We start from the raw sequence: 222599 nt of genomic DNA on the forward strand, positions 1-222599 counted from the left end.
GTGGCACCCACCCCGATCAGGCCCGCGAGGCGGGCACGACGCGCCGACCGGTCGGCTGCGGCCGACGGCGGGACCGGCGCGGGCGGCGGTGGCAGGGTGCCGCCGCCGGCACCCACCAGCTCACGGACCGGAGCCGCCGCGGCGATTCGGGTACGCGCGTTGCCCAGCGCGTACTCCACGGCGTGCCCGATCATCGCGACCAGGTACGCGAGGATCGCGAAGGTCACCAGATTGTCGGAGAGTGCGGACATCACTCGGCTCCTTCTCGCACGCCGGCCCGGTCAGTGGAGTCAGCGTCAGCACCAGCTCGTTCGGCACCGCTGACGGCGGCGACGAGCTGGGTGAACTCGTCGGCGAACCCTGGGTAGTCGGTACGCGGCAACCCACCGACCTCCATCAAGCTACTACCGCTCGTCGGAGATCCTTCCCCGGGGTCGGCCGGCACCACCCGGAAGAACACCCGACGACGCCGCCCGAACAGCGATCCCATCAACCCGACAAGCAGGACACCGCAGCTGATCAGCAGCGGGGTCGCGCCGGGATCGTGCCGGACGGAGAGGGTGACGTACCGCTCGGTGTCCAGGAACTCGACGGTGGAGCCGTCGTCCAACGTCCAGGTCTCGCCCTTGTGCAGCAGTTTGGTGCCGACCTCCTTGACCTTGCCGGACCGCACCTGCCGCTGGTCGAGTTGGTAGATCGAGCCGGGGATGCCGGCGTCCCGGCCGAGGTTGCCCCGGTAGGCGACCAGGTTCAGCACCGGGTTGCGCTCGTCCGGATACTGCGAGCGCACGAACGGCCCCTGCTCGGGCGCCGTGGGCAGGTAGATCCCGGTGAACGCCATCTGCTGATCCGGTGCGCGCTGCCCGGTGGCCGGGTCGACGTTCGCGTCCGGGAAGGCCGCCAGCCCTTCGCTGGTCAGACCCATGTCACCGGTGGTCAGGAACGGGTCGTCGCTGAGCTGGCTGTTGCCGAACCGGTCGGTGTAGCGGATCACCGGGGCGTACCCGTGGCCGAGCAGGTAGACGCTCGCGTCCTTCAACCGCAGCGGTGCGTTCACCGAGAAGTCCGCGCGGCGGGTGGGCTCGTCCGGGCCGTCGACGGTGACCGTGGCGTTGAAGAACTCCGGCTGGCCGGAGGGCAGGAAGCGGGCCTGGAAGTCGTCCAGCCGCAGGCAGAAGCGGGGCAGGTCCGCGCTGTCCACCCGGGGGCCGAGCTTGGCCTCGGCGAACTGTTGGCGGGTGTTGCAGAACGTGTTGTCCGCGCCGGCCACCAGGAGCCGGTTGCCACTCCAGCCGTACCACGAGCCGAGCGCGACGCCGATCAACACCGCGATCAGCGACAGGTGGAACAGCAGGTTGCCGGTCTCCTTGAGGTAACCCTTCTCGGCGGAGACCTCGTTGCCGCGCACCTGCACCCGCCAGCGGCGCTTGCGCAGCACCTCGGCGATCGCCGTGGCGCCACCGGCCGGTGCGGGCAGCACTGTGTGCTGCGGCAGCCGCACCATCCGCTTCGGCGCGGCCGGCGGCCGGGCCCGCAACGCCCGGACGTGGTCGCGCAGCCGGGGCGTGATGCAGCCGATCAGGGAGGTGAACAGGAGCAGGTAGATCGCGGAGAACCAGACCGAGCCGAAGACCTCGAACGCGCCGATCCGGTCCAGTCGGGGGGCCCAGTCCGGGTGGTCGACGAAGTACTGGTTGACCTTTTCCGGGCTGATCCCGCGCTGCGGCAGCACGGAGCCGGGGATGGCGGCGACCGCGAGCAGGAAGAGCAGGATCAGCGCCGTACGCATGCTGGTGAGTTGCCGCCACGAGTTGCGCAGCAGGGCCAGCAGCCGGTTGGGCCGACGCCGTGGCGCCGGGGCCACGGTCTCCGGTCGGTCGTCGACGACCGTCATCAGATGCTCACCTCGCCCACCCCGACGGTGGTCTGCAACCAGATCACGAAGCTCTGCCATCCGCCGGTGACGAGCGCCAGGCCGATCAGGATGAGCAGGGCGCCGCCGACCCGGGTGACCCAGCGGCTGTTGCGCCGGACGGCGCGGAAGACCCCGAGCAGGCGTTCGAAGCCCAGCCCGAAGACCACGAACGGTATCCCCAACCCGAGGCAGTACGCCACGGCGAGCACCATGGCGCGGTCGGTCTGGCCGCTGGCAGTGGCCATCATCATCACCGCGCCGAGGGTGGGACCGGTGCAGGGCACCCAACTGAGGGCGAACACCGCTCCGAAGACAGGTGCGCCGAGCAGGCCGGCGGCGGGCAGCCGGGAGATCCGGAACTCCCGTTGCAGGGCCGGGATCATCCCGAGGTAGGCGATGCCGAGCACGATGATCAGCCCGCCGGCGACGATCTCCAACTGCCGCTCGTAGTCGAAGAAGACCCGGCCGATGCTGGCGAAGAGGACCGCGCTGGCGACGAAGACGACCGTGAAGCCGGCGATGAAGAGCAGCGTGCCCGCGAGCACCCGGCCCTTGACCGCGCCGACCCGCGCGACCCGCTCCTTCACGGCGACACCGCCGGTGGCCGGCGCGGGATCGGCCGCCGGTCGGCGACCCTCCAGGTCGGCGCCGGCCAGACCGGTGACGTACGACAGGTAGCCGGGGACGAGTGGGAGCACACACGGGGAGAGGAAGCTGACCAGGCCGGCGAGCGCCGCCGCGCCGATGGCGAGCAGCAGCGGCCCGTTGAGGGCCAACTCCTTGAAGGTCTCGCCCATCAGCCCGACGCCGGCTTCTCGGCCGCGATCCGCTCGACGATCGGTTGCAGGCCCTCCTGCTTGACCGCGGCCCGGATCACCACGGCGATCCGACCCTCCCGGTCCAGTACCACTGTCGCCGGGACGAAGTTCGGTGGGATGTCCAGGGCGAGCGCCAGCCGGCTGGACGGGTCGAACAGGCTCGGATAGGTGACCCGACCCTTTTCGAACGCCTTGGCCTTGTCCCGCTCGTCGGAGACGTTGGCGCCGAGGAAGGTCACTCCGGAGCCCTTGGTGGCCTGGTAGGTCGCTTCCAGGTCGTCGGCCTCGGCACGACACGGCGCGCACCAGGAGCCCCAGAAGTTGAGCACCACCACCTGACCGCGGGCCTGGCTGACGTCGTAACTGCCGCCGTCGAGCAGCTCACCCGCGAGCTTCGGGGGTGCCGAGCGCTGGTCCGGTGCGCACTCGAAGATCCCGTCGGTGGTGGTCGTGCAGGTCTTCTCCTGCCCCTTCGACGACGTGCAGCCGACCAGCGCCACCGCGGCGACGGCGGCGAGCAGACCGGCGGTCCACCTCCGGGCGTTCATCAGGCCCCCTTGGCCGTCCTGGCTGTCGCGGAGAGAGCGATCAGGTGCGCGGCCGGCTCGCTGTAGCCGATGCCCTCCACCTTCGCGCCGTCGAAGTGGAACGAGGTGAGGCTCGCCAGTCCGCACTGCCGCTTGCGCGGGTCGTGCCAGAGCCGCTTGCGCTCGACGTGGCGGCGCAGCGTCCAGATCGGGAGCTGGTGCGACACCAGCACCGCCTCACGCCCCTCGGCGGCGACCCGGGCGGCGTGCACAGCCGCGAACATCCGCTCGGCGATCACCCGGTACGCCTCACCCCAGGACGGGGTCACCGGGTCACGCAGCACCCACCAGTTACGCGGGTCGCGAAACGACCCGTCTCCCGGGGACACCTTCTTGCCCTCGAACCAGTTGGCGCTCTCGATCAGCCGCTCGTCCACGCCGACCGGCAGCCCGAACTGGGCGGCGATCGGCTCGGCGGTCTGCTGGGCGCGCTCCAGCGGGCTGGCCACCACGTGCACGATCTCCCGCTCGGCCAGGCCCTGCGCGGCGGCCTTGGCCATCTGCACACCCAGCTCGGAGAGGCGGAAACCGGGCAGCCGGCCGTAGAGGATCTGGTCGGGGTTGTGCACCTCGCCGTGCCGGAGCACGTGGACCACCGTCTTGCTCAACGCTGTGCCCCCTTTGTTTGCGACTGCGGGGCTCGCAAACCCGGCTCACTCCTCGCGCGCACGCTAACCCCCGTGACCAGCCGCTGCCGCCGCGTTCGCCGCCGTGGGCAGCGCTGCGGCGATGTGCTCCAGAGCGGCGTCGTCGATCGCCGCCGACACGAACCACGACTCGAACGCGCTCGGCGGCAGGTAGACGCCGGCGGCGAGCATCGCGTGGAAGAACGCCTTGAACGCCGGCACCTGCTGGGTGCGGGCGCTGTCGTAGTCGACCACGTCGGCGTCGGTGAAGAAGATCGAGAACATGCTGCCGGCGTACGAGAGTCGGTGCGGGACCCCGGCGGCGGCCAATGCGTCGGACGCCAGCTTGCCCACGACGGCGGCCGTGTCGTCGAGGCGGCGGTAGAGCGCGTCGTCGGCGAGTCGCAGGGTGGCCAGGCCGGCGGCGCAGGCCAGCGGGTTACCGGAGAGGGTGCCGGCCTGGTAGACCGGGCCGGCCGGCGCGAGCCGCGCCATGATGTCCGCGCGCCCGCCGAACGCCGCGGCGGGCAGGCCACCACCCATGACCTTGCCGTACGTCCACAGGTCGGCATCGGAGGCGTCGAGGCCGTGCCACCCGGCGCGGGAGACCCGGAACCCGGTCATCACCTCGTCGACCACCAGCAGGGCGCCGTGCGCGTGCGCGATCCGGGCGAGCTGCTGGTTGAAGCCGTCGCGGGGGGCGACCACGCCCATGTTGCCGGCGGCGGCCTCGGTGATCACCGCGGCGATGTGCGGACCCTCGGCGGCGAAGGCCTCCTCGACGGCTCGGATGTCGTTGTACGGCAGGACGATCGTCTCGCTGGCCGCCGCGCCGGTCACGCCGGGCGAGTCGGGCAGGCCCAGGGTGGCCACGCCGGAACCGGCGGCGGCGAGCAGCGCGTCCACGTGTCCGTGGTAGCAGCCCGCGAACTTGATGATCTTGGAGCGGCCGGTGAAGCCGCGGGCCAGCCGGATCGCCGACATGGTCGCCTCGGTGCCGGAGTTGACCAGGCGGACCTGCTCCATCGGGGTCCGGTCGACCAACTCGGCGGCCAACTCCACCTCACCCGGAGTAGGGGTGCCGAAGCTGGTGCCCCGGGCGGCGGCGGCCTGCACGGCGTCCACCACCTCGGGGTGGGCGTGCCCGAGGATCAGCGGACCCCACGAGCAGACCAGGTCGACGTAGCGGCGGCCGTCGGCGTCGTACAGCCACGGACCCTCGCCACGGACCATGAAACGCGGGGTGCCGCCGACCGCCTGGAAGGCGCGCACAGGGGAGTTCACCCCGCCCGGCACGATGGCGCGGGCGCGGTCGAACAGGGCCTCGGAGGCCGGCGCGTCGGCTGGGTAGCGGCCGGATCCGGCGGAAAAGGTGTCGGTCACGATGCGGCCATTGTGTCAGCGCCACACCGTCAACCAGCAGCCACCCCGCGCTGGGGTTACCGGGCTCACCCTGGCCGGCGGTGGGCAGCGGCGGCAACGCGAGGTCGAGGCGACGACTCGTGACCTCGGTGGGCGGCGGCTCGCGGCCTCAACAGGCCGGGCCGGGCAGATCGCGCTAGGCTGACCGGGTGGATCGTGCCGAACTGTCCATCACGCTACACCGGACGGGCGACGAAGCAGTGCTGCGCCTGGCCGGTGAGATCGACATGCTCACGGCCGCCCAGCTCTCCACGGTGGTCAACGAGGTGCTGGCGGACCCACCCCCGCGGATCGTGCTCGATCTGGGTGGTGTCACCTTCTGCGACTCGCAGGGCCTGGGCACCCTGGTCGTGCTCAGCCGCAAGGCCAGCCACGCGCAGAGCCTGCTGATGCTGACCCACGTGGGCGATTTCCTGATCCGCGTCCTGGACATCACCGGCCTCCGCAGCGCCCTGATGATCCGCAACGACCAACCCACTGGCTGACCCCGGCCCCTCCCCCTCCCCCTCCCCCGGTCCCGGCCTCCCACCTGACCCTTTACCCCCGTTGATCATGGGGTTATAGCGCCGACACGCCGAGGCGGATGGCTATAACCCCATGATCGACGAGGTCAAAGGGGGGTCAAGGGGGGTGAGTGGGGTCAGGGGGTGGGGATGTCTCTTGTGCGGAAGGTCAGCAGGGCCGCCGTCAGCAGGGCCGCCGTTACCGCCGTCAGGACGATCAGTGGGGTTGCCGGCCAGTCCTCGCCGAGGACCTGGGGGGTGTGGGTGAACGGGGAGATGTCCAGCGCCCACTGGTCCAGCCCCACCACCGCACCGAGCTGACCGAGCAGTAGACAGCCGGCGAGCATCGCCCAGGCGCCCGCGGACAAGCGGGGCAGCCAGCCGACCAGCAGCGCCGCCAGCCCGGACAGCACCCAGGCCGCGGGCACCTGGGCCAGCCCGGCACCGAGCAACCGCGGCAGCGCGCCGCCCACGTCGGAGGTGCTGATCCCGTAGGCCAGCCCGGTGGCGAGCCCGGCGACGCTCAACACCACCGCGGGGCCGAGCAGCGCGAAGACCAGATGCGCCGCCAGCCAGCGAGTGCGGCTCACCGCCGTCGCGAGCAGCGGTTCGGCCCGTCCGGCGGTCTCCTCCGCCCGCGCCCGCAGCGCGGCCTGGATCCCGTAACCGGCGGCGGCCAGCGCGGTCAGGCTCAACGTCCCACCGAGGTACGCCTCGGCGAGTGCCGACGTGCCACCCAGCCGGGACAGGATCTCGGCCACCTGCTGGTTGCCCCGCACCGCCTCCCCGGCGGCATCCGCCGCCCCGCCGAGCACCAGACCGAGCAGCCCGAAGCCGACGGTCCAGCCGAGCAGCTGGGTCCGGTGCAGCCGCCAGGCCAACCCGAACGGGCCAGCCAGGCCGGCACCGGCGGTGGCCGGGCCGAGCCGGGACGGAAACACTCCCGCGCCGAGGTCACGACGGACCGAGACGGGGTACGCGACGAGCGCGACGGCCACGCTGAACAGCACCGGTAGCAGCAGCACCCACAGCCGCTCGTCGGCGTAGGCGCGGCTGCGTGCCGACCAGCCCAGCGGCGAGAGCCAGCTCAGCCACTCGGTGTCCCCACCGGCGCCGCCGGACCCCCCGGCGTCGCCGGCCAGCCGCAGCACGAAGGCCAACCCGAGCGCACCCAGGCCGAGCCCACGCGCCCCACCCGCGCCCTCGGTGAGCTGCGCGGCCAGCCCGCCGACCGTGGCGAAGGCCACTCCGGTGAGCGCCACGCCAACACCGAAGAGCACCGAACCCGCACCGGGCAGGCCGGCCGCGACCAGACCGCCGGCGGCGAGCAGGCCGAGCAGCACATTCGCGGAGTACGTCACCAGCAGCGCGGCGGTCAGCCCGGCGTACCGGCCCAGCACTGTCGCGCCGAGCAGTTCCCGCCGACCGGCCTCCTCCTCGGCCCGGGTGTGCCGGACGACGGTGAGCACGCTGACCAGCGCGGCGATCAACGCCAGCAGACCGGCGCGCTGGACGGTGAGCGCACCGATGCTGTCGCCGTACACCGGGCCGAGCAGGGCGACGATCGACGGGTTGCTCGCCGTTCCGGCGAGGTACGCGGCCCGCTCGGCGGCGGTCGGGTACAGCTCGGCGTACGCGCTGGCGTAGCTGGCCGGGAGCAGCGCCAGCAGCAGGATCCAGACCGGCAGCAACACCCGGTCCCGGCGCAGGATGAGGCGCACGAGATGCCGGGTCCCGGTGAGGGCCGTCATGACCGCACCTGCTCGGCCTGGTAGTGGCGCAGGAACAGCTCCTCGAGTGTCGGAGGCTGGCTGACCAGACTCCGTACGCCGATCTCGGTGAGCCGGCGCAGCGCGGTGTCCAGCGCGGCGTTCTCCACGTCGAAGCGCACCCGGTGCCCGTCCACCCGCAGGTCGTGGACGCCGTCGAGGTGACCCAGCGCGTCCGCCGGGCCGGTCAGCTCGGCGTCGATCGAGGTGCGGCGCAGGTGGCGCAGCTCGGTCAGGGTGCCGGTCTCCACGTCCCGGCCGTTGCGGATGATCGTCACCCGGTCGCAGAGCGCCTCCACCTCGGCCAGGATGTGACTGGAGAGCAGCACGGTGCGACCGTCGGCCTTGGCCCGGCGGACCCAGTGTTGGAACACCTCCTCCATCAGTGGGTCCAGCCCGGAGGTCGGCTCGTCCAGGATGAGCAGTTCGGCGTCCGAGGCGAGGGCTGCCACCAGGCCGACCTTCTGCCGGTTGCCCTTGGAGTAGGCCCGTCCCTTCTTGCGCGGGTCCAGCTCGAAGGAGTCCAGCAGTTCGGCCCGGCGGGCCGGGTCCAGCCCTCCGCGCATCCGGCCCAGCAGGTCGATGACCTCGCCGCCGGAGAGGTTGGGCCAGAGCGTCACGTCGCCCGGCACGTACGCCAGCCGGCGGTGCAGGGCCACCGCGTCCCGCCACGGGTCACCGCCGAGCAGGCGGACGGCCCCCGCGTCCGTCCGCAGCAGGCCGAGTAGTGCCCGGATGGTTGTCGACTTGCCGGCGCCGTTCGGGCCGAGGAAGCCGTGCACCTCGCCGGTGCGGACGGTCAGATCCAGACCGTCGAGTGCCCGCGTCCGGCCAAAGGTCTTGACCAGACCGGACACCGCAATGGGAGTTTCCATGTATCGGAAGCTACACTCGTTTCACAAAGTTGTGAAGACTGTGAGACCTGGGCAGCATCGAGGGTCACACCAGCACGTGGAAGGGGACCACCATGGCAACCGGCGACAGCCACGACCCGGTGCACCTCTTCATCGAGCGGATGGCCCTGACCTTCGCCGAGGTCGGCTTCCCACGAATGGCCGCCCGGGTGCTCTTCACCGTGATGAGCGCGGACGATCCCCTCACCGCCGCCGAGATCGGCGACCGGCTCGGGGTGAGCGCGGCGGCGGTCAGCGGCGCGGTCCGCTACCTCACCCAGTTCGGCATGCTGATCCGCGAGCCGGTCCCCAGGTCCCGACGGGATCGCTACCGGATGCCGGACAACCCCTGGTACGAGGCGACCATCACCAAGACCATGCTCTACAAGACGTTCATCGACGCGGCCGAGGGCGGTGTGGTCGCCCTCGACGGCCCGGAGACGCCGGCCGGCGGGCGGGTGGCCGAGATGCGCGACTTCTTCATCTTCGTTCAGGAGGAGCTGGACTCGCTGGGCGAGCGGTGGCGGGCCCGCCGGGCCGCGACCGGCCACGCCCGACCCGGCGAGGTCTGAACGTCAGGCGGTGTTGCCCCAGCGGGCCTGCTCAAGCATGCGTACCGCCCGGTCGTGGGCCTCCGAGTCGTCGGAGCGGAGCAGCGTGGTCGCCTCGTCGACCGCGTCGGTGAGCCGCCGCCACTGCGTGTCGCGCTCCCGGACCAGGTCCGACTGGGTGGCCAACTGCCGGGTCTTCACCCACAGCTCGACGAAGACCGACACCTTGGCCCGCAGCACCCACGGGTCGAACGGCTTGGTCAGGTAGTCCACCGCGCCCACCTGGTAGCCCCGGAGAGCGAGCTGGGCGTCCCGATCCGCGGCGGTCAGGAAGATGATCGGCACGTGCCGGGTCCGCTCCCTCCGCTTGATATGGCTCGCCGTCTCGAACCCGTCCATGTCCGGCATCTGCGCGTCCAGCAGGATCACCGCGAAGTCGTCCACCAGGAGCTGCTTGAGCGCCGCCTCGCCGCTCTCCACCGCGACGGACTGGACCGGCAGCCCCTGGAGGATCGCCTCCAGGGCCGTCAGATTCTGCCGCCGGTCATCCACGAGCAGCGCCTTGGCGATCTGGGTCACGAAGTCTCCTCGGTCCGACTGCCGTTGATCCACGACGACATCAATTCGATCAGGTCATCCAGGTCGACCGGCTTGGTGATGTAGTCGCTGCCGCCGGCCGCGAGCGCCGACTCCCGGTCACCCGGCATGGCCTTCGCGGTCAGGAACACCACCGGCAGATCAGCGAACCGATGGTTGCGGCGAATCTGGCGGGTGGTCTCGTAGCCGTCCTGGTCCGGCATCATGGCGTCCATCAGCACGATGTCCACCTCCGGATGCTCGGCCAACAGGCGGACACCGTCCGCCCCGTTGTCCGAGTACAGCACGGTCATCCCGTGCAGCTCCAATGCGCTGGTCAAGGCGAAGACGTTGCGGACGTCGTCATCCACGATCAGCACCGTGGCGCCATCCAACTGACGGGTGACCGGCGCCTCCGGCCGCTCCGGCAACAGCTCCAGCGGCGGCATCAGCAGCGACGACGGCAGGCCGGCGCGCTGCGGAGACGGAAGCTGGGGCGCGACCACGGCATCCGGCGCCAACACCTGCGGTACGAACAGGGTGAAGGTCGAGCCCTGACCGGGAGCGGACGACACGGTGATCGTGCCGCCGATCAGCCGAGCCAGATCGCGGCTGATCGACAGGCCCAGGCCGGTGCCGCCGTAGCGGCGGCTGGTCGTGCCGTCCGCCTGCTGGAACGCCTCGAAGATGATCGACAACTTGTCGTCGGAGATGCCGATCCCGGTGTCGATCACGGTGAACGCGATCACCTGCTGAGCGTTCGTCAACGCCGGTACGTCGAAGACCGCGTTCTCCGCCGCCGGGGCGATCCGCAACGTCACCGCACCGTTGTCGGTGAACTTCACCGCGTTGGAGAGCAGGTTGCGCAGGATCTGCTGCAACCGCTGCGCATCGGTCACCAGCGCTGGCGGCAGATCCTTGCTCACCCGTACCTGGAAGTCCAGGTTCTTCTCCTCGGCCTGCGGCGCGAACGCCTGCTCCACGTAGCCGCGCAGCTCGGCGAAGCGGATCTCGGTCGGCTCGACGTCCATCCGACCCGCCTCGATCTTGGACAGGTCGAGGATGTCGTCGATCAGGCGCAGCAGGTCCGAGCCGGAGCCGTGGATGGTCCGCGCGAACTCGATCTGCTTGGGGCTGAGGTTCTGCTCCGAGTTCTCCGCCAGCAGGCGAGCCAGCAGCAGCAACGAGTTCAGCGGCGTACGCAGCTCGTGGCTCATGTTGGCCAGGAACTCCGACTTGTAGGCCGAGGCCCGGGTCAGCTGCTGCGCCTTCTCCTCCAGGCCCAGCCGCGCCAGCTCGATCTCCCGGTTCTTCGTCTCGATGTTGCCCTTCTGCTCGGAGAGCAGAGTCGCCTTCTCCTCCAACTCGGCGTTGGTGCGCTGCAACTCCGCCGACTGCTCCTGCATCTCGTGCGCCAGCCGCTGCGACTGGGCCAGCAGCTCCTCCGTACGACGGTTGGCCTGGATGGTGTTGACCGCGATGCCGATGGTCAGCACCAACCGCTCCAGGAACGCGAGGTGCAGACCGGAGAAGGCCGACACGCTCGCGAACTCGATCACGCCGAGCAGTTCGCCCTCGAACAGCACGGGGAGCACCACCAGGTCGGACGGGGGTGTCTCAGCCAGCCCGGACCGCAGGGTGAGCCGGCTGTTCGGAGAGGCGCTGACCCGGATCGTGCGGCGGGACAGCGCGGTCTGCCCCACCAGCCCCTCGCCCGGCCCGAAGGTGACGTCGTTGCCCCGTGCCACGTACCCGTACGACGAGGTCAGCCGCAGCCGCATGCTGCCGTCGGTGTCGTCGGCCAGGAAGAAGGCACCGAGCTGGGCGTCGACGAGCGGGGTCACCTCCATCATGATCATGCGGCAGACCTCGCCGAGATCGCGCTGGCCCTGCAACAGGCCGCCGATCCGGGCCAGGTTGGAGTCCAACCAGCCCTGCTCGGCGTTCTTCTTGGTCGTCTCCCGGAGGGTGACGATCATCTGGTTGATGTTGTCCTTCAGCTCGGCGACCTCGCCCTGCGCCTTGACGGCGATCCGCTGGGTCAGGTCGCCCCGGGTCACCGAGGTGGACACCTGGGCGATCGCCCGCAGCTGCGTGGTCAGCGTCGAGGCGAGCTGGTTGACGTTCTCGGTCAGGTCGCGCCAGGTGCCGGACACGCCCTTCACCTGCGCCTGGCCACCGAGCTTGCCCTCGATGCCGACCTCGCGGGCCACCCGGGTCACCTCGTCGGCGAACGACGAGAGCTGATCGACCATCGTGTTGACAGTCGACTTCAGCTCCAGGATCTCGCCCTGGGCGTCCACCGTGATCTTCTGGCTCAGGTCACCCTTCGCCACCGCCGTGGTCACCGAGGCGATGTTGCGGACCTGGCTGGTCAGGTTCGACGCCATCGAGTTGACGTTGTCGGTGAGGTCGCGCCACGTACCGCTGACGCCCTTGACCTGGGCCTGACCGCCGAGCTTGCCCTCGGTGCCCACCTCGCGGGCCACCCGCGTCACCTCGTCGGCGAACGACGACAACTGGTCCACCATCGTGTTGACAGTCGACTTCAGTTCCAGGATCTCGCCCCGCGCGTCCACCGTGATCTTCTGCGACAGGTCACCCTTCGCCACCGCCGTGGAGACCTGGGCGATGTTGCGGACCTGGGCGGTCAGGTTCGACGCCATCGAGTTCACGTTGTCGGTCAGGTCCCGCCAGGTGCCGGCGACACCGCGCACCTGGGCCTGGCCGCCAAGCTTGCCCTCGGTGCCCACCTCGCGGGCCACCCGGGTCACCTCGTCGGCGAACGACGAGAGCTGATCCACCATCGTGTTGACAGTCGACTTCAGCTCCAGGATCTCACCCCGCGCGTCCACCGTGATCTTCTGCGACAGGTCACCCTTCGCCACCGCCGTGGTCACCGAGGCGATGTTGCGGACCTGGCTGGTCAGGTTCGACGCCATCGAGTTCACGTTGTCGGTCAGGTCCCGCCACGTACCGCTGACGCCCTTGACCTGGGCCTGACCGCCCAGGTTGCCCTCGGTGCCCACCTCACGGGCCACCCGCGTCACCTCGTCGGCGAACGACGACAACTGGTCCACCATCGTGTTGACGGTGTTCTTCAGCTCCAGGATCTCGCCCTGGGCGTCGACGGTGATCTTCTGCGACAGGTCGCCCTTCGCCACGGCGGTGGAGACCTGGGAGATGTTCCGGACCTGGCTGGTCAGGTTGCCGGCGAGCTGGTTGACGTTCTCGGTGAGGTCGCGCCAGGTGCCGGAGACCCCGCGCACCTGCGCCTGGCCGCCGAGCTTGCCCTCGATGCCCACCTCACGGGCCACCCGCGTCACCTCGTCGGCGAACGACGACAACTGGTCCACCATCGTGTTGACGGTGTCCTTCAGCTCCAGGATCTCGCCCTGCGCCGCGACCGTGATCTTCTGCGACAGGTCACCGCGCGCCACCGCCGTGGAGACCTGCGCGATGTTACGGACCTGGGCGGTCAGGTTCGACGCCATCGAGTTGACGCTGTCGGTCAGGTCCTTCCAGGTGCCGGCCACGTTCGGCACCTCGGCCTGACCACCCAGCTTGCCCTCGGTGCCCACCTCGCGGGCCACCCGGGTCACCTGCTCAGCGAAGAGCCGCAGCGTGTCGGTGAGGTAGTTCATCGTGGCGGCCAACTCGGCGACCTCACCGCGCGCGCCAACCGTGATCTTCTGCGACAGGTCGCCCTTGGCCACCGCCGTCGCCACCTGCGAGATCGACCGCACCTGCCCGGTCAGGTTCGACGCCATGGTGTTCACCGAGTCGGTGAGGTCCTTCCAGGTGCCGGCGACGCCCCGAACGTCGGCCTGACCACCCAGCTTGCCCTCGGTGCCCACCTCACGGGCCACCCGGGTCACCTCGTTCGAGAACGAGGACAACTGGTCGACCATCGTGTTCACGGTGCGCCCGATGCGCAGGTACTCACCGCGCAGCGGCCGGCCGTCGATCTCCAACGCCATGTGCTGGGACAGGTCGCCGTCCGCGACCGCCACGATGACCCGGGCGATCTCGGTGGTCGGTCGGCCCAGGTCGTCGATCAGCGAGTTGATCGCCCGCTGCCCCTCCGCCCAGGAGCCGTCCAGCCCCTCGTCGTCGAGCCGCTCGGTGAGCCGGCCGTCGCGACCGACGATCCGGCTGATCCGCCGCAGGTCCAGGTACTGCCGCTCCTGGAGCGAGACCACCTCGTTGAAGGCGTCCGCCACCTCACCGGCCGCGCCCGCGCGGCGGGGAAGCCGGACCTTCAGGTCACCCCGACCGATCCGTCGCAGTGCCTCGGTCAACTCGCCGAGGAGCGCCTCGTGGTCGGGCGCGGACGGATCCGCCACCGACTGCTTCGCCGTGGTCATCATTCCTCGCTCCACTCGGGGGCTGCCGGTCCGTACGGACACACCGGCACCCCATATTGTGCCCGCGCGCGCCGTGGTGCCAGGGTGCGCGACCCGCCAGGTGGCCTCGACCGCCGCCCGATCCGCCCGATCGGGACGAGACTGGCCCGGGGCTTCGCAGACCTCGCAGAGCGGCCCAACCCGCCGCAGCGGGGCTCGACATGGGCGATCGGCTCTCCCCTCCGATGGTGGGACGGGCGACGCGCGACTGATGATCGGCTTGGCACCCGACGGGGGAACGGTGGAGGATACGAGGGTGTCAGCCGAGGCGGGGCCCGCGACGGCCGGGGCCCGGGGCGGGGCGACCCGGCGCGTGCGCCTGCCCGCCGACCGTCGTACGCCGGCCGCCGCCCGCGCCGTGGTCCGCTCCGTGTTGACCGAGTCACACCTGGACGAACTGGTCAACGAGGCCCTGCTGCTCACCACCGAGCTGACCACGAACGCCGTCGAGCACGCCCGCACCGAGTTGGACATCGAGGTCGTCGCCGACCAGGTCGGGCTGACCGTCACCGTCTCCGACTTCGCCCCCGGCTCCGGCGACGAGCTGACCGTCGGCGCCCGCAACGACTCCGCGGAGATCGACGAGGTCTCCGAACGGGGCCGAGGTCTGCTCCTGGTCGACCACTTCGCCAGCCGCTGGGGCACCACGTACCTGCCCACCGGCAAGGGTGTCTGGTTCCGGCTGGACCGCCCCGGCGCCGACCCGCAGACCGAGGGCAGCACCGGTGGCGACCCCTGGGTGAGCACCGACAAATCCGCGCCGAGCGCCAGCGCGATGAGCGAACTCATGCAAACCGCCCCCGACCTGTACGCGGACGATCCGCTGCCCGACTTCGCCACCAGCCTGCTCAGCCGGGTCGCCGAGATGGTGGGAGCGGCCGGCGGCACGATCCGCCTGGACCGGGGCGACGGACAGGGGCGCCAGGTGTTGGCCCGCTTCGGCCGGCCACCCCGCCCCGGCAGTGAGCTGCTCCGGGTGCCGCTGACGGTGCACCGCCCGTACGCCGGGGAGCTGGAGTTGGACGCCGCGCCGTCGGCGTACGCCCGGCCGTTGGCGGTGCTCACCGCCGAGCGGCTGTCGCTGCACCTGGAGAACGACCGGCTGCGCCGGGCCGACGTTCGACGGCAGGTGTGGTTGACGTTCCTGGCCGAGGCGAGCGAGCTGCTCGCCCAGTCGTTGGACGTCGACCTGACCATGGCCCTGGTCCCGCAGTTGGTGGTCCCCCGGCTCGGCCAGTGGTGCGCGGTGCACACCGCCGACGAGTGGGGCCGGCTCCGGCTCGCTGCGGCCAGCCACGCCGACGAGTCGATGCTGCCGCAGCTGCACAAGGTGTTGGCCGAGACCGGGCCGGATTCGATCCAGGCCCGCCTGCGTGAGGCGTCCCGCAGCGCGGCGCAGATTCCCCTCGGCGGGCCGATGGAGGGTTTCGCGGTCCCGCTGATCGCGCGTGGGCAGCGGCTCGGGACCCTGACGGTGGGCCGGCACCAGCGGCACCGGCACGATCCGGACGAGGTGGCCGTGTTGGAGGACGTGGCCCGGCGGGCCGCGCTGGCCATCGAGAACGCCCGGATCCACGCCGAGCGTCGCCGGGTGGCGCAGACGCTCCAGCAGTCGCTGCTGCCGCCGGTGCTGCCGCTCGTGGACGGGATCGGCTTCGCCGCCGAGTACGTCCCGACCGGCGACGACGCCGAGGTGGGAGGCGACTTCTACGACGTGGTGCCGCTGCCCGACGGACGGTGGCTGGTGGTGATCGGCGACGTCTCGGGCAAGGGCGTCCAGGCCGCCGCGGTGACCGGGCTGGTCCGGGACGTGATCCGGGTGCTGGTCGGCGACGGCAAACCGTTACCGGAGGCGTTGGCGCGGCTCAACGAGACGCTCGTCGAGCGGGGCGGCGGACGATACTGCACGTTGGCGCTGGCGGCGGTAGGGCCGGGACAGGGCGGCCAGTTGGACGTGTCGCTGCATCTGGCCGGGCACGACCAGCCGGTGCTGCTGGCCGCCACGGGTGGTGCGGGGTTCGTCGGCACCAGCGGGACCGCGCTCGGCCTGCTCGACACGATCACCTCGCCGACGGCGGAGATCACGCTCGCGCCGGGCGACTCGCTGATCTTCTACACCGATGGCGTCACCGAGCGACGGCGCGGCCGGGAACTGTTCGGCACCGACCGACTGCGGGACGCGGCCGCGCCCCTGGCCGGATACTCGGCCGACGTGGTGGCCGCCCGGCTGCGCTCCGCCGCGATCAACTTCTCGGTGGAGCCGCCCCGGGACGACATCGCCATCCTGGTGCTCCGCAACGACGCGACCTGACCGGCACCTGCGGCCCACGGTTCCGGGGTCCGCTCGGTAGATTGACGGCCATGTCGAGTGTCGCGCAGGACATGTCGTACTCCCGGCCAACCGTCCGCGCCCTGATCGGCGCGCAACTGGCGACCATCGGCGCGTTCCTCGCCGTGCTGCTGCTCTACCTGGGTCGGATGGCAGCCTCCGGCGTCGGCCCGGCCGAGATGCTCAGCGGCGCGTACGACCCGAAGGACATGCTGTCCTACTGGGTCCACGGCGTGCTGGCGATGCTCTACCTGGTGGGGGCGGTGGTCGGGCCGCCGCTGGCGATCGTCGCGGTGATCAGGGCAGTCCGAGAGCACGAGACTCTCCCCCGGGTAACCCGAACGCTGCTGCTGGCCGGCGCGGCGGGCACCCTGCTGGTGCTGGTGGTCCGGCTTACCCCGCCGCTGCTGGACATGCACAGCTGGTGGATGGACTGACCGACCCGGGCGGGTCTCACAGACCGCCGGGGAGGCGCCCGGGGGCGAGCCGGTGGTCCGGATCGAGGTGCTCCTTGGCGGCCCGCAGTTGGGCCAGGCCGGCCAACTCGCCCCAGAGGTCGACGGCCTGGCGGACCGCCGCCGGAGCGGAGACCACCACACAGCGGCCCTGCCGGGCCAGCAGCACCCCCCGGACGGCGGCCAGGATGGACGCCACCCGGTCGGGGGCCAACGCTCCGGGCAGTGCCGCGTGCACCACACCCAGCCCGGCGGACCCGCGCACCGGCACCGGCGCGCCGGCCGCATCGCGGAGCGCGTAGACGGCGGCGTGCAGGTCGCCGATCGGCACCTCCAGGCGCAGCGCCGTGTCGCCGGGCGCGAACGGGTAGCGACGCCACCACGTCGGCGCGGAGTGGGCGATCGTCGCCTCCCCGTGCAGCAGGCCGACCAGCCGCTCGGCGCGCTCGGTGACGTCGGCCGGCCCACCCTCCAGCAGCACCACCAGGCTGCCCGCCCGGGACGGGACATCGGACCGCCCGGACATCGACGGATGGCGCTCCCGAGCCGTCGCGGACGGGTGGCCGGGCGGGTACGGCGTACGTGGTCGGGGGGTGGCTCCCGGCAGGTCCAGCTCGACGGCCGCCGGCTCCAGTCGGGCGGCGAGGATCGTCCGGATCAGCTCGTGCACCTCCAGCGGCGTCCACACCGGCCGCGACACCCAGAGCCGGCTCGCCGGCATTGGCTGCACCCGCAGACTCGCCGAGACCAGCACACCGAGCGCACCCTGCGAGCCGCAGAGCAGCCGGGCCAGGTCGAGGCCCGGCTCGCCGCCACCGGCGCTGACCAACTCGCCGTCGGCGGAGAGGTAACGGAGACCGAGCAGTTGGTCGCAGGGGCTGCCGTGGCGGTGGCGCAGCGGACCGGCCTCACCGGCGGCGAGCACCCCGCCGAGGGTCGCGCCGGGTGACGGGGCGTCCATCGCCAGCCGCTGCCCGGTGCGCTCCAGCGTGGACTGCACCGCCCGCAGCGGAGTGCCTGCGCCCACCTCGGCCACCGGCGCGCCAACCGGCTCGTGACCGATACCGGCGAGCCGGCCGGTGTCGAGCATGATGTCGACCTGCACGGGTGTGGCACCCCAGTCGATCTTCGTGCCGGCTCCCCGGGGCACCACCGCCAGGTCGTGCGCGGCAGCCAACCGCAGCACCTCGGCGGCGGCGTGCGGGCCACCCGGCACCGCCACCCAACGCGCCCGCCGCCCCGCCACCTCGTCGGCCGCACCCCCCAGCCGGGAGAACGGCGGACCGCAGATCGCCGCCAGTCGCCGGGTGATCTCGAGAGCGCCGGACCGGCCGAGGGAACTCGCTGCTGCCGCCATGCCGGCTATCGTACATGTGTTCGAAAGCCGGAGTGACGCTGATCGGGATGCCGCTGGTTCGGCTCACCGCGGGCGCCGACCGGTAACGTGGCCGCCGTGACCACCGAGACTGCCCCGCCCGCGGCGAAGCGGGTGCCCAGCGAGCGCAGGCACCACGGCGACACCGTCGTCGACGAGTACGCCTGGCTCGCCGCCAAGGACGACCCGGAGACGATCGCCTACCTGACCGCCGAGAACGAGTACACCGACGCGCGCACGGCGCACCTGACCGCGCTCCGCGAGGCACTGTTCGAGGAGACCCGCCGACGCACCAGGGAAACCGACCTGTCCGTGCCGACCCGCAAGGGCGGGCACTGGTACTACACCCGGACCGTCGAGGGACAGCAGTACGGGGTGCAGTGCCGGCGCGCGGTCCGCGACGGCGAGGTCGAGCCTCCGGTCAGCACCGACGGCGCCCCGCTCGACGGCGAGGAGGTGCTGCTCGACGGCAACCTGCTCGCCGAGGGGCACGACTTCTTCTCGCTGGGCGCGTTCGACGTCAGCCCGGACGGTCGCTGGTTGGCCTACTCCACCGACTTCTCCGGCGACGAGCGGTTCACCCTGCGCGTGAAGGACCTGTCCAGCGGCGAGGTGCTGCCCGACGAGGTACCGGACACGTTCTACGGCACCGCCTGGTCGGCCGACGCGTCGGTGCTGTTCTACGTGACCGTGGACGACGCCTGGCGGCCCAACCGGGTCTGGCGACACACCGTCGGATCCGCCGCCGGGGACGACGTGGTGGTCCACCAGGAGGACGACGAGCGGTTCTGGGTGGGTGTGGAGCTGACCCGGTCGGAGAAGTTCATCCTGATCGACATCCACAGCAAGGTGACGAGCGAAGTCCTGGTGATCCCCGCCGGCAACCCGACCGGTGCGCCGGCCGTCGTCGCCCCCCGCCGGCAGGGCGTCGAGTACGCGGTGGAGCACCACGGCCACCGCTTCCTGATCCTGCACAACGACGGCGCGGAGGACTTCGCGCTGGCGTTCACCTCCGCGGACGCGCCGGGCGACTGGGTGCCGGTGATCGAACACACCCCCGGCACCCGGCTGGAGGCCGTGGACGCCTTCGCCAACCACCTGGTCGTGTCGCTGCGCACCGACGGGCTCACCGGCCTGCGGGTGCTGCCGGTGGGCAGCGACGACTCGTACGACATCGACTTCCCCGAGCCGCTGTACAGCGTCGGCCTCGACGCCAACCCGGAGTACCGCACCGGACAGGTCCGCCTGCGCTACTCCTCGCTGGTCACGCCCGACTCCGTGTACGACTACGACCTGGTCACCAGGCAGATGGTGCTGCGTAAGCAGAAGCCGGTGCTGCCCGGCCCGGACGGACGGCCGTACGACCCGGCCGAGTACGAGCAGCACCGGGACTGGGCACTCGCCGACGACGGCACCCGGGTGCCGATCTCGCTGGTCTGCCGGGTCGGCACCCCCCGGGACGGCTCGGCACCCTGCGAGTTGTACGGATACGGCTCGTACGAGGCCAGCATGGACCCGTGGTTCTCGGTGGCCCGACTGTCGCTGTTGGACCGGGGCGTGGTCTTCGCGGTGGCGCACACCCGGGGCGGCGGCGAGATGGGCCGACGCTGGTACGACCAGGGCAAGCTGCTGGCCAAGAAGAACACCTTCACCGACTTCGTCGCCTGCGCCCGACACCTGGTCAAGGCCGGCTGGACGGCCAGCGACCGACTGGTCGCCCGCGGGGCCTCGGCCGGCGGCCTGTTGATGGGCGCGGTGGCCAACCTGGCACCTGACGCGTTCACCGGCATCGTCGCGCAGGTGCCGTTCGTGGACGCGCTCACGTCGATCCTCGACCCGTCGCTGCCGCTGACCGTCACCGAATGGGAGGAGTGGGGCAACCCGCTTGAGGACCCCGAGGTGTACGCGTACATGAAGTCCTACACGCCGTACGAGAACGTCGCCGCGGTGGACTACCCCGCGATCCTCGCGGTGACCAGCCTCAACGACACTCGCGTGCTCTACTCGGAGCCGGCGAAGTGGATCGCCCGGCTGCGGGCGGTCGCCCCGGACGGCGACTACCTGCTCAAGACCGAGATGGGCGCCGGGCACGGCGGTCCGAGCGGTCGCTACGACTCCTGGCGCGAGGAGGCGTTCATCAACGCCTGGATCCTGGACCGCATCGGCCGCGCCTGACCCGCCAGTCGGCATGATCGCGCTCGATCGTGGAAGTAGTGCCCTCGGGCGTCGAGGAGGCCACCACATCCCTGATCGAGCGCGATCATGGAGGTCCGCGCGAAAGCCGGATGGCGGGCGCCGCGCGGCCTGGTGTTGCGGGGTCAGCGCGGGTGTCGGGCCTAGAATTCCGGGGTGACCGGGGCTACGGATGGTGACGGCGGGGCCGCCGAGGACGTCCGCCGGCCCCGCGTGGCGGTGTTGGCGCGGGATCGTCGGGTCTGGCTGATCCTCGCCGTGGTCGCCGGCCTCCTGGTCTGCTGCTGCTCGGCGGTGATCGGCGCGTTTGTGGCACTCTCCTCCGGCCTGCTCACCGCCTGACCTGGTCTAACTCGCCGACCGGCCTGGCAAGGCCGACCGGCCTGGCAAGGCCGACCCAGCCTGGCCCGCCCACACACGCGCCCGTCCACGATCGACTCGGCTTCCTGGAAATCGGGCCTTCCTGGCGGCCCTGATGCCCCGACATCCTGAAGGCCGAGTCGATCACAGCGAGCCCGGCGGAAGCGCGGCTCACGTCGTGCGAGGTTCGTCCAGGGCAGTGCCGGCGGGCCAGGTGGGGATGCGGCCGGTCTGGGTCAGCAGGTGGGCCAGGTCGGGGGTGGGGCCCGCGGTTGCGGGGGTCGACACCGGCTCGGCGAAGACGCCCATCTTGCGGGCCGTCGGGCCCAACTGCTCGACCAGTCCGTGCAGCTCGGCCACCGCCTCCGGGGCCGGCTGGTACGCCTGACCGGTGGCGACGGCGAGGTCCCAACCGTGCACGGTCAGGTCCAGCAGAGCCATACCGCCGATGACGGTCTGCGGCAGGCCCATGCCCGGCGACACACCCTCCAGGGTCGACGGGTCCGACCAGGCTCCGATCAACTTGTCGGTCTCCGTCTTGAACCGGTCCCGCCAGCCGTCGGTCAGGTGGTCGGGTTTATCGGCCCATTCCACCTGCCGCTTGGTGGCCAGGTCCTGGAAGTTGACCACCACCTCGAACAGGTGGTTGAGGAGATCGCGGACCAGGTAGTCGCGGCACGGGGTGGGCAGATCGAACTGGTCGTCGGCGACGCCGCGTACCACCTCGACGGTTCGCGGCGCGGCAGCCGCCAGCAGGTCGCTAGTCTGAGTGGTCATAGGGCCAGCGTATGAGGGTGGTCTTGAATAAATGCGACACCGACCGCGTGGCGACAGCCGGGGGATCCTCGACCCCGGGCGCATGCTGCGCGAGGTGCGGTTCCGTCGACGCCTGCCGGTGGAGTCGCTACGCCCCTGGGTGGAGCACTACTGGCTGATCGACTGGGCGTTGAGCGCACCGTTCGAGCAGCGCGTCGTGCCACATCCGGCGGTGAACGTGGTGTTCCGGCGGGACGGTGAGATGCCCGAGTGCGGCGAGGTGGCGGGGGTGGGCCGCGACCTGTTCCGGATCACGCTCACCGGCACCGGCCGGGTGTGCGGGGTGCAGTTCCGCCCGGGTGGGTTCCACCCGTTCTGGCGTCGGCCGGTCACCGAACTGACCGGCCGCCGGGTGCCGCTGCCCGCTGGCCGGCTGGCGGTACCCCACGACGGGGTGTGCGCAGCCACCGACGACGAGCGCTGCCGCGCGTTGGATGCCCTGCTCACCACCTGGGACCCGGAGCCGGACCCGATGGCCGAGGAGGCCGTCCGGCTGGCCGAGGCGATCCGCGCCGACCGGACCGTGCTGCGAGTCGGCGACTTCGCCGCACGGCACGACCTTCCGGTTCGCCGGTTGCAGCGCATCTTCATGGAGTACGTGGGGGTCGGGCCGAAGTGGGTGATCCGCCGCTACCGACTCCAGGAGGCCGTCGAACAGGCCGCCGGCGGCCCGCTGAGCTGGGCGGATCTCGCCGCCGACCTCGGCTACAGCGATCAGGCTCACCTGGTCCGGGACTTCACCGCCGTGGCCGGGGTGTCCCCCGCCGCGTACGCCCGCTCGGTGCACTGAAGCCGGCCCCGCAGGAAAGCCGGCACCGCAAAAAACCGGCACCGCAGGAAAGCCGGCCCCCGCAGGGCAGCCAGCCCGCGCAGGGCAGCCAGCCCGCGCAGGGCAGCCGAACGACGCAGGGCAGCCGGACGACGCAGGCTCAGCGGCGGCGCAGGACGACCACGGCGACGTCGTCCTGGATCTCCGGTGGGGCCAACTCGACGAGCAGCCGGGCGCAGAACCGGTCCAGGTCGTCGTCGACGGTGGCGGCGACCGCGGCCAGCGCGGCCAACCCCTCGTCGATCGTGGCGTCCCGTCGCTCGATCAACCCGTCGGTGTAGAACACCAGCGTGGCACCGGCCGGCAGCACGAATTCCAGGTCGGCCGGACGAGGCGCGCGGACGCCGAGCAGCGGCGCGGAGTGCTGTACGAACTCGACCTTGCCCCCCATGTTGAGCACCGGCGGAAGATGCCCGGCACTGGCCAGCCGAACCCGCCCGGTCGGCGGGTGCAGCAGCAGGACGCAGAGCGTCGCCAACTCGTTCGGCAGCAGTGTCCGCATCAGCTCGTTGACCCGGTGCAGGATCTCGCCCGGCTGGTGCCCCTCCACGGCGTACGCCCGCACCGCGTGTCGCAGCTCGGCCATCACGGTCGCCGCGTGCAGCGAGTGGCCGGCCACGTCGCCGATCGCCAGCAACAGGTGCCCGTCGAGCATCACCAGTTCGTAGAAGTCGCCGCCCACCTCGGTCTGCGCGCTGGCCGGCTCGTAGCGCACCGCGAGGTCCAGGCCGGCCACCGTGGGCAGCCCGCGCGGGAGCAGGCTGCGTTGGAGGGTGACCGCGATCCGGTGCTCCTCGTCGAAGGAACGCTGCCCCTCCACGGCCGCCGCCACCGCCTGGGCCAACTGCTTGAGCACCGGAGTCCGCGCGGTCTGGGTGGCGGTCGGGACCACCACGTACAGCGGGGCGCGATCCTCGCGCAGCCGGGCGGCGGCGACCGTCACCGTGTCGTCCGCCGGCCAGTCGACAAGCGCCCAGTTCGCCGGGGGTTCCACCCGAACGGTGGCACCGGTCGGCACACCGGTGTCGTCGACGACCCACGGCACCACCTCGGCTGAGGCGTCGGGACCGGCGCAGATCCCCGCGAGGCAGTCACCGTCGAACGTCTCGGCGATCACCGCCGCCGGGCTCTTGAAGATCTGGGCGGCCCCCTCCGCCGCGGCCTCCAGCAGGCGTGCGAAGGTCGGCGCGGCGTGCACCGCGACTGTCGTGTCGGCCAGCCCGAGCAGGCGCTCGGCGAGCAGTTCCGCGCGCTGCCGGGCCTGGTAGTAGCGCAGCACCGCCCGCGTGGTGGCGATCAGCTCTTCCGGCTCGATCGGCTCGGTCAGGTACGCGTCCGCGCCCCGGGTCAGCCCCTGGGCCCGGTCGGCCACGTCCACGGCGTGCGCCGACACGTGGATCACCGGCATCGCCGGGTGCCGCGCCTTGATCTGTTCGCAGACCTCGTAGCCGCTCAGGTCGGGCAGCCGGACGTCGAGGACCACCAGGTCGATCCGGTCCACCTCGACCCGCGCCAACGCCTCCGCGCCGTTCTCGGCTTCGAGCACGGTGAACCCGGCCCGCGTCAGCCAGCTGACCAGCAGGTAACGCTTGGTACGACTGTCGTCGACGACCAGGATGGTTGCCGGCATGCCGTCCATGCTGTCACTCCCCGCCGATGGGCAGGGAGACGGTGAATGTGCTGCCCCGGCCCGGCACGCTGGCCAGCTCCAGCGTCCCGCCGAGCAGTGTCACCAACCGCCGGGCGTACGGCAGGCCGAGGCCGGTGCCGCCGACCCGGGTGGCGCCCGGCACCTGGTAGAACTCCTCGAAGATCCGGTCGTGCAGCTCGGCGGCGATGCCGGGGCCGGTGTCACTGACCTCGAAGTTCCACCGGTCGCCGTGCTGGCGGGCCCGCAGTCGCACCTCGCCGCGCTCGGTGAACTTCAGCCCGTTGTGCAGCAGGTTGCGCAGCACCTGGCCGAGCAGCACCTCGTCGGTGCGCAGCGTGGCCGGCGCGGCCGGCTCCTCCACCACCAGCTCCACCCCTGGGCGGGTGGCCAGGGCGCGCAGTGTGCCGCGCAGTTGACCGAGAACCGACCGCAGGTCGACGTCCGCCCAGTCCGGTTCGATCCGGCCGGACTCCGCCTTGGCGAGGTCCAGCAACTCGTTCACCAGGTTGAGCAGGTCTGCCGCCGACGAGCGGATCAGCTCGACCTGGCGGCCCTGCTCCTCGGTGAGCGGGTCGGAGGCGGAGTCGGTGAGCAGCCGCCCCAGCCCGATGATCGCGGTGACCGGGGCGCGCAGCTCGTGGCTGACGTTCGCCAGGAACCGGCTCTTCGACTCGCTCGCCGCGCGCAGTTGCGCCGACTTCTCGTCCAGCTCGGCGTAGAGGGCGACGACGCCCCGGTTGGTCTCCTCCAACTCCTCGGTGAGCTGGTTGTAGAGCGCCAGCACACCCCGGTTGGTCTCGGCCAGCTCCTCGTTCAGCACGGCCAACTCGTCGCGCTGACTGCGCACCTCGTCGAGCGCGGCGATGAGCTGCCCGTTCTGCACGGTCAACTCGTCCAGCGCGCTGGCCGGCGCGGTACGGCCGAGCTCCGTGCGGAACTCGGCGAGCCGCTCCGGTGTGGGCGTCGGCGCGTTGGCCGGAACTCGTCGGGACATCCGTACGACCGTAACCCCCTCGACTGTCGACACGCTCAGTGTGTCGACCAGGCGGGACACCGCGCCGGACTGGGGCTGGTAGTCACCGTCCGGGAGAGCGGTCACCGGGGCCAGGTCGGCGCGCAGGTGGAACCGGCCGTCCGCGCCCTCGTCGACGTGGAAGGCGACGTCCGCACCGCCGGTCGTGCGCAGCAGATCCCGGGCCACCTCGCTGAGCGCGGTGGCGATCCGCACCTGGTCCTGGCGTTCGAGGCCGACCACCGCGGCCACCTCACGGCCCCGTTGGCGGATCACGAAGATGTCCTGCTCGACCCGCAGCGCCATCTGCAGCAAGGGCTGCGCCGGCTCGCCGGTCATGCCCAGGACCTCGCGACCAGTACGCAGGCGTCATCACGTCGTACACCAGCGTCGCGCAGGAGGGTCGCGGCCATCACCAGCGGGGACCGCTCCGCCAGACCCGGGTAGTCGGCCAACCGCCAGCGGTCGACCACTCCGTCGCTGTGCATCACCAGTCGGGCGCCCGGAGCGAACGGGTAGTCGTACTCCCGGATTGTCGGCCGCTGGTGGCCGGCGATGCCGGGCAGTGACACCAGCCCGCGGCGCTGACCGTCACCCTCGACGACCACGCCGGAGATGTTACCCAGCCCCGCGTAGCGCAGCATGCCGGCCGTCGGCTCCAGCTCGGCGACCGCGAGCGCGGCGCCCCGGGTGTGCGACATGCTGCGGTGCAGGTGACCCACCACCGCCGCCGGTGGCCCGGCCGGGGCGTTCCGGAACGCGGCGAGCGCCGCTTCGGTGGCGGCGGCGGCCAGCGGGCCGTGCCCCAAGCCGTCGCTGACCAGCACCTGGTGCCGTCCGTCGGCGATCCGGACGGCGTATCCGTCGCCGCTGACCGTCTCGCCGGTAAGCGGTCGGGTGAGGGCGCCGGTCCAGGACGGCAGCGCCGGCTCCGCCGGCCAGACCTGCACGGCGAGGACGGTGCCCCGGCCCGGCAACGAGTATCCGTCGAACCAGCTGGCCTGCCGGACGATGGCGCCCAGACCGATGCCGAGCGTGCCGGTGGTGGAGTGCCCATCCTGCGAGGAGACGGTCAGGTCGGCCATGCCGGGGCCGGAGTCGACGGCGATCAACTCCACGCCGGCCTCCCCGGCCCCGCGTACCGGCCGGAGCAGCAGGACGCCGTCGTCGGCGTGCTTGACCAGGTTGCTGGTCAGCTCGGCGGCGACGATGGCCAGGTCGGCGATGCGTACCGCACTCATCTCCACCTGCGCGCCGAGGCGTTCGGCGGCGCGCCGCACGGCGCTCGCCGCGCTGCTGGCCTCCACCCGGAACCAGATGCCGCTGTCGGTGACCGCGTCGGCGTTCACCGGGACCACTTGGTGACCGTGATCCGCGTGCCCGATCCGGGGGATGTCTCGATCTCGAATTCGTCGACCAGTCGGCGGGACCCGCTGAGGCCGAGGCCGAGCCCACCGCCGCTGGTGTAACCGTCGGTCATGGCCAGATCGAGGTCGGCGATGCCCGGCCCGGAGTCGGCGAAGACGATCCGCACGCCCTTGCGTCGGCCGTTGTCCACGGTCGTCACCTCGACCGAGCCGCCGCCGCCGTACACCAGGGTGTTGCGGGCCAGCTCGCTCGCCGCGGTGACCACCTTGGTCTGGTCGACCAGGGAGAGCTTGACGGCCACGGCCACGGCCCGGACCAACTGCCGGACGCGCACCACGTCCTCGTCGCTGCGGACCGCCTGCGCCTGCGGAGGGCCCAGGTCGATGTCCGCGGTCACGTCGAGGCCGTCTCGGCGTCCGGATCGTCGTCGAGCTGATGATCGAGCTCGTCGGCGTGGGCCGCCGCGATCAGCTCCATGCCGCGCTCGACGTTCAGCGCGGTACGGATGCCGTTCAGCGACAGCCCCAGTTCGACAAGGGTGATGGCGACGGCGGGACGCATCCCGACCACCACCGTTTCCGCGTCGAGCACCTTGGAGATCGACGCGATGGTGGAGAGCATCCGCCCGACGAAGGAGTCGACGATGTCCAGCGCGGTGATGTCGATGATGACGCCGTGGCAGCCGGTGTCGACGATCCGCTCGGCGAGATCCTCCTGAAGCTGGACCGCCGTCTGGTCGGACATGTCCAGCTGGATGGAGACGAGCAGGATGTCGCCGATCTTGAGAATCGGCACCCGTTCCATCAGACGCCCCGGCGTGGCTGCTGACGGCGGGCGGTCTCCACCCCGTTGAGCCGCAGCACGTGACGCAGCGCGTCGGCGAGGCTCGCCTTGGTGGCGATGTCGCCGAATTCGATGCCGAGCGCCACGATGGTCTGCGCGATCTGCGGACGGATGCCGGAGATGATGCAGTCGGCGCCCATCAGCCGGGCGGCCACCACGGTCTTCAGGATGTGCTGGGCGACCTGGGTGTCCACCGCCGGGACGCCGGTGATGTCGATGATCGCGTACGGGGAGCCGGTGTCGACGAGCGTCTGCAACAGCCGCTCCATCACGACCTGGGCCCGGGCCGAGTCGAGGGTGCCGACCAGCGGGACGGCCACCACGCCCTCCCACAGCTTGACCACCGGCGTGGAGAGTTCGAGCAGTTGCTCGGCCTGATCGGCGATCAGGCTCTCCCGGGTGCGGACGAAGCTCTCGAAGGTGAACAGGCCCATCTCGTCGACCAGCTTCGAGAAGGCGATGTAGTCGTGCAGCGCGTTGGCGCCGCCGGCCTCCTGCACCAGCTCGGCCAGCACGTCCTTGAGCGCGAAGATGCTGACCGTGGTCTCGGTGCTGGAGAAGCCCTGCCGGGCCCGGCCACGGGACAGCTCGGACAGCGCGGCGCGCAACTCGGCGGCACTGTCGGCGGAGAGATCGACGTCGCCCTGCTCGCCGGCAGCGACGAGGACGCGATGCAGGTCCTGGACCTGACGACGCAGCTCGGCCTGGCTCAGCCGTCCCCGCAACGAACTGGTGACGATCTCGGTCCACCGAGACGTGACCCGTTCGGCCTGCCCGCTCAGCAGCGCGGCGAGCCGACCACTTTCTTCGGTGCTCAACGCCATTTGGAACCCCCTTGACCTGGACCGGGCGGACTCTATCACCGGGGTCTGATCAACTACTTGCCCCTCAGCAACGGAATGACGTCGGCCATCGGGTCCCGGCTCCCGTTCTGCGTACGACCCCGGTCGTGGGATACCGTTCCCCCGATAACAGGAGGTCTGGCAAATGTCCTTGACGGTGCACACGGAACAGCGCGGCGACGTGGTCGTCGTGTCGGTCGCGGGCGAGCTGGACATGGCCACCGCACCGCAGTTGCAGGACCAGATCACCGACCTGCTCGACAAGGGTCGCAACCGGCTGGTGTTCGACCTGGCCGACGTCTCGTTCTGTGACTCGACGGGTCTGTCGGTCTTCGTCCGCGCCAAGAACAGCTGCGACGAGGCCGGCGGCGTGGTGCGTCTGGCCGCCCCGCAGCGGGGTGTGCTGCGCATCCTCGAGGTGAGCGGGCTGGTCGAGGTGCTGCACACCTACCCGACGGTGGACGAGGCAGTCGCCGGCGAACCGACGCCGGCCTCCTCCTGAGCTCCGCCGTTCGTCACTCGTCCTCGACGTAGCGGGGGCGAGCGATCGCCATACCCGCCGCTGTCTGCACGGCGAGCGCGCCCAGCAGGAACCCGAGCGGCGCGGTCCAGCCGCCGGTGACCTCGTAGAGGATGCCGACCATCAGCGGGCCGAGGGCGGCGATCACGTACCCGGTGCTCTGCGCGAACGCGGAGAGCGCGACCGTCCCCTCGGCGGTGCGGGCGCGTAGACCGATGGCGGTCAGGATCATCGGGAACGCGCCCTGACCGATCGCCAGGAGGGCGACCCAGAGCAGCGCGGCACCGCGTGGGGCGAGCGCCAATCCCAGGTAGGCGAGCGCCGACGCGGTGGTCAACCCGAGCACCAGCGGCCGCAGGCTGCCGAGTCGGCCGGCCAGGGTGGGCATCAGCAGCGCGATCGGCACACCGAGCGCGGTCACCCCGGCGAGCAGCAGTCCGGCCGACTCCGGCTGGTAGCCGGCGTCCCGGAACAACTGGGCCAGCCAGCCCATGATCGCGTACCCACTGAGCGACTGTGCCCCGAAGTAGACGGCCATCGCCCAGCCGAGCCGGGTCCGCGCCGGCCGGACCCGCACCGGCGCGGCGACGGCCGCCGGGGTCGAGCGCCGCGCGCCCGCCCGGGTCCGCAGCGCGAGTGGCACCCACGGGAGTACGGCCACCGCGGCCATCGCGGCCCAGACGCCCAGCCCGGCCCGCCACGAGCCGAAGGCGTGCGCGATCGGCACCGCGGAGGCCGCGGCCACCGTCGTGCCGAGGGTCAACGCCATCGTGTACGCCCCGGTGACCAGTCCGGTCCGGTGCGGGAAGTGTTGCTTGACCAGCATCGGCAGCAGGATGTTGGCGACCGCGATGCCGGCCAGCGCCAGGGCACTGGTGAGCACGAAGATCCAGGCCGAGTCGGTGGTGGCCCGGAGCACCTGGCCGGCGGCGAGGGCGAACATGGCGACCACCAGCACCCGGGCCGGTGCCACCCGGCGGACCAGCCACGGGGTGAGTGCGCCGAGTCCGGCGAACGCGATGGTCGGCAGGGTGGTGACCAGACCGGCCATGGTGCCGGAGAGCCCCAGCCCGTCGCGGACCTCGTCGAGCAGGGCGCCGAGGCTGGTCACCACGGCGCGCAGGTTGAGCGCGACCAGCAGCATCCCGACCAGTACGAGCGCGCCACCGGTCGCCGGGTGCGTCCGTCGGCCCGCGCCGGGGTCACGCGTCGAGGGTGGGTCGACGAGGACGGGAGCGGGAGGCGCCGGAGCTGCGGTGGGTGGCGGGGTCATGACCGCTAACCTACAATCATGGGATGAATTATGGGCCGGTGATGTAACCAGTGCCACCGTCTGGCGATTCCCCCTCCGCACCGCAGGTGCCGCCTCGCGACCAGCCCGCCGTGCCGCCCCGCGACCAGCCCGCCGTGCCGCCTCGCGACCAGCCCGCCGTGCCGCCCCGCGACCAGCCCGCCGTGCCGCCCCGCGACCAGCCCGCCGTGCCGCCCCGGGGCCACCGGGTCCGGCAGACCATCGAGCTGCTCCGTGCCCGGATCCTCGGCGGCGAGTGGCCCGTCGGCGGGCGCATCCCCACCGAGCCACAGCTCGTCGCCGCGCTGGGCGTGGGGCGCAACACCGTCCGGGAGGCCGTCCGCGCCCTGGTGCACGCCGGGGTGCTGGAGTGCCGCCAGGGCTCCGGCACCTACGTGGTGTCCACCGACGAGCTGGCACCGGTGGTCGCCCGCCACCTCAGCGACGACCGGATGACCGAGGTCATCGAGGTGCGGCGCGCCTTCGAGGTGGAGGCCGCCCGGCTCGCCGCGCTGCGACGTACCCCCGAGGACCTGGCGACGCTCGACGGCGTGCTCGCCGAACGCGAGGCCGCCTGGCGCGGCGGCCGGGTCGACGCGTTCGTCGAGGCCGACGCGGCCCTGCACGTCGCGGTGGTCGCCGCCGCGCACAACGCGATGCTCGCCGAGCTGTACGCCTCGGTCGGCACCGCCCTGCGCAGCACCGTCGCCCAGGCGATGGGGGGCGCGCTCACGTCCGAGCGCTACGTCGACCACACCCGGTTGGTCGAGGCGATCCGGGCCGGCGATCCGGGCCGGGCGGCGATCGAAGCCGGCGCTTTTCTGGAACCCGCCGAACGGGCATAGGTTGTGCCCGACAGAAAAGCGGACACCTCGGGAGTACGAATGCTCAAGGGCTTCAAAGACTTCATCATGCGCGGCAACGTCGTCGACCTGGCGGTCGGTGTCGTCATCGGCGCCGCGTTCACGTCGGTGGTCACGTCGCTGACGAACGCGTTCCTCAAACCGCTCATCACGCTCTTCGTCTTGCTGATCACCGGCAAGGACAACGGCCTTGAGGGAGCCGTCTGGACGATCCGGGGCGTCGACTTCGACTGGATCAGCTTCGTCAACGCGTTGATCACCTTCCTGCTCACCGCAGCCGCGCTCTACTTCCTCGTGGTGTACCCGATGAACAAGCTGGCCGAGCGGCGGCGTCGGGGCGAGGAGCCGCCGCCGGCGGCACCGAGCGAGGAGGTCAAGCTGCTCACCGAAATCCGTGACGCGCTGGTCTCCGCCGGCCACACCACCCCCGGTCAGCAGCGCGGGGCGCTGGACGACGTGCTGGGCCGCCGCCCGGAGCCGCCGACGCAGCGCTGACACCGAACGATGCACATCGGCCCCTGCGGGATTCCCGCAGGGGCCGCATCTTCTCGTACGTGTGTTCGATAGAGTCCCGCCATGGAGCAGCGTAAGCACTGGTGGAACGGGAAATGGGGGCGGCTGGCCCGACGGGACGTCTTCCTCCGGGTGGACGCCGACCGGTGGCACGTCGAGCAGCGGGCCGGCGGGGCCGAGGGCATCTCCCGGTTCTACGAGTACGGCAGTGCGGACGAGGCAGAGGACACCGTCCGGGCGCTTCTCGACGGCCCGGACACCTGGCGGGAGCTGTCCCCCCGCCCGCCCGGCGGCTGGACCCTCCCGAACGGCTGAGCAGACGGGATGCCGGTGCGCTTGTGCCGCGTGCCTGTGTGGCGTTGGGCGTTGGGCGTTACGGTCCGCTGCCCGCCATCCCTACACGCCAGCGCTGGAGGCGGTACTGCTTTCGATGACTATGACTCTGAGGCATAAATATGACTCAGAGTCATAGCGCTATCCCGACCATCGCCTCCCGGCCCGCCACCTCCGGGCCGGCCACCTCCCGGCCGGTCGCCGCCCGACCATCGCCTCCCGGCCCGCCGCCTCCAGGCCGGCCACCTCCCGGCCGGCCACCTCCCGGCCGGTCGCCTCCGGACCGGTCGCCTCTCGGCCGGTCGCCGCCGGACCTGTCGCCTGCGAGCCGCTGCTCTGGGACAAGGGTGCCGACCCACACCGAGGCTGCGGCTGCGCGTCGGGCGGGCAGGCGGGCGGGCAGCCGGCGCGCGAGGGGCGGGCAGCCGGCGCGCGAGGGGCGGGCAGTGGGCGGGCAGCGGCGTTTAGCGGCGTACCGCCCCGGGAACCGCAATGGGATGGACCAGCAGGACGAGCAGCAGGCGACCATCGCGCGGATCACCACCGGGATGCAGGTGATCGACTCAGCCGGCACCGAGGTCGGGACCGTGGACCTCGTCCAGCGGGGTGACCCGAACGCGGTGACCGTCCAGACACCGAATGCCGACCCGGGCAGCAGCCTGGACGAGCTGATCGAGGCGACCGCGGTCGAGGAGCCGGATGTTCCCGCCGATCTGGCGGCGCGGCTGCTGCACAGCGGTTATCTGAAGGTCTCGACCGAGCTGACCCGCACGGGCGCGGTCTACGTATCGGCCGACCGGATCGGGTCGGTGGCCGACGGCCGAGTCCTCCTCGCCGTGGGCGTGGCCGACCTGCCGCCCGAGGAGTGACCCCAGCGCGCTGATCGACTCGGGTTCACGGAAATCGGGGCGTCCGGAGCCTCGGGACAGCCCGACTTCATGAAACCCGAGTGGATCTTCCCGGCGCGGCGGGGGTGGGCTGGTCCGGCGCGGCGGGGGTGGGCTGGTCCGGCGCGGCCAGGGTGGGCTGGTCCGGCGCGGCCAGGGTGGGCTGGTCCGGCGCGGCCAGGGTGGGCTGGTCCGGTGCCGTGAGGGCGGGCTGGTCGGGTGATGGCTGCGCGGGTGGGCGGCGGTGGAAGAGCAGCAGCATCAGGCAGCCCGCGATCAGACCCCAGAACGCCCCGCCCACGCCGATCAGGGTCACCCCGGAGGCGGTCACCACGAAGGTGACCACGGCGGCTTCCCGGGTCGTCGGGTCGGTCACCGCCGCGGCGAGCGCGGTGGCGAGGGCACCCAGTAGGGCCAGCCCGGCGACCGCCTCGATGAGGATCGGCGGGGCGACCGCCACCAGCGCGGTTGCCACGCCGGCGCCCAGACCGAGCAGGGCCAGGCCGGCACCGGCGGTGACCGAGGCGACCCATCGTCGCTCCGGATCCGGATGGGCGTCCGGGCCGGCGGCCAGCGCGGCGGTGATCGCCGCGAGGTTCACCGCGTGCCCGCCGGCTGGGGCGGCAAGCAGACTGGCCAGGCCGGTGGCCCGCAGCGCGGAGCCGAACGGCGGCCGGTAGCCGTAGCCGGCCAGCACCGCCATGCCGGGCACGTTCTGTGCGGCCATGGTGACCAGGAACAGCGGTAGGGCGAGGCCGAAAAGTGCGGACGCGTCCCAGGCCGGCACGGTCACGGTGATCGACGGGGCCAGCGAGGCACGGGTCAGGCCGGTCGGCGGCGCGGTGAGCGCGATCGCGACCACCGCCACCAGCAACGCGCCGGGCACCGCCCAGCGGCGGGCGAACCGGTGCAGCAGCAGCCAGCCGACCACCACCGGACCCGCCACCACCGGCAGCTCCACGAGTGCGCGGACCGGGGCGGTGCACAACGGGAGCAGCACCCCGGCGAGCATCGCGCCGGCCACCGGCTTGGGGATGGCGGCCACCGCACGGCCGAGTGGCGGAAACAGCCCGGCCGCCACGATCAGCACACCGGAGACGAGGAAGGCGCCCACCGCGACCGGCCAACCGCCCGGCGGTGCTCCGGTGGCCACCAGCAGTGCCGCGCCCGGTGTGGACCAGGCCACGCTCATCGGTATCCGGTGCCGCCAGCCCAGCCAGGCGGCGGCGAGCCCGCACGCCACGCAGAGGGCGAGCAGACCGGAGGCGGCCTGCGCGTCCGACGCGCCGGCCGCGCGGAGCCCGGCCAACACGACGGTGAACGAGCTGGCGAAGCCGACCAGGGCGGTCACCACGCCGGCCAACACCGGTTGGACGCGTCCGGCCATGCCACCCTCCCGGTGTGTTCCGTTTACGGAACAACAGTGTGTAGCACGATAGCCGGGTGCCGCAGCCGCCACCAGCCCGCCGTCCGGGCCTCGACGTGGATCCCGCCGTCGTCGGCCGCCGAGTCCGTGCCCTGCGCGAGGAGCGGGGAATCTCGCTGTCCACACTGGCCCGGCTCGCCGGCGTCGGAAAGGCCACTCTCTCCGGCCTGGAGCACGGCACCCGCAACCCGACCCTGGAGACGCTCTGGGCGGTCACCGCGCAACTCGGCGTACCGCTCACCGCCCTGTTGGCCGAGCCGACCGCCGGGGCCGGCCCCACCGCGTACGGCACCGCGGTCACCGCCACCCTGCTGGAGGTGTTCGCGGACACCGACGCGACCTACGAGCTGTACCGGATGCGGGTCGCCCCCGGCCCGGCGCAGCTCTCCCCCGCCCACCAGCCGGGGGTCACCGAGCACATCACCGTCTTCGCCGGGGTGCTGCGCGCCGGCCCGGCCGACGCGCCGCTGACCGTGCCGGCCGGCGGTCACCTCCGCTGGGTGTCCGACGTGCCGCACAGTTACGCGGCGGTGGGTGACGAGGAGGTCGCCGCCAGCCTCCTGCTGCGCTACCCGCGGCACTGAGGCCCGGCCGACCGGTCACGCTCCGTCGGGTCCGTCGACGAAAATCGCAATCATTTCTCGACGCACGCAGGAGGCGTAGAGACGAAGGCGGGGTGTTCTTGGCAAGCTTGACCCCATGACGCTGATCCTCCGCTCGGTCATCCTCAACGACATCGGCCTGGTCCGCACCAACAACGAGGACTCCGCCCTCGCCGGTGACCGCCTGATCGCCGTCGCCGACGGCATGGGCGGGCTGCCCGCGGGCGAGGTGGCGAGCGAGATCGTGATCCGGATCCTGGACGAGCTGGCCCCGCCCACAGATCCCGACGGTGCCGCCGACGCCCTGCGCGCCGTGGTCAGCACCGCCAACCAGCGCATCCACGCCGCCATCACCGTCGACCCGAGCCGCGACGGGATGGGCACCACGCTCACCGCGGCGCTGCTGGCCGGCGAGACGCTGGTTCTGGCCCAGGTCGGCGACTCCCGCTGCTACCTGTTGCGCGACGGGGAGCTGACCCAGCTCACCCGGGACGACACGTTCGTCCAGGCCCTGGTCGACCAGGGCACCCTCGCCCCGGAGCAGGCCCGCCACCACCCACAGCGGTCTTTGGTGACCCGGGCCGTGCAGGGCGCCGACACCCCACCCGCGATCGGGGTGCTCACCGTGACCCCCGGCGATCGGCTGCTGCTGTGCAGCGACGGGCTCTCCGACTACGTCGAGGACGACGCCATCGCGGCGGCGCTGGGCATGTACGCCGACCGCCAGCAGTGTGGTGAGCAGTTGGTGAAGCTCGCCCACCACGCTGGCGCGCCGGACAACGTGACGGTCGTGGTCTCCGACGTCGTCGCCCGCTGACCGGCACGGCTCCCCCGGCGGCTCGCCCGAACCGACTGGTTCGGGTTCCGCCGGCCGCAGTAGGTGGTTGTGCCATCTAGGTTGCACCGCTACTGTCCGACGCGTGGATTCCGACCGGCGCGGGCAGTGGCTGCGGGGGGTGCTCGACATCTGCGTGCTGGCCCTGCTGGCCGACCGCGAGTCCTACGGCTACCAGCTCGCCCAGGCGCTCGACGCCGCAGGCGTCGGGCCCATCCAGGGCGGCACGCTCTATCCCGTGCTGCTGCGCCTGCAGAAGACCGGCCTGGTGACCGCGCAGTGGCGGGAGGGCAGCGCCGGGCCGGCCCGTAAGTACTACCGGCTCACCGACGACGGGTACGCGGCACTCCGCGCGGGCGGCGGCGCCTGGCTCACCTTCGTCCAGCCGGTGAACGACATCGTCACGAAGGGGGTCACCCGGTGAACGCCGACGATTGGCTGCGAACGCTCACCGCCGAGCTGCACCAGCGCCGGGTCGCGGCGGACGCCGCCCGGCACGTGGTCGCCGAGGCGGCCACGCACCTGCGCGAGGGTGGTGGCGACCCCTGGGTCGTCTTCGGTCCACCCCAGCAGTACGCGGGCGCGGTCGTGGAGAGCATCGGCACCGCGCCCGGACCGCGTCCCGGGCAGGTCCGGCTGCACGCGGAGGGCATCACCAAGCGGTACGGGCGGCGAACGGTGCTGCGCGACGCCACGCTCACCGTCCGGGCCGGACAGATCGCCGCCGTCGTCGGGGCGAACGGCTGCGGCAAGAGCACCTTCCTGCGGATCTGCGCCGGGCTGATGTCACCCGACGCCGGTGCGGTGACCGTCTCCGGGCGGCTCGGCTACTGCCCACAGTCCGGCGGCACCGCCGACTTTCTGCTCGCCGACGAGCACTTCGTGCTTGTCGGCGCTGGTCAGGGTGTGGCCCGAGGGCCGGCCCGCCGCGCCGGTCGGGCGGCGGCTCGGCAGCTCGGTTGGGAGGCGGGCGGGGACGTGCAGGCCCGCCACCTGTCCGGCGGCACCCGGCAGAAGCTCAACCTGACCATGTCCACCCTCAGCGCCCCGGACGTGCTGCTGCTCGACGAGCCGTACCAGGGCTTCGACCAGGGCACGTACGTCAACTTCTGGGACCAGCTCAGCCGGCTGCGCGACGCCGGCGCGGCGATCGTCGTGGTGACCCACCTGCTCAACCAACTCGACCGGGTGGACATCGTGCTCGACCTGACCCCGGCCCAGGTGACCGGGTGGCAGGCGCCCACTGTCCAGGGAGGCCACCGGTGAACCGGCTCGTCGTCGTCGCCGAGATGACCCTGCGGGAGTTGCTGCGGCGTCGGGGCGTACTCCTGCTGTTGTTGTTGATGCCGTTGACCTTCTACCTGATCCGGCGGGACGCCTACCTCGGGCAGTCGGTCCGGTCGCTGCTCCTCGGCGTGGGTTGGGCGGTGAGCACCGCCGCGCTGTTCGCCACCACCGCGGCTCGGGAGTTGGAGCCGAGACTGCGGCTGGCCGGTTACCGTCCACACCACCTCTACCTTGGTCGAGTGCTCGGCCTGTGGACGGTGGGGCTGGTCATCTCCGTGCCGTTCTTCCTGCTCCCCATGATCGACGGCGCGGACCTGCGGTACGGCGGCCTGGCCGCCGCGCTGCTCTGCTCCGTCGCGGTGGCGGCGCCGTTCGGGATGCTGATCGGCGCGCTGCTGCCCCGCGAGATGGAGGGGACGCTGCTGCTGCTCACCGTGGTCACGGTGCAGATGTTGATCGACCCGGCCGGCTCCGGGGCGAAGTTGACGCCCTTCTGGTCGACCCGGGAGATCGCCACCTGGGCGGTGGACCACACCGACCAGGGTTACCTCTCCCGTGGCGTGCTGCACGGGCTCGTCGTCACCGCCCTGCTGGTCGTCGGTGTGGCCGCCGTGGTCAGCGTCCGCCTGCGCCGCCGCCGGCACCTGCGGCACCTCCCGGTCGGATGACCGGCGTGGATACCGCCAATTCGGTTGCCGGGGCCAGCACGGCAGGTTGAGATGGGCGGATGACCATCCGCCGAGTGACCGCCGACGAGCGTCTCACCACCAGCTTCCCGCTGGCCGCGTACGCCTTCGAGTCGTCGCCGCTCGGTGCCGCCCGGATCGACGAGTTCCGCGACTACCTGCCCTACCAGGAGGGCAACCGGACGCTTGTCGCCGAGGAGGGCGGCGTCACGCTGGCCGCCGTCTCGTCCATCCCGATGCGGCAGAACCTGCGCGGTGCGGTGTTGCCGATGGCGGGTGTCGCCGGGGTCGCCACCCACCCGCTGGCCCGCCGGCAGGGGCACGTACGGGTGCTGCTGCACCAACTTCTCGACGAGGTACGCGACGAGGGGCACCCGGTCAGCGCGCTCTACCCGTTCCGGCCCAGCTTCTACGCCCGGTTCGGTTACGTCGGGTTACCCAAACCGCGCAGGGCCACCTTCGCCCCGGCCCACCTGGGCTCGCTGCTGCGCGTGGACCTGCCCGGCGAGGTGGGCTGGGAGCGCGTCGCCGCCGGCTATCCGACGTGGCGCGCGTACACCGAGCGCTGCCTGCGGGAACGGCACGGCTTCGCGCTCTTCCCGGACTACCGGGCGAACGGGATGCGCGACCGGGACGAGTACTGGCTGCTCACCGCCCGCGTCGACGGTGAGGTCACCGGCGCGATGACCTACCGGATCGACGAGCACGGCGGCACACTGCACGGCAACGAGCTGCTGGTCAGCGATCCGCTCGCGCGCGTGTTGCTGTTGCAGTTCTTCGCCCGGCACGTCGACCAGGTCGAGCGGGTCACCGTTCAGGTTCCGCCCGACGAGCTTCCCGAGCTGTGGTTGACCGACCTGGACATGCACGTGGAGGCGCGCATAGCCGTGCCGGGCTCATCCGCCCCGATGGCCCGACTGTTGTCGCTTGACGCGTTGAGCGGGCTGCCGGCCGGTCCCGGTCGGGTGCGGGTCGAGCTGACCGGGGACCGCTGGCTGGCCGGCACCCATCTGCTGGACGGCACGACGGGCGCGCTGGAGCTGACCGCCGACACCGCCGGCCGCGCGCCGACCGCCACCCTCACGGCGGCCGGGCTCTCCGCCCTGGCGTACGGGGTGCTGGATCCGGCCGAGCTGCCGTTGCGGGACCTGGGTGTGGTGCCGGTGGACGCCGCCGCGGAGCTGCGCAGCATCTTCCCGCGCCGGGTGCCGTACGTCTTCGCCGACTTCTGAGTCAGCCCGGCGGTACGTCTTCCTGCTCTGGGTCGGGATCGCCCTGATCAGCGGGGCGGCCGCGCTGCTCGGCAACACGGTGCTGGGCGGCGCGCCGCCGAAGGTGCTGGCCGGAATCACGGCGCTCGCGGCCGGGGCGATCCTCGCCATGATCACCGACACCATGGTCCCGGAGGCGTTCGAGAACGCCCACCTGCTTGTCGGTCTCATCACGGTCGCCGGTTTCCTGACCGCGTTCGCCCTCTCCCACGCCTGACCGCCGGCCCTGGCTCTGCCGCGGGCTGTCGGCGCTTGCGCGCGCACTAGCATCACCTGGTGCGCATGATGTCGCTTGCCGCTCTGCTCGTCCTCGGTGTCGCCACCGCGACCCTGCCCGCCTGCGCGCCCACCGAGCCAACCCCCGCCTTCGAACCCGGCGCGTCCTCCCCGGCGGTGGCCACGCCGACGGCTGCCCCGACCGAGGCGCCGCAGACCCGCGACGGTCTCGGCGGCCCGGGGGCCAGCGCGAGCCCGAAACCCGCCGCGAAGGTGCTCGCGGCCGGCAACCCGAACGGCAGGGCCACCGTGCCGGCCGAGGCACGGGCGGTGGACACCTCGAAGCCGACCCGGACCATCGGCACCGGCACCCCGGCGAGCTGCACCTCCGCGGCGGTCGTGAAGGCCGTGGCGGCCGGCGGTGTCATCACGTTCAACTGCGGACCCGCCCCGGTGACGATCAAGATGACCGCCACCGCGAAGGTCCGCAACGCCAACGGGCCGAAGATCGTGCTGGACGGCGGCGGCAAGGTCACCCTGAGCGGCCAAGGGCAGCGCCGCATCCTCTACCTGAACACCTGCGACGAGGCCCAGGGCTTCACCACCTCGCACTGCCAGAACCAGGACCACCCGCAGCTCACCGTGCAGAACCTCACCTTCGCCGACGGCAACTCCACAGGCGAGAAGGCCGAGGGCGGCGGCGGTGGGGCGATCTTCGTTCGCGGCGGGCGGTTCAAGGTGGTCAACTCGCGCTTCGTCCGCAACCGCTGCGACCGTACCGGCCCCGACCTGGGCGGCGCGGCCATCCGGGTGCTCAGCCAGTTCGAGAACAAGCCGGTGTACGTCGTGAGCAGCACCTTCGGCGGCGCATCCGGCCAGGGTGGCTCCTGCTCCAACGGGGGCGCGTTGAGCAGCATCGGCGTCTCCTGGGTGGTGCTGAACAGCGTGCTCAGCCACAACGAGGCGATCGGCAGCGGCGCCAACCCGGCCAAGTCCGGCACGCCCGGCGGCGGCAGCGGCGGCGCGATCTACTGCGACGGCAACGAGTTCACCGTACGGATCGCCGGCACGATCATCGAGAACAACAAGGCCAACGAGGGCGGCGGCGCGGTCTTCTTCGTCAGCAACAACCGCACCGGCACGATGAGGATCGAAAGCTCGACCCTGCGCCGCAACCCCAGCGGACAGTTCGAGACCCGAGGCTTCCCCGGCATCTTCTTCCTGGGCGCCCAGAACCCCACGGTGACCAACTCCAAGCTCTCCTGACCGAGGGGGTCAGTAGGGGTTGCCCTCACCGGGCGGGCGGGCGTGCAGGAGAGCGGCGGGGCGGCCGGGCAGGTCCCGTGCGCCGGACATCGGTGGGCTTGGCGTGTGGTCGCCGCCGGCCATCCCGGCGAAGAGTTCCTTGAGCGCCGCCAGCGCACTGATCTTGGGCTGCCAGCCCAGCTCGGTCTCCGCGCGCTCGCTGGACATCAGCGGGGCGTTCAGCCCCAGCTCCACCCAGCCCGCGTCCACCGGTTGCAGCCGCGCACGCCAGGTCAGCGCCGCCGCGGCCCGCAGCACCGGCGCGGCGACCGGCACCGTCCAACCGTGGAAGTGCCGCGCCACCAGCTCCGGGGTGAGCACCGGGTCCGCGGCGACGTTGAAAGCGCCGCGCACATCACGCAAGACCGCCCGGGCGTACGCGTCGGCCACGTCGTCGGCGTGCACCGCCTGCATCCGCAACCGGCGGTTCGTCGGGACCAGCGGGATCCGACCGAAACGCAACAGCCGCACCGGCGCCAGCGGGCCGAGAAAGTAACGGGTGATCTCCGCACCGGCGGCCCGCTGGAAGATCAGCCCGGGTCGCATCCGCACCACCCGCAGCGTCGGGTGATCTCGCTCGACCCGGCCGAGCATCGCCTCCACCTCGGCCTTGTGCTCGCTGTACGACGAGCCGGGCACCCCGGTGGCCGGCCACCGCTCACTGATCGGGTGGTCCTTCGGCCCCGGGGCGTAGGTGCCGACCGACGAGGCGTACACCAACGCCGGCACACCGGCCCGGATCACCGCGTCGAACACCGCCCGGCTGCCCTCGACGTTGGTCCGTCGCAGCACCCGCTGATCGTGGCTGGGCTGGATCTGCCAGGCCAGGTGCACCACCGCGTCCGCACCCGCGAACACCTCGGCGAGCTGCCCCGCCGCGCCCGGCGCACCAATGTCGCAGGAGTGCCACCGGACCTGGTCGTACGGCTCGCCGGCATCCGGGCCGGGCAACCGCCGGACCACCCCGGCCAGTTCCACGTCCCGCTCCTGGCGCAGACGCCGCAGCACCGCAGCACCGACATTGCCGCTCGCACCCACCACCACGATCCGCATGCTCGACCCCGTACCCGCCCAGCGGCCGCTCAATCGCCCACGCCGCCCTCACGGGCGGCCTCGCGGACGACGAACTTCCGGTCCGTGCCTCGCCGGCAGCCGCGCGACTTGATCCACTCGGCTTCCTGAAAGTCGCGGTGTCACCGCGGCCAGGACAGCCCGATTTCCGGCATCCCGAGTCGATCAAGGGCGAGGGCCCTCACGGGCGAACTTCCGGGCAAGACCGTCATCCTCACCGGTCACCCCGACGCGAGCGCGAACTGACCCGGTGCGTGCAGGTGGCCGAGGCGCGGGAGTCGCGGCTGCAGCAGTCCCGGCCAGCCACCGGAAAGCACGCGAGGTGGCGATGCTCTCCACGAGGATCAGACGAGCGGCCCTGTCGAGTTGCCTCCGGGTACCCGCCGTCGCCGCGCCGATCGAACCAACCGTCCGCACACACCCAGGAGACGATGACGATGATTCCCGACGACGATCCCACTCGCTCGCTGACCGTGGCGAACCCCGACGACCCCGACACGACCTACATCTCCCTGGTGGGCAACACCTACGGCATGTTGATCACGGGTGAGCAGACCAACGGCGCGTACTGCCTGATCGACATGCGCATCCCCGACGGCGGCGGCCCGCCGCCGCACCGGCACGACTTCGAGGAGATGTTCACGATCCTCGAGGGCGAGATCGAGTTCACCTTCCGCGGCGAGAAGCACGTCGTGCGGGCCGGCTCAACGATCAACATCCCGGCCAACGCACCGCACAACTTCCGCAACACCTCAGGTGCGCCGGCCCACATGCTCTGTATGTGCACCCCGGCCGGGCAGGACGAGTACTTCACCCGCATCGGCGACGTCGTCGCGGGCAAGGACGCACCGCCGCCGCAGCTCTCACCGGACGAACTCGCCGAACGCCGCCGCCGCTCTGTCGAGCTGGCCTCTGCCTACCGCAGCGAGTTCCTGTGACCAGCCAACCGCCGGCGCTCTGCCGAAATCGAGCCGGAAAGCAGCCGTCGTACTGACTGCGGAAGGGGTCCGAGCCGCCTGTGCGCGGCTGGGACCCCTCGCTCGTTGCGAACGGCCAGGCGCGCTCGGTCGATTCGGGCCGGTGCGGTTTGGCGCGCGACCGTCATCGCATGAACACGCCGGGTCACCGGAAAGCCTGTGTTTTCCCAGCTCACCTGCCGTGGTAGGCCGCCTGGGACTCGAACCCAGAACCTAAGGATTAAAAGTCCTCAGCTCTGCCATTGAGCTAACGGCCCGCTGCGCCTCAGGCTACCCGACCACCTGTGCCCGGGTTGATGTCCGCCCCCGCCCTGACGAGCGATGCTGATCTACGCTCACCGCGACTCCTGAGCGGTGCTGACCGGCAGCTGAGGTCGGACTCCTGAGCTTTCCCCGGCAACGCGTAGGACGATCTGCGTGGCGGCCTGGGTGGGAGTCAGGTGCGTGGTGTCGACGACCTCGGCCTCGGCGTGCAGCCACGTGCGGGCCGCCTCGGCGTACGGCTCGAGGTACGTGAGAAGGAACGGGGCGTTCTCCCTCGACACGCCGCGGGCATCACCACGAAGACGGTGCTGGCCGACTCGGTCACCGCATCCGGACAGCGACTGCCGTTCCGCCATGGGGCCGGATGTACCCGGTCCCGTGCCGGATCATCGGACGTCGAAGCTCCCGGTGCTCCGATAGACGCCGGGTTCGAATTCCTGACTCACGACCCCGCGTCCGGTCAGGACGACTTCGGTGGGCTGCTCAGCTGCGAGAGCCACCTCCTGCGTCACGGGCGGCGTGGCCGGAGTGGGCGGTGCGGGCTCTGCGGGCGGCACCCGGCGCGGGTAGAGATTGCGCAGGAACCTCTCCACCGGATGTTCGACCCAGCGATAGCAGGCCCACGCCAGGGCGATGCCCAGCACCGTCCAGATCAGGAGCACCTTGAGGTTCGTCCAGCTCGCGGGGCTGGCCTTCACCGTGCCCATCAGCCAGTGGATGACCGACAGGTGGACCAGGTAGAACGCGTAGGACCAGGCGCCGAGGGCGACAAGTGGTTTGCTCCGGAAGATCGAGGGGCGTCCGGAGATGTCGCGGATCGCTGCGGCGAGCACCACCAGTACGCAGGCGGGCACCATGCCCTGCTGCGACCAGTGCGCACCCCACCAGCCCTGCCGCGCGCCCCACCACAGCAGCAGCACCGAGGCGGGCACCGTTGCCAGGGCGAGCCACAGATCGAGTTTCGGCCGCCATCCGCGGAGAAGCGCGGCGGCGGCGATCATTCCCAGCAGGAATTCGATGAATCGGACCGGCGGGAAGCGGAGGAACCAGGAGAGCTGGATCCAGTACTGCTTCGGGTCGATCAGATCCTGCACGAAGAACCAGTAGGCCCACTCGATGAACAGGCCAGCCGCCGCGATGATCGCGAGCGCCGGCAGTCGCAGCCGCAGCAGCGGCCGGATGACGAAGGGGAAGAGCAGGTAGAAGAAGGCCTCACAGGAGACCGACCACGCCACCGGGTTGGCGACGAAGAAGTCCGCCGGAGGGAACCACGACTCGGTGAGCGACAGGCTCAGCAGGGTGCGCTTCCAGGAGTCGTGCCAGACCTGGTCGAAGCTGACCCAGGCGATTGCGGTGCTGACCACGAGCGCGGGCCAGACCCGGGCGAACCGGCGCCAGTAGAACGTCCCGGTGCCCACCGCGGGGGAGAACGACCAGGTCAGCACGAAGCCCGAGAGGACGTAGAAGAACGTCACCCCGGCGTCACCGAATCGGAAGAAGTCGCCGAGCTTGATGCCGTAGACGGTGGGCAGCTTGATGATCTGGTTCGCGTGGAACAGGAACACGGCGAACGCGGCGAACCAGCGCAGCCCGGTCAGTGACTCGACCCGGGGCATGCGTTCTTTGGGAGAATTCATCGTGATCTGGCACCTTTTGGGGCATCGGCCTGACCGAGGGTCGGCTGGCGCTTCAGGCATAATGCCAGGCTTCCATCTGCCGAGGCAGATGGGCCGGCCCGGACGGCGGCGTACGCTCCCGGCCCGGACGTCACGCGCCGTCGGTGGCGGGCAGCACGCTCGTCGCCGCGTCCCGTGCCGGGGCTGACGCAGTTATCCTCGTCAGGTGCTCGTCCGCGTGCGGCGCGTTGACACGAGTCCGGCATTTCGAAGGGACTATCGACATGCCCCGTGTGGTATCGGCGGTCATCCGCGCACTCGACATCCTCGAACTGTTCCTGGACCATTCCCAACTGTCGGCCCGCCAGGTGATGGAGCGGCTCGACCTGCCCCGCACCACCGTCCACGAGCTGCTCGTCACGCTCGAGGCCCGTTCGTACCTGATCTCCGTCCCGGGCCAGCCGGTGCAGTATCGGCTCGGCATGCCGCTGTTCCAGCTCGGCGCGGCGTTCTCCGGCCGTCTTGATCTGGTCCGCGAGGCGCAGTGCGTCGCGCGGGACGTGGCCGCCGCGTGCGACGAGGCGGTCCACGTGGCCGTGCTCGACGGCGCCAATGTCATCTACCTCGTCAAGTTCGACAGCACGCACCCGGTCCGGATGGTCTCCGCGGTCGGGCGGCGGCTGCCGGCGCACTGCACGGCGGTCGGCAAGATCCTGCTCTCGGGCCTCGACCAGGCGTCCCTGGACGAAGTCCTGAAGGGCGACCTGCCGGGCATGACGCCGGACAGCATCACCGACCCGGACCGCCTGCGCGCCCATCTCGACCAGGTCCGGGCGGAGAGCGTCGCGGTCGACGTCGGCGAGTCGGACAGCGCCATGCGCTGCGTCGCCGCGGCCATCCGAGATCATTCCGGTACGACCATCGCCGGAATGAGCCTGTCCGCGCCGATCATTCGCTGGACGCCCCAGGCGCACGTGCGGTGGACCGGGCTGGTTCGTGACGGTGCCGCCGCACTGTCCGCCCGGATGGGCTACCGGGCTCAGCCTCGATAGCCAACCTCGCGCTTTCGGTTCGAAACACCGTCGAAACATTGACATTCATCAGAATCCTGCTCTAGCGTCGCGACCACTCGATGCGGTATCTCGAACTCAGTTCGAAATCTCGAACGGTGGTGGTCCCGTGGCCCGGCCGAACTCGAACGTCAGCGCCACCTTCTCGGCCCGGTCGCCGATCACCTCCACCTCGACGCGTCACCCGGCGAGCGGCATGCGACATCTCTCCCGCGGTCGCCGATCAGAGACACACCTTGGAGCACGAGCATCGCACTGTTCGCCATGAGCTCCTTCGGCGTCCGGCGGTGCCGAAAAGAAGGAGGCGAACGTCCATGGAGGACAACCTGGCGTGGTCCCGGCGCGGCTTTCTCGGGATGGGGGTGGGGGTGCTCGGCGCGGCCGGCCTGGCCGCCTGTGGAGGCAGCTCCGAGTCACCGAGCAAGGTGCAGCCGGAGGTTCCGCAGGAGCTGATCGACGCCGCGGCGGCGATGAAGGGCTCCTCGATGGGAATGCTGTCGCAGAAGTTGTACTCGACGGCGGCGAACGAAGCTCTCGACAGCTCGATCAAGAAGTTCGCCGACAGCACCGGGACGAAGATCGAGAACAGTCTGGTCCAGGCCGACGCCGGCGACGTGGTGGCCAAGATCGACGCCGAGGTCAAGGGCGGGGTCGCCCGTGACCTGGCGTTCATGACCGACTCCCGGTTCGTCGCGCAGTTCCAGGCGCTGGGCGACCTGGAGGACGTGACGGACGTCGTCCAGGCACTGACCGCGAAGTACGGCGAACCCTGCGCCGAGGCCAAGAACTTCTGCGTCTTCGACGGCAAGTGGTTTGCCATCCCGTACCACTTCATCGGGATCGGGTCGTTCCTGCGCAAGGACTGGATGCAGGACAAGGGCATCACCCCCAAGGACATCTACAGCTGGGAGGAACTGCGGGACCTGTGCCTGGAAATCTCCGATCCGGCCAAGCGCCGGTTCGGCTGGGGCATGACGGTGAACCGGTCCGGTGACGGCAACGGCATGATCGAGGCACTGATCAACGCCTACGGCGGGTCGATCGCCGCCAATGACGGCCGGAAGGTCACGTTCGACTCCCCCGAGACAGTGCAGGCAGTCACCTTCCTGGGCGACATCTACACCAATGCCAAGTACAAGCCGATGCTGCCGCCCGGGGTGGCCAGCTGGACCGACACCAGCAACAACGAGAACTGGCTCGCCGGGGTCCTCGGCTACACCCGCAACCAGTTCAGCGTCTACGCGGACTCCCGGACCAAGAAGAACCCGGTGCACGCGAACACCCACGTGTTCTCCGACTGCATCGGGCCGGCGACCGACAATCCGCTGCTGCTCGGCCAGTCGCAGGGCTTCGTCGTCTTCAAGGGTGCCAAGAATCCGGCGCTCGCCAAGCTCCTGGCGCAGTACCTGGTCAGCGCTCCCGCGCTGCTCGGGGTGGCGAAGGAAGCGCCCGGCCTGGTCATGCCCGCCTGGCAGAAGGTCTGGGACGCCGACCCGTTCTTCACGAGCGGCGACCCGGCGTTCCCCATGCTGCGCAGGATCACCGAATTGAAGCTGCCGCTGAACACGAAGAACGGCCTGGCCTTCCCGCAGAAGGCCAGCGCGGGCCAGCAGGCGGTGGGGTCGGCCTACGTCCTCACCGACATGATGCAGCAGGTCGTGCAGGGAGCGGCGCCGGCGCAGGCCGTGACGGCCGCCCACGCGAAGATGGTGCAGATCTTCAACCAGCAGGGGCTGCCACAGTGAGGTCGGTCCGTCCTGCGCGGGTCCCGGCGGCGACGAAATCCCGGCCGCCGGGATCCGGCTCTCTCACCGCGACCCAGCGGCGGCTGGGTCGTGACTGGCGGCTGGGGGCGCTGTTCCTGGCACCCATGGCCGTACTGGTCGGCGGTCTCGTTCTCGTGCCGATCGTCCGGTCGATCATCACCAGCACCACGGAACGGCACGGGCAGGACAGCGTGTTCGTCGGCCTGGACAACTACCTCGCCCTCGCCACCGACGAGCAGTTCCACACCGGCGTCGTGAACTCGTTCGTCTTCACCGCGTACGCCGAGGTTTTCAAGGTCGTGCTGGGGTTGGCCGCAGCCCTGCTGCTGCACCATCGACGCCGCGGGCGGGCCGTGCTCGCCGGGCTGCTCCTGCTGCCGTGGGTGGTGCCGACCGTGGTGACGGCCTTCAGCTGGCGCGCGCTGCTCGACCCGATCTTCGGCAGCGTCAACATTCTGCTCACCGCCTCGGGGATCGGGCCGCTGTTGGCCAGCGCGCACCTGGTCGACAGCTGGCCGGCGGGCTGGCTGTCCGACCCGTCGCTGGCCATGCCGTCGGTCATCCTCGTCAACGTCTGGAAGGGGGTGCCGTTCTTCACCGTCTGTTTCCTGGCGGGGTTGAAGGCCATCCCGGCGGACCTGTACGAGGCGGCGACCATCGACGGCGCCTCGGCGTGGCAGCGGTTCCGAAACGTGACGCTGCCCGGACTGCGCCACGTGATCACGGTGACGGTGACCCTGTCGTCGATCTGGACGTTCAACAACTTCGACCTCGTCTGGTTGCTGACGCAGGGCGGCCCCGGCGACGTGACCGCGCCGTACGTGCTCATCGCCTACTCGAAGGCGATCCTGCAACTCCAGTACGGCGCGGGCGCGGCGGTCACGCTCGTCATGCTGCCGATCATCGGCGGGCTGGTGTTCGTCCTGGTCCGGTTGTTGCGCCAGGACACCAACATCAAACTGCCCCGACGACGCCGGACAGCGCGGTGGGTCGCGACACAACGGTGGGCTCCGACGACGCGCAAGGCCCTGCCGTGGATCGTCGCCGCGCTGGTCACCGGTCTGCTGGCCTGGGCATCACCGCAGATCTTCTGGAAGGCGGCGGTGGTCCTCGCGGTGATCCTGCTGATCGCTGCGGCGGTCGGCCGGGTGGTCTCGACCCTCCAGTCCCGAGGCGGTCGCCGGTCGTCGTCAGTGGTGTCGGGCCTGGGTTCCTGGGCTGCGCTGGCCGGGTTGCTCTTCTTCGTGCTGGGTCCGCTGTACTGGATCGCCGTCACGGCCTTCAAGTCCGAGGGCCAGGTCGTCATGCGTACCGACGACCTGTGGCCGACGCCGTGGACGCTCGAGCAGTTCGGCGCCCTGTTCGACAACCAGCCGTTCGGCCGCTGGTACCTCAACACCCTGCTGGTGTCCGCGGCGTCCACCGCGGTGGCACTTGTCTGCGCCGCACTGGCGGGGTACGCGCTGGCCCGGCTGCGGTTCCGGGGGGCGCAGGGCTTCACCGTCACGGTGCTGCTCACCTACGTGATGCCGGGCGCGCTGCTGTTCATCCCGCTGTACCAGATGCTCATCGGCGTACGGCTCACCGACTCGCTCTGGTCCCTGGTGCTGACGTACCCGACCTTCACGCTCCCGTTCGCCACCTGGCTGTTGGTGGGGTACTTCTCGTCGATCCCCATCGAGTTGGAGGAGGCCGCGCTCGTGGACGGCTGCACCCGCGTCCAGGCGTTCGGCCGGGTGGTGCTGCCGCTGGCCAAGCCAGGGTTGCTGGCGGTCGCGCTCTTCACCCTGACCAATGCCTGGAACGAGTTCCTCTTCGCCTTCGTGTTCATCACCAAGGACGAGTACAAGACGCTCCCCGTGGGGATGCAGTCGATGATCGCCGGAGACGTGGTGCCGCAAGGACAACTCGCCGCCGCGTCGCTGCTCGTCAGCATCCCCGTGGTGATCATGTACGCCTTCGGGCAGCGCTTCCTCACCGAAGGGCTCACCGCCGGCGCCGTGAAGGGCTGAACGCGGACCGACGGGCCGCTGGTGTCGATCGGGCACCAGCGGCCCGGCTCCGGAACGCCCGCAACGGCTCCCGGAAGGCAGCGACTCAACGAGTGGCATCGCCCGGTTCGACATCTGTCGTAACCATCGAGAAGACGGCCATGTCATGCGCCTTCTCGCCATCCCAGTCGGCCATCCGTAGGGTGCCCTCCCGCTGGTATCCGGCCTTCTCCGCGACCCGCAGGGAAGCAACGTTGGCGAGCCGGGCGCGCAGCTGGATGCGCCGCATCCCACCATCGGTGAGCGCCCATCGGCCGACCACGCGGGCCGCGGTGCTCGCATGGCCTTGGCCGCGCCGACCGGCCAACACCCCGTAGCCGATCTCGCCGCGGCCGGCCTTCCAGTCGATGTCCCGCAGCCCGATGCTGCCGACGATCTCGCCACTGGCCGCGTCCGCGATTGCCAGGAGTACGCCGTCGCCGTCCAGCCGTCGGCGCACCGTCCCAGCCAACCACCCGTTCACATCGGCGACGGTGGGCGGTGAGCCTGGCGGTAGCGCTGTCCGATCGTCGGCGGCCACGAACGCCGCCACCTGGTCGGCGTCCTGCGGCTGAAACTCACGAATCTCCAGACCACCCGAGGTGATCTGCACTGGTCCGAACATGGTGCGGAGCGTAGAGCCCCGCTCCCAGTTGTCGCGCACCGTTATCCCACCGAGAGGGCGAACAGTTTCCGGGCGGCATGGTCACCGGTCACTGCCAGGCCATGTTGATCGCCCGTTCGGTACGGCTGTGCGCGTCCTCGTGGTTGATGGTGTACGGCAGACGGTTGAACAGCGCCACCTCGTCCGTCCCGGTGATGGGACGGATCGTGACGGTGTCGGGGTGGTGCTCATGCGGACTCGTTTCCGGTCTGTGCGTGGGTGTAGGTGAGGAACAGCGCGCCGCTGTTCAGGACGGTGTGGTCGGTCAGACGCCAGGTACGCGGTGCGAAGACGGCGTCGCGGCCGAAGAGCGGGATGCCGGCGCCGATGGTCAACGGGGCCAGCTTGACGATCAACTGGTCGATCTCGGGGTAGAGGGCACCGGCCAGGGCACCGCCGCCGATCACCCAGACGTCCTTGCCGTCGTGCCGCTTCAGCTCTCGTACCGTGGCGATGGGGTCGGTGGCCAGGACCTCGACAGCCGGGTCCGGGCTGTCACCGAGCGTGCGGGAGAACACCAGGTGGCGTAGGTGCGGGTACGCGTCGGTCACGCCGGCCCGCAGACCCACCTCGTAGGAGTGCCGCCCCTCCAGGACGGTGTCGAACCGGCTGCCCTCGTCGGTGATGCCGAACGCCTGCCGGGCCGGGCCGGGCAGGGTCTCCGGATACTCGGCGACGAGGTGGTGCAGGTAGTCGTCGGGGACGGGCCAGAATCCGTCCGGTCCGGTGGGGTCGGCGCCGTCGGGACCGGCGATGAAGCCGTCCAGGGTGGCGGCGATGTAGTAGACGAGCTTGCGCACGGGCATCTCCTTGGCTGAGGCGTGTTCGTCGCTCCGACGCAGATCAGCGTGCGCGATGACCGGCCCATCCACAAGATCACTCTTGCTAGCCGAAGGCCAGCCACACCACGAAGCCGAGCCCGATGAGCAGCGCGGTCGCCCAACTGAGCCGGGACATTGACAGGTCTCCCTCCACCTCGCGGGCCACCGTCGCCAACGTGCCGGGGAGTTCGGGAAGCGACGAAGGTCGATACACCACGGCAGCGACCTGACCCTCCGCCACCGAGAAGGAGCCGCCGACCCGCCGCCCGGACACGCCGGTGCGAAGCGGCAGCCAGGTCGCCACCTCGGCGGGCCTGGCGGGGACCAGGATGTCGTACGGATCCCAGCCGGACATCCGATGCGCGACCTCGTCGACGACGACGACCGGGGTGGTGTCGCCGTCGTAGGCATCGGGGTCGAGCCACCACCGGGGCTTGACGGCGATGATCCGCAGCACCCCGTGCCCAGCGGTGATCGGCACCGTGGCAGGTGCTTCCTGCATCGCCGTCAGCTCACGCTCGACCTCGGGAGTAATGATCTCGGCGCGCACGAGAAACAGTTTTGCGAACAGGTCCGTGCCCAGCAGAGATACGAGAAGACAAATACCGCAGAGCATCACTCCGACATAGGCGACTTCGATCCCGATCAAACGAAGGATGGCACCGACAAGTACGATCCGGTCCAGGTGCGCGCCGAGAGACAGCAGGCCGAAGGACGACACCCCGCAGACAGCGGCGATGGCCAGAGCGGTGCCGAACGCAAGGGCGCGATCTCGCCACTGACGCGGACCAGCCTCCTCTGCCACCCCTCCGAACGTAGCGATGCCCGGCAATGTCTCGCGCTTTGACGTGGACGGGATGCCGCACCGTCGCAATTGTCGGCGGCAGCGTGTTATTCGGCGCTGGTAATGATCGCCCCGCTGACGGTGTCCACATACCACCGCTGGTACTGCTCGATCTCCCATCCGCGTTGCCGGACGAGCCAGTCGAAGTTGCGGACGTCCTGGGCCAACCAGAGGACGTCGGCCACCTGATCGACGCCCAGGTCAGGGCGTACGCCTCCGGTGCCGACGAGTTCGGCGGCGAACATGGCCATGCCGCGACGGCGGTCGTCGACGTTCTTGCGCCAGATCTCGGCGACGTCCGGGTCGGCAGTGGCCGCGCCGGCCAGCGCGAGCATCACCTGGGCCTGTCGGGCGTTGACCTCGGCCAGGTGGCGGGCGTAGCGGACGAGCTTGGCCCGGGGGTCGGCGAGTGCGCGGATCTCGGCGACGAAGGGCCGGTCCGGCAGGGCCACCGGTTCGTCGTCGCCGGCCAAAGTGACGTCGACCAACTGGGAGAGCAGTTGCCGCTTGCTGCCGAACACCGCGTACAGGGTCTGGACCGCGACGCCGGCTTCCACGGCGACAGCGGTCAGCGGTGTGGCCGCGTAGCCCGGGTCGACGAACAGCCGGCCGGCCGCTTCGAGGATCGCTCGCCGGGTCTGTCGGGCCTGCTCCTGTCGGCGAGAAGACTCGTAACGTCTCTTGACAACCACGCTTCGAGTGTAGTGCTCTATTGGATAGAGTCTCACTCTATCGAGAGGTGGTGGCCATGCCGTTCGGTGTGTTGCAGGAGATGCCCGGCGTCAGCGAGGCGGAGTACCGGCAGGTGGAGCGACACCTCGGACCGGACCGACCGCCGGGTCTGCTCGCCCATGTCGCCGGGCCGACCGAGGACGGCTGGCGGATCATCAACGTCTGGCAGGACGAGGCGGCATTCCGCCGGTTCCAGTCCGAGCGGCTGGTCCGGGCTGCTGGTCTGGCGGCACAGGAGGACGGCTTCGACCCGACGAAGGCGGCTCACTTCCGCTCGATGAGCGTCGACGGCACCGAGATGCCGTTCTGATGGCCGACACCGCCAGCCTGCGGGCCCGAAGCGCCGCTTTCTGGGCGGGAGCGGCGGCTGGCTGGATTCGGCACGCGGATCGGCAGGACGAGACCGGTCGACCGCTGGGCGCGGCGGCCATGGATCGGCTGGCCGCACGACCCACCGAACGGATCCTCGATGTGGGCTGCGGCTGCGGCGGCACCACGGCCGAGATCGCCGCCGCGGTCGGCGCGACCGGCGCGGCGATCGGTGTCGACATCGACGAGACCATGGTGACCGCCGCTCGACGCCGGTTCCCCACCGACGGGCACCCGGGCATCCAGTTCCACGTGGCCGACATCGAGACTCTCGATGTCGTGCCGGGTGCTCCGTTCGACGCGGCGTACTCACGAATGACCCTGATGCTGTTGGCGGACCCGGTGGCCGGCTGCCGCGCGATCCGGCGAGCACTGCGCCCGGGAGGGCGCCTCGCCGCGACCGTCTTCCGCGACAGCAGCGTCAATCCGTGGCTGTCCGCGGCGATGCTCGGCGCCGCACCGCATCTCGGACCGTTACCACCGCTCCCGGTCGGTGACGAGCCCGGTCCGTTCGCGTTCGCCGACCCGGCGCGGCTCGACCGGATCCTCACCGAGGCCGGCTTCACCGCCGTCACGATCACACCGTGCGATGTCGCCCTGGAGACTCCGGACGACGCCGACGCGGTGGCCGAATGGCTTGTCGAGGTCGGCCCGGCCGGTGCCGCGTACCGGGCGGCTCCGCCGGCTGGGCAGGCTTCGGCTCGGGCGGGGGTCGCCCGGCTGCTCGACCGTTTCCGTGCGCCCGGCGTCGGCTACCGGCTGCCCACCGGCCTCTGGCTCGTCGCCGCGAACTCCGTCGACTGACGACCCATCCCGCAGTCGCTACCCACCAACAACCACGTCAGGACGAAACCCGATGAGAACGATCCGTTTGCTCGCGCCGGTCGTCTGCGTCGTCCTAGCCGCGACGGCGTGCACCGACACCGACACGCCCGATCCCGGTGCTGCGGCGCCGGACAACCCCACCGCAACCGCCGCCGCGTCCAGCGCGGCCGGATCCGCTCCGCAGGGCGGCTCCACGCCGGTGTCGGCGAAGGCGGTGTGCGCCTACCTGGACGGCCAGTTGCCGACCCTGAAGGGGATCGGGTCCGAGACGGGCGCGATGGCCAATCTCACCGTGAATCTCTATTCCTGGTATGAGAAGCAAGGCCCCGTGCCGACCGGCCGTCAGATCGACGACCAGACCCGGCAGGAGTGCCCGGCGACCCGGACCGAGGTGCTGAAACTCGCCGGCATGGAGAGCTTCGAGCGGCTGTAGCAGCCCCGATGCGGCCCTCACCGCTCCAACCGCTTGCCGAACCAGTGGTGGGCGTAGTGCTCGGTGTTGTACGGCTCGATCTCCGCATAACCGGCCGCGCGGTACATGGCGATCGCCTCGGTGAGGTTGCGGTTGGTGTCCAGCCGGACGGCCGTCGCGCCACGCTCGGCGGCGTACCGTTCCAACTCGCCCAGCAGCCGCCAGCCGATGCCGAGCCCGCGTACGGCGTCGGCCACCCAGACGCGTTTGAGTTCGGCTTGGCCGTCCGGGAGGAGTTTGACCGCGCCGCAGCCGATCGGTTCGGCGTTGAGGGTGGCGAGCAGGAGCACGCCGGCGGGCGGGACCAGTGCCTCGTCGGGGACCGGGTTGCTCAGCTCGGGGTCGAACCCGTCGTCGAACCGTCGCCCGATCTCCCGGGCGTACGCGCGCAGGCAGGCGCGGGCCCGCGGGTCGCTCGGCGGGCACGCGTCGATGACGACCATCGAGCCGATGAGCAGCCGTTCGACCTCCGCCATGGCCGCGACGAGTCGTTCCCGACGGTGCTCGGTGAGCGGTTCGAGGATCGAGGCGGCAAGGTCGTCCGACCGCTGGTCGAGATCCGCCCACGCCGTACGACCCGCGGCGGTGAGCGTGGCGGTGCGGACCCGGCCGTCGCCCCCGGCCTGGTCGGCCGGTCCCACGGTGACCAGGCCGTCGTTCTCGAGGGCGCGCAGGAGCCGGCTGAGGTGGCCGGAGTCCAGGTTGAGCCGGGCCCGTAACGCGGCGACCTCGGCGCCGGCGGGACCGATCTCCCAGAGCACACGCGCCTGCCCGAGGGGTCGCCCCTGTGCCATGTACTCGTCGTCGAGCGCACCCACGCGTTGGGTGACCGTCCGGTTGAACCGCCGCACGGCGGCGATGAGCGCGGAGTCCATACGCCTGACTTTAGTCAGGATTTTTGATGCGGCGATAGGAGCGGATGCCGGCGTGGTCCAGGACGACCACCGTGAGCACCACCCCGGTGGCGACCGCGCTGACCGCCAGCAACGGCAGTCGCAGGACGGCCGCCGCACCGGACAGCACGAACAGGGCGGCGACCCGGGGCCAGGAGAGTCGCCGGTGGATCGCCACCGAGAACAGGGTCCGACCGAGGAGGAACAGCGTCGGACCTCCCAGGATGACGACGGCCGCGGTCAGGTCACTCGCCTTCGTGGGGTGGGCGATGCTCAGTTCGGCCCCGACGGCGGTGACCACCAACCCGGCGATCATCACGAGGTGCAGGTAGCCGGTGATGACACCGAGCCGGGCTGGATCGGCGCGTTCGATGGCCGGACCGAGGCGCTGACCGGCGGGCGTCACGTAGAGCAGACCGATCAGCACGGCGGCGGCGAAGACCAGCAGGAAGGCAGCGGTCTGCGGGAGGTCCAGGTGGGTGCCGGCGTACGAGAGACCGGCGACCAGAACGAGTTCGCCGAGCGCGATGATCATGATTTGCTGGTACCGCTCGGCGAAGTGTTCGCCGGCGAGGCGTAGTTCCTGCCGGGACGTCCGTCCCAGCCAGGGAGTGGGCCAGCCGATTCGTGGACCGGTGAAGTCGATCGCGAGAGCGAACAGCCAGAGCGGCACCCGCCACTCCGGCAGGAACCCGCCGACCAGCCACGGCACGGCGGAGACGCTGAACCAGCAGAGGATCCGCAGCGCCCTCCTCTGTCGAGGGTGACCGCGCAGCGCGAACGCGGTCACCGTGCCCCGGGCGAGGTGGACCGCGACGTACGCGCCAGCGAAGAGCAGGCCCCGCCCGTCCAACGCCTGCGGAATCGCCACCCCGGCCAGCAGGCTGCCCAGCGAAGCAATGACCAGCAGCCACCGGACCCACGGGCTGTCCGGGTCGTACCAGTCGGCGAACCAGGTGGTGGTCACCCAGATCCACCACACACCGGCCAACAGCAGGGCGGTACGCAGTGCCCCCGGCAGGGTGAGGTCGTGCAGCAGGTGCCCCGCGAGTTGACTGAGGGCGAGCACGAACGCCAGGTCGAAGAAGAGCTCCAGGAACGAGGCGCTCAGCGGTGCGTCGTCGCCGCGCAGCAGCCGTTCGGGCCTGCTCGCCATCGGCGCTCCTCCCGGTGGCCCGCACGTCAGGCCTCCGTCGTACCACCCGGGGCCGACCACCGGAGGCGGAAACGGGTCATCGGCTGACCCCTCGACGACGACCCGTCGACCCCTCGAGTCGTTGATCCGGCAGCGCCGGAGGTCGCCGGTGACCACGGTGGGGGCACCGACTCAACGAGGGGGGACGACGATGACCGCTCAGCGGGAGACCGTGCCTGTCGACCACGACCTGTTCCGCGCCGTGTACGACTCGCCCGCTGCACTGCCCGGCCGACACCGCTGGACCACCCCGGAGGCGGACGTCCGGCGGCTGGAGAAGCTGCTCGGCATGCCGGCGCGCAGCATCGGCGCCCCGCTCTGGGTCAGCGGCGACGAACCCGACTGCCCGAAGTGTGGCCGACGCGTCACCTGGTACGACATCGTGTCGTCGGCACTCTCCGGCCTGCACGACAAGGCCATGATCGCCACCGTCATCCTCGGCGAGCGCAAGTACGTCAACACCGGGATTCCGGCAGCCATCGCCGGTGTGCGCTGCGCCGACTGCCACACCGCGATCGACGGCCTGCGCAGTTTCAAATGCCACAACTGGGCGTACGCCTTCGAGGCGCTGGAGGCCGTCCGCGAGCGCATGGCCGGCCGCCCCGGGCCGACCTGAGCCGGGGCCGCGCGAACGCCGGGCCGCGCCGCGCGGGCCTGAGCCGCGCCGCGCGAACCCCGGGCTGGCCGCCGTGGCTCAGTCGGCCGAGCGGCGGGCGGGGCGGCGGCCGGGCGGGGAGTGCGGCTCCGGCCCGGGGTCGGGCACCGCCGGCAGCGGCCGGGTGACCGGATCGGCCTCGGTGATCCGCAGCGACTCGCCGTGGTGCCACAGTTCGACCTCGGCGTCCGGGCCGGCGCCGGGCAGCTCGTAGCGGGCCTCGGTCGGAGTCACCGTGACGCGCAGCCGGTGGCCACGCCAGCGCAGGCTGAACGCCAGCCGGTCGATCCGTCGCGGCAGTCGGGGGTCGAAGGAGAGCACACCCCGGTCGTCGCGCAGCCCGCCGAAGCCCTGCACCAGAGCCAGCCACGCACCGGCCAGTGACGCCAGGTGCAGCCCGTCGGCGGTCTTGTCCCCCAGGTCCGCCAGATCCTGCCGGACCGACTCGGCGAACAGGTCGTACGCCAGATCCAGGTGCCCGACCTCGGCGGCCAGCACCCCCTGTGGGGCCGCCGACAGCGACGAGTCGCGGACGGTGCGGGCCTCGTAGTAGGCCAGGTTGCGGGCCTTCTCGGCGGCGCTGAACTCGCCCGGGCAGAGCTGCATGGCGAGCACCAGGTCGGCCTGCTTGACCACCTGCTTGCGGTACAACTCCAGGTAGGGAAAGTGCAGCAGCAGGGGATAGTCGTCGTCGCCCGTGTTCGCGAAGTCCCACTCGGGCTGCTCGGTGAACCCGGCGGCCTGCTGGTGCACACCGCGCTCGTGGTCGTACGGGACGACCATCGCGTCGGCCGCGGCCCGCCAGCCGGCCACCTCGTCGTGGTCCACGCCGAGCCGACCGGCCACGTCGGGGTGGCGCTCGGCGGCGTCCGCCGCTCCCCGCAGGTTGCGTCGGGCCATCAGGTTGGTGAAGACGTTGTCGTCGACGAGCGCGGCGTACTCGTCCGGGCCGGTCACCCCGTGCAGGTGGAAGGCGTCCTCGCCGGACCAGTGCCCGAAGCCGTGCCAGAGCCGGGCCGTCTCGACAAGCAACTCCAGCCCCGCCTCGGCGAGGAAGCGGTCGTCGTCCGTGGCGGCCAGGTAGCGCAGCACCGCGTCGGCGATGTCGGCGTTGACGTGCAGCGCGGCGGTGCCGGCCGGCCAGTAGCCGGAGCACTCCCGGCCGCCGATGGTGCGCCACGGGAACGTCGCGCCGGTCAGCCGTAGTTCCGCGGCCCGCTCGCGGGCCTCGGGCAGGTGGGCGTGCCGCCACCTGAGCGCCGAACGGGCCACCGCCGGGGCCAGGTAGGTGAGCACCGGCAGGACGTAGGTCTCGGTGTCCCACAGGACGTGCCCGTCGTAGCCGTTGCCGGTCAGCCCCTTCGCCGCGATGGTCCGGTCGGAGTCCGGGCGGCCGGCCTGGATCAGGTGGAACATCGCGAACCGGATCGCCTGTTGCAGCTCCGGGTCACCGTCGAGCTGCACGTCGGCGACCTGCCAGGCCGCGTCCAGGGCGGCCCGCTGGTCGCTGAGCAGGGCGTCGAAGCCGTCCGCGCGCGCCGCGTCCGCCTCGGCGGTGACCAGGGCCGCCAACTCGTCGGCGGACGTCGCGTCGATCATCGCCCACTCGTACGCCGCGAACTTCGTCAGCCGCAGCCGCTCCCCGGGGTGCAGCCGATCCGCCATGGTCAGCCGTACCCGGTCCGGGGTGCAGTCACCGGTGACCGTGACGGTGTCCGGCCCGTCCACCAGGTGACTGACCGCGACCGCGACCCGCTGACCGCTGCGCTCGGTGCGGTGTACCAGCACCCCGTCGAGGTCAGCCGCGCGGTACGCCTCGGCGGTCAACGGGTTGTCGGGCACCGAGGCGGCCCGGGGGTCGTCCGAGCGCTCCGGCACCGTCTCGTTGGCCAGCAGATCCGAGCAGACCCGCACCTCCACGGGAGCGTCCAGCGGCTCCACCTCGTACTGGACGGCGGCCACCGGGCGGCGCGGCAGGGACACCAACCGGGTGCTGCGGATGCGCACTCCCCGCCCGCCCGGCGAGATCCACTCGGTCTCCCGGCGCAGCACGCCGGCGCGCAGGTCGAGCACCTGTTCGTGGCCGCGTAGCGTCCCGGTGCGGATGTCCAGCGGCTCGTCGTCGACCCAGAGCCGGATCAGCGCGGCGTTCGGCGCGCTGATGACGGTGTCGCTGGCCTGCGGAAACGCGTACCCCTCCTCGGGGTAGCTCAGCTCGCGCCGCTCGTGGAAGCCATTGACGTAGCTGCCGGGCATCCCGCACGGCGCACCCTCGTCGAGCACGCCACGCCAACCGACCCACCCGTTGCCCACCGCGAAGATCGACTCAGTCTCGCCGAGCCGGTCCAGGTCGGCCTTCGTACGCCGGATCCGCCAGGTCTCGTCGTCCACCGTCCCGCTGGCGGGCGGCGGTTGGTCGGTGGCCGAACTGGTCTGCACAAAGCCTCCTGTGAATGCCGACGTCCTCGACCAGCCAAGCAGAGCCGCCTGAACGAATCCTGGACGAAGGTCAGGGTGCCCGACCGACCTTCGATGGCTCCGCCACCCGCTGCGGCGTTCCTAGGGTGTCCCCCAGGTGAACAGGGTATGAACGAGAGGTGAGGTGATGCATGGCCGCCAACGGCAGCGTGGACGTCCCGGAGATCAGTGCTGAGTGGTATCGCGATGTCGTCGACGCCGCCGCCAGCAGCCCGGAGCCGGTGCAGTGGTTCGTCGGGCACGCCACCGAGGGGGTGATCCTGCTGCTCGGCGCGCTGCTGGTGCTGGCCGCGCTGACCCGATGGTCCTGCGGTCCGCACGACCGGGCCCTCGCCCTGGTCGCGCCGCTGCCGGCCCTCCTCGCGTACGTCGGCAGCGAATGGTTCAAGACAGTGGTGGACCAGGACCGCCCCTGTCGGACGGTCGGCCGGGCGATCATCGCGGGCACCTGCCCACCCCCGGGCGACTGGTCGTTCCCCAGCAACCACGCCACGATCGCCGGCGCGCTGGCGGTGACCACGCTCCTGCTCTCCCGTCGACTCGGCCTGGTCGCGCTGCCGCTTGCCGCGCTGGGCGCCTTCTCCCGGGTCTTCGTGGGCGTGCACTACCCGCACGACGTGATCGCGGGCGTGCTGTTCGGTGCGCTGGTCGCCGTGGTGGCAGCCCCACTGCTGGCCCGCCCGGCCGCCGAGGTGCTCCGCCGTCGAGGCGACCGCGCCGACCCCCCGGTCCCGAAGCTGGCAAGCCGCACCCGCCAGTGACCTCCACGTCGTAGAAGGTCACGATCGGTCCTGGTTGCAGTGGTCTCCCAGCCCACGCGATACCACTGGATCCAGGATCGAGCACGATCTTGGCGAGGGGCGGGCGCGGGCGGCGGGCGGCGGGCGCGGGCGCGGGCGGCGGGCGGCGGGCGGCGGGCGGCGGGCGGCGGGCGACGTCAGCCGGCCAGCAGGAGCGCGCCGACCGTGCCGAACAGCAGGAACGGGCCGAACGGCAGGTGTGTGCTCCAGTTGGCCCGACGCGCGGCCAGCAGGCCCACGCTCACCAGCGCGGACAACCCGAAGGCGAGCAGCAGCCCGAGCAGCAGCACCGGCCAGCCGTACCAGCCGAGCAACGCTCCCACACCGAGCGCCAGCTTGGCGTCCCCCAGCCCGAAGCCGCGGTTGCCCAGGAGCAACGTGGTGGTGGCGAAGAACAGCGCCAGCCCCACGCCGCCGATGGCGGCCCGCAGCCACGGCCCCGGCTCGCCGGCAAGGGCGGCGGCGACGCCGAGCAGCAACCACGTCCCGGCCGCCGCCGGCAGGGTGAGCCGATCCGGCAGCCGATGCACGGCCAGGTCGACGAAGACCGCCGGGATCGTCCAGCCGAGCCACCAGGCCAGCGCCGGCAGCGCCCCGCCCGATGGGCCGACCAGTGCCAGCAGCAGCACCGCGGTGAGCCCGGCCAACTCGACCGTTCCCGGCGGTGGGCCGACACGTGCGTGGCAGCGACCGCACCGGGCCGCCGGACCCAGCGCGGGCCAGGGCCGGGTCAGGCTGACCGCCGCGCCGCAGGCGTCGCAGCCGGTCCGGTTCGGCCGACCCGGGGGTACGGCGTAGCGCAGCGCGGCCATCCGCATCAGCGGGCCGACCGTGAGGAACGCGAGCACGGTCAGGACCCCGACGTGAGCCACGGCTGCGCGTGCCGCCGACGGGGCACGACGCTCCGGGGACGAGGAGGTCGTGTGCGCCGAGCCGGCGGGTGTCGTCGTGCCTGTGCCGGGTGCGGCTGCCGGCGGGCGGGCGGGTGCGGTCGGGCCGCCGGACGACGGGGGCGCCGGGCTCCGATCGGGTGGGTCTTCCCGACCGGGGAGGGCGGCAGGGGGGCCGGTCAGTGCCATGTCACCGCCAAGGCGCTCCGATGTCCCGCCGGGACGGCGAACACGGATAGTGACTGGACGATCGCTACGGTGTGGCGGATGGCGCAGAAAGCGACCTCCCGCGCCGACCATCGGCGGGTGCCTCCGGCGAGATCGGCGCCGGGCGCCCCGCCGGACGCGGCGGATCGTCGACCGGTCCACAACTCCGCCCGGATGCCGGGATGAGGCCGCGATGTCCCACTCCCCGGAGCGTCGACGAGACGCCGCTGGCCCCAAGCGGCCCGCCGACGGCGGGCCATGGACGATCTTCCGACGGGCCATTGCGCGGGACGCGGCACGGACACCCGCCACCACCACCCTTCATCACGCAGAGTATTCGCTTGAATTGCCTCTGTTGCATCGGCGAACGTCAGCCTATGCTCGCCCCTTGGGTGTGACGCAAGCCTCACCTTAACCACCCGACGACATAGGACCTGCATTTGTAGAAGATCCGTAACGGTGAATGCAGAGGCGCAATGATCGTTCCGGATGTGCTGATCCGGGCGCGCTTCCGCATGCCCTGCGGCGGTGATCCGTCACCCCGCCGGGCGACCACGAGGAGGCTCGACGGTGCGCGGACGGCAGCTCAGACGAGCGGCGATCTGCCTGCTGGCGGTCGTGGCGGCGGTGCCGGTCACCGCCTGCGCCAGTGGGCGGGAGGCCGCCGAATGGCCGGCGGCAGCCCAGGACGACGGGCAACCGGCGGCTCCCGACATCGACCGACGCGCTGCCGAAAAGGCGGCGCTTGACGCGTACTCCGGTTATCTGGCGGCCTCGCGGACGGCGAGTGGACGCAGTGATCCCCGCGCGCCGGAACTGTCCCGTTTCATCGCTGATCCACTTCTGACCCGGGTGCAATTGTCCATTCGCGACGCTAAGGAGCACGGTGCTGTGCGTACCGGGACGTTGAAGTCGGACCCGACCGTGACCGCCGTCAGCCTGGACGCGAACCCGGCCACCGTCGAGATCCAGGACTGCCTGGACCTGACCGGCTACCGGCTGGTCTACGCCAAGGACAAGCGCGTCGTGCCGGGCAGCGGGGCCGGCCGGCACCTCTCCACCGCCACCGCGACCAGGTATCCCGACGGCCGTTGGCTGATCAACTCGGGCGCGCTGCACCGGGACCAGCCGTGCTGACCTGGGCCGCAGAGGGCGCTCCGGCGCGTACCCCCGGGGTCTCGGCGGCTCGGCGGGCCCTCGCCGGGATCGGGCTCGCGCTCCTCCTGGTGGCCGGCACGACCCTGCCGGCAGCCGCCGCTCGGCGCGCCGGTCCGGGGGCCAGTTGCCCGCCCGACCAGCCCGACTGCAGCGTCTGGGACGACGAACCCGGCAAGCCGGGCGGTGGCGGCAACAACGGCGGCGGCGATGACGAAGACGAAGACGACGGTGGTGGCGGAGACGGCGTCTGCCGGTGGGACGGGCGGACCGTGCCCTGCTACGACGATCTCAAGGGCTGGTTCAACAGCGCCGACGGCTGCTACTACGAGCTGGCCGAGCCGCAGAACGAGGCACCCGAGGGCCAGCACTGGTACGTGCAGACCTGCAACGACGGCACGGACGTCGGCAACGTCACCGTGGTGTTGCGGGAGGCGCCGCCCGGCTTCGGCGCGCCCCCGAACCCGGCGGAGTTGGCCCGACGCGCCCTGGCGACGATCACGCTGAAGCGGGCGCCGCTGGCTGTCGCACCCCGCAAGGACAACGGCCCCGGTCTGGTCGGCCTGCCGGTCTGGATGTGGTCCGACGACAAGGACCCCGGCTACTTCGGCCCGATCCCCGCCCGCGCCAGCGATCGGGGCGTGACCGTCGAGATCACGGCGAAGGTTAGCGAGATCGTCTGGGACATGGGCAACGGCGATCGCGTGTCCTGCCCCGACGCCGGCACCCCGTACGACGCAACGGACAAGAACCTTGCCGGCCGCACCTCCCCGACCTGCGGCTACCACAAGGGCTACCAGAAGGCCGGTAAATACGACGTCACCGCCACCACGCACTGGAAGGTGACCTGGAACGGCGGTGGGCAGAGCGGAGAAATCCTGGTGACCCGGAACAGCGGCGTCGTGCAGATCCAGATCAACGAACTCCAGGTGGTGACCCGATGAGCCTCGCGACGCACAACGGGACCGGGTCGGTCGACGCACCGGTCAGCCCGCCCAAGGTGGTCCGGCAACGTCGGGTCCGCCCGGGGTTGCTCGGTCTCGCCGTACTCCTGATCGCCCTGGGTGGGCTGGGCGCGGCGTTCGCGGTCACCTCGGTCCGGGCCACCGGCAGCTATCTCGCGGTCGCCCGGCCGGTGGAGGTGGGTCGGGAGGTCAGCGCCGCCGACCTGATCACCGTGCAGGTAGCCGGCGGCCAGGGGCTGCGGCCGGTGCCCGCCGGCCGGCTCGACGAGGTGGTCGGCAAACGGGCCGCGGTGAAGCTGGTCCCGGGCACCCTGCTCACCCTGGGGCACGTCACCGACGATCCGCTGCTCGGCCCCGACCAGCAGCAGATCGCGCTCGGCCTGAAGACCGCCCAGGTGCCGGCCCGGCAACTGCACCCCGGGGACAAGGTGCTGCTGATCAGCACCCCGGACCGCAGCGCCAACGGGGACCCGGCCGCCGCCGGCACCAGGTTCCCGGCCATCGTGATCGACATGGTCAGTCCGGCCAACAACGACAAGGTGCTGTACCTGGCGCTGCCCACCCGGGACGTGCCCGCGGTGGTGGCCCTCACCGCGCAGTCGCGCGTCGCCGTCGTGCTGACCGAAGCGGCCTGAGCATGGCGATCATCGCGCTGGTGTCCGCGAAGGGTTCGCCCGGCGTCACGACCTCCGCGCTGGCCTGCACACTGGCGTGGCACCGACGGCTGGTGCTCGCCGAGTGCGACCCGGCCGGCGGGTCGATCCTCGCCGGCTATCTCGGCGGCCAGTTGGACGGCCCTCGCGGCATCGGCGAGCTGGCCGTCGGAGAACTGCGCGACGGCAACCTGGAGACCGCGTTCTGGTCGCAACTGGTCGACCTGGACGCACCCCACCGGGAGCGACTGCTGCTGCCCGGGCTCGTCGACCCGGCCCAGGGCGGCAGCGTCACCCCGCTCTGGCAGCGGTTCGCCGACTACTTCAACGCCCTCGATCGCGGCATCCCCGGCTACGACGTGCTTGTCGACTGCGGCCGGCTGCACGTGGCCGCACCCCCGTGGCCGGTGCTGCGGGCGGCCTCGGTGGTGCTGCTGGTGACCCGGGCGCACCTGCCGGACCTCTCCGGCACCCGGGCGGTGATCACCGCGATCGAACGGGACTTCGCCGAGCACCGGGTGCCACCCGGCACCCTGCGGCTGCTGCTGGTCGGCGCCGGACACGGGCGAGCCGAGATCAGCCGCGCCCTGAAACTGCCGGTCGTCGCGCGGCTGCCCCACGATCCGCGTACCGCCGGGGTGCTCACCCTGGGCGGGACCGTGCGGACCGGACGGCCGCTGATGCGCGCGGCCGCCGCGTTGGAGGTGCCGATCGGCGCGCTCCTGGAACGGCGGCAGGCCCGGCTGGCGTGGCCCGTGCAGCAGGGGGTTCCGGATGCGGTTTGAGCCGGTCTCCGCGGATCCTCGCCAACCGCCGCCGGGCGTGACCTCCACCGAGCCGCCGCTGGCCGGACCGAACGGCCGGCACCAACAGTCCACGCCGATGCCGCAGCCGATGCCCGCGGCCGCAGCACCGACGGCGCCGGCGCCGCGACCCCGGATGGACTTCCAGGTGGTCCGGGAGCTGCGCCGGGAACTCACCGAACGGCTCACCCTGTGGCAGCGCGGCCGGGAGTTCACCGCCGACGAGGAGGACACCGAACGGGCCCGGTTGGCCGTCACGGTGGTCGCCCAGTACGCGGACTTCGTCCGCCGGGCCGGCACCCCGATGGCTGCCGGCGAGGAGCGCCTGCTGCTCGACCAGGTGACCGCCGAACTGGTGGGGCTCGGTCGGCTACAGACGCTGCTGGTCGACGACACCATCGAGGAGGTGCACATTCTCGGCTGCGACCAGGTGCGCATCACCAGGCACGGCGGTGGGGTGGACTGGGCCGAGCCGATCGCCGACAGCGACGCCGAACTGGTGGAGATCCTCCAGGCGGCGGCCCGGCGGGCGGGCGCGACCGAGCGGTCGTTGTCCACCGTGAAGCCCACCCTCGACCTGCAACTGCCCGACGGCAGCCGGCTGGCGGCGGTGTTCCTGGTCAGCCACCGCCCGTACGCGGTGATCCGCAAGCACAACACACTGGACGTGAGCCTCGACGACATCGCGGGCACCCGTGGCGACCTCGACGAGATGATCGACCCGCTGCTGCGCGACTTCCTGCGCGCGGCGATGCGCGCCGGGTTGAACATCATGGTCGCCGGGTTGGCCGGTGCCGGTAAGACCACGATCATCCGGGCGTTGATGAACGAGATCCCGCCGGACGAGCCGTACGTGCTGCTGGAGGAGAGCCGCGAACTGCTGCCGGCCCGCCGCCGGGAGCGCCACCGGGCGGTGATGAGCTTCGAGGCCCGGGAGGGGCACGGCGAGCGCGGCTTCGACGGCCGTCCGGCCGGCGAGGTGACGATCGCCGACCTGATCCCCCTGTCGCTGCGGATGGGCGTCTTGCGGATCATCGTTGGTGAGGTGCGGTCCCGGGAGATCGTGCCGATGCTCCAGGCGATGACCACCAGCCGGGGCTCGATGTGCACCATCCACGCCCGTACGGCCGCCGGGGTGGGCGAACGGATCGTCGAGCTGGCGTTGGCACACGGCCGCGAGATGACAGTCGACCAGGCCCGCAGGATGGCCGGCAACGCCCTCGACCTGATCGTCTACGTCACCATCGAGGACGAGACCGCCATCGGCGGGCGGAAACACCGGTTCGTCTCCCATGTGGAGGAGGTGATCGGGGCCGGCGAAGCCGGTCGGATCACCACCACCACGGTGTTCGGACCCGGCCCGGACGGTCGGGCGGTCCCCCGGCACCTGCCGGAGCGGGTCCGCGACCAGTTGCTGCGGGTGGGTTACGACGCGCGGTTGCTGACCCGGTGGGTGGAGGCCGGTGCCGGTGCCTGGCGACGACCCCGGCAGACCCGACTGGCCCGGCGGTGACCTGATGCTCGCAAGCGTTGAGTTGATCGCGGTGGTCTCCGGGGCCGCCTGCGTGGCCGGGCTGCTGTTGGCCGTGGTCGCGCTCGTCGGCACCCGCCGGCCACCCGGACCTCGTCCGGGAGCCGGGCCGGGTCTGGCTCGGCTGTGGCGCGGGCCCGGCGCCACGCCGACCGAGCAGCGGGCCTACCAGGCGCTGCTGGTCGCCGCGCTGGGTGCCGGCGCACTGGCCTTCCTCCTGACCGGACTGCCGGTGGTGGGCCTGCTGGTGGCGGTGGCGGTGCCCGGCACCCCGTGGCTGTTCGGGGTGGGCAGGGCAGAGCAGCGGGCGATCGCCCGGATCGAGGCGGTGGGCGAGTGGACCCGCCGGCTCAAGGACGTCTCCGGCACCGGGCAGGGCCTCCAACAGTCGATCATCGGCACGATCGGCAGCGTGCCACCCGGCATCGAGGAAGAGGTACGGCTGCTCGCCGCCCGCCTACAGGCCGGCTGGCTGGCCCGATCCGCGCTGCTGGCGTTCGCCGACGAAATCGCCGACCCGGTCGGTGACCAGGTGGTCGCGGCGCTGATCCTGCACCTGTCGGACCGGGGCGAACGGCTGGGTGACGTGCTGGGCTCCATCGCCGGTGCGGCATCCGCGGAGGTGGCCACCCGCCGGGAGATCGAGGCCAAGCGGACCCAACCCCGGTTCGCGGTCCGCTTCCTCACCGGAATGACCCTGGCCACCCTGGCGTACGGGCTGCTCAACGCCGAGTACATCAAGCCGTACGGCACGCCGGTGGGTCAGGTGGTGATGGCCGCCCTGGGTGCGGCCTTCATCGGCCTGCTGGCCTGGGTGCGGTCGATGAGCCAGCCACAGCGGCCGTCCCGGTTCCTGCCGGCGCCCGACCCGGGTGAGGTGATCGCGTGAGCGCGAGGAGTGCAGCGCAGCGGAGCCCCGCAGTCGCGCACGAAAGGCGGCTCCCATGATGCTGAACTGGCAGCTCACCATGGCCGTCTGCGGCGGTGCCGGCGTCGGGTTGGGCGTGTTCCTGGTGGTCCGGGAGTTGCTGCCGGCGACCCCGGCGCTCGGGCCGGCGCTGCGGCGGCTGCACCAGCCGCCGGGCACCGGCCGGCTCGCCACACCCGCCTCCCGGCGACTGGACTCGTTGACCGGGTTGTCCCGCTGGCTGCGACCGCCGCACCAGCAGCTCGCCCTGATCGGCCAGACTCCCGAGCAGTACGCGCTGTCGGTGCTGCTCTCCGCACTTGTCGGGCTGGCCACGCCGACCCTGCTCGGGGTGGCGCTGCTGGTGCTCGGCGTCTCGTTTCCGCTCGTCGTACCGGTGCTCGGCAGCCTCGGCCTGGCACTGATCGGCGGGCTGCTGGCGCACCGGGCCGTACTGACCAAGGCCGAGGCCGCGCGGGCCGAGTTCCGCGCCGCCGTCTGCACCTACCTCGACCTGGTGGCGTTGCAGCTCTCCGCCGCGCACGGGCCGGTGCAGTCGCTGGAGCGCGCCGCGGCGGTCTGCGACGGCTGGGTGTTCGACCGGCTCCAGGAGTCGCTGCGGATCGCCCAGATGCAGATGCACGCGCCGTGGGACGAGCTGCGCGACCTCGCCGACAAGATCGGCATTCCGGAGCTGGGTGACGTCGGCGCAATCATGCGCTCCTCCGGCAGCGAGGGCGCACAGGTGCACGAGACCCTGCGCAGCCGGGCCGACTCCCTCCGCGACCAGATCCGCACCGACAACCTCGCCCAGGCCGAGGGGGTGACCAGCCGACTCGACATCCCGGGCGCGCTGCTCGTGTTCGTGCTGCTCGGCTTCGTCCTCTACCCGTTCGTTGCCCGTGTCTGATGCCCTCCCCCTGAAGGAGTTACGCCATGTCCATCTTCAGCTACCTGCACGTCGTGCTGACGACGCGCCTGGCCGAGCTGCGCCGCCACGGTGAGCGCGGTGACAGCCCGGTGCCCACCGCGGTGATCATCGCCGGCCTGGTCGCCGTCGCCGTAGCCGTCACCGCCCTGGCCCTGACCAAGGCCGAAAACTGGATGAACGACATCCCGGAACCCCCGGGCGCAGGCACCGGCGGCGAAGGCGAGTAGCCGGGATGCGCCGAGCCCCGTTCCCCAGGTGGCGCCGGGCGGTCAGCGCCACCCGGCGCCGCCTCGCGGGCGGCGACCGGGAGCGGGGCGCGAATCCGGTGGAGCTGGCCGTGATGATGCCGCTGATCCTGGTGCTGCTCTTCGCCTCGGTCCAGGTCGCGGCCGTCTTCCTCGCCCGCTCGACCGCCTTGCACGCCGCGCAGAGCGGTGTCAACGCGCAACGGCCGTACCAGGCGCCCAACGGTGCCGGCGTGGACAGCGCGACCCGCTTCCTCGAGGCCGCCGGCGGCTGGCTGGTGGGCTGGGACAGCGCCGACCTGACCTGCGTGATCATCAACGGGGCCGAGGTCACCTGCACGGTGAGCGGCCGTTCCCTGTCGGTGGTACCGGGCGTGGACTTCGCGATACGACAGAGCGCCCACGGGACGGTGGAGAGGTTGACCGAGCCATGAGCCGCACCGCCGAGCGGGGCTCGGTCTCCATCGAGGTGGCGGTGCTCGCCCCCGCGTTCATCGCGCTGATGGTGCTGGCCGGCGTCGCCGGACGTACCGCGGTGGCGGCGGAGGCGATCGAGGCCGCGGCCCATGACGCCGCCCGCGCCGCGTCGATCTCCCGGACCTCGGTGACGGCCCGGGAAGCGGCGCTGAAAGCCGTCCAGGATCAGCTCGACTGGCGCGGGTTGGCCTGCGCCAACGACCTGAGCCCGGAACTCACCGCCACGGTGGCTGGCCAGTCGCGCAACTTCGACGATGCCTTCAGCAGCGCGGTCGGTGAGGACGCGACGGTGACGGTGACGGTGGTCTGCCTGGTGTCGCTCCGGGACATCTCCCTCGATGTCCTGCCCGGAATGCCGAGCGAGAAGCAGGTAAGCGCGACGTTCACCTCGCCACTTGACCGTTACCGGGGGCGGGAATGACCGCGGACGCCCGCCGCCCCCTCTCCGGCGACCACGGCCGGGTGAGCATCTTCCTGGCGGTGGCGATGATCGGCGTACTGGCCATCGTGGGTCTCTCCTTCGACGGCGCCGGCCAGCTACGCAGCCTGCAACGTGCCGAGAACCTGGCCGCCGAGGCCGCCCGCGCCGGCGGTCAGGCCATCGACCGGGGGGCCGCGATCGATGGCCGGCCGACGCGGATCGACAGGGACGCGGCGCTCGTGGCGGTCACCAACTACCTGGACGCCGCCGAGGGCACCAGCGGCCACACCGTGAGCTTCCCCGAGGTCGCCGGGGAGACCCTGATCCGGGTCACCGTCACGATCACCTACGACCGCACGATGGTCGGACCCTTCGTCCAGGACAAGACGGTCACCGTCACCGGCGATGCGACCGCGCGCGCCATCACCGCAGCAGCACCGTAGGAAGGAAGGCAGCCATGCCCGTATCGGCAGGGTCCGTCGTACGGCGGACCGGACGCGTCCTCACCGGCCTCGGCGCACTGGCCGTGCTGTGTGCGCTGCTGGTTGGCGCGCCGATCGCACTGCTGGCCTTCGCCGGCAATCCCCTGCCTGATCACCTTCCCACCGTCGCCGAGATCGGCACCGCGCTGACCAGCAGGGACGACGGCCAGCTCTTCCTCCGGGCACTGGCGGTGGCCGGCTGGATCGGCTGGGCCACGTTCGCCTTCTCCGTCCTCGTGGAGTTGGGGGCGCAGACCCTGCGCCGCCCGGCGCCGAAGCTGCCCGGGATGAGTCGCCAGCAGAAGGCCGCCGCCGCGCTTGTCGGCTCGGTCGCGCTGATCCTCGCGGCCAGTCCGGCCGCCGCCAGCGCCGCGGCGGTCTACGGCGCTCCGGCGTACGCGAGCACCACCGCACCGACCGCCGCCACCCTGGCCGCGCCGACCCGGGTGGGCGCGGCGCCCGACACGGCGGCCCCGCTGGCGCAGGGCGGGCTGGCGGGCCGGGCCGCCGCTCCCGGTGGCACGAGCGCCAACGACGAGCCGGCCCCGGTGTACCGGGTGGCGCGGGGCGACTACCTCGGCGAGGTGGCCGAACGTTACCTGGACGAGTTCGACGACTACCGACAGCTCGCCAAGCTGAACAAGCTCGACGACCCGGACCGCATCCGGCCGGGTCAGCTGCTCCGACTGCCCACGGAGGCCGCCGACCAGGGCACCCGGAAGCACGCGACTGGACGGCTCGTCGACCGGCCGGCGGCACCGAAGCCGCCCGCGCCCCGGCCGGCGCCCGAACGGGCCGCACCGGAGCAGCCGGCCCCGCCACCACCCAGCGGTACGGAGTCGACGGGCCAGCCACCCGCGATGACTGTCGGAGCGGCCCGAGCCGGCACCGAGGACCGGGTGAACCGACCGCTCGCCGTCTCGGCCGTACTGGCGGTGGCCAGCATTGTCGGCGCACAGATCGGCGCGGTCCTGGGGCTGCGCCGCCGTCCGGCCGCCGCCGGAGCGGCTCCCCGTCTGGCTGCGGCCCGCACGCCCCGGGGCGGTACGGCCCGGAGCATCGGCGGGAGCACGAGCAGCAGCGCGGGGCGGACCGGTGGTGGGGCGTCGGGAAGTGGTGCCGCCTGGGCCGCCAGCCGGGCGGCGGCCCTCGAAGCGCCAGCAACACGCGACGACGGCACGGCGCCGACCGGTGGTGGTGGCATGGCGTCTCGCGGCAGCGGTACCGCGCCGTACGGCAGCGGGATCGCACCTCCGGGCAGCGGAACGGCGCACACCGGCGCGTCCGGCTGGGGTGGCGACGACGGTTGGGCTGGCGACAGGGCTGACGGGGGGTTGTTCGACGGCGGGCACGGCCTGGACTCGATGCCGGAGGGGCCGTCGGTCGGTCGACACCGACGCAGCTGACGTCACGCAGGCGGGTCTGAGACCGGTCAGGGCAGGCGGGTCTGGAGCACGCCGTTCTGGATCCGGGTGGGCAGGATCTGCTGGTCGTTGCCGGAGGGACCCTGCATGACCTCGCCACCGTTGAGTCGGAACGCGCTGCCGTGCCACGGGCAGACCACGCAGGCGTGGCCGTCGATCTCCTGCACCTCGCCCTCGCCGAGCGGCCCGCTCTGGTGCGGGCAACGCTCCAACATCACGGTCACCTCGTCACCGTGGCGGTAGAGGATCACCGAGATGTCGTCGTCCACCTCTCGGGTGATCAGGGTGCGCTGCGGCAACGTCGCCATGTCGGCGAGCGAGTGCCAGCCGTCGGTCATCCGATGCAGCTCGGAGACGCTCTGGTTGACCTGCGCCCCCTGCTTGTACGCGAGGTGACCCCCGACGTACGCCCCGAGGCTCACGGTCGAGAGCCCGAGGAACCCGAGCGCGCGGCCGACGCCGTGCCGACCGGACAGCCGTGCCGCCAGCGAGCCGGCGTACAGCGTCAGGCCGACGGTGTTGGCGGCGGCGTGCACGAGGCCGACCCGGCGCTGGTCCCGGGCGAGTGCCGCCCAGTCGTTCAGCCCGGCGACCGCCGCCGGCAGCGCGCTGACCGTGCCCAGCCCGACGAGCACGGTGGCGGGTCGACGTTGTCCGGGCATGAGGTCCAGCACGGCGGCGCTGATCCACGCGCCGACCGGCACCTGCACCATCGCCGGGTGCAGCGGATGCCCGAGGGTCACCCCGTGGAGCAGGTCCCGCAGCCGCCGCGGACGCAGCGTCCCCAGGACGACCTTCTGCAACCGGTCACCCGCGCGGTCCAGCCGGGAGTCCTGCTCAACTTTCGTCAAAAGTGCTCGCACGGGTACCGACTTCCCGACGATCGCCGTAGCAAACCGGTCGGCGACGACAAACCTGCCGCCCCGGCTCACGCCGCCGACAACCGGAAATACAAGATCGACGGGGATGGTGGGGGTGGGGTCGGGCGGGCATGCTGGGTTGATGGGTGTTCGGGTGGAGCGGGTCGGGGCGGTCAGCACGGTGGTGCTGGATCGGGCGGACGTCCGGAACGCCGTCGACGGTCCCACCGCTCGGGCGCTCGCCGACGCGTTCCGGGCCTTCGACGCGGATCCGGACGCGTCGGTGGCTGTGCTCTGGGGGGCCGGTGGCACGTTCTGCGCCGGCGCCGACCTGAAGGCCCTCGGCACGCCGAGCGGCAACCGGGTCGAGCCGGAGGGGGACGGCCCGATGGGCCCGACCCGGATGACGCTCGGCAAACCGGTGATCGCGGCGATCTCCGGGTACGCGGTGGCGGGTGGGCTCGAGTTGGCGCTCTGGTGCGACCTGCGGGTCGCCGAGTCCGACGCGACGCTCGGGGTGTTCTGCCGCCGCTGGGGCGTGCCGTTGATCGACGGTGGCACCGTGCGGTTGCCCCGGTTGATCGGCGAGAGCCGGGCCATGGATCTGATCCTCACCGGCCGCCCGGTGCCGGCGGATGAGGCGTACTCGATGGGGTTGGTCAATCGGTTGGTGCCACCCGGCCAGGCGCGGGCCGCGGCCGAGGAGCTGGCCGCGGCGATCGCCCGGCACCCGCAGACCTGCCTGCGCAACGACCGGGCGGCGGTCCTGGCCGGTGCCGGACGGCCCGAGCCGGAGGCGCTGGCGGCCGAGCTGGCGTACGGGATGGATTCGCTCGCCACGGACGCGGCGGCCGGCGCGGCCCGGTTCGCGGGCGGCGAGGGTCGGCACGGCACGATGCCGCCGGGAGGGGTGAACCTCCCGGCGGCATCCGGTGCCGGCTGGATCAGTTGCGGTTGATGGTGAAGGTTGTCGTGGGGTTCTGGATGTCCACCGCGTTGTTGCTCAGCCGCAGGTTGTTGAAGGTGACCGACCCGACGGCCGGCCCCTGCCCGGCCTCCGGCATCGGGTTGGCCCAGATGGCGAAGCCGGACTTGGCGTCGTAGGCGTCACCACTCTTGCGCGCCCCGCTGATCGAGACGTTCGTGAAGACCGTGTCGGTGATCGGGTTCTGCGGCTGCCCGCCGACGTAGTTGGTCTGGAACATGATGCCGCTGTAGGTCGGGTCGACGATGTCGACATCGCTGACCCGGATGCCCTGGAACACCTTCGAGGCGGAGAAGACCCAGATGGCCGGGAAGGTCTGCGAGCCCCAGAAGTGCCCACCGGCCCGGACGATCGAGATGTTCTCGAACCGGGTCGGCGGGCTGGCACCGAAGCCGTTCATCGGGTAGCCGAAGTCGAGCGAGCTGATGGTGATGCCGGAGTAGACAAGCGTGTCCGCGATGTAGATGTTGCGGAACGTGTTGCCGTAGCCGCCGTAGACGGCCACACCGGCGGCCCGCCAGGTGAGGGTCGAGGTCAGGTTCTCGTAGACGTTGTCCCTCATGTCGGCGCCGCCCGCGTCGATCGCCGAGAACAGCGCGAAGCTGTCGTCGCCGGTGGCCCGGGCGTCGTTGTTGCTGACCAGGTTGTTGGTGCTCCCGTTGGTCATGTTGATGCCGTCGGCGAACATGTTGCGGATCCGGGAGTTCTTGATCGTCATGTAGTCGGTGTTCGCGCCCCAGTAGAGGCACACCATGTGCTCGTTCCAGATGTTGTCGATCACGATGTTCGACACGTTGGAGAAGTCGAACACCTTGCCCGGACCGTCGATCCGCGAGGTGTAGTTGCCGAAGTAGGCGAAGTTCTTGAAGGACGAGTTCGCCGCCGAGTTCTCGGCCCGGAAGCCGATGTCGGTGTTGTCCTGGCCCGACGGGGCGTTGAACCGGGTGTACCAGGGGCCGGCGCCGGTCACCTGGACCGCCTTGCCGTACACCTGGAACTTCGACGAGGTGGAGTAGTTGCCGGCCGGCAGGTACACCCCGATCAGGTTGCCGGTGGTGTCCATCCGCACCCGGTCCAGGGCGTTCTGCACGTCGGAGTGGGTGAAGCCGCCCGGCGTGGTGTAGCGCGTCGGGTCCGGGTTGGCGATCGGCGACACCTGCTCGGTGTTGATGAAGTCGATCGCGTAGTTGGTGGTGTTGGCCGAGTCCTTCTGGAGGCGGATCTTGCTGCCGGCCGGGACCGTCGAGTTGAGCATGACGTTGGCTTCGTCGTAGATGTGCCGCGGCCCGCCCGCGCTGGGCGAGTTGCCCGGGTTGGTTTCGTTGCCGTAGAGCCAGGCGTACCGGGACGTCAGGTCGATGGCCTTGTGGAACGTGCCGTTGACGTAGACGTTCAGCGTGGAGTTGATCCCACCGCCGCTCGGGGCGTCCGGGATGGAGAAGCGGGTGACAAGCGTGTTGGTGCTGGCCCGGGTGGTGAACTCGACGTAGCTGCCGGTCGAGTTGAGGGTCACCGCACGCCGACCGGACGCCTCGCCGGCCAGGTCGCCGACCTCCCGGTTCGGTCCGACGACGCTGGCGCCGCCGCCGACCGCGCCGTCCTCGGCCTCGTACATGTCGTACGGCATGTTGGCGCCGCGACCGACGAAGAGCGGACGGTCGCTTGTGTTGTTGGCCTGCTTGACCGGCAGCTCGTTGCCGTCGGCCGCGAGCACCACCCGGACGGTGTACTTACCGTTCGCGGCGGTCCAGGTGCCCAGGCTGATCGGGCCGACCGTCGCGCCGGCGTTGATCACACCGGAGTACGAGCCGGTCAGGGTACGGACCACCGTGCCGGACTCGTTGAGCACGGTGAGCGTGATGCCGTGCGAGCCGGACGCGGACGCCACACTGCCGGCGTTGCGCACCGACACCGAGAAGGTGACCGTGTTGCCGGCCGACGGGTTGCCCGGCGACCAGGCCACCGACGAGGCGACCAGGTCCGACGTGGCGACCGCGCTGACCACCAGCGGGCTGGGGTTGGAGTAGCTGTTGTTGGTGTCGTCCTGCTCGACGACGGTGTTCGACTCGTCGACCTTCGCGCTGAGCGGGTAGCTGCCCGCGTCCCGGGTGCCGATGCTGGCGCTGACGGTGGTCGAGGCGCCGGCCGCGAGGCCGCCGACCGACGCGGTGCCGACCCGGGTGGAGCCCAGGTAGAAGTTGACGTTCGTCGCGCCGGAGGCCGCCGAGCCCGCGTTACGCACGGTCGCGGAGAGCGTGATGGTGCTGGTCTCCACGGGTGCCGACGGGCTGAACGACATGCCGGTCACGGTCAGGTCCGGGTTCGGCGCGGGGGTGCCGAAGACCTGGAACTCGGCCACCTGCCCGGCGGGGGCGCCGGTGTTCGAGGCGATCGAGAGCCGGACGTCGGCCGCCGCACCGGAGACCGGGATGGTCACCGTGTTGCCGCTGCCCGGGTTGAAGGTGTAGTTCGCCGCGCCGGCCAGGGTAGTGAAGGACGACGAGCCCTGGTCCCGGCCGAGCACCGTGATGTTCTGCGTCCGCGCACCCCAGGCCGAGTCCGGGTTGAGCTTCACGACGACCTGACTGAGGCTGGCGTTCGCGCCGAGTTGCACGGTCAACGTGCTCGGGTTGCCGTTGCCCTCCCAGTAGGTCGCCACGTTGTTGTCGTTGGCGTTGGTGGCCACGAACGTGTGCACGAACCCGGAGGCGGTGATCGGCTTGCCGACCGCCAGGTTGCTCCCGGTCGGCGGGTTGCCGGTGCCGGTCCGGGTCACCGTGTTGCTGTTCGACGACTGGTTGCCGGCCGCGTCCTTGGCCCGCACGTAGTACGAGACGGTGGCGCTGTCGGACTGGCTGTCGGTGTAGGTGAGCGTCGAGCCGTTGACGCTGCCGCGCAGCGCGCCGCCCGCGTACACGTCGTACCCGGTGACCCCGACGTTGTCGGAGGACGCCGACCAGGTGAGCCGGATCTGCCCGCTGGCGGGCTGGGTGTACGCCAGGTTGCCGGGGGCGCTGGGAGCCTGGGTGTCGGTGCTGCCGGTGGCGCCGTACACCTCGACCTCGGAGAGCTGTGCGGCCGGCCAGCCGGTGTTGCCGGTGACCTGAACCCGTACGTAGCGGGTGCTGGCGGCGGTGAAGCTGACGGTCGCGGTGTTGCCGCTGCTCGGGTTGAAGGTGTAGCCGGCGGACGCCTTCAGGGTGGTGAAGGACGAGCCGTTCGTGGAGCCGAGCACCGACAGCGTCTGGGTGCGGGTCTGCCAGTCCGACGCGGGCGGCAGCTTGAGCACCACCCGGTCGACGTTGACCGTGGCGCCCAGGTCCGCCTGGATCCACTGCGGGAACGCGTTGTTGGCGCTCTCCCAGTAGGTCGAGGCGTTGCCGTCGTTGGCGTTGCCCGCCACGTAGTTCTGGTTGTAGCTGCTGGCGGTCATGGTGGCCGAGAGCCCGGCGAGCATCGCCATGCGCGCGGCGGCCGCGGACGGGTCGGCCGCCGGTGCCGCGGTCGCCGCGGGGGTGACGACCGGGGCGGTGGCGAGGAGCATCCCGGCGAGTGCGCCGGCGAGGAGCCGCCGGCTGCGGGCGGTGCGGGGGACGGGATTGGGCGCGCCGCTCGGCGGCGTGCCTCGTCTGGTGCCGTTACTGGACATGGGGTCGCTACACCTCTTTCGGGGGTGGGTGCGGGTGCGTTGCCCGGCGACGGGTGCAGGGGTACGCCCGTCGTTCCGCGACAGGTGGGGGACGGTGCGGGTGGGACGGGGTCGGCGGGCCGGGGCCCCTTCGCCCCGGAGCGCCGGATCGGTGGCCCCCGCCCTGGGCGGACGGGGGCACCCGGGCTAGGTGGAATAGACCTCGAACTCGCTGAGCTGACCTGCTGGCCAGCCGGTGTTGCCGGTGACGGTCAGCCGCAGGTACCGCTGGCTGGTCGCCGTGAAGGTCACGGTGACCGTGTTGCCGCTGGCCGGGTTGAAGGTGTGGCCGGCGGACGCCTTCAGGGTGCTGAAGGACGAGCCGTTCGTGGAGCCGAGCACCGACAGCGTCTGCGTACGCGTCTGCCAGGCCGACGACGGTGGGAGTTTCAGCACGACCCGGGACACCGTCCGGTTGGCGCCCAGGTCCACCGTCAGCGACTGCGGGAAGGCGTTGTTGGCGCTCTCCCAGTAGGTGTTCGGGTTGCCGTCCACGGTGTTGGCGGCGGCGTACACGTCGGAGTGGCTGGTCTCGGTGACCGACCGCCCGGCCGCCAGGTTGCCGCTGGGCGGCGGCGTGGTCGGCGGGGCTGTGGTCGGCGGGGCCGTGGTGGGCGGCGGGGTGGTCTGCGTGCCGCCGTACACCTCGACCTCGGACAGTTGGGCGGCCGGCCAGCCGGTGTTGCCGGTGACCGTCACCCGGAGGTAGCGGCGGTCACCGGAGGGCAGGCCGATCGACACGGCGTTGCCCGAGCCGGGAGCGAACACCCGACCGGCGGACGATGCCAGGGTGGCGTACGACGAGCCGTCGGTGGAGCCGAGCACCGACAGCGTCTCGGTGCGTTGCTCCCAACCGCTGGGCAGCTTGAGCACCACCCGGTCGACCGATCGGGCCGAGCCCAGGTCGACGGTGACCGACTGCGGGAAGGCGTTGTTGGCGCTCTCCCAGTAGCTGGCCGCGTTGCCGTCCACCACGTTGGCCGCCGTGTAGCTCTGGTTGGTGCTGGTCGCGGTCGCCGACCGGTTCAGCGCCAGGTTCCCTCCGCTGGTGGGCGGCGGCGTGGTGGGCGGCGGCGTGGTCGGCGCCGGGGTGGTCGGTGCCGGAGTGGTGGGCCCCGGGGTGGTCGGCGGCGGCGTGGTGGGTCCGCCGCCCCACTGCGGGTTCGGCCACGGGCCGCAGTACGGGGTCGACGTGTACCAGCCGGAGTTGCCGCTGCCCTGGGTGATCTGGAAGCCACCGCCCACGCAGTTGTGCATCGGGTTGCTCTGCGCGATGTTGGTGGCCCGCACGTTCGTGAACGACACCTGGCTGGGTGCCTGCACCTGGAGCGCGTACGTGCCGGCGCCGTCGATCCGCACGTTGCTCAGGTTGATGCCGCTGGTCTGGCCCTCGATCCAGTGCAGCGCCGCGTACGAGCTGTCCAGGATGTCGGTGTCGGTGATGTTGATGGTGGCCTGCTGGAACGACTCGTTCAGTGCGGAGAACCAGATCGCCCCGACGCCGAAGTTCCAGTTGTAGTCCGAGTTGCCGTTACGGATCAACGTGTTCCGGGCGATAGTCCAGGTGCCCCGGACCGCGGTGTCGCCCTGCACACCCGGGTAGCGGTTGGCCACGTGGATGCCGCCGCCGTTGGTCAGCGAGTCAGCCGTCACGTTGTCGGTGATCTTGATGTCCCGACCGCCGTAGCTGACCAGGTGGTTCGCCAGCACGGTCACACCGATGGTGTTGTGGGTGAAGGAGTTGTTGACGTTCGGCACGCTCTGCGCCCACATGGCCAACGCGTCGTCGCCGGTGTTGCGCACGAACGTGTTGGTCACCGTCGAGTTGGTCACGCCGGTGTGGAAGTTCACCCCGTCCGCGGTCTGGTCCAGGATCCGGCTGTTGCGGATGGTGAAGTTGTCCATCGGGCCGTCCATCCACGCCCCGACCTTCGTGTTCTCCAGCCAGAGGTTGTCGACCACCGAGTTGGTCATCGCCCCGCCCAGGGCGTTGACCTGGTCGTCGTCGATCCGCTCGCGGATGTCGCCGATGATGGCGAAGTCCCGCAGCGTGACGTTGCGGCTCGGCCCGTTCGCCTCGTGCGCGCGGACCGGCCCCGTGTAGCCGCCGCCGGGCACGTACTTGCCGTAGATGCCGACGGACCTGTTCCGGTCGGTGGGGTGCCGGCCACCGAGCACCGAATACCAGGGCCCGGCGCCGCGCAGTGTCACCCCGTCGACCACCACGTGATCCCAGAGGGTGAAGGTCCCGGTCGGGATCCAGACGGCCCTGCCCTGGGCCTTGCCGGCGTCGACCGCCGCCTGGAACCTGGCGGTCGAGTCGGTCGCGCCGCTCGGGTCGGCGCCGAAGTCGGTGACCACGTCGAGCACACCGGCGGGCTTCGTGATCGCGGGGGCGACCAGCTCGAAGTCGGCCAGGTCGATGGTGAACGTGGGCGACTGGGCGGTCGAGGAGACCTGGAAGCGGATCTTCGTGCCGGCCGGCTGGGTGCTGCCGAACATCGCCCGGGTCTCGTCGTAGAAGTGGTGCGGGTTGGTGTCACCCGGGTTGTTGTTGAACGGGTATCCGCCGTAGTACCAGCCGTATCTCGACGTCACCGGGACCGACTTCAGCAGCGACCCGTTGGCCCGCAGGTCGATGGTGGCGTCCCGGCCGGTGCCGGACGGGCTGTCCGGCAGGCTGTACCGGAAGGTGACCGCGTTGGCAGGCGCGGTGAGGGTGAACTCGACGTACTCGCCGACGGCGTCGAGGGTGACCGCCTCCCGACCGGACGCCTCGGACGGCAGCGTTCCATAGCGCCGGTCCGGGCCGATCTTCGAGCCGTTGTGGGCGGCCTCCTCCGCCTCCTGCTCGATGAACGGGACGGTGGCGCCCCGGCCGGAGATGTCGAAGGGGGACAACCCGGCCGCTGCGGCCGGAGTCGCGGTGCCGGTGACCGCGAGGACGGTCACCGAGGTGGCGGCGAGCAGGGTGGCGGCGATGGCGGCCAACCCTGCCCGGGCCGGGTGTCGAAGGTGGTGCGGGGTGCCGGTGGTGTGGTTGGCCATGAGCTGCGCTCTCCCTTTCGTCAGGCAGGCCAGATCCCCCCGTGTCGGTGCGGTGTCGCGCGTCCCCCTCGTACCTCCTTCCTGGTGGCGTGGTGCCGGCGGCCGGGACGGGCCGCCGGCACCACGGCGAGCGGAGTCAGGTCAGGCCGGGCCGTCCGCCCCGCGCGGCCCGTCGGTGGATTCGGCGGTACGCAGCCAGACCGCGGTGTCGGACGGCAGCAACCCGTCGTCGAGTGGCCCGCTCGCCAGCAGCAACTCCCCCTGCACTGGCATCGGCACCGCCTCGGCGGACAGGTTGACCAGACAGCTGAAGCCACCGCCGCGGCTGAAGGCGAGCACCCCGTCCGGGGCGGGCAGCCAGGTCAGCTCGCCGTCACCGAGCGCCGGTTCGGCCCTGCGGGCCTGGATCGCCGCCCGGTACAGCTCCAGCATCGAGGTCGAGTCGCCGGTCTGCGCGCTGGCCGTCCGGTCCTTCCAGTCGGCCGGCTGGGGCAGCCAGGGCGTCGCGGCACCGGCGGGGCTGAACTCGAACGGCGGCTCGTCACCGGCCCACGGCAGCGGTACGCGGCAGCCGTCCCGGCCCGGGTCGATCCGGCCGGACCGTTCCCACATCGGGTCCTGCCGCAGCGCGTACGGGATGTCCTCGACCTCGTAGAGGCCCAGTTCCTCGCCCTGGTAGACGTAGGCGGCACCGGGCAGCGACAGCGAGAGCAGTGCGGCGGCGCGCGCCCGACGGGTGCCCAACTCCAGGTCGGTGGGGGTCCCCTCGCGCTTCGCGGCGAAGCTGAACCGGGTGTCCGCCCGACCGTAGCGGGTGACGTGTCGGGTGACGTCGTGGTTGGAGAGCACCCAGGTGGCCGGTGCGCCGACCGGCGCGTGCGCGCTCAGCGTCCCGTCGATGCTCTCGCGCAGCGCCGAGGCGTCCCACGCGCAACCGAGGAAGTCGAAGTTGAACGCGGCGTGCAGCTCGTCCGGTCGCAGGTAGTTGGCGAACCGCTGCCGGTCCGGCAGCCACACCTCACCGATCAGGGCCCGCTCGCCCGGGTAGGAGTCGGCGACCCGCCGCCAGCCCCGGTAGATGTCGTGCACCCCGTCGAGGTCGTGGAACGGGTGCGGGTGGTCGGGTCGAACCTCGGGCAGTTCCCCGTCCTTGACCAGGAGCCCGGCCGAGTCGATCCGGATGCCGTCCACGCCCCGGTCGAACCAGAACCGCAGGATGTCCTCGAATTCCGCCCGTACCCGGGGGTGGTCCCAGTTGAAGTCCGGCTGCTGCGGGGCGAACAGGTGCAGGTACCAGTCGCCGGGGGTGCCGTCCGGGTTGGTGGTGCGGGTCCACGTCTCGCCGCCGAACTCGCCGATCCAGTCGGTGGGCCGCTGGTCGCCGTTCGGACCCCGGCCGGGCCGGAACCAGAACAGGTCCCGCTCCGGCGCGTCGGGTCCACCGGCGAGCGCCGCCTGGAACCAGGGGTGCGCGTCGGAGCAGTGGTTCGGCACCACGTCGACGATGGTCCGGATGCCCAGCTCGTGTGCCTCGGCGATCAGCGCCTCCGCCTCGGCCAGGCTGCCGAAGACCGGGTCGATGTCGCGGTAGTCGGACACGTCGTAGCCGGCGTCGGCCATCGGGGACGGGTACCAGGGGCTGAACCAGATCGCGTCGACGCCGAGCGCGGACAGGTGGTTCAGCCGGGACCGGATGCCGGCGATGTCACCGATGCCGTCGCCGTTACCGTCGGCGAAGCTCCGGGGATACACCTGGTAGATCACGGCTCCACGCCACCACGGACTTCTGTCAGCTGTGGACACGAGCACCTGCTTTCTGCGTCAGTACGTCGGCGGGTCAGCCGGACCTGGATATGTGGCGGGCGAACGATCGTTGTTCGCCGCGGAAGGATGCGCTGCTGGCTATCCCTTGATGCTGCCCGTGGTCAGACCGGACATGATGTTCCGTTGGAAGATCAGGAAGATGATGACAGTCGGGATCGCGGCGATGACCGACGCGGCGATCACCACGTTCATCGGCGTACCACCGGCGAAGGTGTAGATGCCGACGCTCACCGTCCGGGTCTCCGGCGAGGGCATGACCAGCTTCGGCCAGAGGAAGTCCTTCCACACCGCCGTCACGGCGAAGATCGAGACGACGCCGAGGATGGGACGCGAAAGCGGCAGGATGATCGACCAGAGGGTGCGCAGTGACGAGGCCCCGTCCATCAGGGCCGCCGCCATCAACTCCTCGGGAATCGAGTCGAAGAACCGCTTCAGCAGGAAGATGTTGAACGCGTTCGCGACCATCGGCAGCCAGATGGCGAACGGCGAGTCCAGCAGGTTGATGTGCAGGATCGGCAGGTCCAGCACCGTCACGTACTGCGGGACGATGAGGACCATCGCCGGGATCATCAGCGTCCCCAGCATCAGCGCGAGGATCACGTTGCCGAAGATCGGCCTCAGCTTGGACAACGAGTACGCGGCAGCCGCGTCGAAGACGAGTTGGAACAGCACCGCGCCGATCGCGTAGTAGAACGTGTTGAACAGCAGCTTGGCGAGGGCCAGGTTGTTCCACGCGTCGATGTAGTTCTGCGGCTGCGGATCCTTCGGGAACAGCGTCGGTGGGGTCTGGGCGATCTCCTGGCCGGACTTGAGCGCGCCGGTGACCATCCAGTAGAGCGGTCCGAGGAAGACGAGCGTGAACCCCGCCACCACGACGACCAGCAGCGTCCAGTAGATGACCTTGCCGCGCCCCCGGCTGAGCTGGGAGTGGGAGATGAGGGTCCGGGTTCCGGAATCCTGTGCCATTCCTCGCCGTCCTAGTCCTGTTTCGCAGTCAGCCGCACGTACACGGCGGAGAAGCCGGCCAGCACCACGAGCATGATCACGCCCAGGGCAGCGGCGCCGTTGAGGTCGTTCTGGAAGAACCCGTGCTGGTAGATGAGGTACGCCACCGAGGTCGCGGAGTCCTCCGCGCCCGCGCCGTTGGCGAGGATCAGGGGCTCGATGAAGAGCTGCATCGTGGCCACGATCTGCAACATCGCCAGGAGCGCGAGGATCAGCCGGGTCTGCGGGATCGTCACGTGGATGATCCGCTTCCAGATCCCGGCGCCGTCGAGTTCGGCCGCCTCGTACAGCTCCCCGGGGATGTTCTGCAACGACGCCAGGTAGATGAGCACCGCGCCGCCCATGTTCATCCAGGTCGACGCGACCACCATGGCCGGCATCGTCATCTCCGGCGACTGCATCCACTGCGAGGTGGGCAGGTGCAGCGCCTTGAGGATCGCGTTGAAGAGCCCTGCCTCGCTGGGGTCGTACGCGTAGAACTTGAACAGGAACAGCGCCGAGGCGGGTGGCAGCATCACCGGCAGGTAGACCAGGATCCGCAGGTAACCCTTGGCGTGCCGGAACTCGTTGAGCAGGATCGCCACGAAGAACGGCACCGCGTACCCGAGGACGAGCGCGAGCACCGTGAAGTAGAAGGTGTTCTGCCAGGCCGTCCAGAAGCTGGGGTCGGCGATGATGCGCGTGTAGTTGTCCCAGCCCACCCAGGTCGTCTCGCCGCGCCGGGTGCGCTGGAAGCTCATCACGATTCCGCGGACCATCGGATACCAGGAGAAGACGACGAAACAGAGCACCGCGCCGATCAGGAACGCGTGACCGGTGAGGTTGTCCCGTACCTTGCGGCCGAGGCTGGTGCGCTGCGGCCTCGCCGAGTACGGCGACGGCGGGCGGCCCGGTTTCCTGGTGGCCTCCGGGACGGTGGTGATCGCCAAGGCAACTCCTGGGTGAGTCGGTGACGTCGACGATGTGCGGCGGATGGTGTGGGGGCCGGGTCGGCGTCCCGGCCCCCACACGATCGGTCAGCTCTCCGCGGCGAGGAGCTGGTTGACCTTCTGCTCGGCGGTCTTGAGCAGCGCGTCGATGTTCGCGTTCGGGTTGGTCAGCACACCGGACATCGCAGCGTCGAGCACCGCGTAGACCGCCTGTGCGTTACGCGGCTCACCCTTGATCGGCACCGGGGTGGCCTCGAAGAGCGCGAAGTTCGCCGTGTCGACGTTCGCGTTCGCCTTGCGCAGATCCAGCTCCTGCTTCTGCGCCTCACTGCCGTTGGCGAAGAGCAGCGGCTGGGGCAGACCCACCGGGTAGTTCTGCGGCTTGGCCCGGACGTAGTCGAACTGACCCTTGCCCGGCGTCAGCTTCTGGTACGCGATCCACTTCATGCCGGCCTTGACCTGCTCGGGGGTCAGGTCCTTCTTGAAGAAGTAGCCCTCTCCGCCGCCGAGCGTCCCCTTCGCCGCACCGTCCTGGCCGGGCAGCGGAGCCATCGCCCAGTCCTGGAACTTGCCCTGGAACTGGGTGACGATCGCCTGGGTGGCGTCCGGCGCGCCGATGAACATGCCGACCTTGCCCGCGCCGGCGTTCGTCAGCAGGTCAGCCCACTGCAGCAGCTGACGGGCGCCCATGCTGTTGTCGCCGTACCGCATGTCCTTGATGTTCTGCAGGACCTGCTTGCCCTGGGCGTTGTTGAAGTCGGCCTTCTTGCCGTCCTCGGTCAGCACGCGGCCGCCCTGCGAGTAGAGCAGGGAGGTGAAGTGCCAGCCGCCGGTGTTGCCGGCGCTGTACTCCGAGTAGCCCGCGATGCCGTTGCCGAGCGCCGAGATCTTCTTGGCGGCGGCCCGGACGTCGGCCCAGGTCTTCGGCGGGTTGTTGGCGTCGAGCCCGGCCTGCTGGAACAGGGCCTTGTTGTAGACCAGACCCATCGAGTAGTTCTTGACCGGCACGGCGTAGAGCTTGCCGCCGTCGGTGAAGACCTCCTTGAGCGCCGGGTCGACGCTGTCCCAGGTGGAGATGTTGTCCTTGTTGGCGAACTGGGTGATGTCCATCGCCTGACCCGAGTCCAGCACCTGCTGGAGGTCGGTCATGTAGCCGTAGAACACGTCGGTCACGGTGCCACCGGCAAGGCGGGCGGTGAAGTCCGGCGGGTTGTTGCACTGCTCCCCGACGCTGACGCTCTTGACGACGATGTCCGGGTTCTGCCGCTGGAACTCGGCGACGTCGTCGTTCCAGTTCTTCAACAGCTCTTTCTGGGCGCCGACCGGCTGGCAGTCGACCGTGATGGTGACCTTGCCGCCGGCGGTCGTGTCCTTGTCGTCGCTCTTCGTGGAGCACGCCGTGAGGCTGAGCCCCAGGCCGGCCACGAGCGCAACCGCCGCAGCCTTTCGGTATTGCGGTACGGACATCTGTCCATCCCTTCGGGAACGGGTGACTCCAATGACCTTCGCTGATCTGCGGTGATACGACCTGACGCCCAGTAGCTGCGTCGGAGCCAGGTGTGAGTGGAGTCACTGTAGCGAGGGGGACTCATTTCGGCAAGGTATCGACCCTGTTCCGAAAGGACACGACGTGATTACGGCAGATGTTGGCAAGCCCGTGAAAGCAGCCGGATATGCTGGCCTTTGACCCCTTATGAAGGGCCATTCGGACAGGTCGATGCTGCTCGACGTTCGCAGCGACGAAAACGGCCGCCGACCGCCGGGAGCGGTCGACGGCCGAAGCGTCGGGTGGAGCGGTCGCGAGCGACGGGGACGGTGGCCAGCGACGGGAGCGGTCGCCAGCGACCGGGCGTGGTCGCTGGCGACCCGGCGTGGTCGCTAGCGACCCGGCGCGGGAGCGGTCGAGCCGCGGACCACCAGCTCGGGCTCGAACAGCAACTCGTCGTGCAGCACGCCGGCACCCTCGATCTGGGTGACCAGCAGGTCCACGGCAGCCTGCCCCATCGTCTCGATCGGCTGCCGCACCGTGGTCAGCGGCGGGTCGGTGCACGTCATGAACGCGGAGTCGTCGTAGCCCACCACCGACACGTCGGCCGGCACCGAACGCCCCAGCCGTCGGACCGCGCGGATCGTGCCCAGCGCGAGCACGTCGCTGGCACAGATGATGCCGGTCACGCCGCGCTCGACCAGTTTCGTCGCGGCGACCCGCGCACCCTCCATCGAGAAGCTGGACCGCTCGACACACTCGGCGTCGGCCTCGTCCCAGCCCGCGGCCCGGATCATCGCGTCCAGCTTGCGGCGGGACGGCACGTGCCCCTCCGGGCCGAGGACCATCCCGATCCGTTCGTGCCCGAGCGAACGCAGGTGCCCGTACGCCTGCTCGACCGCGACCGCGTCGTCGGTGGAGACCCGCGGGAACCCCAGCTCGTCCACGCCCGCGTTGACGAGCACGACGGGAAGGCCCCGCTCGGTCAGTCGACGGTAGTGGTCGTGTCGAGCGTCGGCGAGCGCGTACGAGCCACCGGCGAAGATCACCCCGGAGACCTGGTGGTCGAGGAGCATCTCCACGTAGTCCATCTCGGACACCCCGCCGATGGTCCGGGCGCAGAGAGCCGGGGTGTAGCCCCGCTGGGCGAGAGTCCCGGTGACGACCTCGGCCAACGCCGGGAAGATCGGGTTCTGCAACTCGGGCAGCACCAGCCCGACCAGCCGGGCGCGTTCGCCACGCAGCTTGGTCGGCCGCTCGTAACCGAGCACGTCGAGTGCGGTCAGCACGGCGGTCCGGGTCGCCTCGGAAACCCCGTCACGGCCGTTGAGCACCCGACTGACGGTGGCCTCGCTGACGCCCGCCTTCTTGGCAACTTCAGTCAACCGCTTGGTCACGGTCGCAATCGTACGTCACCACAATGAAAGAAATGAACAGCCAAATGCCCGACGTTTGCTGTCCGGCTGCCGCATTCTGCCCATCCGCCACCATTCCGGCGGGCTGAATCGGCGCCCGGCGGCGGAGTTCGCGCGCCATCGACACCAGGTCGCACCGCCCGAGCCTTGATCAACTCGGCTTTCATGATGTCGCGGTGTCAAACGGCCACGGACACCGCGACTTTCATGAAGGCGAGTGGATCACCCCCGGCGCGGCGCGGGCGGCGCGGGCGGCGCGGCGCGGGCGGCGCGGCGCGGCGCTTCGCGGCGCTTCGCGGGCGGTCAGGACAGGTCGTGTAGCGCGGACTCGATGGCCCGGTGGAAGGTCGGGTAGGCGTAGATCATGTGGCGGAGCTGGCTCAGCGGCACCGCCGCGTGCACCGCCACCACCAGTGCGGAGAGCACCTCGCCGCCGGCCGGACCGACGGACGTCGCCCCGATCAGCACCCCCTGGTCGGCGTCCGCGACGAGCTTGATGAACCCGTCGTCGCCGACCCGGTGGATCCACCCACGGGTCGAGCTGCCGAGCTTCGTGAAACCGACCTGCACGTTGATGCCTCGCTCGCGGGCCTGCCGCTCGGTGAGCCCGACCGCGCCCACCTCGGGATCGGTGAAGGTCACCCGGGGCAGCGCACGGTAGTCGGCTCGCGGAACGGTGCCGGCCGACCCGCTCGACCCGCTGGCGGCAAGCGCGCTGGACGCCCCCATCGCGCCACCGACCACGCTTGAGGTGCCGCTGGCGTCCGCCCCCGACGCTGCCTGTCGGGCGCGGGCCAGGATGTCCGCGATCACGATCCCCGCCTGGTACATGGCGATGTGGGTGAAGGCGCCCTCACCGGTCAGGTCGCCGACCGCCCAGACCTGGTCGGTGACGTGCAGACGGTCGTCGACCGGCAGATAGCGCTGGCTGGCATCCACGCCGATCGTGTCCAACCCGAGTTCTTCCAGGTGCGCCTTGCGTCCGGTGACCACCAGCAGCCGGTCGGCGGTGAACTCCGTGCCGCCGCCACCGCGCAGGGTGAACCGGGTGCCGTCGTGCTCGACCCGCTCGGCGCGTACCCCGGTGTGGATCTCCACGCCGTCGGCGCGCAGCGCCGCGGCGGCGACGTCGGACGCCTCCGGCTCCTCGACGGCCAGCACCCGGTCGAGTGCCTCCACCACGGTGACCCGCACCCCAAAGCGGGCGAAGACCTGCGCCAACTCCAAGCCGATCGCGCCGCCGCCGAGCACCAGCAGCGACTCCGGCAGTTGGTCGGCCTCGATCGCCTGGTGGTTGGTCCAGTACGGGGTGTCGGCGAGGCCGTCGATCGGCGGCACCGAGGGGCGGGTGCCGGTGCCCAACACGATCCCGTGTCGGGCCTGGAACACCTGGTCACCGACGCGGATCCGGCCCGGACCGTCGAACCGGCCGCTGCCTCGCACGAGCCGGCCGCCCTTGCCGACGAACCGCTCCGCCGCGACCGTGTCGTCCCAGGTGTCGGTGGCCTCCTCGCGGATGCGCTTCGCCACCGGCGCCCAGTCCGGTTGGACCTGCGCCGTCCCGGCCAGCCCATCGACCCGGCGGGCCTCGGCGAGCGCGTTGGCGGCCCTGATCATCATCTTGCTCGGGATGCAGCCCCAGTACGGGCACTCCCCACCGACCAGGTCCCGCTCGATGCCGACGACACTCAGGCCGGCCTCGGCGAGTCGCCCGGCGACCTCCTCGCCGCCGACCCCGAGCCCCACCACGACCACATCCACCAGCTCCGGCTCCGCCACACCGAACAGCATCCCCCAGCGACACCACCGCGACCACCGGGGTGGGCGAAAAGTCGGCACGCTCACCGGTCCGGGGCGCCTACGGTGTCGGGATGCACGCACGCTTCGCTCCGGTCCGCGACTGCTTCCACGACCTGTTCGCCGCCGGCCGGGAGACCGGCGCCGGACTGACCATCTGGTACGACGGACAGCCGGTCGTCGACCTGGTCGGCGGTTTCCGCACCGGCGCCGGACCCGACGGTGAACAGTGGCGGCCGGACACGCTGGCCAGTGTCTACTCCGTTGGCAAGCCGGTGGCCGCGCTCTGTCTGCTGATGCTCGTCGACCGGGAGCGGGTCGACCTCGACTCGCCCGTCGGGCGGTACTGGCCGGAGTTCCGCACCCCCGCCACCGTGCGTCAGGTGCTGTCGCACACCGCCGGGCTGCCGGCCTTTCCGGTGCCCCGGCCCGCCGCCGCGATCGCCGACTGGGCGCTGCTCGCCGGCGACCTGGCCGCCGCCGACCCCGAGTGGCCGCCGGGATCGGTGGCCGGCGAGCACGCCTGGACGTACGGGCACCTGGTGGGCGAGCTGGTTCGCCGCGTCGACGGGCGGTCGGTGGGCCGGTTCCTGGCCGAGGAGATCGCTGGCCCGTGGCGGCTCGACCTCGGTTTCGGGCTGGCCGAGGCGGACCAGCGGCGCTGCGCCGAGATGCGCCACGGCGACCCGGGGTGGCCGAGTCGGAAGCTCGGCGAGCCGGGCTCGCTACGGGCGCGGGCGATGGACAACCCGGCCGGTGGACTGGACGTGGCCGTGCTGAACAGCCCGCTCTGGCGGGGCGCCGAGATACCCGCGGTCAACCTGCACGCCACCGCGGCCGGCCTGGCCCGGCTCTACGCCGGTCTGCTGGCCGGTGGCGTCCTCGACGGTGTCCGGCTGTTCAGCCCGGAGCTGGTGGCGGAGGCGACACGGGTCCAGTACGACGGGCCGGACCTGGTGCTGGACCGGGTCGCCCACTGGACGCTGGGCATGCAGTGGGAGCCGGACGGCAGTTGGGGCATGGGCGGCATCGGCGGCAGCAGCGCGTGGGCCGACCCGGAGCGCGGTTACGTCCTCGCGTACGCGACGGCGCACCTCGCCGAGCACGACCGGGTCGACGAACTGGCCGAGGTGTTGCACTCCTGCCTCTGATCAGCGCAACCAGACCGGGTCGGTGCCCGGCACCGAGAGCGGCGGCGGATAGTCGAGCGTCTGGCGGAGGGCGTCGGGCAGGCGCCACGGTTGGTGGATGGCCTTGCCCTGCACCGTCGCCAGCTCCGGCACCCACCGGCGCACGTAGTCGCCGGCCGGGTCGTACCGCTCGGCCTGCCGGACGGGGTTGAACCCCCGGTACGGCTTGGTGTCGTTGCCGGTACCGGCGACCCACTGCCAGTTGCCGGAGTTGTTTGCCACGTCCCCGTCCAGCAGCCAACGGAAGAACACCTTCACCCCCGCACGCCAGTCCTGCCCGAGGTGCTTGGTCAGGTAGCCGGCGGTGATCAACCGGGCCCGGTTGTGCATCCAGCCCTGTGCGCGCATCTGCCGCATCCCGGCGTCGACGATCGGCATCCCGCTCCGTCCCTCGGCCCAGGCGGACAACGCGTCGTCGTCGTAGCGCCACTGCTCGGTGGCACCCCGCCGGTACGCCGCGGTGGAGATCTCCGGAAAGGCGGCGGTGACCTGGTAGTAGAAGTCTCGCCAGCAGATCTGCCGGACGAACGGCCCGGACCGGTCCCCGGCGCGGTTGGCCACCGCCAGCGGGGACAGGCAGCCGAAGCGCAGGTACGGGCTGAGTCGGGAGGTGTCGTCGCCGGCCATGTCGTCGTGCTGGTCGCCGTAGCGGTCCAGGTCGGGCAGCCAGTCGGTGAGCCGTGCCTGGGCGATCCGCTCGCCGCCGGTGGCCGCGTCCGGCGAGTCCCCGGCCGGCAGCGCCGGCAGTCGGCCCACGCTCACCCGGTCGGGCAGGGCGATCCGGCGCGGCGCGGCCAACTCCTCGCGCCACCGGTTGGCCGCCCAGGCCCGGTGGTAGGGGCTGAACACCCGGTAGTGGTCGCCGCCACCACCGGGCCGCAAGACCCCGGGCTCGACCACGGTCAGTCCGGGAAACAGTCGGAGGTGCAGCCGGTGCCGCTCGCACTCCGCGCGTAGTCGCCGCTCCCGCCGGCGGGCGTGGTGGCTGACGTCGGCGGAGAGCGCGACGGCCGTGGCATCGACCTCGCCGGCCAGCCGGATCGTCTCGGCGACCGGGTCACCGTGGCGTACCACCAGGTCGCCGCCGCGCTCGCGCAGCTCGGCGCGCAGGTCGGCGAGGGCCTGATGCAGGAACCGGGTGCGGTTGGCCGACAGGTCGGCCAGCTCCGGGTCGAGCACGTACAGCGGCACCACCCGGTCGAAGGCCGCGCAGGTGCTGGCCAGCGCCGGGTGGTCGTGCACCCGCAGGTCGCGGGTGAGGAGCACGATCGCGGTGCCGACGGTCACCGGGCCTCCGGGTGGACCGTCGGCCCGGGGATGGTGACCGGCGTACCGGTCGAGGTGAGCAGTGCGCGCGCGGCCACCGCCATCCGTCGCCGCTGCGGCACCAGGGCGCGCCGGGCGAAGACGTCGTAGTCCTGCGCGGCGACCTCGTCGAGGATGCCGCCGTACAGGGCGTACGCGGTGCGCATGCAGGCCTGCGAGGCCGGCGCCAGCATGGTGATGCCCGGCGCGGCTGCCGCGTAGTGCGCCTGGGCTCGGGTCACCTCGTACTCGATCAGCTCGCGGGTCCGGGGCGTGCCGCGGCCCCGGGCGCGGGCCTCGGCCAGCTCGTCACGGGTGACGCCGAACTTCGCCAGATCCTCGTCCGGCAGGTAGGTGCGCCCCCGGTCGAGGTCCTCCGCGACGTCCCGGATGAAGTTGGTGAGTTGGAAGGCGAAGCCGAGCTGTCGCGCCGGCTCCCGTGCCGCCACCGGGTCGGAGGTGCCCAGGATCGGCAGCATCATGGTGCCGATGACCGCCGCCGAACCCTCCATGTAGTCGAGCAGGTGGTCGTAGGTCGGGTACGCGGTGACGGTCAGATCCATCGCCATGCTCTTCAGAAACGACGCAAAGTCGTCCCGGTCGAGATCGAAGACGGCGATCGTGTGCAGCACGGCCGGCAACAGCGGGTCGTCGACGGCGGCGCCACGCAGGCCAGCCATGAACCGACTGGCCCAGTCGTCGAGGCGGGCGGCCCGCTCGGCCGGCGGCAGGTCCTCGGTGCGATCGACGATCTCGTCGGCGTAGCGGGTGAACCCGTAGAGGGCGTGCACATGTCGCCGTTTCCATGCGGGCAGCAGGCGGGTGGCGAGATAGTAGGTGCGGCCGTGACGTCTGTGCAGCTCACGGCACCGGTCATAGGCAGCGGTGAGATCAGTTTCCACCGGCCCTCCCTCATTTATCGACGCACCAATCGACGCAACTCGTAGCCTAGGGTACGCTCAGCCGCATGGCCAACGACGCAGTTGCGGGCAATGCGACTCGTGTGGCGGCGGCAGAGCCGGTGGACCGGGACGACCCGGTCCAGGCCGTTCTGGCCGCGTACACCCATGAGCTGGTCACGGCCGTCGACGAGACCCTGACGGCGTTCCTCGCCACCGAGGTCGACTCCCTCAGCGAGATCGACGCCTCGATGGGCGCCTTCGCCGCCTCCGCGCGAGAGGCCGTCCTGGTCGGCGGCAAGCGGATCCGGCCCACGTTCGCCTACTGGGGCTGGCGCGGGGTGGTCGGCGGCACCGAGGCCCTGTCACCCGTGCTGCCCGCGCTGGCCGCGCTGGAGTTGCTGCACACCTTCGCCCTGGTGCACGACGACGTGATGGACGCCTCCACCACCCGTCGCGGCCGGCCCACCGCACACGTCGCCCTCGCCGACCAGCACGTCCAGGCCGGCCACCGCGGTGATCCCGGGCGGTTCGGCGAGGCCGTCGCCGTGCTCATCGGCGACCTCTGCATGGTCTGGGCCGATCAGTTGCTGGCCCACGCCACCGTGCCACCGGCCCGACTGTTCGAGGTGCGCCGCTGCTACGACCAGATGCGGGTGGAGACGGTCGCCGGGCAATATCTCGACGTGCTCGGCGAGAACGATCCGGCCAGCTGGTCGGTCGACCGGGCGCTGCGGGTGGCCCGCTACAAGACCGCGAGCTACACCGTCCAGCGTCCACTGCTCTTCGGTGCCTGCCTGGCCGGGGTGCCCGCGAACGACCCACTGGTCTCCGCATACACCCGCTACGGCCTCGCCGTCGGCGAGGCGTTCCAGCTCCGCGACGACCTGCTCGGCGTCTACGGCGACCCGGCTGCCACCGGCAAGCCGGCCGGTGACGACCTGCGCACCGGTAAGCCGACCGCACTGCTCATGCTGGCTCGGGAGTTGGCCACGCCGGCCCAGCTGAGCGCGCTGGAGCGGGCTGGCGACGAACCGGTCGAGCGGCTCGCCGAACTGGTGGCCGAGACCGGCGCGGTGGCACGGGTGGAGCGGATGATCGCCGAGCGGGTGAGCGACGCGCTGACCGCGCTCGACACCGCACCCGTGGACCGGACGGCGCGGACCGCGCTGACCGGTCTGGCCACCGCCGCTGCCAACCGGCGGGCCTGATGAGCGACTTGAGCAAGGAGGTGGTCACGTGCGGACGGTGACAGGACGGACGGACCGGGTGGTGGTCGTCGGTGCCGGGCTGGGCGGGCTCGCCTGCGCGCTGCACCTGGCCGGCAGCGGTCGACAGGTGACCGTGCTGGAGCGTGAGCCGGTGCCCGGCGGGCGGGCCGGACGCCTCGGCGTGGACGGCTACGAGTTCGACACCGGTCCGACCGTGCTCACCATGCCCGACCTGATCGCCGAGGCGCTCGGCGCGGTCGGCGAGGAGTTGCACGACTGGCTCGACCTGACTCCCCTCGACCCTGCCTACCGGGCGTACTACCCGGACGGCTCGACCCTGGACGTGCTCACCGACACCACCCGGATGGCCGCCGAGATCTCCCGGGTCTGCGGGCCGCGCGAGGCCGACGGTTATCTGCGCTTCGTCGAATACGCCCGCGAGCTGTGGCGGCTGGAGCGGACCGACTTCATCGAGCGCAACCTGGACGCGCCGACCGACCTGATCACCGGCAACCTGCTCAAGCTGCTCGGCGGCGGGGCCTTCCGACGACTCCAGACGAAGATCAACCAGTTCTTCCGGGACCCCCGTACCCAGCGGATCTTCTCCTTCCAGGCGATGTACGCCGGCCTCGCACCGCACGACGCGCTCGCCATCTACGCGGTCATCGCGTACCTGGACTCGGTGGCTGGGGTCTACTTCCCACGCGGCGGCATCCACGCGGTCTCCAAGGCCATGGCGGGCGCCGCCGAGAAGCACGGCGTGCAGATCCGGTACGACACCACGGTGACCCGGGTGGAGACCGCGAACGGCCGTGCCACCGGTGTGCTCACCGCCGACGGCGAGCTGGTGCGGGCGGACGTGGTGGTGCTCAACCCCGACCTACCGGTCGCCTACCGGGACCTGCTCCCCGCCGCGCCACGGCGCCGGCTCACCTACTCGCCGTCCTGCGTGGTTCTGCACATCGGCTCCCGGCAGGGCTATGCGAAGATCGCCCATCACAACATCCATTTCGGACGCAAGTGGAAGGGCACCTTCGATGAGGTCATCCGGCGGGGCGAGCTGATGACCGACCCGTCGCTGTTGGTGACCAACCCGAGTCGGACCGACCCCTCGGTGGCCCCACCGGACCGGCACACCTACTACGTGCTCGCCCCGGTGCCCAACCTGCACCGGGCCCCGTTCGACTGGCGCGGCGACCTGACCCAGCGCTACAGCGACCAACTGGTCGGCACCCTGGAGGAGCGCGGTTACGTCGGTTTCGGCGCCGGGGTCGAGGTGCTGCGAGCTATCACCCCCGCCGAGTGGGAGGAGCAGGGGATGGCTGCGGGCACCCCGTTCGCCGCCGCGCACACCCTCTTCCAGACCGGCCCGTTCCGCCCGTCGAACCTGCACCGCGACCTGCCGAACGTGGTCTTCGTCGGCTCCGGCACCCAGCCCGGGGTGGGCGTACCGATGGTGCTCATCTCCGGCAAGCTCGCCGCCGGCCGAATCAGTGGGGAGATTCGATGAAGAGTCGAGAGGAACACCTGGTCGAGCTCGTTGACGAGACCGGCAAGGCCCACGGCGAGTTGACCGTCGCGGCCGCACACCAGCCACCGGGGCAACTGCACCGGGCCTTCTCGGTGCTGTTGGTGGACCCGGACGGTCAGGTGCTGCTCCAGCGCCGGGCCGCCGTCAAGACCCGGTTCCCGCTGCGCTGGGCCAACTCCTGCTGCGGCCATCCCCAGCCGGGCGAGTCACTCGCCGAGGCGGCCAACCGGCGCTTGCGCGAGGAGTTGGGCGCGGGCCCGGTCGAGTTGACCGAGGTCGGCGTCTACGTCTACTACGCCGAGGACCCCGCCACCGGTCGGGTCGAATTCGAGTACGACCACGTGCTGCGGGGCGACTTCCTGCCCGCGGCCCCCCTACTGCCGGACCCGGACGAGGTTGCCGAGCTGCGGTGGGCCGACCCCGCCGCCCTCGAAGCCGACCTGGACCGCGACCCCCGGTCGTACGCGCCCTGGCTGGGCGGGGTGGTGAACCGGCTACTGCACCCCTCGGGCGCACCCACTCCGGTCGTGCCCCCGCCCGGGTCGTCGGCGGATGACACGGCGGAGCGGTCGGGTGGTCGATGAGGCGCTGAGCGCGGGCGCGGTCGCACGCCGGCTGGGGGTGGCGGTGACCACCCTGCGCACCTGGCATCAGCGCTACGGGCTCGGGCCCAGCGAGCACATTCCCGGCCACCACCGCCGGTACACGCCCACCGATCTGGCCCGCCTCGAGATCATGCGACGGCTCACCGCCGAGGGGGTGAGCCCCGCCGAGGCTGCGCGCTGGGCTCGCCAGGCACCGGAACCGGGGCCCACCGACACCGTCGCACCAAGCCGGATCCAGCGACCGGGCCGGGACGGCGGCGGAACCATTCCGGTGGGACGCGCCGGACCGGCAGCCCGTGGGTTGGCCCGCGCCGCCATGCGGCTGGACGCGGCGGCGATCAGCGAGACGATCGCGCACGCCCTGGCGGCTGGCGGGGTCGTCGCCACCTGGGAGGGCCTGCTGCGCCCGGTCCTCGCCGGCATCGGCGAGCGCCACGCCGCCAACGCCGGCCTCATCGAGGTGGAACACCTGGTGTCCCGCTGCATCTCGGAGGCGTTCGCGGCGGCCAGTCGGGCCAAGGTTCCCACCGGGCCGGCCCGCATCCTGCTCTCCTGTGCGGACGAGGAGCAGCACACCCTGCCGCTGGAGGCGTTGGGCGCCGCCCTCGCCGAGGCCGGGGTCAGCTACCGGACGCTGGGCGCCCGGGTGCCGGTCGCCGCCCTCCTGGAGGCGGTCAACCGGACCGGGCCGGCCGCTGTGGTGCTCTGGTCGCACACCCGGGCCACCGCCGACCCGGGTCAGCTCAGCGCGCTGCTGGCGGCGCCGCGCCGTCCGTTGTTGGTGCTCGCGGCCGGCCCCGGTTGGCGAGCCGACACGGTGCCGGCGGGGGTGGTGCGGCCCATCGACCTGGCCGAGGCCGTCTCGCTCGCCGTCGCGGTCCGGGACTCGCTGGACCAGTCGAGGCGTGACTGACCGCACTGTCGCCCACATCGCGCGTGAACTACCGTCGGGGGTCCGCCTACCCCGACCCCTCCGGGAGCGAGCAGATGCAAGCCCGCGCCGTTCTGGCGTCCGTCCTCGCCATGGCGCTGGTCTTGTCCGGTTGCGCCCAGCCGAACCGCACCATCGCAGCCGCCGGCCCACCGCAGCCGGTGACATCGACCACGCCCACAGCGTCGCCGCGCCCGACCCTCGCCAAGCCGCCCAAGACTCCGTTGCGACCGCTGCCGGCCAAGCTCCCCGCCGGCCTGCGGCGCAACACCGGCGCGCGCCCGGTGGTGCTGACCTTCGACGACGGACCCAGCCCGGCCTGGACACCCAAGGTGCTCGACCAACTGCGGGTCTCCGGCGTGACGGCCACCTTCTGCGTCGTCGGTCGTGAGGTGCAGCGTCACCCGGAGTTGGTCCGCCGGATCGTCCGCGAGGGACACCAGCTCTGCAACCACAGTTGGCGGCACGACCTCGACCTGGCACGGCGACCGGTCGCCGAGATCAAGGCCGACCTGGAACGCACGAACAACGCCATCCTGGCGGCGGTTCCCGGGGCGAAGGTGCCCTTCTACCGGCAGCCGGGCGGCAGGTGGACGTCGGAGGTGCTCGGGGTGGCGAAGGATCTCGGCATGCGCCCCCTGCACTGGTCGGTCGACCCCCAGGACTGGGACAAGCCGAACGCCGCCACGATCGGCAAACGGGTCCACGCCGCCGCCCGCCCCGGCGCCATCGTGCTGCTGCACGACGGGGGCGGCAATCGGGCTGCGACGCTCGCCGCCTGCCCCCACCTGATCGCGGACCTGAAGCAGCGCTTCGGCATCGCCCGACTCCGCTAGACCACCTTTGACCTGCTGTTATGGCCCGATCCGAGCCCCTGCCGATACCGATTTTGTTCACCGACCAGGCATCACGTATGCTTTCCAAGCCTCCGGCGGGGCCGGATGGGAGCAAGTCCGCTTGAAGTTGCAAATGTGCAATGATGGCGGGGCCGCCCTCATCGTCTAGCGGCCCAGGACGCCGCCCTTTCAAGGCGGTAGCACGGGTTCGAATCCCGTTGGGGGCACGACCGGCGCAAGCCGGAGCAACACAAGCTAGGTCCTGTGGAGCAGTTGGAGTGCTCGCCGCCCTGTCAAGGCGGAGGTCGCGGGTTCAAGTCCCGTCAGGACCGCAGCGCTGACGCCGCGCCTCGCGCGGCGTTCTGCGTATCGGAGCATGTCTCCCTACCGCCGGTTCGTCCGGTTGTTGGGTAACATGGTCCGAGCGACACGGCCAGGTAGCTCAGTTGGTACGAGCGTCCGACTGAAAATCGGAAGGTCGGCGGTTCGACCCCGCCCCTGGCCACATAGCCTTTCGCCGGGCTACAGAGGTCCCCACCAGCGGAAACGCAGGTGGGGATCTTGCTGTTCCGGCGCCTTTTCTCGGCGGCCCGCCGGAATGTGATCCACTCGACGTCCCGGAAATCGGGGCATCCGAGTCCGCGTAACACCGCGAGATTGCCAAAATCGAGTCGATCACGGGTCGGTGGCGGGGCCGAGCGCACGGCGTCAGCCGTCGCGGCCCTGCGGGCGGTGCTGCGCCACACCGCTCTGGATCGCCTCCCACACGCTGCGCCCGGCCTGTCGCAGCGTCTCCCCCGCCTGCTCGGCGAGCTGAGCAGCGCTCTGCGCCGCGGCCTGCGCCCCACCCAGCGGACCACCACCGCCGTCACCGGCTCCGGACGGACTCGGGCCGGCGGCGGGCGACTGACCGGGGCGGTTGCGGGCCTGCCCGGTCGACGACCCCGCCTCGGTGCCCCGCCCCGCCCCGGACGGTCGCTTCCCATCATCCGAACCTGCCTGCCGCTGCCCTTCCGGGTGGTGCCGCTCCCCGTGTCGCCGGCCGATCGGGTAGTGGCCCGGCACTCCGCCGGACTCCGGTCGTACGTGATCCCCGGGCCGAGGGCCACCGGGCTGGGACCCGGGTCCCCCAGCGCGGGGTCCCGGACCACCAGCGTGCGGCTCAGGGCTTCCCGCAGGTGGCCCCGAGCCGGGCCGACCCGCTCCCGACCGATCGATGCCGGGCCGATCAGAATCTGGCCGACCCGCTCCCGGCCGACCCGCTCCCGGCCGATCGCCGCGCACTCGATCGCCGCCCACTCGATCGCCGCCCACTCGATCGCCGCCCGACTGATCGGCGTCCACCCGACCGGCGCCCTCCCGGACCGGGCCGACGACGGTGCCGGCAGTGCCCCCCTGCTGGCCCGGTCCGCCGAGTACCCCGTCGGAGCGGCGTGCCGACGTCTCGACCGCCCCGGCCCCGTGCGCTGCCTGCTGTGCGGCGCGGTCCACGCCGTCGAGGGTGGTGCCAGCCGTCCGAGCGAGCGCCTCGATGATCTGCGGGTTGTGATCGAGGGTGTCGAGTGCTCGCCCGAGGATCGTGGTCAACTGCTCCAACCGCACCCGCAACTGCGCCTCGGCGTGCACCCCGTTGATGTCCAGTTCACCGCTGTCCAGGCGCACGCGTACGCCGGCGTCGACCTGGATCAGGTTGGCCACCCGGGCGCGCAGCGACAGGTCAGCGTCCAGGCCGTCGACCGCCAGCCGGATCGAGTCGACGGAGACCTTCGGAATGTCGAGCAGGACGTCCGGGTCCACCCGGTCCGGCTCCCGCTGCTGCGCGCTCTCGCCCATGCTCTCCCGCCCGCCTACACACCGGCCCGGTCGTCCGGGCCGTTCCGCGCGGTTACCCGCTTTCCGGCCGGGCATCCCGTCCGTGGGGGATCGACAGACAGCATGTCCGGAACCGGGCACCGCACGAAGCTGCACACGCGGGCATCAGCCGGTATGGTCCGGGCCTATGGGACAGGAAATGACTGATCCGGCCGACATCCGGCAGGACGTCGGCCGGTTCTCCTTACGGTGCAGCCTGCACGTCCCGAGTTCCGCCGAGCGCGCGTTCGCGGTCTTCACCGACGAACTGACCGACTGGTGGGTCACCGAATACACCTGGTCCGGCCCGGACGCGCTGGCCGATCTGGGCATGGAACCGCGGGCTGGCGGCATGCTCTACGAGATCGGCCCGTACGGCTTCCGCTCCGACTGGGGTCGGGTGCTCACCTGGGACCCGCCGCGCCGGTTGGTCTTCGTGTGGCAGATCGGCCCCGACCGGGCGCCGGTGCCGGACCCGGCCCGCGCGAGCGAGGTCGAGGTGCTGTTCCACACCGAGGGACCGGAGCGCACCCGGGTCGAGCTGGAGCACCGACACTTCGACCGGCACGGCGAGGCTGCCGAGGGATATCGCGAGGCGCTCACCGCCGGCTGGCACGAGCTGCTCACCCGCTACGTCGCGACGGTGTCACGCCACCAGCCCACCACCCCCGCCTGACCGCCAGCGCCACCAGCCCACCAACCCCGCGGCCATCGGGGGCCGAGCCGTCAGACGGCCTTCAGTGGCCGAGTTGCCGGGCCGGCGTGGTGGTGCCGCCGAGGTCCCGACCACCCAGGTCCGCGTGGCGACCGGCCTCCGCCCCCGACCCGAAGCCGGTGCCGCCCAACCTGCGTGGCGGTGCGGTGCGCAGCCGCGGATACTGCTCGGCGAGCCGCCGCTGCACCCGGTCGGAGCGGTCGGCCAGCACCAGCGCCACCGACGGGACTCCCGACTCGCTGGCCGCCGCCGTTTCCGCCGCCCAGAGCCGGCCTCCGACCACCTCCGCGAAACCAGCCAGCCAGGACCGGCGGAAGGCGGCGGGATGATCGTCGGCCGGCACCGCGGTGGCGGCCAGGCCGTGCGCCGCCTGCACGAGCAGTGAGGTGAAGAGCAGGTCCACCCGTTCCAGATCGCTGGCGAAGCCGAACAGGTGCAGCGCGAAGCCGTTGCCCTGCCGGCGGCGGACGCAGCGGCAGCGCAGTGGTTCGGCGACCGCGGCGAGCAGGCCGACCTTGTCGCGGGCGTACGGGGCGACGACGTCCAGGACCCGGTCGCCGACCGGGTCGGTGGTCGGGTCACGGGCGGCGAGCAGCGCCCGGTCCACGCCGTAGCGGGCGATCAGCTCGGTCGCCTTGGCGGTGAACGCCTCCGCCTCGGCGGGTGTGCAGGCCGGGTCCTCGGCCTGGGCGAGCAGCTTACGCACCTTGCTCAGCATGGCCTCGGACATGACTACAGAGCTATCACACGGGTCGGACGCCACCGGGGCCGCGCCACGATCAATCGATCGTTATCATCGTCACGATCGATGATCAGTCCAACACGGACGGTCAGTCAACCGCTTCCGGAGGAACGCATGCCATCCCCAACCGCTCGACTGTTCGCCGTCGCCACGGCCACCGCACTGCTCTTCGCCGGCGCGCCCGCACAGGCCGAACCGACCGGATCGGTCGCACCTGTCACCGCCGGGCCGAACGTCTTCGCCCCGCTCGCCACCTGTTACGGCGGGGCGGTCCGGTCCTTCTTCCAGACCGGCCGCTACGGCGGCCAGGCCGGCCAGTTCCGCACCACGACCCGCTGTCGCGACATCAACGTCCGCAACGCGAGCGTGTACGCCACCGAGGCGTGCGTGATCTTCGTCGACAAGACCAGTGGCTGCAACTACTGGACCTACCTCCCGGCCAACTCGGGCTGGACCACGGTGGCGACGAACGTCCGGGACGGGGTCAACTTCCAGGTCCGCTTCGAGAACCTGCGGTACGAGTACGAGCCGCTGATCGCGTACCACGCGTTCTGAGCGACCGTGCGGGCGCGGCGTCCGTTCGCCGGACGTCGCGACCCCACGGCGGTCACTCGGCGCGACTGCGCAGGGTGGCGATCGTCGAGCCGGCGAGGGTGAGCAGGCAGTCTGGGAGCAGCCCGTCGGCCGCCGCCGCACCGAACAGCGCCTCTCCGGTCGGTTCGTCCCGATTGGCGTAGGCGCTGACGAAGCGGGCCACCCAGCGGGTGTCGTAGTCAGCCTGGTCGATGCCCGGGAAGTCGAGCGCCGCCCCGCTGGCGGCTGGCGCGTCGCCGACCATCGTCGCGGCCAGGCACCAGGCCACCCCGTACGCACCGCTCAGGCCGGCCCGGTCGACGACCGCGTCGAATGCTCCCACCACCGCGTCCCCATCTCCGGTCAGCGCCGAGCGGAGCACGGCGGCCGCGTCGTCGAACGTCTGCTGTGGTAGGTCCGTCACGCAGCGCACAGTAGGACTGGCGGTCAAGTGATCCGGACGACCGTCACTGTCCGTGTTCAACGCGAGCTACCTGCGCTTTACGCCACCTCCACGGTCCCGCCGATGGCCTCGGCACGCTAATGTGCGCAGCGGACCTTCGCCGGAGGAAGGACGACCATGTTCGTATCACGCCGCTCGCGGGTAGCCTCACTGGCTGCCTGCGCGACGATCCTGCTCGCCACAAGCGCTTGCGGGGATGACAAGGCCAAGGAGTCAAGCGCCCAACAGGTGCGCCTCTACGGCACGGACGGCAACATGCTCAACTCCTACCCAGCGGAGTTGAAGGAACGGGCGAGTCTGGTCGACGGAATGAAGGGCACCACGCCACTCGTACCGCTGCCCGAGGACTTCAAGAGTCGGCTGAAGACCGTCAATCCGGCGCTGACGGACTACGTGTACTCCGCCGAGACGTACGACGCGGTGGTGGTCGCCGTACTCGCCGCTCAGCTGGCCGGAAGCACCGACCCGGCTGCCATCGCGAAGCAGATCGTCGCCGTGACCAACGACGGGCAGCGCTGCGAGGACCCGGCGACGTGCCTCGCCCTGGCCCGTAACGGGCAGGACGTCGAGTACCGCGGTGTCTCGCTGACGCGGGCGGGCTTCACCGACAAGGGTGAGCCGGCCACCGCGAGCTACGCCACGCTGACCTTCGACGGGCAGCAGATCAACGACGGCAAGACCGAGTTCGTCGGCGCGGGCATCGAGTCGGCGGCGAGCACCAAGACGCCGCCGAAGCCGAAGAAGCAGCGGCCGACCGTGGACCCCGACCAGCAGCCGCTGATCCTGGGCAGCCTGCTGCCGAAGACCGGTGACCTGTCGATCGCCTACCCGCCGATGGCGGCCGGCGCCGCGCTGGCGATCCGCGAGATCAACGCCGCGGGTGGCGCACTGGGCAAGCCGGTGACGTGGGTGGACGGCGACGACGGCACCAACCCGGCGGTGGCCAAGGCGACGGTGGCCAGGCACGTGACCGAGGGCGTCAGCGTGATCATCGGCGCGGGCGGTTCGGGCATCTCCCGGGCGGTGCTGCCGGACGTGGTGCAGGCCGGGAAGATCCTCTTCTCCCCCTCCAACACCGACAGCAGCCTGACCGACGTGGACGACGGGGGCCTCTACTTCCGCACCGCACCGCCGGACAGCCTCCAGGGTCGGGCGCTGGCCGACGTCATCCTCCGCGACGGTTCGCAGAAGATCGTCATCGTCGCCCGCAAGGACTCCTACGGTGAGGGCCTGCAGGGCACCGTGCGTGACGAGCTGGACAAGGCCGGCATCACCAGCGACCGCCTCAAGCTGCTCACCTACGAGCCGCCCGCCGACGCCAAGGCTCCCCCGGTGGACTTCTCCGGTGGCGCCAAGGAGATCAAGGACTTCGGCGCGGACGCCGTACTGATCATCGGCTTCGGCGAGTCGGCCTCGGTGATCCGTTCGCTGGCCGACAGCGGAGTGCAGATCCGGCAGTAGCACCACCAAGGCGAGAAACGGCCGCACCGGCGCGAGCGTCGGTGCGGCCGTTTCGTTTCCGGGCATCACCGTGGCCGGCGGCGCTCCAGGAACTCGGTCATCCGCCGGTGCTTCTCCTCGTCCTCGAAGAGCACCGCCTGACTGACCAGGTCGAGATGTGGGTGCGCGGCGGCCGGCGCGTCCACCGCCAGCTTGGTCAGCCGCAGCGCCAGCGGGGAGCCCAGGGCGATCTCGTCCAGCACCGCGTGCGCCACCGTGAGCAGTTCATCGGGCTCGTCCACCACCTGGTTCACCAGACCGATTCGCAGCGCTTCCGCGGCGTCCACCCGCCGGCCGGTGAAGAGCAGTTCCTTGGCCCGGCCCTCACCGATCAACGCGGGCAGCCGGTGAGTCGCACCTGCGCCGGCCAGGATCCCCAACCGCACCTCCGGCTGACCGAAGACCGCCCGCGCCGTGCACACCCGCAGATCGCAGGCGTACGCCAGTTCCGCGCCACCGCCCAGCGCCGGGCCGTCGACGGCGGCCACCGTGGGCATCGGCAACGCCCGGATCCGCGCGAAGGCGGCGGAATTGATCGCGGCCAGGGCGTCGGTGCGACCCCGCTCCCGGAGCTGGGCGATGTCGGCGCCACCGGCGAAGATGCCCGCCGTCCCACCGGTGAGCAGCAGCAGCCGGGGGCGATCCTCCAGCTCCGCGCAGACCTGGTGCAGCTCGGCGATCAGGTCAGCATCGATGGCGTTGCGCTTCTCCGGCCGGTCCAGGGTCACCACCAGCCGGTCCGGCCGCTCCTCGATCCGCAGCCCCCTCGTCGCGCTCACTGCTTGACCCCACCGTTCCACTGGTAGAAGCCGTGCCCCGACTTCTTGCCCAGCCGCCCGTCAGCCACCATCTCCACGAGCAGGGGCGGTGGCGCGAAGCGGTCCCCGTACGCGGTCTGGAGGGTGCGGGCGATGTCCAGCCGTACGTCGAGGCCGACCAGGTCGCTGAGTTCCAACGGGCCGATCGGGTGCCGGTAGCCGAGCACCATCGCCTTGTCGATGTCGGCGGGGCTGGCCACCCCGTCGGCGACCATCCGGATCGCCTCCAGTCCGAGGGTGACCCCGAGTCGGGAGGTGGCGAAGCCGGGCAGGTCGCGTACGACGACGGGGTCCTTGCCCAACCGGCCGGCGAGCGCGACGGCAGCAGCGGTGGTCTCCTCGGCGGTGGCCGGGCCGACCACGATCTCCAGGAGGGACATCGCCCAGACCGGGTTGAAGAAGTGCAGGCCGAGGAAGCGCTCGGGCGCGTCCAACCCGGCGGCCAGCTCACCGATGGCGATGCTTGAGGTGTTGCTGGCCAGCAGTGCCGGGCGCAGCGCCGCGGCGTCGCGCAGCACCGCCCGCTTCAGGTCCAGCCGCTCCGGCACCGCCTCCACGATCACCTCGGCGGCCGGGGCGACCTCGGCGAGCGCCGGCCGCAGCGTGACCCGCTGCCGGTGCGTGGCGGCCTCGTCGGCGCTCAGCTTTCCGCGTTGCACGGCCCGTTCCCACAGCTCGGCGAGCCGGTTCTGCGCGGCCCTGCCCCGCTCCGGGTCCACTTCGACCAGTTCGACAGTGTGCCCGGCCCCGGCCGCAACGTACGCGATGCCGAGTCCCATCGTGCCGGCACCGACGACCACGAAACGTCCGCTCATCACGCCTCCCTGTCCCGCCGGCCGGCGCGCGGGGTCCCCGCCACACCGAGCTGGGTGTTTCGCCTGCTCCGCTCGCTCATGTTGCGACCCTAGACAGCTCGACGATCCGGCCCATGCTTGGGGGAGCGCGGGATCGGGTAATGACGGCCCGACAATCGAGGGAAGGACCAGTCGACATGAGCCAGGCACCGGAGAGCGTCACCGACTCCGAGATCGTGGAGACCCGGGGCGACGAGCGGGTCGAGCTGCTGCGCGCGGACACCAACAACGACGGCAAGACCGATGTGTGGGTGGTGGACACCGACGGCGACGGCAAGGCCGACCTGTTCCAGTTCGACACCGACGGTGACGGCAAGGTGGACATCACCATGGTCGACATCGACGAGGACGGCCAACCGGACGAGGTGGTCGACGGCGACGGCGGCCTCCCGCCCGAGCAGCTCCCCCCGACCGTCCAGGTCTGAGCGGTACGACGGCCCCTGCGCTCGCCGGCGCAGGGGCCGTCGCTCACTCGGCGAGGCGCAGGGTCGCCAGGTAGTAGGGGGCGTCCCGGTCATCCACGTCGGTCAGCCGCCAGCCGGTGCCGTGCACCAGCGCGGCGAACTCGTCGGCCGAACAAACCAGGTAGTCGAACCATTCGGTGCTCAGCTCGCGATAGCGCAGCCGGAGCCGGAGTTGACCGCCGAGCCGGCCCCGTCGGCGGTTGCGCTCGTGGTAGCGGGTGTGCAGCGGGTCGCGGGTGCCGTACGGGTCGGTGCCGTGCGCGATGATCTGCGCCCCCGGTCGGGCCAGCGCGGCGAGCGCGGCCAGGAACTCGGGAGCGCGCTCCCGCCCCTCGAACAGCCCGAGGTTGTTGCCGAGCAGCAGGAACGTGTCGTACCGCCGTCCGTCGGCGACGTGCGTGTCGACGGTGCCGTGCACCAGCCGTCGGACGCCACGACGCCTGCTGACCGCCAGCGCACCCGCGGAGGTGTCCAGCCCGGTGACCGGCACGCCGCGCTCCTGGAGCAGTAGCGCGATCCGGCCGGCGCCGGTGCCGATGTCGAGCGTCTCGCCGCGTACCCGGTCCACGGCCCGGTGGTCGTACGGCTGCCACTCCTGCGGCCCGTCCAGGTAGTGCGCGGCCGGGGCGCCGTTGATCAGACCGTCGTCCCGCTCGATGATCTCGATGACCGGCCGGGGTAGTCGGCCGCCGACAAGCGGTCGCGGACCCACCCCGGTGGCCACGGCAAGCGTGTCCCGCAGCAGTTCGCCGATCACGTCACCGATTTGAGGCTCGCCCGTCACGGCGTTCACGCTATCTGTCCACTCGGCGGCCGGTGGCGGCCGTATCCTGGCGGCGTGACCACGCTGGACCGGCTGTCCGCCGAGAAGTATCTGCTGCTCACGACCTTCCGCAAGGATGGTCGGGCGGTGCCGACCCCGGTCTGGGCGGTCCGCGACGGCGAGGCGCTGGCGGTCTGGACCGGGGCCGACTCGGGCAAGGTCAAACGGATCCGCAACAACGGCCAGGTGACCGTGGCACCGTGCGACGTGCGGGGGCGTCCGCACGGGGCGGAGGTGTCAGCGCACGCCACGATCTACGGCGGCGGTGACACCGGTCGGGTTCGTGATCTGCTCAAGCACAAGTACCGGCTGATCGGCCGGCTGAGCCTGCTGGGCAGCCGCTTGCGCCGCGGCGAGGGCGGCACGGTCGGCATCCGCCTGACGCTGACCGAGGACCCGCGCCGAGGGTGACGCCGACCGCGGGCCGGCGCTGAGGTCGGTCGGACCTCGCCCCGGCCATGGAAAGGGGCGGCGGATCGAGATCCACCGCCCCTGACCGAAAAAACTGGAGCCGCTCAGTCGCCCTGCCGCTGCTGCGGGATCTGACCCTGCAGCAACGCCCTGACCTCCGACTCGCGGTATCGACGGTGGCCACCCAGAGTGCGGATGGCGCTGAGCTTGCCCGCCTTGGCCCACCGGGTCACCGTCTTCGGGTCGACACGGAACATCGACGCCACCTCGGCCGGCGTGAGTAGCGGCTCTGGTTCGTGCGTTCGCGATGCCATCGGTCACTCCTCCACATGTATAGACATCGGCCGGGGTCCCGCCGGCCGACGCGTCTCCCATGGTCCGGCTAGTCCCCGATGTCCGACATGGGCCGAACGGATGAAGGTCCCTAGACGGACGGATGAACCATGCCCGATTTTTACGACTTTTACATGCCAGAATCTACCTTATTGGGACTCATGATCACGGTTCGTGATGCGTCAACTACGAGCGCACTTCACCTTGGGAGCGCTCCTACGGGCATATGCCCTAGTTGCACCGCTCCAGCAGCTGCACCGCACGCCACCGGGCCACCAGTTTGTCGTACGCGGCGGACGCCTCCTCCGCCTCACCACGCGACAGCCCCGCCAGGCCCTCGGCGACCAACTCGGGCGAGTCGTCCGCCACGAGGGTCTCGTCGGGAAGCAGGTCGACCAGGCCGCCGTAGTCCAGTTCGACCACCGACCGGGGATGGAACTCCTCCAGCCAACGAGCCGCCTCCTCCACCGCCTCGGTGATCGGCGCCTCGCCCACCGACTTGCGCAACACCGACAGCGCCCGGGACGACCGACGGCGGGCCTTGGAGATCTCCGTGCGGTAGCGCAGCGCCCGGCGACCCGGCTGGGTGACCAGGTCCCGCTCGGCCGGCTCGAAGAGCACGAACCAGCGCAGCGGCACGCCCCACGTGGCAATTTGCTCGTGCACCCGGGGCACCCCGTGCTCCAGCACCCGGGCCCCGCTGCGCCAGTCGTCGATCACCGCCCTGGCCTGCCCGGCCAGCACCGGCGGCACGAAGGCGTCGGCGAGCACCGAGGGCACCCCGTCCCGGGCGCTCAGCGCCGCCTCAGCGACCCGGATCCGCAGGTTCCAGGGGCAGACCAGCAGGCTGTCGTCCGTCTCCAGGACGTACGCCTCCTCCGGCAGGTCCGGCAGTCGGGTCCAGCCAGCGCCCAGCGCCTCGATCACCGCCGTCCGCTGCCGGCCGGGACCCTCGACCGGCGCCACCGCCCGCCCCTCGGAGACATAGCGGCGCCAGTAGCTCTGCCGGTCTCGGTCGAAGGCGGTCAGCGGTTCGTACACGCGCAGGTAAGAAGCGAAGAGCGACGGCACGGCGCGATCCTCCCACGAACCGCACCCGTCCGCGGTCAGCGGCCGGACCACGCGCGCCGCAACGTGGGACGGCGGCGGCGCGTCGAGCGCTCGCAGGGCGGCCGATACTAGGCTCGATCGCACCGGCAGCATCCCCGCCGGCGTCCACCAGGTCCGCGTCCCACAAGGGCGCACACCACTCCAGGAGCCAACAATGGGTGTATTCGCGAGCACCGACGACCCGGTATCGACAGGTCACGAACAGGTCGTGTTCTGCCAGGACAAGCAGAGCGGCCTGAAGGCGATCATCGGGATCTACTCCACCGCGCTGGGGCCGGCGCTCGGCGGCACCCGCTTCTACCCGTACGACAGCGAGGAGGACGCCCTCGCCGACGTGCTCGACCTGTCGCGCGGGATGGCGTACAAGAACGCGCTCGCCGGGCTGGACCTGGGCGGCGGCAAGGCCGTCATCTGGGGCGATCCGGAGCAGCTCAAGAGCGAGGCGTTGCTGCGCGCGTACGGACGCTTCGTGGAGTCGCTGGGCGGCCGCTACTACACCGCCTGTGACGTCGGCACGTACGTGGCGGACATGGACGTCGTGGCCCGGGAGACCCGCTACGTGACCGGGCGCAGCGTGGAGCACGGTGGTGCCGGCGACTCGTCGATCCTCACCGCCTGGGGTGTCTTCCAGGGCATGCGCGCCGCCTCCGAGCACGTCTGGGGCACCCCCAGCCTCCGGGGCCGCCGGGTCGGGGTGGCCGGGTTGGGCAAGGTCGGCAAGTACCTCACCGGGCACCTGCTCGAAGACGGCGCCGAGGTGGTCGCCACCGACGTCAACCCGAAGGCGCTGGCGTGGGTGCGTACCAACCACCCGCAGGTCACCCTTCTGGACGACGTCAGCGCGCTGGCCGCCGCGGACATCGACGTGTACGCACCCTGTGCGCTGGGCGGCGCCCTGAACGACGAGAGCGTGCCGGCGCTGCGCGCCAAGGTGGTGGCCGGAGCGGCGAACAACCAGCTCGCCCACCCGGGCATCGAGAAGCTGCTCGCCGACCGGGGCATCCTCTACACCCCGGACTACGTCGTCAACGCGGGCGGCGTCATCCAGGTGGCCGACGAGATCGAGGGCTTCAACTTCGAGCGGGCGAAGCTGCGGGCGACCCGGATCTACGACACCACACGCGAGATCCTGCGCCTGGCTGACGCCGAGGGCGTGCCGCCGGCGGTGGCCGCGGACCGGCTGGCGGAGCGGCGGATGGCGGACATCGGCCGGCTGCGCGGGATCCACCTGCGCTGAGCGTTCCCGGAGGCGGATCGACGGGATCCGCCTCCGGGCCTCCCTGGCCGGCTCGCCTGGGTAAGCTGAAGTCGGGTCAACTTTGATGCGGTTTGTCCGGTGTCACGGGTGCTAACCGATCCGCTCCTTACCCGGTACACTGGGTGACGGCCGGATCGACGCGACGCGCAGAGCCGGCTGACGGTAACCCGAGGTGCCGAACGATGGCATCCCCATGTACCGTAAGAGCCACGAGAGATGCCTGACGTCATCGGGGCCCGCCTTCGGGCTGCCCCGCATTCTGTGCGAGGGGGTCGAGCCATGGGGCGCGGCCGTGCTAAGGCCAAGCAGACGAAGGTGGCCCGGGAGTTGAAGTACCACTCCCCGAACACCGACCTCACCGCCTTGCAGCGCGAACTGGCGGGTGCTGGTAAGTCTGAGCACCACTTCGACGACAACTCGAAAGAGTCCGTCGACGACGATGATGAGGATCACGCGGACGACGACCCGGATCCCTGGGTCCGTCCGACCCGCTGACCTCTCGACGCAACTGAGCACGCGGTAAGTCCGCGTGCTCACGCACGTTCCGTGCAGGTGTAGTAGCCGACGATCAGGGGCCTGACCCGACCGGAGTGACTCCGGTCGCCCGACAGGCCCCCGATCGTGGCTCACCTCAGCGTGGGCGATTGTTCCAGTTGTAGAACGTCGGGATGTTCTCGAAGTGGTTCCAGGCGCAGACCGCGCTGGTGCCGTCGCTTCCCGAAACCTCGGAGCGCAGCCTCCGCGCGTCTTCGGCCTCCTGCAACAGCGCGACCAGCGCGGGACCCGCCTCCCGCACCCGTTCGGTGACGCCGTCGTCCGCTTCGCGCTCAGGGCGCCGGTGACTGGTGGTCTCGGGCATGCTCCAACACTCCCTCCAATAGGCGGATCTTGCTGTTGCGGCAGTGCTCGGTCTCCGTACCGTCAAAACGCCCCAGCTCGAAGTAACGGTTGGCGGCATGTCCACCCCCGCAGAAACCGAAGTACGGGCAGGACACCCGGCAGGCCTCCACCCCGGCCAGGAACTCGCCGACCCACGGCGTCGCCGCGGCACCGGCGATGATCTCCGCCAGCGGGGTCCGCAGCACGTTGCCGCTGCTGAAGTCGCCGTAGCGAGGGTCGCTGAAGCCCGCCAACTCCGGGGACAGCACGATCACCGAGCCGTCGTGACCGATCGTCGGGATCGGGTCCAGGTGGCGGGGCAGCACCCCGTCCGCCGAGTTGTCGAGCACGGCCGCGGCGTAGCGCAGCGACCACTCGATCTCGCGCAGGTGGATCCGGGGATCCCGACGCCAGGCCGCGACCAACTCGGCCCAGAAGCCGGTCACCGCCGCCGGGTCGTGGCTGTTGTCGCGGGTGTTGACCCCCTCGGTCTCCTCGATGTTGACGCCCAACACGTCACAACCAAGGTCGAGGAAGTAGTCGTACAGCTCGGTGGCGAGCCCCGGCTCCGGCCGGGACACCACCGCCAGCGCGGAGAACGGCAGTCCGTGCCGACGCAGCGCGTCGACACCCCGCAGGATCCGGTCGTACGCCGGCTGGCCGCCCCGGTTGACCCGGTAACCGTTGCGCGACCGGGGACCGTCGACGCTCACGCTCACCCGCATCTCGTGCCTGGTGAAGAAGTCACACCAGTCGTCGTCGATCAGGGTGGCGTTGGTCTGCACGTGATGTTCGACGTCGGGCCCGAACGGGGCCATCAGGTCGGCCAGGTGCTCCCGGCCGGCCGCCAGCGGCTCACCTCCGTGCCAGACCACCGAGAACCGACCCGTCGCCGCCCAGGGGTTGACCGCCGCCGCGACCGCCGCGGCCACCGCCACCGGCATCCGCCGGTCGGCGGCCCGAAACGGCAGATAGCAGTACGTGCAGTCGAGGTTGCAGAGGGTGGTCGGCTGCATGACGACGTACGACGGGACGGCCGCCAGACCGCGCATCCCGCTGAACGACTGTCCCCGAGCAGCCATCGCCCTCCTCCGCCTAGCCTGAGCCCTTCAGGCTAGGCGGCATTGGCCACTCGGGTGAAGCCCTGATCAGGTGCCCGTACGATAACCAGCGAGTGATCAACCTCGGGTGTGCTGACCGACCATCTGCACGTTGCCGGTGCCCTCGATGATCTCGCCGGCCTGCCACGCCTCGACCCCACGGCCGGTGAGCGTGGCCAGCGCGCGGTCAGCGTCCTCCGCCGACACGATCGCGAACATGCCGACACCCATGTTGAAGGTCGACTCCATGTCGTGGTCGTCGATGCGACCCTTCGACTGGATCAGGTCGAAGATCGGCTGCGGCTTCCACGTGGACCGGTTGACCACCGCGTCGACGTGCTCCGGCAGCACCCGGACCAGGTTGCCGGGGATGCCGCCGCCGGTGATGTGGGACAGCGCCCGTACCTCCGCCTCGGCGATCAGCTTGAGGCAGTCCTTGGCGTAGATCTTGGTCGGGGTGAGCAGCTCCTCGCCGAGGGTCCGCTGCCGACCGAAGTCGTCGATCACGATGTCGAGTCGCATCCGGGCGGCGCCGAGCAGCACGTGCCGGACCAGCGAGTAGCCGTTGGAGTGCAGGCCGGAGGAACGCATGGCGATCACCGCGTCCCCCACCTCGACCCGCTCCGGGCTGAGGATGTCGGCTTCCTCGACCACGCCGACACCGGTCGCGGAGATGTCGTACTCGTCCGGGCGGAGCACGCCCGGGTGCTCGGCGGTCTCCCCGCCCAGCAGCGCGCAGCCGGCGTAGCGGCAGCCGTCGGCGATGCCCGCGCCGATCTCGGCGACCTTGTCCGGCACGACCTCGCCGGTGGCGATGTAGTCGAGCAGGAACAGCGGCTCGGCACCACAGGCCACCAGGTCGTCGACGACCATCGCGACCAGGTCGATACCGACGGTGTCGTGGATGTCCATCTGCTGGGCGATGACCAGCTTGGTGCCCACCCCGTCGGTGGAGGACGCCAGGATCGGGCTCTTGTACTTCTTCGTGTCCAGCCGGAACAGGCCGGCGAACCCGCCGAGGTCACCCATCACCTCAGGGCGGCGGGTCTGGCGCACCTTCGACTTGAGCAGCTCCACCGCGCGGTCGCCCGCGTCGATGGAAACTCCGGCGTCGGCGTACGAAACCGAGCGTTTGCGGGCCTGCCGGCTGGTGCCGGCAGTCCAGGGCTGTCGGTCGCCGCCGGCGCCGGTCGGGCTGCTTCCTGCGCCGTTGCGCTCGGACACGTGCGTCACGGTTCTCCCCTTTGGTTCTCGGTGCCGCGCCGACGGTGGCCGGGCCGCGCCGGTTGGTGCTACGGGCGGTTTGCGGTAACGCCACCCGGAGTGGCGACGGACGAGCCGTTTGTGTGCGGGGCTTCCGGCGCCGAGTTCGCGACCCGTCGACCCACCCCTTCGAGCACGTGCTTGCCGATCAGGTTGCCGGCCGGCAACTCGATCGGGTACTCCCCATCGAAACATGCCCGACACAGCCGGGTCTTCGGCTGCTCGGTTGCGGCGATCAGGCCAGGAAGCGAAACGTAACCCAGCGTGTCGGCGCCGATGGAGCGCCGGATGCCGTCGTTGTCCAACCCGTTGGCCAGCAGCTCCGCCCGGGTGGCGAAGTCGATGCCGTAGAAGCACGGCCAACTGACGGGCGGGGAGGAGATCCGGACGTGCACCTCCAGCGCCCCCGCCTCACGCAGCATCCGGACGATGGCGCGCTGGGTGTTGCCCCGCACGATCGAGTCGTCCACGACCACCAACCGCTTGCCCCGGACGTTCTCCCGCAGCGGGTTGAGCTTGAGGCGGATGCCGAGCTGACGCAGGGTCTGCGACGGCTGGATGAACGTGCGACCCACGTACGGGTTCTTCATGAGGCCGGCACCGTAGGTGATGCCGGACGCCTCCGCGTAGCCGATCGCGGCCGGGGTGCCGGACTCCGGCACGGGGATCACCAGGTCGGCCTCGACCGGGTGCTCCTTGGCCAACTGTCGACCGATCTGCACCCGGGCCGCGTGGACGTTGCGCCCGGCGATCGTGGCGTCCGGGCGGGCGATGTAGACGTACTCGAAGAGGCAGCCCTTCGGCTCGGGCGCGGCGAACCGGGTGGAGCGCAGCCCGTCCTCGTCGATGGCGATCAGCTCACCCGGCTCGACCTCACGGACCACACTCGCACCGACGATGTCCAGGGCGGCCGTCTCGCTGGCCACCACCCACCCGCGCTCCAGGCGGCCGAGCACCAGCGGGCGGACGCCGTGCGGATCGCGGGCCGCGTAGAGGGTCGACTCGTCCATGAAGACGAAACTGAACGCGCCGCGCAGCTGCGGCAGCACCTCCAGTGCGGCCGCCTCGACCGACAGATCCGGTCGGCCGGCGAGCAGCATCGTCACCAGGGAGGTGTCGTTCGTCGAGCCGTCCGCGACGAGGCCGCGCTCGGCGACCTCCTTCTCCAACTCGGCGGTGTTGACCAGGTTGCCGTTGTGGGCCAGCGCGATGGTCGTGCCGGAGGTGGTGGACCGGATCGTCGGCTGGGCGTTCTCCCAGTTGGACGCGCCGGTCGTGGAGTATCGGGCGTGCCCGATGGCCAGGTGGCCGCGCAGGCTCGCCAGGGTGGGCTCGTCGAAGACCTGGGCCACCAGGCCGAGGTCCTTGTAGACCACCACGCCGGAGCCATCGCTCACCGCGATGCCCGCCGCCTCCTGGCCGCGGTGCTGCAGGGCGTAGAGGCCGAAGTAGGTCAGGTTGGCGACCTCTTCGCCGGGCGCCCAGACACCGAAGACACCACAGGCGTCTTGGGGGCCAGGTCGTTGGGGGTCAAGGTCGTGGCTCAGCCGGCCGTCGCCTCGGGGCACCTACCGCTCCCTCATGCTGGTCTGGACCGGCTGGGCGGGATCACGGGCGGATCCACACTCGTCTGCCGGGACCACTCTCATCGCCTGACAGTGTACGCGAATCGCCATCGACACAGATAGTCACGTTTCCCATGCCGAGCGTCACGGTGAGTAGGACATCGGACGATCAGAGGGGCAGATAGGCCGAGAGGTCCGCCCGGACACCGCTCATCTGGACGCGACCCTCGGTGACCGCCTCCGCCCATCCGATCCGCCCGGTGGCCAACTCCAACCAGGTGTCCGCAGCCATCTCGACCACGTTTGACGGGTTTCCCCTGGTGTGTCGAGGGCCGGGTACGCACTGGATCGCACCGTATGGTGGTACGCGCACCTCCACCGATCGGCCGGGGGCGCGCTCCGCGAGGATGGCCAACAACGACCGGACCGCCTCTCGGAACACCGGCCGTTCGGGTGCACGCCCCTCGTCGAGCGCCGACAACGCGGCCGCAACGGCAGCGGACTTACTGTGCGGAGAGGACACGAAGGGACGATACGACCCGAAGGCCAGCCACCTGACGTTGGCCCTGGGTCGCGCCAATCCAGTTGGACAAGGCATAGTTGCCGACGGCGTATTCGAACCGTGATGATCCCCGGCCCGGCGCCCCGCCGGTCAGAGGGAAGTCAGCCCGGAAGGCGGTGGACGTGTCAACACACCGACGTGCCTGGAAGCAGCGGGCCGGTGTGGTCGTAGCGCTGGTTGCCGGCGCTCTGCTCGCCGTCCCCGCCACACCAGCAATGGCCGCAAAGATCAGCACAGCTGACAACTCGACCACGATCGACGCGGGCAAGAGCAGCACCGTCAACGTGCTCGTCCGTCCGGACCCGGACGAGAAGTCCGCGGACATCGACATCACCGACCTGCCCGACGGCGTCAGCTGCGGGGGCTGCGGGCCGATCAACTTCGAGTCAGCCGACCCGAAACCAGTGACGCTGACCCTGACGGCAGCGGGCGACGCGCCTGCGGCCAACGGCACCTCGGCGAAGATCACGGTGTCGGGAGACGGTGGTTCCCGCACGCTCCGGGTCACCGTCAAGGCGGCCGCCGCGCCGCCATCGCCGCAGACGCCGACCGTGCAGTCGGTCTCCGGCAAGGTGGTCGTCCAGGCCGACAGCAAGGCAGTGCCGAACGCGGTGGTCATGCTGCTGGACAGCACCGGCAAGCGCTTCGACACCACGAGCGACGGTAGCGGCAACTTCCGCTTCACCGGCACCACGGAGAAGCCGATCGCGCCGGGTCGGATCGACCTGGGTGCCACCTTCGACAACGTGCAGGCTCGCAAGACGCTGACCGCCGCTGCCGGGCAGGCCATCACCGGGCAACGGATCAGCCTCGCGATCAAGGTCGAGGGGACGCCCACCCCCACGCCGTCCGCCACCGCCGAGGCCACTCCCACCGAGGAGCCGACCGATGAGGGCGCGGACGACCAGGCCGCCGACGACGCCAGCGCGGGCCCGCCGGCGAACGCCTCGAAGACCGAGGAGGGCGGCAACGGCGCGGGCTCGTACCTGATCATTCTGCTCGGTGGTCTGCTGGTGGCCGCCGGTGTGGGAACGATCGTCCTGCTCTGGATGAAGCGCAAGGAGAACGGCGGCGACGACGACGACCCGGCTGCGGCTGGTGGCGGCGCTGTGGTGCCGCCGGCACGGGGCGGTTATCGCGGCGCCGACGACCAGGCCCGGATGTCCGGCGGCCGGCCCGTCGGCGGCGCGGACCCGACCATGGTCGGCGGTGCGGCGCTGAGCGAGGCACCGACGATGATGCACCGCCCGGTGGTCGACGACGTCCCACCGGACCCGTACGGCGCTCCGGCGCAGGCGTACGGCGGCGCGGGGCAGCAGGGGTGGGGCGGTGCCGGCTACGGCGACGAGCCCGCGCCCGGCGGGTACGGGGCCGGCGGCTACGGCAACGCCCCCGCTTCCGGCGGCGGTTACGGCAACGCCCCCGCGTCCGACGGTGGTTACGGCACCCCGGCAGGTGCCGAGGGCGGCTACGGCGCCGCCGACGGCTACGGTGCGGCACCCGGTTCCGGCGCTGGTTACGGCAACGCGCCGGCGTCCGGTGGCGGCTACGGCAACGCTCCCGCGTCCGGTGGCGGCTACGGCAACGCTCCCGCGTCCGGTGGCGGCTACGGCAGTCGCGACTATCCGGCCCAGCCCGGGGGGACCGCCGCCTACCCGCCCGCTCCCGCAGGCGGGGCGGCCTACGGCGAGCGGTACGACGAGCCGACCGGCCGGTACACCGGCGACAGCACCCAGTACCCGGCACCGGCGGACCCGTACGCCACAGGCGTCTACCAGCCGGAGCAGGGGCCGGGGTACGGCCAGCCCGATCCGGCTCCGTACGGCGGTCGGGCCGCCGAGCCGACTGGGGGGTACGGCGGCCAGCAGGCCGGCGGGTACGACCAGGGCGGCTACGGCCAACCGGCCGGCGGGTACGACCAGGGCGGCACCTACGGTCAGGAGCCCCCGCAGCAGCGTGGCGGCTACGACGACCGAGGCTACGACCAGGGCGGCTACGGCCAACCGACCGGCGGCTACGACCAGGGCGGCACCTACGGTCAGGAACCCCCGCAGCAGCGTGGCGGCTACGACGACCGAGGCTACGACCAGGGCGGCTACGGCCAACCGACCGGTGGTCGGCCCCGACCGGAGACCCCGCCCGCGACCGACCGGGGTGGCCGACGTCTCGACTGGCTGGACGACTGACCGACCACAGCAGCGCACGGACACGGCCACCCGGATCTCCGGGTGGCCGTTTCGCATTCAAGATCTACTCGTGATCAAGGAAGTCGTGGCGTCCCGCCTGCCTGGACACCGCGGCTTCCTGCAAGCCGAGTTGATCACCCAAGCGCAGCGTGGCGTTAGCCCGGCCCGGCCCGGCGTGGCACGGCCCGGCGTGGCACGGCCCGGCGTGGCACGGCCCGGCGTGGCACGGCCCGGCGTGGCCCGGCCCGGCCCGGCCCGGCGTGGCACGGCCCGGCGTGGCCCGGCCCGGCCCGGCCCGGCGTGGCACGGCCCGGCGTGGCACGGCACGAGTCGATCACCCAAGCACGCTCAGGCGGCGGAGAAGACACCCTGGTTGAGGACCGGCACGACGTCCGACACGCCGACCCGGACGGCCACGTTCACGTCCTCGGCGAAGCCGCCCTCGGTCAATTCCCGCCCGGACACGCTCCCCCGCACCGCGGCGGGCACATCCGGAGTGCTCGCCAGCGCGGCAAGTGCCATGGCGGCCTCCACGGACAGCCCGCCCGGTACGCCGGAGAGAGCGTCGAGCACCGAGGCGGCACCGAGTTGGTCCTCCACCGACGGGCGCAGCGACCCGTCCGGCCACCGTTCCCCGGAGGCGATCACCCCGATCGGAGCGTCCACGGTGCCGTACCCCTGGCGGCGCAGCCAACGCCCGACGGCCCGTGCGTTACGCAGGCACGCCGCGACCACCGGCAGGCCGGTGGCGCTGGCGGCAGCGCTGATGGCGGAGCCGTTCGGTGAGGGGAGTACCAGATCCGCCACCACCGGTGCGGTGCTCAGCGCGGCGGGCGAGAGCGACCACGGATGTTCCGCGCTCGCCTGCCGTCTTCCCACCGCCGCGACCGCGCCGACGCGCACCGCGTACTCGGCGGCCTGTTCACCCCACGGGAACGGGTGCACCCGCATGCCCCGGGCGACCGCCACCTCCACGGCGGTGGTGAACGACAGCACGTCCACCACCACCAGCGCCGCGCAGACCCGGCCGAGCTCGGCCGCCCCGGTCAGCCCCCAGTCGAACCGGGCACCGGAGCCGGGTTGGCCGTAGACAGCGGCCGCCAACGCCTCAGCGCTCGTCAGGCGACGGTTCGGTGACACCGGTGTCAGACTCGGACGACCGACCAGGCTGTGCCGGACCGATCGGCTCGACAGCGCCGGTCTCCGGGGACGGCCCCGAAGAGGCGATCGGCTCGGAGAGCACCTCGGCCGGGTCGATCCCCTCCGCCGGGGCGACCGGCAGTGGGACGGCCTCGACCGCGCCCGCCACGCCGGTGGCCGGCGCGGGCACCTCGACGGACGCCGAACCCCCGAAGAGGCGCGGCAACGTCTCGGTGTGGGCCCGGCGCAGCTCGTCCAGCTCGATCCGGAACTGGCCGTGCACCTCAAGGGCGCCGCCGGTCGGGTCGGTGACACCGATCAGCTCGAACGGCACCCCCCGCTCGGCGCAGAGCGCCGCGAACGCCTTGTCGTGGCCACGCGGCACCGACACCAGCGCCCGGGTGGCGGACTCACTGAACAGGTAGACGAACGGCATCGAGCCCTCGGCGAACTGCTCCGGCACCGCGATGCGGGCACCGACGCCGCGACGCAGGCAGGACTCGACCAGGCTCTGGGCGAGACCACCGTCGGAGAGGTCGTGCGCGGAGGCCAGGTGACCCACCCGGGCGGCCTCGGCCAGCAGCTCGGCGAGCGCCTTCTCCCGGAGAAGGTCGACCTGCGGCGGGATGCCGCCGAGGTGCTCGTGCGTCACCCAGGCCCACTCCGAGCCGGACAGCTCCACGTTCGTCTCGCCGAGCAGGTAGAGCTGGTCGTGATCACCACCGGGCCGCGGGACGAAGCCCATCGGCACCCGGTCGGCGACGTTGTCCAGCACACCCAGCACACCGACCACCGGGGTCGGGTGGATGGCCGCCGCGCCGGTCTGGTTGTAGAAGCTGACGTTGCCGCCGGTCACCGGGATGCCCAGCTCCAGGCAGCCGTCCGCGAGGCCGCGGACGGCCTCGGCGAACTGCCACATGACGCCCGGGTCCTCGGGGGAGCCGAAGTTGAGGCAGTTGGTCACGGCGATCGGCTTCGCGCCGGTCACCGCCACGTTCCGGTACGCCTCGGCCAGGGCCAGCTTGGTGCCGTGGTACGGGTCGAGCCTGGCGTACCGGCCGTTGCCGTCCAACGACAGCGCCACGCCGAGACCGGTCCGCTCGTCGACCCGGATCACGCCGCCGTCCTCCGGCTGGGCGAGCACGGTGTTGCCCAGCACGTAACGGTCGTACTGCTCGGTGACCCAGGTCTTGTCGGCCAGGTTCGGCGACGCGATCATGCGCAGCAGGGTCTCCCGCAGCGCCTCCGGGTCGGCCGGGCGGGGCAGCGTCTCGGCACGGTCGGCCTGGAGCAGGATCAGGTCGGCCGGCTCCCGCATCGGCCGGGCGTAGACCGGGCCGTCGTCGACGAGCGAACCCGGCGGCACGTCGACGACCAGGTGGTCCTGCCAGGTGATCGCCAGTCGGCCGGGGCGGCCGTCCGGCTCCGGTGCGGTGACCTCGCCGATCGCGGTGGCGAGCACGCCCCACTTTTCGCAGGTCTTGAGCACCGCCTCGAGCTTGTCCGGCTCGACGACCAGCAGCATCCGTTCCTGCGACTCGCTCGCGAGGATCTCGTGCGGGTCCATCGAGGGCTCGCGCAGCGGCACCCGCTCCAGCCAGACCCGCATGCCGGTGCCGGCCGCGGCGGCGGTCTCGGTGAGCGCGCAGGTCAGGCCGGCACCGCCGAGGTCCTGGATGCCGACGACCAGTTGGCCGTCGTACAGCTCGAGGCACGCCTCGATCAGCAGCTTCTCGGTGAACGGGTCGCCGACCTGCACGGCGGGGCGGCGGGCCTCGCTGCCCTCGTCGAAGGTGGCGCTGGCCAGCACCGACACGCCGCCGATGCCGTCGCGGCCGGTCTTGGCGCCCATCAGCACGACAACGTTGCCCGGGCCGGCGGCGGCCTTGTTCTGCAACCGGCTGACCGGCAGCACGCCCAGGCAGAGCGCGTTGAGCAGCGGGTTGCCCTGGTAGGAGGGGTCGAAGACCAACTCACCACCGATGTTGGGCAGACCGAGGCAGTTGCCGTAGCCGCCGACGCCGGCAACCACGCCGGTGAGCACGCGGGCGGTGTCCGGGTGGTCCGCGGCACCGAAGCGCAGCGGGTCCATCACCGCGATCGGGCGGGCGCCCATGGCGAGAATGTCCCGGACGATGCCGCCGACGCCGGTGGCCGCACCCTGGTACGGCTCGACGAAGCTCGGGTGGTTGTGCGACTCGACCTTGAAGGTAACCGCCAGCTCGTCGGAGATCTGCACGACACCGGCGTTCTCACCGATGCCGGCGAGCATCCGGTCGCTGGGCGGTGCCTTCTCGCCGAACTGGCGCAGGTGCACCTTGCTCGACTTGTAGGAGCAGTGCTCGCTCCACATGATCGAGTACATCGCCAGCTCGGACTGCGTGGGCCGGCGGCCGAGGATCTGCCGGATCCGGTCGTACTCGTCGTCCCGCAGACCCAGCTCGGTGTACGGCTGAAGCTCGCCCGGGGTGCCACCGGCGCGCGGCACGGTGTCCACGCCCTCGGTCCACACGGCGGTGGCCGGCGGGGCCGCGGCGACGGGCTGCGCCGCGCTCGGCTGGGCCGGCTGCGCCGGGGCGGAGTACGCCTCGGGCGTGTCGCGTACCGGGTCCGGATGGGTGGTCATGACCTCTCCTCGCTGCGCTCGTGCCCGCCAGACCGACGGTTGAGCAGACCGATGATCGTGTCGCCGGTCATGCCGGCGCCCCCACCAGGTGCTTGAGGACCGACGTGAAGAAGCCGAGGCCGTCCAACGAAGGACCGGTGAGCGCCTCCACCGCGTGCTCGGGGTGCGGCATGATGCCGACCACGTTGCCCGCGGCGTTGGTGATCGCGGCGATGTCGCGCATCGACCCGTTGGGGTTGCCGCCGACGTAACGGGCGACCACCCGACCCTCGGCTTCGAGCTGGTCCAGCGTCGCGGTGTCCGCGACGTAGCAGCCCTCGCCGTTCTTGACCGGGATGAGCACCTCCTGGCCGGGCTGGAACGCGTTGGTCCACGCGGTGCCGGCCGACTCGATGCGCAGGACCTGGTCCCGGTTGCGGAAGTGCAGGTGCTGGTTGCGGGTGAGCGCGCCGGGCAGCAGGTGCGCCTCGCACAGGATCTGGAAGCCGTTGCAGATGCCGAGCACCGGCAGACCACCCTGGGCGGCGTCCACGATCGTCTCCATCACCGGCGCGAACCGGGCGATGGCGCCGCAGCGCAGGTAGTCGCCGTAGGAGAAGCCGCCGGGCAGCACTACCGCGTCCACCCCGTGCAGATCCGGGTCACCGTGCCAGAGCCGGACCGGCTCGGCACCGGCGATCCGGACGGCTCGGGCCGCGTCCCCGTCGTCGAGCGAGCCAGGGAAGGTGACGACACCGACCCGGGCGGTCACGAGCGGGCGCCCGCGGTCTCGTCGGCCTCGACCAGGCGGATGGTGAAGTCTTCGATCACCGGGTTGGCAAGCAGCTTGTCGGCAATCTCCCGAGCGCGGTCCAGGTCCGGTTCACCTGTGAACTCGATCTCGATCCGCCTGCCGATCCGAACCGAGGCGACGTCACCGACGCCGAGCCGGGGCAGCGCGTTTGCGACGGCCTGGCCCTGCGGATCGAGGATCTCGGGCTTGAGCATGACGTCGACGACGACGCGAGGCACTGGGCACTCCTGACTGTGTACGCAGTTGGGTGCCGACCCACAACGGGCGAGCGCAGCCAGCGTACCTGGCAGATATCGCCACGGGCGCACCGGCCGGTGCAGTTCAGGCAGTGATCGACATTACCGACGCCCAGGATGACTCAGGGAGCGCGACAGGTGGCTGCACCAGGACATATACGGCGCTTTCGGTAGCCAAATCGTTACATTGATCAATCCCGATCAAAATCTTGATAACGGCAGCCCTGGGGCCTATCGTGCATCGATGTAGGTCGATATAGGCGTTGGTGGGAACCCCCGCTGTCGCCCTCCCGCACCCGGCGACCCCGGGTCCGCCCGTCCAAGGAGTCCACCCGATGCGCATCCGCCCCCTGCTCGCCGTCCTCAGCACCGCGTTGGTCGGCGCCCTCGGCGCCGCCTCCGGCGCGTCCGCCGCCCCGCCCGGCCCGCAACCCATCATCGGCGGCAACACCGTCGCGTCCGCGCCCTGGGCCGCCGCGGTGCTGAGCAACGGCTCGTTCACCTGCTCCGGCAGCGTCATCGCCGCGCAGTGGGTGCTCACCGCCCGCCACTGCATCAGCGGCACCATGTCGGTGCGGGTCGGCAGCGTCTACCGCGCCTCGGGCGGAGTCACCCGTACGGTGAGCGCCACCTACACCCGCAACGACCTCGCCCTCATGCGGCTCTCCAGCACGGTCAGCACGTCTGCGGTCACCCTGGCCAGCAGCAACCCGCCCATCAACTCGACCAACTCGATCTACGGGTGGGGCATGACCTGCTACAGCGGCTGCTCCGCGTCCAGCCAGCTCAAGACCGCCACCGTGCGGGTGACCAGCAACAGCGTCACCGACGCGTACGGCGGGCAGGCGATCCGCAGCACCGAGATCAGCGGTAACGCCTGGCGGGGCGACTCTGGCGGCCCCCAGTTCTACAACGGTCAGCAGGTGGGCGTCGCCTCCACCGCCGACGGCTACAGCATCCAGAATTACGGCAGCGTTGCGTACAACCGGGCCTGGATCACCTCGGTGGCCGGTGTCTGACGGTTAACGCCCCGGGCGGCGCGGATGGTCGGCACCGTGTCGGCCGTCCGCGCCGCGCTGTTTTGCAGCATCCGATCAGGTGAACAATGCACCCGATCGGGTCCGGCCACTCCTGACAGCATCGGAATCGTGCTGGTCGTGACGACAGAGCAACTGCCCGGCTATGAGATCCGCCAGATCCTGGGCGAGGTCGTGTCCTCGATGGCCAGGACACGCAACCCGTACCGCGAGGGGGTCAAGAACCTGCGCGGCGGCGCGTACGACCCCATGGCCCCGGACAACCTGACCCGGTGGCGCACCGACTCGGTGTCCCGGCTCGGCGAGGAGGCCCTGCGGCTCGGCGCGAACGCGGTGATCGGTATGCGCTTCGACAGCCGCGACTGCGGCGAGATGTGGATGGAGATCTGCGCGTACGGAACGGCGGTGGTCGCCGTACCCAAGATGCCCGAGGTCATGCCGGCCGACCAGCCGGCGGTCGCCGCGGAGACCGCGGAGGTCGCGGGCTTCACGGAATCGCCAGGTGGCATCGCCGAACCGGCAAGCGCCCCCAACCTGAGAACGGCAGCAGAAACCGCAACCGGCGACTAACCCACCCCACCCCACCCCACCCCAGCCCCACCCACCCACCCAGCCACCCCGTTGATCATGAGGTTATTGCCCGCCGCATCGGCGTGTCATGGCTATAACCCCATGATCAACGGACGACAGGGAGGTGGGGTGGGCGGCGGGGAGCGGGGAGCGGGGAGCGGGGAGCGGGGAGCGGGGAGCGGGGAGCGGGGAGCGGGGTTAGTCGCTGTCGCTCCGCTGCGCGAAGCGGCCCTAATCGGGAGGAAGTGGGTCTACTTCCGAGTTAGAGGATGGGGGGTGGGGCGTAGGTTGCGGCGTTTGGGTGGGTTTGGACTACCTTGGTGATTCGGCGGGTGATCGCTTCGACCTGCGCTGCGGCGGCGCCGACGAAGGCGGATCGGTCCGCGACCAGCGCGTCGATGTCGGTGCGGGACAGGCCGAGCCGGCCGTCGGCCGCCAACCTGTCGAACAGGTCGTTCTCCGGCGAGCCCTGCTCGCGCATGGCCAGGGCCACCGCGACCGCGTGCTCCTTGATCACCTCGTGGGCGACCTCCCGGCCGACACCCCGCCGGACCGCCGCCACCAGGATCTTCGTGGTGGCGAGGAACGGCAGGAACCGCTCCAACTCCCGGTTGATCACCGCCGGGTACGCGCCGAACTCGTCGAGCACGGTGAGGAACGTCTGGAACAGCCCGTCGGCGGCGAAGAACGCGTCCGGCAGGGCCACGCGGCGGACCACCGAGCAGGACACGTCCCCCTCGTTCCACTGGTCACCGGCCAGCTCGCCGACCATCGACAGGTAACCCCGGATGATCACCGCGAAGCCGTTCACCCGCTCCGACGAGCGGGTGTTCATCTTGTGCGGCATGGCGCTGGACCCGACCTGGCCCGGCTTGAAGCCCTCGGTCGCCAACTCCTGACCGACCATCAACCGGATCGTGGTGGCCAGCGACGACGGAGCCGCAGCGGTCTGGGCCAGCGCGGCCAGCACGTCGAAGTCGAGCGAACGTGGGTAGACCTGCCCGACGCTGTCCAGCACCCGGGAGAAGCCCAGGTGCTCGGCGACCCGCCGCTCCAACTCGGCCACCTTGTCGGCGTCGCCGTCGAAGAGGTCGAGCTGGTCGGCGGCGGTGCCGACCGGTCCCTTGATCCCCCGCAGCGGGTAGCGGGCGATCAGGTCCTCCAACCGCTCGTACGCGATGAGCAGCTCCTCCGCCGCCGACGCGAAGCGCTTGCCCAGCGTGGTGGCCTGCGCGGCCACGTTGTGCGAACGGCCGGTCATCACCAGCTCGGAGTGCTCGTACGCCAGCCACGCCAACCGGGCGAGGGTGGCCACCACCCGGTCCCGGATCAGCTCCAGCGAGGCACGCACCTGAAGCTGCTCGACGTTCTCGGTGAGGTCACGTGAGGTCATCCCCTTGTGCACGTGCTCGTGCCCGGCGAGCGCGCTGAACTCCTCGATCCGGGCCTTCACGTCGTGCCGGGTGACCCGCTCCCGCTCGGCGATCGAGGCGAGGTCGACCTGGTCGAGCACCCGCTCGTACGCCTCGACCACGCCGTCGGGCACGGCCACACCCAGGTCACGCTGAGCGCGGAGCACGGCGAGCCAGAGCCGCCGCTCCATCCGGACCTTCTCCTCCGGAGACCAGAGGGCGACCAGTTCGGGCGAGGCGTACCGGTTGGCCAGCACGTTGGGGATCGTCGTCACGTACCTCATTGTCCCGCACCCGCGGGCCATCGCCCGAACCGGGCTGGTCAGGGCCTGTTGAGCTCGTAGACGGTGACCGAGCCGGCGACCAGCCGAACCCGGGCCAGCCGGGCCAGTTCCGGCGACACCGCGCCCGCCCTGCTGTCGGCGAACAGCCACCGGACCCCGTGCCGCGTCCGGAGCCGATCCAGGTCGGCCATTGTCGGCGCGGTGAACACCCGGTCGTTGAACGCGAGCAGCTCCTGATCGGGGAAGTTCTGCCGGGCGTACCCCAGGTTGTCGACACCGTGCGCGGCCACGACCGCGTCGGTGTATCCCCAGCTCTCCACCACTGTCCGGTGCCCGCCCAGACCGGTCACCCAGAACGCCCGGGCATCGCAGTGCTGGGTGGTCCGCACCGGCCGGCAGTGCACGTTGGTGGCGACCACGTCGTCGGCGGCGGCGTGCTCGTCCAGCCACAACGCCGCGCGCATCTCGTCGGCGGTCAGCGCGTACGGCTGCGGCCCGGTCGCCGGCACCGGTTCGGTCAGCACCGAGCGGACGACGCCGCCCACGGCAACGGCGCCGCTGGCACCGAGCATCGCGGCGGTGACCCCGGCCACCGCGATCGTCACCGCTCGCCGACGGCCGCCCGGTGACGGGACGCGCCGCCGCCACAGGGCGGCCACCCCGACGGCGAGGGCGGCGGCCACCGCCGCGAACACCACATACCGGACCGCCGACGCACCCAGCACCCGCAGCCACCCCTCGATGGTCGAGGTGTAGGGAGTGCCGGGACGGGCGATCTTCGGCACGGCGAAGCCCACCACCGTGCCGGCCGTGGCCAGCCCCGCCAACGCTCCCGCCACGGCGGGCACCACCAGCACCGGCCAGGGTGCCCGGGCCGCGGCGAGCGACCAGGCGGTCAATACCGCACCGACCGGGATGACACCCATCCAGAAGTAGATCTGGCTGATCGACGGGTGCTGGAAGACCCAGGTGGTGGCAGCTCCGGCAAGCACCGTGCCGGCGAGCAGCCAGACGGCAGCGTCGGCCCGGTGCTCCCGCTCGACCAGCAGGGTCATGCCCACCCACCGCGGCGCCTGGCCCAGCACCCACCAGGCGACCACGGAGAACGCCAGCAGCCAGCCGAGGGCACCGCCGTCGTTGATGCCCGGCGGCAGTGGCGCGTCCGGCCAGATTCCGTCGCCACCACCGAGCGTTTCCGAGTACGGGCCGATGAAGTGCAGCAGCGCCAACGCCTGCACGCGCAGCGTGGAGGCACCACCACCGGCGAACAGTCGGAAGCCGAGCGCCATTGCCGCCACGAGGCAGGCCAGCGCCACCAGGGCAGGCTGTGGCACCCGCCGCTCCCGCCACCAGAACACGGCCGCGGTGAGACCCAGGCCGGCGATCAGCGGTGGCAACGCACTGGACTTCGCCCCCGCACAGACCAGGCCGAGCACCGGGACCAGCGCCCAGGCCAGGCCGAGGGACCGTCCTCGCGCCACGTCGACACAGAGGCCGACGAGCAACAGCAACGGCACCAGCACGTACGTCTGGGACGGGCTGGCGTACGACAGGGGCATCTCGCCGGACGCGCCCACGGCCGAGCCGAGCGTGACGGTCGTCCCGACGAAACCGGCGACAGCGACCACCGGCCCGACCCAGACGGCACCACTCAGGTCGCGGGCGAGCCCGGCCGCGAGCACCACCGCCGTGCCGATCACCGGCACCAGCCAGAGTCGCAACAGCACCGTCGTCGGCGCGATGTCGGTGATCATGCTGGCGCTGGCGATGTGCGCGTCGGAGAGGTAGTGGTAGCGCAGCCCCTCCCCCGCGACGTGCGGCAACTCGAACGGAATCGTCCGGGTCAGCTCCTGCACCAGCCCCAGGTGGTAGAGCAGGTCCTGGTAGTAGCCGCCGTGGACAGGTGGCAGCGGCACCATCCGCCACTGGATGTATCCCCAGGCCACGACCACCAGCAGCGCCGCGCCCATCGCCCAGTGCCACAGGACCGGCAGCGGTCGTCGCTCGCCGACCCGCCAGTGCCGGCGGAGCCCGGGGGCGGCGGCGAAGGCGAGGAGCACGGGCAGCGACCACCAGCGCAGCAGGGACTGCTGGCCGGTCGCCGCAGCCAGCGCCCAGGCGACGATCTCGAGCAGCAGGCCGGTGGCCGCGCCATAGGCGAGGTCCTCCGGAAGGTTGCCCCGGCTGCCGCGAATTGCGCGGTGCGTCAGTGCCCCGGGGAGCACGAGCGCGAACACCCAGTACGCGGAGAACCGGGCGAGGTCAGAGGTCGGCACGTCGCCGCGTGACCAGACCAGGAGCACGGCCGCGATGACGAGCGCCCACGGGAGCGTGGTGAGTACCGGCAGGAGGGCGCTCCGACGTGACACCGGTGCCGGGGCGTCGATCCGTTCGGCCAGCAGGGTGTCAGCCACGGGCGCTGACCGCCGGCCCGAAGTCGGCCCGACTCTGCGCAGCCGTCTCGGCGGCCGGCAGTTCGTCAAGCGAGTCGAACCCGACGTGGAAGGCCGGCCGGCTCTGCACGGTGGCGTAGATCCGGCCGACGTATTCGCCCAGGAGGCCGAGGCAGATCAACTGCACCCCACTGAGCAGCAACACCGCGACGAACATCGAGGTCCAGCCGGGGATCGTGGCACCGGAGACGTGGACGACCACGCCGAACACGATCAGTGCAAGACAGAGCAGGAAACTCGACATCCCCAGCCAGGTGGCGACTCGCAGTGGCGCGGCGGAGAAGTTGGCCGTGCTCTCCCAGGCCAGGGCCACCATCCGGCGCAGCGGATACTTCGTCTCCCCGGCGGCCCGCGCCGCGCGGTCGTAGCGCACCTCGGCGCTGGGGAAGCCGAGCGATGGCACCAGCAGCCGGTAGACCGGGGCGCGTTCGGGCAGCGAGCGCAGCACCTCGATCACGTCCCGGCTGAGCAACCGGAAGTCGCCGGCCTGCGCGGGCAGGTCGGCGCCGACGATCCGGCGCATCATCCAGTAGTAGCCCCGGGCGGTGTTGCGCTTGAAGATCGTGTCGGTGCTGCGGTCGGCGCGGACGCCGTAGACGACGTCCACACCGTCCTCGCGCGCCACCCGGAGCATCTCGGCGATGGTCTCCGGCGGATCCTGGAGGTCGGCGTCGAGGCTGACCACCCACTGGCCGACGGCACGGTGGAGGCCGGCGGTCAGCGCCGCCTGGTGGCCGCTGTTGCGCCGCAGTCGAAGCACCCGCAGCTGCGGCCAGGCCCGGCCGTGGTCGAAGAGCACCGACACGGTGTCGTCCCGGCTGCCGTCGTCGACGGCGACCACCTCGTAGTCGACGCCGAGTGCATCCAGCGCCGGTCGCAGCCGGGCGACCAGGGCCGGAATGACCGCGGTCTCGTTGAACATGGGGATGACCACCGAGAGGATGGCCGTCCGGGAAACGACGGACTCCATAGTGTTACGGCCCCGTTCCGCACGCAGGAGCGATCAGTTCCGCGCCCAGGGCGCGGCAACGATCACCATCGCGTGGTAAACCCTCCGCCAGCGGGCCGACTCCTGAACGGGCAGTTAACGCCTGCTGGCGCTAACCCCGATAAGGGGTGATCCGCGCGGTCAGCGTTCCAGGATCGCGGTCACACCCTGACCACCGGCCGCACAGATGGAGATCAGTCCGCGTCCGCTGCCCTTCTCGGCAAGCAGCTTGGCCAGGGTCGCCACGATCCGCCCGCCGGTGGCGGCGAACGGGTGCCCGGCGGCCAGCGACGAGCCGTTGACGTTGAGCCGGTCGGTGTCGATCGCGCCCAGCGGCGTGTCCAGGCCGAGGCGGTCCTTGCAGAACTCCGGCGACTCCCAGGCGGCGAGGGTGGCCAGCACCTGCGAGGCGAACGCCTCGTGGATCTCGTAGTAGTCGAAGTCCTGCAACGTCAGCCCGGCGCGGGCCAGCATCCGGGGCACCGCGTAGGCGGGGGCCATCAGCAGCCCTTCGTCGCCGTGCACGAAGTCGACAGCCGCCGTCTCCGACCAGCTGAACCAGGCCAGCACCGGCAGTTTGTGCGCGGCCGCCCACTCCTCGCTGGCCAGCAGCACGGTGGACGCGCCGTCGGTGAGCGGCGACGAGTTGCCGGCGGTCATGGTGGCGTGCTCGGCGTCCGGGCCGCGGGTGCCGAAGGCCGGCTTCAGCGAACCGAGCTTCTCCAGGCTGGTGTCGGGGCGAAGATTCGCATCACGGGTCAGCCCCAGGTACGGCGTCATCAGGTCGTCGAAGAAGTTCCGGTCGTACGCGGCGGCCAGCCGTTGGTGTGAGCGCAGCGCCAACTCGTCCTGGGATCGCCTGTCGATCTGCCAGCGCAGGGCGGTGCGGGCGGCGTGGTCGCCCATGGACAGGCCGGTGCGCGGTTCGGCGTTGCGCGGGATCTCCGGCTTGAACGGTTGGAGTGGGCGCAGCTTCGCCGCGACCTTGAGCCGTTCGCCCAGCGTGCGGGCCGAGTTGAGCTTGAGCAGTGTGCGGCGCATCTCCTCGTTGACCGCGAGCGGCGCGTCGGAGGTGGTGTCGACGCCGCCGGCGATGCCCACGTCGAGTTGGCCGAGGGCGATCTTGTTGGCGACGAGGATCGCCGCCTCCAGGCCGGTGCCGCAGGCCTGCTGGATGTCGTACGCCGGGGTGTGCGGGTCGAGCCGGGAGCCGAGGACCACCTCGCGGGTGAGGTTGAAGTCGCGGGAGTGTTTGAGCACCGCGCCGGTCACCACCTCGCCGACGCGCTGCCCGGCCAGCCCGTACCGGGCGATCAGGCCGTCCAGCGCGGCGCCGAGCAGGTCCGAGTTGGACGCGTCGGCGTAGCGGGAGTTGGAACGGGCGAAGGGGATGCGGTTGCCCCCGATGACCGCGACCCGCCGAATGCTCTGCACGATCCGCCTCCTCGACCTGTGTTGCTCAAACCCTACTCGCCAGTAGGCTACGCCCATGACCGACAGGTACGCGAGCTTCGTCCAATCGGCCGCCGGCCGCGCGCTGGTCAAGCGCCTCGGGCTGCCCGACCCGCCCCGACTGCGCCGGCACCACCCCGGCGACCCGCTGCTGGCCGGGCCGGCCCTGCTCGGCGCGGCCACCGGCGGCCGGCTCGCCGAGCCGCTCGCCAAGATCCTGACCACCGCCGGGGTCGAGCTGCGCGACACCACCACCACCGCCGCAACAGAGGACCGCTTCGGAGCCCTGGTGTACGACGCCAGCGGGATCACCGACTCCACCCAGCTCCGCCAGCTCTACGACTTCTTCCACCCGCAGGCCCGGACGCTGCTGCCCAGCGGTCGGGTGATCGTGCTCGGCACCCCGCCGCAGGAGTGCGCGACGCCCCGCGAGGCGACCGCCCAGCGCGCCCTGGAGGGGCTGGTCCGCAGCATCGGCAAGGAGTTCGGTCGGGGCACCACCGCGCAGCTCGTCGCCGTCACCCGCGCCGGCGACGACGCCGGCACACTCACCAGCCTCGAATCGACAGTCCGGTTCCTGCTGTCCGGGCGGTCCGCGTACGTCTCGGGCCAGGTCATCCGGGTCGGCGTCGGCGCGGCCAGCGCCCCGACCGACTGGGACCGCCCGCTGGACGGCCAGGTCGTGCTGGTCACCGGCGCCGCCCGGGGCATCGGTGCGGCGCTCGCGAAGGTGCTCGCCCGCGACGGCGCGCAGGTCGTGGCGCTGGACATCCCGGCCGCCGGGGACGCCCTCGCCGCGGTGGCGAACGACATCGGCGGTACGGCCGTGCAGCTCGACCTGACCGCGCCGGACGCGCCGAGCCGGCTCGCCGACCACCTGGCCAGCAGGCACGGCCGGGTCGACGTGGTGGTGCACAACGCCGGCATCACCCGGGACAGGACGCTCGGCCGGATGGACGCCGACCGGTGGGACCAGGTCATCGACGTCAACCTCTCCAGTCAGGAGCGGATCAACGACGTGCTGCTGGAGCGGGGGCTGATCCCGGTCGGCGGTCGGATCGTCGCGGTCTCGTCGATCGCCGGGATCGCCGGCAACCGGGGGCAGACGAACTACGCGACGAGCAAGGCCGGCGTGATCGGGTTGGTCGACTCGCTCGCCCCGGCCCTGCGGGAGCGGGGGATCAGCGTCAACGCGGTGGCCCCCGGCTTCATCGAGACCCGGCTGACCGCGCGTATCCCGCTGGTGGTCCGCGAGGCGGGCCGGCGGATGAACAGCCTGGCCCAGGGCGGATTGCCGGTGGACGTGGCCGAGACGATCGGCTGGCTAGCCTGGCCGGCCAGCGGTGCGGTCAGCGGCAACGTGGTCCGGGTCTGCGGCCAGAGCCTGCTGGGGGCGTGATGGGCCGTCGGAAGGAGCCGGACGACGACCTCTCCCTGCACGAGCTGATCGACGGCCCGACGGAGACGCTGTCGGCGGAGACGCGGGCGGCGGCGCTCCGGCCGGAGTCCGGTGGTCGTACCCAAGTCGAACTGCCCCGGCTGCCGGCGGCCGGGGCGCTGCACCGGCGGGCGGTGCTCGGCGCGCTGCCGGGTCTCGGCGGCCGGCGACGTGGTCCCGACCTGCCGGCCGTCGAACTGGCCGTGCGCGGGGTGACAGTCGACCGGGCACAGCTGGCCGACTACGACCGGGTCTGCGGGTTCCGGCTGGCCGACCGTCTGCCCGGCACCTTTCCGCACGTCCTGGGGTTCCCGCTGAGTCTGCGGCTGATGACCCTGCCGGAGTTCCCCATTCCACTGATCGGTCTGGTGCACGTCGGCAACCGGATCACCGTGCGTCGCCCGATCAGCGCCGACGAGACCCTCGACTTCACGACGTACGCGGAGAACCTGCGTCCGCACGACCGGGGACGGCAGGTGGACGTGGTGCTGGTGGGCTCGGTCGACGGCGAGACGGTCTGGGAGGGTGTCTCGACGTACCTGGGTCGGGAGCGCAAGCCCGGCGGGGGCGACCGCGGCAGACGTCCCGACGTACCGACCGCCACGGCCCGTTGGCGGGTGGATCCCCGGGTCGGCACGACGTACGCGCGGGTCTCCGGGGACCACAACCCGATCCACACCTCGCTGCTCGGTGCGCGGCTGTTCGGCTTCCGCCGGCCGATCGCGCACGGCATGTGGAGCAAGGCCCGCTGTCTGGCCGCTCTGGAGAACCGGCTGCCGGACGCCTACACCGTCGAGGTCGCCTTCAAGACGCCCGTGTCGCTGCCGAGCACCGTGAACTTCACCCTGCTGCCGGACGGCGGGTTCGCCCTGCACGACTCGCGCGGGCGTCCGCACCTGGCTGGTTTCGTGCGCTGACGATTTCCGGGTTGGCAGGGATGCCCTCGTGCGCTAAGTTGTTCTCAGAGCGAGATGTTCTCAACCTGAGAGAGACGCGATGAACGAGCAGGAGTTCCTGGCCGCGTACGACCCACGGACCTACCCGTCGGTCGCGGTGACCGTCGACGTGGTGGCGCTGACCATCCGCGACGGTGCACTGCACCTGCTGCTGATCCAGCGCGGTCAGCAGCCGTTCGCCGGGCACTGGGCGCTGCCCGGCGGCTTCGTCCAACCCGACGAGGATCTGGCCGCCGGCGCCCGACGGGAGCTGGCCGAGGAGACCGGGCTCGGCGGCGACCGGCTGCGCCGCGTACACCTGGAGCAGTTGGGCAGCTATGGCGCACCCGACCGCGACCCGCGGATGCGCGTCGTCTCGATCGCGCACCTCGCGTTCGCCCCCGACCTGCCGGATCCGGCCGCCGGCACCGACGCCGACGAGGCGATCTGGCTGCCGGTCACCGCGTTGACCAGCCGACAGCTCGCCTTCGACCACGGCCGGATCATCGACGACGCGCTGGAGCGAGCCCGGTCCAAGCTGGAATACACCCCGCTCGCCACGCGCTTCCTCGACGCCGAGTTCACGATCAGCGAGCTGCGCACCGTCTACGAGACGGTGTGGGGTCACCCGCTGCACGCCGGCAACTTCCACCGCAAGGTGCTCTCCGTGCCCGGCTTCGTGGAGAGCACCGGCGCCAGCACCGAGCGCGGCGGCTCCCGCGGCGGCCCCCGCGCCCGCCTCTACCGGGCCGGCGACGCCCGGCTGCTGCACCCGGCGCTGCTGCGCCCCGCCCGCGAGGAGACGGTGCGATGAGGACGGCGGCGGCCATCGGTCTGGTCACGGCGGCCCGCACCGATACCGAGCTGTTCGGCACGGACCAGCCGGCCCGGCGTTACCGCGAGCTGGTCGCGGCCCTGCACCCCGACCGCCTGCCGGCCGACCCCGCGGTACGCGCCGAGGCCCTCGACGCGTTCGTCCACGTCACCACCCGGTGGCAGGCCCGGCAGGTCACCGTCCTCGGCGACTACCGGCTCGGCGCGCCGGCCCACTCCGGCGACCTGGCCGACCTCTACGACGTCGGCGCCGACCGCCTGCTCAAGCTCCCCCGACGGCCCACGGACAACGACCTGCTGGCCCGCGAGGCACACGCCCTGCGCACCATCGCCGAGCGCGGCGACCCGCGCTACCTGCCGTACGTGCCCCGGCTCGTCGACGAGTTTCCGCACCGCGACACCGCGTCCGGTGCCGAACGACGGATCAACGTCATCGCCACCGCACCCGGGCTGCACGACCTGGACGAGGTGCGGCGCGCGTACCCCGACGGGTTGGACGCCCGGGACGCGGCCTGGATGTGGCGGCGGCTGCTGGTGGTGCTCGGCCTGGCCCACCGGGCGGGCGTCGTGCACGGCGCGGTCCTACCGCGACACGTGCTGATCGAGCCGGACGGCCACGGCGTCGTGCTCGTCGACTGGTGTTTCTCCGCCCCCACCGGCACCACCATCCCGGCGCTCGTACCCGGCCAGGAGGACTGGTATCCGGAGGAGGTCCCCCGCAAGCGGCCCGCCGGACCAGGCACCGACATCGCGATGGCCAGCCGCTGCATGAGCTGGCTGATGGGGTCGCGTGCCCCCCGCGAACTGCACGCATTCGCGCGGGGCTGCCGGCAGCGGTCCCTGGACGCCCGGCCCGACGACGCCTGGCGGCTGCTGCGCGAACTCGACCAGGTGCTGGACCGGCTCTACGGGCCACGCACCTTCCGACCCTTCACCCTCACCCCCTAAGGAGCTGTCATGGGCAGTGGAATCTGGTCCACCGACGTGTACGACGCCGCCGACCGCTACCGCCGGTCCACCGGCCGGAGCGCGTTCTCCTACAGCGACAGCGGGGCACGCACCGTGCACACCGCACTCGACCCCCGCGACGCGATGCGCGAGAGCCGCGACTCCGACGAGCACCCCCGGTCGACCCCCGTCGCCGTGCTCTTCGACGTGACCGGCTCGATGCGCAACGTGCCACGTGTCCTGCAGACCAAGCTGCCGCAACTGCTCGGGCTGCTGCAACGGCAGGGGTACGCCAGCGATCCGCAGATCATGTTCGGCGCGATCGGCGACGCCACCTGCGACCGGGTGCCGTTGCAGGTCGGGCAGTTCGAATCGGACAACCGGATGGACGACGACCTCGGCCGGATCGTCCTCGAAGGCGGTGGCGGCGGGCAGATGAGCGAGTCGTACGAGCTGGCCATGTACTTCATGGCCCGACACACCGCCACCGACAACTGGGACAGGCGCGGCCGGCGCGGCTACCTGTTCATCATCGGCGACGAGCTGGCGTACCAGCAGGTGAAGGCTCGTGAGGTGGCCAAACTGATCGGCGACGACCTGGCCGAGGACGTGCCGCTGCGGCAGGTCGTCGACGAGGTGACCCGCCGCTGGGACACCTACTACCTGCTCCCCGCCGGCAGCCACTACGCCGGCAACGCCAAGGTGCTCGACTTCTGGCGCGACCTGCTCGGCCAGAACGCCGTGGTGCTCGACGACCTCGACGCGGTCTGCGAGACCATCGCGCTCACCATCGGCCTCGGCGAGCAGGCCATCGACCTGGACGAGGGCCTGCGCCACCTGGACCACGCCGGTTCCAGCGCCACCGGCACCGTCTCGAAGGCCCTGGCCCGCCTCGGCCGGGGACGACGGGCCGAGGTGTCGACGCTGCCCGCGTTCACCGACACCGCCGGTGGGGTGAGGAGGCTGTGAGGCACGTGGCGGTGGTCGACCTCGGCTACGGAGACGCCGGCAAGGGCACAGTGGTGGACTGGCTCTGCGCCACCCGGCCCGTGCACACGGTGGTCCGCTTCAACGGGGGCGCGCAGGCGGCGCACAACGTCGTGCTGCGCGACGGGCGGCACCACACGTTCGCGCAGTTCGGTGCCGGGACGTTCCACCCCGGTGTCCGTACCCACCTGTCGCGGCACGTCGTGGTGGACCCGCTGGCGCTGGCCGCCGAGGCCGACCACCTCGCCACGGTCGGGGTGACCGACGCGCTCGACCGACTCACCGTCGACGGCGACGCGCTGCTCGCCACCCCGTACCACCGGGCCGCCAACCAGGCCCGGGAGATCGCCCGGGGAGCCGACCGGCACGGCTCCTGCGGGCTGGGGGTGGGCGAGGCCGTCGCGTACGGTCTCGCCCACCCGGACGACGCGCCCCGGGTCGGCGACTGCCGCAGCCCAGCGCTGCTGCGCCGCCGGTTGACCGCCCTGCGGGACCGGCTGACCGCCGAGCTGGGTCCGCTGGACGCGCCGCCGGTCGAGGACTGCCTGCCCGCGTTCACCGGGTTCGCCGGGCGGGTCGCGATCGTGGACGGAAGCTGGCTGGCCGGGGCACTACGCGCCGGCACCTGCGTCTTCGAGGGGGCACAGGGGGTGCTGCTCGACGAGTGGCACGGCTTCCACCCGTACACGACGTGGAGCACCACCACCTTCGCCAACGTGGACGGCCTGCTCGCCGAGGCGGGCCGGCCCGGCGACGCGACCCGGATCGGGGTGCTGCGGATCGTCACCACCCGACACGGGGCCGGCCCGCTGGTGACCGAGGACCCGAGCCTGCCGTGCACCGACAGGCACAACGCCACGAACCCGTGGCAGGGCCGGTTCCGGTTCGGCCACTTCGACGCGGTCGCCCACCGGTACGCCCTCGCGGCGGCCGGTAGGGTCGACGGCCTGGCGCTGACCCACCTCGACCTGGCCGGCCCCGACCTGCGGATCTGCCGCCGCTACGACACCACCGACCGGCTCACCCCGGGCCCGCTCGGTGACCTGGACCGGCAGGCCGCGCTCACCGCCCGCCTGCTGCGCTCCCGCCCGCTCTACGACGACCCGCCGACGGACTGGGCGGAGGCGATAGGCACGGAGCTGGCCACCCCGGTGGTGCTGACCTCGCGCGGCCCCACCGCCGACGACAAGACCTCCCACGGCCCACTGCTCGCCCCACGAGCCCTGGTCCACGCGCCCTGACGCCAACCTCTCGCTGCCGATCTTGCACTTCGGTTGATGTTCGCGGCTCTTGTAGTGGTCGGCTCCGAACCCGAAGTTGCAAGATCGGCGCGGGAGGGGTTCGGGTCATACGCCACTTCCGGCACCGGGGCGGGTCGCACCCGGCGAGCATGGGGGCATGGACTCCGCGCTCGACCTGCTCCGGCAGCTCGTCACCTCACCATGGGTGTACCTGCTGATCTTCGGGCTCACGGCGGTCGACGCGTTCTTCCCGGCCGTACCCGGCGAGGCGGCCGTCATCACCGCCGCCGTGCTCTCCACCAGCGGCAATCCCAACCTGGCGGCGGTGATCGTCGCCGCCGCGGTGGGCGCCTGCGCCGGCGACCACGTCTCGTACGCCATCGGGCGCGGTGGAGGCGCGAACCGGCTCGCCAGGTTTCCCGACGGCAGCCGCCGACGGGCCAGCTCGGAGTGGGCGAGACGCGCGCTGAACCGGCGCGGCGGGCTGATTCTGACCACCTCCCGCTACCTGCCGGGAGGCCGGACGGCGGTCACCCTCACCATGGGCGCGGTGCGCTATCCCCGCCGGTCGTTCCTGCTCTACGACGCGATCGCGACGGTCACCTGGGCCCTGTACTGCGGGCTGCTCGGCTACTTCGGTGGGCTGGCCTTCGAGCGCCACCCCGTCAAGGGCGTCCTCGCCGGGATCGGCCTGTCGGTGCTCGTCACGCTGGGCATCGAGGGCATCCGTTGGCTGCGACACCGGTCGCGCCACTGACCGGCCCGGTGGCGGCGGGACACCCGTCACAGCAGGTCCGCGTCGTACACCAGGATGGCCAGCTGCACCCGGTTGCCGGCCTGGAGTTTCGCCAGCGCGCGGCTGACGTGTGCCTTCACGGTGGCCTCGCTCATCGTCAACCGCCTGGCGATCTCCGCGTTGCCGTGCCCGCGGGCCACCTCCCGGACGATCTCCAACTCCCGCGTCGTCAACGGCGCCAGCCGCTCCCGAGCCGCCTCCCGGCGGGCCGGGCCACGCTCGGCGAACGAGCTGATCAGGCGCCTGGTGACCGTCGGGGCGAGCATCGCGTTCCCGGCGGCCACCGTGCGGACGGCTGCCGCCAACTCCCGGGGCGGGGTGTCCTTGAGCAGGAAGCCGACCGCGCCGGCCCGCAGCGCCCGGTGCACGTACTCGTCGAGGTCGAAGGTGGTCAGCATGATCACCTTCGGTCCGGCGGCGACCACGTCGGGCGCGATGGTCAGCCCGTCGACGCCCGGCATCCGCACATCGAGCAGCACCACGTCGGGACGTAACCGCTGGGCCTGCTGCAACGCGCCAGCGCCGTCCGCCGCCTCGCCCACCACCGTGATGTCCTCGGCCGCCTCCAGGATCAGCCGCAGCCCGGCGCGGAGCAGGTGCTCGTCGTCGACCACCACCACCCGGATCACGCCGCACCCGCCAGCGGGATCAGGGCGCGGACCAGGAAGCCGCCGTCCACCGGGGTCGCCTCCAGCCGGCCGCCGAGCAACTCCACCCGCTCGCGCAGCCCGAGCAGCCCCTGACCGGCACCGGGCAGGGACTGGCCGCCCTCGGACGGACCGTTACGGACCCGCACCTCCAGCCCGTCGGGCAGGTAGCGCAGGCACACGGTCGTCTCGGCGTCGGCGGCGTGCTTGCGCACGTTCGTCAGCGCCTCCCGGACCACCCGGTACGCCGTGCGTCCCACCGTCGCCGGTAGCGCCGTCGGGACTCCCTCGTCCCGCCGGTGCACCCGCAGCCCGGCGGCACGGGACTCCCCGATCAGCTCGTCCAACGCGTCGAGCCCTCGCTCCGGCAGCACTGCCGTACCGGCCTGCCGCAGCACACCCAGCACCTCGCGCAGGTCGGTGAGCGCCTCCCGACCGGTCGTCCGGATCAGCGCGGCGGCGTCGACTGTCGCCGGGTCGGTCGCGGTCACCTCCAGCGCCCCGGCGTGCACCACCATCAGCGAGACCCGGTGCGCGACCACGTCGTGCATCTCGCGGGCGATCCGGGTCCGCTCCTCGGCGCGGACCCGGTCGGCGCGGGCCTCCTGTTCGCGTTCCAACCGCTCGGCCCGGTCCCGCAGGGCGGCGAGCGTGTCCCGGCGCGCCCGCACCCAGAGGCCGAACACCAACGGAAGCCCGACCAGACCGGCGGCGAGGAGGAACACGTTGCCGGTGGTGGCGGTGGTGATCCGGCGTACGCCGCCCACCGCCAGCCCGACGAGCACCCCACCGGCCAGCACCGTGGCCGCACCGACGAGGTAGGCGGCGAGCCGGCGGCCTCGGAGCCGCAGCCCCGCCTGGTACGAGGCGACCACCCCGGCGGCCGCGGCAGCGAGCACCAACCAGCCGGCCGTCGCGGCCAGGAACAACGGCCAGCGACGGGTCCGGACCATGCTGGCGGCCCAACCCGAGCCCACGGCGAGCGTCAGCACGACCGCGCCCGGCAGCGGCGAGCGGACTCCCAGGTCACCTGCCGCGCTGGCCCAGACGGCCGTGGCGACCAGGACGGCGAGCAGCAGCGGGGCGTACCGCTGAACGACCCGCCGGAGGGCGACGGCGCTGGGGGCCACGGGGTGAGCGTAAGGCTCCGCCGGAGGCTCGGGTCGCCCCACACCGTCGGATGCGGGTGTCCTGGGGGATGACCCCTACCCGGCCTCCGGGCCGAACCAGACCTAAGTGATGGCGTCCGGCTGACCACTGGCCGATGGCGGGAGCCGCCGCCCACACCAGCATCGGGGCATGGATCTGCTCGACCTGCTGCACGAGACGATGTCCTCGCCCTGGGTGTACCTGGCGATCTTCACGATCGCGGTGCTCGACGGCTTCTTTCCGGTGGTGCCGAGCGAGACAGCGGTGATCACCGCAGGCGTGTTCGCGGCCTCCGGCGCGCCCTACCTTCCCGCGGTGATCCTGGTGGCCGCGGCCGGGGCGCTGATCGGCGATCACATCTCGTACGCCATCGGCCGGGGTGGTGGCACGCGGCTACTCGACCGGCTCCCACCCGAGGGTCGGCGCAGGCGGGCCATCGAGTGGGCGCGTCGGGGCATCGCCACGCGGGGAGGACTCATCCTCACCGTGGCCCGCTACGTGCCGGGCGGTCGGACGGCGGTCACTCTCACCATGGGCGCGGTGCACTATCCCCGCCGACGGTTCCTGGCCTTCGACGCGCTCGCCGCCGGCTCGTGGGGGCTCTACTCCGGGCTGGTGGGATACCTCGGCGGGATGGCCTTCGAGCAGGACCCACTGCGCGGTCTCCTGCTTGGTCTGGGCCTCGCCCTGGGGGTGACGACGATCGTCGAGGTGGTTCGCTGGTTGGGCAGGCGTCGCCGATCCGCGCGATCGGCGACGGCGGACGAGTCGGATGCCGGTGAGCTGATCTCGGGCGGCCGGCCGGCGCGCTGATCTCGGGGCGGCTGGGCCGGCGCGCTGATCTCGGGGCGGCTGGGCCGGCGCGCGGGCTTCGGGGCGGGTCAGTCGGCGGCCGGGCGCCAGACGACGCCGTGCAGGAGTTGGCCGGCGCCCAGCCAGGCCACGTTCATCATCCGGGTGGCCGTCTTCTCCGAGTCCGCTTCCGGGTGGTCCGCGAGCCAGTCGGCAAGCGACTCGGTGGCGCCGACCAGGGCGTACGCGACGACCTCCAGGTCGACGGCGGCGATCTCCCGACCCTCGGCGCGCAGTGCGTGGTCGAGCATTCCGGCGACGACCTCGACCAGCCGGGCACGCATGGTCGCCAGTTCGCCGGCGAACGGCTGCTCACCCCGAGCCTGCCGGTAGAGCACCGCCCAGCCGTCGCGGTGCGCGCCCACGAAGCCGAAGAACGCCTTCAGCCCTCGCCAGAGCCGAACGTCGGCCGGCAGGTCGGGGGCAGCGGCGCCGGCGATGGCCTGCATCATCCGGGTGCCCTCCCGGTGCAGGCAGGCGACGAAGAGTTCCTCCTTCGTGCCGAGGTACGCGTACACCATGGGCTTGGAGATGCCGGCATCCTCAGCGATCTCGTCCATGCTGGCGGCGTGGAAGCCACGCCGGGAGAAGACTTTGACGGCCGCGTCAAGCATCTGCTGCTCACGAACGGCGCGTGGCAGGCGCTTGAAGGCGGGCGGTGTGGACACCTTGCGAGCATACCTACTCGTGCGTAGGGTTACGCACGAGTAGCCATATCTTCCGGAAGGCGCACCTGATGACTGACTTCGACCCGGCCACCTTCGCCAACGTCGGCCCCAAGGAGTTCGCCCAGCTGGTCAAGTCCACCCCGGACGACAAGATCGCCCAGGTGATGTCCGGTGACCTGCGCGGCAAGGTCCTCGGCGAGGTGTTCGGCCGGATGCCGTCGCTGTTCCGCGCCGACCGGGCCGGCTCCACCAACGCGGTCATCCACTGGGTCATCACCGGTCGCCCCGACGGCGGCAACGACACCTACGAGGTGGTCATCGCCGACGGCACGTGCGTGGTGAACGAGACCCCGCAGCACGACCCGAAGCTGAGCCTGACCATGGGCCCGGTCGAGTTCCTGAAGATCGTCTCCGGTGGCGCCAACCCGGTGATGATGTTCATGACCGGCAAGCTGAAGGCGAAGGGCGACCTCGGCCTCGCCGCCAACATCGCCAACCTGTTCGACATCCCCAAGGCCTGACATGGCCGAGTTCTCGCTCGACCTGAACGAGGAACAGCGGGATCTGCGCGACTGGGTGCACGGCTTCGCCGCCGAGGTCGTGCGCCCAGCCGCCGCCGAGTGGGACGAGCGCGAGGAAACCCCCTGGCCGGTGATCCAGGAGGCCGCGAAGGTCGGCCTCTACGGCTTCGAGTTCCTCGCCACCTGCTGGGCCGACCCGACCGGGCTCTCCCTGCCGATCGCCAGCGAGGAACTCTTTTGGGGTGACGCCGGCATCGGCCTCTCCATCTTCGGCACCTCGCTCGCCGTCGCCGCCATCTACGGCGCCGGCACGCCGGACCAGCTGGTCGAGTGGGTGCCGCAGTGCTTCGGCGACGTCGACTCACCCGCCGTCGCCGCGTTCTGCTCCAGCGAGCCGGAGGCCGGCTCCGACGTCGGCGCGATGCGCACCCGGGCCGTCTACGACGAGGCCACCGACGAGTGGGTGCTCAACGGCCAGAAGGCGTACGCCACGAACGGTGGGATCGCCGGCGTGCACGTGGTCACCGCCTCCGTCGACCCCGCGCTCGGCTCCCGCGGCCAGGCCGCGTTCGTCGTACCCCCGGGCACCCCCGGCCTGGCCGCCACCCGCAAGCTGCGCAAACTCGGCCTGCGCGCGTCCCACACCGCCGACGTCTTCCTCGACGGGGTACGCGTGCCCGGCCGCTGCCTGCTCGGCGGACGAGACGCCCTGCTGGCACGCCTCGACCGGGCCCGCTCCGGTCAGCGGGCCACCGGGCAGGCCGCGATGCGCACCTTCGAACTGACCCGACCCACCGTCGGCGCGCAGGCGCTCGGCGTGGCGCGGGCCGCCTACGAGTACGCCCTGGACTACGCGAAGGACCGGGTCCAGTTCGGACGGCCGATCATCGAGAACCAGGCTGTCGCGTTCGCGCTCGCCGACATGCGGATGGAGATCGACGCAGCCCGGCTGCTGGTCTGGCGTGCGTCGTGGATGGGCCGCAACAACCGCCCGTTCACGGCGGGCGAGGGATCGATGTCCAAGCTCAAGGCCGGCGAGGTGGCCGTGTCGGTCACCGAGAAGGCGGTGCAACTGCTCGGCGGTGCGGGTTTCCTGCGCGATCACCCGGTGGAGCGCTGGTACCGCGACGCCAAGATCTACACCATCTTCGAGGGCACCTCCGAGATCCAGCGACTGGTCATCTCCCGCGCGATCTCCGGGACGCAGATCCGCTGACTCGGCGGAGGCGGGCGTCGAGGCCGCGGGATTCACATACCGCAGCCGCCACCGGATTCCACGATCTGTGCCGTGTTCGTCACCCCGCGCGGACGCGAACTGGGCCTACCGCCGGACCCAGTGCATGATCAAGGGACGACGCCCTGACGGACGGGGAGATCCGCTGCCCCGTCCGCGCACCACCCCGAGGAGGTCTGCGGCATGGACCTGCCGTTCATCGTTGCCACGCTGACCCGTCGTGGACTGCTCACCCCCGGCAGCCCTGTCCGGGTCGCCGCGCAGCTCAACGCGTTGCGGACGTGGGGATGGAGCCTGGGCGGCGAGTTGCGCCAGGCAGCCGCCCGGGACCCCGGCCGGACGGCGGTCATCGACGAGAACGGCGTCGAGCTGACGTACCACGAGCTGCTCGACCGGGCCGAACGGATGGCCCGCTCGATGCGGGCGGGTCTCGGCGTCCAGGCCGGCGACCGGATCGGTGTGCTCTGCCGCAACCACCACGGGCTGATCGAGACGATCGTCGCGGCCACCCTGCTCGGCGTCGACGCCGTGCTGGTCAACACCGGGCTCTCCGCCGCCCAACTGGGCACCGTCGCCGAGGAGCAGCGGCTGCGGCTGCTGGTGCACGACGACGAGTTCGCCGAGCGGGTCCTCGGCCTCCCCGCCGAGCTGCCTCGCCTCGACGAACGGGGCCGCGAGGAACTGGTCGCCGGGGCGCTGCCGGGTGACCTGCAGCCGCCGGAGCGGGACGGCCGGATCATCGTGCTCACGTCCGGCACCACAGGTGCGCCCAAGGGCGCCCGCCGACCCACGCCGAGCGGCTTCGGCCCGCTGGTGTCCATCATCGACCGCATCCCGCTGCACGCCCGGGACCGGGTGATGATCGCGGCACCGATCTTCCACACCTGGGGGTTCGCCGCCCTCCAGGTGTCTTTCGCGTTGCGGGCCACCATCGTGCTGCACCGGCGCTTCGACCCGGTCGCCACGCTCACCGCCCTGACCGCGCACAGGTGTGACGCGCTGTTCGCCGTACCGGTGATGGTGCAGCGGCTCCTGGAGGTGCCCGCACCGGACCCCCGCCCACCGCTCAAGGTCGTCGCAGTCAGCGGTTCCGCCCTGCCCGGCGGGCTCGCCCCGAGGTTCATGGACGTCTACGGCGACGTCCTGTTCAACCTGTACGGCTCCACCGAGGTCTCCTGGGCCTCCCTCGCGGCTCCCCAGGATCTGCGCCAGGCACCCACCACGGCCGGCCGGCCACCCCACGGCACCCGGCTGGAGTTGCTCGACGACAGCGGGCAGCCGGTGCCGCCCGGCCAGGTCGGGCGGATCTTCGTCGGCAACGAGATGCTCTTCGAGGGGTACACCTCCGGTGCCAGCCGGGAGACCCACGACGGCCTGCTCGACACCGGTGACCTCGGCCGACTCAACCCCGACGGGCTGCTCTTCGTCGACGGACGAGCCGACGACATGATCGTCTCCGGTGGCGAGAACGTCTTCCCATCCGAGGTGGAGGACCTGCTCGCCCAACTACCCCAGGTCCGCGAGGCGGCCGTGATCGGCGTGCCCGACGCGGAGTACGGCCAGCGGCTGTCCGCGTTCCTCGCCCTGCACCCGGGCGAGACGCTCGACCCCGAGGCGGTACGCGAGTACGTCCGGCACTACCTGGCCCGATTCTCCGTCCCCCGGGACGTGATCCTCGTGAAATACCTGCCCCGCAACGCCACCGGCAAGGTGCTCAGCCGAGAGCTACGCCGCTACTACGGCTGACCGCCCCGGACCCGTCGGCGAGGACCGGCGAGTTCCGGGGCGGTGACGGCGCCCGTCAGTCGACCATCAGCGAGGGCCGCCAGTCCTGCCTGCCCCCGGTGAGGTCGAGGCGCTGGAACAGGCCCTTCGTGCCCTGCTCGTCGAGCAAGCCGCGATGTGCGTCGATCCGGACCACCATCCCCCGGACGTCAAGCACCTGCAGTCTCTCCAACCAGGTCGGATCAGGGGGATCGTCGAAATACGCCTGATGACCGTCGATTGTGGTGTTCGGCGGCTCGTACAACACCTTCCCGTTCAACTCGGCCCGGATCTTGTCGGTCATCACGACGTACGGGGAGAAGCCGACGTCAACCGTCTTCGACCACTGCGTACCGGGGCTCGCGGTGGGGGGTTCGGCGCTGTACATGACGTTTGCGTACCACCGCCAGCCGTCCGGGGTCAGTGGCCCCTGGACGGTGGCATTGATCAGCCGCAGGTTCTGCGGCACCCCCCTGACCTGGGCCGGCATCTCCACCCGCTCGGTCGTACTGAACCTGAGCTTCTGCGCCACGTGCAGGGCGATCTCGCGGGCGTCCTGCCCCTCCGCCCAGGTTGAGACGTCGACCTCGGCCCAGCCGTCCGGGGCGTACTGCCAGCGGAGGGAGAGCCGGTCAGTGCCGTCGACGTCGTACTGGGTGAAGGTCGCCGCCGCGCCCCGCACATCGGGCGCGGGCGCCGTGCTCACCACGGGTGCCCGTTGGTCGATGCCCATGACCTGCGGCGCCCGCGGCGTCACCCCCTTCGGATAGAGATCGACCGAAACTCCCGCCCAGTTCTGCGGATCGCCGCCACTCCCGCTCAGCGAGACACCCAGGCCAAGAGGCGACACACCCGCCGAGTAACTCAGCCTGGCCAGGCCCGCCGGCAACCAACCGAACCGCAGGTACTGAACGGTCGGGTCGATCGTCTCCAACGCGGCCGGGATCCGGGACGTGTCGGGCGACGGCACCTTCCCGGTGTACGGCTCCAGCGGAGCCAGGGCGCCGAACAGGTTCAGTGACGACGGCGGCGTCGACGGCGACGACCCGTCCGGCGACGTGACCAGGCCCGGCACCGTGACGGCGCCGACGACAACCGCGACCACCGCCAGCGCGGCGCCCGCACTGCGTACGTACCAGCGCTGCCGCCGCCCGGCGGTCATCGCCCGTTCGATGTCCACCACGGCGGACGGCGTCTCGGCCGCCTCGACCTCGGCGCGCATCAAGCGCGCCACATCCATTTCGTCAATCATCGTCAACTCCCGTGGGCCCACGCGTTGGTCGGCGTGCCACTCGCCTTGCCGGTCTGCATGGCGGTCGGCACGTCATTTCGGACGGGGGCGAGCAGTCCTCGCAGCGTCGCCAGCCCCTTGGCGGTCTGGCTCTTGACGGTGCCCGGCGCGCAGCCCAGCGCCTGCGCCGTCTCCTCCACCGTCAGGTCCTGAAAGAACCGCAGCACCAGGACGGCCCGCTGCCGCGGCGCGACCTGGCGCAGCGCCGCCACCAGATCGAGCCGCTCCGTGGCATCCGGGGCGGTCGGTGCGGGCCGCTCCGGTAGCAGGTCGGTGAGCAGCACCCGAGCCCAGCCGCGTCGCCGCTCGTCGATCAACCGCCGCATCAACATCGTCCGGACCAGTGCATTCAGGCTGTCGGCCCGCCGTGCCCGGGGCCAGTTGCGGTACAGCTCGGTGAGCACCCGCTGCACGATGTCGTCGCCCTGATGCCAGTCACCGCACATCAGGTACGCCGTTCGGCGCCACTGCGGCAGACCAGCGCGAACGCACTCGGTGTAGTCCGCGTCGGCCGCGGACCGTTCCACCGATCTCCGGCTCAGCGGCATCCTCGGACCTGTCCTCCCACCGGCCACCAACAGCACGGTGATCGTCCGCAAACCCGCATCTCCACTCCTCCCGTCGCTGTGCCTCCGACACCGCTAAGTCGTGGCTGGAGCAACGCCGGGTTGCCCCTCCGGGGCGACAACCTCACCAGACTGGCTCGTCCACCCCTTCGGTCGGCACGCTCGACCAGGTCGGCAGTGGACTGACACGGGTGGACTGTCGGCGGGCCGTGGTGGTGGCAGATCGTGCACGGGCTTCGGGGTGTCGTTCGGCGACACCGGAGCGTGCGAACACGCTGGCCGCGCGCACGCCGATCCGCTCCGCCGACGCGGAGGCACCAACCCACGGCCCGGAACCGGGGATCGAACTCTCCATCAGCCCGACCCGCATCCGCGGACGTTCGCGGTGAGAGGCACCCCACCCACCGATGCGGGGAGTCAGCTCGGGATCGTGATCCGGCCGTCGATCGCGGCGGCGGCGATGTCGGTGCGGTGCTGCGAGCCGGCCAACTCCACGCCGTCCACCAGCACGTACGCGGCGTCCCGCGCGGCGGCCAGGTCGGGGCCGGTGGCCGTACCGCAGAGGACCCGGCCGCCGGCGGAGAGCAACGCGCCGTCGCTGGCCCGGCGGGCGGTGCCCGCGTGGATGATGCCCGGTCGGTCCGCGCCGGTGATCACGTCGCCGGTGTGCGGCGCGGCCGGGTAGCCCGGCGAGGCCAGCACCACGGTGACCGCGCTGCCGTCCCGCCACCGCAGCGGCGGATGCTCGGCCAGCGTGCCGGTGGCCGCCGCGCGCAGCAGCCCGCCCAGCGGGGTCTCCAGGAGCGCGAGCACCACCTGCGTCTCCGGGTCACCGAAGCGCGCGTTGAACTCGATCACCCGAGGGCCGGCTGCGGTGATCGCGAGCCCGACGTAGAGCAGGCCGGCAAACGGGGTGCCCCGGCGGCGCATCTCGGCCAGGGTCGGGTGGACCACGTCGCGCATGACCTCGTCGACCAGGCCGGCGGGGGTCCAGGCCAGCGGTGCGTACGCGCCCATGCCGCCGGTGTTCGGCCCGGTGTCGCCGTCGCCGAGCCGCTTGAAGTCCTGCGCCGGCAGCAGCGGCAGGGCCGCCTCACCGTCGGTGACCACGAAGAGGCTGACCTCCGGGCCGTCGAGGAACTCCTCGATCACGACCCGTCCGCAGTCGGCGGCGTGCGCCAGGGCGGCGGACCGGTCGTCGGTCACCACCACACCCTTGCCGGCGGCGAGACCGTCGTCCTTCACCACGTACGGGGCACCGAACTCGTCGAGCGCCCGGGCGGTGCTCTCCGCGTCCGTGCAGACGTACGCTCGGGCGGTCGGCACGCCGGCGGCGGTCATCACGTCCTTGGCGAACGCCTTGGAACCCTCGAGCTGAGCGGCCGCACCGGAGGGACCGAACACGGCGATCCCCTTGGCACGAAGCGCGTCGGCGACCCCGGCGACCAGCGGCGCCTCCGGGCCGATCACCACCAGGTCGGCGGCTGTCTCCACGGCCAGCGCCGCGACCGCGGCCGGATCTGTCGGAGTCACGGTCCGCAGCTCAGCCACCGCGCCGATCCCCGGGTTGCCCGGCGCAGCAATCAGCGCCGAAACAGCCGGATCGCGCACCAATCCGAGCGCGAGCGCATGCTCCCGCCCGCCACCACCCACCAAAAGAACGCGCACGACCCCGCATCCTACTGCCCGCCGCTCCAACCCAGTTGATCATGAGGTTGGCGGGCGTTCTAGTGATCCACTAGCCCGTCAACCTCATGATCGACGGGAATGAGCGACTGCGATCGCCTGGCGGACCGTGTGCGGGATGTAGTCGGGGCGGAGGGTGTCCTGCCAGGTGAAGCGGAGGATGGTCCAGCCGGCATTGACCAGGCGGTTCTGGCGGCGGCGGTCGGCGAAGACGGCCTCGGGTGAGCCGTGTGCGTCTCGGCCGTCCGCTTCGGCGATCACCCTTGGGCCGTTCCAGCCCAGGTCGCCGATGCCGAGCAGATACCCGTCGTCGTCGCGCACTTCCAACTGGAGGGTGTCCGGGGGGACCCGCCCGTCGACACATCGCAGCCGAGAGCGGGTTTCCAATGGAGACTGCGCCCGACCATCAGCCTCGGCAAGGTAGACACGTGCTGCGACCGCGCCTCGCCGACCTCGGATCAACGCTGGGATGGTTGCCAGGCATTCGGTTGTGAGTAGCCCCCGGTTGAGCGCCGAGTCGAGCACCGAGACCGCCGCGTAGCGACGTTCCCGCAAGATGATCTCGGCAACGGTCAGCCGTGGCTCCGTAGCCGCGACCCCGTTCACCTGCGTCACCGCACTTGGAGCGCGTTCGAGCTGATGCAGCACGATCGCGGGATCCGACACCCGCGCCAGCTTGGCCACCCGACCCGGCAGCCCCACGTGAATCTCGTCCCGACGCGGCAGTCCGGCGATGCCGTGCAACTCAGCCGCAGTGCCGAACACGGCGTGAGCGTGCGGGCCCAGCGAGAGCAATGCGGCACGAATACGACACCGGCGAGCAGGTGGTGCACCGCACCGACCACGCGTCAGATAGACCGCTCGAGCGAGCGGCCACCACCGACCCACGGCCACCAGATGATCTATGTCGTGTCGACTGAATCCGGCTTTCTGTGCCTGCGCTCGAGTGACCAAGCCATCCTGAGCGGCCGCCATCGAGCGAACAAGGTCTGCGCGATCCACAGGAACCACGCTGGCCGCCCATCCGGCCAGCCACCACCCCTGTGGACAACCCTGTGGAAAACAGCACCCACCCGCTGCGCGTGATCATGAGGTTGACGGGATCTTTGTAGATCGAACAACCCGTCAACCTCATGATCACCGGGACCGGCTAGAGGAGGGGGTGGAGGACCACGTTTTCTTCTCGGCCTGGGCCTACGCCTACGACGCTCACCCTCGTGTTGCAGAGTTCTTCGACCCTCGCGATGTAGCGGCGGGCGTTCTCCGGGAGGTCGTCGATGGTGCGGGCCTTGGTGATGTCCTCCCACCAGCCGTCGAGTTCCTCGTAGACCGGCGTGGCGTGGTGGAAGTCCGTCTGGCTCATCGGCATGTCGTCGACCCGGACGCCGTTGATCTCGTAGCCGACGCAGAGCGGCACCTTGGGCAGGCCGGTGAGCACGTCCAGTTTGGTGATGACCAGGTCGGTCACACCGTTGAGGCGGCAGGCGTACCGGGCGACGACCGCGTCGAACCACCCGCACCGGCGCTCCCGGCCGGTGGTCGTGCCGTACTCCGCACCGATCTTGCGCAGGTGATCGCCGTTGGCGTCGAACAACTCGGTCGGGAACGGCCCCGCGCCCACCCGGGTGGTGTACGCCTTACTCACCGCGATCACCTTGTTGATCGCGGTGGGCGGGATGCCGGCACCCACGCAGGCGCCACCGGCGGTCGGGTTCGACGAGGTCACGAAGGGGTACGTGCCGTGATCCATGTCGAGCATGGTGGCCTGCGCGCCCTCCAGCAACACCGTGTCGCCACGGTCCAGGGCGTCCCAGAGCATCGCCCGGGTCTCCGCGATGTACGGCTTGAGCCGCTCGGCGTACGCCAGGTACTCCTCGACGGTCGCCTCGAGGTCGATCGCCTTGCGGTTGTAGACCTTGAACAGAATCTGGTTCTTCTCGCGCAGGGCGAGTTCCAGCTTCTTGCGCAGGATGCCCGGGTCGAGCAGGTCCTGCAGCCGGATGCCGATCCGGGCGACCTTGTCGCCGTACGCGGGGCCGATGCCCCGACCGGTCGTGCCGATGCGCGACGAGCCGAGGTAACGCTCGATCACCCGGTCCAGTGCCCGGTGGTGCGGCATGATCAGGTGCGCGTCACCGGAGATGCGCAGCCGGGACACGTCGACGCCGCGCTCGGCCAGGCCGTCGATCTCGGCGAGCAGCACCTTCGGATCGACCACCACACCGTTGCCGATGACGATCATCGCGTTCGGTGAGAGCGCGCCGGACGGCATCAGGTGCAGCGCGTATTTCTGGCCGTCCGGGGTGATCACCGTGTGCCCGGCGTTGTTGCCGCCGGAGTAGCGCACGACGTAGTCGACCCGCTCACCCAGCAGGTCGGTAACCTTGCCCTTGCCCTCGTCGCCCCACTGAGCGCCGATGAGCACGATCGCTGGCATCTCTTCCGCCTCCAGAAGGCTCGGGTGCCAGGTGGCGACCGCTCGGCGAGCCCGGGGTGTCAGGTTAACAAGTAGTGACGGCGTGGCCGGCAGGGGTCGCGTCGAGAGGCAGGAGGCTCCTTCCGTGTACGACGTGGTGCTGCTCACCCTCGGTTCGGAGCGGGACGCTCCCGGGGGCTGTGGCAGCGGTGGGGCCTGCTGCGGCGGTGCGACCGATTCCGCAACCAACCCGACGAAGCAGACCGACAGCGAGCAGTGCGCCACCGAGCGGCCCCGGGTGCCGGTGCTGGCCTGCTCGGACGCGCTGATCGCCAGAGGTGCCCGGGTGGAGATGGTCACCGCCCGCTCTGACGCGGAGATCGACGCGGTGTTGGCCCGGCTCGACGGTCCGGCCCGCCCGGACGGTCTCACCTGGCCCGACCTGGACGGCAAGAACCGGCTGGTCGTCGCCACGGCGAGCGACGGGCAGTTGCGCGCCGTGCTGCGCCGACTGGTCCGGCGGTACGCGCCGGCGCCGAGCAGGCGACCGGCGGATCTGCCCGGCAACCGGACCCTGCCCGACCTGCCGCCGGTGGCCGTACTCCCGCTTGATCCGGCCCGTGGCGGCACCCACCAGGACCTGGCCGCGCAGCTCGGGCTGCCGCGCGACCCGGCGGCGGTGGCCGAGGCGGTGGTGGACGGCACGGCGCGCCGGCTCGATCTGCTGCGCAACGACGGTGGCTCGGTGACCCTGGACGGCGCGCTGCTCGGCGCCGCCGACGACGCCGGACGGCCGATGTACTGGCGGGCCCGGGTGGAGGTGGACGACACCGTCCTCGCCGACGGCGACGAACCACTGCTGGCCTGCGTGGTCGGCAACGCCGGCGGGTACGCGACGCTCGACGACGTGGTGCTGCTGACCGCGCCGGACCCGACCGACGGCCAGATCGAGGTCGCGGTGGCCGTGCCGGTGGTTGTCCGCTCGGCGCTGGGCCGCAAACGGGTCCGGCTGGAGGTGCGGCGAGCCCGTGGGCGGGCCGTTTCGGTGCTGCCGCGGGAGGGGAAGGTCCCCTATCTCGACGATGGTGTCGAGGCTGAGCTGACCCGAAAGCGTTCCTGGTGGATCGAGCCGGGCGCCTGGGCGGTCTGGTCAATCTGATCCTGGGGTCGCGCCGGGCGGCGGCGCGGCTGCGCCGACGGCCCCGCCTGGGTGGATGGGCCTATCCTCGCAGGAGGACTGGGAGGGGCCGTAATGGACGAGAATGCCGACCGGGCGCAGGTGCACGGCCAGCAGCCGGTGCCGGAGCGAGACATCGAACCACTCTGGCCACCGGATCCGGCCGACCGCGGCACGGGTAACGCGGTGCCGCCGTGGACGCCGGGTGCCCAACAGCCGGGTGCCCAACAGCCTGGTGCCCAACAGCCGGGCGCGCCGGGGCCGGTGACGCCGCCGGTGGACGTGCCGCCGTTCAGCCGGCCGCCGGTCCCCGGGCAGCCCGGGGCCCCGGCCCAGCCACCGCCTTCACCGTCCGACTACCCGTCGCTCGCCGGTGCCGTCCCGGCGCCGGGCGGTTGGGGCGCCGTCGGCCCGAACGCCGCCACGTCCGGTTGGGCGCCGCCGCAGCCGGGTTGGCCGCCGGCTGACTCGGCGGCACCGCCTGCCCCGGGCCTGCCGCCGCAGCCGGGCACGCCGGCGACACCCGGCACGCCTGCGCCGAGCGCTCCCGGAAGCAATAGCGGCCCGGCTGCCAGCCCCGGCGGAGCTAGCACCGCCACCGGGGCGGCCAGCAACGCGCCCGGGTCGGCGCAGGTGCCGGTCGCCCCGCCGATCCCCCCGGGGGGCGTCGACCTGAACCTGCCGTTCACCCTGGATCACTCCACCGCGGCCCCAACGCCCACCGACCGCCCGAACGGCACGACCCAAACCTCGGCGGACCCGACAGCGGCCGGACCCGCAGCGGCAGGGCCGACACCCCAGGTCGACGGGGGCGGCGGCGACGGATCCGCTGGCGGGGTCGGACGGCCCACCGAGTCACCCTGGGCCTATCCGCCGCAACGCCCCGCGCCCCACGACGCCACCGCGACGCCACCGCCTCCCCCGCCGCCCGTACCGCAGCCGCCGCACCCCGGTCCCGGTCCCGGTCCCGGTCCGGCGTACCCGGGCCCGCCGGTGATCCCCGGTCAGGCAGGTCCCGGGTACATCCCGCCGCCGCCGGACCTGACGCAGTTCGGCAACCCGCCCCAGCAGGGCGGGCCGGTGGCCCCACCGCCCGGGCCGTATCCGCCGTCTCCGGGTTGGTACCCACCGCCGTGGCAACAGGGCGCGCCAGGCGTCCAGCCCGGGCAGCCCTATCCGGAGGCCGGCGGCGTGACCCGGATGCCCGGCACCGGGTACCCCGATGCGGCCGCGTACCCGGACGCGAGCTGGGCGTCGGAGGACACCGCGGTACCGACCGCCGAGGACTTCAGCCGACGCCGACAGGTCCGGCCCGCCGACCCGATGGCGACAATGGGTGTCCGCGCGGTGGTCAACAAGATGGGGCTGCTCCGGCTCTCTCCCGGCCGGCACGAGCAGGAACTGAAGCGGGACATCGAGATGGTGCGCCGCAACTTCGGCGGGCTGCGGCAGGTGACCGTGGTCAACCCGAAGGGCGGCGCCGGTAAGACGGTGGCCATCCTGCTGCTCGCCATGACGTTCGGTCAGAAGCGCGGTGGCTACGTGCTGGCCTGGGACAACAACGAGACCCAGGGCACCCTGGGGATGCGGGCCCAGCAGGACTTCCACTCTCGCACCGTGCGGGACATGCTGCGGGATCTCGGGCAGTTTCAGGGCGCGCACGGGCGGGTCGGTGACCTGTCGCAGTACGTCCGCTCGCAGGGCGAGGGCATGTTCGACGTGTTGGCCTCGGACGAGTCGGCCACCGGCGGCGAGATGCTGACCGCGGCCGCGTTCGCCGAGATCCGCGAGGTGGTCAGCCGGTTCTACAAGTTGATCTTCGTGGACACCGGCAACAACGTGCGGGCGCAGAACTGGCAGGCGTCGATGGACGCCACCGACCAGTTGGTGGTCACCATGTCGGCCCGTAACGACTCGGCGGAGACGGCCGCGCGGATGCTCGACCACCTGGAGCAGAGCGGCCGGCAGCGGCTGGTCCGCCAGGCCGTGACCGTGGTGTCGATGCCACCGTCCCGCAAGGAGATCGACCTGCCGGCCATCCAGGAGCACTTCGCGGCCCGCACCCGGGCGGTGCTGCTGGCCCCGTACGAGCGGCTCATCGACACGGGTGAGCCGATCCGGTACGGCGGGCTCTCCGCGGCCACCCGGGACGCCTGGCTGAAGATCGCCGCCTCGGTCGCCGAAGGGTTGTGAACCGCCGACGGCCGGCCCGATGTCGGGCCGGCCGTCGGATCGGGGTCAGGTGCTCGCGAGCGCGTCCGCCGCCTCCGGGTCGCAGTCACGCAGGAACTGGGCACAGCGGGCCGCCTCGTCGGCCTCGCCGATCTCGTCCGCGGCTCGGGACAGCACGTAGAGGCAGCGGAGGAAGCCCCGGTTGGGCTCGTGTGACCACGGCACCGGGCCGTGCCCCTTCCACCCGCTGCGGCGCAGCTGGTCGAGGCCACGGTGGTAGCCGGTGCGCGCGTACGCGTACGCCGTCACCACCTGGTCCTGTGCGAACGACCGGGCGGCGAGCTCCGCCCAGGCCGCGCTGTAGGTGGGGAAGCCGGCCGCCACGGTGGCGAGCGCCTCCTCGGTGCCGGCCTCCTCGGCGGCAGCCAGGGCGGCGTCGGCCTCGTCGTTCGCGGGCAGGCGGGTGGCCGGTGGCTCTGGCAAAAGGTTCTGCATCGCCCCATTCAACCCGCTGGACAGGGCGACACGCGAGCGGGTCGGCCGACGCGTTCGGCTGAACGGCTGAGGAGTTGGTCACGCCTGCGGCCTATGCCGCTGCCATGTGTTTTCCACTACAACTAATGGTCCGGAGCCTCCCCAGGAACCGGTAACGCAGGAGCCCGGTGGCCTCGGTCACCGGGCTCCTGCCCGTTGCACCCCAGGCCCGAGGTTTGCCCGCACCCGGCGGACGGGCAGGATGGCCGGGTGCCGACCCCACCTCCCGCGGACGTCATCGAGCCGCACCTGCACGCCGACGAGATCCAGACCCGCGACGAGTTCGATCGGCAGTTGGCCACCGGCCGACTGACCGGGCTGACCGTGCAGGGCCTGCGCCTCGACCTGGCGCCGGTGCCCGATCTCACCGGCATCGAGGTCGCCGGCACGCTCTTCGTGGGCTGCCGGTTCGCCTCCCGGGACGTCGGGGCCGACCTGGTCCGGCGCGGCGCGAACGTGGTGCCGCCGTTCTCGGGGCTGCCGTACCCGAGCCAGCCGTCGCACCTCTACACCCCGGAGGAGTTGGCCGCCGGCTTCGCCGAGGGCGGGTTCACCGGGATGTACGACACCCGGGTGTACGACCACTACCGGGCGCACGGCGGCGCGCTGCCGGACGTCAAGGAGGCGCTGGGTCAGCGGCTGCACGACCACGGCGTGGACAATGCGCTGACCGACGCCACCCGGGCCTGGCTGACCCGACACGGGCCGCAGTCGGTGGTGGGCATCATGGGTGGGCACGCGGTGCGACGTGGCAGTCCGCCGTACCGGATGGCTGCCGTGCTGGGTTGGGAGCTGGCGCGGGCCGACCGGCTGGTGGTGACCGGTGGCGGTCCGGGGGTGATGGAGGCGGCGAATCTCGGCGCCTACCTGGCGGACCGGCCGGCGACCGAGTTGACCGAGGCGATCGACCTGCTGGCCGGCGCGCCCGACTTCACCGACCACCACCGGTACACGGCCACGGCCTTGGCGGTGCGGCAGCGCTTCGCGGGCGTGCCCCGGCAACGTGGTGACGACCTCGCCTGGGCGCGGGCCGGTGGCCTGGCCATCCCGACCTGGCTGTACGGGCACGAGCCGGCGAACCTGTTCGCCGGGCGGATCGCCAAGTACTTCTCCAACGCGATCCGGGAGGACACCATCCTGCGACTCGCCCGGGGTGGGATCGTCTTCGCGCCGGGCCGTGCCGGCACGGTGCAGGAGGTGTTCCAGGCGGCCACGAAGACCTACTACGGCACCGACGGCGCCAGCGGCGCGTACGTCTTCCTGGACCGCGGCTACTGGACCACCGAGCTGCCGGTGGAGGCGTTGTTACGTCCGCTGCTGGCCGCGTCGCCGTTCGGTGACCTGTCGTCGACGATCCACCTCACCGACGACGTACGCGAGGCCGTCCGCCTGCTCACCGCCTGAACGACGACGGCCGGCTCCCCGCGAGGGAAGCCGGCCGTTTGTGGTGCGTCGTTACTTGGTCATCGTGGTGCCGGTCGAGCGCAGGTCCTCGCACGCCTGGACGACACGGGCGGCCAGGCCGGCCTCGGCGGCCTTGCCCCACGCGCGCGGGTCGTACTGCTTCTTGTTGCCGACCTCGCCGTCGATCTTCAGCACGCCGTCGTAGTTGCGGAGCATGTGGTCCGCGACGGGGCGGGTGAAGGCGTACTGGGTGTCGGTGTCGATGTTCATCTTCACCACGCCGTAGTCGAGAGCCTCACGGATCTCGCTCAGCAGGGAGCCCGAGCCGCCGTGGAAGACCAGGCTGAGCGGCTTGTCCTTGCCGTACTTCGCGCCGACAGCCTCCTGGATCTGGTTGAGGATCTCCGGACGCAGCTTGACGTTGCCCGGCTTGTACACACCGTGCACGTTGCCGAAGGTCAGCGCCGCCATGTAGCGGCCCTTCTCGCCGAGGCCGAGCGCCTCGACCATGGCCAGGCCGTCATCGGTGGTCGTGTAGAGCTTGTCGTTGATGGCGTTCTCGACGCCGTCCTCCTCGCCACCGACGACGCCGACCTCGATCTCAAGGACGATCTTGCCCTTGGCGGCCTCGTCGAGGAGCTGGGCGGCGATCTGGAGGTTCTCCGCGACCGGCACGGCTGAGCCGTCCCACATGTGCGACTGGTACAGCGGCTCCTCGCCGCGCTTCACCCGTTCCTGCGAGATGGCCATCAGCGGACGGACGAACCCGTCCAGCTTGTCCTTCGGGCAGTGGTCGGTGTGCAGGGCGATGTTGACCGAGTACTTCTTGGCCACCTCGTGCGCGTACGCGGCGAACGCCACGGCGCCGGTGACCATGTCCTTGATCGAGGGGCCGGACAGGTACTCGGCACCACCGGTGGAGACCTGGATGATGCCGTCGCTCTCCGCGTCGGCGAAGCCCTTGAGCGCCGCGTTCAGCGTCTGCGAGGAGGTCACGTTGATCGCGGGGTACGCGTACCGGCCAGCCTTGGCGCGGTCCAGCATCTCCGCGTAGGCCTCGGGGGAAGCGATGGGCATGTGATGCGCTCCTTACTTACCACTCTCGGCCGTGCTGGCCGCTGTTGTTCACTTGTGCGCCGGACCGCGCTGTCCTCCGCCCGGCAGTATCCCGTAGGTGGGCTGTGCCGGAACAACCGACCCGGGTGCTAGCCGTTCATCGGCGGTCCAGGTTGTCCGGCACAATGACGCTGATCAGCCAGGTGACCACTGTCATCACGATGGCTCCCCAGAACGCCGCCCAGAAACCGTCCACCTCGAACGGCAGGTCGAGCCCGCGGGCGATCCGGTCGGTGAGCAGGAACAGCAGGGCGTTGACCACCAACGCGAACAGGCCCAGGGTCAACAGGTAGAACACGCAGCCGAGCACCCGGATGATCGGTTTGAGCACCGCGTTGACCACACCGAAGATCAGCGCCACCACGATCAGGGTGAGCACGGTGTTGCCACCCGAGCGGCCGTGCACGTCGACCCCGGGCACGATCAGCGTGGTTATCCACAGAGCGACCGCGGTGATCGCCAGTCGGATGAGAAAGCCCACCGCACCATCCTGGCACCGGGTCGCGTCGCCGAGGGCGGATTCCGCCTACTCCGCTTCCGGGCGCGGTGCCGGCCCACCCCGTACGGTGGGTGGGAACCGTGCCCCGAGACCCCCCGGGAGGGACGATGGGTCAGCCCGTTGAGGACTTCACCCCCGGCGACCACCTCGCCCCGGACGAGCGCAACCCCGAGGCGGAGCCGGCGGACGCCGTCGAGCAGGCCGCCTCGGCCGTCCCCCTCGACGGTGACGGGGCGCCGCAGCGCGGCCTGGAGGTCGACGACTGGGACGCGATGGAGCAGGCCCGGGTGGTCACCGGAGACGAGGACGACTACCGCTGAGCGTTCAGCGAGCGCCGTCCACCAGCTTCGGGTGGCGGCCCACCCAGTCGCCGAGCCGATCCTCGCGCAGTGCGGTCAGGAACTCCGGGGCGAGCTTCGGGTCCGCCTCCAGATGGTGGCTGGGTCCGGTCGACTCGTTCGCCGGCAGGCTGAGCCCGACCGGCTCCAACGAGCGCAGCGTCGGGACGAGCCGCATCAGGTCCAGCATGGTGGCCTCACCCGGTGACACGGCGAGGTCCGGTCCGACGGCGCTCAGCAGCTTGGACAGTCGTACCGGATTGGTCAGCAGGCCCTGGTCGGAGGCCGAACGCACAAGCGCGGTGGCGAAGATCCGGGCATTGCGGTCGCGGTCCTGGCTGCCCTCGGGCAGCCCGTAGCGCTGGCGGAGCAGGTCGACCGCGGCGGCGCCGTCGAGACGCTGGCACGCGGCCGGGAACACCCGCCGGGTGTGCGCCGACCGCACCTGCTCGGGTAGGCAGACCGGCACGCCGCCCACCTCGTTGGTCAGCGACCGCAGAGCGGAGTACGTCAACACCACGCCGGTGTCGATGCGGACGCCGGTCAGGTTCGCCACCGTCTGCCGGGTCAGCTCGTAGCCTTTGGCCAGGTCCGTCGACCCAAGGCCCGCGCCGAACGCGAACGCCGCGTTCAGTTTGTCGGTGCCGTGACCGGGGATCGGCGCCTTCAGGTCGCGGGGCAGAGAGATCAGGTACGGGCGGCTGCGGTCGGCCGGGAGGTGCAGCAGCAGTACCGAGTCGGCCAGCGGCGGGGCGGACCCGCGGCTGTCGATCCCGAGCAGCAGGACGGTCACCGCACCCGTCGCCAACGGCCGATCCGACGCCCCGATCAGGTCGGCGGTCGGCGGCGTCCCGGCGCGTTCCGGGGTGAACAGCGGCACCCCGACGCCAAGTACGCCGAGCACGGCCAGGGCCACGCCACCGGCCTGCCAGCGACGCCGACGCTGCCGGCGACGTGCCGCCAGCCGGTCGATCGCGGCCCGCAGTGGGCCGGTCGGCGGGGTCAGCGGCTCGTGCCTGCCGAAGGCGGCACGCAGGTCGTCCTCGATCATGTTCACGCCTCCACGTACTCGGCCCGGAGCGTTGCCAGGGCCCGGGAGATGGACGAACGTACGGTCCCGACGGCACAGCCGAGGATGTCGGCGATCTCCGCGTCGGGTAGGTCCTCGTAGTAGCGCAGCACCAGAGTGGCCCGTTGCCGGCGCGGCAGCCGCGACAGCCAGGACCAGATCTGGTCCCGGTCCACAGCGGTCTGCGTGTGGTCGATGGGCACCGGCACCGTCGCGTCGGCCTCCCCGCGCAGCAGCACCCGGCGGACCCAGGAGCCGCGCCGCCAGTCGACGTACTGGTTGGTGAGCATCCGGCGCACGTAGTGCTCGGGCGAATCCGCGCGGGCGACCCGACGCCAGTTCAGTTGGACCCGGACCATGGTCTCCTGGACCAGATCCTGAGCCTGGTGCGGATCACCGGTGAGCATCACCGCGTACCGCAGTAGCGGGGCCAGCCGCGTGTCCGCGAACTCCTCGTACGTCACTGCACCTCCCGGGGCTCCTACCGCAGATGACGGAAGCGGACGGGCAGAACATTGCAGCGAGCGTGGTCAGCCTTTTGGATGATCTTGTTGGCCAGGTGGCTCCCAAGGGCTGCGTCCAGCCTCAACGGCTCCTTAAAATCCGCAGGCTCCACCTGAACCCCCAACTGGAGGAACCCCCTCATGCTCACCCACTCCACCCGGCGCTGGCTCGCCGGACTGGGCGTAGCAGGCGCGTTCGTCGCAGCCTCCGCCACCCCGGCAGCCGCCGCCAAGGCTTCCTTCGACATCGTCACTCACGATCTGCTCGTCGCGCCCGGCCACCTGACCTACGGCTCCCTCTACGCCCAGTCGACCGGCAGCGAGTCCGAGCCGACGTTCGGTCGAACCTCGGTGGACGTCGACCTCTCCGCAGTCGCCGGCTTTGCCACGGTGGAGCCGGCGTGGGGCTGGACCTGCGATGTTTCGCCAACCAAGCTGCACTGCGAGTCCGACATCGAGGATGGCCAGTCGCCCTCGTTCGACTACATGGTCACGGCCAAGGACGACGCGAAACCAGGGCAGAAGGGCTCGCTGGCGATCAGCCTCACCGCCGGCGGCAAGACCGCCAAGGCGAAGGCCGACATCAGCATCGCCGAAGGCGTGGACCTGGTGAGCGACCCGACCGTCGAGGCCACCGGCGCTCCGGGCGGCAGCGCTGGCCTGCCGGGCATCGTGCGCAACGCCGGTGGGACCCGGGTCAATGGTGCAGTCCTCGTCGTCCAGGCCGAGTACCTCGCCGCCTACGGCGGGGACTTCTCGAACTGCAGGTCGGACGAGTGGGGCATGACCACCTTCTGCAGGTTCGACACGAAGATCGAGCCGGGTATGTCGTACAAGCTCTCCGGGAACCTTCCCATCAAGGTCGCACCGGAGGCGCGTACCGGCGCCAAGTTCCCGGTTCTGTTGGACTGGTGGACCATTGCCGACTGGGAGTTGGCGTTCAAGGACTGGCACCTGGACGACGTCGCGCCCGGTAAGGGCGGCAAGCTTCGCCTGGTCGAGCAGTCGACGGAGCGCGCGCGGGTGCCGCAGACCGACCTCGAGAGGTGGAACAGCACCACCCTCGGGACCGTTCAGGTGACCGGCGACAACCACGCGGATCTGGCCGCCAATGGCGCGTCCGCGAGCGGCAAGAAGGGTGACGTGGTCACCGTCGCGCCGAGCTTCACCAACCATGGACCGGCCGTCGTCGAGTATCTGGGCCAGGGCACGCCGGGTATCCAGCTTGCGGACCTGCCGGTCCGGATCTCCGTTCCGGCCGACACGACGGTGGTCGAGGCAGATTCCGAGTGCGTGCCGTTCGCGCCGGAGAAGGAGTGGGATCCGTGGAACGCGGGTTGGGGTGAGCCGGGCGCCAAGGAGTACGCCTGCGCGGTCCTCGAGACCCCGAACGACAAGGACTTCAAGGGCGCGTACTCGTTCGCGCTCCGAATCGACAAGGTCGTCCCGGACGCCACGGGTGCCATCACTACCGGGCTGGCCGGCGACCCGAACAAGAGCAATGACACCGCCAAGATCATCATTAATCCGACCAGCACCGACGGCGGCGGTAACGGCAACGGCGGCGGCGGTAACGGCAACGGCGGCGGCGACAACGGCACGGGTGGAAACGGCAACGGCGGCTCGGGCAACAACGGCACGGGCGGCGGCGGTAACGGCGGCACGGGCGGCGGCGACAGCGGTGACGGCGGTGGCCTGCCGGTCACCGGTCAGTCCACCGGCCTGATCGCCGGCCTCGGCGCGTTGTTGCTCGCCGCGGGCGTCGGTGGCTACCTGGTGGCCAAGCGCCGCCGGACCCGCTTCGTGGCCTGACCGACTCCGCACCACTGGCGCCCCGCCGACCACCCGGTCGGCGGGGCACCGTCGTAGGGACTCCGCGACGCGGGCGGGTGGTGCGGGACCGGTCCGGCGCGGCTGGGACCTTGGGCTTCGGTACCCTTTGTGGCCGTGGACACAGCTGAGAAGACCCGCGCTCTCATGGAGAGCGTCGCCCTGAACCCGCTCGATCCCAAGGATCTGTTGCAGACCTTCGGCCTGATCGGTGTGTGGGTGATCCTCTTCGCCGAAACTGGCCTGCTGGTGGGCTTCTTCTTCCCGGGCGACTCACTGCTGTTCCTCGCCGGCGTGGCCTCGTCGCCGGTGGCGGACGCGATCTTCGGCGACGGCACCCGCCTCTCCCTTGCCGGCCTGCTGATCGGCGGCCCGATCTGCGCGATCGTCGGCGCCCAGCTGGGGCACTGGCTCGGTGCCCGGTACGGCCGGCCGATGTTCGAGAAGCCGAACTCCCGGCTCTTCAAGAAGGAGTACGTCGAGAAGGCCGAGTACTACTTCCAGAAGTTCGGCCCGGCGAAGGCCGTGGTGCTGGCGCGCTTCATTCCGATCGTCCGGACGTTCCTCAATCCGGTCGCGGGCGCGCTCGGCATGCCGGCCCGGAAGTTCCTGCTCTGGAACATCGTCGGCGCGGTGCTCTGGGTGGACGGCATCCTGCTGATCGGCTACCTGCTGGCCGAGCAGATCTACCAGGCCATCGGCGACAAGATCGACCACTACATCCTGCCGGTGGTGGCCCTGATCATCGTGATCTCGGTGCTGCCGATCTTCTTCGAGTTCCTCCGCGACCGGCGTGCTCGCAAGCGCGGCGAGGCGGTCGCGGTGGTCGCGGCGGCCAGCGCCGCCGGTGCCGTGGAGGCAGCCCGCGAGGCGTTCGACCACGACCGGCACCAGCACGGCCGGCACCGCCCGGAGCACGGCCAGGACCACTGAGCCCACGTACGACGACGACGGCCGGCCCCTGGTGCGGGGGTCGGCCGTCGGCATGTCGGACCCGGCCTCCGGCGGTGCGGCCGGAGACGAGCACAGGTGTTACCCACCGATGGCGCCACCCCTGGCTCGCCACCGGACGCCGTCCCGGCGCGGGACGGCGTTCACTGCCTACGTCAGCGGGCCTTCTTGGTGGCCCGCTTACGCGGCGGGGTCAGCAGGTCGGCGATCGTCGCGATCGCACTCGGGACCAGGCTGTAGTACGCCCAGACACCGCGCTTCTCCCGCTGCAGCAAGCCCGCCTCGGTGAGGATACGCAGGTGATGACTGACCGTCGGCTGAGAGAGGCCGAGCGGCGCCGTCAGGTCACAGACGCACGCCTCGCCCTCGGGGGCCGACTGGATCAGGCTGAGCAGCCGCAACCGAGCAGGATCCGCAAGGGCCTTGAGGACCCCGGCGAGACGCTCGGCATCGGCACGTTCGATCGGCTCGCCGTTAAGCGGCGAGATCTGAGGCATAGTCATTTCGGCCAACGCAGTTCCCACGTATTCCATCCTTCCACCAGCAGCATCGATCCGCCTGCATATCAGCAGATCCGAATCGGCAAACTTTTACGCCACAAGGCCAAGGTCAGCCAACGTATAGGCCGCCCGGTAAGGCAATCCGGCGGCTCGCACCGCGTCGCCGGCGCCTCGATCAACAATAACCGCCACACCCACGACTTCCGCCCCGGCCTCGCGAAGCGCCTCGACAGCGGTCAACACACTTCCTCCCGTCGTGGACGTATCCTCCACCGCCAACACCCGGCGGCCGGCCACCTCCGGTCCCTCGATCCGCCGCTGCAGACCATGTGCCTTGCCCGCCTTGCGCACCACAAAGGCGTCCAGGGCACGGCCAGTCGGAGCAGCGGCATGCAGCATCGAGACCGCGACGGGATCCGCGCCCAGGGTGAGGCCGCCAACAGCGGCGTAATCCCAGTCGGCGGTGAGGTCGAGCAACACCCGGCCGACCAAAGGAGCGGCCTGGTGATGGAGCGTGACGCGCCGCAGATCCACGTACCAGTCTGCCTCACGCCCCGAGGAGAGCACGACCCGCCCGTGGACCACGGCCAGGTCGGTAATGAATTTACGCAGGTCGTCGTGGTCCCCCATGGCGATAGAGGTTACTGCGCAAGTCTGAACGGTGTGTGCGGGGTCCACCCTGACCAGCCCGGCGAGGCACCGATGGTTGGCGATGTTCGACTACGCTCAGCGACTGTCCTGACAGCGGCGCGCCAACGTCTCCGCGCCGGCCACCGGAGGCCGGCGGGCCTGTCGGGGCTCAGTGCTCGTCGCGACCGATCCGGCCGCGGGTGTCCCGGGCGACCGCCTGGAGCAGCCGACGCGGCGCGTGCCGCATGCCGGCGACGACCATCTTGTACTTCCATGCCGGGACACTGACCATCTTGCCTTTGCGCAGGTCACGCAGGGCTTCGTCGACCACATCCTCGGCCCGCAGCCACAGCCACTCGGGCGTCTTCGACATGTTGATGCCGGCCCGCTCGTGGAACTCCGTGCGGGTGTAGCCGGGGCAGAGGGCCATCACCCGGACCCCGAACGGCCGGGCGGACAGACCAACGGACTCGCTGAAGTTGGTGACCCACGCCTTGCTGGCCGAGTACGTCGAGCCCGGCATCGCCGTACCGAACCCAGCAACCGAAGAGACATTTATCACTGCCCCATTTCGGCGTTCGGTCATCGGTCGCAACGCCGCCAGGGTCAGCCGCATGACCGCGTGCACGTTGAGCCGCAACAGGCGCGCCTCGTCCTCCGCGGTGGACCGCAGGAACGGTTTGTTCAGGCTGATCCCAGCGTTGTTGACCAGAAGGTGCACGGGGCCGCCGTCGGCGAGCCGTTGCTCCACGATGGCGCACCCGTCGTCGGTGGACAGATCCGCCGGGATCGTCTCCACCTCGCGGCCGTGGGCGGAACCCAACTCGCCGGCCACCTCGGCCAACCGGGCCGCGTCGCGGGCGACGAGCACCAGGTGCCAACCGTCGGCGGCCAGCCGCCGGGCGAACGCCGCGCCGATGCCGGCGGTGGCCCCGGTGATCAGGGCCCGACGCTCGGCAGTCGTGGGGTCGAGCGGCACGGGGGTGATCCTCACCTGGGCGGGTACTGGGGCGCGGGCGGCGCCGATGGCGGTTGGTACGGGGCGGACGTGAACGCGGGTGGCGCGGTTGGTGGCGTCGGCGCGGTCGAGCGGCGGTGACCGAACCAGGCGTTCGCCGCCGGCAGGGCCAGCAGCACGGCTACTACAAGGTAACCGAGCACCTGCCCGACGGAAAGCCCGGCGTTGAGCGGGATCCACCAGGACGGGTAGGCGTCCCCGATCAGGCCCAGCAACTCGGCGAGAGCCTGGTCGTCGGCACCCAGTTGCAGTGGCGCGGCCCGCTCACCGATGAGCACCGCCACGCTGCAACAGCCGCCGAGCACACCGAGCCCACTGACCACCCAGGTGGCCACCCGGGCGCCGTTGCGCGCCGCCAGCAGCCCGAGGGCCAGGCCGGCGAGCACCGGCGCGGAGAGCGCCGCCACCACCGCCGACAGCACGGCGGACGCGCGCAGCAGGCTCACCACGTCGTCGATCTGCTCCGGGCTGGCCGAGGTGTCCCGGGCGGCGGAACGGAACGCGTCGACAGTCCCGCCCAACACCACCAGGGCGACCACGGTGTAGAAGAGCGCGGCCACCGCCATCACCCACAGCACGGTTGCGGCCGACAGGACGACGGCGGGCCGGCGGGCCGATGCCGATTCGGGGTACGACACGACGAATCCCTCCGGTAGGCGTCGGGTTGCAACCTACTCGGAGGGATCGTCGGCGTCGTGCTTACCGGGCCGTCAACTCGTGCTTGTCGGGCCGTCAGCTTGTGCTTACCGGGCCGTCAGCTCGTCGACGGTGGGGTTGACCCGGGCGGCGTGTCGTCCGGCCGGTTCGCCGGCGGCGGGTAGCTCGGCTCGCCACTTGACGGGTAGCCCGGCTCGCCGGACGACTGCGGGTAGCCGGGCTGACCCGGGGTCTGCGGGTAGCCGGGCTGACCCGGGGTCGGCGGGGCACCCGGGTAGCTGGTGCCCGGGGTCGGCGGCTCCCAGGCCGCGGTGGCCTTGCGGAAGAACGGGTGGGCCTTCGGAAGCGCCAGCAGGATCAGCGCCGCGAGTAGCGCCGCGAGCCCCACGATGTTCACCGCTGTGCTGGTCGGGCCGTACCAGGATGGGATGGCATCCGACATGCTGCGTTCGATCTGTGCGCCGCTCGGCGCATCGCCGCCGCCCCCCGACGCGTTCTGCGAAAATCCGGACGCACCGCTGACGAGCGAGCCACCGACACAACAGACCATGATGCCGCCGACCACCCACGTGGTGATCCGGGTTCCGTTGCGTCCACGGTTGTTGAACATCGCCAGCACAACCAGGACGAGCGCGAGCACCAGGAGCACTGCGACGGAGGCAATCGCGAAGGCGACGGCCACCGTTCCGATGGTGTCGACATCCTCCGTGCCCTGGTACGCATCCTGGAAGCCCTGCCGGATGCTGCCACTCACGCTGATGACCATGATCAGGCTGAGCAGCTGAGTGAGCGCGAACAGCAGCAGCAGATACGTCGAGATCGTCACGACACCCGGGCGCACCGGAGCCGGCTTGCTGAGAGGATTGGCCATGGCTCTCCTTATGTGATCAGGATGACACCGTATCGACACCGCCCTACGAGCGACAGTTCAGGGACAAAGACCCAGGCAGGGGTGCGGGAGCCATCGGCGGCGTCGGGCCACTGTGGGCGGAGCGGTGAACCGTCGGACTGTCGGCTGGTGCGTCTGCTCGTGACGGGCGCCCGCCACCGACCGAAGCCTTGGGCGAAAGACCACTCAACGTCGACGGTTGACTGCGCCATAAGGCGAGATCGCAAGCATTTGCGAAGCCTTTGAACTGCAAATACGTGAGTGGACGCGGTGAGCGGGGTTGCCAGCCACGCCAGAGCATGTTCCTATAGATGCGCGTCGACGGCCAGCAATTGGTAGTCAACGCGGCTTCGTGGGCCCACGGGGGGTTTGCAAGCTGTCTTGGACAGCCGGCCTGTCTTGGACAGGAAATGCCAGACGCTCAGAAGGAGCAAGTATGCAGAAGATTGTTCGCGCTGCGGTCCTGTCCGGCGCGCTCGCTGTCGGTTCACTCACCTTGGCCGCACCAGCACAGGCCGCTCCGGCCGTTTCACCAGCTGTCGTGTCCAGCGCCGCAGGGGATTTCGAGGCCCAGGGCTGGCCGGCGTGGGGCGTCTACAAGAATCTCGGCACCTGTATCAGCGAAGGCGTGCGCCTCCAGAACAACGGAACCCTCAGCAACTGGACGTGCGTTTCCAATTTCTTCAACGTCCAAAGTATGCCGTACACCCTCTTCGGGCTGTTAGCTTAATTTCTGAATAGCTGCGCCGCAGCCGGGTCGGTTCACCTTCAAATGGCCGACCCGGCTGCGGCGCGGCAATTCGACGACGGCCGGACGTCCGTCCAATTCGCCCCACCATTCAACTCGCTTGATTCCCGCCGCCTGTGTGAATTACCAGATCGGCGGGGTCGAGCAGATTACCGCGGGCCACTCGCCACCCCTCCTCGCCGTACGCCTCGAAGGAGAGCCGTGCCCCGCCACCGGCCTGGTAGTCGTGGTAGCGCATCGTCCCGGCCGGCGGCAGCCCGACCTCCTCGGTGGCGGTGTAGCGTGCCTGCCCCGTCTCGGCCCAGGTGTAGCGCCGCCGACCGAGGTCGATGGTCGGGGCACCCGGGGTCACGCTGGCGCCCGGCTCAGCCGTCCAGAGCACCAGCTCCAGTTCGGGGCCGTCCTCCACGGAGAGCCGGTAGCGGGTGCCGGAGTCGTCGTCGAGCAGGTGCTGCACCCAGCTCCAGTCCCCCTCGACGAGGCGGATGGTGCCGCTCACCGCGTACTCCCGATCGCGGATCCGCACTCGGTCGCCCAGGCGCAGGCGGAGGGGGTCGCCACGCAGGGACTCCGCCGTGGCGTCCGACGACCGCCCGCCCGGCCGGGTCGACCGGCGGGTTCGCACGGCGACGACGATGACGACCGCCGCGAGTACGGCAAGCGCCACCACCAGGTACGTCATTGACCTGCCCACCCGACCATCTCCCCAGGTACCTCGGCGCAGACGGTAACAATCCTCGGCTCCGGTGCGACCCGTACCGTGACCGACAGCTCAGCTACCGACGGCAGTCGCAGCGTCGCCTGTTGTGCACGATCGCACTGTGGACGGCCGGGCGGGCGGTGGTTCGTCCGTGTCCGCAGATGGATCAAGATGTGGCGAGCCGTTGGCTGGCGTAGTTGCCAAGGGTCTCGCGGTCCATCACACAGCCGACGAATGTGGTGAACTCGCTCGGGTCGTCCCGCAGCGAGGTCCAGGCCGCTCGGGCCGCCACCGGGTCGACCCGCTCCAGCAGCGTGGCCGCGTACGCCCGGCCGGCGGGTGTGCCGTCGGCCAGCACACGGTCGAGCTGCCGGCGAACCTCGTCGGGGTGGTCGTCGACGGCCGCGGAAACCCGCTCGTACGCCAACGTCACCGGCAGCACCTGGCCAGCGAGCCCCACGCCACCGAAGGCAAGCGTGTCAGCCGCGACCAACTCGTCGACGGCCGCACCAAGCTCCCGCTCCCACTTCTTCCCAATCCCAAACATGCCTCAATCCTTTCCCCGTCCACGCCCCCCCGACCCGGTTGATCATGAGGTTATTGCCACGACACGCCGACGCGGCGGGCAACAACCTCATGATCAACGTCGATGGGCGGGGGTTAGTCGCTGTCGCTCCGCTGCGCGAAGCGGCCCTAATCGGGAGGAAGTGGGTCTACTTCCGAGTTAGGCGGGGGTTACCGAGAGGGTGTTGGTCTGGGCGTTCAGCTCCACCTTCACCGTTTGGCCGTCGCGGATCTGGCCGGACAGGAGAGCCTTTGCCAGTTGGTCGCCGATCGCCGTCTGGACCAGCCTGCGCAACGGGCGGGCGCCGTAGATCGGGTCGTAGCCGTGCTCGGCCAGCCACTGACGGGCGGACTCGGTGATGTCCAGACCGAGCCTGCGGTCGGCCAGCCGCCGCCGCATCCGGTCCAGCTGGATGTCGACGATGGTCCGCAGGTCGTCCCCGCGCAGCGAGGCGAAGACCACGATGTCGTCCAGCCGGTTGAGGAACTCCGGCTTGAAGTGCGACCGGACCACGGCGAGGACACCCTCCCGGCGCTGCTCGTCGGCGAGCGTCAGGTCACCGATCACCGACGACCCGAGGTTGGACGTGAGGATGAGGATCGCGTTGCGGAAGTCCACCGTGCGGCCCTGACCGTCGGTGAGCCGGCCGTCGTCGAGCACCTGGAGCAGCACGTCGAAGACGTCCGGGTGGGCCTTCTCCACCTCGTCGAGCAGGATCACCGAGTACGGCCGACGACGCACCGCCTCGGTGAGCTGACCACCCTCGTTGTAGCCGACGTAGCCGGGCGGGGCACCCACCAGGCGGGCGACCGAGTGCTTCTCGCCGTACTCGCTCATGTCGATGCGGACCATCGCCCGCTCGTCGTCGAAGAGGAACTCGGCGAGCGCCTTGGCCAGCTCGGTCTTGCCGACGCCGGTGGGGCCGAGGAAGAGGAAGCTGCCGGTCGGGCGGTCCGGGTCGGCGATACCCGCCCGGGCACGGCGTACCGCGTCGGAGACCGCGCCGACCGCCTCGCCCTGGCCGACCACCCGGCCGCCCAGCGACTCCTCCATCCGCAGCAGCTTGGCCGTCTCGCCTTCGAGCAGACGGCCGGCGGGGATGCCGGTCCAGGAGGCGACCACCGCGGCGATGTCGTCCGCGCCGACCTCCTCCTTGAGCATCGCGCCGTCGGCCTGGAGCTGGGCCAGCTCCTCCTCGGCCTGCTTCAGCTCGACCTTGAGGGCGGGGATCCGGCCGTAGCGCAGCTCGGCGGCGCGTTCCAACTCACCGTCGCGCTCGGCCCGCTCGGCCTCGCCGCCGAGACGTTCCAGCTCCTCCTTCGCGGTGGAGAGTTTGGTGATGTGGCTCTTCTCGGTCTGCCAGCGCTCGGAGAGCACGGTGAGCTGCTCGCGCTTGTCGGCCAACTCCTTGCGCAGCCGCTCCAACCGCTCGGCGGAGGCGGCGTCCGGCTCCTTGGCCAGCGCCATCTCCTCGATCTCCAGCCGGCGGACCGCCCGCTCGATCTCGTCCACCTCGACCGGCCGGGAGTCGATCTCCATCCGGAGCCGGGACGCGGACTCGTCGACCAGGTCGATCGCCTTGTCCGGCAGGAACCGGTCGGTGATGTAGCGGTCCGACAGGGTGGCGGCGGCGACGAGCGCGGCGTCGGTGATCCGTACGCCGTGGTGCACCTCGTAGCGCTCCTTGAGCCCGCGCAGGATGCCGATGGTGTCCTCGATCGTCGGCTCGCCGACAAGCACCGGCTGGAAACGACGCTCCAGCGCCGGGTCCTTCTCGATGTGCTCGCGGTACTCGTCGAGCGTGGTCGCGCCCACCATCCGCAGCTCGCCACGGGCCAGCATCGGCTTGAGCATGTTGCCGGCGTCCATCGAGCCCTCGCCCTTGCCGGCGCCGACGACCGTGTGCAGCTCGTCGAGGAAGGTGATGACCTGCCCGTTGGAGTTCTTGATCTCCTCCAGGACGGACTTCAGCCGCTCCTCGAACTGGCCGCGGTACTGCGCGCCGGCGACCATCGCGCCGAGGTCCAGCGAGATCAGCTTCTTGTCGCGCAGCGACTCGGGCACGTCGCCGGTGACGATCCGCTGGGCGAGGCCCTCGACGATCGCGGTCTTGCCGACGCCGGGCTCGCCGATCAGCACCGGGTTGTTCTTCGTCCGCCGGGAGAGCACCTGGATGACGCGGCGGATCTCGGCGTCCCGGCCGATCACCGGGTCGATCTTGCCGTCCCGGGCGCTGGCGGTGAGGTCGACGCCGTACTTGGTCAGGGCCTGGTAGGTCTGCTCCGGGTCGGCGGTGGTGACCCGGCGGTCGCCACCGCGGACGGTCGGGAAGGCCGCGACCAGGGCCTCCTCGGTGGCACCGGCGGTCTTCAGCGCGCCGGAGACCGCGCCACCCACCCGGGCCAGGCCGGCGAGCAGGTGCTCGGTGGACGTGTACTCGTCGCCCAGCGGGCGGGCGATCTGCTCGGCGGCGCCGATGGCGTTGACGAACTCCCGAGCCAACGTGGGCTCGGCGATGCTCGAACCGCGGGCGGCCGGCAGGGCGTCGACCGCGCGCTGGGCGGCCCGGCGCAGCTCGGCGGGGTCGGCCCCGACGGCGCGCAACAGACCGGTGGCGGTCGAGCCATCGGTGTCCAGGAGTGACAGCAGTAGGTGCCAGGACTCCACGGTGGCGTGGCCACGCTGGTTGGCCAGCGCGACAGCGCCCGTGATGGTCTCGCGGCTCTTGGTGGTGAGTCTTTCGGTGTTCATGGGCTCCCCCGGATCGGCGTTGTCCACTGAGAAGGACACAACCAGAGTTGAGCGTATTCCACTCAACCTTAGCGCGTGGCGCCCATCACCCCCGAGGACGCCACCGCCAGTCGAACTCTCCGGCCGCCGGGGCCGGGCCGGGCAGCGGGTCCGTGTCCGGCGCCGACGACAGGCCGGCCAGCAGCACCGCGAGCTGGCGGCGGCGCAACTGCCCGGTCCGCTCCGCATCAGGTACGCGCACCGCCGCGCACGATTCCAACAGCAACCCCAGATCGTGTACGACCGCGTCGGGGCGCAGCCGCCCGCTGGCGCGGGCCCGTTCGAACAGGGCGGCGGCCAACTCCCCGGCGCGCATCGCGTCCCGACCCATCTCCTCGGTCGGGGTGAAGGTGCCGGCCAGGTGGACGGTGAGCGAGTGCACGTCGGCGTCGACCACCCGGGTCAGGAAGCCGGTGAACGCGGCCCACCCGTCCGGCTCGGCGAGGGCGGTCTCGGCCTCGGCGACGTACCTGCGCAACCCGTCGTGGCAGAGCTGACGCAGCAGGTCCTCCTTGCCCGCGTACCGCCGGTAGAGCGCGCTGATGCCCACGCCCGCGCGTTCGGCGACGGCGGCGATCGGAGCCTTCGGGTCGTCGAGGAAGACGGCGCGCGCGGCTTCGAGGATGACCTCGTCGTTGCGGGCGGCCTGGGCGCGGCGACCGCCCAGCGTCCTGCCGGAAGTCGTTGACATGCCCTCAGCCTAACAGTGGAACGGATCGTTCCGCTCTGCTACTGTGATTGCAGAACGAAACATTCCGTTCCGAAGGAGTTCCGGCATGAGCGACACCGCGATCCGCCCGTTCCGCGTCGAGATCCCGCAGTCCGACCTCGACGACCTGGCCGCCCGGCTCGGCCGCACGATCTGGCCCGCCGAGCTGGCCGGCGCGGGCGACGCCTACGGGATGAGCACCGATCGGGTACGCACCCTCGTCGACCGCTGGCGGGGCGAGTTCGACTGGCGGGCCGTCGAGGCCCGGCTGAACGCCCACCCCCAGTTCGTCACCGAGATCGACGGCGAGCAGATCCACTTCCTGCACGTCCGGTCGTCCCGGCCGGACGCCACAGCCCTGGTGCTCACCCACGGCTGGCCCGGCTCAGTCCTGGAATACCTGGACGTCATCGCCCCGCTCACCGAACCCAGCGACCCGGCCGCGCCGGCCTTCCACCTGGTCATCCCGTCGCTGCCCGGCTTCGGCTTCTCCGGCCCGACCCGCAGCGCCGGCTGGAACCGCTTCCGCACCGCCCGCGCCTGGGCCGAACTGATGAACCGCCTGGGGTACGACAGCTACGGCGCGGTCGGCAACGACGCCGGCTCGATGGTCGCGCCGGAGGTGGGCCGGATCGACCGGGAACACGTCCTCGGCGTCCACGTCACCCAACTCTTCTCGTTCCCCTCCGGCGACCCGGCCGAGTTCGCCGGCCTCTCCGAGGCGGACCAGGCCGCGCTCGGGCACCTCCAGTGGTTCTACGAGAACAAGTTCTCCTTCAACCAGGTGCACAGCCAGCAGCCGCAGACCCTGGCGTTCGCGCTGGTCGACTCCCCGGTTGGGCTGCTCGCCTGGAACGCCCAGCTCTTCGACGAGAGCCTGGACGCCGACTTCATCCTGGCCAACGTGGCCCTCTACTGGTTCACCGGCACGGCCGCCTCGGCGATCCGGCTCTACTGGGAGGACGCGCACGCCGGCGAGCCGCCGACCGAGCCGACCACCGCACCGACCGCGCTCGCCATGTTCCCCGGCGACTTCCAGTCCATTCGCCGCTTCGCCGAGCGGGACCACGCGAACATCGTCCGGTGGACGGCCTACCAGACGGACGTCGAGGGCCGGGGTGACGTGGGCGGTCACTACGCGGCCCACCAGGCCACCGACGTCCTGGTCGCCGACATCCGCGAGTTCTTCGCCAGCCTCCACTGACCCGAACTGGTCGGCGCCCGCTCCGCTCGACCGGGGCGGGCGTCGACCGGTTGATCCACTCGACTTTCAGGAAGACGCGGTATCCGGACCGCCAGGACACCGCGACATCCTGAAAACCGAGTCGATCACGATCGAGTACGACCCCTAAGGCCCGATTCGCCGGGTAACCGGGCGGTGATCACGTAGCCGGGTCGTCAGAACTTGTCGAGGATGATTTCTGTCCAGCGGCGCTCGGCCACCTGGCCGACGCCGAGCAGGATGTCACCGTCCCCGCCGGCGGCCACGATCGTGCCGTCGGTGAGCACCGACAGGCTTCGGTCGGGGCCGATCGGCCAGGGCAGCTCGGTGTAGCGACCGTCCCCGACCGTGCCCGTGCCCGTACCCGCCGAACTGGTCACCGCGAGCAGCCCGCCGCCGATCGGCGCGACGGATTGGATAACCGGCGGATGCCCTTCGGCGCGGATCGGATCCCACCCTCGGCGCAGTCGCCAGAGCGCCGGAAAGGACCTGCGGTCCGGCCGCTCCCCGACCAGCCATCCCGTCCCGTCCCGATCGACCACGGCCCGCAGGACGCCGACAAGCCCGTCGGGCGCCGGCACCGGCGTCTGCTGCCAGTTCCGCCCCCGGTCGAACGAGACCGCCGCGTACGGCTTCCCATCCTTCTCCCCGGCCGCGACCACCAGCAGGCCGTCGCCCGCGTCGACCGTGTTCATTCCGGGTACGCGCGGCTGGGTGGCCAGCGGGCGCAGCCGCTGACCGTCCCACTCGCCGACCTGACCACTGCCCTCGATCAACTGGAATCGACCCTGGGCGTCGCGCCACTGCGGCGGTGGCCCGTCCAGCGTGTGCGTGAACGAGGTGCCACCATCGGTCGACGTCCACCAGCCGTGCGGCTCACTCCACAACGTCAGCACCCCCGCAGCGGCGTAGAGCTGGTGGTTCTCCGCCGCCGGGTGGGGATGTCGCAACTCCCGCCAGGACCGTCCGCCGTCACCGGTGGCGAAGATCCGCGCCGGGCAGTCGTCGCCGGGCGGCGGCTCGCCGCAGTTGGCGAAGAGGGCATAGCCGTGCTCGGCGTCGACGAACTCGACGTACGGCGGGTCGTACCGCTGCGGTACCGCGACCCGGACGCGGCGGACCTCTGCGACGGCGGCCGATGGAGACGGCGTGGCGACGGCCGCTCGGGACGGCGGCGCGGTCGGCGGATTTCGGCGGATGTCGCCGATCGAACACCCAGCTAGCAGGGGTACGAGCAGCAGGACCACTGCCCGACCCGACATCCGTCCGATCATCGGCGTCTCCGAAGCGGTAGCCTTGCCCGGGTGCGAGTACGTGTGGAACAGATTGCCTTACCTGGCATCGGAGTGCGTCACGATCTGGTGACCGAATCCGGCCGTCGGCTCGGCGTGGTCTCCCATCGGAACGGCCGTCGTGACCTTGTGCTCTACGACCCTGACGATCCCGACTCGTGCCAGGCGGACATCCCGCTGACCGACGACGAGGCTGAGGCGCTGGCCGACATCCTCGGCGCGTCGCTGATGCTCGGCCAGCTCTCCGGGCTGCGTGAGCAGGCCGCCGGTCTGCTCACCGAGCAGATCGCCATCACGGCCGGCTCGCCGTACGTCAACCGCAAGCTCGGCGACACCAAGGCGCGTACCCGCACCAGCGCCTCCATCGTGGCGGTCCTGCGCGAAGGCGAAGTGATCGTCTCGCCACTCCCCTCCTTCCGCTTCGCGGCCGGCGACGTGGTGGTCGTTGTCGGGACCCGTAGAGGTCTCGACGGCGTGTCCGCCATCCTCGCCGACAGTGACCCGGACGGCTGAGGCGGATGCACGATTTCACCACGCTGCTCATCGAAGTCGGTGCGCTGCTGCTGCTGCTCGGGCTCCTCAGCCGGCTCAGCCGGCGTTTCGGCCTCTCTCCCATCCCCCTCTACCTGCTCGCCGGGCTCGCGTTCGGCCACGGCGGCCTGCTGCCGCTGGACGCCAGCGAGGAGTTCTTCGCCGTCGGCGCCGAGATCGGCGTGATCCTGCTGCTGGTGATGCTCGGCCTGGAATACTCGGCCAACGAGTTGGTCGGCAACCTGCGCTCGGCGGCACCGGCAGGGCTGATCGACGGCGTGCTCAACGCGCTACCCGGCGCGGGGTTCGCCCTGCTGCTCGGCTGGGACTGGGTCGCCGCCCTGGTCCTCGGCGGCATCACCTGGGTCTCCTCCTCCGGGGTGATCGCCAAGGTCCTCGCCGACCTGGGCCGGCTCGGTAACCGGGAAACCCCGGTGATCCTCTCGGTCCTGGTCATCGAGGACCTGGCGATGGCGCTCTACCTGCCGCTGGTCACCGCCGTACTGGCCGGCACCGGACTGCTCGGCGGGGGCATCGCGCTCGCCGTCGCGGTGGGCACCGTGCTGCTCGTGCTCGTGGTCGCCATCCGGTACGGCCACCTCATCTCGTCCGCCCTTTCGGCGAAGGACCCGGAGGCGTTGCTACTCGGCGTACTCGGTCTGACCCTGCTGATCGCCGGCCTCGCCGCGTCGCTCCAGGTGTCGGCGGCGGTCGGCGCGTTCCTGGTCGGCATCGCCCTCTCCGGCCCGGTGGCGCACCACGCCACCGAGTTGCTCTCCCCGCTGCGGGACCTGTTCGCCGCGGTGTTCTTCGTCTTCTTCGGCCTGGTCACCGACCCGCAGGACATTCCGCCGGTGCTTCTGCCGGCACTCGCCCTGGCCGTGGTCACCATGGCGACGAAGACGCTCACCGGCTACCTCGCCGCCCGCCGCGTCGGCATCGCGGAACCCGGTCGATGGCGGGCCGGCCTGGCACTCGTACCTCGCGGTGAGTTCTCCATCGTCATCGCCGGCCTCGCGGTGGCCGCCGGGAGCGTCGAGCCGCGGTTGGCGGCGCTGGCTGCGACGTACGTCCTGATCACAGTGGTGACCGGGCCGGTCCTGGCCCGGCTGCCGGACTTCCCGTGGTTCAAGCAGTGGCTGCGTACCCGCGCGGCGGCCCAGCGGCGGGAGGCGACCCCGGTCGTCGACTCACTGCACTGAGCTCCACCTGAACGCCGCGGCCGCGTGGGTCGCGCCTTCGCGGAGGTAGAAGCGATGGGCCTCGGTTCGTGCGAGGCCGGACTCCAGGAAGACGTAGTCGGCACCTTGTTCGTGCGCCCACGCCCTGGCCGCCGCCAGGAGGGTGGAGCCGACACCCCGGGAACGCCACTCGAGGTGCACGGCGAGATCCTCAATCGAAGCCCGACGGCCGAAGCGCACCGAAAGGATGTCCACGTAGATGCTGGCCACGCCGACCAGTTGATCCTCCTGCGATCGCGCTTCGAGGAGCGCGACGTTCTCGTGGGCGAGTACCTGCGCCGTGCGCTCGACGGCGCGGTCGCGGTCCCAATCCGCGGGGCGGCTACCGGGAGGGGTGAAAAGCCACTCCAGCCCCGTGACGAACTCGGCCTCGGCACCCCGCTGGAACCGTCGAACGTGGATTGTCATGCGAGCATCATCGGCAGCGCTGTCGATGCCGTGAACCCGACCATGCCAACGGTTGCGGAATTGCTCCTCGCGGGTACTACCGCAGCAGGCCACGGCGGGTTACCGTTTCGCCCCAGCAGCCACGGTCCGCAGGCAGCGTTGCCACACGCGGCCGAGAGCGGAAGGTTGGCCGGTGAGCGTGCAGGAGTCGACGTTCCACGGCTTCGCCAACCCCGTCGATCCGAGTCCGGCGGAGTTGCGAGCTTGGGCGTACAAGCCCGATTCGGTGCCGTTGGCTTCGATGCCACCCGACTGGGACCTGTTGGTCTCCGGTGACCGGCTGGTGCTGACACTCTTCGAGTTGGCGATGGATCAGACCTGCCCGGCCCGGCGTTTCGCCCTGCACTGCCTCTACATCTACGCGGCCGACGGTATCCGGACGAACTTCCGCGCCCACCCCAAGCGCCGCTTCCGCAAGCTCGTCGAGCAGGCCGAGCGGGACGGCGACGAGCTGATGAAGATCTGGGCGCACAACGGGCGGGTGCTGCTGGCCCGCCCGGAACTCTTCGTCTACCGGGAGTGGTGCGAGGGCGGCCTGGTCCGCGAGAACCGCCGCCTCGGCTGAGGTAGGTAGCGTCCCGGCCCGCACTCAACGACGGCAAAAGGGCCGGGACCCCCGCCCTGGCATCACCGCGTCCCGGCCCGCACTCTGACGGCGAACGGGCCGGGACCCCCGCCCTGGCATCATCGCGTCCCGGCCCGCACTCAGAGACGACGAATGGGCCGGGACCCCCGCCCCGGCATCACCGCGTCCCGGCCCGCACTCTGACGGCGAACGGGCCGGGACCCCCCGTGGGTCCCGGCCCGCACGTCGGTCACCGGTCAGTCCTGCTTGCGTTCAGTTTCGGCTCGGCTCCGGTCGCCGCCGTGGTCGCCCTGTTCGGCGAACCGGCCCTCGACGATCCGGTCCCGGTAGGTCCCCTCGGTCACCTTGTCGAACTTCTTGCGGACGGTCTCGGCCAGGTCTTCCAACCGATCTTCCGTCTGCTGGGCGACCTTCTTCGCCGGTTCCGCCATCGCTCCCCCTCGCCATGCCGGTAGGTCCGTATTAAGCCGATTGGACCCGTATCAACAGGCTAACCGAAGCGGCCCGGACCGCGCCGGGGAATCCGGTGCGGTCCGGGCCGAGAAGACAGCTCCGGATGCGCGGCAGGTCAACGATCGGGAGTACGACGGGGTCGCCACACCACAAGCGCGGTGGACGTGCGATTGGTCGGCACCAGATCCCGTCCCGGAAAGCGGGCGAGTGATTCCAGCTCGGCAACCCGTCGGTACGCGGCGTCCAGCTCCGCCTCCAGCCGGGCCACCCGCTGCTGCGCCTGCTCCAACAGCCGCTCCAGCCCGATGATCCGCTTGACGCCGGCCAGGTTGATCCCGTCGTCCTGACTGAGCCGCTGCACCTCGCGCAGCAGCACCACGTCCCGGACGCTGTACCGACGTCCGCCGCCAGCGGCCCGGCCGGGCTGCACCAGCCCCAGCCGGTCGTACTGACGCAGGGTCTGCGGGTGCATCCCCGCCATCCGAGCCGCAACCGAGATCATCAGCACCTTGGCCTCGTAGGCAGGGTCACCCGAACCGAGGAACTCGCCCGACATCCCGCTCACCTCCGCGTCCCTTCCACCGGACTAACTGACCCGCCGCACCCGAGCCTCGAGATGTTCCCGGGCAGCTGGCGGGCTCTGCTCGGCGAACGCCTCCAGCGCGGTGCGCGCCTCGTCGGACAACCGGGCCGGCACCACCACGTCCAACGTGACCAGCAGGTCGCCGGCCTGCCCGTCGCGGCGGACCACACCCTTGCCCCGGGCGCGCAGCACCCGCCCGCTGGGCGTCCCGGGCGGGACCCGCAGGGTCACCGCGCCGTCGAGCGTGGGCACCCGCAGGTCCGTGCCGAGCACGGCCTCCGCGAAGGTGATCGGCACGCTCAGCGTCAGGTCGTCACCGGTACGCCCGAACAGCTCGTCCGGCCGAACCTTGACATGCACGAACAGGTCACCGGCCGGGCCGCCGCGCTCACCTGGCTCACCGCGCCCGGTCAGCCGGATGCGCTGACCGTCGGCCACGCCGGCCGGGAAGCGCACGTTCATGGTGCGCGTCTTGGTGACCCCACCGCTGCCGTGGCACTCGGGGCACTTCTCCTCGACCACGGTGCCGACACCCTGACAGTTGCGACACGGTTCGGAGAAGCTGAACGACCCCTGGTTGCGGGTGGTCACGCCGGCACCGTGGCAGACCGGGCAGGTCCGCGGTTGGGTACCGGGCTTGGCCCCGTTGCCGTGGCAGGTCTCGCAGACGCCCGGCGCGCGCAGTGTCAGGGGCAGCGTCACCCCGCGCACCGCGTCGCCGAAGTCCAGTGCCACCTCGGTCTCCACGTCCCGGCCACGACCCGGGCCGCGCGGCGCCGCCTGCCCACCGCCCTGACCGCCACTGAAGATCGAGCTGAACAGGTCCTGGAAGCCGGCGCCGCCGAAGCGACGATCGCCGGCCCCGCCGCCGCCGAACATGTCGGAGACGTCGAACGGCATGCCGCCCGGCTGACCCCCGCCGCGGGCGTTGCGCCGGAACGCGCCCGAGCCGAACAGCGAGCGCATCTCGTCGTACTCGCGGCGACGGCCGGAGTCCGAGAGCACGTTGTACGCCTCGGACGCGGCCTTGAACCGTTCCTCCGCCTTGGCGTCGCCCGGGTTGTGGTCCGGGTGCGACTCCCGGGCCACCTTGCGGTACGCCTTCTTGATGTCATCCGCGGAGGAGGCCTTGTCCACGCCGAGCACGGCGTAGAAGTCCTTCTCGATCCAGTCCTTGGAACTCACCGGTCCACCCCCTCTCGACCGTCGCGGCCCGGCCGTCCCGCCCACCGCCGTGCGGTGGGCGAGACGGCCCGGTCACTGCTTGGCACTATTCCGGGTCCGCGACCGCGACCAGCGCGGGGCGCAGCAGCCGCTCACCGAGCTGGTAGCCGCGCCGCATGACCTGCACGCAGGTCGGCTCGGTGACCTCGGCCGAGGTCTGGTGCGCGACCGCCTCGTGACGGGTCGGGTCGAACGGGTCGCCCTGTTCGCCGAAGGCGTTCAGGCCGAACTTGCCCAGCGCGGTGGTGAGCTGTTCCGCCACCGTGCCGAACGGCCCGACCAGGTCGCCGTGTTCCCGAGCCCGGTCCAGGTCGTCGAGGATCGGCAGCAGTGCGGCCAGCACCGAACCGGTCGCCTGCTCCTGCACCAGGTTGCGGTCGCGGTCGACCCGCTTGCGGTAGTTGGCGTACTCCGCCGACACCCGCTGCACGTCCCGGGTCCGCTCGTCCAACTCGGCCCGGAGCGCCTCCAACTCGGCACCGAGCGACGTGCCCGTGCCGGCGCCGTCGACCGGCTGCGCCGGGGCGTCCACCACCGGCGGACCGGACGGCTCCGGGCCATCGGTGGAGTTGACCTCGACCTCGATCTCGTCGACCACGACCTCGGCGTCCTCGACCAGACCCTCGGCCGGCACACCGGTCTCCGCGTCGGCGGCGGTGCCCTCCGGCTCCGCCGTGTCGACGAGCTTGCGCTTGTTGCGGATGACGACCCGCTCCCCGTCGCCGGTGGTCGGCTCCGTGGGCGCGGAGCCACCCGGCGTCGACCCGGTGTCGCCCGGGTCGGCGGCTCGTGGCTTCTGCGTCATGCGGCTACCTCATCCCCTTCGCCGTGAACAGGTGTCGGAGGCCGACGGTCACTTCTTGCCGTCCTCGTCCACGATTTCCGCGTCGACCACGTCGTCGGCACCGCCGGACTGCGGGCCAGGCTGTGCGCCGGTCGCACCCGGGCCGGCCTCGCCACCCGGCTGCTGACCCTGCTCGGCCTGCTGCGAGTAGAGCAGCGAACCGGCCTCCTGGGAGACCTTCGCCAGCTTCTCGTGGGCGGACTTGATCTTCTCGATGTCCTGACCGCCGAGGGCGCCGCGGAGCTCACCGAGCGCCTCGTTGAGCTGCTCCCGGTTCTCACCGGGCAGCTTGTCGCCGCTCTCGGCGAGGAACTTCTCGGTCTGCCACTGGAGCGCCTCGGCCACGTTGCGAGCCTCGGCGTCGTCGCGGCGGCGCTTGTCCTCCTCCGCGTGCTCCTCGGCGTCCCGGCGCATCCGCTCGATGTCGTCCTTCGGCAGCGACGAGCCGCCGGTGATCGTCATCTTCTGTTCCTTGCCGGTACCCAGATCCTTGGCGTGCACATTGACGATGCCGTTGGCGTCGATGTCGAAGGCGACCTCGATCTGCGGCACGCCGCGTGGCGCCGGCGGGAGGCCGGTCAGCTCGAAGGTGCCGAGCTTCTTGTTGTAGGCCGCGATCTCCCGCTCACCCTGGAAGACCTGGATCAGCACCGACGGCTGGTTGTCGTCCGCCGTGGTGAAGACCTCGGAGCGCTTGGTGGGGATGGTGGTGTTGCGCTCGATCAGCTTGGTGAAGATGCCACCCTTGGTCTCGATGCCCAGGCTCAGCGGGGTCACGTCGAGCAGCAGGACGTCCTTGACCTCACCCTTGAGCACACCGGCCTGCAGGGCGGCGCCGACGGCGACGACCTCGTCCGGGTTGACGCCCTTGTTGGGGTCGCGACCGGTGAGCTGCTTGACCAGGTCGGTCACAGCGGGCATCCGGGTCGAACCGCCGACCAGGATGACGTGCTCGACGTCGGAGATCTTGATCCCGGCGTCCTTCACGGCCTGCTCGAACGGACCCTTGCAGCGGTCCAGCAGGTCCTGCGTCATCCGCTGGAACTCGGCGCGGCTGAGCGTCACGTCGAGGTGCAGCGGGCCGGCCGCGCCGGCGGTGATGTACGGCAGGTTGATGTTGGTGGTGGTGGCGGCAGACAGCTCGATCTTGGCCTTCTCGGCGGCCTCACGGAGGCGCTGGAGGGCCATCTTGTCCTGGCCGAGGTCGATGCCGTGCTCACCACGGAACGTCTTGACCAGGTGGTCGATGATCCGCTGGTCCCAGTCGTCGCCGCCGAGGTGGTTGTCACCGCTCGTCGACTTGACCTCGATGACGCCCTCGGCCAGCTCCAGCAGCGACACGTCGAAGGTGCCGCCGCCGAGGTCGAAGACCAGGACGGTCTGCTCCTTGGAGCCCTTGTCCAGCCCGTACGCCAGGGCGGCCGCGGTCGGCTCGTTGACGATCCGCAGCACGTTGAAGCCGGCGATCTCGCCAGCCTCCTTGGTGGCCTGGCGCTGGCTGTCGTTGAAGTAGGCCGGGACGGTGATCACCGCGTCGGTGATCTGCTCGCCCAGGTACGCCTCCGCGTCCCGCTTGAGCTTCATCAGCGTCCGGGCCGAGATCTCCTGGGGGGTGTACTTCTTGCCGTCGATGTCGACGGACCAGTTCGTGCCGACCTCGCGCTTGACCGAGCGGATCGTCCGGTCCGGGTTGGTCACTGCCTGGCGCTTGGCGACCTCACCGACGAGCACCTCACCGTTGCGGGCGAACGCGACGATCGACGGGGTCGTCCGCGAGCCCTCAGCGTTGGCGATGACGGTGGGCTCACCGCCCTCGAGAACGCTGACGCAGGAGTTCGTCGTGCCGAGGTCGATACCGACCGCACGTGCCATCTTCGCTTCCTCGCTTCATAAGGTTGTGCAGGTGACGGGCGTCGCCCGTGGGCTGCTGGCGAGCACCGCCCGCAGCGGGCCCCACCACAAGTTGAGTGAACTTGACTCAATAGTGCCACGCGTTGGCGAATCGTCAAGTCGAGTTGAGTCAACCCGACGCAACCCACCCGTTACTACCGTCCGGTTGTTTTCCCGTGCACCGGTCGGGCACGCTTTAGCGGTGACGACGCACGGCGATTCCGCCACCCGTTCCGGCGCGCCCGCCGTCGCAGCCCGCACCGGTCCGTCGGACGCCGCGGAGGAGCCGCCCGCCACCACCGGGGGCGACGGCCTCCCCGGTTCCCTGTCGGGCCTCCGGGAGGCGATCGGTGCGACCCGGTACCCTCTCGCACTGCCCTCCGCCGGCCCCGCCCGGCACACCGCTACCGCCCTCGCCGACCAGCTCGACGACTACCTGCTGCCCCGGCTCGCCCGGCTGGACGCCCCGCTTCTCGTGGTGGTCGGCGGTTCCACCGGTGCCGGCAAGTCGACACTTGTCAACAGCCTGGTCAAGGCCCGGGTCAGCGCCGCTGGCGTGCTCCGGCCGACCACCCGTTCCCCGGTGCTGGTCTGCAACCCGTCCGACGCGGCGTGGTTCCGGCAGGGTGACCTGCTGCCGGGCCTGACCCGCACCACCGAGCCGAGCGACGACCCCCGCGCCCTGCACCTCGTCACCGCCCCCGCCCTCCCCGCCGGGCTGGCCTTCCTCGACGCGCCCGACATCGACTCGGTGGTCGACGCCAACCGGGCGCTCGCCACCCAACTGCTGGCCGCCGCCGATCTCTGGCTCTTCGTCACCACCGCCGCCCGGTACGCCGACGCGGTGCCCTGGGAGCTGCTGCGCAGCGCACGGGCGCGCGGCGCGGTGATCGCCATGGTGCTGGACCGGGTGCCCGCCGAGGCCACCGAGGAGATCGCCGCGCACCTGACCGAGATGCTCGCCGAACAGGGCCTCGGCCGGGCGCCGCTGTTCGTGTTGCCGGAGACCTGGGTCGACGGGCAGGGGCTGCTGCCCGAGGGCGCGACCGCGGCGCTCGCCGACTGGTTCGCCCGGCTGGCCGGCGACGCGGACGCTCGGGCTGCGGTGGTCCGTCAGACGCTGGACGGGGCTCTGGCCGCGCTGCACCCCGCCGTCGAGGAACTGGCCGACGCCGCCGACGAGCAGGTCACCGCCGCCGACGGACTGGACGACCGGGTCCGTTCCGCGTACCGGGGTGCCGAGCGCACCGTCGAGCAGGGGCTTCAGGACGGCCGACTGCTCCGGGGCGAGGTGCTCGCCCGCTGGCAGGAGTTCGTCGGCACCGGAGAGTTCTTCCGCACGCTGGAGGCACGGATCGGCCGCCTCCGGGACCGGGTCGTCGCCGCTGTCACCGGTCGACCGGCACCCGCCGTCGAGTTGCGCAACGCCATCGAGTCGCAGCTGGTCACGCTGCTGCGCGGGGTGGCCTCGGAGGCCGCCGAATCGGCGTACACGGGCTGGAAGGCGCATCCGGCGGGCAGTGGGCTGCTCGAGCCGAAGCTCGCCCACCCGAGCGACGACCTGCCCGAGCGCGCCGAACGGATGGTCCGGGACTGGCAGCGCGGGGTGTTGGAGCTGGTCCGGGTCGAGGGCGGCGACAAGCGGTTCGTGGCCCGCACCGCCGCGTACGCGGTCAACGCCACCGGCCTGGCCGTGATGATCGCCGTCTTCGCCTCCACCGCGTTCATCCCGACCGGGCTGGAGCTGGCCACCGGGGCTGGCACCACGGTCGCCGCGCAGGCCGTACTCCAGGCGATCTTCGGCGACCAGGCGGTGCGTACCCTGGCCGCCAAGGCCCGCACCGACCTGCTGGCCCGGGTGCGGACGCTGCTCGACGCGGAGGCCGACCGGTTCCTCAGCCGCACCGCCGACGCCCGCCCCGCCGCGGACGCCGGCGACGGGCTGCGCCGGGCCGCCGGCCGGGTCGAGCTGGCCCGGCACCGCAGTGGCCTGTCCGCTGGCGGCGACACCCCGCCGGCCCGCGACGAGGAGGGCTTCCGGTGACCAACCTCACCGGCCGGGTACGCGAGGCGTTCCGCGGTGACCAGCGGGTGGACGCCGACGAGCTGATCGCCCGACTGGACGCGGTCCGGCGCTTCCTGACCGCGGTGGACGGCCTGCTGCCCGACGCCGAGCTGGTGCCCGCCCACACCCTGGTCGAGCGGGCCGGCACCCGGTTGACGCTGTCCCGGGACCACACGGTTGTCGCGCTGGCCGGTGCGACCGGCAGCGGCAAGTCGAGTCTCTTCAACGCGCTGGCGCAGCTCGAGCTCTCGCCGGTGGGGGTCCGCCGGCCGACCACCGGCGTCACCCACGCCTGCGTGTGGGGGCCGTTGGCGGGAGCCAACCAGTTGCTCGACTGGATCGGCGTGTTGCCGCGACACCGCTTCGTCCGGGAGAGCGCCCTGGACGCGGACGACGAGACGGCGCTGCACGGGCTGGTCCTGCTCGACCTGCCCGACTTCGACTCGGTGCAGCGTTCCCACCGCCTGGAGGTGGATCGGCTCCTCGGCCTGGTCGACCAGGTGGTCTGGGTGGTCGACCCACAGAAGTACGCCGATCGGGTCATCCACGACAGCTACCTGCGCGAGTTCCACCGGCACCGCGACGTCACGGTGGTCGTACTCAACCAGGCCGACCGGCTGTCCCCGGCCGAGGTGCCCCGCGTCCTGGACGACCTGCGTCGACTGCTCGACTCGGACGGGCTGACCGGGGTGCCGCTGCTGTCCACCACCGCCATCGACCCGGCCGGCATGGTGGGGCTGCGCGGCGCGCTGGAGCGGACCGTCGCCGAGCGGCAGGCCGCGCTGCGCCGACTCGCGGGTGACGTCGACACGGTCGTCGCCGGCCTGGACGAGGTGGTCGGCTCGGCCCGCCCCACGGGTGGACCGGGCAACTCGACTGTCGACGGGCTGAACCGGGCGTTGGCCGGAGCGGCCGGCGTACCCGCGGTCACCACCGCCGTGGAGCAGGCGTACCGGCATCGGGCCGGCGCGGCCACCGGCTGGCCCGTGGTCCGGGGTTGGCGGCGGCTGCGACCCGACCCGCTTCGTCGGCTGCACCTGCCCGGCCCGACCGGCGGCCGGGACGACCCGGCGGAGAGCCTGGTCGCGGCCACCTCGGTGCCGGAACCATCGGCCGCCCAGCGCTCGGCGCTGAGCCTCGCGATCCGCGCGGTGGCCGACCGGGCCGCCGCCGACCTGCCCGCCGCCTGGCCCGGAGCGGTGACCTCGGCCGCCCGGTCCCGCCTCGGCGACCTGCCGGACGCGCTGGACCGCACGATCGCCGGCACCGACCTCGGCCTGGACCGTCGACCGCTGTGGTGGCGGGCCGTCGGAGGTGTCCAGTGGCTGGTCACCCTCGCCGCTGTGGTCGGGCTCGGCTGGCTGGCGCTCGGGTACGCGCTGCGGGCGCTGGGCCTGCCGGCGCTGGACAACCCGACGGTCGGTCAGGTGCCGCTGCCCACCCTGCTGCTGCTCGGCGGCCTGCTGGCCGGGCTGCTGGTGGCGGCGGTGACCCGCCCGGTGGTGCGCTGGGCCGCGCGGCGTGCCCGAGCCCGAGCCGAGCAGCGGTTGACGGCGAAGGTCGCCCTGGTCGGCGAGGAGTACGTGCTGGCACCGGTGCGGACCGTGCTCGACTCGTACGCGCAGGCCCGCGACGCGCTGCGGGACGCCGCCGGCCGCTGACGCCTCGCACGGCTCGCTACCGCTCTCCATCGGCCCCAGGCGGCGTAGGGTCGGAGCATGGCCACGCCTGAGACCCCCTACGACGCGGTGCTGCACGCCGCACGCGACGTGACCAAGCTGGAGTCCGCCCTCGACGCCGAGATGCTCGGCAGCGCGCTGCTGGGCAGTGTCTACGCCATCGCGGAGACCGACCGCGACACCGCCGTACGGGAGTTCGTCACCGGGTTCCTCGCCGCCACCGCCCGTCGCCGGGTCGCGGCGGCGACCACCATCCGGCAGGTCTTCGCCGCGCTCGTCCCGGACGCCGGGGGCACCGATCGGGTCCGTCCGGGCAGCCAGGCACCCCCCTGGTCCGGGCAGCTCGGCCGGGTGCACCTCACCGGCACCTGGGCGTACGGCGACGTGTACGGCGACCAGACCTCCTACCTCGCCACCTTCGCCTACGACGACGCGTCGGGCGGCACCGAGCACGCGTTGGTGGCCCTGGTGGACCACAACATCGGGATCACCAAGGACATCTTCGTCGGCGGCCCGGCGGAACGGATCCTGGACCAGGTCCGGCAGATGTGCGCCGACGACGAGTTGACCTGGTTCCGTACCGAGAATCCGGCCCGGCTCCGGGGCGAGGTGGCCCGCCATCTCGCGGTGACCGACGACCTCAGTGAGCTGCCCGGCGAGGGTTCCCTCGCGACCGACCGGGCGCTCGTCGGTGCCCGGCTGGCGCTGCTGCCCACCGCGGCCGAGCCGACCGGCCCGGCGGCGGTCGAGCCGCTCTCCGCTGCTGAGCGCACCGACCTGGTCCGGCAGTTCCTCGCCGCGCCGGAGGCCGCCCGCTTCGGGTTGGACGCCGTCGACGGTGCGGAGTTGGCCTCACTGCACTTCTGCCTGAGCCTGGTGCTGGACCACTCGGCGAGCTTCCCGGACGGCGACCCGATGCGCTGGAGCCCGGCGGTGTCCGGGCTGTTCCTGCTTGACTGGGTGCACCGCCGTGCGGTGCTGGACATGGACGACGCGGCGATGCTGCCCCGGGTGCTGCGTGCCTGGGCGCGGTACGCGTCCCGCCAGCGCGGGCTGCCGGAGGCGGCGGCGACGCGTACCGACGAGGCGATCGAGGAGATGGTGCCGGAGTTCGCCCGCCTCTACTCGACGGGTGAGCGGCGCAGCCCGGCGACCGCGGCGGTGGCGCAGCTGATGGCCGACGGGGTGGACCCGGACGATCCGGCCGCTCTGGACGCCTGGATCGAGGCGAACCGGCACCGCCTCGCCGACGACGGCGCCTGACGGTCCACCCGGGGCGGGCGACATCCCGTCCGCCCCGGCTCTCGTCCGCCCCGGCTCTCGTCCGCCCCGGCGGCGGGCCTCGGTCGGCGCAGATCGCGGTCAGCGCAGCGCGCCGAAGACCACCGCGGCGATCAACGCGCCGAGCACGCCACCGGCGAGCACCTGCGACACCGTGTGGTCCCTGAGCCGCACCCTGGACCAGCCGACCAACACCAGCAGCGGCGCGGCGACGACCAGCCGTGTCCCGAAGGTCAGCATCAGGATGACGAGTGTGCCAGCGGCCACCGCCGAGTGGATCGACATCTTCCACCAGTGGCTCACCGACACGCTGACCACGAGACCGACGAGTCCGGCCACGGCCAGCGCCAGCACCGGGCGGGGCGCGCCGAGCACGACGAGCAGGGCGAGCCCTGCCGTCACCGAGGCGAGGCCGACCAGCAGCGGCGCGCGGCGCTGCTCCCGGCGGCCGACGTGGTGGTCGGTGAGGCGGCCACGGCGTACCCCGCCCACGACGTAGGCGAACGGAATGCCGATGACGAAGAGCGTGGCGAGCAGACCCCACACCAGGCCCTGACCCGGGCGGCGCGCGCTGTGCCAGCTCACGGTGACGATCAGCAGCGACACGAGCACGGCTGGCGCGCTCACCTCGGTGACCAGCCGGGCGACCCGCAGCCCCGGGCCGGGTCGGGTGGTGACCGGGCGGAGTCTCGCACCGCCGCCCACGCCACCCCCTCCGGTACGTGCCTGACGCCGGCCACCGCCGGCATCGGATGGGTCACGCCTGAGGGTCACCGTACCGTCGGGGCGTGAACCGTGGGGTGCGTTGGTCAGGCCACCGGGGAACGACCGACCGGGGGCGTCTGCGAAACGACCGGGGGCGTCGGGACCGCTGGGCCGGGCCGGCTGGTCGGTGAGGCAGGAGCGGCGGGTGACCCGGGGGTGGTGACCGGCGCTGACGGTGCCCTGGTCGGCACGGCGGTCGCGGTGGGGACGTCGGTCGGGCTCGGGTCCAGCGTCGGGCTCGGGTCCAGCGTGGGCGTCGGGTCCAGCGTGGGGGTGGGGGCGGGATCCGTCGGATCGGGATCGGTGGGGTCCGGGTCGATGGGGTCGGTCGGGTCGGGATCCGGCGGGTCGGTCGGGTCGGGGTCCGGGGGGTCGGTCGGCGTACCGGTCGTCGGCGCTGGCGGGCCGACCGGGGGTACGGCGGGCCAGGTGCCGCGGGGTGGCTTCGGGGCCAGCGGCGGGTAGGTCGCCGGTCGGCCGGGTCCCGGGCCGGTCACGGTCTCCGATCCGGGCCTCTCCGAGGTACGCCGGGGAGCGGCGGGCAGCCAGCCGCTGGTCGGGCCGACGCTGGGCGTGCCGGGTGGCGGCAGCGCCGGCTGGCTGGTCATCGGCATCGGGATCACCACCGGCCCAATCGACGGGGTCGGGATGAACGGGGTGCTGCTGTCGGGCAGCGCGGTGCTGCCGGGGGTGGCCGAGCCCGCGCTGATCGCGGCGAGAATGGGCATCGACGCGGTGCCGGCCAGCAGTGCGACGGTCAGCAGGTAACCCCGGGAGGGGCCGCCCGCGCCGGGGGCGCGGTGGACGCCGACCACCCGGCGGTAGCCGCCGGCGGACCGGTGTCGGCCGAGTGCTGGTGTGCCGGGACCGTCACCTGGCTCGTGCACCGCGCGCACCCCTTGTCGTCGGCCGTCAGTGGACATGGATGGACGCCGCGTCATCGCTTGGCCGCCACCGCCGCCAGGCTCGCCGCCGTCAGCCACAAAGCAGGCATATAACCCGATAAAGATGATCCTGCGGGATTCAGCCTGACCCAGTCACCCTCCGTCAGCCAACCTCCACCGCGTGTCGACACGCCGGGCTGACCGAACCGTGACGAATCGTCGCCGGAACGTCTCGGAACGGCAGGCCGGCAGGAGGACGACAAACACCGGCAAAGGGTGGGCGGTCGGAATACGGGGCGGGCGTACTGTGGGCGCGCTCACCTGCTCTGCGAATATGGAGCACGACGGCAACGCAGCCGTGACCTCCGCGCACCCACGCGGTAGGCGCGGCCCGGGGCCGGCGCTCCCGATCCGGGTTCGGCCAGAACCCGGCTCACGCCGTGCGGCAACCCCCACCGGGGCTAGGCGCGGCCGCCAGGAACCGGTCCGGCAAGAGCCGGACAGGCGCACGAGTTGCGTGGCCGGGTGACCCCCCGGTGCCGACGCAGACACGACAGGGAGAGACCGATGGCAAAGGGCGACCCCGGGGGCACCACCCGCGGCAGGCGGGCGGCACCCCGCTCCAAGAAGGGCACGGCCGGCGACCCCGAGCTGGTGCAGCTGCTCACCCCCGACGGCGAGCGGATCGACAGCGCCACCGGGCCGGACGGCACCGAGTACCGCGTCGACTTCACCGACGAGGAATACCGCGGGCTCTACCGCGACCTGGTGCTCGTCCGCAAGCTGGACGCCGAGGCGACCGCTCTCCAGCGCCAGGGCGAGCTGGGCCTCTGGGCCAGTCTGCTCGGCCAGGAGGCCGCGCAGGTCGGCTCCGGGCGCGCGCTGCGGGCGCAGGACATGGCCTTCCCGACCTACCGGGAGCACGGCGTCCTCTACTGCCGGGGCATCGACCCGATCATGCCGCTCGGCCTGTTCCGCGGTGTCGACCAGGGCGGCTGGGACCCGAACGAGTTCAAGTTCAACATGTACACGATCGTCATCGGCGCGCAGACCCTGCACGCGACCGGGTACGCCATGGGCATCACCATGGACGGCAAGGTCGGCACCGACGACGGCGAGGCCGCGATCGCCTACTTCGGCGACGGGGCCACCAGCCAGGGCGACGTGAACGAGGCGTTCGTCTGGGCCAGCGTGTTCAACGCCCCGCTGGTGTTCTTCTGCCAGAACAACCAGTACGCGATCTCCGAGCCGCTGGAGCGGCAGACCCGCGTCCCGCTCTACCAGCGGGCCGCCGGCTTCGGCTTCCCCGGCGTACGGGTGGACGGCAACGACGTGCTGGCCTCGTACGCGGTCACCCGCACGGCGCTGGACAACGCCCGGCACGGGCAGGGCCCGAGCCTGATCGAGGCGTACACCTACCGGATGGGCGCGCACACCACCTCTGACGACCCGACCCGCTACCGCATCGCCAGCGAGGTCGAGGCGTGGCAGGCCAAGGACCCGATCGCCCGGGTCAAGGCCTTCCTGGAGAAGCAGCAGATCGCCGACGCGGCCTTCTTCGCCGAGGTCGACGACCAGGCCCGCCGCGAGTCGGTGCACCTGCGTGAGCGGGTGCTCGACATGCCCAACCCCGAGCCGGTGACGATGTTCGACCACGTCTACCCGAACGGCTCTCCGCTGCTCGACGAGCAACGTGCGCAGTTCAGCCGCTACATGGAGTCGTTCGAGGGGAGCGCCCACTGATGGCCACGGAGACGCTCACCATCGGCAAGGCCCTCAACACCGGCCTGCGCCGCGCCCTGGAGAACGATTCCAAGGTCATCATCATGGGCGAGGACGTCGGCAAGCTCGGCGGCGTCTTCCGGATCACCGACGGGCTCCAGAAGGACTTCGGCGACCAGCGGGTGATCGACACCCCGCTGGCCGAGTCCGGCATCATCGGCACCGCTGTCGGTCTCGCCATCCGCGGCTACCGGCCGATCTGCGAGATCCAGTTCGACGGCTTCGTCTACCCCGCGTACGACCAGATCGTGTCGCAGGTGGCGAAGATGCACTACCGCTCCGGCGGCCGGCTCAGCATCCCGATGGTGATCCGGATCCCGTACGGCGGTGGCATCGGCGCCGTCGAGCACCACTCCGAGTCGCCCGAGGCGTACTTCGCGCACACGGCCGGCCTGAAGGTGGTGACCTGCTCCAACCCGCAGGACGCGTACGTGATGATCCAGCAGGCCATCGCCTCGGACGACCCGATCGTCTTCCTGGAGCCCAAGCGGCGCTACTGGGAGAAGGGGCCTGTCGACCTGGACGCGCCGCTGTCCGAGGCGTACCCCCTGCACTCGGCTCGCGTGGTGCGGCCCGGCACCGACGTGACCGTGCTGGCCTACGGGCCGATGGTGCGGACGTGCCTGGAGGCGGCGACCGCCGCCGCGGAGGACGGCCGGGAGTTGGAGGTCATCGACCTGCGTTCGCTCTCCCCGCTGGACCTGGCGGCGGCGTACGAGTCGGTGAAGCGCACCGGCCGCGCGGTCGTGGTGCACGAGGCGCCGTCGAACATCGGCCTCGGCGCCGAGTTGGCCGCCCGGATCACCGAGGAGTGCTTCTACTCCCTGGAGTCGCCCGTGCTGCGGGTGACCGGCTTCGACACCCCCTACCCGGCCTCCCGGGTGGAAGAGGAATACCTGCCCGACCTCGACCGGGTGCTCGACGCCGTCGACCGCACCTTCGGCTGGTGATCGACATGTCCCGGATCAAGACGTTCAACCTGCCCGACCTGGGCGAGGGGCTGACCGAGGGCGAGATCCTGGCCTGGCTGGTCAAGGTCGGCGACACGATCGAGCTGAACCAGCCGATCGTCGAGGTCGAGACGGCCAAGGCGGCGGTGGAGATCCCGGCGAAGTGGGCCGGGCAGGTGCAGGCGATCCACCACCCGGAGGGCACCACGGTCGAGGTCGGTACGCCGATCATCGCGATCGACACCGACCCGGGCGCCGGGCCGCTGGACGTGCCGTCGACCACGGCCACGCCCAGCGCGGACCTGCCCACCCCGTCGGCGGCTTCGCTGGCGGCGGTGGAGGTGGCACCGGCGGAGGGCATGATCGAGCCGGGCCTGATCGGCGGTGCCGCCCCGGGCGGGCGGACGGCGGTGCTGGTGGGCTACGGCCCGCGTACGACCGCCGCGAAGCGCCGCCCGCGCAAGGGCGGCGTCCCGGCGCAGGCCGCGGCGGCACCCGCTCCGGCGGCACCGGCTCCACAGCCGGTGGTCGCGCCCGTGGCGGCTCCGGCTCGTAACGGGCAGGCCGCGACGGCGACCGGTGGGCTGGTTCTGGCCAAGCCTCCGGTGCGCAAGCTCGCCAAGGACCTCGGGGTCGATCTCGGCACGGTGACCGGGTCGGGGCCGCTCGGCTCGATCACCCGGGAGGACGTGCAGCGGGCGGTGAGCGGCGCCGTCGTGGTGGCGGAACCGCTCGCGACGACGACGGCTCCCAGCTTCGGCGCCGACCGGGAGCAGCGCATCCCGGTCAAGGGGGTCCGCAAGTTGACCGCCGAGAACATGTCCCGCTCGGCGTTCACCGCCCCGCACGTGACGGAGTTCCTGACCGTCGACGTGACCCGGGCGATGAAGGCACTGGACCGGCTCCGGGGTCGGCGGGAGTGGCGCGACGTGCGCGTCTCGCCGCTGCTGCTGGTGGCGAAGGCGGTGCTGTTGGCGGTACGCCGACACCCGATGGTCAACTCGACGTGGGCCGGCGACGAGATCGTGGTGAAGGAGTACGTCAACCTCGGCATCGCGGCGGCCACCGAGCGCGGTCTGATCGTGCCGAACGTCAAGGACGCCGGCCGACTCTCGTTGCGGGAGTTGGCGGATGCGCTGACCGACCTGGTGCAGACGGCGAAGTCCGGGCGCACCTCGCCGGCGGCCATGTCCGGCGGCACCCTGACCATCACCAACGTCGGCGTGTTCGGGGTGGACACCGGCACGCCGATCCTGCCGCCGGGTGAGTCCGCGATCCTGGCCTTCGGCGCGGTGCGGGAGATGCCCTGGGTGCACAAGGGCAAGGTCAAGGTGCGTCAGGTCACCACGCTGGGGCTGAGCTTCGACCACCGGATCATCGATGGTGAGCTGGGTTCGAAGTTCCTCCGCGACGTCGGCGACTTCCTCGCGGATCCGGAGGCGGCGCTGCTCGCCTGGACCTGATCGTTCGAGACGCCAGCCACGGCCGGTGTGCCACGGGTTAACGCCCGGCACACCGGCCGTGTCCGTTGGGCGACGTAACCGTTGGTCGGACGGCCCGTTGACCTTCGATTGTTAGGCGGGTGTCTCAGCTCACCTAATAATCGTTGGAAGTTCCCCGGCTTCTGCTGTTGAATAGACACATCAGGGGCTGACAACCGAATAGCTAGGGGGACCCACCAATGAGCATGATCGAGCGAATCCGCAACCACCGCGACGCCACCCGCCGCGCCCGTGCCATCGAGCACGCGCTGCGCTCGGCGAACACGCCGGCAGTTCGCGAGGAACTCCTCGTCATCGCCCAGCGTCACATGAGCTGACGCTCCACGACATTTCGCACCTCCTCCAGATCGATGGCCCACCCGGCCCACCGGGTGGGCCATCGGCGTTCCCGGCCACCCGCCACCGGGATTCCGCCCTGCCGCAGCGCCCGGTACGGTGGGCTTCGGTCGCCGCCCGCCGACCCGGCAGAGGCCGAGCAAACCGAAGCTGCTCGACACCGACCGGCCACGGGGAGTGACGACCGGGCTCCTTGGACGTGCCGTGCCCGCACCCGATACCGTGCGGGGAGCCGGCACAGCGGTACGCCGGTGACGCCGGCAGCCATGCCGAGGAGACCGATCGGCACCGGCGAGCCGACATGTGATGGAGGAGGCGCACCCATGACGTCCGAGGGCCCGCACCGCACCGGCCAGGAGCCGGACGAGGTGTCACCGGGCGCCGGCGGACCGGCGCCGTACGGCGACCGCCCGGCGCAGCCGGACAACGGCCACAACGCCGCCGGCCCCGACCTGGGCTGGGCACCCCCGCCACCGGCGCGGCCCGACGCGTCGACGCCGGCATGGGCGACCCAGTCCGAGCAACCGCCGGCCCCCGCCTGGGGTGCCGCCGCTGCCCCACAGCCCACCGACCCGCCGCAGCCCGCCTGGGGTGCCGCCCCCGCGGCGCAGCCCAACGACCCGCCGCAGCCGGCGTGGGCGTCCGGCGGTGGCGCGAGCGAGCCGCCGCAACAGCAGCCGATCACCTGGCCCGGCAGCGAGGGCGCAGCGGCCCCGGCGCAGCCGGCCTGGGCCGCACCGCAACAGCAGGGCTGGACGCCGGCTGAGCAGAGCACGCCCGCACCCACCTGGACCGCGAACGCCGCCGAGCAGCCCGACTGGGTGCAGGCCCAGCCGCCCGCGCGGGGCGCCGCGCAGGTGCCGCCCGCCACCACCGCCTGGCCCGCCCAGGAAGATCCGGCCACGTCCGGTGGCTGGGCTGGCGCGGCGCAGGCCAACCCGCCCACCGCTGAGTGGCGCGGAGCCGAAGCCCAGCAGGCCGAGCCGCAGCAGGCCGCCTCCTGGTCCGGCGGCGCCCAGCAGGACGAGGCATCCGGCAATGGCGGCTGGCCCGCCACCGCAGCGGGACACGACGACCAGCCCGCGTGGACGCCGGCCGAGCAGTCGCCGCCGGCCTGGGGTCAGTCCGCCGAACCAGCCGAGCCCGCCCCCGGGTGGGGTCAGGCCGTCCAGCCCACCGCGGCCCGTGGCGCAGCCCAGGTGCCGGCACCGGCGACGAACTGGCCTGGGCAGGACGACCCGGCCCGCTCCGGTGGTTGGGCCGCGCAGCAGCAGCAGGCACAGCCCGCCGGGTGGGGTGACGGCGACGCGCGACAGGACCAGCCCGCGCAGCCGGCCGCCTGGGGCGATGCCGAGAGCCGCCCGCAGCAGCCCGACTGGGTGCTCTCACCACAGGAGCAGCCCGCCGAGCGGCCGGCACCGGTCGGGTGGACGCCCCCGGAGCAGAGCGCACTGCCCTCCCGTGCCAGCGCGCCCGGCAAGGACGGCCCGCCGGAGGTCGAGCCCTGGGCACCCGGCGAGGTGTGGGGTCGCGCCGAAGCGGAAGCCTCCGCGCAGGCCCGTGGCGGCTGGGAGGCGGACCGGGGCGACGAGGTTCCGGCCTACCAACCCGGCCCCGCGCCGGGCATCTCACCTGCGAACGCTGTGCCGCTGCCTCCGCAGGAGCAGCGCGTGCCGGGCGCCAGCCTGGCGGCTGCCCCGCCGGCCGACTACGCGCCCCAGGCCGCCCAGTTCCCCCCGATCCCCGAGCAGCCCGCGTACGCCGAGCGGGAGGCCCCGGACGCCGCCGCACAGTACGAGGCGGACCAGGCCGGTTGGGGCCGCGCCGAGGACGTCCCCGCGAGTGGCGCGGTGGTACCCGCACCGCGTACCTCTCCGGAGTCCGGAGCGGGCCGCGCGGTGGTGCCGGTGTCCGACGCCGAGTCGGCAGCTGGCGCGGCGGCCCGGGCCACGGCAAGCGCTTCGGTGCCGCTGGCCAGCCGGGTGATGCCCCCGACCGACCAGGCCATCCGTCCGACCGGCACGGCCACACCCCAACCCCGCGTGTACGGGCGGCCGGCCCGACCGGAGCCGGAGAGCGAGCCGGAGCCGGAGGCGTTCCAGGCCGACCCTGGTGCCGAGCGCCAGGCCGCCCCGGAGTGGCAGACCGACTCCCCGCACCAGGCCGCACCGGAGTGGGCGAACGACCCGCCCCGCCCGGCCACACCCGAGTGGGCGAACGACCCGCCCCGCCCGGCCACACCCGAGTGGGCGAACGACCCGCCCCGCCCGGCCACACCCGAGTGGGCGAACGACCCGCAGCGGCAGGTCGGCCCCGGCTGGGGCGGTGAATCCGCCGCCGAGCCGCGCTTCGACGACCGGCAGCCCGCCCCGAACGCGTTCGGCGAGGCCCAGGCACCGCCGCCGGCATTCCCGCCCGGCGTGCCGTCCTTCGTCGACGCGCCCGGCAACAACCGGCCGGTGAACGGCACGCGGCCGCACGGCGGTGCCGAGCGGCCGGCCGACCAGTTCGGCGGCCCCGGTTCGCCAGCCGCCGGCACCGCCGCGGTCGGTGGCGCCTCGACCTACGGCGCGCAGAACTTCGGCGGACCGGGCTCCGGCGGGCAGGGCTTCGGCGGGCCGGCCATCGACTCGGGACCGGGCAACAGCTTCCCGCCGGCCTTCCCGCCACCGCAGCAGCCCGTGCCGTCCTGGGGCCAGGAGCCCGGCAAGTCGGATCAGGGCCGGTTCGACGCGTTCAAGCCGGACGCCGAGGAGCCCAAGGCGGAGCTGCCGACGCCGAAGGTACGCAACGGTCGGGTGCTGGCCGCCGTACTGATCGCCGCGGTGCTCATCCTGGCGGTTCCGCTCGGCCTGCTGCTGCTCCTCGGGAAGGTCGGCAAGGACGAGCCGCCGGCCTTCGACCCGGCGGTCGGCGCCTGCGTGAAGCAGTCCGGCCAGGGTGGCGCCTCGGCGGCGACCTGCGGCGAGGCCGGCTCCTTCACCGTCGTCTCCAAGGTGGACGCGAAGGAGAAGTGCACCGACACGACGCAGCCGCACGTGGTGCTGCCGGGTAGCGGTGCCAACCGGGTGCTCTGCCTCAAGCCGGCCGCGAAGTAACTCCACCGGCGGCGGGGTCACGGGCAACCGTGGCCCCGCCGTCGTCGTACCCGGCGCAGCTCCGAACACGAACGGCGCGGCACCCCGTAGGACGTAAAGCGCCCGCCCCGGCATCCGGGACGGGCGCGCTCGTGCGTCTGTGGTCGGTTACGGCCGCTCGGCGACCTGGCTGACGAACGCGACCCACGCGACCGGCGAGAAGGTCAGCGCCGGACCCGACGGATCCTTCGAGTCGCGCACCGCGACGACGCCTGGAAGGTTGTCGGCAACCTCGACGCAGTCGCCGCCGTTGGCGCTGCTGCGGGTGCTCTTGCGCCACCGCGCGTCGCTCAGGTCCATGTTTCCGCCACTTCCCTTATGAGTGTGATCGACTGCCCATGAGATAGTGCCGCACCGCGAACGTTCTCCCATGCTGCCATGAGGAGGACCAGATCCGCCGGCTCGGACGCCACCTGGCCGTGAAGTTGGGTGTCGAGATAGCCGGCCGTTCGGTTATCGGCGCTGCTAGCGATGACGAACGGTCCCGACAGTCCAGCGTACGCCCCTGCGTAAGAGGGCACCACGTGCACGCGGACGTGAGGCAGGCGCTCCGTTTCGGCGAGCGACTCCAACTGCTCTCGCATCACCTCGGGTCCACCTACCGAGCGCCGTAACACCCCCTCGTCTACGACTGCCGTCAGCCATGGCGGGCCGTTCCCCGCGAGCACCGAGTGACGGGCCATCCGAGAGGCCACCAGCCGCTCCACGTCGTCCGGGGTGTGCTGTCCAGCGGAGTTGAACAGTGCCCGCGCGTATCCCTCCGTCTGGAGCAGGCCGGGCAGGACGAGCGGTTGGTAGGAGCGCAACGAATGTGCCTCACGTTCAAGCGCTTCCCAGGGCCGGAACCATACGAGGTCACGGTATCGGCGTTTTGTGTCCGGCCATATGTCTGACACTGCACATCCGAGTGCCCCGGCGGCAGCGGTCCGATGTGCCTGGTGCGGGATACGCCCCTCGCGCAGCCAGCGGTCGGTGGTCTTGGGGTCCACGCCAATGCGTTCAGCCAGGGATTCTGTTGTGAGACCAGACTTCTGTAACGCCATTCGCAGCGCGCCATTCACCACGACACCTCCCGGCACAGTAGACATCTGGACACCATAGTGACACGCGGTGATGTTGTCGTCTCAATAATGGCACGTTGGGCATAGATGGCGCGGCCGGTGGAGAGCGAACTCGGCGGTCGCGCTCGTAAGCGGGGCCGCTCCCGGCGGGCGAGCACTCACGGGAGCGGCCCCTTCCAACGGCAGTAGGAGGAGACTGTGCCGGACGACCCGAGGCCTCAGCCGAATCCCAGGCCGGCAAAGCTGCCGATGGACTGGCCGCCAGGCACCATCGTCGCGGTCGGGCCGTTGCCGGTCACGCCGGTTGAACGGCGCAACGGCGTCCCAGCCAGTCGGTGGGTGTCGAGATGATGGGGGAAATGAAGGCCGGCGACTTGGTCCGACTGACCAACGCGGCGAGCGTGCAGTTTTTCCGCCCGATCACTGTGCGGGTGATTCGCGAGTTCCCCGAGCGATACACCTACGAAGGGTGGGTCTGGATCGAGGGCTACGAGCTGAATGCCGCCGGGGACGCGGTGGCTCGGCGGGAGCTGTTCGTGATGCGCGGTGGGGTGCGGGTCCTAGCGCAGGCCGCACGCACCGCCAGCGAGCCCCGCCGCCCGATCCGACGCGCCCCAGTGAGGGTCGGCTGATGGTGAGACTTGAGGACCACCTCCCGATCAGGCCCTCCTGGCGCTGTCCTGCCTGCGGCATCCTCTGGCCCTGCTCGGCCGCTAAGCTGCGCCTCCTCGCCGAGTACCGCAACGATCGGCCGGGGCTGTTGGTACACCTGGCGAAGGTCCAGGCGGAGGCGGCTGCCGACCTGGCCACACTCAACCCGGGCACCGCGCTTCCGGAACTGACGCCTCGCTTCGTCGGGTGGGCCGAAGCCCGTTAGCTCCGCCGACCGCCCGAGGTTCGCAGGCGACGGCTCCCCCAGCAGGTTGGGACGCCTCCGGGTCTGTCGTCGGGGTCACGGCGGTTGGGACTGAGGCGTGGCAGGCTGACAGGCATGGGAACGACAGCGCGTGTACGTGCGCCCGAGCTGCGGGGCCGCCAGTGGCTCAACACGGGCGGACGGAACCTGACCTTGCAGGACCTTCGCGGCAAGATCGTGGTCGCGGACTTTTGGACGTTCTGCTGTATCAACTGCCTCCACGTGCTGGATGAGCTGCGCCCGCTGGAGGAGAAGTACGGCGACGTGCTCGTCGTGATCGGTGTGCACTCGCCGAAGTTCGAGCACGAGAAGGACGCCGACGCGCTCGTCGCGGCCGTCGAGCGGTACGGGGTGCACCACCCCGTACTCGACGATCCGGACATGGACATGTGGCAGCAGTACGCGGCCCGCGCCTGGCCGACCCTGTCGGTGATCGACCCCGAGGGTTACGTGGTGGCCACGATGGCGGGCGAGGGTCACGCCGAGGGGTTGGCCCGGTTGATCGACGAGCTGGTCGCCACCCACGAGGCCAAGGGCACCCTGCACCGGGGTGACGGTCCGTACGTCCCGCCGCCGGCCCCGGAGACGGCGCTGCGCTTCCCGGGTAAGGCTGCGCTGCTGCCGAACGGCAACCTGCTGGTCTCGGACTCGGCCCGGCACTCCCTGGTCGAGGTGGCCCCGGACGGCGAGACGCCGGTGCGCCGGATCGGCTCGGGCGAGCGGGGCCGCGCCGACGGGCCGGGTGCCGCCGCGACGTTCTCCGAGCCGCAGGGGGTGTGCCTGCTGCCCACCCATGTCGCCGAGGTCGCCGGCTACGACCTGGTGGTGGCCGACACGGTCAACCATCTGCTGCGGGGCGTACGGCTGGAGTCCGGCGAGGTGGTCACCGTGGCCGGCAGCGGCCGGCAGTGGCGCGCCGAGGTCGACGACCACGCCCACGACGCGCTCGCGGTGGATCTCTCCTCCCCGTGGGATCTGGCCTGGTACGACGACAAGCTGATCATCGCGATGGCCGGCATCCACCAGCTCTGGTGGTTCGACCCGATCAAGCGGACCGCGGGCATGTACGCCGGCACCACCGTCGAGGCGCTGCGGGACGGCCCGTTGGCCGAGGCGTGGATGGCGCAGCCGTCGGGGCTGTCCGTCTCCACCGACGGCGCGCGGCTCTGGATCGCCGACAGCGAGACCAGCTCCCTCCGGTACGTGGAAAACGGCGTGCTGGGCACCGCCGTCGGGCAGGGCCTGTTCGACTTCGGGCACGTGGACGGTCCGGCGGAGTCGGCGCTGCTGCAACACCCGCTGGGTGTGTGCGCGTTGCCGGACGGCTCGGTGCTGATCGCGGACACGTACAACGGGGCGGTTCGTCGCTTCGACCCGGCCACCAACCAGGTCTCCACCGTCGCGGACGGGTTGGCGGAGCCGAGCGACCTGGTGCTCAGCCCGGCCGGTGAGGTGCTGGTGGTGGAGTCCGCCGCGCACCGGCTGACCCGGCTCGCCCCGGGTGCCCTGTCGGCGGCGGGCGCCAGCACGGTCGACGGTCCCCGGCACCGTACCGAGCGCAAGCCGACCGACGTCGCGGCCGGTGAGGTCACCCTCGACATCGTCTTCACCCCGGCGCCGGGGCAGAAGCTGGACGAGACGTTCGGGCCGTCGACCCGGTTGGTGGTCTCCGCGTCACCGCCGGAGCTGCTGGTGGATGGTGCCGGCACGGGCACCGAGCTGACCCGTCGGCTGGTGCTCAACGGCGAGGTCACCGCCGGGGTGCTCCAGGTGACCGCCCAGGCGGCGACCTGCGACGCGGACGTCGAACACGCGGCGTGTCACCTGACCCGGCAGGACTGGGGCGTACCGGTGCGGGTCGTCGACGGCGCCGTGACCCGCCTGCCGCTGGTGCTGCGCGGCCTGGACGCCTGACGTGATCGGAGGGGTCCACCCGGACCCCTCCGATCTCATGCGAAGGGTGCCAGGGTGATGTCGGCGTCGATCAGGCTGGCGCGGACCAGTTCGGCGGCGGAGACCGCTCCCGGGGTGTCGCCGTGCACGCAGATCGAGTCGACCGAGCAGGGAATGACGGTGCCGTCCACCGCCACCACGATCCGTTCGGTGGCCATCCGCGCCGCGCGCTCGGCCACCTGCTCCGGGTCGGTGATCACCGCGCCGGGTGTGCCGCGCGGCACCAACGCCCCGTTGGGCAGGTAGGCACGGTCGGCGAAGGCCTCCGCGACGACCGGCAGGCCCGCGCCGGCGGCGAGTTGGGCGAGCGTCGAGCCGGGTAGGCAGAGCACCGGCAGCTCAGGGTCGTAACCGGTGACCGCCGCGACCACCGCTGCCGCCTGGGACTCGTCGTTGCTGGCCGCGTGGTAGAGCGCGCCGTGCGGTTTGAGGTAGCGGACCCGGGTGCCGAACAGCCGGCAGAACGCGTCAAGCGCCCCCAACTGGTAGGTCACCTCGTCGCGCAGCTCGGCGAAGTCGTACGCGATGTGCCGTCGACCGAAGCCGGCCAGGTCCCGGTAGCCGACCTGCGCGCCCACCGCGACCCCGCGTCGCGCGGCGCCCTCGCAGACCCGCCGCATGGTGGACGGGTCGCCACCGTGGAAGCCGCAGGCGACGTTCGCGGAGGTGACGAGGCTCAGCAGCGCCTCGTCGTCGCCGAGCCGCCAGATGCCGAATCCCTCGCCCAGGTCAGCGTTGAGGTCCATGGAATCTGACGGTAGTACCTGGCCGGGCCTGCGCGAGCGGGGTCACGTCGGTGACCACCCCGATGACGGGGTATCCACCGGTGGTCGGATGGTCGGCGAGGAAGATCAGCGGCTGTCCGTTCGCGGGCACCTGCACCGCGCCGAGCACGATGCCCTCGCTCGGCAGTTCGCCGGCCACCGCGCGGGGCAGGGCGACGCCGGCGAGCCGCGCGCCGACCCGGTTGCTCACCGGGCTGACGGTGTACGAGGTGCTGAACAGCCGGTCGAACGCGGTAGGCGTGAACCAGTCCTCCCGCGGACCGGGGCCCAGCGTCAGGTGCAGCTCCGACTCGGGCGCGGAGCAGACGGTCAGGTCCACCGGCGCGGGTGGGCCGTGTGGCTCGCCGAGCGGCAACCGGTCGCCGTCGCGCAGCGGGGCCGGGCCGAGCCCGGACAGGGTGTCGGTGGCCCGACTGCCGAGCACCGGCGACACGTCGATGCCACCCGCCACCGCCAACCAACTCCGTACGCCCCGACGGGCCGGGCCGATCCGCAGCACCGTCCCGGCCGGCACGGTGAGCGGTCGTCCGGTATCGCCTGGCCGATCGCCCGCCTGGACCGTCACCTCGGCCCCGGTGACCGCCACCGTGGTGGCCCGGGTCAGCCGCAGCGTGCAGCCGGACAGGGTGACCTCCAGGCCGGCGGCGTGCTCCGGGTTGCCGACCAGCCGGTTGGCCAGCCGCAGAGCAGCCGGGTCGAGGGCACCGGAGCGGGGTACGCCCAGGTGCGCCCAACCGGGCCGGCCCAGATCCTGCACGGTGGTGAGCGCGCCGGCGCGAAGAACCTCGACGGCGGCCGGACCTGTCATGCCGCCACCATCCGCACCCGGGTGCCCGGTCCGAGTCGGGCCGGCGGTTCGGCGCACACGTCGAAGAGGACCAGCTCGGTCCGGCCGACCAGCAGCCAACCTCCGGGGGACGCGCTGGGGTAGATGCCTGCGTACGGGCCGGCCAGGGCGACCGACCCGGGCGGCACGCGGGGGCGAGGAGTGGCCAGCCGGGGCAACGTCAGCTCGGCGGGCAGCCCGGTCAGGTAGGGGAACCCGGGGGCGAAGCCGCAGAACGCGACCTGGAACCGGGTGCCGGTCAGCCGGCGCAGCACGGCGGGCACGTCCACGCCCCAGTGCTCGGCCACCACCGGCAGGTCCGGCCCGTCGAAGGTGACCGGTACGACCACGGCGGCGGCCTCGTCGGCTCCGTCTTCGGCGTGGTCATGGGCGTCGGTCTGGTTGGGGCGTGTGGTCGCGGCGGCGACGCCGGACGCCCATCGGGTCAGCTGCTCGGCCGTGGTGGTCGGGTCGGGCAGGCCGTCGAGCAGCACGGTCCGGGCCGCCGGCACGATCTCCACGGCGATCAGGTCGCCCCGCTCCCGACGCCGCCACAGTTCGGCCCGCCACGCTTCGACAAACGCGGCCTCCGGGAGGTCGGCCGTGGCTTCGGGGGTGTCGGCGGGGGCGGTGCAGTCGAGTAGCAGGGCGTGCGCCCCGACCTGTCGGATCCGCATCCGCTCATCTTCGCCGATGTCGTGCCGGTACGGAGTTCACGAGGACGGTGCCGGGCGTCACCAACACCACTACTTGCAAGTAACCTACGGTGCCGTAACCTGACTACGTGAGTACCTCCGCCCCGCTTCGCCTGAAGCCGGTCGACATCGGTAAGCCCCGGATGCGCGGCTGGCTCCACACGTACGCCTTCTTCGTGGCCCTGATCTGCGGCGTCGTGCTGTGCTCGATCGCCGCGACCCGGCCGGGGTGGGCACCCCTGGTCAGCTGCCTGATCTACAGCGTCACGGTGTGCGGTCTCTTCGGCACCAGCGCGCTCTACCACCGTCGGGTGTGGTCGGAGCGCGGCTACCAGGTGATGCGCCGGATGGACCATTCGATGATCTTCGTGTTCATCGCCGGCACGTACACACCCCTCTGCACGATGCTGCTCACGCCCCGGCCGGCCACGGTGATGCTGGCCCTGGTCTGGGGCGGTGCGCTGGCCGGCGTGGCAGTCAAGGTGGTGTGGCCGCACGCGCCACGCTGGGTGTCCGCGCCGCTCTACCTGGCGCTGGGCTGGGTGGCCGTGGCCATGCTGCCGGACATCCTGCACGGCGGCGGCGTCGCGGCACTGGTGCTGCTGATCGTCGGTGGAGCGATCTACAGCATCGGCGCGGTCTTCTACGCCTTGCGCAGGCCCAACCCGTGGCCGACCGTCTTCGGTCACCACGAGTTCTTCCACGCCTGCACGCTGCTGGCGGCACTCTGCCACCACATCGCGATCTACTTCGCACTGTTCGCCTGACCTCAAACGGCCAAGCGACTCAAGATCCGCGCAACTTCGGGGACACTGCTGCCTCGACGCGCCGCCAGGCAGCAGTTTCCCCGAAAGTGCGCAGATCCTGGCAGGGGTGGCGGCGGTTCCTCGCACGAGTTGGGTCGAGACGCGAGCCGGGGTCCCGCGACGCTGCGGGACCCCGGAGTTCGCGAGCGAGGATCAGACCGGCCGGCCCGGCCGACGCACCTCGCGGTACTCCTGCACGACCTGGTCGTTCTGGACCGGCACGACCCGGTCAGCCACCACGCGCTCCTCGCGGACCGGCGCGGCGACCACGGTGCGACGGCGGCTGTTCCAGAAGTAGAGAGTGGTGATCAGGCCGGCGACACCGGCCAACATCAGCACCCAGCCGACCACGGACAGGTCCAGCCAGCCCAGGTCGGCTTCCACGGCGAATGCGAGGATCGCGCCCAGCGCGATCAAGAAGATGCTGCCACCAATGCCCATGTCTCGCTCCTCGGCTCTAACCTGGCGTACGACGCGCCGCGGCCGTCGGTAGGGGTGCGGCATCCATCGACTTACCCAGGCACGGAGATCGCCAATCGGGCAAGCTGGGGGCATGACGGACGCCGACTCCGAGACGCGGACACTTGTGTTGCTGCGGCACGCGAAGGCCGAGCAGGGGAGCGACGCGGCAGATGATGCCCAGCGTCCGCTCAGTGCCCGCGGGACCGCGGATGCGGCAGCGGCTGGCGCCTGGTTGGCGCACCACGGGTTGCTGCCCGACGTGGTGATCTGCTCGACGGCGAGACGTACCCGGCAGACCTGGCACGGCGTGGCGATGGGGATGACCGGCACACCGCCGGAGGGCGGCCCGACCGGTCCCCGGCCGACGGTACGTTACGAGCCCGGCGCGTACGACGCCCATCCGGAGGAGTTGTTGGCGCTGGTCCGTACGGTCGACGCCGCGGCCGGCACGGCACTGTTGATTGCCCACAACCCGGGCATCTCGCTGCTCGCGGCCCTTCTCGACCCGGAGGGTGCGTCCGACGAGGGGTTGCGGACCGCCGAGCTGTCGGTGCACCGTGGGCGGTTCACCTGGACGCAGTTGGGGCGGGCGGGAGCGCCGATCACGGCACGGCACATCGCACGCGGCTGAGCCACCCGTCGATCAGCGACGGGTGGCTCAGGGGCACGTCCCGGCGTCAGGACGGCGGCGCGGTTGGTGGCGGTGGGTCTGGCGGTGGCGGCATCATCGCCGTCGGATGGGAGAGCCGGTTCTCCTCCACGATGAGGGTCCGGGCCCGCTTGCGTCGGTCCTGCCAGAACCAGACAGTGGTCAGCAGTACGGCCAGCCCGGCCAGGATGAACACCCAGCCGACCGCCCGTACGTCGATCCACCAGACGTTGGCCCTCAGTGCGAAGGTCAGGATCGCGCCGATCGCGATGAGAAAAATGCCGCTTCCTACACCCATGTGCGCTGCACTCCCCCGTGCGGTGGCTCTGGGCGTTCCCTTTCGAGGTCACGCGACGGTTACCCGCCACGCCACCGGCATACCCGACCGGGCTCGCCCAATACGCGCGCGAGAAGGCCGACGCCCGCCCCGCCAAGCTTTGCTCTGCTTCAACCCACGCAACAGTTCCGGGCCGTGACTGTTGCGGCCGTTGAAGCAGAGCAAAGGGGCGGAAGGAGGTGTCGCGGTCGGGAAGCCGGCAGCCCCGGGGGGTCACCCACCCACAGACGCGGCGACGGCCGGCGGGGCAACGCCCCACCGGCCGCCGATGTTCGTGTTCGGTCCCGGGTGGTGCAATCCGGACCGTCAGCCGTGCCGTGGCACGGTCAGAAGGCCTCCTCCGGTAGGTCCATGATGTCGAGGTCGGTGCTCTCGATGATCCGTCGGTCGGCGCCGATGCGGGGCAGCACCTCGCGGGCGAAGAAACGGGCGGCGGCCACCTTACCGGTGTAGAACGCCTTGTCGCTGGCGGTGACCTCGCCGGCCAGCGCCTTCAGCGCCACGTCGGCCTGCCGCTGGAGCAGCCAGCCGACCACCAGGTCGCCGATCGCCAGCAGGAAGCGCCGGCTGCTCAGCCCGACCTTGTAGAGCGAGCGGGTGTCGCCACCCTGCGCCTCGCCCAGCCAGCCGGTCAGCACACCGAGGATGGTCTGCACCTCGGCCAGCGCCTTGCCGAGCGCCTGCCGCTCCTCCTTGAGCTGGCCGTTGCCCGCCTCGGAGGAGATGAATTCCTGGATCTCGCCGGCGACCGCCATCAGCGCCTTGCCGTTGTCCCGGACGATCTTGCGGAAGATGAGGTCCAGGCTCTGGATGGCGGTGGTGCCCTCGTACAGGGTGTCGATCTTGGCGTCGCGGACGTACTGCTCCAGCGGGTAGTCCTGGAGGAACCCGGAGCCACCGAAGGTCTGCAGGGCCTCGTGCCCGAGCATCTCGTACGCCCGCTCCGAACCGACGCCCTTGACCAGCGGCAACAGCAGGTCGTTGACCCGCTTGGCCAGCTTGGTGGCCTTCTCGTCGCCGGCGGCCTCGGCGATGGCGACCTTGTCCTGCCAGGTGGCGGTGTAGAGGACAAGGGCCCGAAGACCCTCGGCGTACGACTTCTGCAGCAGCAGCGAGCGGCGGACGTCCGGGTGGTGGGTGATGGTGACCCGCGGGGCGGTCTTGTCCGCCTGCTGGATCAGGTCGGCGCCCTGCACCCGGCTCTTCGCGTACTCCAGGGCGTTGAGGTAGCCGGTGGAGAGGGTCGCGATGGCCTTGGTGCCGACCAACATCCGGGCGTACTCGATGATCATGAACATCTGCCGGATGCCGTCGTGCTTGTCGCCCAGCAGCCAGCCCTTGGCCGGTACGCCGTGCTCGCCGAAGGTCAGCTCGCAGGTGTTGGAGACCTTCAGGCCCATCTTGTGCTCGACGTTCGTGGTGTAGACGCCGTTGCGCTCACCCAGCTCGCCGGTGGTCTCGTCGAAGTGGAACTTCGGCACCACGAAGAGCGACAGACCCTTGGTGCCGGGGCCACCGACGCCCTCCACGCCGACCGGGCGGGCCAGCACGTAGTGCACGATGTTGTCGCTCAGGTCGTGCTCGCCCGAGGTGATGAAGCGCTTCACGCCCTCGATGTGCCAGGAGCCGTCGGGCTGCTGGGTCGCGCGGGCGCGGCCGGCGCCCACGTCCGAGCCGGCGTCCGGCTCGGTGAGGACCATCGTCGAGCCCCACTGCTTGTCGATGAAGAGCTTGGCCCACCTCTTCTGCCGCTCGGTGCCCTCGACGTGCAGCACGTGCGCGAAGGACGGGCCGGAGGCGTACATCCAGATCGGAGCGTTCGAGCCGAGCACCAGCTCGGCCATCGCCCACCAGAGGGCGCGCGGCGCGTTCGTGCCACCCAGAGCCGGCGGGAGGTCGAGCCGCCAGAACTCGGAGTCCATGAACGCCTGGTAGGACTTCTTGAACGACGCCGGCAGCGGCGCGGTGTGCGTGGCCGGGTCGAACACCGGCGGGTTGCGGTCACTGTCGGTGTAGCTGGCGGCCAGATCCTCACGCGCGAGGCGGTCGAGCTCGGCGAGGAAGCTGCGGGCGGTGTCGGTGTCGAGATCCGAGTACGGCTCCTGGCCGAACGACCGGTCGGCACCGAAGACCTCGAACAGGTTGAACTCAAGGTCCCGCAGGTTGCTCTTGTAGTGGGTCATGCTCACTGGCCCCGCTTCCGGACAGGTGTTACCGATCAGTAACCCTGACTGTATTACTCGCGGGTAGGCAGCGACAAGCGGATCACCCAAGTGACGGCGATTACACACAACTCCGTAACACAACCCGGTCAGCTCTCGGTGGCACCGACCTCCCAACTCGGTACGGCCGCCGCCGCGCCGGCACGGGCACCGACGTACTCCATCAGGACCAGGGCGATGTCGTCGTCGAGGTGGCCGTGCACCCACTCGACCAGGGCGGTCTCCAGGGAGGCCAGCCCGTCGGCGACCGTGCCGTGACCGAGCAGCCGCCAGGCGCGGTCGGCGGTGGGGAAGAACTCACCATCCCGCCGTGCCTCGCCGAGGCCGTCGGTGAACAGCAGCAGCCGGTCTCCCGGCTCCAGGCGCTCGACCCGGGGGCGGACCACCGGCATGAACCCGAGCGGGGGTGCCGGCGCCGGCGGTTCCAGCGGGATCACCGCACCTCGGCGCAGCAGCAGCGGTGCCGGATGCCCGCAGTTGACGATGGTGAGCGTGCCGCCGCGCTCCTCGACGAGTGCCGCGGTCACGAAGTCCTCGTCGCCGACGTTGCGGGCCACCGCGCGGTCCAGGTCGGCGACGACGGCACGCAGATCGGCGCGCTCGTACGCCACATGCCGGTAGGAGCCGAGAACGATGCTCGCCAGTCGAACGGCGTCCAGGCCCTTGCCGCGCACGTCACCGATGATCATGCGGACGCCGTAGGGCGTGTCGATCGCCTCGTACAGGTCACCACCGATCTCGGCAGTCGCGGTGGAGGAGATGTAGCGTCCCGCGACCGAGAGCGTCCCGACCTGTGGCCCGAGCGGACGCAGCACCGCCTGCTGGGCCACCGAGGCGAGCTTGGTCAGCTCGACGATCTGCTCCGCCTGCCGCTGTCGGACCGACGCCACCGCCACCGCCAGTCCGGTGACGACCGCGACCGCGACCACGCTGACCGGAGTGATTATTGACATCTTCGGCTCGGTCAGGGCGAAGCCGGCCCCGGTCAGGGTCGCCACGACACCCACACCCAGCACCACCGGCCACGACGCCACGGCGGCGGCCAGCAACGGTACGGCACACAACAGCGCGACGTAGTGGGCGAAACGGCCGTCCGCCGCCTCCACCGCCGACACGATCGCGAGCAGGACAAGGGCCGCGCCGAGGCCGGCGCGGGATCCGGGGCTCAGCGGGCGACGGCCCGACTGGAGGAGTCGCGTGGGTACGACTGACAGTTTGCCTGATCCACGTGAACCGGTGAATGAACCTGACCCGTCGTCCGAGAAGGTTCTGTCCGGCCGGCCCCGTTGACCGGCCGAATCGGCGCGACCCGACCCGGTCAGCCGAGGACCTCGTAGCGGACGGTGAGCGCGCCCACGTCGACCGAGGCGATGCTGGCGAACGCCGCCCGGGAGAGGTCGAGGCAGCGGCCGTCGATGAACGGGCCACGGTCGTTGATCCGCACCACGACCGACTTGCCGTTGGCCGGGTTGGTCACCCGGACCTTGGTGTTGAACGGCAGCGTCTTGTGCGCGGCGGTCAGCGCACTCGGGTTGAACGACTCACCGTTGGCCGTCAACTGCCCGTCGGAGTAGAACGACGCGCCACACGAGCCGCTCTCCAACACCTTCGGCGCCGGGGTGGTCTTCTTCGCGGTCGGCTTGGGCTTCGGCGGCGCGGTACGGGCCTTGCCCCGGGAGGCCGCCTGCTGCGACCGGATGGCCGACGGGCTGGCGGACACGCTCGGCGAGGGGCTGGCGGTCGGGGAGACGGCCGGGGAACTGGGGGTGAGGCTGCTCGCCGCCGTGGTCGGGGTGAGGTCGAGGGTCGTCTGCCCCGACTGAGCGGAGCCGGAGGTCAGCTGAACGGCACCGACCGTGCCCCCGACCGCGAGGGCGACGCCGACCGCCGCGGTGGCCACGATGCCCGCCGGGGAGGAGAAGATGCGGGTACGGGAGTGCTTGACTGCCACCGGCCCGGTCCTTTCGTCGTCTGAACAAACCGGGTCGGACCGTAACGAGAGAAGCACTTCCGACGTCAACGTGATCATGGTGGTATGCCCGTATTTGCACAGGTACGTGTAGCCGATCATCCGACCCCGGGTGGGCCGGCCGGCCCGGGTGCCGACGTGCCGGCCCCGGGTGTCGCAGGATGAGCGGATGCCCGCTGACCTGACCGCACGCCTGGCCACCCTGTTCCAGTGGATCGACCCCGGGCCGGGCACCAGCCACCTGGTCAGCGACATCTCCGGCTGGTGGCGGGACCCGACGATGCTGGCGGAGCTGGGACCGGCCCTGGTCGCGCCGTACCGGTCCGCCCGGCCGACGGTGGTGCTCGCCCCGGCGGTCACCGGGTTGCTGCTCGGGCCACTGGCCGCGACCGCCCTCGGGGTCGGCTTCGTGGCCGCCCACAAGCCCGCCGACGGACGGTTGCCGGCCGGGCCGCTCACCTGGGCGCAGAGCCCGCCGGACTACCGGGGCCGGCGGGTCGACCTGGCCGTACGGGACCGACACCTCGGCCCCGGCGACCGGGTCCTGGTGGTGGACGACTGGGTGCGTACCGGCGCTCAACTCCACGCCCTGTACGACATCTGCGCCGCGCGCGGCGCCGAGGTGCTGGGCACCGCCGTGGTGGCGGTCGACTGCCCGCCGGAGGTCGCGGCCGAGCTGCGCGTCACCGGCCTGATCAACGCGGCCGACCTGCACGCTTGACCTGAACACAGGTTCAAGTTCGACGATCGATCGATGAGTGACGGCATTCTCGACGAGGCGTACGAACGACTGCACGGCACCGGCCCCGAATACGAGGGCTGGCTCTCCAACCACGGGCCGATGGCCGTCGAGGCGCTGGCCTGGCACGGGCACCAGCGACAGGTCCACCGTTGGCTCGACGACTACCTCGGCCGACTCGACGAGCTGCCCCGGGGGCTGCACCCGATCGACGACTGGCGAGCGGCGCTGGGCGATCCGAAGCGGGCCGGTGACTGGCTGGCGTACTTCGACCGGCAACTGCGCGAACACCCGTGGCGCGACGTGCTCGGCACCTGGTGGCCCCGCCTGTTGCCGGGCATCGCCGCTGGTGCCACCCACGGGGTGATCCGGGTCGGCCACGCCGTACGCGCGCTCGAAACGGACGACGCGAACCCACGTCGGCGCACCGAACTGGCCCAGGCCCTCGGCTACTGGGCCGCCCGCTGGCAGCCGATCCCCGGCACCGACCGTGCTCTCGACGGCACACCGACCGGCCGGGAGCAGATGGACGTGGACGCCGCGCTGGCCGGGCTGCCCCGGATCGACGACCAGACCGGCGGCGTCCGGGATCGGCTGGGCCAACTGCCGGGTGTACCCCAATGGGAGCCGGCGCTCGCGGCGCTGCGCCCGGCGCGGAGCCCGGACGAGGCGAAGCGTGGGCTCACCACGTTGGTGCACCGCGCCGGGCTGGACTACCTGCGCTTCGGGCATGCCGCGCCGGTCATGCTGGTGCACGCGGTCACCGCGCCGACCGCGGTGCTGCGTACCCTGCCGGCCCTGGACCGGGCACTGTGGGCGCCGAGCCTCGCCGCGGCCTGGGCCGCGACGGCGGCCATGACCTCGGTGTACGCCCCCGCCGACGGCATCGCGCCACCGACCGTGACCGCCGTGACCCCGGCGGAGGTCTTCGCCCGAGCGGTTCGGCACGGCGACGCGCACGTGGTGAAGCTGGCCGACGCGGTGCTCGACGCGCACGCGGCCAGTGGCGACGAACGGCTCCTCACCGCCGCCGGCTACGCCGGTCAACTGATCTGAGCAGGACCCCGGCGGAATGCGGCGGCGGTGCGGGGCGCACTGGCCTAGCCTCGGCAGGATGTGGCCTCGGATCGGTGGACTGCGCACCCTCGCCCTCGGCACTCCCGGTGAGCTGCGGGCGACCCTCAACACCCTGGTACTCGCCGGTGTGAAGACCGCGACGGCCGGGCGGCTCGCCTACTACGCGGAAGAAGGCGAGGAGTTGGAGCACGTCGGCGAACGACTGGCGCTTGTCGACGACGACGACGCGCTGGCCGGCGTGGTGGAGATCACCGGGGTGGAGGTGGTCCGCTTCGCGGACGTGTCCTGGGACTTCGCCCACTCCGAGGGCGAGGGTGACCGGTCGATCGAGGAGTGGCGGGCCGGGCACTCGGCCTACTGGGCGCGGCTCGGCACCCCGGTCGACGACGACACCCCGATCGTCTGCGTCCGCCTGCGGCTGGTCTCCGGCGGGGAGGGCGGCGTGGCCAGCGGCGACCTCGGCACCTGAGCCGGTCGCGTCGGCAGTGCGGGCACGGCCTGGGCGGCCGCCGCTGGCGCGATCCCTACTGGTGGCGGGTGTTCAGCCGCGCAGCTGCGGGAGCAGTCGGGTCGCCACGTCCGCCAGGACGGCCTCGTCGCCCGCGTACCAACTGCTGGCCCGCGGCCAGTGCGCCACTACGTCGGTGAAGCCGAGGTCGGCGGCCCGGCCGACCTGATCGGCGAAGAACTGCGCGCTGCTGAGCGAGAAGACCGGTGCGGCGTCCAGTGAGAGATAACGGTCCAGGGTTGCCGGGTCGCGGCCGGCTTCGTCCAACGTCCGGTCCATCCGCGCGGACAGGGCCGCCACGCTGTCCCACCAGCCGTCCAGATCGTTGTCGTCACCGGTGCCGGTGGTCACCCAGCCCTGGCCGAAGCGGGCCACCAGCCGCATCGACCGTGGCCCGTTGGCGGCCACCACGAACGGCACCCGGGGCTGCTGCACGCAGCCGGGGTTGTTGCGGGCGTCCACGGCGGCGAACCAGTCACCGCGCCAGGTGGTGCCGTCCTCGCGGAGGATCAGATCCAGCAGCTCGGTGAACTCGGCGAACCGTTCGACCCGCTGGCGCGGCGGCAGCGTCTCGCCGCCCAGCACCGCCGAGTCGAAACCGATGCCGCCCGCGCCCAAACCGAGGACCAACCGACCAGCGGAGACGTCATCCACGGTGGTGATCTGCCGGACGAACGCGGCCGGGTGCCGGAAGTTCGGTGACGCGACGAGGGTGCCCAGCCGGATGCGGGAGGTCACCGTGGCGGCGGCGGTCAGCGTGGCCATCGAGTCGAACCACGGGCCGTCGACGAGGTCCCGCCAGCCCAGGTGGTCGTACGTCCAGGCGTGGTCGAAACCCCACTCGTCAACCTGCCGCCAGCGATGCCGCGACTCCGCCCACCGCTGGTCCGGCAGAATCACGATGCCAATCCTCATGATCACCAGCCTAGTCGTGCCCGCCGGAGCTGCTCTGACATCGCGCTCGGCATCCGTCGACCGCGCAGGGCACCGCGCGGCACTGGTTCCCGCTACCGTTCCGGCGTGGACCTACCGGCACAGCGGGTCGAGACCGTACGAGCATTCGGCACGGTGTCGCTGGTGGCCGGATTCATGATCTCGCTCATCACCATGGCGTCCGACTACAGCGGGCTTGATCCGCACATCCTCGCCACCTTCCTCATCCTGACCGGCCTCGGTCTGCGGATCGAGGCGGCGATCCTCAACCGGAGGTCGTAGCCGTCCCCGGCCGGGGCGGCAGGTGACGCGTGTCACACTGCGGCTCGGTAGGGGGCCCACGTTCGGCTCCGACCCCTCGGCGAGCGACACCCGAAACGAGGTGTCAGCCGAGGAGAGGACCAGGCACGATGACGAAGGTGACCGCACAGCTGTCCGTGTCGATGGACGGCTTCTACGCCGGCCCACAGTTCGACGGGAACGGCAACTGGATGGACTCGGCGGAGAGCGCCGGGTTCTTCCGGGTGACCCGCTGGGCGACCGAGGTGGCGGCGTGGCGCGAACGACAGGGCTTCGCCGGCGGGGAGCGGGACGCCAACTCCGAGGTCGTCGCCGAGTCGTTCGGGGCCGCCGGGGCGTACGTGATGGGGCGCCGGATGGCCGACGGCGGTGAGGTGCCCTGGGGCGAGGAGCCGCCGTTTCGCGCGCCGGTCTTCGTCGTCACGCACCGCCCCCGTCCGACGCTCCTGCGCGGCGGAGGCACCAGCTTCACCTACGTCACCGATGGCGTGACCAGCGCCGTCGAGCAGGCGCGCGCCGTTGCCGGCGGCAAGAACGTGGCCGTGGCCGGAGGCGGCGGCCTGGTGCGGCAGGTGCTCAGGGCCGGCCTGCTCGACGAGTTGGAGCTGCACGTCGTACCCGTCGTTCTCGGCACCGGACTCCGGCTGTTCGACGCGGACCTCGACCTCGGCGAGAAGGAGGCGATCGAGCTGACGCCGACCCGGGTCATCCACACACCGCAGGTCACCCACATCCGGTACGAGGTGAACGGTCGGGCGCCCCTCGTGCTCGACGATCGGGGCAGCGGCGGTGGCCCGACGGCGACCACCAACTGAAACCGACACGTCAGCCGAGAGGAGATGACCATGCCGCAACTGCTGCGGGTCCAGTGCTTCAACGTGTCGCGGGACGGGTTCGGCACCGGGGAGGGACAGAGCCTGGAACGGCCCTTCGGCCACGCGGACCCCACCCCGCTGTTCTCCTGGCGGGCCGCCACCGCCAGCTTCGTGTATCGCACCGAGCCGGGCGGCACCCGCGGCCTGGACGACTACCTGACGCGCGACGCCGAGTGCAACATCGGCGCGGAGATCATGGGTCGCAACAAGTTCGGCCCCCAGCGTGGTCCCTGGGAGAACCATGACTGGCAGGGCTGGTGGGGGGACAACCCGCCGTTCCACACGCCGGTCTTCGTGCTCACCCATCACGAGCGCCCGTCGTTCAGCCTGTCCGACACCACGTTCCACTTCCTCGACGCCAGCCCGGCCGAGGCCCTGGCCCAGGCGAAAAAGGCAGCCGACGGTCGGGACGTACGCCTCGGTGGTGGGGTCGACACCATCCGCCAGTTCATCGAGGCCGACCTGGTCGACACGATGCACATCGTCGTCGCGCCCGTTGATCTCGACCGAGGCGAACGGTTGTGGGACAGCCCGGACGACCTTCTCGACCGCTTCCACCGCGAGTCGGTGCCCAGTCCCAGCGGAGTCACCCACCTGCTGTTCTGGCGACGCTGACCCTAGGCCAAGCGGGACAGCACCAGCATGCGGTTGCCGTCGGGGTCGGTGACCCGGGCGGACCGCTCACCCCACGGTTGGTCGACCGGCTCCTCGACGACCGTCGCACCGGCCGAGCGCAGAGCGGTCACGGCGGCGTCGCAGTCATCGGCGTAGACGCACAACTCCCAGCGGTGCGCATCGGCCGGCCCGCCAGCCTCCGGGTTGGCGGCCAGGCCGAGCTCGCTGCTGCCCAGGCGGAGGGCGACGAACTCCGGAACGCCGTCGGCGGGAAACCGGTAGGTCAGCTCGAAGCCGACCACGTCCCGGTAGAACCGGATCAGTCGTGGCAGGTCAGGTGTCGTCACGATCGGAAAGGCTTCGGTGAACACGGACCACCTCCACGCCGGACCCTAGCCGCGCCACGGCTCCGGTGGAACAACCACTGTCGATACCGGTGGGCCGTCGTTGTTCGCTGACCCTCTTGCGCAGAATGGTTTGCGATGCAAACCTATTGGTATCGCAGCAGCGCTAGGGGCCTGGAGGTCACCGTGTCGGAACAATCGAGCACCGCGCCGAACAGCAGAGCCAACCCCGGGGAGCTCCTCGCGTCGATGGCCGCGCTCCGCCGCCGCACCCGGGTCACCCGGCACGCCTACTGGTTGCCGCTCCTGCTGTTCGGTCTCCTGATCGCGGCGGCGGCACCCCTGTACGTGGAGTCGGCCGACCCCCTCGCCATGCGCGGTACGCAGGACAACCCCGCGCTGACCGGCCTCGGTGGGGACTTCCTCGAACACTCGGCGGGCCTCGGGTGGTACTGGTTGGTGGCACTCGTCGGCGGCTACCTGCTGACCCTCGGGTGGTACCGATGGCACGGCGCGCGGGTGGGCGTACTGACCCCCACCCGGACGTACGTCCTGGCCGGCATCGTCGGCACACTGGTCGGGCTCGTGCTGCCGATCGTGCTGCGATTCCTGTTGCTCAACTCGGCGACGTCCGTGTCGAGCGCGACCAGCTGGGTGACCACACCACTGTTGGGCGTCTCCAATCGCGGCATGGTTCCGCATCTGGTCATCGCGGTGGGACTGCTGGTCCTGGCCCGACTGGAACGCAGCCGCGTACTGACGGCCGTGACCGTGTGCTACGTCGTCGCGGTCGTCCTGGTGAACGTCTACTTCCAGACCGCGGACTTCCAGCCGGGTGACCTCAACCGCCACAGCGTCCTGCTGGCGGCCCTGCTGCCGGCGCCGATCCTGCTCGTCGGTGGCATCATCGCTCTTTTCACCACGGGTAAGAGGTCCACATGAGCACCGGCACCGGCGGGCACCCGACGAACGGGCTCAGCGACACCGTTCACCAGCGCAACCGGCTCGGCATCCTCACCATCGCCGCCGAGGCCGAGCAGGTGGAGGTCGCCTACCTGCGCGAGGCGCTCGAACTCACCGCCGGCAACCTCTCCCGACACCTCGCCGTGCTGGAGGAGGCCGACCTGATCCACATCGACCGGGGCTACCACGGGCGCAGGCCCAAGACCTGGATCAGGATCACCGAGCAGGGGCAGGCCGCGTTGACTGCCGAGATCGACGCGCTGCGGGAGCTGCTCCGCCGCCACCAGGAGTTGGGTGGCCCTCCGCAGCCAACCGGGTAGGAGCCTGTCGTACGGGTGTCATAGGTTGCCGGTCATGAATGCGTCGATCCCCGCACCGGATCCGATCACCCGGCGCGTCGAGCGCCGGGAGACACCCGTCCTGTTCATCTCGACCGCCGACGAACAGGACGCGATCACCGAGGCGTGGGACCGCCTGGAGACGATCGTCGGGTCACTCCACGGGCGGAAGTTCTTCGGGGTCTTCGGCCCGCCCGACGGGTCATACCGGGTCTGTGTGCAGGTCCAGGACGACGACGATGCCACCGTGAGCGGGCTCGAGTCCGGGTCGATCCCCGGCGGTCCCTACCTGTCGACGACCGTGCGGGGCGAGCCCCCGGAGATCTACTCGCACATCCCCACCCGGTACGCGGAGCTGAAGCAGGTCGCCGACCACGATTCGACGCGTCCCAGCATCGAGTTCTACCGCCGGCGCGACGAGATCGACCTGCTGATCCCGGTGAACGCCCGCTAGCGACGCGGGCGGTTCACCGGGCTCACCTATCGCCCCCAGGGCTCGGCGGGTCGGCAGTCCGCTCCCGGCTCGCCGTAGACGAGGGTGCCGGCGGAGTCCACGTAACAGTGATCGAACTCGTCGGACGGGCGAAACAGCAGTCGGCGGTCGATCTCCGCTCCGGCGGTGTCATAGCTGACCAACTCGGCGTCCCTGGTGACTTCCGCGTGATCGGTGAGCAGGCCGAACACCCCGTTCACCAGCCGCGCCGTGGTCGTCTGCCCGTCGCCGTGTGCCAGCACCAGCCGTTGCACCCGAGCGCTGACCCGGCCGGTCACTGCCACGTCGCCCCCGTCGGCTTCGGAGGACACGAGCAGGAGCCGTTGGATCGAGCCAGGCAACCAGGCCCGTTGCGGCCAGACGCGTGCACCGGTGGCACCCCCACTGATCTCCTGACCTGGTTGCATCGAGACATTGCAGGTGAAATAGCCGGTGTCCGTAATGAACAGCGCCACGCCGTGGTGGTCCTGCTCGGCGGCCACGGCCAAATCGTTTATCGACAGTGGAATCCGCTCCATCTGCCCGTTCCACTCCAGGCACCGCTCCACCGCCCGGTGCAGCGTCGGGGACAGCTCACCCGAACCCATCGCCAGATGCCGCACCTCGTCCCCCCTCGGCACCGTCGCCACCCCGGCCACCACTGCGGCAGCCGTCGCCACGGTGGCGATCCCGAGTCGTACCGCCCTGCGGCGTCGAGGCCGGCGGATCGACGTCACCAGGTCCGCTCGCATCCGTGCCGCCCTGCCCGGCGGCAGATCGCGCTCGGCGGGCGGGTCGAGAATGTCGTTCATCGTTCCTCCTTGTTGCCGTCGGTGACCATCCGTGCCAGCCGAGCCCGTGCGCGACTCACGCGCGAACGGAGCGCGCCCTCGCTGATGCCGAGGACCGTCGCCGCCTCGCCGTACGGCACGCCGGACCACAGACACAGGGCCACCGCCTCCCGTTCCGCGCGAGGTAACCGGCGGACCACCGCCAAGACCTCGGTCATCTGCCGTTCGTCATCGAGCCGCGCGACGATGTCGCTGGCCGGGTCCGCGGCCGCCTCCCGCTCCGGCGGCAACCTCCGCAGGGCTGCCAACCACCGGCGGGCCGAGCGCCACTCGGTGCGGGTCGTGTTGGTGGCGACCACCAGCAGCCACGGCAACGCCGACCCGTCCACCAGGACCGCCGCTTCGCCGCGTCGACGCCACGCGACCAGGAAGGTCGCCTGCGTGACGTCCTCAGCGAGCGTCCACGAGCCGGTGAGCCGAAACACGTGGTTGTAGACCGCCCGGACGTACCTGTCGAAGAGTTGGCCGAAGGCGACCTCGTCACCGGCCGCGATGGTCGACCACAGATCCTGGTCGGACGGTTGTATCTGGCTCGTCACACCTGACTATGGCCGGTCGGGACGGATCCGTTGCATCCCCGCTCGAAGTCGGGGGCGGGACGAGGTGGGACACCGTGTCAGTGGCCGTGTCACGGTCGCGTCAGGGCGGTGACAGGCCGGCCGCCGATGGTAGCCACATGACGAGTTCAGCGATTGCGGTCTCCGGGCTGCGGAAGGCCTACAAGGACAAGGTCGTGCTCGACGGCATCGATCTGGATGTCCCCGCGGGCACGATCTTCTCCCTGCTCGGCCCGAACGGGGCGGGCAAGACGACGACAGTGAACGTGCTGACCACACTGGTGAAGGCCGACGGCGGGACCGTACGCGTCGCCGGACACGATGCCGCCACCCAGGCCAAGGCGGTACGCGCGGCGATCGGGGTCACCGGCCAGTTCGCGGCCGTGGACGAGCTGCTGACCGGACGCGAGAACCTGCAGCTGATGGTGGACCTGAGTCAGGTGCCCGCCAAGGACGGCAGGAGGGTCGTCACGGAACTGCTGGAACGGTTCGATCTGACGGAGTCCGCACAGAAGCCGGTGTCGACCTATTCCGGCGGGATGCGCCGCAAGCTGGACCTGGCGATGACGCTCGTCGGCGAGCCGCGGATCATCTTCCTCGACGAGCCGACGACGGGCCTGGATCCGCGCAGCCGCCGCACGATGTGGTCGATCATCCGGGACCTGGTGGCCGACGGTGTGACGATCTTCCTCACGACCCAGTACCTCGAGGAAGCCGACCAGCTCGCCGACCGGATCGCCGTCCTCGACCAGGGGCGCGTTGTCGCCCAGGGCACGCCCGACGAGCTCAAGCGCCAGATCCCCGGCACCCACGTCCGACTCCGCTTCACCACCGTCGCCGAACTCGACACCGCCGCCCGGGTGCTCGGCGACTCCACCCGGGACGACGAGGCGCTGGCCCTGCGGGTCCCCAGTGACGGCGGAACCGCCTCGCTGCGGGCACTGCTGGACCGGCTCGACGAGTACGCGATCAGCGCCGAAGGGTTCTCCGTACAGACGCCGGACCTCGATGACGTCTTCCTCGCCCTGACGGGCACCCGCACCCCGGAGGTTTCCGCGAAATGAGCACCAAGTCCCACTCGATCGTCATGCTTCGTCGCAACTTCACGCACCTCACCCGGAACCCGACCTCGGTGTTCAACGCGGTCCTGATGCCGATCGTGATCATGTTGATGTTCGTCTACATGTTCGGCGACGCCTTCAACGTCGGCGTCGACTACATCGACTACGCCACTCCGGGACTGATGCTGTTGGCAGTCTGCTACGGGCTGGGGGCCACCGCGACGGCGGTGAACTCCGACATGACGAAGGGCATCATCAACCGGTTCAAAGTCATGCACGTCTCCCGGGGCGCGGTGCTGACCGGTCACGTCGTCGCCAGCGTACTGACCAACCTGGTCGCCATCGCGGCCCTGGTCGGGGTGGCGTTCCTGCTCGGATTCAGTCCGTCGGCGAGCCTCCTCGGCTGGCTCGGCGTGCTCGGCGTCATCGTGCTGCTCGGCTTCGCCGCAGGCTGGCTCACGGTTGCCCTGGGGCTCTCGGCGAAGTCTCCAGAAACGGCGGGGCTGGCTTCCGTACCGTTGGTCATGCTTCCGTTCTTCAGCAGCGCGATCGTCCCGGCGGACAAGATGGGGCCCGGGCTGCGGGAGTTCGCGGAATACCAGCCCTTCACGCCGATCATCGAAACTCTCCGCGGATTCCTCAACGGAACGCCGTCCAGCGGTGACGTGATCCCCGCCCTCGCCTGGTGCGTCGGGATCGCTCTCGTCGGATACCTGTGGGCACGTTCCACGTTCACGAAGCGAGCGTGACCGCGACCAACCGATTCCACTCCGTCCGACTGCCTTCTCGCGCCGCCTCTGCGAATCCCACTTCGCCGAGGCGGCGCCGTACTTCCCGCTCGATCCGGGCCACATCCGGCTGGGAATGATCCTGCCGTCCTCGCACTCCGGTGCTCGCGGCGAGCAGCCGCGCGGCCAGCTCATGCTGGTCACGGCGCAGCGCCAGGTCCGCGACACCGACGAGTACCCGCGCGATCGAGGGTGCGTGCCCCGTCGCGGCTGCCGCCTCGCAGGCCAAGGAATGGTGTCTGCGCGCCGCATCGAGATCGTCCGCGACATAGCCGAGCAGGTCGTGTGTCAGCACGCGAATGTGCGCCTGCGTCGCCTCGTCGCGCAACAGGCTCGTCGCGACACCGACCTGGTGGGCCACCTCTTCGGCCTGGCCACGCCAGCGAGCGAGTTCCGCCTGGGACAGGGCCAGCATGGCCAACGCACCGGGCCACGTGACCCGCGCCGCGCACCGCCGCGCCTCGGCCATGGCTGCCGCGCTGGACCTCTCATCGCCGAGCAACCAGTACAGCTGAGCCTGCCGGGACCGCATCCGGATGATGTCCTCGACGGTGCCGACCTCGGTGACGACCGCGGTCGCCTCCTCGTAGAGCTCGCACGCACGGGCGAACTCACCACGTACGGCAATCAGCTCCGCCAACTCGGTCAGGGCGAACGAGATCCCGAACCGTTCGCCGAGTGCCCGGAACTCGGCAAGCGCCGCCACGAGGTGCGCTTCCACCTCCGGACCGTCCTGGCCGAAGATCATCCGCATCTTGCCCAGTTGCAACCGGGCCAGCGCGCGTACCCAGGGATCCTCGTCGTCCAGCAGCGGTTCCCACGCCTGCAGGATCGCGTCCGGGGCTCGCAGCATGCGTTCCAGCGGGACGACGAGCGCCATCCCCGGGTGGCTGGCGTGACTGCGTTGGCTGAACTCGTACGCCTTGTGGATCCACTCCGCCGCCTGGTGTTCGTCACCCGGTCCCGAGTTGATGAAGAGCACGACGAGCGCGTACACCGTGGCCCGGATCTCGTCGCTGACCTCGCCAGGCGTCTCGGTGGCCGCCGTGACCAACTCCATGCCTTCGGTCCGGTGTCCACCCAGCCACCAGTACCAGCCGGCACCCGCGGCCAGCCGCATGGCCGCGTGCGCTTCGCCCGCGGCGAGCGCACCGCGCATGGCGGATCCGATGTTGTCATGTTCGACCTCGAGAGTGGCGAGCCAGGTCACCTGGTCCGCGCGGCGAAGCTGCGGCTCCGCGGTCGCGGTCAGTTCGATGAAGTACGTCAGGTGCGCGTGACGTGCCAGGTCCGATTCGCCCGCCTCGGCGAGGCGGTGCGCGGCGTACTCCCTGATCGTGCCGAGCATCCGGTAGCGCGGGGCCTCATCGCCCTCGGCGACCACCAGCGACTTCTCGGCCAGCGCGGTGACCAACTCGAGCACATCCTCCGGCTCGACCTCGTCGCCGGCGCAGACCCGTTCGGCCGCTTCCAGGCTCGCCCCGCCCGAGAACACCGAGAGCCGGCGCAGGACCGCCCGCTCCGCGTCGGTCAGCAGCTCCCAACTCCAGTCGACCACCGCGCGCAGCGTCCGGTGCCGGGGCAACGCGGTACGGCTGCCGCCGGTCAGCAGGCGGAAACGGTCGTCGAGCCGCCTGGCGAGCTGGTCGATGGACATGGTGCGCAACCTGGCGGCGGCCAGTTCGATGGCCAGCGGCATCCCGTCCAGCGCCCGACAGATCCGCGCCATCGTGGACAGCGTGAGATTGTCGACCGCCAGGTCCCTCCGCACCGCGCCCGCTCGGTCCCGCAGCAACCGGACCGCGGGAGAGGTCTCGATCTCACTCGGGTCGGCGTCGACGTCCGGCAGGGCCAGCGGCGCGACCGGCCAGAGCGCCTCGCCGGTGATGCCGAGCGGTTCCCTGCTCGTCGCAATGATCCGCAGCCGCCGACACTCCCCTAGCAGCCGGTCCGCGAGTACCGCCGCCGACTCGATCACGTGCTCGCAGTTGTCCAGGATCAGCAGCGCCTCCCGCTCGCGGATCGCGGCGACGAGCCGGTCGATCAACTCCATGCTCGGTGGCTCGCCGAGCAGGGCGTCCCGGAGTCCGAGCCCGGCGAGCGTCGCCTGCACCACGTCACCGTCCGCGCCGATGGCGGCGAACTCCACAAGCCAGGCGCCGTCCGGCAGGTCGTCGAGCATTCTGCGTGCGGTCTCCGTGGCCAGCCGGGTCTTTCCGGAGCCACCCGGCCCGATCAGGGTGGTGAGCCGGTGCTCGGCGACGAGCGCGCCGACCTCGGCGATGGCCTCGTCCTTGCCGATGAAGCTGCTCAACTCGGCACGGAGGTTGGTCTTCCGGTGCTCCTCGCGCCGTTGCACCTCACCTCGCAGGAGCGCGACGTGCAACGCCGAGAGTTCCGGCGAGGGGTCGACACCCAGCGCGTCGGCCAGCGCCGCACTCGTGCGCTGATACACGAGCAGCGCCTCGTTGTCTCGGCCGCTCGCGGCGAGCGCCCGCATCAACGCGAGGACCAGCCGCTCCCGTACCGGATGCGCGGCCACCAGGTCGGTCAACTCCGCGACCAGCTCCGGACCGTGGCCGAGGCCGACCTCCACGTCGAAGCGATCCTCCAGGGCGGTCAGCCGCAGCCGGTCGAACCGGGTGACCGCCGCGTCCAGCGCCGCGCTGTCGGCCAGGCCGACGTCCTGCATCGCCGCACCGCGCCACAGATCGAGGGCCTCGCGCAGCCGCCGTCCCCGCTGCGCGCCCTCGTCGTCGCGAGCTTGGCCGACGAGCCGTTCGAACCGTACGGCGTCCACGTCATCGGGTTCGACGATCAACCGGTAGCCGTCGGCCTGCCCCTCGATCGACCCCTCCGGCAGCGCCTTCCGCAGCCGGGAAACCAAACGGTGCAGGGCGTTTGCCGCATCGGAGGGCGGATGCTCACCCCAGATCCAGTCGACGAGGCTCCCCTTCGGGACCACGCGACCCGGATTGAGCGCGAGGGCGGTCAGCAGCCCGCGCAGCCGCGCGCCCGGCACGTCGATGACGGTGCCGACGTCCGCGCGAACCTCGAATGGACCAAGCATCCTGACCTGCACCCGGCAGATCCTGCCACGAACGTGAGAAGCATCCGTGTCGCCGATGCCCGCTCCTGGGACCTGCCCGAAATGAGATGCGTACGAACTGGCGTACCTGTTGGATCTCGGCATGACGCATGAGATTGTTCGGCCTCGGAAGGCCCGGCCCGGGGACAAGATCGCGGTTCTCTCGCCGTCCTTCGCCGCGGCCGGCGCCTATCCCGAGATCCACGAGCAGGCCATGCGACGGCTCGCCGACCTGACCGGCCTCGTACCTGTCGAATACCCCACCACCCGGCAGGTCGGTGCGACCGCGGTAGCGCGGGCGGCGGACATCAACGCCGCCTTCGCGGCCCCTGAGGTACGCGGCATCCTCGCCGTCATCGGGGGCGACGACCAGATCACCGTCACTCCGCACCTGGACGCGGACCTCGCCCGAGCCGACCCGAAGCCCTTCCTCGGCACCAGCGACAACACCAACCTGCACCACTGGCTCTGGGGCCTCGGCATCGCCAGCTTCTACGGCGGGTCCTCCCAGGTGCACCTCGGCCCCGGGCCGGCCGTCGACGACATCCACACCCGCTCGCTGCGAGCGGCGTTACTCACCGGCGAGCGGTTGGAGATCACCGACCCGGGCGAGTCCGAGGATGTCGGGATCGACTGGGCCGATCCGCGAGCGTTGACGTCCTTCGGAGAACGCGAACCGACGGAGCCGTGGAGCTGGCACGGTCCGCGCCGTACGGTCACCGGCCCCACCTGGGGTGGGTGCCTGGAAGTCATCCAGTGGATCCTGACGGCGGGACGGTTCCCGTTCACTCCGGAGGCTCTGCGGGGCGGGGTGCTCGTCATCGAGACGTCGGAGGAACTCCTCCCCGCGCGCGAGGTCGGCTGGATCGTCCGATCCCTGGGTGAACGCGGCCTCCTCAGCGCCGTCGACGCGGTGCTGGTCGCCCGTCCGCCGGTCTCCGACCACACCCGGCGGCCCGCTACCGCGGATCGGGCTCGGCTACGTGAGCAGCAGCGCGACACGGTCGTCGACGTCGTGACCCGCTACAACCCGGAGGCAGTCGTCTGCGTCGGCATCCCCTTCGGCCACACCCGACCGCAGTGGATCCTGCCCCACGGCGGCCCGGTCACCGTCGATGGCGTGGAACGCCTGGTGTTCGCCGACTATCGATAGAGCCTGCTTACTCGACACGCCTCTGGCTACCGGTGCCCGCCCCTGCGTCGAGCGCGCCACGGGCACCTGTCCGCACCCGGATGACGAACGCCAGGATAAGCAGCAGCAGCGCGCCGCCGGCACCGATGAGGATCGCGTACGGCGCGACGACGTCGAGCACGCTGACCCAGGTCGGCATCCTGCTGTCGTGGACGATGCCCAGGCGGTGTGGGTCGCTGCCGTCGTTCGGCGGGGCCAGCACCCCGCCAGCGCCGTAGGCGGCGAGTAGGCCACAGAACGGCGCGATGATCCCCGGCCACCTCGATCCGGCGACGCCGACCCGCCGCGCCGCGATCCACAGAATCGGCACCAGCACCGCGGTCAGGACCAACCGCAGATAGGCGAAGGCTTCTTCCATGAGGGAGGCAATCGACCCGCTCATGCTGCTGCCATAGTTGAACAGCTCGGTGAAGTGGAGCAGATCCCAGACGGTCACGGCGGCACGAAGCAGCAGACCGACGGTGAGCACCGCGATGGGGAGCGGCATCCAGACGAGGTGCTGTCGATGTCGGGGTGGCGCGGTGACGGTCACGGCGACCAATCTATAAGGCAGTTGTGCGTGAATGGTGATGCCGCTGCGCGGAAGCCGAGTGCTTCGTCCGTGACCTAAAGAGTTCTCCCACACCGGCACAGCCACCGCAGCTCGGCCAACGGCTCAGGTCACACGCAGCATCGCCTCATTCAACATTCGGAAAAAGAACCCTGGCTGAATATGGCATTCATCCACAGTCACTCCGCGTCTACGCCTTCTTCGCAGCGGGTTGCATCACCTACCGTGGTTGAAGGTCTGCGGCTCGAGACCTCGTTTGGGCGCAGACCCCATGCGAAACGGCACCCGTCTAGTACTCCAGCAGGAGATCCGTTTCAGGGCTCAGTGAGGGCTTGTCGTGCGTAGTGGCTGATCTTGGCTTCGGCTTGGTGCTGGCGTCGGAAGATGG

The 222599-nt window shown here is 71.3% G+C and carries 214 protein-coding genes, 4 tRNA genes and 1 pseudogene (1 of these 219 only partly in view); 108 read left to right on the plus strand and 111 right to left on the minus strand.

Features of this window, described 5'->3' with window-relative positions:
- The 6 genes from ccsB to hemL form a co-directional block, all read right to left on the minus strand.
- A protein-coding gene (gene ccsB / locus AB0C25_RS13960) for a c-type cytochrome biogenesis protein CcsB (RefSeq protein WP_357373003.1) crosses the window boundary here: on the minus strand, positions 1–251 show its start. It extends 721 nt beyond the left edge of the window; 251 of the gene's 972 nt are visible here — the first part of the coding sequence; it begins with the start codon at positions 249–251; the stop codon falls past the left edge of the window.
- On the minus strand, positions 251–1894 hold the full coding sequence (locus AB0C25_RS13965) for a cytochrome c biogenesis protein ResB (protein WP_357373005.1): 1644 nt from the start codon (positions 1892–1894) through the stop codon (positions 251–253). Before AB0C25_RS13965 ends, ccsB begins: the two co-directional genes overlap by 1 nt.
- Complete coding sequence (locus AB0C25_RS13970) at positions 1894–2712, minus strand: cytochrome c biogenesis protein CcdA (protein WP_357373007.1); 819 nt, start codon at positions 2710–2712, stop codon at positions 1894–1896. The genes AB0C25_RS13965 and AB0C25_RS13970 overlap by 1 nt, the downstream gene beginning before the upstream one ends.
- A complete protein-coding gene (locus AB0C25_RS13975) occupies positions 2712–3281 on the minus strand; it encodes a TlpA disulfide reductase family protein (protein WP_357373009.1) in 570 nt (189 codons plus the stop codon). Before AB0C25_RS13975 ends, AB0C25_RS13970 begins: the two co-directional genes overlap by 1 nt.
- The gene (locus tag AB0C25_RS13980) at positions 3281–3928 is read right to left on the minus strand and encodes a histidine phosphatase family protein (RefSeq protein WP_357243943.1); all 648 of its coding nucleotides are present in this window, start codon (positions 3926–3928) and stop codon (positions 3281–3283) included. Before AB0C25_RS13980 ends, AB0C25_RS13975 begins: the two co-directional genes overlap by 1 nt.
- Before the next feature lie 63 nt (positions 3929–3991).
- Complete coding sequence (hemL, locus tag AB0C25_RS13985) at positions 3992–5329, minus strand: glutamate-1-semialdehyde 2,1-aminomutase (protein WP_357373011.1); 1338 nt, start codon at positions 5327–5329, stop codon at positions 3992–3994.
- A gap of 188 nt (positions 5330–5517) precedes the next feature.
- Here hemL and AB0C25_RS13990 point away from each other — a divergent pair, with 188 nt between their 5' ends.
- Positions 5518–5853: an STAS domain-containing protein gene (locus tag AB0C25_RS13990; RefSeq protein ID WP_007454492.1), complete on the plus strand. Its 336-nt coding sequence runs from the start codon at positions 5518–5520 to the stop codon at positions 5851–5853.
- Between the two features lie 155 nt (positions 5854–6008).
- Here AB0C25_RS13990 and AB0C25_RS13995 read toward each other — a convergent pair whose 3' ends face one another.
- Together AB0C25_RS13995 and AB0C25_RS14000 are read right to left on the minus strand one after the other, a co-directional pair.
- On the minus strand, positions 6009–7622 hold the full coding sequence (locus AB0C25_RS13995; protein WP_357373013.1) for an ABC transporter permease: 1614 nt from the start codon (positions 7620–7622) through the stop codon (positions 6009–6011).
- Positions 7619–8515, minus strand: a complete 897-nt coding sequence (locus AB0C25_RS14000) for an ABC transporter ATP-binding protein (protein WP_357373015.1) — start codon at positions 8513–8515, stop codon at positions 7619–7621. The genes AB0C25_RS13995 and AB0C25_RS14000 overlap by 4 nt, the downstream gene beginning before the upstream one ends.
- 92 nt (positions 8516–8607) lie before the next feature.
- Here AB0C25_RS14000 and AB0C25_RS14005 point away from each other — a divergent pair, with 92 nt between their 5' ends.
- Positions 8608–9105, plus strand: coding sequence for a helix-turn-helix domain-containing protein (locus AB0C25_RS14005; protein WP_357373017.1), 498 nt, complete (start codon positions 8608–8610; stop codon positions 9103–9105).
- 3 nt (positions 9106–9108) lie between these two features.
- Here the strand turns inward: AB0C25_RS14005 and AB0C25_RS14010 are convergent, their stop codons facing one another.
- Both AB0C25_RS14010 and AB0C25_RS14015 read right to left on the minus strand, forming a co-directional pair.
- Positions 9109–9663, minus strand: coding sequence for a response regulator (locus tag AB0C25_RS14010; RefSeq protein WP_355029209.1), 555 nt, complete (start codon positions 9661–9663; stop codon positions 9109–9111).
- Positions 9660–14027 carry a HAMP domain-containing protein gene (locus AB0C25_RS14015; protein ID WP_357244114.1) on the minus strand — a complete coding sequence of 1456 codons (4368 nt, stop codon included), beginning with the start codon at positions 14025–14027 and terminating at the stop codon, positions 9660–9662. Before AB0C25_RS14015 ends, AB0C25_RS14010 begins: the two co-directional genes overlap by 4 nt.
- Before the next feature lie 295 nt (positions 14028–14322).
- Between AB0C25_RS14015 and AB0C25_RS14020 the strand changes: the two genes are divergently transcribed.
- A complete protein-coding gene (locus AB0C25_RS14020) occupies positions 14323–16377 on the plus strand; it encodes a SpoIIE family protein phosphatase (protein WP_357373020.1) in 2055 nt (684 codons plus the stop codon).
- 50 nt (positions 16378–16427) lie between these two features.
- Complete coding sequence (locus AB0C25_RS14025; RefSeq protein ID WP_357373022.1) at positions 16428–16832, plus strand: hypothetical protein; 405 nt, start codon at positions 16428–16430, stop codon at positions 16830–16832.
- A 16-nt stretch (positions 16833–16848) separates the two neighbouring features.
- Here the strand turns inward: AB0C25_RS14025 and AB0C25_RS14030 are convergent, their stop codons facing one another.
- Positions 16849–18207: an FAD-binding oxidoreductase gene (locus AB0C25_RS14030; protein ID WP_357373024.1), complete on the minus strand. Its 1359-nt coding sequence runs from the start codon at positions 18205–18207 to the stop codon at positions 16849–16851.
- Positions 18208–18303: 96 nt separating this feature from the next.
- On the opposite strand from AB0C25_RS14030, the gene AB0C25_RS14035 reads away from it, so the two are divergent.
- Both AB0C25_RS14035 and AB0C25_RS14040 read left to right on the plus strand, forming a co-directional pair.
- Positions 18304–20400, plus strand: coding sequence for a S9 family peptidase (locus AB0C25_RS14035; RefSeq protein ID WP_357373026.1), 2097 nt, complete (start codon positions 18304–18306; stop codon positions 20398–20400).
- A 174-nt stretch (positions 20401–20574) separates the two neighbouring features.
- Complete coding sequence (locus AB0C25_RS14040; protein WP_357373028.1) at positions 20575–20760, plus strand: hypothetical protein; 186 nt, start codon at positions 20575–20577, stop codon at positions 20758–20760.
- Positions 20761–20949: 189 nt separating this feature from the next.
- Here AB0C25_RS14040 and AB0C25_RS14045 read toward each other — a convergent pair whose 3' ends face one another.
- Positions 20950–21555 carry a TIGR03086 family metal-binding protein gene (locus tag AB0C25_RS14045; RefSeq protein ID WP_357373030.1) on the minus strand — a complete coding sequence of 202 codons (606 nt, stop codon included), beginning with the start codon at positions 21553–21555 and terminating at the stop codon, positions 20950–20952.
- A 31-nt stretch (positions 21556–21586) separates the two neighbouring features.
- Between AB0C25_RS14045 and AB0C25_RS14050 the strand changes: the two genes are divergently transcribed.
- Complete coding sequence (locus AB0C25_RS14050; protein ID WP_357373032.1) at positions 21587–22384, plus strand: AraC family transcriptional regulator; 798 nt, start codon at positions 21587–21589, stop codon at positions 22382–22384.
- Between the two features lie 139 nt (positions 22385–22523).
- On the opposite strand, the gene AB0C25_RS14055 is transcribed toward AB0C25_RS14050, so the two are convergent.
- Genes AB0C25_RS14055 through AB0C25_RS14080 form a run of 6 tightly spaced genes read right to left on the minus strand, consistent with a single transcriptional unit; the run spans position 22524 to position 28121 of the window.
- A complete protein-coding gene (locus AB0C25_RS14055) occupies positions 22524–24062 on the minus strand; it encodes a SpoIIE family protein phosphatase (protein WP_357373034.1) in 1539 nt (512 codons plus the stop codon).
- A gap of 4 nt (positions 24063–24066) precedes the next feature.
- Positions 24067–25425, minus strand: coding sequence for a sensor histidine kinase (locus AB0C25_RS14060; protein ID WP_357373036.1), 1359 nt, complete (start codon positions 25423–25425; stop codon positions 24067–24069).
- Positions 25422–26435, minus strand: a complete 1014-nt coding sequence (locus AB0C25_RS14065) for a SpoIIE family protein phosphatase (RefSeq protein ID WP_357373367.1) — start codon at positions 26433–26435, stop codon at positions 25422–25424. The genes AB0C25_RS14060 and AB0C25_RS14065 overlap by 4 nt, the downstream gene beginning before the upstream one ends.
- Positions 26432–26851 (minus strand): anti-sigma regulatory factor, encoded by a 420-nt coding sequence (locus AB0C25_RS14070; protein WP_357373038.1) that lies wholly within the window; start codon positions 26849–26851, stop codon positions 26432–26434. Before AB0C25_RS14070 ends, AB0C25_RS14065 begins: the two co-directional genes overlap by 4 nt.
- Positions 26848–27258 (minus strand): STAS domain-containing protein, encoded by a 411-nt coding sequence (locus tag AB0C25_RS14075; protein ID WP_357373040.1) that lies wholly within the window; start codon positions 27256–27258, stop codon positions 26848–26850. Before AB0C25_RS14075 ends, AB0C25_RS14070 begins: the two co-directional genes overlap by 4 nt.
- Complete coding sequence (locus AB0C25_RS14080; RefSeq protein ID WP_357373041.1) at positions 27258–28121, minus strand: STAS domain-containing protein; 864 nt, start codon at positions 28119–28121, stop codon at positions 27258–27260. Before AB0C25_RS14080 ends, AB0C25_RS14075 begins: the two co-directional genes overlap by 1 nt.
- 163 nt (positions 28122–28284) lie before the next feature.
- On the opposite strand from AB0C25_RS14080, the gene AB0C25_RS14085 reads away from it, so the two are divergent.
- Positions 28285–28641, plus strand: a complete 357-nt coding sequence (locus tag AB0C25_RS14085; RefSeq protein ID WP_007454464.1) for an STAS domain-containing protein — start codon at positions 28285–28287, stop codon at positions 28639–28641.
- Positions 28642–28654: 13 nt separating this feature from the next.
- On the opposite strand, the gene AB0C25_RS14090 is transcribed toward AB0C25_RS14085, so the two are convergent.
- A complete protein-coding gene (locus AB0C25_RS14090; protein ID WP_357373369.1) occupies positions 28655–29803 on the minus strand; it encodes an MFS transporter in 1149 nt (382 codons plus the stop codon).
- Positions 29804–30114: 311 nt separating this feature from the next.
- Between AB0C25_RS14090 and AB0C25_RS14095 the strand changes: the two genes are divergently transcribed.
- From AB0C25_RS14095 to AB0C25_RS14110, 4 genes are all read left to right on the plus strand, one after another.
- Complete coding sequence (locus AB0C25_RS14095) at positions 30115–30795, plus strand: FCD domain-containing protein (RefSeq protein ID WP_357373371.1); 681 nt, start codon at positions 30115–30117, stop codon at positions 30793–30795.
- Positions 30796–30834: 39 nt separating this feature from the next.
- On the plus strand, positions 30835–31308 hold the full coding sequence (mscL, locus tag AB0C25_RS14100; protein WP_357373373.1) for a large conductance mechanosensitive channel protein MscL: 474 nt from the start codon (positions 30835–30837) through the stop codon (positions 31306–31308).
- A gap of 81 nt (positions 31309–31389) precedes the next feature.
- Positions 31390–31641 carry a hypothetical protein gene (locus AB0C25_RS14105; RefSeq protein WP_238678688.1) on the plus strand — a complete coding sequence of 84 codons (252 nt, stop codon included), beginning with the start codon at positions 31390–31392 and terminating at the stop codon, positions 31639–31641.
- Positions 31642–32156: 515 nt separating this feature from the next.
- A complete protein-coding gene (locus AB0C25_RS14110; RefSeq protein ID WP_357373043.1) occupies positions 32157–32528 on the plus strand; it encodes a hypothetical protein in 372 nt (123 codons plus the stop codon).
- Between the two features lie 67 nt (positions 32529–32595).
- Here AB0C25_RS14110 and AB0C25_RS14115 read toward each other — a convergent pair whose 3' ends face one another.
- A complete protein-coding gene (locus AB0C25_RS14115; RefSeq protein WP_357373045.1) occupies positions 32596–33933 on the minus strand; it encodes a benzoate/H(+) symporter BenE family transporter in 1338 nt (445 codons plus the stop codon).
- 56 nt (positions 33934–33989) lie between these two features.
- Here AB0C25_RS14115 and AB0C25_RS14120 point away from each other — a divergent pair, with 56 nt between their 5' ends.
- The 8 genes from AB0C25_RS14120 (at position 33990) to AB0C25_RS14155 (ending at position 40135) form a co-directional block, all read left to right on the plus strand.
- Entirely contained in the window at positions 33990–34556 is a 567-nt protein-coding gene (locus AB0C25_RS14120) for an XRE family transcriptional regulator (protein WP_357373047.1), read from the plus strand.
- A 115-nt stretch (positions 34557–34671) separates the two neighbouring features.
- Complete coding sequence (locus AB0C25_RS14125; RefSeq protein WP_357243871.1) at positions 34672–35391, plus strand: protein phosphatase 2C domain-containing protein; 720 nt, start codon at positions 34672–34674, stop codon at positions 35389–35391.
- Between the two features lie 103 nt (positions 35392–35494).
- Positions 35495–35833, plus strand: coding sequence for a PadR family transcriptional regulator (locus AB0C25_RS14130; RefSeq protein ID WP_357373049.1), 339 nt, complete (start codon positions 35495–35497; stop codon positions 35831–35833).
- Entirely contained in the window at positions 35830–36675 is an 846-nt protein-coding gene (locus AB0C25_RS14135) for an ATP-binding cassette domain-containing protein (protein WP_357373051.1), read from the plus strand. The genes AB0C25_RS14130 and AB0C25_RS14135 overlap by 4 nt, the downstream gene beginning before the upstream one ends.
- The gene (locus AB0C25_RS14140; RefSeq protein WP_357373053.1) at positions 36672–37364 is read left to right on the plus strand and encodes a hypothetical protein; all 693 of its coding nucleotides are present in this window, start codon (positions 36672–36674) and stop codon (positions 37362–37364) included. The genes AB0C25_RS14135 and AB0C25_RS14140 overlap by 4 nt, the downstream gene beginning before the upstream one ends.
- Before the next feature lie 59 nt (positions 37365–37423).
- The gene (locus AB0C25_RS14145; RefSeq protein WP_357373055.1) at positions 37424–38614 is read left to right on the plus strand and encodes a GNAT family N-acetyltransferase; all 1191 of its coding nucleotides are present in this window, start codon (positions 37424–37426) and stop codon (positions 38612–38614) included.
- Positions 38615–38693: 79 nt separating this feature from the next.
- A complete protein-coding gene (locus tag AB0C25_RS14150) occupies positions 38694–38870 on the plus strand; it encodes a hypothetical protein (RefSeq protein ID WP_357373057.1) in 177 nt (58 codons plus the stop codon).
- 65 nt (positions 38871–38935) lie between these two features.
- Positions 38936–40135: a hypothetical protein gene (locus AB0C25_RS14155; RefSeq protein ID WP_357373375.1), complete on the plus strand. Its 1200-nt coding sequence runs from the start codon at positions 38936–38938 to the stop codon at positions 40133–40135.
- A gap of 9 nt (positions 40136–40144) precedes the next feature.
- Here the strand turns inward: AB0C25_RS14155 and AB0C25_RS14160 are convergent, their stop codons facing one another.
- The gene (locus AB0C25_RS14160; protein WP_357373059.1) at positions 40145–41227 is read right to left on the minus strand and encodes an NAD-dependent epimerase/dehydratase family protein; all 1083 of its coding nucleotides are present in this window, start codon (positions 41225–41227) and stop codon (positions 40145–40147) included.
- Between the two features lie 449 nt (positions 41228–41676).
- Here AB0C25_RS14160 and AB0C25_RS14165 point away from each other — a divergent pair, with 449 nt between their 5' ends.
- Entirely contained in the window at positions 41677–42183 is a 507-nt protein-coding gene (locus AB0C25_RS14165) for a cupin domain-containing protein (RefSeq protein ID WP_357373061.1), read from the plus strand.
- A gap of 221 nt (positions 42184–42404) precedes the next feature.
- Here the strand turns inward: AB0C25_RS14165 and AB0C25_RS14170 are convergent.
- From AB0C25_RS14170 to AB0C25_RS14180, 3 genes are all read right to left on the minus strand, one after another.
- Positions 42405–42479: transfer RNA gene (locus AB0C25_RS14170), tRNA-Lys, on the minus strand.
- Positions 42480–42557: 78 nt separating this feature from the next.
- Positions 42558–42767 (minus strand): hypothetical protein, encoded by a 210-nt coding sequence (locus AB0C25_RS14175; protein ID WP_357373063.1) that lies wholly within the window; start codon positions 42765–42767, stop codon positions 42558–42560.
- 105 nt (positions 42768–42872) lie between these two features.
- Positions 42873–44123: an acyltransferase gene (locus AB0C25_RS14180; RefSeq protein WP_357373065.1), complete on the minus strand. Its 1251-nt coding sequence runs from the start codon at positions 44121–44123 to the stop codon at positions 42873–42875.
- A 263-nt stretch (positions 44124–44386) separates the two neighbouring features.
- On the opposite strand from AB0C25_RS14180, the gene AB0C25_RS14185 reads away from it, so the two are divergent.
- The 3 genes from AB0C25_RS14185 to AB0C25_RS14195 all read left to right on the plus strand — a co-directional run bounded on the left by AB0C25_RS14185 (position 44387) and on the right by AB0C25_RS14195 (position 48950).
- A complete protein-coding gene (locus AB0C25_RS14185) occupies positions 44387–45154 on the plus strand; it encodes an IclR family transcriptional regulator (protein ID WP_357373067.1) in 768 nt (255 codons plus the stop codon).
- A 332-nt stretch (positions 45155–45486) separates the two neighbouring features.
- Positions 45487–46917, plus strand: coding sequence for an extracellular solute-binding protein (locus AB0C25_RS14190; RefSeq protein WP_357373069.1), 1431 nt, complete (start codon positions 45487–45489; stop codon positions 46915–46917).
- A gap of 125 nt (positions 46918–47042) precedes the next feature.
- Positions 47043–48950: an ABC transporter permease subunit gene (locus AB0C25_RS14195; protein ID WP_357373071.1), complete on the plus strand. Its 1908-nt coding sequence runs from the start codon at positions 47043–47045 to the stop codon at positions 48948–48950.
- Between the two features lie 85 nt (positions 48951–49035).
- On the opposite strand, the gene AB0C25_RS14200 is transcribed toward AB0C25_RS14195, so the two are convergent.
- From AB0C25_RS14200 to AB0C25_RS14215, 4 genes are all read right to left on the minus strand, one after another.
- Positions 49036–49593: a GNAT family N-acetyltransferase gene (locus AB0C25_RS14200; RefSeq protein WP_357373073.1), complete on the minus strand. Its 558-nt coding sequence runs from the start codon at positions 49591–49593 to the stop codon at positions 49036–49038.
- Positions 49594–49820: 227 nt separating this feature from the next.
- Complete coding sequence (locus tag AB0C25_RS14205; RefSeq protein ID WP_357373075.1) at positions 49821–50432, minus strand: dihydrofolate reductase family protein; 612 nt, start codon at positions 50430–50432, stop codon at positions 49821–49823.
- An 85-nt stretch (positions 50433–50517) separates the two neighbouring features.
- On the minus strand, positions 50518–51258 hold the full coding sequence (locus AB0C25_RS14210; protein ID WP_357373077.1) for a hypothetical protein: 741 nt from the start codon (positions 51256–51258) through the stop codon (positions 50518–50520).
- 86 nt (positions 51259–51344) lie between these two features.
- Positions 51345–51989, minus strand: coding sequence for a TetR/AcrR family transcriptional regulator (locus AB0C25_RS14215; RefSeq protein WP_357373079.1), 645 nt, complete (start codon positions 51987–51989; stop codon positions 51345–51347).
- 56 nt (positions 51990–52045) lie between these two features.
- Here AB0C25_RS14215 and AB0C25_RS14220 point away from each other — a divergent pair, with 56 nt between their 5' ends.
- Genes AB0C25_RS14220 through AB0C25_RS14230 form a run of 3 tightly spaced genes read left to right on the plus strand, consistent with a single transcriptional unit; the run spans position 52046 to position 53656 of the window.
- Positions 52046–52339: a hypothetical protein gene (locus AB0C25_RS14220; protein WP_210784198.1), complete on the plus strand. Its 294-nt coding sequence runs from the start codon at positions 52046–52048 to the stop codon at positions 52337–52339.
- Positions 52339–53202: a methyltransferase domain-containing protein gene (locus AB0C25_RS14225; RefSeq protein ID WP_357373081.1), complete on the plus strand. Its 864-nt coding sequence runs from the start codon at positions 52339–52341 to the stop codon at positions 53200–53202. The genes AB0C25_RS14220 and AB0C25_RS14225 overlap by 1 nt, the downstream gene beginning before the upstream one ends.
- Positions 53203–53254: 52 nt before the next feature.
- Complete coding sequence (locus AB0C25_RS14230) at positions 53255–53656, plus strand: hypothetical protein (protein ID WP_357373083.1); 402 nt, start codon at positions 53255–53257, stop codon at positions 53654–53656.
- A gap of 17 nt (positions 53657–53673) precedes the next feature.
- On the opposite strand, the gene AB0C25_RS14235 is transcribed toward AB0C25_RS14230, so the two are convergent.
- Complete coding sequence (locus AB0C25_RS14235) at positions 53674–54570, minus strand: helix-turn-helix domain-containing GNAT family N-acetyltransferase (protein WP_357373085.1); 897 nt, start codon at positions 54568–54570, stop codon at positions 53674–53676.
- Positions 54571–54580: 10 nt separating this feature from the next.
- The gene (locus AB0C25_RS14240) at positions 54581–55744 is read right to left on the minus strand and encodes a low temperature requirement protein A (protein WP_357373087.1); all 1164 of its coding nucleotides are present in this window, start codon (positions 55742–55744) and stop codon (positions 54581–54583) included.
- Between the two features lie 190 nt (positions 55745–55934).
- Here AB0C25_RS14240 and AB0C25_RS14245 point away from each other — a divergent pair, with 190 nt between their 5' ends.
- A complete protein-coding gene (locus AB0C25_RS14245; protein ID WP_357373089.1) occupies positions 55935–56399 on the plus strand; it encodes a hypothetical protein in 465 nt (154 codons plus the stop codon).
- Positions 56400–56477: 78 nt separating this feature from the next.
- On the opposite strand, the gene AB0C25_RS14250 is transcribed toward AB0C25_RS14245, so the two are convergent.
- Entirely contained in the window at positions 56478–58877 is a 2400-nt protein-coding gene (locus AB0C25_RS14250) for a glycosyl hydrolase family 65 protein (protein ID WP_357373091.1), read from the minus strand.
- A gap of 170 nt (positions 58878–59047) precedes the next feature.
- On the opposite strand from AB0C25_RS14250, the gene AB0C25_RS14255 reads away from it, so the two are divergent.
- Positions 59048–59677, plus strand: coding sequence for a phosphatase PAP2 family protein (locus AB0C25_RS14255; RefSeq protein WP_357373093.1), 630 nt, complete (start codon positions 59048–59050; stop codon positions 59675–59677).
- 176 nt (positions 59678–59853) lie between these two features.
- Here AB0C25_RS14255 and AB0C25_RS14260 read toward each other — a convergent pair whose 3' ends face one another.
- Positions 59854–60534 carry an A24 family peptidase gene (locus AB0C25_RS14260; protein ID WP_357373377.1) on the minus strand — a complete coding sequence of 227 codons (681 nt, stop codon included), beginning with the start codon at positions 60532–60534 and terminating at the stop codon, positions 59854–59856.
- Positions 60535–61383: 849 nt separating this feature from the next.
- Between AB0C25_RS14260 and AB0C25_RS14265 the strand changes: the two genes are divergently transcribed.
- The 12 genes and pseudogenes from AB0C25_RS14265 to AB0C25_RS14320 form a co-directional block, all read left to right on the plus strand.
- On the plus strand, positions 61384–61950 hold the full coding sequence (locus AB0C25_RS14265) for a hypothetical protein (protein WP_357373095.1): 567 nt from the start codon (positions 61384–61386) through the stop codon (positions 61948–61950).
- A complete protein-coding gene (locus AB0C25_RS14270; protein WP_357373097.1) occupies positions 61944–62912 on the plus strand; it encodes a hypothetical protein in 969 nt (322 codons plus the stop codon). The genes AB0C25_RS14265 and AB0C25_RS14270 overlap by 7 nt, the downstream gene beginning before the upstream one ends.
- Positions 62909–63568 (plus strand): SAF domain-containing protein, encoded by a 660-nt coding sequence (locus tag AB0C25_RS14275; protein WP_357373099.1) that lies wholly within the window; start codon positions 62909–62911, stop codon positions 63566–63568. The genes AB0C25_RS14270 and AB0C25_RS14275 overlap by 4 nt, the downstream gene beginning before the upstream one ends.
- Positions 63569–63570: 2 nt before the next feature.
- On the plus strand, positions 63571–64371 hold the full coding sequence (locus tag AB0C25_RS14280) for a ParA family protein (RefSeq protein WP_357373101.1): 801 nt from the start codon (positions 63571–63573) through the stop codon (positions 64369–64371).
- Positions 64361–65902: an ATPase, T2SS/T4P/T4SS family gene (locus tag AB0C25_RS14285; RefSeq protein ID WP_357373103.1), complete on the plus strand. Its 1542-nt coding sequence runs from the start codon at positions 64361–64363 to the stop codon at positions 65900–65902. The genes AB0C25_RS14280 and AB0C25_RS14285 overlap by 11 nt, the downstream gene beginning before the upstream one ends.
- A gap of 4 nt (positions 65903–65906) precedes the next feature.
- Positions 65907–66809, plus strand: a complete 903-nt coding sequence (locus AB0C25_RS14290; RefSeq protein WP_357373105.1) for a type II secretion system F family protein — start codon at positions 65907–65909, stop codon at positions 66807–66809.
- A gap of 58 nt (positions 66810–66867) precedes the next feature.
- Positions 66868–67737: a type II secretion system F family protein gene (locus AB0C25_RS14295; protein WP_357373379.1), complete on the plus strand. Its 870-nt coding sequence runs from the start codon at positions 66868–66870 to the stop codon at positions 67735–67737.
- A 26-nt stretch (positions 67738–67763) separates the two neighbouring features.
- On the plus strand, positions 67764–67985 hold the full coding sequence (locus AB0C25_RS14300; RefSeq protein WP_357373107.1) for a hypothetical protein: 222 nt from the start codon (positions 67764–67766) through the stop codon (positions 67983–67985).
- Between the two features lie 5 nt (positions 67986–67990).
- Positions 67991–68437 carry a TadE/TadG family type IV pilus assembly protein gene (locus tag AB0C25_RS14305; RefSeq protein ID WP_357373109.1) on the plus strand — a complete coding sequence of 149 codons (447 nt, stop codon included), beginning with the start codon at positions 67991–67993 and terminating at the stop codon, positions 68435–68437.
- Positions 68434–68901: a TadE/TadG family type IV pilus assembly protein gene (locus AB0C25_RS14310; protein ID WP_357373111.1), complete on the plus strand. Its 468-nt coding sequence runs from the start codon at positions 68434–68436 to the stop codon at positions 68899–68901. Before AB0C25_RS14305 ends, AB0C25_RS14310 begins: the two co-directional genes overlap by 4 nt.
- Entirely contained in the window at positions 68898–69344 is a 447-nt protein-coding gene (locus AB0C25_RS14315; protein WP_357373113.1) for a pilus assembly protein TadG-related protein, read from the plus strand. Before AB0C25_RS14310 ends, AB0C25_RS14315 begins: the two co-directional genes overlap by 4 nt.
- Before the next feature lie 14 nt (positions 69345–69358).
- A pseudogene (locus AB0C25_RS14320) lies at positions 69359–70378 on the plus strand (LysM domain-containing protein); the annotation flags it as partial.
- A gap of 437 nt (positions 70379–70815) precedes the next feature.
- Here AB0C25_RS14320 and AB0C25_RS14325 read toward each other — a convergent pair.
- Positions 70816–71670 carry a DUF2231 domain-containing protein gene (locus AB0C25_RS14325; protein WP_357373115.1) on the minus strand — a complete coding sequence of 285 codons (855 nt, stop codon included), beginning with the start codon at positions 71668–71670 and terminating at the stop codon, positions 70816–70818.
- Positions 71671–71809: 139 nt separating this feature from the next.
- Between AB0C25_RS14325 and AB0C25_RS14330 the strand changes: the two genes are divergently transcribed.
- Positions 71810–72625 (plus strand): crotonase/enoyl-CoA hydratase family protein, encoded by an 816-nt coding sequence (locus tag AB0C25_RS14330; protein ID WP_357373117.1) that lies wholly within the window; start codon positions 71810–71812, stop codon positions 72623–72625.
- Here the strand turns inward: AB0C25_RS14330 and AB0C25_RS14335 are convergent.
- From AB0C25_RS14335 to AB0C25_RS14370, 8 genes are all read right to left on the minus strand, one after another.
- The gene (locus tag AB0C25_RS14335) at positions 72612–76301 is read right to left on the minus strand and encodes a discoidin domain-containing protein (RefSeq protein ID WP_357373119.1); all 3690 of its coding nucleotides are present in this window, start codon (positions 76299–76301) and stop codon (positions 72612–72614) included. The two genes, AB0C25_RS14330 and AB0C25_RS14335, sit on opposite strands and share 14 nt — an antisense overlap.
- A 186-nt stretch (positions 76302–76487) precedes the next feature.
- Positions 76488–79388 (minus strand): discoidin domain-containing protein, encoded by a 2901-nt coding sequence (locus AB0C25_RS14340; protein ID WP_357373121.1) that lies wholly within the window; start codon positions 79386–79388, stop codon positions 76488–76490.
- A gap of 141 nt (positions 79389–79529) precedes the next feature.
- Positions 79530–81152 carry a glycoside hydrolase family 13 protein gene (locus AB0C25_RS14345; RefSeq protein ID WP_357373123.1) on the minus strand — a complete coding sequence of 541 codons (1623 nt, stop codon included), beginning with the start codon at positions 81150–81152 and terminating at the stop codon, positions 79530–79532.
- Positions 81153–81290: 138 nt separating this feature from the next.
- A complete protein-coding gene (locus AB0C25_RS14350; protein ID WP_357243629.1) occupies positions 81291–82178 on the minus strand; it encodes a carbohydrate ABC transporter permease in 888 nt (295 codons plus the stop codon).
- A gap of 11 nt (positions 82179–82189) precedes the next feature.
- A complete protein-coding gene (locus tag AB0C25_RS14355) occupies positions 82190–83146 on the minus strand; it encodes a sugar ABC transporter permease (protein WP_357373125.1) in 957 nt (318 codons plus the stop codon).
- Between the two features lie 87 nt (positions 83147–83233).
- A complete protein-coding gene (locus tag AB0C25_RS14360; protein WP_357373127.1) occupies positions 83234–84613 on the minus strand; it encodes an extracellular solute-binding protein in 1380 nt (459 codons plus the stop codon).
- A 411-nt stretch (positions 84614–85024) separates the two neighbouring features.
- Positions 85025–86029, minus strand: a complete 1005-nt coding sequence (locus tag AB0C25_RS14365; RefSeq protein WP_357373129.1) for a LacI family DNA-binding transcriptional regulator — start codon at positions 86027–86029, stop codon at positions 85025–85027.
- Between the two features lie 321 nt (positions 86030–86350).
- Entirely contained in the window at positions 86351–87838 is a 1488-nt protein-coding gene (locus tag AB0C25_RS14370) for an FAD-dependent oxidoreductase (RefSeq protein WP_357373132.1), read from the minus strand.
- Positions 87839–87918: 80 nt separating this feature from the next.
- Here AB0C25_RS14370 and AB0C25_RS14375 point away from each other — a divergent pair, with 80 nt between their 5' ends.
- Positions 87919–88995, plus strand: a complete 1077-nt coding sequence (locus tag AB0C25_RS14375) for a serine hydrolase domain-containing protein (RefSeq protein WP_357373134.1) — start codon at positions 87919–87921, stop codon at positions 88993–88995.
- On the opposite strand, the gene AB0C25_RS14380 is transcribed toward AB0C25_RS14375, so the two are convergent.
- Complete coding sequence (locus AB0C25_RS14380; protein ID WP_357373136.1) at positions 88996–90321, minus strand: deoxyribodipyrimidine photo-lyase; 1326 nt, start codon at positions 90319–90321, stop codon at positions 88996–88998. It lies immediately after the preceding gene.
- Positions 90318–91241 carry a phytoene/squalene synthase family protein gene (locus AB0C25_RS14385; protein ID WP_357373138.1) on the minus strand — a complete coding sequence of 308 codons (924 nt, stop codon included), beginning with the start codon at positions 91239–91241 and terminating at the stop codon, positions 90318–90320. Before AB0C25_RS14385 ends, AB0C25_RS14380 begins: the two co-directional genes overlap by 4 nt.
- 65 nt (positions 91242–91306) lie before the next feature.
- Here AB0C25_RS14385 and AB0C25_RS14390 point away from each other — a divergent pair, with 65 nt between their 5' ends.
- The 8 genes from AB0C25_RS14390 to AB0C25_RS14425 all read left to right on the plus strand — a co-directional run bounded on the left by AB0C25_RS14390 (position 91307) and on the right by AB0C25_RS14425 (position 96857).
- On the plus strand, positions 91307–92449 hold the full coding sequence (locus tag AB0C25_RS14390) for a polyprenyl synthetase family protein (protein ID WP_357373140.1): 1143 nt from the start codon (positions 91307–91309) through the stop codon (positions 92447–92449).
- Positions 92450–92477: 28 nt separating this feature from the next.
- Entirely contained in the window at positions 92478–93959 is a 1482-nt protein-coding gene (gene crtI, locus AB0C25_RS14395) for a phytoene desaturase family protein (RefSeq protein ID WP_357373142.1), read from the plus strand.
- Entirely contained in the window at positions 93956–94564 is a 609-nt protein-coding gene (idi, locus tag AB0C25_RS14400; protein ID WP_357373144.1) for an isopentenyl-diphosphate Delta-isomerase, read from the plus strand. Before crtI ends, idi begins: the two co-directional genes overlap by 4 nt.
- A complete protein-coding gene (locus tag AB0C25_RS14405) occupies positions 94554–95498 on the plus strand; it encodes a MerR family transcriptional regulator (RefSeq protein ID WP_357373381.1) in 945 nt (314 codons plus the stop codon). The genes idi and AB0C25_RS14405 overlap by 11 nt, the downstream gene beginning before the upstream one ends.
- Before the next feature lie 74 nt (positions 95499–95572).
- Entirely contained in the window at positions 95573–96352 is a 780-nt protein-coding gene (locus AB0C25_RS14410; RefSeq protein ID WP_357373146.1) for a polysaccharide deacetylase family protein, read from the plus strand.
- Positions 96353–96506: 154 nt separating this feature from the next.
- Positions 96507–96579: transfer RNA gene (locus AB0C25_RS14415), tRNA-Glu, on the plus strand.
- A gap of 31 nt (positions 96580–96610) precedes the next feature.
- Positions 96611–96684, plus strand: a tRNA-Asp gene (locus AB0C25_RS14420).
- Positions 96685–96783: 99 nt separating this feature from the next.
- A tRNA-Phe gene (locus AB0C25_RS14425) sits at positions 96784–96857 on the plus strand.
- Positions 96858–97060: 203 nt separating this feature from the next.
- Here AB0C25_RS14425 and AB0C25_RS14430 read toward each other — a convergent pair.
- The gene (locus AB0C25_RS14430; RefSeq protein WP_357373148.1) at positions 97061–98185 is read right to left on the minus strand and encodes a hypothetical protein; all 1125 of its coding nucleotides are present in this window, start codon (positions 98183–98185) and stop codon (positions 97061–97063) included.
- A gap of 166 nt (positions 98186–98351) precedes the next feature.
- On the opposite strand from AB0C25_RS14430, the gene AB0C25_RS14435 reads away from it, so the two are divergent.
- Positions 98352–98879, plus strand: coding sequence for an SRPBCC family protein (locus tag AB0C25_RS14435; protein WP_357373150.1), 528 nt, complete (start codon positions 98352–98354; stop codon positions 98877–98879).
- 61 nt (positions 98880–98940) lie between these two features.
- Here AB0C25_RS14435 and AB0C25_RS14440 read toward each other — a convergent pair whose 3' ends face one another.
- Positions 98941–99648, minus strand: coding sequence for a DUF2786 domain-containing protein (locus AB0C25_RS14440; protein ID WP_357373152.1), 708 nt, complete (start codon positions 99646–99648; stop codon positions 98941–98943).
- 126 nt (positions 99649–99774) lie between these two features.
- On the opposite strand from AB0C25_RS14440, the gene AB0C25_RS14445 reads away from it, so the two are divergent.
- Positions 99775–100215 carry a hypothetical protein gene (locus AB0C25_RS14445; RefSeq protein ID WP_357373154.1) on the plus strand — a complete coding sequence of 147 codons (441 nt, stop codon included), beginning with the start codon at positions 99775–99777 and terminating at the stop codon, positions 100213–100215.
- Positions 100216–100267: 52 nt separating this feature from the next.
- Here the strand turns inward: AB0C25_RS14445 and AB0C25_RS14450 are convergent, their stop codons facing one another.
- Positions 100268–100657: a hypothetical protein gene (locus AB0C25_RS14450; protein WP_357373156.1), complete on the minus strand. Its 390-nt coding sequence runs from the start codon at positions 100655–100657 to the stop codon at positions 100268–100270.
- A gap of 156 nt (positions 100658–100813) precedes the next feature.
- On the opposite strand from AB0C25_RS14450, the gene AB0C25_RS14455 reads away from it, so the two are divergent.
- Positions 100814–102157: an ABC transporter substrate-binding protein gene (locus tag AB0C25_RS14455; RefSeq protein WP_357373158.1), complete on the plus strand. Its 1344-nt coding sequence runs from the start codon at positions 100814–100816 to the stop codon at positions 102155–102157.
- Positions 102158–102222: 65 nt separating this feature from the next.
- Here AB0C25_RS14455 and AB0C25_RS14460 read toward each other — a convergent pair whose 3' ends face one another.
- Together AB0C25_RS14460 and AB0C25_RS14465 are read right to left on the minus strand one after the other, a co-directional pair.
- A complete protein-coding gene (locus AB0C25_RS14460; protein WP_357373160.1) occupies positions 102223–102975 on the minus strand; it encodes an enoyl-CoA hydratase/isomerase family protein in 753 nt (250 codons plus the stop codon).
- Positions 102972–103829: a 3-hydroxyacyl-CoA dehydrogenase family protein gene (locus AB0C25_RS14465; RefSeq protein ID WP_357373162.1), complete on the minus strand. Its 858-nt coding sequence runs from the start codon at positions 103827–103829 to the stop codon at positions 102972–102974. The genes AB0C25_RS14460 and AB0C25_RS14465 overlap by 4 nt, the downstream gene beginning before the upstream one ends.
- Before the next feature lie 176 nt (positions 103830–104005).
- Between AB0C25_RS14465 and AB0C25_RS14470 the strand changes: the two genes are divergently transcribed.
- Positions 104006–104293 carry a hypothetical protein gene (locus tag AB0C25_RS14470; RefSeq protein WP_030491406.1) on the plus strand — a complete coding sequence of 96 codons (288 nt, stop codon included), beginning with the start codon at positions 104006–104008 and terminating at the stop codon, positions 104291–104293.
- 43 nt (positions 104294–104336) lie between these two features.
- On the opposite strand, the gene AB0C25_RS14475 is transcribed toward AB0C25_RS14470, so the two are convergent.
- Positions 104337–105116, minus strand: a complete 780-nt coding sequence (locus AB0C25_RS14475; protein ID WP_357373165.1) for a class I SAM-dependent methyltransferase — start codon at positions 105114–105116, stop codon at positions 104337–104339.
- Positions 105117–105170: 54 nt separating this feature from the next.
- Between AB0C25_RS14475 and AB0C25_RS14480 the strand changes: the two genes are divergently transcribed.
- Positions 105171–105566: a PPOX class F420-dependent oxidoreductase gene (locus tag AB0C25_RS14480; RefSeq protein ID WP_357373167.1), complete on the plus strand. Its 396-nt coding sequence runs from the start codon at positions 105171–105173 to the stop codon at positions 105564–105566.
- Between the two features lie 104 nt (positions 105567–105670).
- Here the strand turns inward: AB0C25_RS14480 and AB0C25_RS14485 are convergent, their stop codons facing one another.
- A complete protein-coding gene (locus AB0C25_RS14485; RefSeq protein ID WP_007073996.1) occupies positions 105671–105880 on the minus strand; it encodes a BldC family transcriptional regulator in 210 nt (69 codons plus the stop codon).
- A 250-nt stretch (positions 105881–106130) separates the two neighbouring features.
- Positions 106131–106970, minus strand: coding sequence for a hypothetical protein (locus tag AB0C25_RS14490; RefSeq protein WP_357373169.1), 840 nt, complete (start codon positions 106968–106970; stop codon positions 106131–106133).
- A 193-nt stretch (positions 106971–107163) separates the two neighbouring features.
- Between AB0C25_RS14490 and AB0C25_RS14495 the strand changes: the two genes are divergently transcribed.
- Both AB0C25_RS14495 and AB0C25_RS14500 read left to right on the plus strand, forming a co-directional pair.
- Complete coding sequence (locus tag AB0C25_RS14495) at positions 107164–108246, plus strand: Glu/Leu/Phe/Val dehydrogenase (RefSeq protein ID WP_357373171.1); 1083 nt, start codon at positions 107164–107166, stop codon at positions 108244–108246.
- A gap of 300 nt (positions 108247–108546) precedes the next feature.
- Positions 108547–108762, plus strand: coding sequence for a DUF3073 domain-containing protein (locus tag AB0C25_RS14500; protein ID WP_357243551.1), 216 nt, complete (start codon positions 108547–108549; stop codon positions 108760–108762).
- A gap of 136 nt (positions 108763–108898) precedes the next feature.
- Here AB0C25_RS14500 and amcA read toward each other — a convergent pair whose 3' ends face one another.
- From amcA to AB0C25_RS14525, 5 genes are all read right to left on the minus strand, one after another.
- A complete protein-coding gene (gene amcA, locus AB0C25_RS14505) occupies positions 108899–109126 on the minus strand; it encodes a multiple cyclophane-containing RiPP AmcA (RefSeq protein WP_357373173.1) in 228 nt (75 codons plus the stop codon).
- Positions 109095–110198, minus strand: coding sequence for a cyclophane-forming radical SAM peptide maturase AmcB (amcB, locus tag AB0C25_RS14510; protein WP_357373383.1), 1104 nt, complete (start codon positions 110196–110198; stop codon positions 109095–109097). The genes amcA and amcB overlap by 32 nt, the downstream gene beginning before the upstream one ends.
- Before the next feature lie 126 nt (positions 110199–110324).
- A complete protein-coding gene (gene purM, locus AB0C25_RS14515; RefSeq protein ID WP_357243545.1) occupies positions 110325–111479 on the minus strand; it encodes a phosphoribosylformylglycinamidine cyclo-ligase in 1155 nt (384 codons plus the stop codon).
- A gap of 59 nt (positions 111480–111538) precedes the next feature.
- Positions 111539–113077, minus strand: a complete 1539-nt coding sequence (gene purF, locus AB0C25_RS14520; RefSeq protein ID WP_357373175.1) for an amidophosphoribosyltransferase — start codon at positions 113075–113077, stop codon at positions 111539–111541.
- Positions 113078–113243: 166 nt separating this feature from the next.
- Entirely contained in the window at positions 113244–113597 is a 354-nt protein-coding gene (locus AB0C25_RS14525) for a sterol carrier family protein (RefSeq protein WP_357373177.1), read from the minus strand.
- A gap of 161 nt (positions 113598–113758) precedes the next feature.
- On the opposite strand from AB0C25_RS14525, the gene AB0C25_RS14530 reads away from it, so the two are divergent.
- Positions 113759–115822, plus strand: a complete 2064-nt coding sequence (locus AB0C25_RS14530; protein ID WP_357373179.1) for a hypothetical protein — start codon at positions 113759–113761, stop codon at positions 115820–115822.
- Between the two features lie 348 nt (positions 115823–116170).
- On the opposite strand, the gene AB0C25_RS14535 is transcribed toward AB0C25_RS14530, so the two are convergent.
- The 4 genes from AB0C25_RS14535 to purS form a co-directional block, all read right to left on the minus strand.
- Positions 116171–116926 carry a 2-phosphosulfolactate phosphatase gene (locus AB0C25_RS14535; protein WP_357373385.1) on the minus strand — a complete coding sequence of 252 codons (756 nt, stop codon included), beginning with the start codon at positions 116924–116926 and terminating at the stop codon, positions 116171–116173.
- A 4-nt stretch (positions 116927–116930) separates the two neighbouring features.
- On the minus strand, positions 116931–119588 hold the full coding sequence (gene purL / locus AB0C25_RS14540; RefSeq protein WP_357373181.1) for a phosphoribosylformylglycinamidine synthase subunit PurL: 2658 nt from the start codon (positions 119586–119588) through the stop codon (positions 116931–116933).
- Between the two features lie 67 nt (positions 119589–119655).
- Positions 119656–120339, minus strand: a complete 684-nt coding sequence (gene purQ, locus AB0C25_RS14545) for a phosphoribosylformylglycinamidine synthase subunit PurQ (RefSeq protein WP_357373183.1) — start codon at positions 120337–120339, stop codon at positions 119656–119658.
- Positions 120336–120599 (minus strand): phosphoribosylformylglycinamidine synthase subunit PurS, encoded by a 264-nt coding sequence (purS, locus tag AB0C25_RS14550; RefSeq protein WP_357243527.1) that lies wholly within the window; start codon positions 120597–120599, stop codon positions 120336–120338. The genes purQ and purS overlap by 4 nt, the downstream gene beginning before the upstream one ends.
- Before the next feature lie 353 nt (positions 120600–120952).
- Between purS and AB0C25_RS14555 the strand changes: the two genes are divergently transcribed.
- Both AB0C25_RS14555 and AB0C25_RS14560 read left to right on the plus strand, forming a co-directional pair.
- Positions 120953–121636, plus strand: coding sequence for a trypsin-like serine protease (locus AB0C25_RS14555; protein WP_357373185.1), 684 nt, complete (start codon positions 120953–120955; stop codon positions 121634–121636).
- Positions 121637–121660: 24 nt separating this feature from the next.
- Positions 121661–122224, plus strand: a complete 564-nt coding sequence (locus tag AB0C25_RS14560; RefSeq protein WP_357373187.1) for a YbjQ family protein — start codon at positions 121661–121663, stop codon at positions 122222–122224.
- Positions 122225–122486: 262 nt separating this feature from the next.
- On the opposite strand, the gene purB is transcribed toward AB0C25_RS14560, so the two are convergent.
- The 4 genes from purB to AB0C25_RS14580 all read right to left on the minus strand — a co-directional run bounded on the left by purB (position 122487) and on the right by AB0C25_RS14580 (position 128795).
- A complete protein-coding gene (purB, locus tag AB0C25_RS14565; protein WP_357373189.1) occupies positions 122487–123911 on the minus strand; it encodes an adenylosuccinate lyase in 1425 nt (474 codons plus the stop codon).
- A gap of 47 nt (positions 123912–123958) precedes the next feature.
- Positions 123959–126334 carry a hypothetical protein gene (locus AB0C25_RS14570; RefSeq protein WP_357373191.1) on the minus strand — a complete coding sequence of 792 codons (2376 nt, stop codon included), beginning with the start codon at positions 126332–126334 and terminating at the stop codon, positions 123959–123961.
- A complete protein-coding gene (locus tag AB0C25_RS14575; RefSeq protein ID WP_357373193.1) occupies positions 126327–127343 on the minus strand; it encodes a glycosyltransferase family 2 protein in 1017 nt (338 codons plus the stop codon). Before AB0C25_RS14575 ends, AB0C25_RS14570 begins: the two co-directional genes overlap by 8 nt.
- A gap of 159 nt (positions 127344–127502) precedes the next feature.
- Positions 127503–128795 carry an acetyl-CoA C-acetyltransferase gene (locus tag AB0C25_RS14580; protein WP_357373195.1) on the minus strand — a complete coding sequence of 431 codons (1293 nt, stop codon included), beginning with the start codon at positions 128793–128795 and terminating at the stop codon, positions 127503–127505.
- A 55-nt stretch (positions 128796–128850) separates the two neighbouring features.
- On the opposite strand from AB0C25_RS14580, the gene AB0C25_RS14585 reads away from it, so the two are divergent.
- The 7 genes from AB0C25_RS14585 (at position 128851) to AB0C25_RS14615 (ending at position 135953) form a co-directional block, all read left to right on the plus strand.
- Positions 128851–130212: a 3-oxoacyl-ACP reductase gene (locus AB0C25_RS14585; RefSeq protein WP_357373197.1), complete on the plus strand. Its 1362-nt coding sequence runs from the start codon at positions 128851–128853 to the stop codon at positions 130210–130212.
- On the plus strand, positions 130212–131168 hold the full coding sequence (locus AB0C25_RS14590) for a MaoC/PaaZ C-terminal domain-containing protein (RefSeq protein ID WP_357373199.1): 957 nt from the start codon (positions 130212–130214) through the stop codon (positions 131166–131168). The genes AB0C25_RS14585 and AB0C25_RS14590 overlap by 1 nt, the downstream gene beginning before the upstream one ends.
- Before the next feature lie 79 nt (positions 131169–131247).
- On the plus strand, positions 131248–132000 hold the full coding sequence (locus AB0C25_RS14595; RefSeq protein WP_357373201.1) for an NUDIX domain-containing protein: 753 nt from the start codon (positions 131248–131250) through the stop codon (positions 131998–132000).
- Positions 131997–132968 (plus strand): serine/threonine protein kinase, encoded by a 972-nt coding sequence (locus AB0C25_RS14600; protein ID WP_357373203.1) that lies wholly within the window; start codon positions 131997–131999, stop codon positions 132966–132968. The genes AB0C25_RS14595 and AB0C25_RS14600 overlap by 4 nt, the downstream gene beginning before the upstream one ends.
- Positions 132969–132977: 9 nt before the next feature.
- The gene (locus tag AB0C25_RS14605; RefSeq protein ID WP_357373205.1) at positions 132978–133937 is read left to right on the plus strand and encodes a hypothetical protein; all 960 of its coding nucleotides are present in this window, start codon (positions 132978–132980) and stop codon (positions 133935–133937) included.
- Positions 133934–135196 (plus strand): adenylosuccinate synthetase, encoded by a 1263-nt coding sequence (locus AB0C25_RS14610; protein WP_357373207.1) that lies wholly within the window; start codon positions 133934–133936, stop codon positions 135194–135196. The genes AB0C25_RS14605 and AB0C25_RS14610 overlap by 4 nt, the downstream gene beginning before the upstream one ends.
- Before the next feature lie 157 nt (positions 135197–135353).
- Positions 135354–135953 carry a DedA family protein gene (locus AB0C25_RS14615; protein ID WP_357373209.1) on the plus strand — a complete coding sequence of 200 codons (600 nt, stop codon included), beginning with the start codon at positions 135354–135356 and terminating at the stop codon, positions 135951–135953.
- A gap of 26 nt (positions 135954–135979) precedes the next feature.
- Here AB0C25_RS14615 and AB0C25_RS14620 read toward each other — a convergent pair whose 3' ends face one another.
- Together AB0C25_RS14620 and AB0C25_RS14625 are read right to left on the minus strand one after the other, a co-directional pair.
- Positions 135980–136621 (minus strand): response regulator transcription factor, encoded by a 642-nt coding sequence (locus AB0C25_RS14620; RefSeq protein WP_357373211.1) that lies wholly within the window; start codon positions 136619–136621, stop codon positions 135980–135982.
- The gene (locus AB0C25_RS14625; protein ID WP_357373213.1) at positions 136618–137769 is read right to left on the minus strand and encodes a histidine kinase; all 1152 of its coding nucleotides are present in this window, start codon (positions 137767–137769) and stop codon (positions 136618–136620) included. The genes AB0C25_RS14620 and AB0C25_RS14625 overlap by 4 nt, the downstream gene beginning before the upstream one ends.
- A 169-nt stretch (positions 137770–137938) precedes the next feature.
- On the opposite strand from AB0C25_RS14625, the gene AB0C25_RS14630 reads away from it, so the two are divergent.
- Positions 137939–138601: a DedA family protein gene (locus tag AB0C25_RS14630; RefSeq protein ID WP_357373215.1), complete on the plus strand. Its 663-nt coding sequence runs from the start codon at positions 137939–137941 to the stop codon at positions 138599–138601.
- 68 nt (positions 138602–138669) lie between these two features.
- Here the strand turns inward: AB0C25_RS14630 and AB0C25_RS14635 are convergent, their stop codons facing one another.
- Positions 138670–139308 carry a TetR/AcrR family transcriptional regulator gene (locus AB0C25_RS14635; protein WP_357243486.1) on the minus strand — a complete coding sequence of 213 codons (639 nt, stop codon included), beginning with the start codon at positions 139306–139308 and terminating at the stop codon, positions 138670–138672.
- A 68-nt stretch (positions 139309–139376) separates the two neighbouring features.
- On the opposite strand from AB0C25_RS14635, the gene AB0C25_RS14640 reads away from it, so the two are divergent.
- From AB0C25_RS14640 to AB0C25_RS14650, 3 genes are all read left to right on the plus strand, one after another.
- Positions 139377–139829 (plus strand): SCP2 sterol-binding domain-containing protein, encoded by a 453-nt coding sequence (locus AB0C25_RS14640; RefSeq protein WP_357243483.1) that lies wholly within the window; start codon positions 139377–139379, stop codon positions 139827–139829.
- A gap of 1 nt (position 139830) precedes the next feature.
- Positions 139831–141045 carry an acyl-CoA dehydrogenase family protein gene (locus tag AB0C25_RS14645; protein ID WP_357373217.1) on the plus strand — a complete coding sequence of 405 codons (1215 nt, stop codon included), beginning with the start codon at positions 139831–139833 and terminating at the stop codon, positions 141043–141045.
- 201 nt (positions 141046–141246) lie between these two features.
- Positions 141247–142809 (plus strand): AMP-binding protein, encoded by a 1563-nt coding sequence (locus AB0C25_RS14650; RefSeq protein ID WP_357373219.1) that lies wholly within the window; start codon positions 141247–141249, stop codon positions 142807–142809.
- 55 nt (positions 142810–142864) lie between these two features.
- Here the strand turns inward: AB0C25_RS14650 and AB0C25_RS14655 are convergent, their stop codons facing one another.
- From AB0C25_RS14655 to AB0C25_RS14675, 5 genes are all read right to left on the minus strand, one after another.
- The gene (locus tag AB0C25_RS14655; protein ID WP_357373220.1) at positions 142865–144067 is read right to left on the minus strand and encodes a hypothetical protein; all 1203 of its coding nucleotides are present in this window, start codon (positions 144065–144067) and stop codon (positions 142865–142867) included.
- A gap of 14 nt (positions 144068–144081) precedes the next feature.
- Positions 144082–144645 carry a SigE family RNA polymerase sigma factor gene (locus tag AB0C25_RS14660; protein ID WP_357373222.1) on the minus strand — a complete coding sequence of 188 codons (564 nt, stop codon included), beginning with the start codon at positions 144643–144645 and terminating at the stop codon, positions 144082–144084.
- Positions 144646–145101: 456 nt separating this feature from the next.
- Entirely contained in the window at positions 145102–146352 is a 1251-nt protein-coding gene (gene purD / locus AB0C25_RS14665) for a phosphoribosylamine--glycine ligase (RefSeq protein WP_357373224.1), read from the minus strand.
- A gap of 84 nt (positions 146353–146436) precedes the next feature.
- On the minus strand, positions 146437–147372 hold the full coding sequence (locus tag AB0C25_RS14670; protein ID WP_357373226.1) for a hypothetical protein: 936 nt from the start codon (positions 147370–147372) through the stop codon (positions 146437–146439).
- A 148-nt stretch (positions 147373–147520) separates the two neighbouring features.
- Positions 147521–148807, minus strand: a complete 1287-nt coding sequence (locus AB0C25_RS14675) for an adenylosuccinate synthase (RefSeq protein WP_357373228.1) — start codon at positions 148805–148807, stop codon at positions 147521–147523.
- Positions 148808–148931: 124 nt separating this feature from the next.
- On the opposite strand from AB0C25_RS14675, the gene AB0C25_RS14680 reads away from it, so the two are divergent.
- Complete coding sequence (locus tag AB0C25_RS14680; RefSeq protein WP_357373231.1) at positions 148932–149945, plus strand: diacylglycerol kinase family protein; 1014 nt, start codon at positions 148932–148934, stop codon at positions 149943–149945.
- Between the two features lie 93 nt (positions 149946–150038).
- Positions 150039–152156: a chromosome partitioning protein gene (locus AB0C25_RS14685; protein ID WP_357373233.1), complete on the plus strand. Its 2118-nt coding sequence runs from the start codon at positions 150039–150041 to the stop codon at positions 152154–152156.
- A 45-nt stretch (positions 152157–152201) separates the two neighbouring features.
- Here the strand turns inward: AB0C25_RS14685 and AB0C25_RS14690 are convergent, their stop codons facing one another.
- Entirely contained in the window at positions 152202–152630 is a 429-nt protein-coding gene (locus AB0C25_RS14690) for a DUF3151 domain-containing protein (RefSeq protein ID WP_357243455.1), read from the minus strand.
- A gap of 249 nt (positions 152631–152879) precedes the next feature.
- Here AB0C25_RS14690 and AB0C25_RS14695 point away from each other — a divergent pair, with 249 nt between their 5' ends.
- Entirely contained in the window at positions 152880–154073 is a 1194-nt protein-coding gene (locus AB0C25_RS14695) for a hypothetical protein (protein WP_357373235.1), read from the plus strand.
- Positions 154074–154124: 51 nt separating this feature from the next.
- On the opposite strand, the gene fbaA is transcribed toward AB0C25_RS14695, so the two are convergent.
- Positions 154125–155150, minus strand: coding sequence for a class II fructose-bisphosphate aldolase (gene fbaA / locus AB0C25_RS14700; RefSeq protein ID WP_357243449.1), 1026 nt, complete (start codon positions 155148–155150; stop codon positions 154125–154127).
- A gap of 136 nt (positions 155151–155286) precedes the next feature.
- Complete coding sequence (locus AB0C25_RS14705; RefSeq protein WP_357243446.1) at positions 155287–155670, minus strand: phage holin family protein; 384 nt, start codon at positions 155668–155670, stop codon at positions 155287–155289.
- Positions 155671–155795: 125 nt separating this feature from the next.
- On the opposite strand from AB0C25_RS14705, the gene AB0C25_RS14710 reads away from it, so the two are divergent.
- Positions 155796–156008: a hypothetical protein gene (locus AB0C25_RS14710; RefSeq protein WP_357373237.1), complete on the plus strand. Its 213-nt coding sequence runs from the start codon at positions 155796–155798 to the stop codon at positions 156006–156008.
- Positions 156009–156012: 4 nt separating this feature from the next.
- Here the strand turns inward: AB0C25_RS14710 and AB0C25_RS14715 are convergent, their stop codons facing one another.
- Both AB0C25_RS14715 and AB0C25_RS14720 read right to left on the minus strand, forming a co-directional pair.
- Positions 156013–157077, minus strand: a complete 1065-nt coding sequence (locus tag AB0C25_RS14715; RefSeq protein ID WP_357373239.1) for an LCP family protein — start codon at positions 157075–157077, stop codon at positions 156013–156015.
- A 2-nt stretch (positions 157078–157079) separates the two neighbouring features.
- A complete protein-coding gene (locus AB0C25_RS14720) occupies positions 157080–157559 on the minus strand; it encodes a SigE family RNA polymerase sigma factor (protein WP_357373241.1) in 480 nt (159 codons plus the stop codon).
- 180 nt (positions 157560–157739) lie between these two features.
- Between AB0C25_RS14720 and AB0C25_RS14725 the strand changes: the two genes are divergently transcribed.
- Together AB0C25_RS14725 and AB0C25_RS14730 are read left to right on the plus strand one after the other, a co-directional pair.
- Positions 157740–159410 carry an LPXTG cell wall anchor domain-containing protein gene (locus AB0C25_RS14725; protein WP_357373243.1) on the plus strand — a complete coding sequence of 557 codons (1671 nt, stop codon included), beginning with the start codon at positions 157740–157742 and terminating at the stop codon, positions 159408–159410.
- 165 nt (positions 159411–159575) lie between these two features.
- Positions 159576–160361, plus strand: a complete 786-nt coding sequence (locus AB0C25_RS14730; RefSeq protein WP_357373387.1) for a DedA family protein — start codon at positions 159576–159578, stop codon at positions 160359–160361.
- 173 nt (positions 160362–160534) lie between these two features.
- Here AB0C25_RS14730 and AB0C25_RS14735 read toward each other — a convergent pair whose 3' ends face one another.
- The 5 genes from AB0C25_RS14735 to AB0C25_RS14755 form a co-directional block, all read right to left on the minus strand.
- Positions 160535–160912, minus strand: coding sequence for a metalloregulator ArsR/SmtB family transcription factor (locus tag AB0C25_RS14735; protein WP_030332125.1), 378 nt, complete (start codon positions 160910–160912; stop codon positions 160535–160537).
- Positions 160913–160969: 57 nt separating this feature from the next.
- On the minus strand, positions 160970–161509 hold the full coding sequence (gene pyrE / locus AB0C25_RS14740) for an orotate phosphoribosyltransferase (protein ID WP_357373246.1): 540 nt from the start codon (positions 161507–161509) through the stop codon (positions 160970–160972).
- A gap of 169 nt (positions 161510–161678) precedes the next feature.
- Positions 161679–162488 (minus strand): SDR family oxidoreductase, encoded by an 810-nt coding sequence (locus tag AB0C25_RS14745; protein ID WP_357373248.1) that lies wholly within the window; start codon positions 162486–162488, stop codon positions 161679–161681.
- An 11-nt stretch (positions 162489–162499) separates the two neighbouring features.
- Positions 162500–163165: a hypothetical protein gene (locus tag AB0C25_RS14750; RefSeq protein WP_357373250.1), complete on the minus strand. Its 666-nt coding sequence runs from the start codon at positions 163163–163165 to the stop codon at positions 162500–162502.
- A 116-nt stretch (positions 163166–163281) separates the two neighbouring features.
- Positions 163282–164055: a hypothetical protein gene (locus AB0C25_RS14755; RefSeq protein ID WP_357373252.1), complete on the minus strand. Its 774-nt coding sequence runs from the start codon at positions 164053–164055 to the stop codon at positions 163282–163284.
- 454 nt (positions 164056–164509) lie between these two features.
- Here AB0C25_RS14755 and AB0C25_RS14760 point away from each other — a divergent pair, with 454 nt between their 5' ends.
- Entirely contained in the window at positions 164510–164803 is a 294-nt protein-coding gene (locus AB0C25_RS14760) for a hypothetical protein (protein ID WP_357373254.1), read from the plus strand.
- A 109-nt stretch (positions 164804–164912) separates the two neighbouring features.
- On the opposite strand, the gene AB0C25_RS14765 is transcribed toward AB0C25_RS14760, so the two are convergent.
- From AB0C25_RS14765 to AB0C25_RS14780, 4 genes are all read right to left on the minus strand, one after another.
- Positions 164913–165515 carry a DUF4178 domain-containing protein gene (locus AB0C25_RS14765; RefSeq protein WP_357373256.1) on the minus strand — a complete coding sequence of 201 codons (603 nt, stop codon included), beginning with the start codon at positions 165513–165515 and terminating at the stop codon, positions 164913–164915.
- A 172-nt stretch (positions 165516–165687) separates the two neighbouring features.
- The gene (locus tag AB0C25_RS14770; RefSeq protein ID WP_357373258.1) at positions 165688–166068 is read right to left on the minus strand and encodes a hypothetical protein; all 381 of its coding nucleotides are present in this window, start codon (positions 166066–166068) and stop codon (positions 165688–165690) included.
- Positions 166069–166245: 177 nt separating this feature from the next.
- The gene (gene clpB / locus AB0C25_RS14775; protein WP_357373260.1) at positions 166246–168837 is read right to left on the minus strand and encodes an ATP-dependent chaperone ClpB; all 2592 of its coding nucleotides are present in this window, start codon (positions 168835–168837) and stop codon (positions 166246–166248) included.
- Between the two features lie 85 nt (positions 168838–168922).
- On the minus strand, positions 168923–169567 hold the full coding sequence (locus AB0C25_RS14780; protein ID WP_357373262.1) for a helix-turn-helix domain-containing protein: 645 nt from the start codon (positions 169565–169567) through the stop codon (positions 168923–168925).
- 85 nt (positions 169568–169652) lie between these two features.
- On the opposite strand from AB0C25_RS14780, the gene AB0C25_RS14785 reads away from it, so the two are divergent.
- On the plus strand, positions 169653–170789 hold the full coding sequence (locus tag AB0C25_RS14785; RefSeq protein ID WP_357373264.1) for an epoxide hydrolase: 1137 nt from the start codon (positions 169653–169655) through the stop codon (positions 170787–170789).
- Between the two features lie 194 nt (positions 170790–170983).
- Here AB0C25_RS14785 and AB0C25_RS14790 read toward each other — a convergent pair whose 3' ends face one another.
- Positions 170984–172069, minus strand: a complete 1086-nt coding sequence (locus tag AB0C25_RS14790) for a hypothetical protein (RefSeq protein ID WP_357373266.1) — start codon at positions 172067–172069, stop codon at positions 170984–170986.
- 42 nt (positions 172070–172111) lie between these two features.
- On the opposite strand from AB0C25_RS14790, the gene AB0C25_RS14795 reads away from it, so the two are divergent.
- Together AB0C25_RS14795 and AB0C25_RS14800 are read left to right on the plus strand one after the other, a co-directional pair.
- The gene (locus tag AB0C25_RS14795) at positions 172112–172612 is read left to right on the plus strand and encodes a TrkA C-terminal domain-containing protein (RefSeq protein ID WP_357243392.1); all 501 of its coding nucleotides are present in this window, start codon (positions 172112–172114) and stop codon (positions 172610–172612) included.
- Positions 172613–172617: 5 nt separating this feature from the next.
- Positions 172618–173832: a cation:proton antiporter gene (locus AB0C25_RS14800; RefSeq protein WP_357373268.1), complete on the plus strand. Its 1215-nt coding sequence runs from the start codon at positions 172618–172620 to the stop codon at positions 173830–173832.
- Here the strand turns inward: AB0C25_RS14800 and AB0C25_RS14805 are convergent.
- On the minus strand, positions 173821–174279 hold the full coding sequence (locus AB0C25_RS14805; RefSeq protein WP_357373270.1) for a GNAT family N-acetyltransferase: 459 nt from the start codon (positions 174277–174279) through the stop codon (positions 173821–173823). The genes AB0C25_RS14800 and AB0C25_RS14805 overlap by 12 nt on opposite strands.
- A gap of 172 nt (positions 174280–174451) precedes the next feature.
- Here AB0C25_RS14805 and AB0C25_RS14810 point away from each other — a divergent pair, with 172 nt between their 5' ends.
- Positions 174452–174883, plus strand: a complete 432-nt coding sequence (locus tag AB0C25_RS14810) for a hypothetical protein (protein ID WP_357373272.1) — start codon at positions 174452–174454, stop codon at positions 174881–174883.
- A gap of 257 nt (positions 174884–175140) precedes the next feature.
- Here AB0C25_RS14810 and AB0C25_RS14815 read toward each other — a convergent pair whose 3' ends face one another.
- The 5 genes from AB0C25_RS14815 to dnaK all read right to left on the minus strand — a co-directional run bounded on the left by AB0C25_RS14815 (position 175141) and on the right by dnaK (position 179880).
- Positions 175141–175335: a hypothetical protein gene (locus AB0C25_RS14815; RefSeq protein ID WP_357373274.1), complete on the minus strand. Its 195-nt coding sequence runs from the start codon at positions 175333–175335 to the stop codon at positions 175141–175143.
- A 137-nt stretch (positions 175336–175472) separates the two neighbouring features.
- On the minus strand, positions 175473–175913 hold the full coding sequence (locus AB0C25_RS14820; RefSeq protein WP_030332087.1) for a helix-turn-helix transcriptional regulator: 441 nt from the start codon (positions 175911–175913) through the stop codon (positions 175473–175475).
- 30 nt (positions 175914–175943) lie between these two features.
- Positions 175944–177125, minus strand: coding sequence for a molecular chaperone DnaJ (gene dnaJ, locus AB0C25_RS14825; protein ID WP_357373276.1), 1182 nt, complete (start codon positions 177123–177125; stop codon positions 175944–175946).
- An 85-nt stretch (positions 177126–177210) separates the two neighbouring features.
- A complete protein-coding gene (grpE, locus tag AB0C25_RS14830) occupies positions 177211–177969 on the minus strand; it encodes a nucleotide exchange factor GrpE (RefSeq protein WP_357243374.1) in 759 nt (252 codons plus the stop codon).
- 48 nt (positions 177970–178017) lie between these two features.
- The gene (gene dnaK, locus AB0C25_RS14835; RefSeq protein ID WP_357243371.1) at positions 178018–179880 is read right to left on the minus strand and encodes a molecular chaperone DnaK; all 1863 of its coding nucleotides are present in this window, start codon (positions 179878–179880) and stop codon (positions 178018–178020) included.
- Positions 179881–180100: 220 nt separating this feature from the next.
- On the opposite strand from dnaK, the gene AB0C25_RS14840 reads away from it, so the two are divergent.
- From AB0C25_RS14840 to AB0C25_RS14850, 3 genes are read left to right on the plus strand one after another with little or no spacing between them, the layout of a single operon-like run.
- A complete protein-coding gene (locus AB0C25_RS14840; RefSeq protein ID WP_357373278.1) occupies positions 180101–181942 on the plus strand; it encodes a GTPase domain-containing protein in 1842 nt (613 codons plus the stop codon).
- A complete protein-coding gene (locus AB0C25_RS14845; RefSeq protein WP_357373280.1) occupies positions 181939–183624 on the plus strand; it encodes a GTPase in 1686 nt (561 codons plus the stop codon). The genes AB0C25_RS14840 and AB0C25_RS14845 overlap by 4 nt, the downstream gene beginning before the upstream one ends.
- 57 nt (positions 183625–183681) lie before the next feature.
- Entirely contained in the window at positions 183682–184905 is a 1224-nt protein-coding gene (locus tag AB0C25_RS14850) for a hypothetical protein (RefSeq protein ID WP_357373281.1), read from the plus strand.
- A 99-nt stretch (positions 184906–185004) separates the two neighbouring features.
- Here the strand turns inward: AB0C25_RS14850 and AB0C25_RS14855 are convergent, their stop codons facing one another.
- Positions 185005–185628 carry a phosphatase PAP2 family protein gene (locus AB0C25_RS14855; protein WP_357373283.1) on the minus strand — a complete coding sequence of 208 codons (624 nt, stop codon included), beginning with the start codon at positions 185626–185628 and terminating at the stop codon, positions 185005–185007.
- A gap of 104 nt (positions 185629–185732) precedes the next feature.
- Complete coding sequence (locus AB0C25_RS14860) at positions 185733–186575, minus strand: hypothetical protein (RefSeq protein ID WP_357373285.1); 843 nt, start codon at positions 186573–186575, stop codon at positions 185733–185735.
- Positions 186576–187139: 564 nt separating this feature from the next.
- Here AB0C25_RS14860 and pdhA point away from each other — a divergent pair.
- From pdhA to AB0C25_RS14885, 5 genes are all read left to right on the plus strand, one after another.
- On the plus strand, positions 187140–188315 hold the full coding sequence (pdhA, locus tag AB0C25_RS14865; protein WP_357373287.1) for a pyruvate dehydrogenase (acetyl-transferring) E1 component subunit alpha: 1176 nt from the start codon (positions 187140–187142) through the stop codon (positions 188313–188315).
- Positions 188315–189304: an alpha-ketoacid dehydrogenase subunit beta gene (locus AB0C25_RS14870; RefSeq protein WP_357373289.1), complete on the plus strand. Its 990-nt coding sequence runs from the start codon at positions 188315–188317 to the stop codon at positions 189302–189304. Before pdhA ends, AB0C25_RS14870 begins: the two co-directional genes overlap by 1 nt.
- Before the next feature lie 5 nt (positions 189305–189309).
- Positions 189310–190767, plus strand: coding sequence for a dihydrolipoamide acetyltransferase family protein (locus tag AB0C25_RS14875; protein ID WP_357373389.1), 1458 nt, complete (start codon positions 189310–189312; stop codon positions 190765–190767).
- Between the two features lie 218 nt (positions 190768–190985).
- Positions 190986–191123, plus strand: a complete 138-nt coding sequence (locus AB0C25_RS14880) for a hypothetical protein (RefSeq protein ID WP_357243345.1) — start codon at positions 190986–190988, stop codon at positions 191121–191123.
- Between the two features lie 342 nt (positions 191124–191465).
- On the plus strand, positions 191466–194240 hold the full coding sequence (locus AB0C25_RS14885) for a hypothetical protein (RefSeq protein ID WP_357373291.1): 2775 nt from the start codon (positions 191466–191468) through the stop codon (positions 194238–194240).
- Positions 194241–194387: 147 nt separating this feature from the next.
- On the opposite strand, the gene AB0C25_RS14890 is transcribed toward AB0C25_RS14885, so the two are convergent.
- The gene (locus AB0C25_RS14890; RefSeq protein ID WP_357373293.1) at positions 194388–194579 is read right to left on the minus strand and encodes a DUF397 domain-containing protein; all 192 of its coding nucleotides are present in this window, start codon (positions 194577–194579) and stop codon (positions 194388–194390) included.
- A complete protein-coding gene (locus AB0C25_RS14895; protein ID WP_357373391.1) occupies positions 194570–195340 on the minus strand; it encodes a helix-turn-helix transcriptional regulator in 771 nt (256 codons plus the stop codon). Before AB0C25_RS14895 ends, AB0C25_RS14890 begins: the two co-directional genes overlap by 10 nt.
- A 359-nt stretch (positions 195341–195699) precedes the next feature.
- Between AB0C25_RS14895 and AB0C25_RS14900 the strand changes: the two genes are divergently transcribed.
- From AB0C25_RS14900 to AB0C25_RS14910, 3 genes are all read left to right on the plus strand, one after another.
- Positions 195700–195972 carry a hypothetical protein gene (locus AB0C25_RS14900; RefSeq protein WP_357373295.1) on the plus strand — a complete coding sequence of 91 codons (273 nt, stop codon included), beginning with the start codon at positions 195700–195702 and terminating at the stop codon, positions 195970–195972.
- On the plus strand, positions 195972–196217 hold the full coding sequence (locus AB0C25_RS14905) for a flavin reductase (RefSeq protein WP_357373297.1): 246 nt from the start codon (positions 195972–195974) through the stop codon (positions 196215–196217). The genes AB0C25_RS14900 and AB0C25_RS14905 overlap by 1 nt, the downstream gene beginning before the upstream one ends.
- A gap of 114 nt (positions 196218–196331) precedes the next feature.
- Entirely contained in the window at positions 196332–198170 is a 1839-nt protein-coding gene (locus AB0C25_RS14910) for an NHL domain-containing thioredoxin family protein (RefSeq protein WP_357373299.1), read from the plus strand.
- A gap of 35 nt (positions 198171–198205) precedes the next feature.
- Here the strand turns inward: AB0C25_RS14910 and AB0C25_RS14915 are convergent, their stop codons facing one another.
- Genes AB0C25_RS14915 through AB0C25_RS14925 form a run of 3 tightly spaced genes read right to left on the minus strand, consistent with a single transcriptional unit; the run spans position 198206 to position 200497 of the window.
- A complete protein-coding gene (locus AB0C25_RS14915; protein ID WP_357373301.1) occupies positions 198206–198955 on the minus strand; it encodes a 5-oxoprolinase subunit PxpA in 750 nt (249 codons plus the stop codon).
- Entirely contained in the window at positions 198939–199802 is an 864-nt protein-coding gene (locus AB0C25_RS14920) for a biotin-dependent carboxyltransferase family protein (RefSeq protein WP_357373303.1), read from the minus strand. Before AB0C25_RS14920 ends, AB0C25_RS14915 begins: the two co-directional genes overlap by 17 nt.
- Entirely contained in the window at positions 199799–200497 is a 699-nt protein-coding gene (locus AB0C25_RS14925; protein WP_357373305.1) for an allophanate hydrolase subunit 1, read from the minus strand. The genes AB0C25_RS14920 and AB0C25_RS14925 overlap by 4 nt, the downstream gene beginning before the upstream one ends.
- A gap of 107 nt (positions 200498–200604) precedes the next feature.
- On the opposite strand from AB0C25_RS14925, the gene AB0C25_RS14930 reads away from it, so the two are divergent.
- On the plus strand, positions 200605–201282 hold the full coding sequence (locus AB0C25_RS14930; RefSeq protein WP_357373307.1) for a hemolysin III family protein: 678 nt from the start codon (positions 200605–200607) through the stop codon (positions 201280–201282).
- A gap of 192 nt (positions 201283–201474) precedes the next feature.
- On the opposite strand, the gene AB0C25_RS14935 is transcribed toward AB0C25_RS14930, so the two are convergent.
- Positions 201475–201762: a DUF6458 family protein gene (locus AB0C25_RS14935; protein ID WP_357373310.1), complete on the minus strand. Its 288-nt coding sequence runs from the start codon at positions 201760–201762 to the stop codon at positions 201475–201477.
- A 112-nt stretch (positions 201763–201874) separates the two neighbouring features.
- On the opposite strand from AB0C25_RS14935, the gene AB0C25_RS14940 reads away from it, so the two are divergent.
- Positions 201875–202414, plus strand: coding sequence for a histidine phosphatase family protein (locus tag AB0C25_RS14940; protein ID WP_357373312.1), 540 nt, complete (start codon positions 201875–201877; stop codon positions 202412–202414).
- A gap of 46 nt (positions 202415–202460) precedes the next feature.
- Here the strand turns inward: AB0C25_RS14940 and AB0C25_RS14945 are convergent, their stop codons facing one another.
- The 4 genes from AB0C25_RS14945 to AB0C25_RS14960 all read right to left on the minus strand — a co-directional run bounded on the left by AB0C25_RS14945 (position 202461) and on the right by AB0C25_RS14960 (position 206942).
- The gene (locus AB0C25_RS14945) at positions 202461–202730 is read right to left on the minus strand and encodes a DUF6458 family protein (RefSeq protein WP_030487564.1); all 270 of its coding nucleotides are present in this window, start codon (positions 202728–202730) and stop codon (positions 202461–202463) included.
- 365 nt (positions 202731–203095) lie between these two features.
- The gene (locus AB0C25_RS14950; protein WP_357373393.1) at positions 203096–204952 is read right to left on the minus strand and encodes an acyl-CoA dehydrogenase; all 1857 of its coding nucleotides are present in this window, start codon (positions 204950–204952) and stop codon (positions 203096–203098) included.
- A 128-nt stretch (positions 204953–205080) separates the two neighbouring features.
- Entirely contained in the window at positions 205081–206205 is a 1125-nt protein-coding gene (locus tag AB0C25_RS14955; protein WP_357373395.1) for a PP2C family protein-serine/threonine phosphatase, read from the minus strand.
- A 104-nt stretch (positions 206206–206309) separates the two neighbouring features.
- A complete protein-coding gene (locus AB0C25_RS14960; protein ID WP_357373314.1) occupies positions 206310–206942 on the minus strand; it encodes a septal ring lytic transglycosylase RlpA family protein in 633 nt (210 codons plus the stop codon).
- A 187-nt stretch (positions 206943–207129) separates the two neighbouring features.
- On the opposite strand from AB0C25_RS14960, the gene AB0C25_RS14965 reads away from it, so the two are divergent.
- The 3 genes from AB0C25_RS14965 to AB0C25_RS14975 are packed head-to-tail and all read left to right on the plus strand — an operon-like array spanning position 207130 to position 209245.
- Entirely contained in the window at positions 207130–207681 is a 552-nt protein-coding gene (locus AB0C25_RS14965; protein ID WP_357373316.1) for a phosphoribosyltransferase family protein, read from the plus strand.
- Between the two features lie 33 nt (positions 207682–207714).
- The gene (locus AB0C25_RS14970; RefSeq protein ID WP_357373318.1) at positions 207715–208755 is read left to right on the plus strand and encodes a questin oxidase family protein; all 1041 of its coding nucleotides are present in this window, start codon (positions 207715–207717) and stop codon (positions 208753–208755) included.
- 58 nt (positions 208756–208813) lie between these two features.
- On the plus strand, positions 208814–209245 hold the full coding sequence (locus AB0C25_RS14975) for an ASCH domain-containing protein (protein ID WP_357373320.1): 432 nt from the start codon (positions 208814–208816) through the stop codon (positions 209243–209245).
- A gap of 72 nt (positions 209246–209317) precedes the next feature.
- Here the strand turns inward: AB0C25_RS14975 and AB0C25_RS14980 are convergent, their stop codons facing one another.
- The gene (locus tag AB0C25_RS14980; protein WP_357373322.1) at positions 209318–210205 is read right to left on the minus strand and encodes an LLM class flavin-dependent oxidoreductase; all 888 of its coding nucleotides are present in this window, start codon (positions 210203–210205) and stop codon (positions 209318–209320) included.
- Positions 210206–210304: 99 nt separating this feature from the next.
- Between AB0C25_RS14980 and AB0C25_RS14985 the strand changes: the two genes are divergently transcribed.
- From AB0C25_RS14985 to AB0C25_RS14995, 3 genes are all read left to right on the plus strand, one after another.
- Positions 210305–210499, plus strand: a complete 195-nt coding sequence (locus AB0C25_RS14985; RefSeq protein ID WP_357373324.1) for a hypothetical protein — start codon at positions 210305–210307, stop codon at positions 210497–210499.
- 128 nt (positions 210500–210627) lie between these two features.
- Entirely contained in the window at positions 210628–211332 is a 705-nt protein-coding gene (locus tag AB0C25_RS14990) for a dihydrofolate reductase family protein (RefSeq protein ID WP_357373326.1), read from the plus strand.
- A gap of 30 nt (positions 211333–211362) precedes the next feature.
- Positions 211363–212007: a dihydrofolate reductase family protein gene (locus AB0C25_RS14995; protein WP_357373328.1), complete on the plus strand. Its 645-nt coding sequence runs from the start codon at positions 211363–211365 to the stop codon at positions 212005–212007.
- A gap of 2 nt (positions 212008–212009) precedes the next feature.
- On the opposite strand, the gene AB0C25_RS15000 is transcribed toward AB0C25_RS14995, so the two are convergent.
- On the minus strand, positions 212010–212354 hold the full coding sequence (locus AB0C25_RS15000; protein WP_357373330.1) for a VOC family protein: 345 nt from the start codon (positions 212352–212354) through the stop codon (positions 212010–212012).
- Positions 212355–212537: 183 nt separating this feature from the next.
- Between AB0C25_RS15000 and AB0C25_RS15005 the strand changes: the two genes are divergently transcribed.
- From AB0C25_RS15005 to AB0C25_RS15015, 3 genes are read left to right on the plus strand one after another with little or no spacing between them, the layout of a single operon-like run.
- The gene (locus AB0C25_RS15005) at positions 212538–213293 is read left to right on the plus strand and encodes a hypothetical protein (protein WP_357373332.1); all 756 of its coding nucleotides are present in this window, start codon (positions 212538–212540) and stop codon (positions 213291–213293) included.
- Positions 213290–213634: a transcriptional regulator gene (locus AB0C25_RS15010; RefSeq protein WP_357373334.1), complete on the plus strand. Its 345-nt coding sequence runs from the start codon at positions 213290–213292 to the stop codon at positions 213632–213634. The genes AB0C25_RS15005 and AB0C25_RS15010 overlap by 4 nt, the downstream gene beginning before the upstream one ends.
- Positions 213635–213668: 34 nt before the next feature.
- Positions 213669–214106 (plus strand): GyrI-like domain-containing protein, encoded by a 438-nt coding sequence (locus AB0C25_RS15015; RefSeq protein WP_357373336.1) that lies wholly within the window; start codon positions 213669–213671, stop codon positions 214104–214106.
- Positions 214107–214132: 26 nt separating this feature from the next.
- Here the strand turns inward: AB0C25_RS15015 and AB0C25_RS15020 are convergent, their stop codons facing one another.
- Together AB0C25_RS15020 and AB0C25_RS15025 are read right to left on the minus strand one after the other, a co-directional pair.
- On the minus strand, positions 214133–214936 hold the full coding sequence (locus AB0C25_RS15020; RefSeq protein WP_357373338.1) for a hypothetical protein: 804 nt from the start codon (positions 214934–214936) through the stop codon (positions 214133–214135).
- Positions 214933–215514: an RNA polymerase sigma factor gene (locus AB0C25_RS15025; protein WP_357373340.1), complete on the minus strand. Its 582-nt coding sequence runs from the start codon at positions 215512–215514 to the stop codon at positions 214933–214935. Before AB0C25_RS15025 ends, AB0C25_RS15020 begins: the two co-directional genes overlap by 4 nt.
- Before the next feature lie 137 nt (positions 215515–215651).
- Between AB0C25_RS15025 and AB0C25_RS15030 the strand changes: the two genes are divergently transcribed.
- Both AB0C25_RS15030 and AB0C25_RS15035 read left to right on the plus strand, forming a co-directional pair.
- Complete coding sequence (locus tag AB0C25_RS15030) at positions 215652–216596, plus strand: ATP-binding cassette domain-containing protein (RefSeq protein WP_357373342.1); 945 nt, start codon at positions 215652–215654, stop codon at positions 216594–216596.
- Positions 216593–217342, plus strand: coding sequence for an ABC transporter permease (locus tag AB0C25_RS15035; RefSeq protein ID WP_357373344.1), 750 nt, complete (start codon positions 216593–216595; stop codon positions 217340–217342). Before AB0C25_RS15030 ends, AB0C25_RS15035 begins: the two co-directional genes overlap by 4 nt.
- Here AB0C25_RS15035 and AB0C25_RS15040 read toward each other — a convergent pair.
- Entirely contained in the window at positions 217326–220463 is a 3138-nt protein-coding gene (locus AB0C25_RS15040) for a BTAD domain-containing putative transcriptional regulator (protein WP_357373346.1), read from the minus strand. The two genes, AB0C25_RS15035 and AB0C25_RS15040, sit on opposite strands and share 17 nt — an antisense overlap.
- 109 nt (positions 220464–220572) lie before the next feature.
- Between AB0C25_RS15040 and AB0C25_RS15045 the strand changes: the two genes are divergently transcribed.
- Complete coding sequence (locus AB0C25_RS15045) at positions 220573–221622, plus strand: LD-carboxypeptidase (protein ID WP_357373348.1); 1050 nt, start codon at positions 220573–220575, stop codon at positions 221620–221622.
- Between the two features lie 7 nt (positions 221623–221629).
- Here the strand turns inward: AB0C25_RS15045 and AB0C25_RS15050 are convergent, their stop codons facing one another.
- Positions 221630–222193, minus strand: a complete 564-nt coding sequence (locus AB0C25_RS15050) for a hypothetical protein (RefSeq protein ID WP_357373350.1) — start codon at positions 222191–222193, stop codon at positions 221630–221632.
- Positions 222194–222599: the final 406 nt, after the last annotated feature.

It is taken from the genome of Micromonospora sp. NPDC048839 (assembly GCF_040649915.1).
GTDB lineage: Bacteria > Actinomycetota > Actinomycetes > Mycobacteriales > Micromonosporaceae > Micromonospora.

What these genes read in the sequence shown, in the direction of transcription:
- AB0C25_RS13970 (WP_357373007.1), bottom strand. Translation starts at nt 2,712, where the DNA reads ATGGGCGAGACCTTCAAGGAGTTGGCCCTCAACGGGCCGCTGCTGCTC.
- AB0C25_RS14370 (WP_357373132.1), bottom strand. Translation starts at nt 87,838, where the DNA reads ATGCTGTTCGGTGTGGCGGAGCCGGAGCTGGTGGATGTGGTCGTGGTG.
- AB0C25_RS14240 (WP_357373087.1), bottom strand. Translation starts at nt 55,744, where the DNA reads ATGGCGAGCAGGCCCGAACGGCTGCTGCGCGGCGACGACGCACCGCTG.
- AB0C25_RS14555 (WP_357373185.1), top strand. Translation starts at nt 120,953, where the DNA reads ATGCGCATCCGCCCCCTGCTCGCCGTCCTCAGCACCGCGTTGGTCGGC.
- AB0C25_RS15010 (WP_357373334.1), top strand. Translation starts at nt 213,290, where the DNA reads ATGAGCACCGGCACCGGCGGGCACCCGACGAACGGGCTCAGCGACACC.
- AB0C25_RS14920 (WP_357373303.1), bottom strand. Translation starts at nt 199,802, where the DNA reads ATGACAGGTCCGGCCGCCGTCGAGGTTCTTCGCGCCGGCGCGCTCACC.
- AB0C25_RS14730 (WP_357373387.1), top strand. Translation starts at nt 159,576, where the DNA reads ATGGAGAGCGTCGCCCTGAACCCGCTCGATCCCAAGGATCTGTTGCAG.
- AB0C25_RS15035 (WP_357373344.1), top strand. Translation starts at nt 216,593, where the DNA reads ATGAGCACCAAGTCCCACTCGATCGTCATGCTTCGTCGCAACTTCACG.
- AB0C25_RS14350 (WP_357243629.1), bottom strand. Translation starts at nt 82,178, where the DNA reads ATGGCACAGGATTCCGGAACCCGGACCCTCATCTCCCACTCCCAGCTC.
- AB0C25_RS14925 (WP_357373305.1), bottom strand. Translation starts at nt 200,497, where the DNA reads ATGCGGATCCGACAGGTCGGGGCGCACGCCCTGCTACTCGACTGCACC.
- AB0C25_RS14495 (WP_357373171.1), top strand. Translation starts at nt 107,164, where the DNA reads ATGGGTGTATTCGCGAGCACCGACGACCCGGTATCGACAGGTCACGAA.
- AB0C25_RS14675 (WP_357373228.1), bottom strand. Translation starts at nt 148,807, where the DNA reads ATGCCAGCGATCGTGCTCATCGGCGCTCAGTGGGGCGACGAGGGCAAG.
- AB0C25_RS14375 (WP_357373134.1), top strand. Translation starts at nt 87,919, where the DNA reads ATGCACGCACGCTTCGCTCCGGTCCGCGACTGCTTCCACGACCTGTTC.
- AB0C25_RS14155 (WP_357373375.1), top strand. Translation starts at nt 38,936, where the DNA reads ATGATGTCGCTTGCCGCTCTGCTCGTCCTCGGTGTCGCCACCGCGACC.
- AB0C25_RS14715 (WP_357373239.1), bottom strand. Translation starts at nt 157,077, where the DNA reads ATGATCGAGGACGACCTGCGTGCCGCCTTCGGCAGGCACGAGCCGCTG.
- AB0C25_RS14390 (WP_357373140.1), top strand. Translation starts at nt 91,307, where the DNA reads ATGGCCAACGACGCAGTTGCGGGCAATGCGACTCGTGTGGCGGCGGCA.
- AB0C25_RS14965 (WP_357373316.1), top strand. Translation starts at nt 207,130, where the DNA reads ATGCCCGCTGACCTGACCGCACGCCTGGCCACCCTGTTCCAGTGGATC.
- AB0C25_RS14455 (WP_357373158.1), top strand. Translation starts at nt 100,814, where the DNA reads ATGTTCGTATCACGCCGCTCGCGGGTAGCCTCACTGGCTGCCTGCGCG.
- AB0C25_RS13975 (WP_357373009.1), bottom strand. Translation starts at nt 3,281, where the DNA reads ATGAACGCCCGGAGGTGGACCGCCGGTCTGCTCGCCGCCGTCGCCGCG.
- AB0C25_RS14115 (WP_357373045.1), bottom strand. Translation starts at nt 33,933, where the DNA reads ATGGCCGGACGCGTCCAACCGGTGTTGGCCGGCGTGGTGACCGCCCTG.
- AB0C25_RS14595 (WP_357373201.1), top strand. Translation starts at nt 131,248, where the DNA reads ATGAACGAGCAGGAGTTCCTGGCCGCGTACGACCCACGGACCTACCCG.
- AB0C25_RS14870 (WP_357373289.1), top strand. Translation starts at nt 188,315, where the DNA reads ATGGCCACGGAGACGCTCACCATCGGCAAGGCCCTCAACACCGGCCTG.
- AB0C25_RS14970 (WP_357373318.1), top strand. Translation starts at nt 207,715, where the DNA reads ATGAGTGACGGCATTCTCGACGAGGCGTACGAACGACTGCACGGCACC.
- AB0C25_RS14875 (WP_357373389.1), top strand. Translation starts at nt 189,310, where the DNA reads ATGTCCCGGATCAAGACGTTCAACCTGCCCGACCTGGGCGAGGGGCTG.
- AB0C25_RS15015 (WP_357373336.1), top strand. Translation starts at nt 213,669, where the DNA reads ATGAATGCGTCGATCCCCGCACCGGATCCGATCACCCGGCGCGTCGAG.
- AB0C25_RS14915 (WP_357373301.1), bottom strand. Translation starts at nt 198,955, where the DNA reads ATGGACCTCAACGCTGACCTGGGCGAGGGATTCGGCATCTGGCGGCTC.
- AB0C25_RS14435 (WP_357373150.1), top strand. Translation starts at nt 98,352, where the DNA reads ATGGGACAGGAAATGACTGATCCGGCCGACATCCGGCAGGACGTCGGC.
- AB0C25_RS14575 (WP_357373193.1), bottom strand. Translation starts at nt 127,343, where the DNA reads ATGGAGTCCGTCGTTTCCCGGACGGCCATCCTCTCGGTGGTCATCCCC.
- purL (WP_357373181.1), bottom strand. Translation starts at nt 119,588, where the DNA reads ATGACCACCCATCCGGACCCGGTACGCGACACGCCCGAGGCGTACTCC.
- AB0C25_RS14685 (WP_357373233.1), top strand. Translation starts at nt 150,039, where the DNA reads ATGGACGAGAATGCCGACCGGGCGCAGGTGCACGGCCAGCAGCCGGTG.
- AB0C25_RS14050 (WP_357373032.1), top strand. Translation starts at nt 21,587, where the DNA reads ATGCGACACCGACCGCGTGGCGACAGCCGGGGGATCCTCGACCCCGGG.
- AB0C25_RS14900 (WP_357373295.1), top strand. Translation starts at nt 195,700, where the DNA reads ATGAAGGCCGGCGACTTGGTCCGACTGACCAACGCGGCGAGCGTGCAG.
- grpE (WP_357243374.1), bottom strand. Translation starts at nt 177,969, where the DNA reads ATGACGCAGAAGCCACGAGCCGCCGACCCGGGCGACACCGGGTCGACG.
- AB0C25_RS14075 (WP_357373040.1), bottom strand. Translation starts at nt 27,258, where the DNA reads ATGGAACGGGTGCCGATTCTCAAGATCGGCGACATCCTGCTCGTCTCC.
- AB0C25_RS14590 (WP_357373199.1), top strand. Translation starts at nt 130,212, where the DNA reads ATGGGCCGTCGGAAGGAGCCGGACGACGACCTCTCCCTGCACGAGCTG.
- AB0C25_RS14230 (WP_357373083.1), top strand. Translation starts at nt 53,255, where the DNA reads ATGAGAACGATCCGTTTGCTCGCGCCGGTCGTCTGCGTCGTCCTAGCC.
- AB0C25_RS14330 (WP_357373117.1), top strand. Translation starts at nt 71,810, where the DNA reads ATGGGTGTTCGGGTGGAGCGGGTCGGGGCGGTCAGCACGGTGGTGCTG.
- AB0C25_RS14360 (WP_357373127.1), bottom strand. Translation starts at nt 84,613, where the DNA reads ATGTCCGTACCGCAATACCGAAAGGCTGCGGCGGTTGCGCTCGTGGCC.
- AB0C25_RS14465 (WP_357373162.1), bottom strand. Translation starts at nt 103,829, where the DNA reads ATGAGCGGACGTTTCGTGGTCGTCGGTGCCGGCACGATGGGACTCGGC.
- AB0C25_RS14690 (WP_357243455.1), bottom strand. Translation starts at nt 152,630, where the DNA reads ATGCAGAACCTTTTGCCAGAGCCACCGGCCACCCGCCTGCCCGCGAAC.
- AB0C25_RS14110 (WP_357373043.1), top strand. Translation starts at nt 32,157, where the DNA reads ATGGACCAGCAGGACGAGCAGCAGGCGACCATCGCGCGGATCACCACC.
- AB0C25_RS14280 (WP_357373101.1), top strand. Translation starts at nt 63,571, where the DNA reads ATGGCGATCATCGCGCTGGTGTCCGCGAAGGGTTCGCCCGGCGTCACG.
- AB0C25_RS14165 (WP_357373061.1), top strand. Translation starts at nt 41,677, where the DNA reads ATGACGATGATTCCCGACGACGATCCCACTCGCTCGCTGACCGTGGCG.
- AB0C25_RS14030 (WP_357373024.1), bottom strand. Translation starts at nt 18,207, where the DNA reads ATGGCGGCAGCAGCGAGTTCCCTCGGCCGGTCCGGCGCTCTCGAGATC.
- AB0C25_RS14310 (WP_357373111.1), top strand. Translation starts at nt 68,434, where the DNA reads ATGAGCCGCACCGCCGAGCGGGGCTCGGTCTCCATCGAGGTGGCGGTG.
- AB0C25_RS14710 (WP_357373237.1), top strand. Translation starts at nt 155,796, where the DNA reads ATGGGTCAGCCCGTTGAGGACTTCACCCCCGGCGACCACCTCGCCCCG.
- AB0C25_RS14445 (WP_357373154.1), top strand. Translation starts at nt 99,775, where the DNA reads ATGCCATCCCCAACCGCTCGACTGTTCGCCGTCGCCACGGCCACCGCA.
- AB0C25_RS14785 (WP_357373264.1), top strand. Translation starts at nt 169,653, where the DNA reads ATGAGCGACACCGCGATCCGCCCGTTCCGCGTCGAGATCCCGCAGTCC.
- AB0C25_RS14185 (WP_357373067.1), top strand. Translation starts at nt 44,387, where the DNA reads ATGCCCCGTGTGGTATCGGCGGTCATCCGCGCACTCGACATCCTCGAA.
- AB0C25_RS14015 (WP_357244114.1), bottom strand. Translation starts at nt 14,027, where the DNA reads ATGACCACGGCGAAGCAGTCGGTGGCGGATCCGTCCGCGCCCGACCAC.
- AB0C25_RS14145 (WP_357373055.1), top strand. Translation starts at nt 37,424, where the DNA reads ATGACCATCCGCCGAGTGACCGCCGACGAGCGTCTCACCACCAGCTTC.
- mscL (WP_357373373.1), top strand. Translation starts at nt 30,835, where the DNA reads ATGCTCAAGGGCTTCAAAGACTTCATCATGCGCGGCAACGTCGTCGAC.
- AB0C25_RS14500 (WP_357243551.1), top strand. Translation starts at nt 108,547, where the DNA reads ATGGGGCGCGGCCGTGCTAAGGCCAAGCAGACGAAGGTGGCCCGGGAG.
- AB0C25_RS14885 (WP_357373291.1), top strand. Translation starts at nt 191,466, where the DNA reads ATGACGTCCGAGGGCCCGCACCGCACCGGCCAGGAGCCGGACGAGGTG.
- AB0C25_RS14995 (WP_357373328.1), top strand. Translation starts at nt 211,363, where the DNA reads ATGCCGCAACTGCTGCGGGTCCAGTGCTTCAACGTGTCGCGGGACGGG.
- AB0C25_RS14220 (WP_210784198.1), top strand. Translation starts at nt 52,046, where the DNA reads ATGCCGTTCGGTGTGTTGCAGGAGATGCCCGGCGTCAGCGAGGCGGAG.
- amcB (WP_357373383.1), bottom strand. Translation starts at nt 110,198, where the DNA reads ATGCGCGGTCTGGCGGCCGTCCCGTCGTACGTCGTCATGCAGCCGACC.
- AB0C25_RS14180 (WP_357373065.1), bottom strand. Translation starts at nt 44,123, where the DNA reads ATGAATTCTCCCAAAGAACGCATGCCCCGGGTCGAGTCACTGACCGGG.
- AB0C25_RS14910 (WP_357373299.1), top strand. Translation starts at nt 196,332, where the DNA reads ATGGGAACGACAGCGCGTGTACGTGCGCCCGAGCTGCGGGGCCGCCAG.
- AB0C25_RS14890 (WP_357373293.1), bottom strand. Translation starts at nt 194,579, where the DNA reads ATGGACCTGAGCGACGCGCGGTGGCGCAAGAGCACCCGCAGCAGCGCC.
- AB0C25_RS14260 (WP_357373377.1), bottom strand. Translation starts at nt 60,534, where the DNA reads ATGCGGATGGCCGCGCTGCGCTACGCCGTACCCCCGGGTCGGCCGAAC.
- AB0C25_RS14295 (WP_357373379.1), top strand. Translation starts at nt 66,868, where the DNA reads ATGCTGAACTGGCAGCTCACCATGGCCGTCTGCGGCGGTGCCGGCGTC.
- AB0C25_RS14755 (WP_357373252.1), bottom strand. Translation starts at nt 164,055, where the DNA reads ATGGCCAATCCTCTCAGCAAGCCGGCTCCGGTGCGCCCGGGTGTCGTG.
- AB0C25_RS13965 (WP_357373005.1), bottom strand. Translation starts at nt 1,894, where the DNA reads ATGACGGTCGTCGACGACCGACCGGAGACCGTGGCCCCGGCGCCACGG.
- AB0C25_RS15020 (WP_357373338.1), bottom strand. Translation starts at nt 214,936, where the DNA reads ATGAACGACATTCTCGACCCGCCCGCCGAGCGCGATCTGCCGCCGGGC.
- AB0C25_RS14005 (WP_357373017.1), top strand. Translation starts at nt 8,608, where the DNA reads ATGGCAACCGGCGACAGCCACGACCCGGTGCACCTCTTCATCGAGCGG.
- amcA (WP_357373173.1), bottom strand. Translation starts at nt 109,126, where the DNA reads ATGCCCGAGACCACCAGTCACCGGCGCCCTGAGCGCGAAGCGGACGAC.
- AB0C25_RS14255 (WP_357373093.1), top strand. Translation starts at nt 59,048, where the DNA reads ATGGCCGCCAACGGCAGCGTGGACGTCCCGGAGATCAGTGCTGAGTGG.
- AB0C25_RS15030 (WP_357373342.1), top strand. Translation starts at nt 215,652, where the DNA reads ATGACGAGTTCAGCGATTGCGGTCTCCGGGCTGCGGAAGGCCTACAAG.
- AB0C25_RS14080 (WP_357373041.1), bottom strand. Translation starts at nt 28,121, where the DNA reads ATGGCGTTGAGCACCGAAGAAAGTGGTCGGCTCGCCGCGCTGCTGAGC.
- AB0C25_RS14285 (WP_357373103.1), top strand. Translation starts at nt 64,361, where the DNA reads ATGCGGTTTGAGCCGGTCTCCGCGGATCCTCGCCAACCGCCGCCGGGC.
- AB0C25_RS14945 (WP_030487564.1), bottom strand. Translation starts at nt 202,730, where the DNA reads ATGGGTGTAGGAAGCGGCATTTTTCTCATCGCGATCGGCGCGATCCTG.
- AB0C25_RS14045 (WP_357373030.1), bottom strand. Translation starts at nt 21,555, where the DNA reads ATGACCACTCAGACTAGCGACCTGCTGGCGGCTGCCGCGCCGCGAACC.
- AB0C25_RS14440 (WP_357373152.1), bottom strand. Translation starts at nt 99,648, where the DNA reads ATGTCCGAGGCCATGCTGAGCAAGGTGCGTAAGCTGCTCGCCCAGGCC.
- AB0C25_RS14630 (WP_357373215.1), top strand. Translation starts at nt 137,939, where the DNA reads ATGGATCTGCTCGACCTGCTGCACGAGACGATGTCCTCGCCCTGGGTG.
- AB0C25_RS14125 (WP_357243871.1), top strand. Translation starts at nt 34,672, where the DNA reads ATGACGCTGATCCTCCGCTCGGTCATCCTCAACGACATCGGCCTGGTC.
- clpB (WP_357373260.1), bottom strand. Translation starts at nt 168,837, where the DNA reads ATGAACACCGAAAGACTCACCACCAAGAGCCGCGAGACCATCACGGGC.
- AB0C25_RS14725 (WP_357373243.1), top strand. Translation starts at nt 157,740, where the DNA reads ATGCTCACCCACTCCACCCGGCGCTGGCTCGCCGGACTGGGCGTAGCA.
- AB0C25_RS14905 (WP_357373297.1), top strand. Translation starts at nt 195,972, where the DNA reads ATGGTGAGACTTGAGGACCACCTCCCGATCAGGCCCTCCTGGCGCTGT.
- AB0C25_RS14085 (WP_007454464.1), top strand. Translation starts at nt 28,285, where the DNA reads ATGTCCTTGACGGTGCACACGGAACAGCGCGGCGACGTGGTCGTCGTG.
- AB0C25_RS14235 (WP_357373085.1), bottom strand. Translation starts at nt 54,570, where the DNA reads ATGGACTCCGCGCTCATCGCCGCCGTGCGGCGGTTCAACCGGACGGTC.
- AB0C25_RS14585 (WP_357373197.1), top strand. Translation starts at nt 128,851, where the DNA reads ATGACCGACAGGTACGCGAGCTTCGTCCAATCGGCCGCCGGCCGCGCG.
- AB0C25_RS14880 (WP_357243345.1), top strand. Translation starts at nt 190,986, where the DNA reads ATGAGCATGATCGAGCGAATCCGCAACCACCGCGACGCCACCCGCCGC.
- AB0C25_RS14430 (WP_357373148.1), bottom strand. Translation starts at nt 98,185, where the DNA reads ATGGGCGAGAGCGCGCAGCAGCGGGAGCCGGACCGGGTGGACCCGGAC.
- AB0C25_RS14335 (WP_357373119.1), bottom strand. Translation starts at nt 76,301, where the DNA reads ATGTCCAGTAACGGCACCAGACGAGGCACGCCGCCGAGCGGCGCGCCC.
- pyrE (WP_357373246.1), bottom strand. Translation starts at nt 161,509, where the DNA reads ATGGGGGACCACGACGACCTGCGTAAATTCATTACCGACCTGGCCGTG.
- AB0C25_RS15045 (WP_357373348.1), top strand. Translation starts at nt 220,573, where the DNA reads ATGACGCATGAGATTGTTCGGCCTCGGAAGGCCCGGCCCGGGGACAAG.
- AB0C25_RS14410 (WP_357373146.1), top strand. Translation starts at nt 95,573, where the DNA reads ATGCAAGCCCGCGCCGTTCTGGCGTCCGTCCTCGCCATGGCGCTGGTC.
- pdhA (WP_357373287.1), top strand. Translation starts at nt 187,140, where the DNA reads ATGGCAAAGGGCGACCCCGGGGGCACCACCCGCGGCAGGCGGGCGGCA.
- dnaK (WP_357243371.1), bottom strand. Translation starts at nt 179,880, where the DNA reads ATGGCACGTGCGGTCGGTATCGACCTCGGCACGACGAACTCCTGCGTC.
- AB0C25_RS14000 (WP_357373015.1), bottom strand. Translation starts at nt 8,515, where the DNA reads ATGGAAACTCCCATTGCGGTGTCCGGTCTGGTCAAGACCTTTGGCCGG.
- AB0C25_RS14090 (WP_357373369.1), bottom strand. Translation starts at nt 29,803, where the DNA reads ATGCTGCTGGTCGCGCTCAACCTGCGCGCCGTGGTGACCAGCCTCGGC.
- AB0C25_RS14190 (WP_357373069.1), top strand. Translation starts at nt 45,487, where the DNA reads ATGGAGGACAACCTGGCGTGGTCCCGGCGCGGCTTTCTCGGGATGGGG.
- AB0C25_RS14655 (WP_357373220.1), bottom strand. Translation starts at nt 144,067, where the DNA reads ATGGATGTGGCGCGCTTGATGCGCGCCGAGGTCGAGGCGGCCGAGACG.
- AB0C25_RS14225 (WP_357373081.1), top strand. Translation starts at nt 52,339, where the DNA reads ATGGCCGACACCGCCAGCCTGCGGGCCCGAAGCGCCGCTTTCTGGGCG.
- AB0C25_RS14245 (WP_357373089.1), top strand. Translation starts at nt 55,935, where the DNA reads ATGACCGCTCAGCGGGAGACCGTGCCTGTCGACCACGACCTGTTCCGC.
- AB0C25_RS14290 (WP_357373105.1), top strand. Translation starts at nt 65,907, where the DNA reads ATGCTCGCAAGCGTTGAGTTGATCGCGGTGGTCTCCGGGGCCGCCTGC.
- AB0C25_RS14950 (WP_357373393.1), bottom strand. Translation starts at nt 204,952, where the DNA reads ATGACCCACTACAAGAGCAACCTGCGGGACCTTGAGTTCAACCTGTTC.
- AB0C25_RS14820 (WP_030332087.1), bottom strand. Translation starts at nt 175,913, where the DNA reads ATGTCGGGCGAGTTCCTCGGTTCGGGTGACCCTGCCTACGAGGCCAAG.
- AB0C25_RS14615 (WP_357373209.1), top strand. Translation starts at nt 135,354, where the DNA reads ATGGACTCCGCGCTCGACCTGCTCCGGCAGCTCGTCACCTCACCATGG.
- AB0C25_RS14300 (WP_357373107.1), top strand. Translation starts at nt 67,764, where the DNA reads ATGTCCATCTTCAGCTACCTGCACGTCGTGCTGACGACGCGCCTGGCC.
- AB0C25_RS13995 (WP_357373013.1), bottom strand. Translation starts at nt 7,622, where the DNA reads ATGACGGCCCTCACCGGGACCCGGCATCTCGTGCGCCTCATCCTGCGC.
- AB0C25_RS14850 (WP_357373281.1), top strand. Translation starts at nt 183,682, where the DNA reads ATGGCCACGCCTGAGACCCCCTACGACGCGGTGCTGCACGCCGCACGC.
- AB0C25_RS14770 (WP_357373258.1), bottom strand. Translation starts at nt 166,068, where the DNA reads ATGTTTGGGATTGGGAAGAAGTGGGAGCGGGAGCTTGGTGCGGCCGTC.
- AB0C25_RS14305 (WP_357373109.1), top strand. Translation starts at nt 67,991, where the DNA reads ATGCGCCGAGCCCCGTTCCCCAGGTGGCGCCGGGCGGTCAGCGCCACC.
- AB0C25_RS14340 (WP_357373121.1), bottom strand. Translation starts at nt 79,388, where the DNA reads ATGGCCAACCACACCACCGGCACCCCGCACCACCTTCGACACCCGGCC.
- AB0C25_RS14990 (WP_357373326.1), top strand. Translation starts at nt 210,628, where the DNA reads ATGACGAAGGTGACCGCACAGCTGTCCGTGTCGATGGACGGCTTCTAC.
- AB0C25_RS14815 (WP_357373274.1), bottom strand. Translation starts at nt 175,335, where the DNA reads ATGGCGGAACCGGCGAAGAAGGTCGCCCAGCAGACGGAAGATCGGTTG.
- AB0C25_RS14160 (WP_357373059.1), bottom strand. Translation starts at nt 41,227, where the DNA reads ATGCGGATCGTGGTGGTGGGTGCGAGCGGCAATGTCGGTGCTGCGGTG.
- AB0C25_RS14315 (WP_357373113.1), top strand. Translation starts at nt 68,898, where the DNA reads ATGACCGCGGACGCCCGCCGCCCCCTCTCCGGCGACCACGGCCGGGTG.
- AB0C25_RS14470 (WP_030491406.1), top strand. Translation starts at nt 104,006, where the DNA reads ATGAGCCAGGCACCGGAGAGCGTCACCGACTCCGAGATCGTGGAGACC.
- AB0C25_RS14790 (WP_357373266.1), bottom strand. Translation starts at nt 172,069, where the DNA reads ATGTCGGGTCGGGCAGTGGTCCTGCTGCTCGTACCCCTGCTAGCTGGG.
- AB0C25_RS14650 (WP_357373219.1), top strand. Translation starts at nt 141,247, where the DNA reads ATGGACCTGCCGTTCATCGTTGCCACGCTGACCCGTCGTGGACTGCTC.
- AB0C25_RS14275 (WP_357373099.1), top strand. Translation starts at nt 62,909, where the DNA reads ATGAGCCTCGCGACGCACAACGGGACCGGGTCGGTCGACGCACCGGTC.
- AB0C25_RS14195 (WP_357373071.1), top strand. Translation starts at nt 47,043, where the DNA reads ATGGCCGTACTGGTCGGCGGTCTCGTTCTCGTGCCGATCGTCCGGTCG.
- AB0C25_RS14760 (WP_357373254.1), top strand. Translation starts at nt 164,510, where the DNA reads ATGCAGAAGATTGTTCGCGCTGCGGTCCTGTCCGGCGCGCTCGCTGTC.
- AB0C25_RS14105 (WP_238678688.1), top strand. Translation starts at nt 31,390, where the DNA reads ATGGAGCAGCGTAAGCACTGGTGGAACGGGAAATGGGGGCGGCTGGCC.
- AB0C25_RS14600 (WP_357373203.1), top strand. Translation starts at nt 131,997, where the DNA reads ATGAGGACGGCGGCGGCCATCGGTCTGGTCACGGCGGCCCGCACCGAT.
- AB0C25_RS14605 (WP_357373205.1), top strand. Translation starts at nt 132,978, where the DNA reads ATGGGCAGTGGAATCTGGTCCACCGACGTGTACGACGCCGCCGACCGC.
- AB0C25_RS14935 (WP_357373310.1), bottom strand. Translation starts at nt 201,762, where the DNA reads ATGGGCATTGGTGGCAGCATCTTCTTGATCGCGCTGGGCGCGATCCTC.
- AB0C25_RS14560 (WP_357373187.1), top strand. Translation starts at nt 121,661, where the DNA reads ATGGTCGGCACCGTGTCGGCCGTCCGCGCCGCGCTGTTTTGCAGCATC.
- AB0C25_RS14025 (WP_357373022.1), top strand. Translation starts at nt 16,428, where the DNA reads ATGTCGAGTGTCGCGCAGGACATGTCGTACTCCCGGCCAACCGTCCGC.
- fbaA (WP_357243449.1), bottom strand. Translation starts at nt 155,150, where the DNA reads ATGCCCATCGCTTCCCCCGAGGCCTACGCGGAGATGCTGGACCGCGCC.
- AB0C25_RS14940 (WP_357373312.1), top strand. Translation starts at nt 201,875, where the DNA reads ATGACGGACGCCGACTCCGAGACGCGGACACTTGTGTTGCTGCGGCAC.
- AB0C25_RS14735 (WP_030332125.1), bottom strand. Translation starts at nt 160,912, where the DNA reads ATGGAATACGTGGGAACTGCGTTGGCCGAAATGACTATGCCTCAGATC.
- AB0C25_RS14640 (WP_357243483.1), top strand. Translation starts at nt 139,377, where the DNA reads ATGACTGACTTCGACCCGGCCACCTTCGCCAACGTCGGCCCCAAGGAG.
- idi (WP_357373144.1), top strand. Translation starts at nt 93,956, where the DNA reads ATGAAGAGTCGAGAGGAACACCTGGTCGAGCTCGTTGACGAGACCGGC.
- AB0C25_RS14055 (WP_357373034.1), bottom strand. Translation starts at nt 24,062, where the DNA reads ATGGACGGCATGCCGGCAACCATCCTGGTCGTCGACGACAGTCGTACC.
- AB0C25_RS14645 (WP_357373217.1), top strand. Translation starts at nt 139,831, where the DNA reads ATGGCCGAGTTCTCGCTCGACCTGAACGAGGAACAGCGGGATCTGCGC.
- AB0C25_RS14800 (WP_357373268.1), top strand. Translation starts at nt 172,618, where the DNA reads ATGCACGATTTCACCACGCTGCTCATCGAAGTCGGTGCGCTGCTGCTG.
- AB0C25_RS14975 (WP_357373320.1), top strand. Translation starts at nt 208,814, where the DNA reads ATGTGGCCTCGGATCGGTGGACTGCGCACCCTCGCCCTCGGCACTCCC.
- AB0C25_RS14200 (WP_357373073.1), bottom strand. Translation starts at nt 49,593, where the DNA reads ATGTTCGGACCAGTGCAGATCACCTCGGGTGGTCTGGAGATTCGTGAG.
- AB0C25_RS14780 (WP_357373262.1), bottom strand. Translation starts at nt 169,567, where the DNA reads ATGTCAACGACTTCCGGCAGGACGCTGGGCGGTCGCCGCGCCCAGGCC.
- AB0C25_RS14060 (WP_357373036.1), bottom strand. Translation starts at nt 25,425, where the DNA reads ATGACCGGCGAGCCGGCGCAGCCCTTGCTGCAGATGGCGCTGCGGGTC.
- AB0C25_RS14805 (WP_357373270.1), bottom strand. Translation starts at nt 174,279, where the DNA reads ATGACAATCCACGTTCGACGGTTCCAGCGGGGTGCCGAGGCCGAGTTC.
- AB0C25_RS14485 (WP_007073996.1), bottom strand. Translation starts at nt 105,880, where the DNA reads ATGGCATCGCGAACGCACGAACCAGAGCCGCTACTCACGCCGGCCGAG.